This window comes from Nocardia sp. CA-120079, assembly GCF_050955745.1.
In the GTDB taxonomy this organism is placed as follows: Bacteria; Actinomycetota; Actinomycetes; order Mycobacteriales; family Mycobacteriaceae; genus Nocardia.
On the sequence record NZ_CP192088.1, the window covers coordinates 2291225 to 2521910 of the forward strand.

211 protein-coding genes, 2 tRNA genes, 3 pseudogenes and 1 riboswitch (2 of these 217 cut by a window edge) are annotated in these 230686 nt (G+C 65.8%); of the genes and pseudogenes, 148 read left to right on the forward strand and 68 right to left on the reverse strand.

What is annotated here, in order from left to right:
* Both ACQPYR_RS10555 and ACQPYR_RS10560 read right to left on the reverse strand, forming a co-directional pair.
* A protein-coding gene (locus ACQPYR_RS10555; protein ID WP_433630567.1) for a Mut7-C RNAse domain-containing protein crosses the window boundary here: on the reverse strand, window positions 1-100 show its 5' end (the start). The gene continues 662 nt to the left of window position 1, outside the view; the window shows 100 of its 762 coding nt (coding positions 1-100); the start codon lies at window positions 98-100; the stop codon falls past the left edge of the window.
* Window positions 97-1251 carry an FIST signal transduction protein gene (locus ACQPYR_RS10560; protein ID WP_433630569.1) on the reverse strand — a complete coding sequence of 385 codons (1155 nt, stop codon included), beginning with the start codon at window positions 1249-1251 and terminating at the stop codon, window positions 97-99. The genes ACQPYR_RS10555 and ACQPYR_RS10560 overlap by 4 nt, the downstream gene beginning before the upstream one ends.
* A 311-nt stretch (window positions 1252-1562) precedes the next feature.
* Here ACQPYR_RS10560 and hrpB point away from each other — a divergent pair, with 311 nt between their 5' ends.
* Window positions 1563-3980, forward strand: a complete 2418-nt coding sequence (hrpB, locus tag ACQPYR_RS10565; RefSeq protein WP_433630572.1) for an ATP-dependent helicase HrpB — start codon at window positions 1563-1565, stop codon at window positions 3978-3980.
* Between the two features lie 153 nt (window positions 3981-4133).
* Here the strand turns inward: hrpB and ACQPYR_RS10570 are convergent, their stop codons facing one another.
* On the reverse strand, window positions 4134-4511 hold the full coding sequence (locus tag ACQPYR_RS10570; RefSeq protein WP_433630574.1) for a DUF488 domain-containing protein: 378 nt from the start codon (window positions 4509-4511) through the stop codon (window positions 4134-4136).
* Window positions 4512-4645: 134 nt separating this feature from the next.
* Between ACQPYR_RS10570 and ACQPYR_RS10575 the strand changes: the two genes are divergently transcribed.
* Both ACQPYR_RS10575 and ACQPYR_RS10580 read left to right on the forward strand, forming a co-directional pair.
* Entirely contained in the window at window positions 4646-5221 is a 576-nt protein-coding gene (locus tag ACQPYR_RS10575) for a TetR family transcriptional regulator (RefSeq protein ID WP_433635088.1), read from the forward strand.
* Window positions 5221-6384 (forward strand): NADH:flavin oxidoreductase, encoded by a 1164-nt coding sequence (locus ACQPYR_RS10580; RefSeq protein WP_433635089.1) that lies wholly within the window; start codon window positions 5221-5223, stop codon window positions 6382-6384. Before ACQPYR_RS10575 ends, ACQPYR_RS10580 begins: the two co-directional genes overlap by 1 nt.
* Window positions 6385-6513: 129 nt before the next feature.
* On the opposite strand, the gene ACQPYR_RS10585 is transcribed toward ACQPYR_RS10580, so the two are convergent.
* Window positions 6514-6996 (reverse strand): adenosine-specific kinase, encoded by a 483-nt coding sequence (locus ACQPYR_RS10585; RefSeq protein ID WP_433630576.1) that lies wholly within the window; start codon window positions 6994-6996, stop codon window positions 6514-6516.
* A 367-nt stretch (window positions 6997-7363) separates the two neighbouring features.
* Between ACQPYR_RS10585 and ACQPYR_RS10590 the strand changes: the two genes are divergently transcribed.
* From ACQPYR_RS10590 to gatB, 6 genes are all read left to right on the forward strand, one after another.
* Window positions 7364-8245 (forward strand): hypothetical protein, encoded by an 882-nt coding sequence (locus tag ACQPYR_RS10590; RefSeq protein ID WP_433630578.1) that lies wholly within the window; start codon window positions 7364-7366, stop codon window positions 8243-8245.
* A 150-nt stretch (window positions 8246-8395) separates the two neighbouring features.
* A complete protein-coding gene (locus ACQPYR_RS10595) occupies window positions 8396-10408 on the forward strand; it encodes a protein kinase domain-containing protein (RefSeq protein WP_433630580.1) in 2013 nt (670 codons plus the stop codon).
* Between the two features lie 71 nt (window positions 10409-10479).
* Complete coding sequence (locus ACQPYR_RS10600; protein ID WP_433630582.1) at window positions 10480-11514, forward strand: ATP-dependent 6-phosphofructokinase; 1035 nt, start codon at window positions 10480-10482, stop codon at window positions 11512-11514.
* A 64-nt stretch (window positions 11515-11578) separates the two neighbouring features.
* Window positions 11579-12022, forward strand: coding sequence for a hypothetical protein (locus tag ACQPYR_RS10605; RefSeq protein WP_433630584.1), 444 nt, complete (start codon window positions 11579-11581; stop codon window positions 12020-12022).
* Between the two features lie 255 nt (window positions 12023-12277).
* Window positions 12278-13660, forward strand: coding sequence for an alpha/beta hydrolase family protein (locus ACQPYR_RS10610; RefSeq protein WP_433630586.1), 1383 nt, complete (start codon window positions 12278-12280; stop codon window positions 13658-13660).
* Between the two features lie 149 nt (window positions 13661-13809).
* A complete protein-coding gene (gene gatB / locus ACQPYR_RS10615) occupies window positions 13810-15315 on the forward strand; it encodes an Asp-tRNA(Asn)/Glu-tRNA(Gln) amidotransferase subunit GatB (RefSeq protein WP_433630589.1) in 1506 nt (501 codons plus the stop codon).
* 87 nt (window positions 15316-15402) lie between these two features.
* On the opposite strand, the gene ACQPYR_RS10620 is transcribed toward gatB, so the two are convergent.
* Complete coding sequence (locus tag ACQPYR_RS10620; RefSeq protein ID WP_433630591.1) at window positions 15403-16509, reverse strand: PQQ-dependent sugar dehydrogenase; 1107 nt, start codon at window positions 16507-16509, stop codon at window positions 15403-15405.
* 111 nt (window positions 16510-16620) lie between these two features.
* Between ACQPYR_RS10620 and ACQPYR_RS10625 the strand changes: the two genes are divergently transcribed.
* Entirely contained in the window at window positions 16621-17511 is an 891-nt protein-coding gene (locus tag ACQPYR_RS10625) for a DoxX family protein (RefSeq protein ID WP_433630594.1), read from the forward strand.
* A 142-nt stretch (window positions 17512-17653) separates the two neighbouring features.
* Here ACQPYR_RS10625 and ilvD read toward each other — a convergent pair whose 3' ends face one another.
* Together ilvD and ACQPYR_RS10635 are read right to left on the reverse strand one after the other, a co-directional pair.
* On the reverse strand, window positions 17654-19495 hold the full coding sequence (ilvD, locus tag ACQPYR_RS10630; protein WP_433630596.1) for a dihydroxy-acid dehydratase: 1842 nt from the start codon (window positions 19493-19495) through the stop codon (window positions 17654-17656).
* Between the two features lie 328 nt (window positions 19496-19823).
* The gene (locus ACQPYR_RS10635) at window positions 19824-20561 is read right to left on the reverse strand and encodes a PH domain-containing protein (protein WP_433630598.1); all 738 of its coding nucleotides are present in this window, start codon (window positions 20559-20561) and stop codon (window positions 19824-19826) included.
* 332 nt (window positions 20562-20893) lie between these two features.
* Here ACQPYR_RS10635 and ACQPYR_RS10640 point away from each other — a divergent pair, with 332 nt between their 5' ends.
* From ACQPYR_RS10640 to ACQPYR_RS10665, 6 genes are all read left to right on the forward strand, one after another.
* Window positions 20894-22822, forward strand: a complete 1929-nt coding sequence (locus ACQPYR_RS10640; protein WP_433630601.1) for an acetolactate synthase large subunit — start codon at window positions 20894-20896, stop codon at window positions 22820-22822.
* Complete coding sequence (gene ilvN / locus ACQPYR_RS10645; protein ID WP_040693551.1) at window positions 22819-23322, forward strand: acetolactate synthase small subunit; 504 nt, start codon at window positions 22819-22821, stop codon at window positions 23320-23322. The genes ACQPYR_RS10640 and ilvN overlap by 4 nt, the downstream gene beginning before the upstream one ends.
* Before the next feature lie 126 nt (window positions 23323-23448).
* Window positions 23449-24450 carry a ketol-acid reductoisomerase gene (gene ilvC / locus ACQPYR_RS10650; protein ID WP_174566238.1) on the forward strand — a complete coding sequence of 334 codons (1002 nt, stop codon included), beginning with the start codon at window positions 23449-23451 and terminating at the stop codon, window positions 24448-24450.
* Window positions 24451-24696: 246 nt separating this feature from the next.
* Complete coding sequence (locus ACQPYR_RS10655) at window positions 24697-26019, forward strand: lipase family protein (protein WP_433630605.1); 1323 nt, start codon at window positions 24697-24699, stop codon at window positions 26017-26019.
* Between the two features lie 272 nt (window positions 26020-26291).
* Entirely contained in the window at window positions 26292-27488 is a 1197-nt protein-coding gene (locus ACQPYR_RS10660) for an alkane 1-monooxygenase (RefSeq protein ID WP_433635090.1), read from the forward strand.
* Between the two features lie 70 nt (window positions 27489-27558).
* Window positions 27559-28605, forward strand: a complete 1047-nt coding sequence (locus ACQPYR_RS10665) for an acyl-CoA thioesterase (RefSeq protein ID WP_433630608.1) — start codon at window positions 27559-27561, stop codon at window positions 28603-28605.
* A 361-nt stretch (window positions 28606-28966) separates the two neighbouring features.
* Here the strand turns inward: ACQPYR_RS10665 and ACQPYR_RS10670 are convergent, their stop codons facing one another.
* Complete coding sequence (locus ACQPYR_RS10670; protein WP_433630611.1) at window positions 28967-29398, reverse strand: hypothetical protein; 432 nt, start codon at window positions 29396-29398, stop codon at window positions 28967-28969.
* Window positions 29399-29812: 414 nt separating this feature from the next.
* Window positions 29813-30112: a hypothetical protein gene (locus ACQPYR_RS10675; protein WP_433630614.1), complete on the reverse strand. Its 300-nt coding sequence runs from the start codon at window positions 30110-30112 to the stop codon at window positions 29813-29815.
* A gap of 232 nt (window positions 30113-30344) precedes the next feature.
* Between ACQPYR_RS10675 and ACQPYR_RS10680 the strand changes: the two genes are divergently transcribed.
* Window positions 30345-31235 (forward strand): AAA family ATPase, encoded by an 891-nt coding sequence (locus ACQPYR_RS10680; RefSeq protein WP_433630616.1) that lies wholly within the window; start codon window positions 30345-30347, stop codon window positions 31233-31235.
* A 328-nt stretch (window positions 31236-31563) separates the two neighbouring features.
* Complete coding sequence (locus tag ACQPYR_RS10685; RefSeq protein WP_433630618.1) at window positions 31564-32970, forward strand: vWA domain-containing protein; 1407 nt, start codon at window positions 31564-31566, stop codon at window positions 32968-32970.
* Between the two features lie 253 nt (window positions 32971-33223).
* Here ACQPYR_RS10685 and ACQPYR_RS10690 read toward each other — a convergent pair whose 3' ends face one another.
* Window positions 33224-33853 carry a TetR/AcrR family transcriptional regulator gene (locus ACQPYR_RS10690; RefSeq protein ID WP_433630621.1) on the reverse strand — a complete coding sequence of 210 codons (630 nt, stop codon included), beginning with the start codon at window positions 33851-33853 and terminating at the stop codon, window positions 33224-33226.
* Between the two features lie 102 nt (window positions 33854-33955).
* On the opposite strand from ACQPYR_RS10690, the gene ACQPYR_RS10695 reads away from it, so the two are divergent.
* The 3 genes from ACQPYR_RS10695 (at window position 33956) to ACQPYR_RS10705 (ending at window position 37192) form a co-directional block, all read left to right on the forward strand.
* Window positions 33956-34417 carry a nitroreductase/quinone reductase family protein gene (locus tag ACQPYR_RS10695; RefSeq protein WP_433630623.1) on the forward strand — a complete coding sequence of 154 codons (462 nt, stop codon included), beginning with the start codon at window positions 33956-33958 and terminating at the stop codon, window positions 34415-34417.
* 409 nt (window positions 34418-34826) lie between these two features.
* Window positions 34827-36017 (forward strand): McrB family protein, encoded by a 1191-nt coding sequence (locus ACQPYR_RS10700; protein ID WP_433630625.1) that lies wholly within the window; start codon window positions 34827-34829, stop codon window positions 36015-36017.
* Complete coding sequence (locus tag ACQPYR_RS10705) at window positions 36014-37192, forward strand: McrC family protein (RefSeq protein ID WP_433630628.1); 1179 nt, start codon at window positions 36014-36016, stop codon at window positions 37190-37192. The genes ACQPYR_RS10700 and ACQPYR_RS10705 overlap by 4 nt, the downstream gene beginning before the upstream one ends.
* A 699-nt stretch (window positions 37193-37891) precedes the next feature.
* Here the strand turns inward: ACQPYR_RS10705 and ACQPYR_RS10710 are convergent.
* On the reverse strand, window positions 37892-38206 hold the full coding sequence (locus ACQPYR_RS10710) for a hypothetical protein (RefSeq protein WP_433630631.1): 315 nt from the start codon (window positions 38204-38206) through the stop codon (window positions 37892-37894).
* 394 nt (window positions 38207-38600) lie between these two features.
* Between ACQPYR_RS10710 and ACQPYR_RS10715 the strand changes: the two genes are divergently transcribed.
* Together ACQPYR_RS10715 and ACQPYR_RS10720 are read left to right on the forward strand one after the other, a co-directional pair.
* Window positions 38601-39362, forward strand: coding sequence for a hypothetical protein (locus ACQPYR_RS10715; RefSeq protein ID WP_433630634.1), 762 nt, complete (start codon window positions 38601-38603; stop codon window positions 39360-39362).
* On the forward strand, window positions 39349-39816 hold the full coding sequence (locus tag ACQPYR_RS10720) for an NUDIX domain-containing protein (protein ID WP_433630637.1): 468 nt from the start codon (window positions 39349-39351) through the stop codon (window positions 39814-39816). Before ACQPYR_RS10715 ends, ACQPYR_RS10720 begins: the two co-directional genes overlap by 14 nt.
* 161 nt (window positions 39817-39977) lie before the next feature.
* Here ACQPYR_RS10720 and ACQPYR_RS10725 read toward each other — a convergent pair whose 3' ends face one another.
* Window positions 39978-40268: a hypothetical protein gene (locus ACQPYR_RS10725; protein WP_433630640.1), complete on the reverse strand. Its 291-nt coding sequence runs from the start codon at window positions 40266-40268 to the stop codon at window positions 39978-39980.
* A 100-nt stretch (window positions 40269-40368) separates the two neighbouring features.
* On the opposite strand from ACQPYR_RS10725, the gene ACQPYR_RS10730 reads away from it, so the two are divergent.
* Window positions 40369-40776 carry a hypothetical protein gene (locus ACQPYR_RS10730; RefSeq protein WP_433630642.1) on the forward strand — a complete coding sequence of 136 codons (408 nt, stop codon included), beginning with the start codon at window positions 40369-40371 and terminating at the stop codon, window positions 40774-40776.
* Between the two features lie 121 nt (window positions 40777-40897).
* Here the strand turns inward: ACQPYR_RS10730 and ACQPYR_RS10735 are convergent, their stop codons facing one another.
* The gene (locus ACQPYR_RS10735) at window positions 40898-41911 is read right to left on the reverse strand and encodes a Gfo/Idh/MocA family protein (RefSeq protein WP_433630644.1); all 1014 of its coding nucleotides are present in this window, start codon (window positions 41909-41911) and stop codon (window positions 40898-40900) included.
* A 27-nt stretch (window positions 41912-41938) separates the two neighbouring features.
* On the reverse strand, window positions 41939-42943 hold the full coding sequence (locus tag ACQPYR_RS10740) for a LacI family DNA-binding transcriptional regulator (protein ID WP_433630646.1): 1005 nt from the start codon (window positions 42941-42943) through the stop codon (window positions 41939-41941).
* A gap of 260 nt (window positions 42944-43203) precedes the next feature.
* Here ACQPYR_RS10740 and ACQPYR_RS10745 point away from each other — a divergent pair, with 260 nt between their 5' ends.
* The 6 genes from ACQPYR_RS10745 (at window position 43204) to ACQPYR_RS10770 (ending at window position 49469) form a co-directional block, all read left to right on the forward strand.
* The gene (locus ACQPYR_RS10745) at window positions 43204-44121 is read left to right on the forward strand and encodes a TIM barrel protein (protein ID WP_433630649.1); all 918 of its coding nucleotides are present in this window, start codon (window positions 43204-43206) and stop codon (window positions 44119-44121) included.
* Window positions 44122-44131: 10 nt separating this feature from the next.
* Entirely contained in the window at window positions 44132-45139 is a 1008-nt protein-coding gene (locus ACQPYR_RS10750) for a sugar ABC transporter substrate-binding protein (protein ID WP_433630652.1), read from the forward strand.
* Between the two features lie 13 nt (window positions 45140-45152).
* Entirely contained in the window at window positions 45153-46205 is a 1053-nt protein-coding gene (locus ACQPYR_RS10755) for an ABC transporter permease (protein WP_433630654.1), read from the forward strand.
* Window positions 46202-46987, forward strand: a complete 786-nt coding sequence (locus ACQPYR_RS10760) for an ATP-binding cassette domain-containing protein (protein ID WP_433630657.1) — start codon at window positions 46202-46204, stop codon at window positions 46985-46987. Before ACQPYR_RS10755 ends, ACQPYR_RS10760 begins: the two co-directional genes overlap by 4 nt.
* Window positions 46984-48840: a 3D-(3,5/4)-trihydroxycyclohexane-1,2-dione acylhydrolase (decyclizing) gene (gene iolD, locus ACQPYR_RS10765; RefSeq protein WP_433630659.1), complete on the forward strand. Its 1857-nt coding sequence runs from the start codon at window positions 46984-46986 to the stop codon at window positions 48838-48840. The genes ACQPYR_RS10760 and iolD overlap by 4 nt, the downstream gene beginning before the upstream one ends.
* Before the next feature lie 425 nt (window positions 48841-49265).
* Window positions 49266-49469, forward strand: a complete 204-nt coding sequence (locus ACQPYR_RS10770; RefSeq protein ID WP_040693519.1) for a cold-shock protein — start codon at window positions 49266-49268, stop codon at window positions 49467-49469.
* A gap of 66 nt (window positions 49470-49535) precedes the next feature.
* Here the strand turns inward: ACQPYR_RS10770 and ACQPYR_RS10775 are convergent, their stop codons facing one another.
* Complete coding sequence (locus ACQPYR_RS10775) at window positions 49536-50180, reverse strand: dihydrofolate reductase family protein (protein ID WP_433630662.1); 645 nt, start codon at window positions 50178-50180, stop codon at window positions 49536-49538.
* A 106-nt stretch (window positions 50181-50286) separates the two neighbouring features.
* Between ACQPYR_RS10775 and ACQPYR_RS10780 the strand changes: the two genes are divergently transcribed.
* Window positions 50287-50778 (forward strand): winged helix-turn-helix transcriptional regulator, encoded by a 492-nt coding sequence (locus ACQPYR_RS10780; protein ID WP_387289272.1) that lies wholly within the window; start codon window positions 50287-50289, stop codon window positions 50776-50778.
* 11 nt (window positions 50779-50789) lie between these two features.
* On the opposite strand, the gene ACQPYR_RS10785 is transcribed toward ACQPYR_RS10780, so the two are convergent.
* A complete protein-coding gene (locus tag ACQPYR_RS10785; protein ID WP_433630665.1) occupies window positions 50790-51608 on the reverse strand; it encodes a nucleotidyltransferase domain-containing protein in 819 nt (272 codons plus the stop codon).
* 87 nt (window positions 51609-51695) lie between these two features.
* Here ACQPYR_RS10785 and ACQPYR_RS10790 point away from each other — a divergent pair, with 87 nt between their 5' ends.
* The 4 genes from ACQPYR_RS10790 to ACQPYR_RS10805 all read left to right on the forward strand — a co-directional run bounded on the left by ACQPYR_RS10790 (window position 51696) and on the right by ACQPYR_RS10805 (window position 57304).
* Window positions 51696-53195 carry a hypothetical protein gene (locus ACQPYR_RS10790; protein ID WP_433635092.1) on the forward strand — a complete coding sequence of 500 codons (1500 nt, stop codon included), beginning with the start codon at window positions 51696-51698 and terminating at the stop codon, window positions 53193-53195.
* Window positions 53196-53866: 671 nt separating this feature from the next.
* Entirely contained in the window at window positions 53867-55465 is a 1599-nt protein-coding gene (gene serA, locus ACQPYR_RS10795; RefSeq protein ID WP_433630667.1) for a phosphoglycerate dehydrogenase, read from the forward strand.
* 171 nt (window positions 55466-55636) lie between these two features.
* A complete protein-coding gene (locus ACQPYR_RS10800) occupies window positions 55637-56644 on the forward strand; it encodes a 3-isopropylmalate dehydrogenase (RefSeq protein ID WP_433630670.1) in 1008 nt (335 codons plus the stop codon).
* A 78-nt stretch (window positions 56645-56722) separates the two neighbouring features.
* Complete coding sequence (locus tag ACQPYR_RS10805) at window positions 56723-57304, forward strand: Uma2 family endonuclease (RefSeq protein ID WP_433630673.1); 582 nt, start codon at window positions 56723-56725, stop codon at window positions 57302-57304.
* Window position 57305: 1 nt separating this feature from the next.
* Here the strand turns inward: ACQPYR_RS10805 and ACQPYR_RS10810 are convergent, their stop codons facing one another.
* From ACQPYR_RS10810 to ACQPYR_RS10820, 3 genes are all read right to left on the reverse strand, one after another.
* Window positions 57306-57434 (reverse strand): hypothetical protein, encoded by a 129-nt coding sequence (locus tag ACQPYR_RS10810; RefSeq protein WP_433630675.1) that lies wholly within the window; start codon window positions 57432-57434, stop codon window positions 57306-57308.
* 24 nt (window positions 57435-57458) lie between these two features.
* On the reverse strand, window positions 57459-57953 hold the full coding sequence (locus ACQPYR_RS10815; protein WP_433630677.1) for a hypothetical protein: 495 nt from the start codon (window positions 57951-57953) through the stop codon (window positions 57459-57461).
* Window positions 57954-58230: 277 nt separating this feature from the next.
* Complete coding sequence (locus ACQPYR_RS10820; protein ID WP_433630680.1) at window positions 58231-59412, reverse strand: MFS transporter; 1182 nt, start codon at window positions 59410-59412, stop codon at window positions 58231-58233.
* A gap of 210 nt (window positions 59413-59622) precedes the next feature.
* Between ACQPYR_RS10820 and ACQPYR_RS10825 the strand changes: the two genes are divergently transcribed.
* From ACQPYR_RS10825 to ACQPYR_RS10840, 4 genes are all read left to right on the forward strand, one after another.
* The gene (locus ACQPYR_RS10825) at window positions 59623-60396 is read left to right on the forward strand and encodes a fumarylacetoacetate hydrolase family protein (RefSeq protein WP_433630683.1); all 774 of its coding nucleotides are present in this window, start codon (window positions 59623-59625) and stop codon (window positions 60394-60396) included.
* A 13-nt stretch (window positions 60397-60409) separates the two neighbouring features.
* Window positions 60410-61885: a glutamate--tRNA ligase gene (gene gltX / locus ACQPYR_RS10830; RefSeq protein WP_433630685.1), complete on the forward strand. Its 1476-nt coding sequence runs from the start codon at window positions 60410-60412 to the stop codon at window positions 61883-61885.
* A 131-nt stretch (window positions 61886-62016) separates the two neighbouring features.
* Window positions 62017-62088 (forward strand) — tRNA-Gln (locus ACQPYR_RS10835).
* Window positions 62089-62242: 154 nt separating this feature from the next.
* Window positions 62243-62315, forward strand: a tRNA-Glu gene (locus ACQPYR_RS10840).
* 434 nt (window positions 62316-62749) lie between these two features.
* On the opposite strand, the gene ACQPYR_RS10845 is transcribed toward ACQPYR_RS10840, so the two are convergent.
* From ACQPYR_RS10845 to ACQPYR_RS10855, 3 genes are all read right to left on the reverse strand, one after another.
* Complete coding sequence (locus tag ACQPYR_RS10845) at window positions 62750-62944, reverse strand: DUF5302 domain-containing protein (RefSeq protein ID WP_063042903.1); 195 nt, start codon at window positions 62942-62944, stop codon at window positions 62750-62752.
* Window positions 62945-63074: 130 nt separating this feature from the next.
* Window positions 63075-63575, reverse strand: coding sequence for a pyridoxamine 5'-phosphate oxidase family protein (locus ACQPYR_RS10850; protein WP_433630688.1), 501 nt, complete (start codon window positions 63573-63575; stop codon window positions 63075-63077).
* Window positions 63576-63610: 35 nt separating this feature from the next.
* Window positions 63611-64312, reverse strand: a complete 702-nt coding sequence (locus ACQPYR_RS10855) for an IclR family transcriptional regulator (RefSeq protein WP_433630691.1) — start codon at window positions 64310-64312, stop codon at window positions 63611-63613.
* A 150-nt stretch (window positions 64313-64462) separates the two neighbouring features.
* On the opposite strand from ACQPYR_RS10855, the gene leuC reads away from it, so the two are divergent.
* From leuC to ACQPYR_RS10870, 3 genes are all read left to right on the forward strand, one after another.
* Complete coding sequence (leuC, locus tag ACQPYR_RS10860) at window positions 64463-65884, forward strand: 3-isopropylmalate dehydratase large subunit (protein ID WP_433630694.1); 1422 nt, start codon at window positions 64463-64465, stop codon at window positions 65882-65884.
* Between the two features lie 225 nt (window positions 65885-66109).
* A complete protein-coding gene (gene leuD, locus ACQPYR_RS10865; RefSeq protein WP_364389249.1) occupies window positions 66110-66718 on the forward strand; it encodes a 3-isopropylmalate dehydratase small subunit in 609 nt (202 codons plus the stop codon).
* A 156-nt stretch (window positions 66719-66874) separates the two neighbouring features.
* Window positions 66875-67525, forward strand: a complete 651-nt coding sequence (locus ACQPYR_RS10870; RefSeq protein ID WP_433630696.1) for an HU family DNA-binding protein — start codon at window positions 66875-66877, stop codon at window positions 67523-67525.
* A 181-nt stretch (window positions 67526-67706) separates the two neighbouring features.
* Here ACQPYR_RS10870 and ACQPYR_RS10875 read toward each other — a convergent pair whose 3' ends face one another.
* The 3 genes from ACQPYR_RS10875 to cofC form a co-directional block, all read right to left on the reverse strand.
* Entirely contained in the window at window positions 67707-68651 is a 945-nt protein-coding gene (locus ACQPYR_RS10875) for an NUDIX hydrolase (protein ID WP_433635093.1), read from the reverse strand.
* Window positions 68652-68751: 100 nt separating this feature from the next.
* Window positions 68752-70911, reverse strand: coding sequence for an RNA degradosome polyphosphate kinase (locus tag ACQPYR_RS10880; protein WP_433630698.1), 2160 nt, complete (start codon window positions 70909-70911; stop codon window positions 68752-68754).
* A 161-nt stretch (window positions 70912-71072) separates the two neighbouring features.
* The gene (cofC, locus tag ACQPYR_RS10885; RefSeq protein WP_433630700.1) at window positions 71073-71771 is read right to left on the reverse strand and encodes a 2-phospho-L-lactate guanylyltransferase; all 699 of its coding nucleotides are present in this window, start codon (window positions 71769-71771) and stop codon (window positions 71073-71075) included.
* A 43-nt stretch (window positions 71772-71814) separates the two neighbouring features.
* On the opposite strand from cofC, the gene ACQPYR_RS10890 reads away from it, so the two are divergent.
* Together ACQPYR_RS10890 and ACQPYR_RS10895 are read left to right on the forward strand one after the other, a co-directional pair.
* A complete protein-coding gene (locus tag ACQPYR_RS10890) occupies window positions 71815-72810 on the forward strand; it encodes an NAD(P)H-dependent glycerol-3-phosphate dehydrogenase (RefSeq protein ID WP_387289241.1) in 996 nt (331 codons plus the stop codon).
* A gap of 66 nt (window positions 72811-72876) precedes the next feature.
* Complete coding sequence (locus ACQPYR_RS10895) at window positions 72877-73974, forward strand: D-alanine--D-alanine ligase family protein (protein ID WP_433630702.1); 1098 nt, start codon at window positions 72877-72879, stop codon at window positions 73972-73974.
* A 78-nt stretch (window positions 73975-74052) separates the two neighbouring features.
* On the opposite strand, the gene ACQPYR_RS10900 is transcribed toward ACQPYR_RS10895, so the two are convergent.
* Window positions 74053-75021: a DUF3515 family protein gene (locus ACQPYR_RS10900; RefSeq protein ID WP_433630704.1), complete on the reverse strand. Its 969-nt coding sequence runs from the start codon at window positions 75019-75021 to the stop codon at window positions 74053-74055.
* A 172-nt stretch (window positions 75022-75193) separates the two neighbouring features.
* Between ACQPYR_RS10900 and thiL the strand changes: the two genes are divergently transcribed.
* Genes thiL through ACQPYR_RS10920 form a run of 4 tightly spaced genes read left to right on the forward strand, consistent with a single transcriptional unit; the run spans window position 75194 to window position 78234 of the window.
* On the forward strand, window positions 75194-76306 hold the full coding sequence (thiL, locus tag ACQPYR_RS10905) for a thiamine-phosphate kinase (protein ID WP_433630707.1): 1113 nt from the start codon (window positions 75194-75196) through the stop codon (window positions 76304-76306).
* 11 nt (window positions 76307-76317) lie between these two features.
* Window positions 76318-77001, forward strand: a complete 684-nt coding sequence (locus tag ACQPYR_RS10910; RefSeq protein WP_433630710.1) for a uracil-DNA glycosylase — start codon at window positions 76318-76320, stop codon at window positions 76999-77001.
* 44 nt (window positions 77002-77045) lie between these two features.
* Window positions 77046-77312 carry a hypothetical protein gene (locus tag ACQPYR_RS10915; RefSeq protein WP_040693471.1) on the forward strand — a complete coding sequence of 89 codons (267 nt, stop codon included), beginning with the start codon at window positions 77046-77048 and terminating at the stop codon, window positions 77310-77312.
* Between the two features lie 58 nt (window positions 77313-77370).
* Window positions 77371-78234, forward strand: coding sequence for an alpha/beta fold hydrolase (locus tag ACQPYR_RS10920; protein ID WP_433630713.1), 864 nt, complete (start codon window positions 77371-77373; stop codon window positions 78232-78234).
* Here the strand turns inward: ACQPYR_RS10920 and ACQPYR_RS10925 are convergent, their stop codons facing one another.
* The 3 genes from ACQPYR_RS10925 to rpmB all read right to left on the reverse strand — a co-directional run bounded on the left by ACQPYR_RS10925 (window position 78235) and on the right by rpmB (window position 79842).
* A complete protein-coding gene (locus tag ACQPYR_RS10925; protein WP_433630716.1) occupies window positions 78235-79017 on the reverse strand; it encodes an enoyl-CoA hydratase/isomerase family protein in 783 nt (260 codons plus the stop codon).
* Between the two features lie 39 nt (window positions 79018-79056).
* Window positions 79057-79548: an N-acetyltransferase family protein gene (locus ACQPYR_RS10930; RefSeq protein ID WP_433630717.1), complete on the reverse strand. Its 492-nt coding sequence runs from the start codon at window positions 79546-79548 to the stop codon at window positions 79057-79059.
* A 102-nt stretch (window positions 79549-79650) separates the two neighbouring features.
* Window positions 79651-79842: a 50S ribosomal protein L28 gene (gene rpmB / locus ACQPYR_RS10935; RefSeq protein WP_011210730.1), complete on the reverse strand. Its 192-nt coding sequence runs from the start codon at window positions 79840-79842 to the stop codon at window positions 79651-79653.
* Window positions 79843-80689: 847 nt separating this feature from the next.
* Between rpmB and ACQPYR_RS10940 the strand changes: the two are divergent.
* The 3 genes and pseudogenes from ACQPYR_RS10940 to recG all read left to right on the forward strand — a co-directional run.
* Window positions 80690-81931: pseudogene (locus tag ACQPYR_RS10940) on the forward strand (DAK2 domain-containing protein); the annotation flags it as partial.
* 594 nt (window positions 81932-82525) lie between these two features.
* Window positions 82526-83200: pseudogene (locus ACQPYR_RS10945) on the forward strand (DAK2 domain-containing protein); the annotation flags it as partial.
* A 4-nt stretch (window positions 83201-83204) separates the two neighbouring features.
* Window positions 83205-85478, forward strand: coding sequence for an ATP-dependent DNA helicase RecG (recG, locus tag ACQPYR_RS10950; RefSeq protein ID WP_433630720.1), 2274 nt, complete (start codon window positions 83205-83207; stop codon window positions 85476-85478).
* Between the two features lie 72 nt (window positions 85479-85550).
* On the opposite strand, the gene ACQPYR_RS10955 is transcribed toward recG, so the two are convergent.
* Window positions 85551-86972 (reverse strand): short-chain fatty acyl-CoA regulator family protein, encoded by a 1422-nt coding sequence (locus ACQPYR_RS10955; protein ID WP_433635094.1) that lies wholly within the window; start codon window positions 86970-86972, stop codon window positions 85551-85553.
* A 149-nt stretch (window positions 86973-87121) separates the two neighbouring features.
* On the opposite strand from ACQPYR_RS10955, the gene prpD reads away from it, so the two are divergent.
* Entirely contained in the window at window positions 87122-88633 is a 1512-nt protein-coding gene (prpD, locus tag ACQPYR_RS10960; protein ID WP_433630723.1) for a 2-methylcitrate dehydratase PrpD, read from the forward strand.
* 8 nt (window positions 88634-88641) lie between these two features.
* On the opposite strand, the gene ACQPYR_RS10965 is transcribed toward prpD, so the two are convergent.
* Window positions 88642-88818, reverse strand: a complete 177-nt coding sequence (locus ACQPYR_RS10965) for a DUF1737 domain-containing protein (protein WP_433630726.1) — start codon at window positions 88816-88818, stop codon at window positions 88642-88644.
* A 26-nt stretch (window positions 88819-88844) separates the two neighbouring features.
* On the opposite strand from ACQPYR_RS10965, the gene prpB reads away from it, so the two are divergent.
* The 3 genes from prpB (at window position 88845) to ACQPYR_RS10980 (ending at window position 91432) form a co-directional block, all read left to right on the forward strand.
* The gene (gene prpB / locus ACQPYR_RS10970; RefSeq protein WP_433635095.1) at window positions 88845-89831 is read left to right on the forward strand and encodes a methylisocitrate lyase; all 987 of its coding nucleotides are present in this window, start codon (window positions 88845-88847) and stop codon (window positions 89829-89831) included.
* 2 nt (window positions 89832-89833) lie between these two features.
* Window positions 89834-90952 (forward strand): bifunctional 2-methylcitrate synthase/citrate synthase, encoded by a 1119-nt coding sequence (locus tag ACQPYR_RS10975; protein WP_433630728.1) that lies wholly within the window; start codon window positions 89834-89836, stop codon window positions 90950-90952.
* A gap of 93 nt (window positions 90953-91045) precedes the next feature.
* A complete protein-coding gene (locus tag ACQPYR_RS10980) occupies window positions 91046-91432 on the forward strand; it encodes a nuclear transport factor 2 family protein (protein ID WP_433630731.1) in 387 nt (128 codons plus the stop codon).
* 455 nt (window positions 91433-91887) lie between these two features.
* Here ACQPYR_RS10980 and metE read toward each other — a convergent pair whose 3' ends face one another.
* Window positions 91888-94143, reverse strand: a complete 2256-nt coding sequence (metE, locus tag ACQPYR_RS10985; protein WP_433630734.1) for a 5-methyltetrahydropteroyltriglutamate--homocysteine S-methyltransferase — start codon at window positions 94141-94143, stop codon at window positions 91888-91890.
* 141 nt (window positions 94144-94284) lie between these two features.
* Window positions 94285-94557, reverse strand: a riboswitch (cobalamin riboswitch).
* Between the two features lie 305 nt (window positions 94558-94862).
* Here metE and ACQPYR_RS10990 point away from each other — a divergent pair.
* The 3 genes from ACQPYR_RS10990 to coaD are packed head-to-tail and all read left to right on the forward strand — an operon-like array spanning window position 94863 to window position 99364.
* Complete coding sequence (locus ACQPYR_RS10990; RefSeq protein WP_433630736.1) at window positions 94863-98267, forward strand: pyruvate carboxylase; 3405 nt, start codon at window positions 94863-94865, stop codon at window positions 98265-98267.
* A complete protein-coding gene (rsmD, locus tag ACQPYR_RS10995) occupies window positions 98264-98824 on the forward strand; it encodes a 16S rRNA (guanine(966)-N(2))-methyltransferase RsmD (RefSeq protein ID WP_433630743.1) in 561 nt (186 codons plus the stop codon). The genes ACQPYR_RS10990 and rsmD overlap by 4 nt, the downstream gene beginning before the upstream one ends.
* A 54-nt stretch (window positions 98825-98878) precedes the next feature.
* Entirely contained in the window at window positions 98879-99364 is a 486-nt protein-coding gene (gene coaD / locus ACQPYR_RS11000; protein WP_433630746.1) for a pantetheine-phosphate adenylyltransferase, read from the forward strand.
* A 63-nt stretch (window positions 99365-99427) separates the two neighbouring features.
* On the opposite strand, the gene ACQPYR_RS11005 is transcribed toward coaD, so the two are convergent.
* Complete coding sequence (locus ACQPYR_RS11005) at window positions 99428-99943, reverse strand: GtrA family protein (RefSeq protein ID WP_433630749.1); 516 nt, start codon at window positions 99941-99943, stop codon at window positions 99428-99430.
* 303 nt (window positions 99944-100246) lie between these two features.
* On the opposite strand from ACQPYR_RS11005, the gene ACQPYR_RS11010 reads away from it, so the two are divergent.
* From ACQPYR_RS11010 to ACQPYR_RS11050, 9 genes are all read left to right on the forward strand, one after another.
* The gene (locus tag ACQPYR_RS11010; protein ID WP_433630751.1) at window positions 100247-100993 is read left to right on the forward strand and encodes a DivIVA domain-containing protein; all 747 of its coding nucleotides are present in this window, start codon (window positions 100247-100249) and stop codon (window positions 100991-100993) included.
* Between the two features lie 77 nt (window positions 100994-101070).
* Entirely contained in the window at window positions 101071-101700 is a 630-nt protein-coding gene (locus ACQPYR_RS11015) for a YceD family protein (RefSeq protein WP_433630754.1), read from the forward strand.
* Window positions 101701-101754: 54 nt separating this feature from the next.
* Window positions 101755-101937 carry a 50S ribosomal protein L32 gene (gene rpmF / locus ACQPYR_RS11020; protein WP_014987105.1) on the forward strand — a complete coding sequence of 61 codons (183 nt, stop codon included), beginning with the start codon at window positions 101755-101757 and terminating at the stop codon, window positions 101935-101937.
* Between the two features lie 22 nt (window positions 101938-101959).
* Entirely contained in the window at window positions 101960-102682 is a 723-nt protein-coding gene (rnc, locus tag ACQPYR_RS11025; RefSeq protein WP_433630756.1) for a ribonuclease III, read from the forward strand.
* Window positions 102683-102776: 94 nt separating this feature from the next.
* Window positions 102777-103637, forward strand: coding sequence for a bifunctional DNA-formamidopyrimidine glycosylase/DNA-(apurinic or apyrimidinic site) lyase (gene mutM / locus ACQPYR_RS11030; RefSeq protein ID WP_433630759.1), 861 nt, complete (start codon window positions 102777-102779; stop codon window positions 103635-103637).
* A gap of 62 nt (window positions 103638-103699) precedes the next feature.
* The gene (locus ACQPYR_RS11035) at window positions 103700-104281 is read left to right on the forward strand and encodes a dihydrofolate reductase family protein (protein WP_387289200.1); all 582 of its coding nucleotides are present in this window, start codon (window positions 103700-103702) and stop codon (window positions 104279-104281) included.
* Window positions 104282-104286: 5 nt separating this feature from the next.
* Window positions 104287-105360, forward strand: coding sequence for a PHP domain-containing protein (locus ACQPYR_RS11040; protein ID WP_433630762.1), 1074 nt, complete (start codon window positions 104287-104289; stop codon window positions 105358-105360).
* Between the two features lie 150 nt (window positions 105361-105510).
* A complete protein-coding gene (locus tag ACQPYR_RS11045) occupies window positions 105511-107049 on the forward strand; it encodes a PstS family phosphate ABC transporter substrate-binding protein (RefSeq protein WP_433630765.1) in 1539 nt (512 codons plus the stop codon).
* Window positions 107050-107114: 65 nt separating this feature from the next.
* Entirely contained in the window at window positions 107115-107564 is a 450-nt protein-coding gene (locus ACQPYR_RS11050; RefSeq protein WP_433630768.1) for a carboxymuconolactone decarboxylase family protein, read from the forward strand.
* A 1-nt stretch (window position 107565) separates the two neighbouring features.
* On the opposite strand, the gene ACQPYR_RS11055 is transcribed toward ACQPYR_RS11050, so the two are convergent.
* Window positions 107566-107847 carry a hypothetical protein gene (locus ACQPYR_RS11055; protein WP_433630771.1) on the reverse strand — a complete coding sequence of 94 codons (282 nt, stop codon included), beginning with the start codon at window positions 107845-107847 and terminating at the stop codon, window positions 107566-107568.
* A 370-nt stretch (window positions 107848-108217) separates the two neighbouring features.
* Between ACQPYR_RS11055 and ACQPYR_RS11060 the strand changes: the two genes are divergently transcribed.
* From ACQPYR_RS11060 to ACQPYR_RS11070, 3 genes are all read left to right on the forward strand, one after another.
* The gene (locus tag ACQPYR_RS11060; protein ID WP_433630773.1) at window positions 108218-109414 is read left to right on the forward strand and encodes a glycosyltransferase family 4 protein; all 1197 of its coding nucleotides are present in this window, start codon (window positions 108218-108220) and stop codon (window positions 109412-109414) included.
* On the forward strand, window positions 109411-111549 hold the full coding sequence (locus tag ACQPYR_RS11065) for an amylo-alpha-1,6-glucosidase (protein ID WP_433630776.1): 2139 nt from the start codon (window positions 109411-109413) through the stop codon (window positions 111547-111549). Before ACQPYR_RS11060 ends, ACQPYR_RS11065 begins: the two co-directional genes overlap by 4 nt.
* Before the next feature lie 80 nt (window positions 111550-111629).
* Window positions 111630-111815: a hypothetical protein gene (locus ACQPYR_RS11070; protein ID WP_387289187.1), complete on the forward strand. Its 186-nt coding sequence runs from the start codon at window positions 111630-111632 to the stop codon at window positions 111813-111815.
* Between the two features lie 49 nt (window positions 111816-111864).
* On the opposite strand, the gene ACQPYR_RS11075 is transcribed toward ACQPYR_RS11070, so the two are convergent.
* The 3 genes from ACQPYR_RS11075 to kdpA are packed head-to-tail and all read right to left on the reverse strand — an operon-like array spanning window position 111865 to window position 116555.
* Window positions 111865-112752: a potassium-transporting ATPase subunit C gene (locus ACQPYR_RS11075; protein ID WP_433630778.1), complete on the reverse strand. Its 888-nt coding sequence runs from the start codon at window positions 112750-112752 to the stop codon at window positions 111865-111867.
* A 1-nt stretch (window position 112753) separates the two neighbouring features.
* On the reverse strand, window positions 112754-114883 hold the full coding sequence (gene kdpB / locus ACQPYR_RS11080) for a potassium-transporting ATPase subunit KdpB (RefSeq protein WP_433630781.1): 2130 nt from the start codon (window positions 114881-114883) through the stop codon (window positions 112754-112756).
* 1 nt (window position 114884) lies between these two features.
* Complete coding sequence (gene kdpA / locus ACQPYR_RS11085; protein WP_433630783.1) at window positions 114885-116555, reverse strand: potassium-transporting ATPase subunit KdpA; 1671 nt, start codon at window positions 116553-116555, stop codon at window positions 114885-114887.
* A 465-nt stretch (window positions 116556-117020) separates the two neighbouring features.
* On the opposite strand from kdpA, the gene ACQPYR_RS11090 reads away from it, so the two are divergent.
* The 9 genes and pseudogenes from ACQPYR_RS11090 to ACQPYR_RS11130 all read left to right on the forward strand — a co-directional run.
* Window positions 117021-117179, forward strand: a complete 159-nt coding sequence (locus ACQPYR_RS11090; RefSeq protein WP_433630786.1) for a hypothetical protein — start codon at window positions 117021-117023, stop codon at window positions 117177-117179.
* Window positions 117176-119677 carry an ATP-binding protein gene (locus ACQPYR_RS11095; RefSeq protein ID WP_433630789.1) on the forward strand — a complete coding sequence of 834 codons (2502 nt, stop codon included), beginning with the start codon at window positions 117176-117178 and terminating at the stop codon, window positions 119675-119677. The genes ACQPYR_RS11090 and ACQPYR_RS11095 overlap by 4 nt, the downstream gene beginning before the upstream one ends.
* A 38-nt stretch (window positions 119678-119715) precedes the next feature.
* Window positions 119716-120423, forward strand: a complete 708-nt coding sequence (locus ACQPYR_RS11100) for a response regulator (protein ID WP_433630792.1) — start codon at window positions 119716-119718, stop codon at window positions 120421-120423.
* 204 nt (window positions 120424-120627) lie between these two features.
* Window positions 120628-121098, forward strand: a complete 471-nt coding sequence (locus ACQPYR_RS11105; RefSeq protein WP_433630795.1) for an OsmC family protein — start codon at window positions 120628-120630, stop codon at window positions 121096-121098.
* Window positions 121098-121376, forward strand: a complete 279-nt coding sequence (locus ACQPYR_RS11110; RefSeq protein WP_433630797.1) for an acylphosphatase — start codon at window positions 121098-121100, stop codon at window positions 121374-121376. The genes ACQPYR_RS11105 and ACQPYR_RS11110 overlap by 1 nt, the downstream gene beginning before the upstream one ends.
* Before the next feature lie 667 nt (window positions 121377-122043).
* Window positions 122044-122586: a hypothetical protein gene (locus ACQPYR_RS11115; RefSeq protein WP_433635096.1), complete on the forward strand. Its 543-nt coding sequence runs from the start codon at window positions 122044-122046 to the stop codon at window positions 122584-122586.
* The gene (locus ACQPYR_RS11120) at window positions 122586-123749 is read left to right on the forward strand and encodes a glutathionylspermidine synthase family protein (RefSeq protein ID WP_063042864.1); all 1164 of its coding nucleotides are present in this window, start codon (window positions 122586-122588) and stop codon (window positions 123747-123749) included. The genes ACQPYR_RS11115 and ACQPYR_RS11120 overlap by 1 nt, the downstream gene beginning before the upstream one ends.
* A gap of 29 nt (window positions 123750-123778) precedes the next feature.
* The gene (locus ACQPYR_RS11125; protein ID WP_063042863.1) at window positions 123779-124228 is read left to right on the forward strand and encodes a DUF350 domain-containing protein; all 450 of its coding nucleotides are present in this window, start codon (window positions 123779-123781) and stop codon (window positions 124226-124228) included.
* A 189-nt stretch (window positions 124229-124417) separates the two neighbouring features.
* Window positions 124418-125033: pseudogene (locus ACQPYR_RS11130) on the forward strand (SDR family oxidoreductase); the annotation flags it as partial.
* Between the two features lie 300 nt (window positions 125034-125333).
* On the opposite strand, the gene ACQPYR_RS11135 reads toward ACQPYR_RS11130, so the two are convergent.
* The 3 genes from ACQPYR_RS11135 to ACQPYR_RS11145 form a co-directional block, all read right to left on the reverse strand.
* Window positions 125334-127313, reverse strand: coding sequence for a hypothetical protein (locus tag ACQPYR_RS11135; protein ID WP_433630799.1), 1980 nt, complete (start codon window positions 127311-127313; stop codon window positions 125334-125336).
* A gap of 252 nt (window positions 127314-127565) precedes the next feature.
* The gene (locus tag ACQPYR_RS11140; protein ID WP_433630802.1) at window positions 127566-128510 is read right to left on the reverse strand and encodes an alpha/beta hydrolase; all 945 of its coding nucleotides are present in this window, start codon (window positions 128508-128510) and stop codon (window positions 127566-127568) included.
* Between the two features lie 693 nt (window positions 128511-129203).
* Window positions 129204-129734, reverse strand: coding sequence for an endonuclease domain-containing protein (locus tag ACQPYR_RS11145; protein ID WP_433630804.1), 531 nt, complete (start codon window positions 129732-129734; stop codon window positions 129204-129206).
* Window positions 129735-130274: 540 nt separating this feature from the next.
* Here ACQPYR_RS11145 and ACQPYR_RS11150 point away from each other — a divergent pair.
* Window positions 130275-131564 carry an IS256 family transposase gene (locus ACQPYR_RS11150; RefSeq protein ID WP_433624106.1) on the forward strand — a complete coding sequence of 430 codons (1290 nt, stop codon included), beginning with the start codon at window positions 130275-130277 and terminating at the stop codon, window positions 131562-131564.
* 182 nt (window positions 131565-131746) lie between these two features.
* Here ACQPYR_RS11150 and ACQPYR_RS11155 read toward each other — a convergent pair whose 3' ends face one another.
* Window positions 131747-132172 (reverse strand): DUF1707 SHOCT-like domain-containing protein, encoded by a 426-nt coding sequence (locus tag ACQPYR_RS11155; RefSeq protein WP_433630807.1) that lies wholly within the window; start codon window positions 132170-132172, stop codon window positions 131747-131749.
* 1971 nt (window positions 132173-134143) lie between these two features.
* On the opposite strand from ACQPYR_RS11155, the gene ACQPYR_RS11160 reads away from it, so the two are divergent.
* The 4 genes from ACQPYR_RS11160 to ACQPYR_RS11175 all read left to right on the forward strand — a co-directional run bounded on the left by ACQPYR_RS11160 (window position 134144) and on the right by ACQPYR_RS11175 (window position 143624).
* Window positions 134144-134590 carry a hypothetical protein gene (locus ACQPYR_RS11160; protein ID WP_433630809.1) on the forward strand — a complete coding sequence of 149 codons (447 nt, stop codon included), beginning with the start codon at window positions 134144-134146 and terminating at the stop codon, window positions 134588-134590.
* A gap of 294 nt (window positions 134591-134884) precedes the next feature.
* Window positions 134885-135301 carry a helix-turn-helix domain-containing protein gene (locus tag ACQPYR_RS11165; protein ID WP_433630812.1) on the forward strand — a complete coding sequence of 139 codons (417 nt, stop codon included), beginning with the start codon at window positions 134885-134887 and terminating at the stop codon, window positions 135299-135301.
* A gap of 214 nt (window positions 135302-135515) precedes the next feature.
* Window positions 135516-139133, forward strand: coding sequence for a chromosome segregation protein SMC (gene smc / locus ACQPYR_RS11170; RefSeq protein WP_433630814.1), 3618 nt, complete (start codon window positions 135516-135518; stop codon window positions 139131-139133).
* Window positions 139134-139226: 93 nt separating this feature from the next.
* The gene (locus tag ACQPYR_RS11175; protein WP_433630817.1) at window positions 139227-143624 is read left to right on the forward strand and encodes a tetratricopeptide repeat protein; all 4398 of its coding nucleotides are present in this window, start codon (window positions 139227-139229) and stop codon (window positions 143622-143624) included.
* A 19-nt stretch (window positions 143625-143643) separates the two neighbouring features.
* Here the strand turns inward: ACQPYR_RS11175 and ACQPYR_RS11180 are convergent, their stop codons facing one another.
* Entirely contained in the window at window positions 143644-144561 is a 918-nt protein-coding gene (locus tag ACQPYR_RS11180; RefSeq protein WP_433630820.1) for an NmrA family NAD(P)-binding protein, read from the reverse strand.
* Between the two features lie 105 nt (window positions 144562-144666).
* Here ACQPYR_RS11180 and ACQPYR_RS11185 point away from each other — a divergent pair, with 105 nt between their 5' ends.
* Window positions 144667-145464, forward strand: coding sequence for a TetR/AcrR family transcriptional regulator (locus ACQPYR_RS11185; protein ID WP_433630823.1), 798 nt, complete (start codon window positions 144667-144669; stop codon window positions 145462-145464).
* A 72-nt stretch (window positions 145465-145536) separates the two neighbouring features.
* Here the strand turns inward: ACQPYR_RS11185 and ACQPYR_RS11190 are convergent, their stop codons facing one another.
* Window positions 145537-145926, reverse strand: a complete 390-nt coding sequence (locus ACQPYR_RS11190; RefSeq protein WP_014987060.1) for a DUF2237 family protein — start codon at window positions 145924-145926, stop codon at window positions 145537-145539.
* A gap of 120 nt (window positions 145927-146046) precedes the next feature.
* On the opposite strand from ACQPYR_RS11190, the gene ftsY reads away from it, so the two are divergent.
* Window positions 146047-147675: a signal recognition particle-docking protein FtsY gene (ftsY, locus tag ACQPYR_RS11195; RefSeq protein ID WP_433630825.1), complete on the forward strand. Its 1629-nt coding sequence runs from the start codon at window positions 146047-146049 to the stop codon at window positions 147673-147675.
* A 36-nt stretch (window positions 147676-147711) separates the two neighbouring features.
* Here ftsY and ACQPYR_RS11200 read toward each other — a convergent pair whose 3' ends face one another.
* Window positions 147712-149019, reverse strand: a complete 1308-nt coding sequence (locus ACQPYR_RS11200; RefSeq protein WP_433621300.1) for an IS4 family transposase — start codon at window positions 149017-149019, stop codon at window positions 147712-147714.
* Window positions 149020-149431: 412 nt separating this feature from the next.
* On the opposite strand from ACQPYR_RS11200, the gene ACQPYR_RS11205 reads away from it, so the two are divergent.
* From ACQPYR_RS11205 to ACQPYR_RS11235, 7 genes are all read left to right on the forward strand, one after another.
* Window positions 149432-150811, forward strand: a complete 1380-nt coding sequence (locus ACQPYR_RS11205) for an ammonium transporter (RefSeq protein WP_433630827.1) — start codon at window positions 149432-149434, stop codon at window positions 150809-150811.
* Between the two features lie 4 nt (window positions 150812-150815).
* Window positions 150816-151154, forward strand: a complete 339-nt coding sequence (locus tag ACQPYR_RS11210) for a P-II family nitrogen regulator (protein WP_327101138.1) — start codon at window positions 150816-150818, stop codon at window positions 151152-151154.
* Window positions 151155-151241: 87 nt separating this feature from the next.
* Complete coding sequence (locus ACQPYR_RS11215) at window positions 151242-153698, forward strand: [protein-PII] uridylyltransferase (RefSeq protein ID WP_433630831.1); 2457 nt, start codon at window positions 151242-151244, stop codon at window positions 153696-153698.
* 108 nt (window positions 153699-153806) lie between these two features.
* Window positions 153807-154121 carry a hypothetical protein gene (locus ACQPYR_RS11220; protein WP_387289130.1) on the forward strand — a complete coding sequence of 105 codons (315 nt, stop codon included), beginning with the start codon at window positions 153807-153809 and terminating at the stop codon, window positions 154119-154121.
* A 168-nt stretch (window positions 154122-154289) separates the two neighbouring features.
* Window positions 154290-155843, forward strand: coding sequence for a signal recognition particle protein (gene ffh / locus ACQPYR_RS11225; protein WP_433630833.1), 1554 nt, complete (start codon window positions 154290-154292; stop codon window positions 155841-155843).
* Window positions 155844-155998: 155 nt separating this feature from the next.
* A complete protein-coding gene (locus ACQPYR_RS11230) occupies window positions 155999-157093 on the forward strand; it encodes an amidohydrolase family protein (RefSeq protein WP_433635097.1) in 1095 nt (364 codons plus the stop codon).
* 128 nt (window positions 157094-157221) lie between these two features.
* Window positions 157222-158205: an LLM class F420-dependent oxidoreductase gene (locus tag ACQPYR_RS11235; RefSeq protein ID WP_433630835.1), complete on the forward strand. Its 984-nt coding sequence runs from the start codon at window positions 157222-157224 to the stop codon at window positions 158203-158205.
* 166 nt (window positions 158206-158371) lie between these two features.
* Here ACQPYR_RS11235 and ACQPYR_RS11240 read toward each other — a convergent pair whose 3' ends face one another.
* Window positions 158372-158539 (reverse strand): hypothetical protein, encoded by a 168-nt coding sequence (locus tag ACQPYR_RS11240; RefSeq protein WP_433630838.1) that lies wholly within the window; start codon window positions 158537-158539, stop codon window positions 158372-158374.
* A gap of 225 nt (window positions 158540-158764) precedes the next feature.
* On the opposite strand from ACQPYR_RS11240, the gene rpsP reads away from it, so the two are divergent.
* The 5 genes from rpsP (at window position 158765) to ACQPYR_RS11265 (ending at window position 161103) form a co-directional block, all read left to right on the forward strand.
* The gene (rpsP, locus tag ACQPYR_RS11245) at window positions 158765-159190 is read left to right on the forward strand and encodes a 30S ribosomal protein S16 (RefSeq protein ID WP_063045795.1); all 426 of its coding nucleotides are present in this window, start codon (window positions 158765-158767) and stop codon (window positions 159188-159190) included.
* Between the two features lie 82 nt (window positions 159191-159272).
* Window positions 159273-159515, forward strand: coding sequence for an RNA-binding protein (locus tag ACQPYR_RS11250; RefSeq protein WP_040693288.1), 243 nt, complete (start codon window positions 159273-159275; stop codon window positions 159513-159515).
* Window positions 159515-160039, forward strand: coding sequence for a ribosome maturation factor RimM (rimM, locus tag ACQPYR_RS11255; RefSeq protein ID WP_433630841.1), 525 nt, complete (start codon window positions 159515-159517; stop codon window positions 160037-160039). Before ACQPYR_RS11250 ends, rimM begins: the two co-directional genes overlap by 1 nt.
* A 35-nt stretch (window positions 160040-160074) precedes the next feature.
* On the forward strand, window positions 160075-160755 hold the full coding sequence (gene trmD, locus ACQPYR_RS11260) for a tRNA (guanosine(37)-N1)-methyltransferase TrmD (RefSeq protein ID WP_433630844.1): 681 nt from the start codon (window positions 160075-160077) through the stop codon (window positions 160753-160755).
* A gap of 96 nt (window positions 160756-160851) precedes the next feature.
* Window positions 160852-161103 (forward strand): hypothetical protein, encoded by a 252-nt coding sequence (locus ACQPYR_RS11265; RefSeq protein WP_433630847.1) that lies wholly within the window; start codon window positions 160852-160854, stop codon window positions 161101-161103.
* 99 nt (window positions 161104-161202) lie between these two features.
* Here the strand turns inward: ACQPYR_RS11265 and ACQPYR_RS11270 are convergent, their stop codons facing one another.
* On the reverse strand, window positions 161203-162057 hold the full coding sequence (locus tag ACQPYR_RS11270; RefSeq protein ID WP_433630850.1) for a LuxR C-terminal-related transcriptional regulator: 855 nt from the start codon (window positions 162055-162057) through the stop codon (window positions 161203-161205).
* A 95-nt stretch (window positions 162058-162152) separates the two neighbouring features.
* Here ACQPYR_RS11270 and ACQPYR_RS11275 point away from each other — a divergent pair, with 95 nt between their 5' ends.
* The 4 genes from ACQPYR_RS11275 (at window position 162153) to ACQPYR_RS11290 (ending at window position 169124) form a co-directional block, all read left to right on the forward strand.
* On the forward strand, window positions 162153-163961 hold the full coding sequence (locus tag ACQPYR_RS11275) for an AMP-binding protein (protein WP_433630853.1): 1809 nt from the start codon (window positions 162153-162155) through the stop codon (window positions 163959-163961).
* Complete coding sequence (locus tag ACQPYR_RS11280) at window positions 163961-165595, forward strand: AMP-binding protein (protein WP_433630855.1); 1635 nt, start codon at window positions 163961-163963, stop codon at window positions 165593-165595. The genes ACQPYR_RS11275 and ACQPYR_RS11280 overlap by 1 nt, the downstream gene beginning before the upstream one ends.
* Window positions 165596-165794: 199 nt before the next feature.
* Window positions 165795-168224 (forward strand): Tex family protein, encoded by a 2430-nt coding sequence (locus tag ACQPYR_RS11285; protein WP_433630857.1) that lies wholly within the window; start codon window positions 165795-165797, stop codon window positions 168222-168224.
* A 30-nt stretch (window positions 168225-168254) separates the two neighbouring features.
* The gene (locus ACQPYR_RS11290) at window positions 168255-169124 is read left to right on the forward strand and encodes a hypothetical protein (protein WP_433630860.1); all 870 of its coding nucleotides are present in this window, start codon (window positions 168255-168257) and stop codon (window positions 169122-169124) included.
* A gap of 73 nt (window positions 169125-169197) precedes the next feature.
* Here the strand turns inward: ACQPYR_RS11290 and ACQPYR_RS11295 are convergent, their stop codons facing one another.
* Entirely contained in the window at window positions 169198-170067 is an 870-nt protein-coding gene (locus ACQPYR_RS11295) for a sigma-70 family RNA polymerase sigma factor (RefSeq protein ID WP_433630862.1), read from the reverse strand.
* Between the two features lie 96 nt (window positions 170068-170163).
* Between ACQPYR_RS11295 and ACQPYR_RS11300 the strand changes: the two genes are divergently transcribed.
* From ACQPYR_RS11300 to ACQPYR_RS11365, 14 genes are all read left to right on the forward strand, one after another.
* The gene (locus tag ACQPYR_RS11300) at window positions 170164-170541 is read left to right on the forward strand and encodes a DoxX family protein (RefSeq protein ID WP_433630865.1); all 378 of its coding nucleotides are present in this window, start codon (window positions 170164-170166) and stop codon (window positions 170539-170541) included.
* A 285-nt stretch (window positions 170542-170826) separates the two neighbouring features.
* Entirely contained in the window at window positions 170827-171168 is a 342-nt protein-coding gene (gene rplS, locus ACQPYR_RS11305) for a 50S ribosomal protein L19 (protein ID WP_011210681.1), read from the forward strand.
* Between the two features lie 107 nt (window positions 171169-171275).
* Window positions 171276-172019, forward strand: coding sequence for a signal peptidase I (lepB, locus tag ACQPYR_RS11310; RefSeq protein WP_433635098.1), 744 nt, complete (start codon window positions 171276-171278; stop codon window positions 172017-172019).
* Window positions 172020-172044: 25 nt separating this feature from the next.
* The gene (locus tag ACQPYR_RS11315) at window positions 172045-172851 is read left to right on the forward strand and encodes a ribonuclease HII (RefSeq protein ID WP_433630868.1); all 807 of its coding nucleotides are present in this window, start codon (window positions 172045-172047) and stop codon (window positions 172849-172851) included.
* Between the two features lie 46 nt (window positions 172852-172897).
* Window positions 172898-173203: a DUF2469 domain-containing protein gene (locus tag ACQPYR_RS11320; protein ID WP_011210678.1), complete on the forward strand. Its 306-nt coding sequence runs from the start codon at window positions 172898-172900 to the stop codon at window positions 173201-173203.
* 194 nt (window positions 173204-173397) lie between these two features.
* Window positions 173398-173754 (forward strand): YraN family protein, encoded by a 357-nt coding sequence (locus ACQPYR_RS11325; protein WP_433630871.1) that lies wholly within the window; start codon window positions 173398-173400, stop codon window positions 173752-173754.
* Window positions 173754-175262, forward strand: coding sequence for a YifB family Mg chelatase-like AAA ATPase (locus tag ACQPYR_RS11330; RefSeq protein ID WP_433630874.1), 1509 nt, complete (start codon window positions 173754-173756; stop codon window positions 175260-175262). The genes ACQPYR_RS11325 and ACQPYR_RS11330 overlap by 1 nt, the downstream gene beginning before the upstream one ends.
* 863 nt (window positions 175263-176125) lie before the next feature.
* Complete coding sequence (dprA, locus tag ACQPYR_RS11335; protein WP_433635099.1) at window positions 176126-177244, forward strand: DNA-processing protein DprA; 1119 nt, start codon at window positions 176126-176128, stop codon at window positions 177242-177244.
* 568 nt (window positions 177245-177812) lie between these two features.
* Window positions 177813-178733: a tyrosine recombinase XerC gene (locus ACQPYR_RS11340; protein WP_433630877.1), complete on the forward strand. Its 921-nt coding sequence runs from the start codon at window positions 177813-177815 to the stop codon at window positions 178731-178733.
* A 485-nt stretch (window positions 178734-179218) separates the two neighbouring features.
* A complete protein-coding gene (locus ACQPYR_RS11345) occupies window positions 179219-179947 on the forward strand; it encodes an acetoacetate decarboxylase family protein (RefSeq protein WP_433630879.1) in 729 nt (242 codons plus the stop codon).
* Between the two features lie 162 nt (window positions 179948-180109).
* Window positions 180110-180475 (forward strand): YidH family protein, encoded by a 366-nt coding sequence (locus ACQPYR_RS11350; RefSeq protein WP_433602097.1) that lies wholly within the window; start codon window positions 180110-180112, stop codon window positions 180473-180475.
* Entirely contained in the window at window positions 180472-180780 is a 309-nt protein-coding gene (locus ACQPYR_RS11355; RefSeq protein ID WP_433630882.1) for a DUF202 domain-containing protein, read from the forward strand. The genes ACQPYR_RS11350 and ACQPYR_RS11355 overlap by 4 nt, the downstream gene beginning before the upstream one ends.
* 48 nt (window positions 180781-180828) lie before the next feature.
* On the forward strand, window positions 180829-182727 hold the full coding sequence (locus ACQPYR_RS11360; RefSeq protein ID WP_433630885.1) for an alkyl/aryl-sulfatase: 1899 nt from the start codon (window positions 180829-180831) through the stop codon (window positions 182725-182727).
* A gap of 69 nt (window positions 182728-182796) precedes the next feature.
* A complete protein-coding gene (locus ACQPYR_RS11365; protein WP_433630888.1) occupies window positions 182797-183162 on the forward strand; it encodes a hypothetical protein in 366 nt (121 codons plus the stop codon).
* 166 nt (window positions 183163-183328) lie between these two features.
* Here the strand turns inward: ACQPYR_RS11365 and ACQPYR_RS11370 are convergent, their stop codons facing one another.
* From ACQPYR_RS11370 to ACQPYR_RS11380, 3 genes are all read right to left on the reverse strand, one after another.
* Complete coding sequence (locus tag ACQPYR_RS11370; RefSeq protein WP_433630891.1) at window positions 183329-183847, reverse strand: DUF1990 family protein; 519 nt, start codon at window positions 183845-183847, stop codon at window positions 183329-183331.
* A 69-nt stretch (window positions 183848-183916) separates the two neighbouring features.
* Window positions 183917-184462, reverse strand: coding sequence for a M23 family metallopeptidase (locus ACQPYR_RS11375; RefSeq protein WP_433630894.1), 546 nt, complete (start codon window positions 184460-184462; stop codon window positions 183917-183919).
* Between the two features lie 6 nt (window positions 184463-184468).
* The gene (locus ACQPYR_RS11380; RefSeq protein ID WP_433630897.1) at window positions 184469-185248 is read right to left on the reverse strand and encodes a hypothetical protein; all 780 of its coding nucleotides are present in this window, start codon (window positions 185246-185248) and stop codon (window positions 184469-184471) included.
* Window positions 185249-185615: 367 nt separating this feature from the next.
* Here ACQPYR_RS11380 and rpsB point away from each other — a divergent pair, with 367 nt between their 5' ends.
* From rpsB to ACQPYR_RS11405, 5 genes are all read left to right on the forward strand, one after another.
* Window positions 185616-186449, forward strand: coding sequence for a 30S ribosomal protein S2 (rpsB, locus tag ACQPYR_RS11385; protein WP_063045818.1), 834 nt, complete (start codon window positions 185616-185618; stop codon window positions 186447-186449).
* Between the two features lie 177 nt (window positions 186450-186626).
* The gene (gene tsf, locus ACQPYR_RS11390) at window positions 186627-187451 is read left to right on the forward strand and encodes a translation elongation factor Ts (protein ID WP_387289078.1); all 825 of its coding nucleotides are present in this window, start codon (window positions 186627-186629) and stop codon (window positions 187449-187451) included.
* Between the two features lie 248 nt (window positions 187452-187699).
* Window positions 187700-188428 carry a UMP kinase gene (pyrH, locus tag ACQPYR_RS11395; protein ID WP_433630900.1) on the forward strand — a complete coding sequence of 243 codons (729 nt, stop codon included), beginning with the start codon at window positions 187700-187702 and terminating at the stop codon, window positions 188426-188428.
* A gap of 49 nt (window positions 188429-188477) precedes the next feature.
* Window positions 188478-189035 carry a ribosome recycling factor gene (frr, locus tag ACQPYR_RS11400; RefSeq protein WP_040693344.1) on the forward strand — a complete coding sequence of 186 codons (558 nt, stop codon included), beginning with the start codon at window positions 188478-188480 and terminating at the stop codon, window positions 189033-189035.
* 521 nt (window positions 189036-189556) lie between these two features.
* A complete protein-coding gene (locus tag ACQPYR_RS11405) occupies window positions 189557-190414 on the forward strand; it encodes a phosphatidate cytidylyltransferase (protein ID WP_433635100.1) in 858 nt (285 codons plus the stop codon).
* Here the strand turns inward: ACQPYR_RS11405 and ACQPYR_RS11410 are convergent.
* Window positions 190411-190749: a LapA family protein gene (locus tag ACQPYR_RS11410; protein ID WP_433630903.1), complete on the reverse strand. Its 339-nt coding sequence runs from the start codon at window positions 190747-190749 to the stop codon at window positions 190411-190413. The two genes, ACQPYR_RS11405 and ACQPYR_RS11410, sit on opposite strands and share 4 nt — an antisense overlap.
* A gap of 180 nt (window positions 190750-190929) precedes the next feature.
* On the opposite strand from ACQPYR_RS11410, the gene rlmN reads away from it, so the two are divergent.
* Window positions 190930-192039 (forward strand): 23S rRNA (adenine(2503)-C(2))-methyltransferase RlmN, encoded by a 1110-nt coding sequence (gene rlmN / locus ACQPYR_RS11415; protein WP_433630905.1) that lies wholly within the window; start codon window positions 190930-190932, stop codon window positions 192037-192039.
* Between the two features lie 17 nt (window positions 192040-192056).
* On the opposite strand, the gene ACQPYR_RS11420 is transcribed toward rlmN, so the two are convergent.
* A complete protein-coding gene (locus tag ACQPYR_RS11420; protein WP_433630908.1) occupies window positions 192057-192368 on the reverse strand; it encodes a hypothetical protein in 312 nt (103 codons plus the stop codon).
* 133 nt (window positions 192369-192501) lie between these two features.
* Here ACQPYR_RS11420 and ACQPYR_RS11425 point away from each other — a divergent pair, with 133 nt between their 5' ends.
* The 3 genes from ACQPYR_RS11425 (at window position 192502) to ACQPYR_RS11435 (ending at window position 195725) form a co-directional block, all read left to right on the forward strand.
* On the forward strand, window positions 192502-192918 hold the full coding sequence (locus ACQPYR_RS11425; RefSeq protein WP_063045836.1) for a CBS domain-containing protein: 417 nt from the start codon (window positions 192502-192504) through the stop codon (window positions 192916-192918).
* Window positions 192919-193038: 120 nt separating this feature from the next.
* On the forward strand, window positions 193039-193605 hold the full coding sequence (locus tag ACQPYR_RS11430; protein ID WP_433630911.1) for a hemerythrin domain-containing protein: 567 nt from the start codon (window positions 193039-193041) through the stop codon (window positions 193603-193605).
* Window positions 193606-193610: 5 nt separating this feature from the next.
* Complete coding sequence (locus ACQPYR_RS11435) at window positions 193611-195725, forward strand: catalase (RefSeq protein ID WP_433630914.1); 2115 nt, start codon at window positions 193611-193613, stop codon at window positions 195723-195725.
* Window positions 195726-195735: 10 nt separating this feature from the next.
* Here ACQPYR_RS11435 and ACQPYR_RS11440 read toward each other — a convergent pair whose 3' ends face one another.
* Window positions 195736-196689 carry a TIGR03557 family F420-dependent LLM class oxidoreductase gene (locus tag ACQPYR_RS11440; protein ID WP_433630917.1) on the reverse strand — a complete coding sequence of 318 codons (954 nt, stop codon included), beginning with the start codon at window positions 196687-196689 and terminating at the stop codon, window positions 195736-195738.
* Window positions 196690-196777: 88 nt separating this feature from the next.
* Complete coding sequence (locus tag ACQPYR_RS11445; protein ID WP_433602110.1) at window positions 196778-196978, reverse strand: hypothetical protein; 201 nt, start codon at window positions 196976-196978, stop codon at window positions 196778-196780.
* A 206-nt stretch (window positions 196979-197184) separates the two neighbouring features.
* On the opposite strand from ACQPYR_RS11445, the gene ACQPYR_RS11450 reads away from it, so the two are divergent.
* Window positions 197185-197442 (forward strand): cold shock domain-containing protein, encoded by a 258-nt coding sequence (locus ACQPYR_RS11450; protein WP_433630920.1) that lies wholly within the window; start codon window positions 197185-197187, stop codon window positions 197440-197442.
* Window positions 197443-197475: 33 nt separating this feature from the next.
* Here the strand turns inward: ACQPYR_RS11450 and ACQPYR_RS11455 are convergent, their stop codons facing one another.
* Window positions 197476-198504 carry an alpha/beta hydrolase gene (locus tag ACQPYR_RS11455; protein WP_433630923.1) on the reverse strand — a complete coding sequence of 343 codons (1029 nt, stop codon included), beginning with the start codon at window positions 198502-198504 and terminating at the stop codon, window positions 197476-197478.
* A gap of 121 nt (window positions 198505-198625) precedes the next feature.
* Between ACQPYR_RS11455 and ACQPYR_RS11460 the strand changes: the two genes are divergently transcribed.
* Window positions 198626-199666, forward strand: coding sequence for a hypothetical protein (locus tag ACQPYR_RS11460; protein WP_433630926.1), 1041 nt, complete (start codon window positions 198626-198628; stop codon window positions 199664-199666).
* Here the strand turns inward: ACQPYR_RS11460 and ACQPYR_RS11465 are convergent.
* On the reverse strand, window positions 199663-200454 hold the full coding sequence (locus ACQPYR_RS11465; RefSeq protein ID WP_433630928.1) for an SAM-dependent methyltransferase: 792 nt from the start codon (window positions 200452-200454) through the stop codon (window positions 199663-199665). The two genes, ACQPYR_RS11460 and ACQPYR_RS11465, sit on opposite strands and share 4 nt — an antisense overlap.
* 203 nt (window positions 200455-200657) lie before the next feature.
* Between ACQPYR_RS11465 and ACQPYR_RS11470 the strand changes: the two genes are divergently transcribed.
* The gene (locus tag ACQPYR_RS11470; RefSeq protein WP_433630931.1) at window positions 200658-201236 is read left to right on the forward strand and encodes an RNA polymerase sigma factor; all 579 of its coding nucleotides are present in this window, start codon (window positions 200658-200660) and stop codon (window positions 201234-201236) included.
* The gene (locus ACQPYR_RS11475; protein WP_433630934.1) at window positions 201226-201492 is read left to right on the forward strand and encodes a hypothetical protein; all 267 of its coding nucleotides are present in this window, start codon (window positions 201226-201228) and stop codon (window positions 201490-201492) included. The genes ACQPYR_RS11470 and ACQPYR_RS11475 overlap by 11 nt, the downstream gene beginning before the upstream one ends.
* 49 nt (window positions 201493-201541) lie before the next feature.
* Here ACQPYR_RS11475 and ACQPYR_RS11480 read toward each other — a convergent pair whose 3' ends face one another.
* Window positions 201542-201955 carry a DUF5997 family protein gene (locus ACQPYR_RS11480; protein ID WP_433630937.1) on the reverse strand — a complete coding sequence of 138 codons (414 nt, stop codon included), beginning with the start codon at window positions 201953-201955 and terminating at the stop codon, window positions 201542-201544.
* A gap of 154 nt (window positions 201956-202109) precedes the next feature.
* Between ACQPYR_RS11480 and ACQPYR_RS11485 the strand changes: the two genes are divergently transcribed.
* Entirely contained in the window at window positions 202110-203021 is a 912-nt protein-coding gene (locus ACQPYR_RS11485; protein ID WP_433630940.1) for a LysR family transcriptional regulator, read from the forward strand.
* A gap of 40 nt (window positions 203022-203061) precedes the next feature.
* Here ACQPYR_RS11485 and ACQPYR_RS11490 read toward each other — a convergent pair whose 3' ends face one another.
* Window positions 203062-203328, reverse strand: a complete 267-nt coding sequence (locus tag ACQPYR_RS11490) for a DUF2631 domain-containing protein (protein WP_063045832.1) — start codon at window positions 203326-203328, stop codon at window positions 203062-203064.
* A gap of 161 nt (window positions 203329-203489) precedes the next feature.
* Between ACQPYR_RS11490 and dxr the strand changes: the two genes are divergently transcribed.
* From dxr to ACQPYR_RS11515, 5 genes are all read left to right on the forward strand, one after another.
* Entirely contained in the window at window positions 203490-204629 is a 1140-nt protein-coding gene (dxr, locus tag ACQPYR_RS11495) for a 1-deoxy-D-xylulose-5-phosphate reductoisomerase (RefSeq protein ID WP_433630943.1), read from the forward strand.
* A 191-nt stretch (window positions 204630-204820) separates the two neighbouring features.
* Window positions 204821-206023, forward strand: coding sequence for a M50 family metallopeptidase (locus ACQPYR_RS11500; protein ID WP_433630945.1), 1203 nt, complete (start codon window positions 204821-204823; stop codon window positions 206021-206023).
* Window positions 206024-206204: 181 nt separating this feature from the next.
* Window positions 206205-207362 (forward strand): flavodoxin-dependent (E)-4-hydroxy-3-methylbut-2-enyl-diphosphate synthase, encoded by a 1158-nt coding sequence (ispG, locus tag ACQPYR_RS11505; protein WP_433630948.1) that lies wholly within the window; start codon window positions 206205-206207, stop codon window positions 207360-207362.
* A gap of 88 nt (window positions 207363-207450) precedes the next feature.
* Window positions 207451-208314, forward strand: a complete 864-nt coding sequence (locus ACQPYR_RS11510) for a GNAT family N-acetyltransferase (protein WP_433630951.1) — start codon at window positions 207451-207453, stop codon at window positions 208312-208314.
* Window positions 208315-208378: 64 nt separating this feature from the next.
* On the forward strand, window positions 208379-210166 hold the full coding sequence (locus tag ACQPYR_RS11515) for a penicillin-binding transpeptidase domain-containing protein (RefSeq protein ID WP_433630954.1): 1788 nt from the start codon (window positions 208379-208381) through the stop codon (window positions 210164-210166).
* A gap of 8 nt (window positions 210167-210174) precedes the next feature.
* On the opposite strand, the gene ACQPYR_RS11520 is transcribed toward ACQPYR_RS11515, so the two are convergent.
* Window positions 210175-211401, reverse strand: coding sequence for a BTAD domain-containing putative transcriptional regulator (locus tag ACQPYR_RS11520; protein ID WP_433630957.1), 1227 nt, complete (start codon window positions 211399-211401; stop codon window positions 210175-210177).
* 154 nt (window positions 211402-211555) lie between these two features.
* On the opposite strand from ACQPYR_RS11520, the gene ACQPYR_RS11525 reads away from it, so the two are divergent.
* On the forward strand, window positions 211556-212671 hold the full coding sequence (locus ACQPYR_RS11525) for a hypothetical protein (protein WP_433630960.1): 1116 nt from the start codon (window positions 211556-211558) through the stop codon (window positions 212669-212671).
* On the opposite strand, the gene ACQPYR_RS11530 is transcribed toward ACQPYR_RS11525, so the two are convergent.
* Window positions 212672-213178 carry a peroxynitrite isomerase gene (locus ACQPYR_RS11530; RefSeq protein WP_433635101.1) on the reverse strand — a complete coding sequence of 169 codons (507 nt, stop codon included), beginning with the start codon at window positions 213176-213178 and terminating at the stop codon, window positions 212672-212674. It abuts the gene before it with no gap.
* 176 nt (window positions 213179-213354) lie between these two features.
* On the opposite strand from ACQPYR_RS11530, the gene ACQPYR_RS11535 reads away from it, so the two are divergent.
* Window positions 213355-214659 carry a TIGR03118 family protein gene (locus ACQPYR_RS11535; RefSeq protein ID WP_433635102.1) on the forward strand — a complete coding sequence of 435 codons (1305 nt, stop codon included), beginning with the start codon at window positions 213355-213357 and terminating at the stop codon, window positions 214657-214659.
* Between the two features lie 60 nt (window positions 214660-214719).
* Here the strand turns inward: ACQPYR_RS11535 and ACQPYR_RS11540 are convergent, their stop codons facing one another.
* Complete coding sequence (locus ACQPYR_RS11540) at window positions 214720-215064, reverse strand: winged helix-turn-helix transcriptional regulator (protein ID WP_433630963.1); 345 nt, start codon at window positions 215062-215064, stop codon at window positions 214720-214722.
* A 47-nt stretch (window positions 215065-215111) separates the two neighbouring features.
* Between ACQPYR_RS11540 and ACQPYR_RS11545 the strand changes: the two genes are divergently transcribed.
* Together ACQPYR_RS11545 and ACQPYR_RS11550 are read left to right on the forward strand one after the other, a co-directional pair.
* The gene (locus ACQPYR_RS11545) at window positions 215112-215885 is read left to right on the forward strand and encodes an SDR family oxidoreductase (RefSeq protein ID WP_433630966.1); all 774 of its coding nucleotides are present in this window, start codon (window positions 215112-215114) and stop codon (window positions 215883-215885) included.
* Window positions 215886-216107: 222 nt separating this feature from the next.
* Entirely contained in the window at window positions 216108-216545 is a 438-nt protein-coding gene (locus tag ACQPYR_RS11550; RefSeq protein WP_433630969.1) for a DUF4254 domain-containing protein, read from the forward strand.
* Here the strand turns inward: ACQPYR_RS11550 and ACQPYR_RS11555 are convergent.
* The gene (locus tag ACQPYR_RS11555) at window positions 216542-217042 is read right to left on the reverse strand and encodes a hypothetical protein (RefSeq protein WP_433630972.1); all 501 of its coding nucleotides are present in this window, start codon (window positions 217040-217042) and stop codon (window positions 216542-216544) included. The two genes, ACQPYR_RS11550 and ACQPYR_RS11555, sit on opposite strands and share 4 nt — an antisense overlap.
* Before the next feature lie 407 nt (window positions 217043-217449).
* Between ACQPYR_RS11555 and ACQPYR_RS11560 the strand changes: the two genes are divergently transcribed.
* Window positions 217450-218349, forward strand: a complete 900-nt coding sequence (locus tag ACQPYR_RS11560; RefSeq protein WP_433630975.1) for an ABC transporter permease — start codon at window positions 217450-217452, stop codon at window positions 218347-218349.
* On the forward strand, window positions 218346-219170 hold the full coding sequence (locus ACQPYR_RS11565; RefSeq protein ID WP_433602131.1) for an ABC transporter permease: 825 nt from the start codon (window positions 218346-218348) through the stop codon (window positions 219168-219170). The genes ACQPYR_RS11560 and ACQPYR_RS11565 overlap by 4 nt, the downstream gene beginning before the upstream one ends.
* Here ACQPYR_RS11565 and ACQPYR_RS11570 read toward each other — a convergent pair whose 3' ends face one another.
* The gene (locus ACQPYR_RS11570) at window positions 219171-220031 is read right to left on the reverse strand and encodes a helix-turn-helix domain-containing protein (RefSeq protein ID WP_433630978.1); all 861 of its coding nucleotides are present in this window, start codon (window positions 220029-220031) and stop codon (window positions 219171-219173) included.
* Window positions 220032-220713: 682 nt separating this feature from the next.
* Between ACQPYR_RS11570 and ACQPYR_RS11575 the strand changes: the two genes are divergently transcribed.
* Window positions 220714-220995 carry a hypothetical protein gene (locus ACQPYR_RS11575; RefSeq protein ID WP_433630981.1) on the forward strand — a complete coding sequence of 94 codons (282 nt, stop codon included), beginning with the start codon at window positions 220714-220716 and terminating at the stop codon, window positions 220993-220995.
* Window positions 220996-221295: 300 nt separating this feature from the next.
* Window positions 221296-221739, forward strand: coding sequence for a DUF4254 domain-containing protein (locus ACQPYR_RS11580; protein ID WP_433602134.1), 444 nt, complete (start codon window positions 221296-221298; stop codon window positions 221737-221739).
* A 235-nt stretch (window positions 221740-221974) separates the two neighbouring features.
* On the opposite strand, the gene ACQPYR_RS11585 is transcribed toward ACQPYR_RS11580, so the two are convergent.
* Entirely contained in the window at window positions 221975-222169 is a 195-nt protein-coding gene (locus ACQPYR_RS11585) for a hypothetical protein (protein ID WP_433630983.1), read from the reverse strand.
* Between the two features lie 645 nt (window positions 222170-222814).
* Between ACQPYR_RS11585 and ACQPYR_RS11590 the strand changes: the two genes are divergently transcribed.
* The 4 genes from ACQPYR_RS11590 to ACQPYR_RS11605 all read left to right on the forward strand — a co-directional run bounded on the left by ACQPYR_RS11590 (window position 222815) and on the right by ACQPYR_RS11605 (window position 226423).
* Window positions 222815-223246, forward strand: coding sequence for a hypothetical protein (locus ACQPYR_RS11590; protein WP_433630986.1), 432 nt, complete (start codon window positions 222815-222817; stop codon window positions 223244-223246).
* Between the two features lie 258 nt (window positions 223247-223504).
* Window positions 223505-224017 (forward strand): hypothetical protein, encoded by a 513-nt coding sequence (locus tag ACQPYR_RS11595; RefSeq protein ID WP_433630989.1) that lies wholly within the window; start codon window positions 223505-223507, stop codon window positions 224015-224017.
* 171 nt (window positions 224018-224188) lie between these two features.
* Window positions 224189-225427 carry a hypothetical protein gene (locus ACQPYR_RS11600; protein WP_433630992.1) on the forward strand — a complete coding sequence of 413 codons (1239 nt, stop codon included), beginning with the start codon at window positions 224189-224191 and terminating at the stop codon, window positions 225425-225427.
* A gap of 18 nt (window positions 225428-225445) precedes the next feature.
* Entirely contained in the window at window positions 225446-226423 is a 978-nt protein-coding gene (locus ACQPYR_RS11605) for an AraC family transcriptional regulator (protein WP_433630995.1), read from the forward strand.
* Here ACQPYR_RS11605 and ACQPYR_RS11610 read toward each other — a convergent pair.
* The gene (locus ACQPYR_RS11610) at window positions 226389-227594 is read right to left on the reverse strand and encodes a cytochrome P450 family protein (RefSeq protein WP_433630998.1); all 1206 of its coding nucleotides are present in this window, start codon (window positions 227592-227594) and stop codon (window positions 226389-226391) included. The genes ACQPYR_RS11605 and ACQPYR_RS11610 overlap by 35 nt on opposite strands.
* 192 nt (window positions 227595-227786) lie before the next feature.
* Between ACQPYR_RS11610 and ACQPYR_RS11615 the strand changes: the two genes are divergently transcribed.
* Window positions 227787-228422: a class I SAM-dependent methyltransferase gene (locus ACQPYR_RS11615; RefSeq protein ID WP_433631001.1), complete on the forward strand. Its 636-nt coding sequence runs from the start codon at window positions 227787-227789 to the stop codon at window positions 228420-228422.
* Here the strand turns inward: ACQPYR_RS11615 and ACQPYR_RS11620 are convergent.
* The 3 genes in view from ACQPYR_RS11620 to ACQPYR_RS11630 are tightly spaced (at most 18 nt apart) and all read right to left on the reverse strand, a layout consistent with a single transcriptional unit that may run on beyond the window.
* On the reverse strand, window positions 228419-229015 hold the full coding sequence (locus tag ACQPYR_RS11620) for a DUF4126 domain-containing protein (protein WP_433635103.1): 597 nt from the start codon (window positions 229013-229015) through the stop codon (window positions 228419-228421). The two genes, ACQPYR_RS11615 and ACQPYR_RS11620, sit on opposite strands and share 4 nt — an antisense overlap.
* Window positions 229016-229033: 18 nt before the next feature.
* Entirely contained in the window at window positions 229034-229831 is a 798-nt protein-coding gene (locus ACQPYR_RS11625) for an ABC transporter permease (RefSeq protein WP_433631004.1), read from the reverse strand.
* A gap of 2 nt (window positions 229832-229833) precedes the next feature.
* A protein-coding gene (locus ACQPYR_RS11630) for a 2-aminoethylphosphonate ABC transporter permease subunit (RefSeq protein WP_433631007.1) crosses the window boundary here: on the reverse strand, window positions 229834-230686 show its 3' portion. 50 nt of this gene lie beyond the right edge of the window; the window shows 853 of its 903 coding nt (coding positions 51-903); the start codon falls outside the window, past its right edge — the gene reads right to left on this strand; it ends in the stop codon at window positions 229834-229836.

Sequence of the window (230686 nt, forward strand, 5' to 3'; positions counted from 1 at the left end):
CGCTCTGATGCGGACGAAACGGTCGACGCAGCACCGTGTATCGCTCGTCGGGCCGCAGAAAATCGTTCAGCTCGGCGTAGACCCGCAGGTCGACGCTCATTCGACGAATACCGCCATCGATGCCGTGAATCCGTGCAACGCATTGCGGCCGGCGATGGGACCGATCTCGCCCGCGGCGAAGATGCCCGCGAGCGGTATGCCGTCCAGCAGGTCCTCGATCATGGCGGCGTCGTGGTTCGCGACCCCGAACATCCGGCGCCCCCGTCCGTTGCAGGTGAACAGCAACGCACCCGCCGGGTGTCCTGGCAGATCCGAACCCACTCGGACGAGGGCCGCACGCAGATCCTCGTCCGCCCCCACCGCGTCGCGGACCTGGAACTGCACGGTTGTGCCGACCTCGACGAGCTCGCCGATCTCGAGCGCGCCGCTCGACGGGTCGGCACCGAGGAGGCCACGGATCAGGAAATCGCCCTGTCCGGGTACTGCCAGATGCTCATCTACCACGATGCCGATCTGCAACCCATGTGTCACCAGTTCCTGCTGGTCGGGGGGCATTACCTCGACGATCTCGCGCAACCGCACGATCGGCGGTCGCCCGCCCAATTCGGTGATCAGCGCGCCACGCGCGCCGGTGACGATGTACGGATAGCCGATCGGTCGGCAGCCCTGCGACACGATGGGAACACTGTGCAGTCCGGGAAGTCGCACGCCGACCGCACCGGAGGTCACCACATCGCGGTCGCGGAACAGCCTGCAGCCGCCCGGCCCGCGCGCGCCGCTCACCAGCCCGCCCATCACGGTGGTACCGGGCAGCTCGGTGTTCAGGTGCTCGAGCAGAATGTCGGCGGGGAACGAGAACGGGTCGGGCAGCAGCAGGTGGAAGTCGCGTGCGGCCTTGTCGAAGCGGTAGCCCGCGAGTACCCCTCCGGTCGCCGTGCGGACGAAGTCGAGCTGGAATGTCTCGGCGGCGGGCAATCCGGATGCCAGCCATACCGCCACCGCGGGCTCGTCCTCGATCTCACGGCGGCCGGCCACGATCGCCTGCGCCACGCATCCGACGAGTGCGGGCACCTGGACCGTCTGGTGGACTCCGGCGAGTACGGCTGCGGCTTCGTCGGTATGTGCACGTGATGCCAGCAACACAGCAAGCGACGGCGTCTCGCCCGCGATCTGATCGCGGGCGTGCACTGCGGCTTCCGCTCCTGCCTGCCACGCTCCGGGCGCGGTGGAGAGCCCTACTCCGATCCGCACATCTCTATCGTAGCGAACCCCTATGTGCGCGCGGGTAATGTTGTCGCACAGGGCATTTCGGCGAAATTCGAGCAGAATGCGCCGTCGGAGCGGTGGGTGTGCGCGTCGGTAAGGGAACCAGCTGGCCGTCTGGATGCTGAGGGCACCGTAATCCCAGCCCAACACGTTGTAGGCGCGTATTTGGTCAGCGGGTGCTCGTCAGCGCGGGTGCTCGCGCCGAGAATTCGGGTTCGTCCTGCGCCGATATCAGCGCGGCTCGGCCCGTGGGGCGCGCTTCAGCTTCTTCGTGCCGGGCTGCAGACTGGTTGGCAATGAAACTGCCCGAGCTTCCCGATCTGCCCGTGCGTGGCGCGCTCGACCGCATTGTCGCGACATTGACCGAGCGGGGCACCGCCGTATTGGTCGCGCCGCCGGGAACCGGGAAGACGACATTGGTGCCGCTGGCGTTGGAGACTACCGGGCGGGTGGTGGTGGCCGAGCCGCGCCGATTGGCGGCGCGAGCGGCGGCGGGGCGGATGGCCGCGCTGTTGGGTGAGTCGGTTGGGGAGACGGTCGGGTATTCGGTCCGGGGAGATCGACGGGTCGGTGCCCGGACCCGGATCGAGGTTGTCACGTCCGGGTTGCTGGTGCGGCGGTTGCAGAGCGATCCCGAGTTGGCGGGCGCGGATGTCGTTGTCCTCGACGAATGTCATGAGCGGCATCTCGACGCGGATCTGCTGTTGGCGTTGCTGCTGGATGCGCGGGCCGGGTTGCGGCCGGATCTGCGGGTGCTGGCTACCTCGGCAACGGTTGCGGCCGAACGTCTTTCGGCGCTGCTGGGCAGTGCGCCAGTGCTGGAAGTGCAGGGTCGGGCCTATCCGGTGGAGACGACCTATGTTCCGTCGTTGCCGCGGGAACGCGGCGAAGCGCAGGTGGCCCGCGCCACGCGGGCGGCGCTGGCCGGGGGCGACGGGGATGTGCTGGTCTTCCTGCCCGGAGCAGCCGAAATTCGGCGGACCATGGATCTTTTGGCCGATGCAGACGTCGATTTGGTTCCGTTGCACGGCAGGCTTTCCGCTGCCGGGCAGGATATCGCGTTGCGGCCGGGCCCGCGGCGGCGCGTCGTGTTGTCCACCGCGGTGGCCGAATCGAGTCTGACGGTGCCGGGGGTACGCGCCGTGGTGGATTCTGGTCTGGCTCGGGTGCCGCGCATCGATCGAGCACGTGGGTTGTCCGGCCTTGCGACAGTTCGCGTTTCGGCCGCCGTCGCCGAGCAACGGGCTGGGCGCGCGGGACGCGAGGCTCCGGGAAAGGTATGGCGCTGCTGGCCGGAGTACGAGAACGGCACCTTGCCTGCCTATCCGGAGCCGGAAATTCGCACGGCGGATCTGACGCGTCTCGCATTGGAGCTCGCGTGTTGGGGCACCCCCGATGGTCATGGCCTCGCGTGGTGGGATGCACCGCCGCCGGGCGGATTGTCCGCCGGCCGAGATGTGTTGCGCGCGTTGGGAGCCGTGACCGGAGCGGGCGAGGTCACTGAGCGCGGCCGACATATGGCGCGAGTCGGACTGCATCCCCGATTGGCACGAGCGCTGCTCGACGGTGCCGCCGAGGTCGGGACCCGGGCGGCCGCGGAAGTTGTCGCGGTCCTCGACGATGACACCTTCGTGTCCGGCGTCGATCTCGTGACCGGTCTGCGCGCGTTGCGGCGTGAGCGGCCGCCGCGCTGGCGGCGGGAGGTCGAGCGGCTGTCCCGGTTGGTCGACGCGACGGATGGCGACGACGATCCGGCTTTCGTTGTCGCACTGGCACATCCGGAGCGCCTGGCACGGCGACGTGGTCCTGGCTCGGCGAGCTATCTGATGGCGGGTGGCACGGCGGTGACCCTGCCACCGGGTTCGGGATTGGGTGATGCGGAATGGCTGGCGGTCGCGGTGGCGACACGCGATCCGGGACGTTCCGACGGGCGCATCCGGTCGGCCGCGGTCGCCGACGAAAGGCTCGCTCGCCGTGCGGCACCGAGCCTGCTGGAGACTGCGGACGAGGTGGATTGGGTCGACGGTGCGGTGGTTGCCCGGCGGGTCGAACGATTGGGCGCGATCATATTGTCGGAGCGTCAGATTCGTGATCCCGATCGCCGATTGCTCGGCGCGGCAGTGCGACGCGGCCTGAACTCGACCGGACTCGCTCTGCTGCACTGGGATTCCGATGCGGTCGCCCTGCGTCAGCGCCTCGACTTTCTGCACCGCACGCTCGGTGCCCCCTGGCCGCCGGTCGACGACGAATCACTGCTGGCCGATGCCGACGCCTGGCTCGGCCCCGAACTCGCGACGGCGCGGCGCCGCGCCGACCTCGAACGCATCGATGCGGGACAGGCATTGCGCCGCCTGCTGCCGTGGCCCGATGCCGCGCGCATGGACGAACTCGCGCCGGAACGCCTGCCAGTACCCTCCGGCAGTCGCGTCCGTCTCGATTACTCCACCGACCCGCCGGTGCTCGCGGTCAAGGTGCAGGAGGTCTTCGGCTGGACGCAGACACCGTCGCTGGCCGATGGGCGAATCCCGATCGTGCTGCACCTGCTCTCGCCCGCCCAGCGCCCGGTCGCGATCACTGCGGATCTGGCGTCGTTCTGGCGCACCGGCTGGACGCAGGTCCGCAGCGACCTGCGCGGTCGCTACCCCAAGCACGCGTGGCCGGAGGATCCCACCACCGTTCCCGCTCACCGCGGCACCGCCCGTAACGCCGGTTAGTGCCGCATCGCTGATCGGGCCCGAGGTTTCGTCGAACGTAGTCGAATGGTGGTCGCCGACATCGAATTCGACCGCCATATCACTATGCTCGGCGAGCTACCGGAGTCGGATAGCGCAGCAAGCAATCTGGATGCGGGGCTGGGTGCCGACGCATCAGTTCGGCGAATCGTCTTCTGCCGCAATCAAGTTCGCGAGGACGGCGGCCTGGCTGTGGTCGACGTCGCGGGTGGCGGTCAATAGCGTCACCGAATGTTCGCGGGCGATCTCGCGCAGCTGCGTGACGGCCGCACGGTGCTGGGTATCGCGCAGTTCCGCTAGATATCGGCGACGGAATTCGGCGAAGCGCTCGGGTTGGTGCCCGTACCACTTGCGCAGTTCGGTGGACGGCGCGATGTCGCGCATCCACTCGTCCAGGTGCGCGTCTTCCTTGCGGATCCCGCGCGGCCAGACCCGATCGACGAGCACGCGGGTGCCGTCCGACGGAATCGGCGCTTCATAGATTCTCCGGTAGGTGACGTGCTGGCTCATCATGCTCCCATCCTGAGCTGGTCACTTCTCCTCGCGTGGAGCTCTAGGGGTAGCTCCTATGCTAGGCCTCCCGCGGTCGGCAATCATCGATTCAATCAATGATTGAATCGATGATTGGAACGTGGTTGACTGCAGACATGGTGGAACAGGCGGCCGCGGCGGGCACCCGCGAGCGGCTATTGCTGGCGGCCGAGCGACTCTTGCTCACCGAGCGGTACGACGATGTCTCGGTGCGGGCGATCTGTGCGGCGGCCGGGGCCAATCCCGCCGCGGTGCACTATCACTTCGGCTCGAAAGAAACGCTGGTCACGGCATTGCTGGAGGATCGGCTCGGCTCATTGTGGGCCGAACAGCTGGCCGAGGTGACGGCCGCGCACGGTTCGGTGGCGGCACTGGTGGATGCGGTGATCGAGCCGTTCACCGGATTGGCGGCCGATCCCGTCGGGCGGCTGCACCTGCGGCTGTTGGCTCAATTCGTCCTCGGGCGGCACCCGACGATGTGGCGTCGGCACTGGTTCCGCATGGACACCTGGGTCGGCTTGCTGCCGGAGCTGAGCGAACGTGAGAGTCGGCGGCGCTGGGGATTGGCGTTCGACCTGATCATCGTGCGGTTCGCCGGTGTCGGCACCGGGGAGCAGGAGCTGTCGGACGAGGCGGTCCGCACACTGCGGGATTTCGTGGTCGCCGGACTGACCACGCCAGGAGAGAAATGATGAACGAAGTATTCGCACCGACCACACTCGGCCCGATCACATTGCGCAACAGGGTGATCAAGGCCGCGACCTTCGAGGGACGAACACCGGACGCGCTGGTCACCGACGAACTGATCGACTTCCATCGCGAAATCGCCGCCGGCGGAGTGGGTATGACCACGGTCGCCTACTGTGCGATATCGCCGGGCGGCCGCACCGACCGACACCAGATCTGGATGCGCCCGGAAGCCGTTGCGGGACTGCGCAAACTCACCGACGCCGTGCACGCCGAAGGCGCTGCCGTCAGCGCCCAGATCGGTCATGCGGGACCGGTGGCCAATGCCGCATCCAATCGCGCACCCGCACTGGCGCCGAGCCGAATGTTCAGCCCACTCGGTATGCGCTTCATGCGCGTTCCGGACGCGTCCGAAATCGCCGCGGTCATAGCCGATTACGCGAATGCCGCCCGGCTCGCCGAGCAGTCGGGTTTCGATGCGGTCGAAATCCACTTCGGCCACAACTATTTGGTGAGTTCGTTCCTGAGCCCGCTACTGAACCGGCGCAAGGATCGTTACGGTGGCTCCCCGGCCAACCGCGCCCGGCTCGCCCGCGAGGTCGCGGTAGCGGTGCGCGAAGCCGTCGGTGACCGCTTGGCTGTCACCGCGAAGCTGAATATGGAAGACGGTGTGCGCGGCGGCCTTTCGCTCCCGGAGTCGTTGCAGGTGGCCGCCTGGCTGGAATCGGACGGCGCACTGGATGCCTTGGAACTCACCGCGGGCAGCTCCCTGCTCAATCCGATGCTCCTGTTCCACGGCGACGCACCACGCAAGGAATTCGCGAAAGTTCTTCCTGCCCCGGCACGCTGGGGCTTCCGCCTGATGGGCCGCCGCTTCCTCCGCGAGTACCCATACCGCGATGCCTACCTGCTCGAACGCGCCCGTCAATTCCGCAGAGAACTATCAATGCCATTGATTCTCTTGGGTGGCATCACCGACCTCGACACAATGCACACAGCAATGGCCGAGGGTTTCGAATTCGTCGCCATGGGCCGCGCCCTACTGCGCGAACCAGACCTCCTCCTCCGCATCCAAGCCGACCAGAACACCCGATCATCCTGCATCCACTGCAACGAATGCATGCCAACCATCTACACCCGCACCCGCTGCGTCCTCCGCGACAATTAGCCGAGAATGTATTGGCGGCGGGGAACTCTCGAGATTTGCCGCCGCCAATACATGGTGATCGGGTGTCCAGATCCTAGGACTGAGCTTGCGGTAGTCGAGGGTGGAAGGTTCGGTTGCGGCGGCGGGGATTTAGAGTTTGTAGCCGATTTGGCGCAGTAGTTGTTTGCGGGCCTCTTTGTCGGTGGGGCCTTCGACGCCGAGTGGCGCGCCCCCGTCGACGACTCCGATAATTCCGCGTCCCGATTCGGTCTCGGCAATCAATATCTCGACCGGATTTGCGGTGGCGCAGAATATTCCACAGACTTCGGGGACCTGCCGTACCGCATTGAGCACATTGACCGGATAGCCCTCGCGCAGGAACACGATGAACGAATGTCCCGCGCCGACCGCGACGGCATTCTTGGTCGCGAGCTCGGTCAGATAGTCGTCGTTGCCGGAGGTCCGGATCAGCCGCGGCCCGGACGCCTCACAGAATGCCAACCCGAAACGCAGATGCGGACTGATCCCGACCAGTGCCTCGTGCAGATCCTCGACCGCCTTTATGAAGTGGGCCTGCCCGATGATGACGTTGAGATCGTCCGGCTTATCGATGTGTACCGAAGTCAGCTCCATCGAACTATCCTGCGCCGCATTCGAGCCCCTGCGCCAGGGTGACACGCCCGTCCCGTCGAGGCGCGCAGTACCCCCGGTACCAGGAAAAGTGGGCTGTGTCGGAATTGTCGAGTACGTTGCGAGGCGATGAACACAAGGAGTTCGCGGATGAGGGCGGCAGCGCGCGGTCATGGACAACCAGTGGCGCAAAGCGGACGCATTACGGTGTACATGCCGGTTGACCACGCTGTAAGCCATTGTCGCTGTTCGGGGTTCGGCGGCGTTGGCGCGGTTGCGGTGGGCGGTCGGTGTCGATGCCAAGTACGGTGTCGGGACGCCGTGTTGACATCGAAACGCGGGGGAGTTCGAAACGAGAATGTGTCGAAGTATGTATTTTGAGCTATCCCGGCGCCTGCGAAAAGCGGTCGGCGTTACCGCGCTGACCGGACTCCTCATGGTGGCCGGATGCGGCACGGACGCCGACAGGTACTCTGCGGAGCCCAGCATCACCGCGGCCGCCGCGCACACCGATCAGCAGCACCTATCCGTCACTGTGCCGGGCACACTGGCCGCCGGTTTCCAGGAACTGCAGTTGAGTGTGCACGGCAAGCTGGGCATGGCGATCATGCCGGTCGGCGGCCAGAAGATGGTGACCTTCGGCGACTGGACCACCGGACCCGCCTGGTCGACGATGAAGGTACCGCTGGTCATCGCTTCGCAGCGCAAGAGTTCGACGAGCTCGAGCTACGCGGCGACGGCGGCGATCACCCAGTCCGACAACGCCGCGGCCGATACCCTCTGGCAGTCGCTCGGCACCGGCCAGGAGGCGGCCAAGGCGGTCGAGGCAGTGCTGCGCGAGGGCGGCGATACCAAGACCACGGTGCCTGCCACCAAGACGCGCTCCGATGCCTCCGCATTCGGACAGGCGGATTGGGCGCTCACCGAACAGGTTCGGTTCGCCTCCCGGCTGCCATGCCTACCGCAGAGTTCGGACGTGATCGATCTGATGGAACAGATCACGTCGAGTCAGCGTTGGGGCCTCGGCGAACTCAAGGGCGCGGAATTCAAAGGCGGTTGGGGGCCCGACACCTCCGGCTCCTATCTGGTCCGCCAATTCGGTCTGATCCAGGGACCGGGCGGTCAGATCGCGGTCGCCATTGCCATCCAGCCCGATTCGGGCAGCCTCTCCGAGGGAACGAACATCCTGGACCGGCTCGCCACCGTGATCTCCCAGCACCTCGACGAATTCTCCGGCGGCAGCTGTTCCTGATCGCGGTCGAGTCGGCGCCCACGGGTTCGCGCGGCGGCCCCGTGGGCGCGCACACTTGACCGGGTAACGGTGGCACCCGAGAATCCCGACTAACGGGTGAGATCGCAGGACCACGACCGTGGCGCGGTTCGGCGAGGTGGAGGTAACGGGGTGGACGAAACGCAGTCGCGGGTCGGTACGCGATTCGGACCCTACGAATTGCGTGCACTGTTGGGCCGCGGCGGGATGGGGGAGGTCTACGAGGCGTACGACACGGTCAAGGATCGGGTGGTCGCGGTCAAACTGCTGCCCATGGCGCTGGCCGACGATCCGCGGTTCCAGCAGCGATTCCGGCACGAATCCCGGGTGGCCGCGCGGCTGGCCGAACCGCACGTCATCCCGATTCACGACTGGGGCGAGATCGACGGTGTGCTCTATATCGATATGCGGCTGGTCCGGGGCAGCGATCTGCGCTCGGTGCTGCGCGACAAGGGGCCACTGAGCCCCAGCCGTGCGGTCGGCATCATCGAACAGGTCGCGGCGGCCCTCGATGCCGCGCATGCCGAGGGTTTGGTGCATCGCGACGTCAAACCCGCCAATATCCTGGTCACCCCTTCGGATTTCGCGTACCTCGCCGACTTCGGCATCGCCCGCTCCGAGCGCGACCCCAGCGTCACCGCGACGGGCCAAGCCATCGGCTCCTACAGCTACATCGCGCCGGAACGATTCGACACCGCACCGATCGGCGGCACCGCCGACGTCTACTCCCTGGCATGCGTGCTGTTCGAATGCCTCACCGGTGCACAACCTTTTCCTGCCGACGGCATGAGTTCGCTCATCCGAGCCCACCTTTCGACACCACCACCCCGCCCGACCACCAAACGAGCCGGATTGCCCGGCGCACTGGACGAGGTCATTTCCCGCGGCATGGCGAAGGAACCCGCCGACCGCTACCCAACTGCCCGCGCGCTCGCCTCGGCGGCCAGAGCCGCGGTATCGGGCACATCGTCCGTGCCGAACTCGGACTTGCCCACCGCCCAGATCTCCAACCCACAACCCGCCCCAGCGACCATCATCTTCCCGACCTTCGGACCGGAATCGACGATCGATCGGCAGTCGCCGAACTGGCCACAGCAGTCAGCCGGGTCGCAATCAGCAGGCGGTCCGCAGCAGTCGGGCGGATCGCAGTCAGCTGGTGGTGTGCGGCAGGCAGGCGGGTCGCCGCAACTGGGTCCGCAGCAGGCGGGTGGTTCGCCGCAGGTAGGTGAGGCGCAACAGCCAGCTGGTCCGCGGTCGGCGGGCGGGCTGCCTCGGGCGGGCGGTTCGCAGCAGTCGGGCGGATCGCAGCAGTCGGGTGGACCGCAGCAGGCAGGTGGTTCGCCGCAGGTAGGTGAGGCGCAACAGCCAGCTGGTCCGCGGTCGGCGGGCGGGCTGCCTCGAGCGGGCGGTTCGCAGCAGTCGGGTGGTTCGCCGCAGGTAGGTGAGGCGCAACAGTCAGCTGGTCCGCGGTCGGCGGGCGGTCCGCAACGGACGGGCGGCCAGCCGCAAGGGAGCGGTTCGCAACAATCGAACAGACCTCAATCGCATATCGGGCCACACTCCATCAGCGGACCGCAGCGGATCACCGGACTCGAGCCGACGTTCGTGCCCAGGCACTCATCGGATCCGATGCGTAGCGATATCCCACCGGATGACGCGACCACCGAGGCACTGTCGAGAACCATCGGCATGCCGATGCCCCGATCCGACGCACCGTATCCACCGGATCCGACACCCATTCCTGCGCGTCGATCGATGCGCATCGTCTGGATCTGCGCGGTGCTGGTAATCCTGGCGATCGGGGGGATTATCGGCTGGCAGGTGCACAACGCAAGCCAAGATTCCGGCCAACCGACGACCACGACCATGCCCGCACACCTGCCAGCCGGTGCGAAACCGTGCGCCCAGTTGTATCCGGCGCTCGGCCGTTTCACCTCGTCCGCGATCGGCACCACCGTCACCAGTTGCGCCTTCGCCGAGGAGGTGCGCAAGGCGTACGCGAACGGTGATGACAGCACTATTACCGATCGATCGGTCATGGCGCACAGCCCGATCAACAATCGGGATTACAAGATGAATTGCACGGCCGGTGATCAATTCGCAACCTGTAGCGGCGGCGAGAACGCCATCGTCTATGTGTATTGAGTCGTAGCCGTTACCCGGTGTTCACGGGGGTGCGACCGCGCGATCGCGCAAAGCGGTGCAAGATATGCGCCATGCGCATCGGAGTGTTGACCGGAGGCGGCGACTGTCCAGGACTGAACGCGGTCATCCGTGCCGTCGTTCGCACAGCGAACGGACGCTACGGGGACGCGATCATCGGATTCCAGGACGGTTGGCGCGGGCTACTCGAAGACCGAAAGATCACCATTCAGAACGACGATCGCACCGACCGCCTGCTCACCAAGGGCGGCACGATGCTCGGCACCGCTCGCACCAATCCCGACAAACTGCGTGCCGGACTGGACCAGATCAAACGCACCCTCGACGACAACGGGATCGAGGCGCTGATCCCGATCGGCGGCGAGGGCACGCTCTCCGCCGCGAGTTGGCTGTCCGACGAGGGCGTCCCGGTGGTCGGCGTCCCGAAGACCATCGATAACGACATCGACTGCACCGACGTCACTTTCGGCCACGACACCGCGCTGTCCATTGCCTCCGAGGCCATCGACCGGCTGCACACCACCGCGGAATCGCATCAGCGCGTCATGCTGGTCGAGGTGATGGGCCGCCACGCGGGCTGGATCGCGATCAACTCGGGCGTGGCGGCGGGCGCGCACCTCACGTTGGTTCCCGAGGTCCCTTTCGACGTGGACGAGGTGTGCTCGATGATCAAGCGCCGCTTCCAGCGCGGCGATAAGCACTTCATCTGCGTGGTGGCCGAGGGCGCGCATCCGGCTCCGGATTCGGGATTCGCTCTGCTCGAGGGCGGCATCGACGAATTCGGCCACGAACGGTTCACCGGTGTCGCCCAGCAGTTGGGCACCGAGATCGAACGCCGCATCGGCAAAGAGGTCCGCACCACCGTGCTCGGTCATGTCCAACGTGGCGGTAGCCCGACCCCGTACGACCGGGTGCTGGCGACACGCTTCGGTCTGCATGCCGCCGAAGCCGTACATGCCGGACAATTCGGCCAAATGGTTGCTCTGCACGGCACTTCCATCGATCTGGTTCCGTTGTCCGAGGCCACCAAGCAGCTCAAGCGGGTGCCCACCGAGCGCTACCGCGAAGCCGAGGCATTTTTCGGCTGATTCCAGCGGTTGTTGCACAATCGAGACCTGCCGAATTCCTTGTCGCACAGCTACTCTGGTCGTCGTGGCTCAACTCCAGGTATCCGACCTGCCCACCGATGCTGTCGCCGTATTCCGCCGCCGTGCTCGCATCGCGGGCATATCGATCGAGGCTCAGGTCCGTCAGGAACTGATCGCGATGGCGCGTCGGCGAACTTCCGTGGACACGATCGTGGAATTCCTGGAAGCCCAGGGCCGCGATCTGACCCCGCAATTCGACTCCGATGCGGTAACCCTCATCCAGGTCTACGATCTGCCCGCCGACGCCCTCGGCATGTTCGGTCGCCGTGCCCGTGCCGCCGAACTCCCGCTCGGCGCCTACGTCCGCCGTGAACTCCTCGCCATCGCACGCCGCGGCAGCGTGTCGGACGCAATGTTGGAATTCCAAGAGGCACAAGAAGAGGACCCCACTCTCGAACTCGACATGGACGCGATCGCCGCCGCAGTCCGATACGCCCGCGGGGCCTGAACCTCCGCCCGCCGGCCTGGATGCCGGAAGCCGATCGGTATTCGATCGGATGGTGCACTCTGCCGAATCACCGGCGATCCGAACGATTGCCGAGCGCAACTGGAAACCACCACGCGATCAAGATCAAGTGGAATTGATGGCGGTATCCGCTCCGAGAGGCCTCGGCCACCAGTTCCACCTGATCTTGATCCGAGACCGGGACGCCGTGTGGGAGAGTTCGTTCGATATGTCCGCGCGGATCGGTAGTGTTGCGGAATGCGCACTGGGCGATGGCTCGTCTCGGTTCTGGTCCTGATTGTTGCGTTGGTGGCGGGGTGTTCGTCATCGGATAAGGACCGGACCCGGTCGTTGACCGGGGATTGGCACGGGTCCATCGAGGTGCCCGGAGCGCCGTTGGCGGTGGGGGTGAGTTTCGCTGACAACGGCAGCGCCACCATCGACATCCCGTCGCAGGGGGTGAACGGCGCGGCTCTGAAAGATGTTTCCGCCGAACCGGATCGGGTGGCGTTCGCGATTCCGAACATTCAGGGCGATCCGTCGTTCAATGGCAAACTCGACAAGGACGCCAACCGGATCAGCGGCGAGTTCCGGCAAGCGGGCCAGAGCCTGCCGTTGACGCTCGAGCCCGGCAAGATCGGGACGTCCGCGCATCCACAGGAGCCGAAACCGCCGTACCCCTACCGCTCCGAAGACGTCACCTACCGCAACGGCGATATCACCATCGCGGGCACACTGACCCTGCCCGAGGGCAACGGCCCCTTCCCGGCAATCCTGATGATCTCCGGCAGCGGCCCCCAGGATCGCAACGAAGAACTCATGGGCCACAAGCCTTTCCTGCTGCTGGCCGACACCTACACCCGGGCGGGTTATGCCGTACTGCGCACCGATGACCGCGGCGTCGGCGGTACCAGCGGCAAACTCGACGACGCAACGTACAACGATCTCGCCGCGGATGCCGCCGCCGGCGTGCGCTTCCTACGCGCCCGCCCGGATATCGACCCGGCCCGCGTCGGGCTGTTCGGCCACAGCGAGGGCGGCTATCTCGCACCCCTGGTGGCATCCCGCCCGGACAGCGGCGTCGCCTTCGCGATCCTGATGGCCGGCCCCTCGGTACCCGGGTGGGAGGTGCTGATCGAGCAGAACCGCGCACTGCTCAGCGCGGCAGGCGCAACGCAGTCCCGAATCGATGATCAGGTCACCTACATCACCGAGTGGACCAACCTGATCCGCGCCGGTGACCTGGCCGCCGCCAAGGACCTCGCCTACCGCCACAACGAATCCCTACCGCCGGGCCAGCACGCCTCCGCCGAAACCCTCGACGCCTACAACACCACCTACATGGCGTCCTTCATCACCTACGATCCGGCCCCCGCGCTCTCCGCCCTGCGCATCCCGGTCCTGGCCTTCTTCGGCACCAAGGACATGCAGGTCCTCGCCACCCAGAACGAACAACCGATGCGCGACCGCCTGGCCGCCGATCCCGACGTCACCGTCCACGTCTTCCCCGACCTCAATCACCTCATGCAACCGGCCAACTCCGGCCTGCCCAGCGAATACACCGGCATCGAAACCACCATCGCCCCCGACGTCCTCACCTACACCACCACCTGGCTCGCCCAACACACTCGACCCCGCTAGCCGAACCGCCCCGCTGCCCCGGTGCCGCACAGCTGGCGAGGTCGGCACTGGCTATGCGACAGCACAGCCGGACGCTCCCGGCGAGACACGGCGGTCGGCGGGTGCGGTCGCTTGGCGAGGGCGTCGGGCGGGTCAATAGACTGAGCGCTATGAGTGCACCCACCGTCGACTTGATGGATTATGCCGATGTCATCAACCGGTTCGAGCCGGTGCTCGGCATGGAGGTTCACGTCGAGCTGAACACCGCGACCAAGATGTTCTGCGGTTGTCCGACCGAGTTCGGTGCGGAGCCGAACACCCAGGTGTGCCCGGTGTGCCTCGGTCTGCCCGGCTCGCTGCCGGTGGTGAACGAGCAGGCCGTGGCGTCGGCGATCCGGATCGGGCTGGCCCTGAATTGCGCGATCACCCCGTGGGGCAGGTTCGCGCGCAAGAACTACTTCTACCCGGACCAGCCGAAGAACTACCAGATCAGCCAATACGACGAGCCGATCGCCACCAACGGTCACCTCGACGTGGTTCTCGACGATGGCAGTACTTTCCGTGTCGAGATCGAGCGCGCGCATATGGAGGAGGACACCGGCAAGTCCACCCACATCGGCGGCTCGACCGGCCGCATCCACGGTGCGAGTCACTCGCTGCTCGACTACAACCGGGCCGGCGTGCCGCTCATCGAGATCGTCACCAAGCCGATCACCGGTGCAGGGGAGCGAGCACCGGAAGTGGCGCGCGCCTACGTGACCGCGTTGCGTGAGGTCCTGAAGTCGCTGCAGGTCTCCGACGTCAAAATGGAGCAGGGCTCGTTGCGTTGCGATGCCAACGTTTCGCTGATGTCCATCGGCGCGACGGAATTCGGCACCCGCACCGAGACCAAGAACGTCAACTCGCTCAAGAGCGTCGAGGTCGCGGTTCGCTTCGAAATGCGCCGTCAGGCCGCCATTCTCGCCGACGGCGGTTCGATCGTGCAGGAGACCAGGCACTTCCACGAGAGCGACGGCACCACCTCGCCCGGTCGCCGCAAGGAGACCGCCGAGGACTACCGCTACTTCCCCGAGCCGGACCTGGAACCCGTTGCGCCCGCAGAGGATTGGGTAGAGCAGCTGCGCGGCACCATCCCGGAGTACCCGTGGCTGCGCCGCGCGCGCATCCAGTCCGACTGGGGATTGTCCGACGAGGTCATGCGCGACCTGGTGAACGCGGGCGCGCTGGACCTGATCATCGCGACCGTCGATGCGGGCGCTCCGGCCAACGAGGCCCGTTCGTGGTGGGTCGCCTACCTCACCGAAAAGGCCAAGGAGCGTGAGGTTTCCCTGGAGGAATTGCCGATCACGCCCGCCCAGGTGGCCGAGGTGATCAAGCTCGTCGAATCGAAGACGGTGAACAACAAGGTCGCCAAGCAGGTCGTCGACCTCGTGCTCGCGGGCGAGGGTGATCCGGCGAAGATCGTCGAGACCAAGGGCCTCGGCATGGTCAGCGACGAGACCGCGCTGCAGGCGGAGGTGCAGAAGGCACTCGAGGCCAATCCCGATATCGCCGAGAAGATCCGCTCGGGCAAGGTGCAGGCCGCGGGCAAGATCGTCGGTGACGTCATGAAGGCGACGCGCGGCCAAGCCGATGCGGCTCGCGTGCGCGAACTCGTGCTCGAGGCCTGCGCCTGAGTTCGGTCCGCACCGGCGGTTTCCTGCCGAAGCCAATGTGAAGTGGGCGGGTCCCTGAGGACCCGCCCACTTTTGCTGTCGGCGCGGTTAGTCCGGCCCGGTGCCCTGCGACGGCGGCGGGATCTTGATCACCCGATCGTCGAACGGCCCGTGATTATCGTCATTGTTGACGGTGGCCGCCCAGATGGTGCCGTCCGCACCGGCCGCCGCACCGCCGAGCCTGCCGTATTTGTCCTGCACGGTGAACGTCGGCGCCGCGGTGATCGCGTGGGTGTTCGCATCCGGATTCGCGATCGCCAGCGCCTTCGCCCCCGACATCGCGATCGCCACCACATCGGGTCCGGCCGCGCAGCCACCCACGCCGGGCCTATCCGGCCAAGTCCACGCGGTGGTGATCGATCCGTCCCGGCCCAAGCGTTGCAGCCGATCCTCGGTCGGGGTGCGATCGGTGATCCATACGCTGTCCTTACCGTCGTCGCACAGATCGCCCGCCGTGCCGAGGCCCGATGCCACGACCTCCGCATTGGCTCCCGGCGACGGCGAATTGATCCGCAACACCTTGCCTGCCAGCGACGACGGCGCACTTGCCAGACCCGGATTGCCCGCATCGCCGGTCAGCACCAACAGTTCGGTCGGCGAAATGAATTCCAGCGCACCGTGATTGCCGACCGACCCCTTCGGAATTCCGGTGAGGATGGTCTTCGGCGGCCCGTTCTCCGCGATGCGCACCACCCGGTTGTCGGATGCGGTGGTGATGTAGGCGTATATGAGTCCGTCCTCGCGGTAGGTCGGCGAGAGGGCGATATCGGAGATGCCGCCGTCCCCGGAGCCGTCCACATCGACCTGGCCGACCAGAATCGGCGGCGACTGCGGATCGCTCGGATCCACCGCGACGGTCTTGTAGATGCGTCCGGTGCGTCGCTCGGTGACCAGCGCATCCTCGCCGAGCGAGATGATGCCCGCGGTGGAATCCAGGCAGGTTGTGATCACATTCGGATCCGGATCGATGCACGGGCCGGTCGGGCGCGGGCGCTGCGAGGGGCTCTGCTGCGGCGATTTGGGTTCGGCGGGGTTGAAGGTCGGTTCGGGTGTGAACGGGCTGGAGGCGGAATCGTCGAATCGGGCGCAGCCGACCAGCAGGACGGAGCCGAGCGCCAGGCTCAGGGCGATACGCCCCGCGACAACCAAACTCATGGTTCAGACGTTACGGAAACCGCGGCCGATGTGCCGCTCCGGGTCGATAAACGGACACGCCGTCGCGTCGAGACCGCCCACGCGGGCGCAAGGCCGCATAGGGTATCGACCGTGACCGAAGAGCCCAAAGACACATCCGTGCCCAAAACCGAGGGTGCGGCAACGCCCACGGATGAGCAGTCGGCGGTGTCGTCCACCGGTCGTGGCGTGAGCAGTCCCTACGATTCACCCACCGGCGTGCTGCCCAGACTGTCCTCCGATACCACCTCGCGTGGCCCCGAACTGACCAAGGATGTGCCGCGCACCGAGGAGGAACTCGGGCTCGATCCGGAGATCCCTTCAGTCGGTGAACAGACCAGGGCGAACGAAGCCGCGTCCTATTCCTACGCCAGCATCCCGCCCGCCGCGAACGCGTCCGGCGGCGAGCCGAGCCGCCCGCTGCGCCGACGCAATGGCGACGCCCGCCGCGGCACCCTCGACCTCGGACTGTTCGTGCTGCGCCTCGTCGTCGGCGGCACCTTCATCTATCACGGCCTGCAGAAGCTCACCACCTGGTTCAACGGCCAGGGGCTGGACAACACCCGCGACATGATGGCCGCGGGTGGCTGGGACCACGCGACCCTCTCGACCATCCTGGTGATCGCCGGCGAAGTCGGTGGCGGCGGATTGCTTGTCCTCGGTCTGGCCACTCCGCTCGCCGCGGGTGCGGTGCTCGCGGTGATCATCGACGCGTGGCTGTGGAAGCAGGGCATGATCCCCGGCTTCCAGTACAAGTCCTCGGTCAAGAGTGGTGTGGAACTGGAGTCCATCCTCGCGGGCACCGCGGTCGTCCTGCTGCTGACCGGACCCGGCCGCCTGTCCTTCGACCGCAACCGCGGCTGGGCCACCCGCCCCGCCTACGGTTCCTTCGTAGTCCTCGTCCTGGCCGTGGCCGCCGCCATCGGCACCTGGTACTGGCTGCACGGCGGCAACCCGCTGACGGGCATCGGCCCCTTCAAGTAACCCGTCCACACAACCGGCGCCCTTCGGTATCGAAGGGCGCCGTTCGTTTCTGGGCGATATTTGTTGGGGTGCAAGGGATGCCACGTTTCTGCCCGACGGTCTACTGCTGCCACGAGGGACGCCGTTCGCTTTCGTGACGGGACTATGGCACCTGGCGAACGGCACCCTTGTCGGCGGAGGTGGCGAGTGCGGCATAGGCGCGCAGCGCCGTGGTGACCGGGCGGATGCGGTCGACCGGCTGCCAAGGCCGTTCGGAGGCATCCATTTTCGCGCGGCGCTCGGCCAGGATCGCTTCGTCGACCAGCACCTCGAGGGTTCGGGTTTGGACGTCGATGCGGATCTGATCGCCGTCTTCGATGAGTCCGACGGCACCGCCCGCCGCGGCCTCGGGCGACATGTGACCGATCGACAGACCGGAGGTCCCGCCGGAGAAGCGGCCGTCGGTGATCAGCGCGCACACCTTGCCGAGTCCCGCACCCTTCAGAAATGCGGTGGGGTGCAACATTTCCTGCATGCCCGGCCCGCCCTTGGGCCCCTCGTAGCGGACCACGATCACATCGCCCGGCTTGATCTTCTTACCGAGGATCGCCGAAACCGCCTCCTCCTGGGATTCGACCACGACGGCCGGGCCTTGGAAGGAGAACAGCTCCTCATCGATGCCAGCGGTCTTCAGGATCGCGCCGTCGGGGGCGATATTGCCGCGCAGGACAACCAGGCCGCCCTCGACCGTGTAGGCGTGCGCCTTGTCGCGGATGCAGCCGCCCTCGGCGTCGGTATCGAGCGCGGACCAGCGGTTGTTCGTGGAGAAGGGCTCGGTGGTGCGCACGCCACCGGGCGCGGCGTGGAAAAGCTCCAGCGCCTCATCGGATGCCTTGCCGGAGCGGATATCCCAGGTGTCGAGCCATTCGTCGAAGCTCTTGGTGTGCACCGTGGTGACGTCGGTCTCCAGCAGTCCGGCGCGGCGCAGCTCGCCGAGGATCGCCGGGATGCCACCGGCGCGGTGCACATCCTCCATGTGGTAGTCGGAGTTGGGGGAGACCTTCGACAGGCACGGCACTTTGCGAGAAATCTCGTCGATGGTGCTCAACTCGAAGTCGATCTCACCCTCCTGCGCGGCGGCCAGGGTGTGCAGCACCGTATTGGTGGAACCGCCCATCGCCACGTCCAACGCCATCGCATTGCGGAAGGCCTTGGCATTGGCCACGTTCCGCGGCAGCACCGACGCATCGTCCTCGCGGTACCAGCGATTCGCGATGTCGACGATCACGGTGCCCGCCCGTTCGAACAGCGCGTGCCGGGCGGCATGGGTGGCCAGCGTGGATCCGTTGCCGGGCAAGGCGAGTCCGAGCGCCTCGGTGAGGCAGTTCATCGAATTCGCGGTGAACATGCCCGAGCAGGAGCCGCAGGTCGGACACGCGCTGCGCTCGACCTCGGACAGGCCTTCCTCGCTGACATTCATATTGGCGCTGGCCGCGATCGCGGTGATCAGATCGGTCGGAGCCTGTGCGACACCGCCGACGACCACGGCCTTACCGGCCTCCATCGGCCCGCCGGACACGAAAACGGCCGGGATGTTCAGGCGCATAGCGGCATTGAGCATGCCGGGCGTGATCTTGTCGCAGTTGGAGATGCACACCAGCGCGTCGGCGGTGTGTGCGTTGGCCATGTATTCGACCGAATCGGCGATGATTTCACGCGAGGGCAGCGAGTAGAGCATGCCGCCGTGGCCCATCGCGATGCCGTCGTCGACCGCGATGGTGTGGAACTCCCGCGGTACACCGCCCGCTGCGCGCACCGCGTCCGCGACGATCTCACCGACATTCTTCAGATGCACGTGGCCCGGTACGAACTGCGTGTAGGAGTTCGCGATGGCGACGATCGGCTTACCGAAGTCGGTGTCGGTCATACCGGTGGCGCGCCAGAGTGCGCGCGCGCCCGCGGCATTGCGGCCGATGGTGGTTGTCCGTGAACGAAGCGGTGGCATATAAATCCTCGGGAGGTCGCGGGGGCTGATGTGCGACTGCGCGGAGTTCGCTCACTGAGCGAATTCAGCGACCGACCACGTTACTCCTGCGCGCGGGCGGGCCTTCGTGGCGGTCGACGGCGCTGATCGCCGGTCTGTGGTTCGGGATGATGTCGCCGCGAGGGTGGTCGTCGGCGCGGACGGTGTCATCGTGTCGGTTCCGGCACCGTCGGTATCCACAGGTCTGGTGAGTGCGGGCGGGGGATTGTCCGACCGGCGCGGTCACCAGATCGCGCATCCGTCGGCGAGCTTACCGGCGTCCGTCGATATCCCCGCCACCGGTGAACCGCTACGAATCGGAGTCGCGTGCCTCGGTCTCGGCGGCAGGTGGCTTGGTCTCGGTGTTCGTCTCGGCTTCGCGGCCGTTGGTTCCGGCCTTCTTCGTCTCGGCCCCGTGCGCCTCGGTGTCGGCCGTCCTCGCTTCGGTCTCGGCGGCGTCTGCCTCGGTGTCGGTCTTCGTCGCGTCTGAGCGCCCATTGGCTTCGGCCGTCTCGGTTTCGGCCTCGCGCCCTTCGGCCTCGCGCGCCGCGTACTCCGCCTCTCGCGCCGCCGCCTCCGCCGCGAACAGATCCGGAATCCGACCGTTCGACGCGCGGATCAGATCACGCAAGCGGTCGTAGCTGACCGCGGGCAGCTTCACCTCGGTGTCATCGGTGAGATGGGCACGTACGAACCCGCGCTTGGGAATGCCGACGCCCGCGACCTGTGTCCAGTCGAGGTGCCGCGAACCGAAAACCGTGCGCAGATCCAACCCGTCCTCGGACACCGTGGTGCGCGTGCGTTCGATCCACACCACCGCCGCGACCGGGAGCAGTAGCAGCCACCACAGTCCGATCGGCCAGCCGACGAAGGCGAAGAAAACACAGAACAGCAGTACGAGAACACCGAGGTGGGCCATCTGCGTAATGCGGATGACCTGCGCCGTCTGCGTCGGCTCGGACGGTTCCGGCGAACTACCCGTCTCCGATCCCGCCGCGGGCGTGTGGGACGATTTAGCCGGTGGCACGGACTGATGCGGTGATGACACACCACCATCCTCGCATCATGGTGAACGGACTCGAGCACCCGCTCGGTCTCACATAATGAGACCTGTTTGACTGATCGACTCGCGCACACATACCGTCATGCGCGTGAATCGAAACGAGTTGCTCGTAATCGGCCGGCGCGTCCAGCGTTGAGCCTGACTACCTGAGTCGAATACGTCAGCTCGCGTTGCGACGCGCCACCCTCGAACAGCCATGCGCTGTCGGGGGCTTTTTTGTGTTCGGGACAAAAGTCCTGGCATGTGGCCGCTTCGCAAGGCACCACGTGCAAGCACAGTTGTCCGGGGTCTAGTACGAGCAGTTAGGAACGAAGACGGTGAGTGCACCAACCGCACGGCCCGGGCCCTCGGCCCGCAGGCCGGCGCCTTCGGCGAATCAGCAGGCCGCGCCCGCTGGCGGTCCGACCAACGCGGCGAACCGCCGCCAGGTCCCGCCCGAGCGGGTCACCGGCGCGCAGTCCGTCGTCCGCTCTCTCGAGGAGCTCGGCGTCGACACGGTATTCGGCATTCCCGGCGGCGCGATTCTCCCGGTCTACGACCCGCTCTTCGATTCCACCAAGGTCCGTCACGTCCTCGTCCGGCACGAGCAGGGCGCGGGGCACGCCGCCACCGGTTATGCACAGGCCACCGGCAAGGTCGGCGTCTGTATGGCCACCTCCGGTCCGGGCGCGACCAACCTGGTCACCCCGATCGCCGACGCGCAGATGGATTCGGTTCCGATCGTCGCCATCACCGGCCAGGTCGGGCGCGGCCTGATCGGCACCGACGCATTCCAGGAAGCTGATATCTCCGGCATCACCATGCCGATCACCAAGCACAATTTCCTCATCACCGATGGCATCGACATCCCGCGCATGATCGCGGAGGCCTTTTACCTGGCCTCGTCCGGTCGTCCGGGCGCGGTGCTCGTGGACATTCCGAAGGACGTGCTGCAGGCGCAGACCACCTTCAGCTGGCCGCCGGAGATGCGGCTGCCCGGCTACCGTCCGGTGACCAAACCGCACGGTAAGCAGGTGCGCGAGGCCGCGCGGATGATCCTGGAGTCCAAGCAGCCGGTGCTCTACGTCGGCGGCGGCGTGATCAAGGCCGACGCCTCGCCCCAGCTGCTGGAGCTGGCCGAACTGACCGGCATCCCGGTGGTCACCACCTTGATGGCACGTGGTGCCTTCCCGGACAGCCACCAGCTCAACATGGGCATGCCGGGCATGCACGGCACCGTCGGCGCCGTCGCCGCCCTGCAGAAGTCCGATCTGCTGATCACCCTGGGCGCGCGTTTCGACGACCGCGTCACCGGTCAGCTGGACTCCTTCGCGCCCGACGCGAAAATCATCCACGCCGATATCGACCCGGCCGAGATCGGTAAGAACCGGCACGCCGACGTCCCGATCGTCGGCGACTGCCGCGAGGTGATCGTCGAACTGATCGAAACGCTGAAGGCCGACCCCTCCGGTGCGCCGAAGCTGAACCTCACCGACTGGTGGCAGTACCTCGACGGCATCCGCAAGAGTTACCCACTCGGCTGGACGACGCCGAGCGACGGCTCGCTGTCGCCGGAATTCGTCATCGATGCGCTCGGCCGTCTGGCCGGACCCGACGCCATCTACTGTGCCGGCGTCGGTCAGCACCAGATGTGGGCCGCGCAGTTCATCAAGTATGAAAAGCCGCGCACCTGGCTGAATTCCGGTGGTCTCGGCACCATGGGCTACGCCGTCCCGGCCGCCATGGGCGCCAAAATGGGCGCGCCGGACAAAGAGGTGTGGGCGGTCGACGGTGACGGCTGCTTCCAGATGACCAACCAGGAGTTGGCCACCTGCGCCGTCGAGGGCGTGCCGATCAAGGTCGCGCTGATCAACAATGGCAACCTCGGCATGGTCCGTCAGTGGCAGACCCTGTTCTACGAGGAGCGCTACTCCAACACCGATCTGGGCACGCACTCCCTGCGCATCCCCGATTTCGTCAAACTCGCCGAAGCCCTCGGCTGCCACGGCATCCGGGTCGAGCGCGAGGAAGACGTGGAGGCCGCGATCCGCGAGGCGCAGTCCATCAACGACCGTCCCGTGGTGATCGATTTCATCGTCGGCAAGGATGCCCAGGTGTGGCCGATGGTCGCCGCGGGCACCAGCAACGACGAGATCATGGCCGCGCGCGGCATCCGCCCACTCTTCGACGATGACGAGCAGGCCGCCGAGCCCGCCGTCATCCACGAGGCGATGTCGCACGACAAGAGCAAGGGGACCGAACAGTGAGTACGACTCACACCCTCAGCGTGCTGGTGGAGGATAAGCCGGGCGTGCTGGCCCGGGTCGCGGCGCTGTTCTCCCGCCGTGGCTTCAACATCGAATCGCTGGCGGTCGGCGGCACCGAGATCCCGGAGATCTCGCGCATGACCATCGTCGTCACGGTCGAGGATCTGCCGCTCGAGCAGGTCACCAAGCAGCTCAACAAGCTGGTCAACGTCATCAAGATCGTGGAGCAGGACGCCGACACCTCGGTCGCCCGCGAACTGATCCTGGTGAAGGTGCGTGCGGACGCCAGCGTGCGGACCCAGGTCATCGAGGCGGTTACGCTCTTCCGGGCGAAGGTGATCGACGTCTCGCCGGACGCGCTCACCGTCGAGGCGACCGGAACCCGGTCCAAGCTCGACGCGCTGCTGCGGATGCTCGAGCCGTATGGCATCCGGGAGATCGTGCAGTCCGGTGTGGTGGCCGTGGGCCGCGGACCCAAGTCGATCACCGCGACTCGCTGACGCTCGCCGCGGTGGCCGCGCTGTGTTCTTTGGGCCATCCCAAAAGCGGGCTGGCCTGCCGAACCGCTTGAAACTAAACAACTTTCGACAAGAAGAACAAGAAGGGAACCTACAGTGGCAGTCGAGATGTTCTACGACGACGACGCCGACCTGTCGATCATCCAGGGCCGCAAGGTCGCTGTCATCGGCTACGGCAGCCAGGGCCACGCGCACTCGCTGAGCCTGCGCGACTCCGGCGTCGAGGTCCGCGTCGGCCTCGCTGAGGGTTCGAAGTCGCGGCCGAAGGCCGAAGAGGCGGGCCTGACCGTCGGCACCCCGGCGGAGGTTTCCGCGTGGGCCGACGTGATCATGGTGCTGGCCCCCGACACCGCCCAGGCGTCGATCTTCACCAACGACATCGAGCCCAACCTGAAGGACGGCGACGCGCTGTTCTTCGGCCACGGCCTCAACATCCACTTCGGCCTGATCAAGCCCCCGGCCAACGTGACCATCGGCATGGTCGCGCCGAAGGGCCCGGGCCACCTGGTGCGGCGCCAGTTCGTCGACGGCAAGGGCGTTCCCGCCCTGATCGCGGTCGAGCAGGACCCGAAGGGTGAGGGCCAGGCGCTGGCGCTGTCCTACGCCAAGGGCATCGGCGGCACCCGCGCCGGCGTCATCAAGACCACCTTCAAGGAAGAGACCGAGACCGACCTGTTCGGTGAGCAGGCCGTGCTCTGTGGTGGTACCGAAGAGCTGGTCAAGACCGGTTTCGAGGTCATGGTCGAGGCGGGCTACGCGCCGGAGATGGCGTACTTCGAGGTGCTGCACGAGCTCAAGCTCATCGTCGACCTGATGTACGAGGGCGGCATCGCCCGCATGAACTACTCGGTCTCCGACACCGCCGAATTCGGTGGCTACCTGTCGGGTCCGCGGGTCATCGACGCCGACACCAAGAAGCGCATGCAGGACATCCTGCGCGACATCCAGGACGGCACCTTCGTCAAGCGCCTCGTCGCCAATGTCGAGGGCGGCAACAAGGAGCTCGAGGCGCTGCGCAAGGCCAATGCCGAGCACCCGATCGAGGTCACCGGCGCCAAGCTGCGCGGCCTGATGAGCTGGGTCGACCGGCCGATCACCGAAACCGCGTAATACGCGCGAACAGCACGGTGGCCCATCCCGATTCGTCGGGGTGGGCCACTGTTGTTTCGGCTGGGCGCAATCGAAGATTCGCGAAGCAACACCGAGGTGGACTTCGGTGTTTGCGGCATTCGAGGCTATCGCAGATCGGCGTTTCTGGTCGGGATTCACCGAAAACCGATCTTTCTGGAGATAACCTCTCTATCCGATTCTAGTTGCCATGGGTACTCCCCAAAATCGCAGGAAGGATCAGAAATCGTGCGCAGCCGAATAATTGGATTGGCCGCAGCTTTGACGGGAACCCTCATTCTGCTCGGAGGCGGGACGGTCACTGCTCCACATGCATGGACGCAACCGGCGGGGGAGCAGCCGGTCGCCGAGTCCGATTTCTACCTTCCGCCGCCATCGCTGCCGGACGGGCGGGGCACCATCGTTCGCGCCGAACCGGCGGTGGTGGCAATGTCGGCGCCCGGGCAGCCGGGAATGGTCCCCGCCGCTGCGACGCGGCTCATGTACGTCAGCAGTGATACCCACGATGCGCGTACGGCGGTTGTGGGCACGTATCTGCAGCCGAGCGTGCCGTGGACCGGTCCGGGCGAGCGGCCACTGGTCGCGTACGCGGGTGGTACCAAGGGACAGGGCGATCAATGCGCGCCCTCGATGCTGATGACGCAGATCGTCCAGGCGCAGCCGCCGTTGGACATAATCTTCGAATACGATCTGGTGGCGATCCGTTCGCTGCTCAACCGTGGTATGGCGGTAGTGGTGACCGACTATCACGGCCTCGGCACGCCCGATGTGCACGACTATCTGAACCGGAAGGCGCAGGCCTACGCGGTACTGGACTCCGCGCGCGCCGCGCTGCAATTGCCCGACTCCGGCCTCAACCCCGGCACGCCGGTCATTCTCTACGGGTATTCGCAGGGCGGTATGGCCTCCGCGGGCGCGGCCGAACTGCAATCGAGCTATGCCCCAGATCTGAATGTGCGCGGCGCCTACGTCGGTGGGCCGGTGGTGGACGATGAATACTTCATCGGATACAACGACGGTCGCGCTGATTTCGCACCGGCAATCGCCTGGATACTCAACGGAATTGCCGCCGACTACCCGGAAACTCGCCCGGAGTTGGACGCCGAACTCAACGACCTCGGCAAGGCGATCCTGCAGGAATCCCTGGGTAAATGCGCGGTCCCGGTCGGACTTGCCCAGGAGCATCAGAACACGTCCGAGTGGACCACCAGCGGAGAACCGCTTACCGCCGTTATCGATCGGTCCCCGGCGTTGCGGTCGGCATTCGCCGAGCAGCGTATCGGCACACGCGCCCCGGCCGTTCCGGTACTCGCCGCCTCGGCCGTCAACGACCAGGGAGCACCATTTGTGCCGGTGCGCGACGTGGCCGCCGGTTGGTGTGGTGGCGGAGTGCCCGTTCAGCTGGAGTCGAACGCCGAAATTCCCCCCGCATCCGGACTCGTGGGCACCCACGTGATCGCCTTCTTCCCGTCGCTGTTCGCCTCGCAGCAATGGTTGACCGATCGGCTCGCGGGTATGCCCGCTCCATCCAATTGCGCGGCGCTGCCGTAGCGCGGTGATTTTCGGTGCGTAATGCCCGGCGGCGGGTCGGCTCCTGGCCGAAACCCGCCGCCGGCATGCGAATCGAGTACCGCGTTCGATCTAGGGGCCGCGGCGACGATGCGCTCCTCGGCTCAGGAAATTCGTTAGGTCAGAAGGTGGTTTTCGGCAGATTGCTGGCAGTCGGCGCGGGCACAGCTATTCTGGAGCGACAGTTTTACCGCAACGGATTTCGGCGGCCCCACCCCCTGTCAGTGTTGTTCTGTTGGAGGCTCGAGGCACCTATGTCGATCTTCGAGAAAACGGAAAGACGCGACCCCAAACGGTATCTGTGGATACTGGGGTTGATCGCTCCGACTTGCGCCGTACTTCCTTCACAACTCGTGGTCCATACCGGCCTCGAAATATTCTGGTGGATCGGTCCGATCATCGTGCTCGTGGTGATCCCGCTGCTGGACATGGCGATAGGGAATGACGGGAGCAATCCGCGCGACGAGGATTACGAGTCCTTGTCCAACGATCGCTACTACCGGTGGTGCACTTACCTTTTCCTGCCGCTCCAGTTCATCGGCCTGCTCATCGCGGGATATCTCTGGGCGAGACCGGCGCTGAGCATATCCGACAAGCTGGGTTTGGCCGTGACGCTCGGGTTCGTGTCGGGCATCGGAATCAACGCCGCCCACGAACTCGGCCATCGAGTCGAGCACCTCGAACGCTGGCTGGCGAAAATCGCACTGGCGCAATCGGGATACGGGCACTTCTTCGTCGAGCACAACCGCGGCCATCACGTGCGCGTCGCGACGCCGGAAGATCCGGCCAGTGCCCGATTCGGCGAATCGCTGTGGGAGTTCCTGCCGCGCACTATGCTCGGCGGCTTCCGCTCGGCTCTGGTTTTGGAGCGTGAACGCCTTTCCCGCAAGGGAAAGCGCTGGTTCTGCTTGGACAATCATCTATTGCAGGCCTGGTCGATGAGTGTCGCGCTATTCGGCACGCTGATCGTCCTGTTCGGGCCCGCGGTGATCCCGTTTCTGGCGCTGCAGGCGCTGATCGGCGCCGGGCTGCTCGAGACGGTGAACTACGTCGAGCACTACGGCCTGCTTCGCCCGCGCGGTCGCAATGGCAACTACGCGCGCTGCTCCCCGCGTGACAGCTGGAACAGTGACCGTCTGGTCACGAACATATTCCTGTTCCACCTACAACGCCACAGCGACCACCACGCGAATCCGGGGCGCCGCTACCAGACCCTGCGCAGCTCTGAGGAGGCGCCGCAGCTTCCTGCTGGCTACGCAAGCATGATCCTGTTGGCCGCCGTCCCGCCGATCTGGCGCGCGGTCATGGACCATCGTGTCCTTGCCCACTACGGCGGTGATCTCAACCTCATCAACACCAAACCTCGGACCAGGCGTCGCCGCATCTCCGCTCGGTTGCGCCGGACACCTGCGCTGACCGCCACATCGGCGGAGCCGGCTACTCGCCCGTAGCGGCGCGGTTGCCTATCGTCTTCGGGGACATCGGAGTCGGAACCATTGTCTGCCGAACAGATCGCGAGTCGTGAGCATCTCATCCACCACACTTGTCCCCACTTCCGTACCGAGCCCGGCTTCGGCCGGTCGACGTGCCGAGGCCATCCACCGCTTTCTCGTCAAACCGGCCGACGCGGGCATCGCCGGTTCGGTCGACGGCGGCAAGCTACTCGAATGGATCGACAAGGTCGCCTATGCGGCGGCGGCTCAGTGGAGCGGTTGCTACTGCGTTACCGCCTACGTCGGCAATATTCACCTGGACCGTCCGATCGCGGTCGGTGAATTGGTCGAACTGCATGCGAATCTCGTGCACACCGGGCGCACCAGCATGCATATTCTCGTCAGCGTCTATTCGACCGATCCCACGCGACGCAAGCCGGTGCAGACGGCGCAGTGCCTGACGATCTTCGTCGCGATCGACGACAACCGGCGGACCGTCGAAGTGCCGCAATGGAATCCGACGTCGATTCTGGAACTCGAGCGGCATCGGCAAGCGCGAGCGCGCGTTTCGGTTCGCAAGCGAATCGAGGAGGCGATGGCCGCGCAGCAGTACACAGCGGCGGGTACGGCGCCGACGTCGATTTTGCGATTCCTGGCCGCGCCTTCGGATATCAACTGGGGTGGCAAGGTGCACGGCGGTCGCACCATGCAGTGGATCGACGAGGCCGCCTATATTTGCGGTGCCGATTGGGTTGGGCAGCATGTGATTACGTCGTACTTCGGCGGCATCCGGTTCTACCGCCCGATTGTCATCGGGCATATCGTCGAGGTGAGTGCGCGGCTGATTTACACCGGGCCGCGGAGTATGCACGTCAGCGTGCACGTGACGTCGACGGATACGCATTCCGATGAACCGGCGCTCGCCGCGCACGGTCTCGCGGTTGTTGTCGCGGTCGATGGGAACGGTAAGGCACGGCCGGTACGCCAATGGGTTCCGGTTTCCGCGGAGGATGAGGCGCTCGATGCGCATGCGCGCCATCTCATCGAATTGCGTGCCGAGGTGGAGCGGTTCACGCAGGCCAGTGATGTGCCCGCCGATGCCGAGCCCAACCATTTCCGGGTGCCCATGCCGTGACGCGTTGTGGGGGTCGGTGTCCGGCTTCGCGTTGCTGGTCCAGCCTGGGTGAGGCCGGATCGTCCAGGTGGCACTGCGGTGGTGCGGCCTATCTGAGGCCGAGGTCGATATCCGCATTCGGTTCACCCCGGCCCCGGCCGTCCTGATCCAGTCCAAGCCCGCCCCCAAGGCCGCGGTGGCCTCGGACCACCGCGGCACGGGCTGGTGCCTCGTCCAATTAGCTTCTGCGGTAACCCCCGATCTCAGGGTCGGCGTCGTCCTCGGCGAGCGCAGTCGAATTGTGGTGTCGAACGAGCCGCGTTTCGACTGGGCTCGGCGCGCAGCCGGACCGGGATTCGAAGCAACCTATTCGGACGGGGCACTATCTGTTATTCGGTCTGTGCTGGTTGTTGGGGTTCAGCGGGCTGTTCGGGTTGGCCGGGTTGTTGGGGTTGAGCGGACTCATGGGGTTGGCGGGGTTGTTGAGGCTGTGCTCCCACTGATACTGCGGGTTGTTCGGGCTATTCGGGTTGGCCGGATTGTTCGGGTTCGAGGGGCTCATGGGGTTGGCCGGATTGTTCAGGTTGTTCGCCCAGTCGCGGGCTTCCCTGTCCCGCCTGGCCTGCTCGTCCCGCCACGCCTGCTCGCACTCGTCCCGGTGCTCGGCACTTTCGCAGTCAACCGGCTGTCCCGATCCGGCCGAACCCGTTTCCGGTGCGGCCCACGCCGGAATTGCCGAGGCGGTCAGGGGAACAGCGAGAAGAGCGGCCGCCACGGCCGCTTGGGCCAGCATCCGACGAGGCGTCATTGTCATTCTTCCACTCTTGCGTGTCCGCGCCGAAAAAACCCCTGCCACAATCGGATTCAGGGAAATTTCAGTCGAAAGTATGAGCTCGGACGGGCCTGGAGTAGGGGGTGTCCCCGAGGCGAGTCGCTCCGAAGGCGGTTGCCGCCAAACGTTTCTCGGTTCGCCGCCGCGGACAACGGGTTTCATCGTTGTCACATATCGACTGGGCACTTCACACAAGATGGAGCTTCTGTGCGATACACGCTGCGTATGCGCCACCATCGTGGCTTGATTTGCTGTGGCTGAGCGTTTGGTTGTCCGAGCTGGATGCGCAGCTCGCGGCATGAGCTCCCGTTGGACTGCGGGACGCGACTGAATCGCGGTCGGTACCCGATCCATGACAGCGGCCCGGCACCTGTCGCGCCGGGCCGCCTCTCTGGATCAGCTGCTGCCGAATGTTCCGCGGGGGAACAGGTGGCGGGGGAATCGCCACGGGTCGTTCCAGCGGCCCGGGAGATCGCAGTCGTCCCAACGGCCGGGACTGTGGTTCCAGTCGTCGAAGAAGCCGGGGCGGTCGCAATCCCAATCGTTGTTGTGCGGGTGTCGCACCTCGGTCACGCCGGGTTCGCCGGTGGCCGGGTCGGCCGAGGCGGGTATGGCCAGTACGGTCAGCGGGACTGCGGCGAGGGCGCCCGCCATGGCCACCCGGGTCAATCGGCGAGGAGTCGTTCTCGAGAACACCGTGGATCCTTTCTATCTGCGCGTCCGCGGGGACGCCGTCGTTGCTCGCCGGATGCAGGGGATGCCCGGTGACGCAACGATTTGCACGTCCACACTCGGCCGTGACCGGTCGAATGGCAATGGTGCGAACACGATTTCAGGCAGATTCATCCTTTGGTATGACGAGTCCCCCAGACGGTGGGTGTCGGCCTCAGGGATGGAGCGGAAATCCGCTGGTTCTAGACTGTTACCGATGAGTAAGTTCTTTGGCTCGGTCGACGAGGTGACGCGGCGGCTCACCGACGCCGGATACCTGCCCTCCACCGACATCGCCACCGCGGTATTCCTCGCCGGTCATCTGGGCAAGCCCCTGCTGATCGAGGGGCCGGCGGGTGTCGGCAAGACCGAGCTGGCCAAGGCGCTCGCCACCGCCACCACCTCCGACCTCGTGCGCCTGCAGTGCTACGAGGGCATCGACGAGGCCCGCGCGCTCTATGAGTGGAATCACGCCAAGCAATTGCTGCGCATCACCGCCACCGACAACGCGAGTTGGGACAGCACCCGCGACCACGTCTTCACCGAAGAATTCCTGCTGCAACGCCCGCTACTGGCCGCGATCCGGAATCCGCATCCGACCGTGCTGCTCATCGACGAACTCGACAAGTCCGATATCGAGCTCGAAGGACTGCTTCTCGAGGTCCTCGGCGACTATCAGGTCAGCATCCCCGAACTCGGCACCGTGACCGCCGTCCGCAAGCCCTTCGTCATCGTCACCTCGAACGCCAACCGTGACCTTTCCGAAGCTCTGAAACGCCGCTGCCTCTACCTGCACATCGACTATCCGACAGCGGAATTGGAGCGCGCGATCGTCCGCATGAAGGTTCCCGAGCTCGACGAAACCCTGGCGGAGCCGGTCGTACGAACCGTCGCGGCCCTCCGCGAACTGGCCCTGCGCAAACCGCCCTCGATTGCCGAAACCGTCGACTGGGCAAGAACTCTCGTAGCTCTTGGCGCTCGCAACCTCACCGGCACCATCGTCCGATCAACCCTCGGGGTGCTCCTCAAATACCAAGCCGACCACCGCACAGCCATCGATCGCCTCGAGCTTCCGGCAGCCGATCCACACGAACGCAGACCGTCATGACCACCGCTGCCGCGATCCGGGTCGCGTCCGAATGGAGGCGCATGCGATGCACCGCACATGAATGCGTCGCACATCAGCTGCCGCACCGTTTATCGGGATCTTTTGCGGGCGTCTGCGACGAGTGCGGATCGCGCCGACGCGTGGGGCAGGTGGGCGAGGCGGGTCGGTGCCGATCGCGCCGGCGGACGCGGGCGGGCGCGTGTGGTGGCGAACCGCTCTGCGTGCGCTGCGACGATATATCAACTGCCGCACCGTATCTCGGTATCAGCACTTTTCAAGGCGACGGCTCGGGATCCCGACAATGGGTGCGGCCGTGGGAGGGGACCGAGTGGTGACGTCACCCGCGCGGCGCAGCCCTGAGCAGCCCGCCAGCACTATGACCGATCGTTTGGTCGAGTTCGTCGGTTTACTGCGCGAGCACGGCATCTCCGCCGGGCCGAGCGAAACCATCGACGCCGCCGAGGCAATGCTCGCGCTCGGCCTATCCGACCGCAACCGCCTGCGCTCCGGCATGGCCGCCTGCCTGCTGCGCCGCAACGGCCAGCGCGCCGTCTTCGACCAGCTCTTCGATCTCTACTTCCGCACTGCCGAGCAACCGGTGACCCCGTCGGCGTCCGACTCCATCGACGATCTACGCGACCGCCTGGTGGATGCAGTCGCTCGAGACGATCGCGCTGCCGTAACCGAACTCGCCCGGCAGGCACTCACCGCACTTGGTGGCTATGGGGGAGTCGGCGCCGGCGAGCCCTCGCGCCCGGTCACCACCGCATCGGGTGCGGGCTGGTCCTCCTATCTGACCATGAAATCCCTACGGCCAGAAGAACTTGCCGATCGCATCGTCGAAACTATGGGCACCGATCTCGACACCAGCGTCCGCACCATCGAAGCCGACCGTCGCCTGCGTGAATTCCGCACCGCCGTCCAAAACGAGGCGCGCCTGCGCTCCGCCCAACTCCGTGGCACCGAGTACATCGCTCGCCGCGGCGTCGAATCCAGCACCGACCAGGTCGACTTCCTCGGCGCCCGCACTCAGGACCTCGCCGAAATGCGCCGCCTGGTAAACCCTTTGGCCCGCAAACTCGCCACCCGCCTCGCCGCCCGTCGCCGCAAGGCGGTCCGCGGCCAGATCGATATGCGCCGCACCCTGCGTCGCTCCATGGCCACCGGCGGCGTGCCGATCGACCCGGTTCTTCGTGCCCGCAAACACGGCCGCCCCGACCTGGTCGTACTCGCCGACCTATCCGGCTCCGTAACGGGTTTCGCCGAATTCACCCTGCAACTCGTCCAAGCGCTGCAGGACCAATTCAGCAAGGTTCGCAGCTTCGGCTTCATCGACACCTGCGACGAAATCACAGCCCACTTCACCCCCGGCGAACCCCCGACCCCGGAATTGGCCGCACGAATCATCCGTCATACCAACGTCGCCCGCTTCGGCAGCAGCAACTACGGCGAGGCCTTCCAGGGCTTCGTCGACAACTACCTCGACGCTCTAGGCCCTCGCACCTCCCTCTTGATCCTCGGCGACGCCCGCACCAACCGCACCGACCCCAATCTCCCCGCCCTGCAAACTATGTCCTCGCGGGCCAAGCATGCCTACTGGCTCAATCCGGAGCCAGCCCGTTCCTGGTCCGCCGGCGACTCCGCCGCCCACATCTACGCCGACCACATCACCATGCACGAATGCCGCAACGTCAAGCAGCTGGCAGAGGTAATCGGGCGGCTCCTCCCTGCATGACGCGGGGCGTCGATGGCCGATCATTGCCGTGAGTTGTGTACAGCTGCGGCACAGGTCGATATACCCGTCAACTGCGAAGAGTCGACTGGTCGGCAGTGGTCGTACCGGGCCGAGTCCTGGCCAACCGACTGACGGACTGTGTCAGGGGTTCCGTGTCGCTGTGCCCCGCTCGTGGACAGCCAGAATGACTGCGCTGACGGTTGCCAGGTCGATTGCCGCGAATTCTTTCACCGTGCGCCTGCGCGCGCCGGTATCAGCCGAAGATCGGCATGACCGTATCCACAACGGATTCGATTGTGGGCAGTCCCGCGATCACATCAGGCGGACTCAGATGACGTTGCAGCGCCCGCTGATGCGCGGCCCCGACCAGTAGTAAAGCGGCAGCTCGTAGATCTACCGATTCAGGCACGCGCCGGTCGGCGTGCGGCATCGACAGATGTGCGACCACGGCGTCGACCGCACGATGCGGCCCGATATCCAACTCCCGACTGCGCTCCGCGAACTTCGCGCGCAACTCCACATCCGACTGCACCGCAGCCATCACCGGAATGGTATCCACGAAAAACTCCTCCAACGCCTCGACCAGCGCCACCAGCCCCGCCCGCAACCCAGGCTCCTCCTCGACCTCCCCGAGCACATCCTTCACCGGCCGCAAATGCCGCTGAATCACCGCCTGCAACAACCCCATTCGATCGCCGAAGTGATAAAAGATGCTCGACTCGGCCACCCCCGCCCGCTTCGCAACCTCCTTCGTGGACAACCGAGCCACCCCCGCCTCCAGCAAAATCTCCTGCGCCGCAACCACAACCGACTCTCGCACCCCCGTCGGAGGCCGCCCCCGCTGCCCGCGCGTCGCCCGCGCACCATCCGCAGCTTTCGCCACCGCAACCTCCTCTTCACACCGATCAGCCCTTGCAGTATGCCCCACCCGGGCGTATTTTCTGAGTATCTACTCAGTAATTACCCGATCACCGGAGCCACCCCCATGACCAGCACTAAAACCCCCACCACCCAATCCCGCATCCAACGCACCGGCGACGCCATCGTCCGCTTCATACTCCGCTCCCCACTACACCCTCTACTCAGCAAACGACTCCTCATCATCACCGTCTCCGGCCGCAAAACCGGCCGCGAATACGCCAACCCAGTCGGCTACGCCGAACACGAAGGCCACCTCCTCATCGGCACCGCCGCCACCTGGCGCCACAACCTGATTCCGGGCGTTCCTGTCCGAATCCTCCTGCGCGGCAACCACCTCCAAGCCACCCACGAAGTCATAACCGACGAACCCCGAGCCGCCACCCTCTACCGCGAAATCCTCACCCAAAACCCAACCCACGGCCGCTTCGCCAAAATCCACCTAGACCCCGACGGCACCGTAAACCTCCCCACCCTCCGCGCAGCCCTATCCCGCGGCACCGCCATAGTCCTCCTCCGCCCCCTGTGACCTGCCATGATCTTCAGCGCTGCCCCACAATTGCTCGGCCAACTGGTCCGAATCCATAGTCTTCGCGCCGACAGCGATCGTCAGAGCCCTCAGGCTGGCAACCGATCCGCTGACCGCGAAGACCTGCCGCGCAGCTTTGGCGAGACGAACGTCAGCGTCCACTATGAGCGTGCCCCAGCCGAGTCGAGTGTCGGATGCCTCGATGGTCGACAGCACGAATCGCTTGCCGCGTCTTCCCTGAATTGTGTCTGAGTCGAACGCTATTCTGACTGGGGTGCTACCCGCATCACCTGGCCCGTGTGTTGCGCGGATCTTGTGAGCAGGAGAGTCGGCGGTTGGTGCACGCACGCTTTGCTCCGACTGCGGCAATGATCGGGGTTCGGCAAGGTAGTTAGGGGAGAGCTGACAGATGGCCCGTATTCGCGAGATTGTTCCCAGTACCCAGAACGTTCGGGCGCACAAGCTCGATGACGCCGTCAGCTGTCAGTACAAAGTGATCGAGGATCCTGACGGCGCAACCCTGGTCCACCTATCGACGTTCGGATCCGAACAGCGCGAGTCTCCACCCAAGAGCAGCCAGTCGATTCAGCTCAACCGCCAGAATGCGGCAGAGCTGATCTCCATATTGAGCGCAGCGTTCGGGTTCGCTTGGCGGCCTAGGCACGCTGCCGTCGTGGAGGATCAGCCTGCAACCGATACCGAGGCCCATATCGAGCCCGAGTTCCCCGATGCCACCGACGAGCTCGCCGCGCAGTTGTACATGCCGAAAGAGTGGCTGCAGGAGTGCATCGACCTGCTCCGGGACCGACCGCAACTGATCTTCTATGGTCCGCCGGGCACCGGAAAGACCTATCTCGCAAAGGCTATCGCGAAGCATCTGGCCGGTGCAGAGCACGTCAAGATGGTGCAGTTCCACCCTTCGTATTCATACGAAGACTTCTTCGAGGGGTTCCGTCCGGTCGAAACGGAGAACGGTCAGATCGCGTACGACATCCACCGGGGACCGCTGCGCCAACTGGCTGCTACTGCGCGAAAAGATCCAGAGAATCTGTACGTCCTCATCATCGACGAGGTCAACCGAGGGAATCTATCGAAGATCTTCGGCGAGCTCTACTATCTGCTGGAATATCGGGATGAGAGCATAAATCTGCTCTACTCGGACAAGGTAGAAATGTTCAGCCTGCCGAAGAACGTGCTGATCATCGGAACGATGAACCGAGCCGATCGCTCTGTCGCGCTGGTCGATTCGGCGATGCGACGGCGTTTCGCCTTTGTGCATTTGCACCCGTCGAAGGAACCGATAAGGAGCGTGCTGCGGAACTGGCTGAAGGACCATGGGGAAAACGAAGTGATCGCCGATATCGTGGATGAGCTGAACGAATCCATCGCTGATGAAGACTTCAAGATCGGCCCTTCGTACTTCATGCGCCGAGGCACCACTTCCAAGATCGGGATGGACGTTGCATGGCGCACCACTGTTCTGCCGCTGATGGAGGAGTATCACTTCAATACCGACATCGACGTGCACGATAGATATGCTTTGGCAAAGATCGAACAGCGTGTGGCTTCCCAAGACGCTGAACCGGACACCCAACCGTGACGCTCACAGTCGATCTTGTCGAGCATGGTCGGCCGGGAACGGTCGATCTTTCGGACGAGCAGTGTGAAGCCCTCCGCCGTGTCAAAATCGCTGGGATAAGTCCTATCTCGCGTGGCAGGTACCGCATCAAGCCCGGACAAAAGGTTGGTTCGGTCCGGCTGGGCGGTGTACAGATCAACGTACGTCCGAAGATCGCCGAGCTGAATCGAATTCTGTTCTTCATCGGATACAGTTCGAATCCGGCGATCTGGCGAGACGAGTTCGTCCGACTTGCCAAGGCTGACGGACTCTTTCCGGCGGTCGCGGAATCGTTTGTCCGCTTGGCTTCCGATGCTTTCGGGCGTGGCCTGTTGCGCGGCTACCGCTCTACCGCGGACTCGCTGTCGGTGGTTCGGGGGCGGGTTCGATTCCAGGAGCAGATCACCCGAAATTATGGGTTGCCGGTCCCGATCGCCGTCGAGTACGACGACTTCACGGCGGATATTCCGGAGAATCGGGTCATCCTGCTCGCCGCGTTACGCCTGCTCAGCATGCCGGATATCGGCATCGGCGCGCGGCAGCAGCTCAGTCGCATACGAGCGATCCTGGACGAGATAACGATCGTTTCACCTCGTGAACGAAGACCGGCGTACGGATTGAACCGACTCAACCTGCGCTACCGCGATATTCTCGGGTTGTCCGAAGTGATCCTCGACAACAGTTCGTTCGGCCAGCAGCACGGGCCGCTCGCTGTCTCGGGCTTCGTATTCGATATGTGGAAGATCTACGAGGACTTCGTCACCGGCGCGATCAGCATGGCGATGCAGCAGTTCGGAGGACATCCGAAGACCCAAAAAGACCACTACATGGATGCGGCATCGAGGATCAAGTTCATCCCGGACCTCGTCTGGTGCAATGCTGACGGCGACCCGCTGGCGGTCGTGGACGCGAAGTACAAGGCCGAGAAGCCGAAGGGCTTCCCCGAAGTCGACCTTTATCAGATGCTGGCTTACTGCTCCGTTCTCGGTTTGAAAGAGGGGCACCTGATCTACGCGAAAGGCAACGAGCCTGCCACCACCCACGCCATCAAGACCTGCAACATCACCATTCATTGCCATGCGCTCGATCTCGCTCTGCCACCGAATGCTCTGCTGAAGAACATCGACTCGTTGGCACGCACGATCCTCCATAAGTAGTTTGTGAAGAATCCCATTGGGCCTGCGTTGCCCGATCCGGAGCCGGCTTTCTCCTGGTCTGCCAGTCTTCCTTCCCAAGGAACTTCGTTCGAGAGCTCGTCAAGCCGGTCGACATCGTTGTCGCGCTCGATATATTGGCCGCCGGGTGTATCTGCGTATGCGACCAGCAAGATGCCTCGAACTGCCGGAGAGGCGGCGGAGAGGTTTGAGTCTCGGGTGCTCTTCCAGTCACTCCAATTCCATCCGACACCTGCGTCGACGTTGAATATGGTTGCTTCGTGCTCGACCCCGTTGACGAATACCTGTGTTTCTGTGGGCCCATCCGGATCTCGGACAATGACCACCTCGACATTTGGTATTGAGCGGCACCCGGTCAGCCAGTTCATCCAAGCGGTAGCAATCATTGATCCTGTCCTTCGTATCGCTTCAGAGCGTCGATGGTGAGGTGTGCGAAGTCAGCCCGCAGCAGTTCTGAGCGGCAGAATGGCGATTGGTTGTTTTCGTCTGTGTCTCCCCTAGAGATCGGCCAGCCATCCTCGCCGACCTCACACCACGAACCATCCGCCCGGTGGAGAACCGGCCTGCTGTCCGAGGGGGCCTGTTGCAGCTTCTCGGCGGAGTCCTCGTGGAACAGCACAAGCAGCGCCCTTACCGAGGGCGCGATTGGATCTGGTGGACAAGGAAACTCGGGCATTGGTCCTAAGCTCCCGGCGTCCCGCGGCCGATGTCGGCCGGATTCAGCAGTGCCGCCCAGTAGTCATGCTGCAGGGCGTCCCACAGATCGCTGTGTTTTGGAAGCATCTGTCGCGCGTCGGTCAGGTCGGGGTATGCATCGAACAGGATCGTTCCTGGTTGCACGGCTGGGAGCGGGGTCTTCGATGGCAGTCGATGCGCTGTGAATGATTCGGGAATCAGCTGCACCCGCAGGATGCGGGTAGTGAGCCCGATCAACTGCCACATCGCGACTTTGTGTCCGTCTCGGGTTTGCGTGGTACGCAACGCGGTTCGATGCATGATCAGGCCTTGCATTCCTGGTGTTCGGTGCCAGAACTTACTGCAGCTCGAGATGGAGCTGATTGGGCCGCCCATCGTTCGACGGCGGCGGCAACGCGGGTGACGAGTTCGACTGGAGGCAGGTCGATCAATCGTGGCGGTGCGTGGTACTGACCCCGAATGCGTTGCGGCAGTTCTCTATTCATCGCAGCCCCTCCCCTTCTGGCATCTGTTGTCGTGTGGTGCGTGCAACGACAGCGGTCTTGGCTCCTGCCGGGGGGACTGCTGTCGGCGCGACTCTTAGGCACGTCTTCAGCATCGATCAGTTGCGGGGGGCGTTCCTACTGCGTTTCGGGGACGTTTGGGACGCTTCAAGATAAGGTTCCTACCGTCCGGAGGGCGGAGGGGGCGTACCGTGAACCATGCTTTGCGACAGGCCATGGCGAAGGCCAAGATCACCGAACAACAGCTCGCCGAAAGATGTGAAGTCGACACGAAAACGGTTAATCGATGGTTGGCAAACCCCACGCGCGTACCGCACGCCCGTCACCGTTGGGTGGTATGCGAAGTTCTAGAAGCTGAGGAGGCAGTCTTGTGGCCTTCGGCTGTGCGCCTAACCCTGAAGACCGGGCCGGATCGCGAAGTCGTCCAAGTCTTTCCCTACCGCTCCGCCGCACCGGCCTCGCTGTGGCGATCGTTGATCACCAAAGCCAGCAGTGAGCTGACGTTTGCTGGCTACACCAATTACTTCTTGTGGCTGGAACAGGCCAATCTGGCCGATATCCTTCGCCGCAAGGCCGCGAACGGTTGCCGCATTCGCTTCCTGATCGGCGACCCGAATGATGATGTAACCCGAGCCCGCGAACGCGAAGAGGATGTCCCACTGACATTGTCGACGCGTATCGCGGTGACTATCGGCGAACTGCACAAGCTGCGGGGCGTGGACAGCATCGCGGGCCGTTTCACGAACGGGCATGTCAACCTGTCGGTCTTCCGCTTCGACAACGACATGATCGTGACACCGATTCTCGCGCGACGAGTCGGCCATGACTCGCCGATGTTCCATCTCAAACGTGAGCAGGATGACGGTATGTTCGACCGATTCTCCGATCATGTCGAAGACTTGTGGTCCCGAGGCCGCAACATTTGGGAGACGACTGAGCATGGCACGACGTGATTACGAGAACGATCCCAATGCGCCCAAAGCGAATAGCCTGGTGCCCGCAGCTTCGGTCGTCGTAGTCAACGACAGCGGTCAGATCCTGCTGCAGCGTCGGGTGGACAACGAGATGTGGGCATTGCCGGGGGGAAAGATGGAACTGGGCGAATCGCTCGCCGAGTGCGGTATCCGGGAGACCAAGGAAGAAACCGGCATCGATGTCGAAATCACGGGGATCGTCGGCACCTACACGGACCCCGACCATGTGTTCGCCTACGATAATGGCGAAGTGCGACAAGAGTTTTCGATATGTCTCCTCGGACGGCCACTCAGCGGAACTATTCACGTGTCCGATGAATCTACGGAAGTGGCCTGGTTCGACACAGGTGAGATCGACACGCTCCCCATGGTGGCGAGTATTCGCAAACGGATTGATGACTGGCGATCTGGAAAGGCTCCTATCGTCAGGTAAGTGTGACATCTTCCGAGATGGGCGCAGGCGAAACGAGTCCTACGAGTGCGCGCGATTGGATCTCGGAATCAGAAGTGGCACTCTGCCTCCCGGTGATCGGCCTTGGTTGCCGCCCACGAACTCGACCGAAACCGGGCCTACCACCGCATGACGGGGAGGCCTCAGTGGCCGGTGTGTTTGTGCTGCCAGGCGGCCAGCGCGAAGGTGGCTACTCCCAGTAGTAGGAGCAGGACGCCGGAAGTCATTAAGCGGGTGGAGATTTGGGACAGGCGGGTGGAGCGGGAGCGGGTGGTGAAGTAGGCGTCGGTGGGGAGGTTGTCGCCGATGAAGCAGGATTTGGCGGCTTGGGTGGCTTTGGTGGCGAGGGAGTCGGTGGCTACGGATGCGGCCAGGGCGGTGACTGCGGCTGTGATGCAGAGGATCGAGATGGTGGCGAGTGCGGCGAATGGCATGAGATCCCCCGAGTTCGGCTTCTAGAGGTCAGTGGGTGGTCGCGCTGACTACGAGAAGTGTTGCAGTGGGGTGTGACATCTTTTGCGGTACAACAGGTTCGTGAGCGGACGTCGGTTTGTGCGGTTCGAAGCTGCGGAGGCGAACCGGCATGGGCGGTATCCGGGGGTGTTCGCGCTGGTCAATGGATTGGCGCGGGCGGGGGTGTTGACGGGGGAGCAGGAGCGGTTTCGGCGGCTCAACAATGATTGGTACAACGCCGATCTTGTTGATCCGAGTGACGTGGATCCTGGGATCTACGACCGTGCGGTTCATCCAGGAGCGGCGTCGTGGTTCAAGGTGGCGGCTGTGGAGATGATCGCACGGGTGGCGGGGTATCTCGCGATCCTTGACGCGCACGGCGTGGGGTGGGTGCGGTTGGATTCCGATGCGCTAGGGGAGATCCTGTACGAGGATTCGAATCAGGTGGTCGCGGTGCGGCGTTCCGGACCGACGCTGGAGTCGTGGTGACGGCGGGTCTCAGTTGTCACCAGCTGTGGCCATGAGCACGGCATTCGATGAGCGTTGCAGGCGCCAGTTGTGACCGATTACAGCTTGCTGCTGGAGGAAAGCCCAGTGCTACGGGGGTCGGTCAGCGGCGGATTTCGGTCAGGGCAACTGGCCGGTTCTCGTGTCGCGAAAGTTCGCATGCCTCAGCGATATAGAACGCTTCGAGGGCGTCGGCGGGTGTGCAGGGGTTGGCGAGTTCACCAGATACCACGGAGAGGAACGCCGCGAGCTCGTCGGTGTAGGCCCGACGAAAGCGTTCCATGAAGCCGGGATAGGCGGGGTATGGCGAAGGGACATAGTCGGGTTCGACGGAAGTCAACGGTGAGCGGTCGTCGAGACCGACGATGGCGTTGCCGCGGGAGCCGAGGGCTTCTAGGCGGACGTCGTAGCCTGCGCCGTTGTAGCGGCTGAGGGAGACGGTTGCCAAAGTGTCGTCGTCCAAGCGCAGCAATACCGCGGCGGTATCCACATCGCCTGCGGCGGAGAAGAACTCCTCGCCGCGGTTGGCGCCGGTCGCATAGACCTCGACCACTTCGCGCCCGGTAACCCACCGGATTATGTCGAAATCGTGCACTCCGCAGTCGCGGAACAAACCTCCGGAGCGCGGAATGTATTCGGCCGGTGGGGGCGACGGATCCAGCGTGGTCGCGCGCAAAGTGTGCAACCAACCGAGGGAACCGGAGGTGATGGCGGCTCGGGCGGCTCTGTAACCGGCGTCGAAGCGGCGTTGGAAGCCGATTTGGACTGGAACGGTGGAGTTTTCGAGGCGGATGATGACGTCGAGGGTGCCTTCGATATCGGCGGCTACCGGCTTTTCGCAGAAGACGGGGATGCCCGCGTCGACGGCGCGGGTGATGAGTTCGGGGTGGGAGTCGGTCGCGGTCGCGATCACAAGGCCGTCAAGGGGTGCGGCGAGTAAGGCATCGATATCGGAGACCGCTTGAACGCCGAGCTTTCCCGCGACGGCAAAGGCGCGTTCGGCGTCGGCATCCGCGACGATGACGGTGTCGACACCGGGCAGGTGTTTCAGCGTTTCGGCGTGGGAGGTGCCGATACGGCCGACACCGGCCAGGCCCATGGTGAGTGCAGATGTCATCGGCTCTCCTTCGGGTGAAATAGCGCTTCAGTTGCGTGGTGCCGCGGTCGTCGCGCGCACAACCAGGGCGGGTTCCAGTCGGCGGCGCACCGGTTCGGTGCGACCGTCGCGCAGCCGTTCGATGAGCGCTTCGATTGCCAAGCGGCCCATCTGAGTTCGCGGCTGATCGATGGTGGTCAAGGAAACATGTCGCAGCGCGGCCAGCGAGGTGTTGTCGTAGCCGACGACCGAAACATCGCGCGGCACCGAAAGTTCGGCCTCTTCCAGTGCCGACATCGCACCGACGGCGTTGAAGTCGTTGCCGCACACCAGTGCGGTGGGAAAGTTGTCGCGGGAGAACAGGTTCAGCAGCTTCTGAACTGCGGCGATACCCCCGGAGTCCGTGTGCTCGCTGGCAACGATCATGGGCTCCAGCCCATTTCGTGCCATTGCGGCGCGGTATCCGCGACGGCGCGAGGCCGAGGTGAAGGCCCCGCCACCGTCGAGGTGCACGATCCGGCGGTGGCCGAGCGAGACCAGATGATCCACGGCGAGTGCGGCGCCGAGCTCGCCGTCGTCATTGACGGTATCGACGTCGGCAATGGTCGAGCTGCGCGAAATGAGCACGATCGGGCACTTCTCGGCGGCGTCGCGGATGGCCGCCACCGGCAGTACGGGTGAGAGCAGGATGATGCCGCCGGGGTGGAATGACAGCAGGCTCTCCAGCGCGGTGCGCTCACGGGCGGCGCTGCGGCGGCCGGTATTGAGGATCAACTCCACACCCCCGTCCTGCGCGGCCGCGTCCATACCCTCCACCACATCGGCGAAGAACGCATTGCGCAGGTCGGAGACCATGACGCCGATGATGTTGGAGGTTCGGCTGGCCAGCGACCGAGCCATGATGTGCGGCTGATAGCCGAGATCCTTCGCGGCCGCGAGCACCGCGCGGCGACGATGTTCGCTGACTTTGGGGGAGTTGCGCATGACGAGGGAGACCAGCGCGCGGGACACCCCGGCGCGGGCGGCGACGTCCTCCATGGTCGGTCGAGCCATCTCGCCTCCGTTCCGCATCCCACCGGGCGCCTGCAGTGTCGGACGTTACAAGGTCGGCCAAGCCTAATCAATAGAGCGCTCTAATCCGACATTTTTCCCACTGCGAGCGCCGGGTATTTCCGCTGGAAGTGCCAGTTTTCGCAGGTAGTAGCGATAAAACAGCGATCGGTGCAGTACTTGACACAGTATGACCTACGTTACATAGTTGGAGCGCTCCAATAGCGCATACGTCGATCGACACCAAAGGTCGGAGAGCCCGGATGACCCAACCTCGCTATCCGCTGCGCATCGCGGCCGCGCCGATCTCCTGGGGAGTCTGCGAAGTCCCCGGCTGGGGTCATGTGCTCGACGCGCGAACCGTCCTCACCGAGATGGCCGCGCTCGGCATCGCCGCGACGGAACTGGGCCCACCCGGCTACCTACCGCGCAATCCAGCCGAATTGCGCTCGCTGCTAGATGATTTCGACATCACCTCGGTCGGTGGCTTCCTGGCGCTCCCGCTGCACCGTGATCCGGAGCGGGCATTGGAGACCGCCCGCGAGAACGCCGCGCTGTTCGCTGCGACGGGTGCGGAGGTGATCGTCCTCGCGGCCGCGACCGGCCTCGGCGGATACGACACGCGCCCTTCACTTTCCGACGAAGAGTGGCGGACGCTGATCGAAACCGCCGCCGCCATCCGAGATGTCGCCGCCGAATTCGGACTGCGCACCACCTTGCATCCCCACGTCGGCACCTACGTCGAGAGTGAAGCCGAAGTCGACAGGTTCCTCGCCGATTCCGATCTCGACCTCTGCCTGGATACCGGCCACCTGCTCATTGGCGGCACCGATCCGGTGCGCCTCGCACAGCGTTGTCCGGAACGCATCGGACATATCCATCTCAAGGATGTGCGCGAAGCCGTCGCCGACCGAGTGCGCAGCGGCGCAATGGAATACAGCGATGCCGTCCGCCGCGGCATCTACGTTCCGCTCGGCGAGGGCGATATCGACATCGAGGCCCTGGTGCGCAGCGTGCACGCCGCAGGCTACCGCGGCTGGTATGTCATCGAACAGGACACGGCATTGCACCCCGACGATTCGGCAGAACAGCCGAGCCGCGACGCCGCCCGCAGTCTGATCCACCTTGCGGGCATAGGTGGCGCGCTGGGCTCACCCCGATCCCCATGGGCCCGAATCTAGATGGGAAGTGATGACAACGATGTCGCTCGAAACACGCACGGCATGGTGGCGGCGATCCCGCCGCGTACTGCCGTGGCTGGCCGCGGCCACCCTCCTCGCCGCGTGCACCGGTCCGGGGGCAGATGTCCCAGCGCCGACCCAATCCCCGGTCGCCCAGGGCAAATTGGGCTCCGTCGCGGTGGTGACCCACGGCAGCCCCGGTGACGCCTTCTGGAATGTCGTCAAGAACGGCGCGGAGGCCGCGGGCAAGGACCTCGGTGTCCGTGTCGAATACAACTCCTCGGGCGATCCCGGCCAGCAGGCCAAACTCATCGATAACGCTGTCGCACAGGGCGTGGATGGGCTCGTCGTATCAATGGCGAACCCGGAGGCATTGCGGCCCTCGATCGAAAAGGCGGTCGCGGCGGGGATTCCGGTGGTGACCATCAACTCGGGTGAGAGCGAGAGCGCCGAATTCGGTGCGATCGGCCATGTGGGGCAAAGCGAAACGTTGGCCGGACAGTCCGCGGGTAAGCGCCTCGCCGACGCCGGCCGCAAGAAGCTGCTGTGCGTGATCCACGAGGCGGGCAATATCGGTGCCAATCAGCGCTGTGACGGCGCGACCAAGGCCTTCGGCAACGGCACCACGCTGCAGGTGGACATCAACAATCCCACCGACGCCCAGTCCCGCATCAAGGGCGCATTGGAGGCGGATAGGTCCATCGACGCCGTGCTTACGCTGAATTCACAGGTCGCCGCCCGCGCGGTGGACGGGGTGAAGGAATCGCAATCGTCCGCGACGGTCGCGACCTTCGACCTGAATACCGATGTGGTCGAGGCGATTCGGGCGGGGAAGCTGCTGTTCGCCGTGGACCAGCAGCAGTACGAGCAGGGCTATCTGCCGATTGCCCTGCTGCAGCTGTATCGGACGAATCTGAACTCGGTCGGTGGTGGCGCACCGGTGCAGACGGGTCCCGCCTTCGTCGACAAGAACAATGTCGAGGCCGTGGCGGCCCGCGTGGCACTGGGCATGCGTTGAGGGAGTAGATGAAATGACTATTGCCACGAAAACTTCCGAGGTCACTGCGAGCACTCCGCCGGACGGACCGTCGCTCTTCCAGCGGATGGTGGTGCGACCGGAGATCGGCGCACTGCTGGGTGCGGCACTCGTCTTCGTATTCTTCTCGATCATCACCGACCGCTTCCTCAGCCCGCTCGGCGTCGCGACCTGGCTGGACGATTCGTCCACGCTCGGCATCATGGCGGTCGCGGTGGCGCTACTGATGATCGGCGGCGAATTCGACCTGTCCGCCGGTGTCATGACCGCTTCCACCGCACTGGTCACCGCATTGCTCGCGGTGCACGCGGGTTGGAATGTCTGGCTCGCGCTCTTGGTTTCGCTACTGTTCGCGCTCACGGTCGGTGCGTTCAACGGCTGGCTCGTGATGCGAACGGGGCTGCCGAGTTTCATCGTCACCCTCGGCACTTTCCTCGCGCTGCAAGGCCTCGATCTCGGCGTGACCCGCCTGGTCACCGGAACCGTTCAGGTGTCCGGTATTCGCAGCGCCGACGGATACAACTCGGCGGGTTGGGTCTTCGCCTCGACACTCGATATCGGCGATACGCACCTGCAGGCATCGGTCGTGTGGTGGGTGGTGCTCACCGCGATCGCCGCGCTTGTCCTGGTGCGCACCAAGTTCGGCAACTGGATCTTCGCGGTGGGCGGCGCGCTGCCGAGCGCGCGGGCCGTCGGCGTCCCGGCCGATCGGACGAAGATCCTGCTCTTCATGACCACCGCCTTCGCCGGGTGGGTCGTCGGATCCTGCAGCATTCTCCGGTTTTCCAGCGTGCAGGCGAATCAGGGCGTCGGGCTGGAACTGCACTACATCATCGCCGCCGTGGTCGGTGGCTGCCTGCTGACCGGTGGATTCGGTTCGGCGGTCGGCGCCGCGATCGGTGCGCTGATCTTCGGCATGGCGCGGCAGGGCATCGTCTTCGCCGGATGGGACAGCGACTGGTTCATGCTGTTCCTCGGCGTGCTGCTGCTGGCCGCGGTGTTGGTCAACAACATATTCAAGAAACGAGCCGAAAGGGTACGGCGATGACGACACCATTGATCGAAGCAATCGATATCGGCAAAAGCTACGGCGGTGTCGTCGCGCTGCGCGACGTCTCGACCGTGGTGAATGCGGGACAGGTCACCTGTGTCCTCGGCGACAACGGTGCGGGCAAGTCGACGCTGATCAAGATTCTCGCCGGTGTGCATCAGCACGATCGCGGGGAACTGAAGCTGGATAGCCGGCCGACTCGATTATCCTCGCCCCGTGCCGCTTTGGACCACGGCATCGCGACCGTCTACCAGGATCTCGCTGTGGTGCCGCTGATGAGCGTCTGGCGCAACTTCGTACTCGGCTCCGAACCGACGTTCGGATACGGTCCGCTGCGATTGCTCGACCGACGCAAGGGTCGCGATATAGCACGAGAGGCGTTGGCGGACATGGGGATCGAGATCCGCGATTTGGAACAGCCGGTCGGCACACTGTCGGGCGGACAACGCCAGTGCATCGCGATCGCCAGGGCGGTGCACTACGGGGCCAGAGTGCTCATCCTCGACGAACCGACCGCAGCCCTCGGCGTGAAACAGGCCGGTGTCGTACTGAAATACGTCGTGCAGGCGCGGGATCGTGGGCTCGGGGTCATTCTGATCACCCACAACCCGCATCACGCCTATCCGGTCGGCGACCGCTTCCTGCTGCTCAAACGCGGTGCGATGCTCGGCTCGTACGAGAAGTCGGAGATCGACCTGCCGGAGCTGACCCGGCAAATGGCCGGTGGCGCCGAATTGGACGCGCTGCAGCACGAATTGCAGCGCGTGGTGACGCCGTGAAGCTGACAACGGCGCAGGCACTGGTCGGCTGGCTGGTCGCCCAGCATTCGGAGACCTTCGATGGGCGCGAAGTACCGCTTTTCCCGGCCGCTTTCGCGATATTCGGGCACGGCAATGTGCTCGGCCTCGGCACCGCACTGTCCGAGCGTCGCGATGAAATCCCGGTCTGGCGCGGGCATACCGAACAGGGGATGGCACTGGCCGCCATCGGCCTGGCCAAGGCGACGCACCGGCGTCAGGTCGGAATCGCGACGTCCTCGATCGGTCCCGGCGCGCTGAATATGGTGACCGCCGCCGGTGTCGCCCATGCGAATCGTCTTCCGCTGCTGCTGCTTCCGGGGGACACCTTCGTCAGCCGCGCACCGGATCCGGTGCTGCAACAGGTCGAACACTTCGGTGACCCGACCATTACCGTCAACGATGCATTCCGCGCCGTGAGCCGCTACTTCGACCGCGTCACCCGACCGGAACAACTCATCGCAACCCTGCCCCAGGCGGCCCGGGTACTGACCGATGCGGCCGATGTGGGCCCGGTGACACTGGCACTGCCGCAGGACGTCCAGGCCGAGATCTACGACTTCCCTGATGCCCTATTCGAGCCGGTCGTGCACCGGATCACGCGTTCGCGCCCCGACTCGCGGGTGATGGCCGAGGCGGCACGGGCACTGCGATCGGCCCGACGTCCGTTACTGGTCCTCGGCGGCGGTGTCCGTTATTCGGGTGCGGGCCGGCTGATACTGGAATTCGCGGAGCGGCATGAGATTCCGATGACAGAAACGACGGCCGGGCGCACCCTCGTGCCGCACGACCACGAGCTGTACGCCGGTCCGCTCGGCGTGACCGGCTCTGCATCGGCCAATGCCCTTGCCGCACAGGCGGATCTGGTGTTGGCCATCGGCACCCGACTACAGGACTTCACCACGGCGTCCTGGACCGTCTTCGCATCCGACGTCCGGTTGATCACCATCAACACGGCCAGGTTCGACGCGGTGAAGCACGGCGCGCTCGCGGTCGTGGGTGACGCCGCCGCATCGGTATCGGAATTGGCCGCACTCCTTGTCAATTGGCGGGTCGATGCCGCGTGGTCCGACCGTGCGGAAGGACTGCGCACCACCTGGGACGCACACATCGACAAGCTGCGCGCGCCGACACCGGGTGCTCCGAGTTACGCCCAAATCGTCGGCGTCGTCAACGAATTGAGCGCACCGGACGACTACGTCATGACCGCTGCGGGCGGCATGCCAGGCGAGCTGATCGGCGGCTGGCGGGCCACCGGCACCGTGCCCACCATGGACGTCGAGTACGGATTCTCCTGCATGGGTTATGAACTCGCGGGCGCCTGGGGTGCGGCCATGGCGCATGTGCACGGCCTGGTCACCACCATGCTCGGCGACGGCTCCTATTTGATGCTCAATTCCGAACTGTTCTCCGCGTCCTTCGCGGGCCACCGGTTCGTCGCGGTCGTCTGCGATAACGACGGCTACGCGGTGATCGCCAGGCTCCAGGAGGGGCAGGGCGGCGACCCCTTCAACAACTTCTACACCGACTGCCGCACCAACCACCCACAACCGCCCCGCGTCGACTTCGCAAGCCACGCAAGATCATTGGGCTGCGCGGTATTCAACGCGACCGACCTGACCGAGTTCCGCGGCGCATACGCGCGGGCCAGGGCGGCGGCATTGAGCGAATCCCGCCCGGCCGTAGTGGTCGTGCGCACCCAGCCGTCCGCCTGGACCGATGCGGGCGCGTGGTGGGAGGTCGGTGTGCCGGAGCACCTGGCGGGTCGCGCAGCGTACGACCAGGCCAAGGCGGCTCAGGTGCGTTACCTGAACAGTGCCGAATCAGCGGAGTAGTCGGCCTTGCAATTCCATCTATATGACGATCGTGTGGCACACTCGGTCACGGTCGCATAACTGAAAACCGACCACTTAGTGCACATCTGAGCCCGAAGTTGCGCATTTTCTTTGCGAATTCTTAGCTTCGCTCCGTCGTCTGTGTTCGCCGCGGTTGCTGGGATTCCGGCAGTGTCGGCGCGGGTAGCCGAAAGTGTGCGCTGACCGGCCGATCTATGCGCAGTGAACGCTTTATGCTCAGGATAGCCAGCCCTTCGCAACCGGTGTTGCGTGCGCCGCCACAGCACTGGGCGAACGTCGGCTTGCTCACAGTTACCACTGCTGGATGTGGCCGAATTCGTCCGATGATGGCATTGTTGATCGAGAGATCGGGCTCATCGAAGTGATCTGCTCGGCTCATCAACAGGAAGTAAGAAGTAAAGAACATGGCTCAAGGCAGTGTGAAGTGGTTCAACAGCGAGAAGGGCTTCGGCTTTATCGCTCAAGACGGAGGCGGCCCTGACGTCTTCGTGCATTACTCGGCCGTTTCCGGCTCGGGTTTCCGGTCCCTCGAAGAGGGCCAGCGCGTGGAGTTCGAGATCGGCCAGGGCCAGAAGGGCCCGCAGGCCCAGGACGTCCGCGCTATCTGATCAAGCGTGACTTAGGAGGCTCGCACCCGGCAGGGGGTGCGGGCCTCTCTCGTTTCAGGGGGGTATTCAGGCGCTCTTGGTGAAGGTGACATGGGTGACCGCGGGGGAGTGCACCACCGAGCTGATTTCGTAGCCCGGCAGAGTGCCGAGATCGTCGTAGAGCCGCTCGCCCGCCCCGAGCAGAATCGGGACTACCGCGAGATGCATCTCGTCCACCAGACCGGCGCGCAGGAACTGCCGGATCGCCGATGAGCCGCCCGCGAGCCGTACATCCTGACCGTCTGCGGCCTTGAATGCTTGGCGCACAACCTCTTCCGGCGTTTCGTTCACGAAATGGAACGTCGTGCCACCCGTCATGGGCAGCGACGGGCGCGTGTGATGGGTCATCACGAAGGTGTCGTGGTGGTAGGGCGGGTTGTCGCCCCACCAACCCTGCCATTCGTGGTCGGCCCACGGACCGCGGATCGGGCCGAACATGTTGCGCCCCATGATGGTTGCGCCGATGCCGGCATCGCCCGCGACCATGAAATCGTTGTCGACGCCGGTCTCGCCGGTGTCCGCCCCGTCCATCTGGTGGGCGTAGCGCGTGGCCCACACCCAGTCGTGCAGCCGCAGCCCGCCCTCGCCGAGCGGATTCTCGGGTCCCTGATTCGGTCCGGCGATATAGCCGTCGAGCGATATCGCGATGTTGTGTACGCGCAACTTGGCCATGATTCTCTCTTTTCCTGATCTGCTTGCATTTTGCAATCGCTTGTGGACAGCCTAGGTGCAACTGGTTGTAGAATGCAAGCAGTAACTTCGACGGAAGGAGCGCCGCATGCGCGACGAGGGACGTTCGGGCTGCCCGATCAACGCGACCATCGAGGTGATCGGCGATCGGTGGACGCTGCTGGTGCTGCGTGACGTGATGTTCGGCAATCGCCGCCACTTCCGTGAGCTGCTGGCCGGATCGGAGGAGGGGATCGCGTCCAATATCCTGTCCGACCGGCTCAAGCGCCTCGTCGCGGCCGGACTGCTCAGTCGCGAGGACACCCGCCCCGGTCAGAAGGCCGAGTACCGGCTCACCGAGCCCGCGATCCAACTGGTGCCGATCATGGCGCAGTTGGGCGCATGGGGTCTCCGGCATCGCCCGACGACGAAACGCCTGCGTGTACGCGCCGAACTCCTCGAGGAGGGCGGGCCGCAGCTCTGGGCCGAGTTCATGGACGAACTGCGCGAGTCGCACCTCGGGATTCCGCGTCCCGATCCGGATGCCCCGACCGCCACCGACCGGTTGGCGCGCGCCTACGCCGCCGCGGTCGCCGAGTGATGCAGAGCTGGCTACTGCCCTTGTGCAGCGGCCAGGACTTCCTTGCGGAAGAAGTCGGCGGTCACCGCGCGAGCCCGATCCATGTCCCGGTCGCGCGTTTTCGGGAAAGCAACTGTCGCACGGTCGAATTCGGCCGCGATGAACTCCGCGATCGGGACCGGCACTGCTCCGCTACCCATTTCGCGGGTTCGCGACTTCAGCTCGGTCAGCTCGGCGATCGCCGAAACCAGCTCGCCGGGAAGCTCGCACTGTTCCAGCAGCGAAGGCAGATGCATCGGTGCCACTGCCGCATCGGGATGCTCACGCAGCCAACGTAAGGCCATCGCGGGCCGCAGCGAATAGAACACCTTCTTCAGCGACCGATGGTGCTCGAACAGCGCCCACTGCCTGCTGCCCAGATGCAGGTAATGCCGAGCCAGTTGGCTGCGATCGGCGACTTCGGCTGCCACCGTACGCAATTCGGTACGGAATCGATCGTCGCCGCGGTACACGATCGGCGACATCAACCATTCCATCAGCACCGCATTGCCGTTCACCAGCAGCCGCAGCGCCTTGGCCAGATCCCAGCCGTTCACATCGAGCAGGCCGACCAGCGGCGTCTCGATGACATCCCTTGTCCGCCACGGCGACAGGTAGGTGTCCATATGTGCGACATAGACGAACCGGCAGTCGTAATCGGAATCGGGCGACGGGAATCCCCAAGCCCGGCTGCCGCTTTCGATGGCCAGCGGCACCGACACCCGATGCGCGCGCTCGATCCGATCGAGCTCGGCATCGATGGACCTGACCACCATCGGGTCCATCGAAGCCGGAATCGCGCGCAGGGACATGGTCGGTGATCGTAGTTCGGCTCCGGACAAGCGGACCAGCCGTTTTCGTACTGCCGCGACGGCTGAGGGTATGTGACGATGAGCGTCGTGCCGGACTGGACTTATCACCCATTGCGCCCGATGGCGAATACCTTGGTCGGGGAGCGTCGCGCACAACTATTGGCATTGCGTTTGCTGTCGGGTTTGATCGCGCTGCCGGGCGGCGGGCGGGCGATCGCGCGCGTTTTCGACCACCCGCGGTTGCCCGTCGAATGGGCCGAGCGCTTCGGTGCGCGGGTTCCGGTCGAGGTCGCGCGGCATGCCATCCGGGTGCTGCCGGTGCAGGGCGCCGCAATCGTCGAGGTCGGGCCGGTGGGCCGGGACGATATCGAGGCAGTGCGTGCCGCCGCAATGGATCGCCGGTGCCGGGTCGTCGCGCTGGTCGAGAACCCCGAGGTGGGCACGGAACTGGAGCCGCACGTCGATCAGGTGATCGTCGGCGAACCCGCCGATCGGCACTACCTGACCCAACCCGATATCGCCGCCGCGGTGACGGCCCTGGCCGACTCCGCCACCACCGTGCTCGCGACCCCCGCGGTGCTGATCGCCGCCGGCCCCGGCTGGTTCAACCGCGTCATCGAGGCCGCGCAACCGACCGCACCGGCGCCGCCGACCTTGCGCGAGGTACCGCTGGACCCACGCCGCTGGCCCGCGTGGTGCTGGGGCCTGCTAGTCGGCATCGGCATGATCGTTGCCGGAATCGGGGCGGCGGCAATCACTTTGGGGCCCGTGCTGCTCTGGTACGACCGCGACTACCTCGGCGCGGACGTGCACGGACTGCACGAAATCAACCACCACCTGGTGCATTTCCTGCAGCACGATCGAATCACCATGGCGGGCAATATGATCGCGATCGGCGTGCTGTACACCGGCCTGGCCTGGGGCGGCATACGGCTGGGCCGCGTCTGGGCTCGCAACGCGTATCTGCTCTCCGGGCTGATCGGATTTCCGACGCTGTTCTACTTCCTGGTGCTCGGCTTCGTCGAGCCACTGCATGTCACCGCGGCCGCGGTGCTGTTCCCGATGTTCCTGCTCGCGGTGTGGCGCAAGCCGACCACGCCGTATTGGACGGTGCCGCGGGAGTGCCCCGAGTGGATCAGGCGGCGCGCGCTCGTCGGCCAGCTGCTGCTGGTCGCCACCGGGGTGGGCGTATTCATCGGCGGCGTCGTCATCTCGACCGTCGGACTGACCTTCGTATTCGTGCCGACGGATCTCGAGTTCATGCACACCGATGCCGCCACGCTGGACGCCGCCAACGCGCACCTGCTGCCGTTCATCGCCCACGACCGGGCCGGCTTCGGCGGCGCGCTGATGGCGACGGCGGTGGCGATCGTGCTGCTGGGACTGTGGGGTTGGCAACAGGGTGCGGCATGGGTGTGGTGGACGCTGCTCGGCGCGGCCGTCGCCGGTTCGGCCAGTGCGCTGGTCATCCACTTCTTCATCCACTACACCGCGTTCGTGCATCTGCTCCCGGTGTATTTCGGTAGCGCCATGCTTGCTGTCGCGCTGATCTTGGCGCGCCCGTATCTGATGTATCGCGCCGACTAATACCGCTGACTCGCGATATTGCGGCAGTTCGGTCTGTCGTGTCCGAAAGTTGCCGGGTCCTGTCCGGACCTATCTCGGATAGATCTCGGGTGATGGCGTCATATTTTCTCAGGGATCTCTTAGAAAGCTTCCTTTGCGGAGCTAATTACAGCTCAAAAAGAGGCCTCGACCTGCGCTCATGCGTATATGGCCTGATCAGAGATGTATTGGTCAGTTGTCCAGATCACAATGAAATGCAATATGTAGTCTGCGTCACAATACGCCAGAATTTCGTAACCGCATTTGTGTATGCCCCGATGTGCCAAGTGTCAGCCAGTTCGACTGGATTTGTTTTCGACGAAGAGGAAATTTCATGATCCCCGTTATCATCGACACCGGTTCCGCGGCTCTGGACGGCCTGTTCTCCACCGGTAGCGCTGCGCTGCACGGTATTTTCAACACCCTGTGGACGGGTTCGTTCGGCGGCTGATAGCGCTGTCTCGGTCGATGGTTTCGACCGCATGGACGCCGCTGTGACGGCGTACGACGAGGGAAGGCCTCGCACCCTTGGTGCGGGGCCTTCCTTCATGTTGAGGCACCCGCCTACCGGGGGGTAGGCCGCGACGGATTCCGGCCAACTAAGCTGGTGCGCGGTAATTGCCGACCCCCTTTCCTTCCAGGAGTACCCCACAGTGAGCCAAGCAGGCCGCCCTGTTGTTCTGATCGCCGACAAGCTCGCCCAGTCGACCGTCGACGCGCTCGGTGACGGTGTCGAGGTCCGCTGGGTCGACGGCCCCGACCGTCCCGCGCTGCTGGCCGCGGTGCCCGAGGCGGACGCCCTCCTCGTGCGCTCGGCGACCACCGTCGACGCCGAGGTGCTCGAGGCCGGGAAGAACCTGAAGATCGTCGCCCGCGCCGGCGTCGGCCTCGACAATGTCGATGTGCCCGCGGCCACCGAGCGCGGGGTCATGGTGGTCAACGCGCCCACCTCCAACATCCACACCGCCGCCGAGCACGCCGTCACGCTGCTGCTGGCCGCCGCCCGCCAGATCCCGGCCGCCGACGCCACCCTGCGCGAGCGCACCTGGGCGCGTAGCAAGTTCAACGGTGTCGAGATCTTCGACAAGACCGTCGGTGTGGTCGGCCTCGGTCGCATCGGCCAGCTGTTCGCCGCGCGTCTGGCCGCCTTCGAGACCAAGGTGATCGCCTACGACCCCTACGTCTCCCCGGCCCGCGCCGCCCAGCTCGGCATCGAACTGCTGCCCTTGGACGAGCTGCTCGAGCGCGCCGACCTGATCTCGGTGCACCTGCCGAAGACCCCCGAGACCAAGGGCATCATCGGCAAGGAAGCCATCGCCAAGACCAAGCCGGGTGTCATCATCGTCAACGCCGCGCGCGGTGGACTGGTCGACGAGCAGGCGCTCGCCGACGCGATCAAGTCGGGTCACGTGCGTGCCGCCGGTCTGGACGTATTCGACACCGAGCCGTGCACCGACAGCCCGCTGTTCGACCTGCCGCAGGTCGTGGTGACCCCGCACCTGGGAGCGTCCACCGCCGAGGCGCAGGACCGCGCGGGCACCGATGTCGCCAAGTCCGTACTGCTTGCCCTGGCCGGTGAGTTCGTGCCGGGTGCGGTGAACGTCACCGGTGGCGCCGTCGGCGACGAGGTCGCGCCGTGGCTGGAGATCGTGCGCAAGCAGGGCCACCTGCTCGGTGCGGTGTCCAACGAGCTGCCGGTCAGCGTCGAGGTGCAGGTGCGTGGCGAGCTGGCCGCGCAAGATGTTGCGGTGCTGGAACTTTCGGCGCTGCGCGGCATCTTCTCCGCGCTGGTCGAGGACCAGGTCACCTTCGTCAACGCACCTGCCCTGGCCAAGGAGCGCGGCATCAGCGCCGAGGTCACCAAGGTTTCGGAAAGCCCGAGCCACCGCAGCGTCGTCGACCTGCGCGCGGTCTTCGGCGACGGCAGCACCCTGAATGTGGCGGGCACGCTGACCGAGCCGCAGCAGGTGCAGAAGATCGTCAACATCAACGGCCGCAACTACGACATGCGCGCCGAAGGCCTGAACCTGGCCGTGCTGAACTACGAGGACAGGCCGGGCGCGCTCGGCAAGATCGGCACCAAGCTCGGTGAGGCCGAGATCGACATCCTCGCCGCACAGCTGAGCCAGGATGTCGACAAGGAGGGCGCGACCGTGGTTCTACGTGTGGCCCGCGAAGTTCCCGCCGACGTCCAGGCCGCGATCGCCGAATCCGTCGGTGCGGCCAAGATCGTCCTGGTCGACCTGTTCTGACCACTACCGGCGCCGCGCACGTCGAGCGTGCGCGGCGCCGTCACCTGTACCGGGCATGACATGTCACGCCGCGCACGGTGACTGCCGGGCCGCGCTGCCTGCCCGACAGCGGCGTGCGGTGCGGGACGAAGTACGGTGGCGGTCGGCAATACTGAACGGAGCCTTGTTGTTATGAAGCTTGCTGTTATCGCTGGTGATGGGATCGGCCCCGAGGTCATCGCGGAGGCGCTCAAGGTGCTCGACGTGGTGCAGCCGGGTGTCGAGAAGACCGAATACGACCTCGGCGCGCGGCGCTACCACGCGACCGGCGAGATCCTACCGGATTCGGTGCTGCCGGAGCTGAAGCAGCACGACGCGATCCTGCTCGGCGCGATCGGCGACCCGTCGGTGCCCAGCGGTGTGCTCGAGCGCGGACTGCTGCTGCGCACCCGATTCGCGCTGGATCATCACGTCAACCTGCGTCCGTCGAAGCTGTACCCGGGCGTGACCAGTCCGCTCGCGGGCAATCCGGACATCGACTTCGTAGTCGTGCGCGAGGGCACCGAGGGCCCCTACACCGGCACCGGCGGCGCGATCCGGGTGCAGACCCCGCACGAGGTCGCCACCGAGGTCAGCACCAATACCCGCTTCGGCATCGAGCGCGTCGTCCGCTACGCCTTCGCCAAGGCACAGGCGCGGCGCAAGCACCTGACGCTGGTGCACAAGAACAATGTGCTGACCTTCGCCGGTTCGCTGTGGCAGCGCACGGTCAACGAGGTCGCGGCGGAGTTCCCCGAGGTGCAGACCGCTTACCAGCACATCGATGCCGCCACCATCCACATGGTCAATGACCCGGGCCGCTTCGATGTGATCGTTACCGACAACCTCTTCGGCGACATCATCACCGATCTCGCGGCCGCCGTCAGCGGCGGAATCGGCCTGGCGGCCAGCGGCAATATCGACGCCTCCGGAACCAACCCGAGCATGTTCGAGCCGGTCCACGGCAGTGCCCCCGATATCGCGGGGCAGTCCAAGGCGGATCCGACTGCCGCGATTCTGTCGGTGTCGTTGCTGCTCAACCACCTCGGAAACACCGAAGGCGCCGCCCGCATCGAAGCGGCGGTCGCCAAGGATCTCGTGTCGCGCGGCGGGGCGGCCTCGACTGTCGAGATCGGAGATCGGATCGCTGCGGCGGTCTGACGTGTTCTGCCTGACGGCCCGCGCTGGAGCGAGTTCGAGTGCGGGCCTTTCGGATTCGCAGGAACGCGAGGGAGTCCGGTGAGCGAGCGTCGTGGACCGTATACCGATGTGGATCTGCACCGTTTACCGGACGGCGGTAAGGGCTTCGAGCTCGAGGACGGCTGGTTGATCGCGGTCGCGGGCGGTGCGCGTCACGATTTCGTGGTGCAGCGGCTCGGACGGCTCATCGATATCGCGGCTGGTAGTGCCGCGGTGCACGTATGTATCGGCGGTGGTTGGGAAGTCAACACGCCCAGCGGTATTCGCAAGCCCGATATCGTGGTGGTCCCGAGAGATGTTGCGCGGGCGGCGATTATCGCCGAAACGCCGAAGCTGCTCTCCGGTGCGGAGGTGCTGCTCGCCGTCGAGATCGTCGCGCCGGGCGACGGCAGCGAACGCACAGATCGGGTCAGGAAGGTTCGCGAGTACGCGGCGATCGACATTCCGCAGTACTGGATAGTCGAGCATCATCCGGAGGTCCGGATCCACCGAATGCTGCTCGCGGACGGCGTCTTTCGCGCCCATCCAACGGTGACGGCAGGAACCCTCTTCACTGCCGCGATCCGAGCCGATCCACCGTTTCGGGTGAGTTTCGATCCGGCCGCCTTGATCGAGATCTGACCTATTCGCGCTCGGTCAGCGCGCTGCCGACCGCCGTGGCCCTGCCACGGGTCGAATCATGGACGGCACCCGCGATGCCCTCGTGGACCTGTGCTGCGGGCTCGGCGATCGGCCCGATGGCATCGAACACCAAGGGAATTCGGTGCAGCCACGATCAACGGGTCGGTAGGGTCGGCGGCTTCGGCATGTCGGGTGGGGTGGGCATCGGGGGTGGGCTGGGTGGCATGGGCATTTGCGGTGGGGCGGGGAAACCGGCTGGCGGGGTAGGGAATCCGGGTGGTGTCGGGGGAACGGGAGGGTTGGGCGGCATCGGGGGTGTGGGCGGAATCGGGGGAGTGGGGAACGGGCCCATCGGGGGCATCGGGCCGCTGAAGCGTTGGAATGCCGCTTGGCGGGAGGTGCCGAGGAGATCGCCGATTTCGGCCCAGGTGTGGCCTTCTTCGCGCGCCTGCCGGGCCAGGGTGTGCAGAATGTCGTCGACGAGTCGACTCAGATTTCGGGTCGCCGTGAGCGCGGCGAGCACCGGCACGCTGGGCGTGCCCTCCTCCGGGCCCAGCACACCCACGACCAGTTCCGCATTGGCGGACAACAACTTTCCGAGCATTGCCCGCTCGTCCTGCGGGTCTACGCGCTGCTGTTCATCGGACATATGTAAAGCCTGACTTGACACGCCCACCTTGTCAAGTGTGGGTTTACACCGCGGCGCGGAGGTGTGAATCCATTGCTTGGCCTAGGGAATGGCGCCCATCGCAAGGCCGGCTAGGCTCCGGCGCCGCGTTCGGTCGAAGATCGGGCGGACAACGTCTTCTCGGATCGGCTTCGATCCTGCGGCGCAGCGCGAGCTGAATCGGCGATTCCCTGCGGAGGCGAATACGCATCGCGCCCGCCCCGGCGAACCGGAGCGGGCGCGAATTCCTAAGGGGCGGTTATTCGGATCGTAGATCAGTGGGGACCAGCGGAACCGCCGCCATCGCCAGCACGGCGGCCAACAGATATGCGGCGGGGAAACCGCTGGCCGTGATCAGCGCGCCGAAAACCGGTGGTATGGCGGCCATTGCGAGGTTCTGGCCGGTGTTCTGGATGCCGAGTCCACGTCCACTCCAGAACGGTCCGGCGATTTCGGCGACCGCGGTGAAGGCCAAACCGTTATCGGAGACGGTGATGACCGATGCGGCGACCAGCAGCGGAATCGCGGCCCACCACGCGTGCGTCCATGCGGCCGAAGCCAATGCGGCCATGGAGATTACGGCGGCGATGGCGACGGTGCGCAGCGGTCCCAGTCGGCTGCCGACGCGATCGGACCACGCGCCCGCGCCGATTCGTCCTATGGCGCCGAGGAATTGGGTTCCGGTCACCAGAGTGCCCGCTACGGGCAGCGACCAGCCAACGTCACTGTGCAACCACAATAATGCGAAAGTCCATACGGTCCCTTGGGGAATGCACAGCAGTACCGACACCGCATGGATGCGCCACAGCGTTGAATCACCGCGATAGGGGTTGGCTCGATCCGCCGGCGCGCCCGCGGGCCTTGGCGGGTCGACGATCCCGATCAGGCAGCCCAGCGCGGCGACACCCGCCATCACCGCGGGCACCAGAACGGCTGCCGCGACCCCATGCGCGGCCGCGACTGCCGGAATACCGAGCGCGCCGATGCCGACGCCGATGGGCTGTGCGGTCTGTCGAATGCCCATGGCCAGTCCGCGCCGCCGCGGCGGGAACCAGCCGACGATCACCCGACCGCTGGCGCCGTTTGTGCTCGCCGCGCCGACGCCGCCCAGGAACAGTAGTGCGCCGAGCAGCACGTGATCGGTGACGGTAGCCGCCGCGACGCCCGCCCCGAACATCAGCAGCGGTCCGCCGACCAGCACCTTGTGCTCGCCGATCCGGTCCACGACATATCCCCAGGCGATCAGCGTGCATACCAGGCCGACCGTCGGCATGGCCACGAGCAGACCCGCGGTAGCCAGCGGCATGCCACCGGCCGTCAGCGCGGGCAGAAGAAATGGGACCCCGTGGATGAAGACGGCGCTGGAAGCCTGGGCGAACACGCCGAGGCCGAGCATGGACCACCGTCGGACGTCGCGAATCTGCGTCACGGTCGTAGCCATCGGCCTCACCTCGGAATCTCAATATATGGGAATAAGTTCTCATTGTGTGAACATCGAGTCTCACCGTACACCCAGTGGGCAAGTGGAATCCGCTGTGGTTCTGTCGAACTGCTCACATCGCGAGCCGCCGAACCCGCCGCCGCGCGCGGTTGCGGACCGCTCGGTCGGGCGCGTTCGAGCAGGTCGAGGGCGGTCGATAGACTGCGGTGCATGCGTCTAGGTCGAATCGCCAGTCCCGATGGAGTCGCTTTCGTCAGCATCGAAGGGGAGGGGAGCGAGAGCGTCGCCAAGGAGATCGCGGAACATCCGTTCGGTACTCCGACATTCACCGGGCGGAGTTGGCCGCTGGCCGATGTGCGCCTGCTCGCGCCGATTCTGGCCAGCAAGGTGGTCTGCATCGGTAAGAACTACGCCGCGCACGCGGCCGAAATGGGCGGGGTCGCACCGGCGGATCCGGTGATCTTCATGAAGCCGAGCACCTCGATCATCGGCCCGAACGCGTCGATCGTATTGCCGCCCAGCTCATCCCAGGTCGACTACGAAGGCGAGCTCGCGATCGTCATCGGCCGTCCGTGCAAGGATGTGCCTGCCGCCCGTGCACTCGACGTGGTGCTCGGCTACACCGTCGCCAACGATGTGACCGCGCGCGATCAGCAGAAGCACGACGGCCAGTGGACCCGGGGCAAGGGCTACGACACCTTCTGCCCGCTCGGCCCGTGGATCGAAACCTCGCTCGACCCTTCGGATCTGGAGATCGTCACCGAAGTCGACGGCCAGGTCCGCCAGCGCAGCCGCACTTCGCTTCTGCTGCACGATATTCCGAAGTTCATCGAGTGGGTAACCACGGTGATGACGCTGCTGCCCGGCGATGTGCTGCTCACCGGCACCCCCGAGGGCGTAGGCCCGCTGCAGGCCGGGCAGAACGTCTCCGTGACCGTCGAGGGCATCGGAACCCTCACCAATCCTGTTGCCGCCAAGCGCTAGTCGAAAGAGAGCCATGACTGAAGTACGGGTCCGCTTCTGCCCGTCACCGACCGGAACGCCACATGTCGGCCTGGTCCGGACGGCACTGTTCAATTGGGCGTACGCCCGCCACACCGGCGGCAAGTTCGTCTTTCGCATCGAAGATACCGATGCCGCACGCGATTCCGAAGAATCATACGGTGCGATCCTGGACGCACTGCGCTGGCTCGGCCTCACCTGGGACGAGGGTCCGGAGGTCGGCGGGCCCTATGCACCCTATCGGCAATCGCAGCGACGCGAACTGCATATGGAAGTCGTGCGGAATTTGCTGGCGGCCGGTGAAGCGTACGAATCCTTCTCAACCGCCGAGGAAGTCGAGGAGCGCCATCGGGCCGCGGGCCGCGATCCGAAACTCGGCTACGACAACTACGACCGCGATCTCACCCCCGAGGAGATCGAGGCTTATCGCGCCGCCGGACGCCCGGCGGTAATCCGGCTGCGAATGCCCGATGACGACATCACCTGGCATGATCTCGTGCGCGGTGAAACCACCTTCAAAGCGGGTACCGTGCCCGATTTCGCACTCACTCGCGGTAATGGCGATCCGCTCTATACGCTGGTTAACCCGGTCGACGACGCATTGATGAAGATCACCCACGTGTTGCGCGGCGAGGACATTCTCTCGTCCACTCCGCGTCAAATCGCGCTCTATGCCGCTATGCGCCGGATCGGCGTCGCGGAGTTCACTCCGGAGTTCGGTCATCTGCCGTTCGTGATGGGGCAGGGCAACAAGAAGTTGTCCAAGCGCGATCCGGAGTCGAATCTGTTCGTCCATCGGGATAGGGGATTCATCCCGGAAGGTTTGCTGAATTACCTGGCGCTACTCGGCTGGGGCATCGCGGATGATCGCGATCTTTTCTCGATGGCCGAGATGGTGGCGGCCTTCGATATCTCGAAAGTGAATTCGAATCCGGCCCGTTTCGATCAGAAGAAGGCGGACGCGCTCAACGCCGAACACATCCGATTGCTGGAGCCGGGTGATTTCACACACCGCTTACGTGAGTTCCTCACCGAACACGGCCACATCGGCGCCGACATCGATGACAAGTTGTTCGCCGCGGCCGCCGAACTTGTGCAAACCCGGATCGTGGTGTTGTCCGACGCCTGGGATCTGCTGCGTTTCTTGTTCGCGCCCGCGGAAGAGTTCGCGATTGATCCGGCGGCGGGGTCGAAGAACCTCGGTTCCGAAGCCATCCCGGTATTGGACGCCGCCATTGCCGCGCTGGAGCCGCTGACGGCCTGGACCACCCCCGCTATCGAGGATGTGCTCAAAACGGCTCTCATCGATGATCTGGGGCTCAAACCGCGTAAGGCGTTCGCACCAGTGCGAGTGGCAGTGACGGGTTCGCATATCAGCCCGCCGCTGTACGAATCGCTGGAGCTGCTCGGCCGCGAGACGACCCTGGCTCGGCTGCGCTCGGCCCGGGACTGGACGGCATCGGCCCGATAATCCGCCTTTGACCGAAAAACAGGGCGTTGACCAGCCGATTTGTAGTAGACCGTATGCGGTTTGGTACTCTACTTCTCGGCTCGGAACAGGGCCTCGGGTCAGCCGGACACGAGGTCGAACGTCCTGGTCATTGGGGTATGGTGTAATTGGCAACACAGCTGATTCTGGTTCAGCCATTCTAGGTTCGAGTCCTGGTACCCCAGCGGAAATGTTGTTCTTCTCTCGGCGCGCGACCGAAAGTTGTTCAGCATCCGGCGATTTGGTCGCCGAGCTTCGGTCGGCTAAGCTAACCGAGCTTCCACTGATCGAAAGATCAACCGGAAAGATCACCCGCTGAAATGTGGGAGATCGAGTCCTGGCCCCGTCGTCTAGCGGCCTAGGACGCCGCCCTCTCAAGGCGGTAGCGCGGGTTCGAATCCCGTCGGGGCTACGCAGAATGGGAGGCCCATGCTCATGGAGAGCATGGGCCTTTTTCTGCTTCGCATTGTTTTGTGGGGGTGAAACCCCCACACCCCCACCCGGAGGGCTTTGCCCCCGGACCCCCGAGTCTGGCCGGGGGCTTTGCCCCGGAACAGCAGGTCGGGGTGCCGTTGGGCATGGGTGCGCTGTTTGCTTGGTGGTGCTGGGGAGTTTGTCGTGGCATGTCACTGGTTGGCCATCCGCACTCACGCGAAGCGGGGTGCGGACCGCGCGGGGGGTCTGGCGGGCGCTGCCGTGGTGCGGGTGCGGGCATGCGGTCGATGCCCATGCAGGGGGCACCAGTCACCCGAGTGGCCGAATTGCCGGAGTTGGCCGAGTTGGTGGTGGGTTTCCGGGATACCAGAAGGCCCTCCAGCGGTTGGCTGGAGGGCCTTGGTGGTGGGCCTATCCGCTCTTGCGGCGGAACTCTCGCTTGTGGCTGGCGTTGCCGTGGGGGGAGGTTGCCTTGGAGCGGCCGTCGAGGTGGTCGTTCGACTTGGCGTGATGCTGGTTTTTGCGCTCCAGGGCTTCCTTGAACTTGCGTTTGACGTCTTCGGTGCTCGGTGCCGCCTTGCCGTTGGAACTATCCGCTTCCGCCATGTCTGCTCCTCGTCGTCGCGGCCGGGTGGCGCGCCACGAGGCGTCGCCGCGCTGCCGATTCGGGTCGATCAGGGTTGACGCTACTGTGCCGCACCCGGCGTGTCAGGCGGATTTTGCCCGCGTGGTGCGATCAGTCGAGGGGTTGTGCGGTGGTGCCGCCGAGGGGGAGTTGGGGGAGGCCGAGTTTGCGGTGGTCCCAGCTGCGGAGGCGATCCGGGACGACGCGGACAGCTATGCGCTTGTTGAGCATCTGCTCGACGAGCGGGCGGACCTCTTCGCTGTAGGGGCCGGTGTAGCGCTCCCACACGCTCACGCCGACGGCGAAGAGCCTGTCCGGATCATCGATGATCTCGGCGTGGCCTTCGATCGAGACTCCGCGCAACTGGTCATAGGTCTGGCCTGCCTCGACCATGCAGGTCACGCGGGGGTCGCGGCCCAGGTTCACTGCCTTTTGCGACTTGGCCTTGGTCTCGAACCAGATCTCGCCGTCGATGAGTGCGTACCACATCGCGGTCAGGTGCGGCGCACCGTTCGGGCCGATGGTGGCCAACGTGGCGATGCGGCTGCGCTGCAGGAATTCGGAAATCTCGGCGTCGGACATGACGATCTGTGCCCGTTGGTTTACTCCCATGCGCACCAACTTTAGAGCTTCGAAACTAGAACGTGTTACAGCCTCTTGTGGAGTGCGTCCGCGGCGGCGACCAGGTCGGCCGCCCAGCGTGCGCCCGGCCTGCGGCCCATGCGATCGATCGGCCCCGACACCGAGACCGCCGCGATGACGTGGCCCGCGGCGTCGCGCACGGGTGCGGAGACGCTGGCCACGCCGCTGGCCCGCTCCGCGGCGCTCTGCGCCCAGCCACGCTTGCGGACCTCGGCCAGCGCCCGCTCACCGAATACCGCATCGGCGAGGATGATGCGCTGCAGTTCCGGGTCCGCCCAGGCGACCAGCACCTTGGCCGCCGAACCGGCGGTGAGCGGCAGGCGCGCCCCGATGGGCACGGTATCGCGCAGGCCGACGGGCGGTTCCAGGGCGGCGATGCAGACCCGCGCATTACCGTCTCGGCAGTAGATCTGGACGCTCTCGCCGGTGATCTCGCGCAAGCGCGGGAGAATGGCCGCGGCGGCCTCGTGCAGTGGATCGCTGGCCCCTGCGGCGAGTTCGGCGAGGGCTGGTCCTGGCCGCCACAGACCGTTGTTGTCGCGGGCGAGCAGCCGGTGTACCTCGAGCCCGACGGCAAGGCGATGGGCGGTGGCCCGGGGCAGGCCGGTGCGGGTGCACAGTTCGTTGAGACCGCATGGGTGCTCCGCGACGGCATATAACACTGACACCGCTTTGTCGAGGACGCCGATACCGCTATGCTGTCTCATAGAACGATATTAGCGTCTCGGATACTGAGAAAGCCACTCAATGGTCTGCTCGCTCCGGACGCGTCGGAACAGCCAAAAAACTTGTGCAGCCGTGAGCGCGCCTCAGCCCGGATCGCGTACCTCGGTTGCTCGTCGGAAAGGTGATCGAGAATGGCCGAGCGCCGCACACTGGCCGAGAAGGTGTGGGAGCAGCATGTCGTCGCCCGCGGAGCGGGCGAGGGCGCCTCGCGGGAGCCCGATCTGATCTACATCGATCTGCACCTCGTACACGAGGTGACCAGCCCGCAGGCCTTCGACGGACTCCGCGCTGCGGGCCGTCCGGTGCGCCGTCCCGATCTCACCATCGCGACCGAGGACCACAACGTCCCGACGATCGATATCGATAAGCCGATCGCCGACCCCATTTCGCGCACCCAGGTCGAGACGCTGCGCCACAATTGCACGGAATTCGGTGTGCGCCTGCATCCGATGGGGGACCTGGATCAGGGCATCGTGCACGTCGTCGGGCCGCAATTGGGTTTGACCCAGCCGGGGATGACGGTGGTGTGCGGCGATAGCCACACCTCCACCCACGGCGCATTCGGCGCGCTGGCCATGGGCATCGGCACCAGTGAGGTCGAGCACGTCCTTGCCACGCAGACGCTCTCGCTGCGCCCGTTCAAGACCATGGCGATCACCGTCGACGGCCAATTGCCGCCCGGTGTCACGAGTAAGGACCTGATTCTGGCCGTCATCGCCCAGATCGGTACCGGCGGTGGTCAGGGCTATGTGCTCGAGTATCGCGGTGCGGCCATTCGCGCCATGTCGATGGAGGCGCGAATGACGATCTGCAACATGTCGATCGAGGCGGGCGCGCGGGCGGGCATGATCGCTCCTGACGAAACCACCTATGAATTCCTCAAAGGACGCCCGCACGCGCCGCAGGGAGCCGACTGGGATGCCGCAGTGGCCGCCTGGGAGGCGCTGAAGACCGATGAGGGCGCCGTTTTCGACGCCGAGGTGCACATCGATGCCGCCGCGCTGAGTCCGTTCGTCACCTGGGGTACCAATCCAGGACAGGGTGCGCCGCTGGGCGAGCAGGTGCCCGATCCCGCGCAGATTTCCGACGAGACGGCACGCGAGTCCGCGGTGAAAGCGTTGCGATACATGGATTTGGAGCCGGGTACTCCACTTCGTGATGTATCGGTCGACGCCGTATTCGTCGGTTCGTGCACCAACGGGCGCATCGAGGATTTGCGTGCGGTGGCCGGGATTTTGAAGGGACGCCGCGTCGCCGACGGGGTACGAATGCTGGTTGTACCGGGATCTATGCGGGTGCGCGCCCAGGCGGAAAAAGAAGGACTGGGCGAGATTTTCACTGCGGCGGGTGCCGAATGGCGTCAGGCCGGCTGCTCGATGTGCTTGGGAATGAATCCCGATCAGCTCGCACCGGGTCAGCGCTGTGCTTCGACTTCGAACCGTAACTTCGAGGGTCGGCAGGGCAAAGGTGGCCGTACACACCTGGTTTCCCCGCTCGTAGCGGCCGCAACGGCGGTCCGCGGCACCCTGTCCTCGCCTGCGGATCTGGACTGATCGGCGCGCGGACGACGTTGTGTCCGCGCCGATTCGTTCTGTTGGCCGCTAGCGACTGCTTGCAGGTCGCTCGAAACGACTGCCGTAGCGACTGCTTGCAGGTCGCTCGAAACGACTGCCGTAGCGACTGCTTGCAGGTCGCTCGAAACGACTGCCGTAGCGACTGCTTGCAGGTCGCTCGAAACGATCAGCCCAAATCGTCTAATGACCCAGGAGAATCAGCAAATGGAAGCCTTCACCGTGCACAAGGGGATCGGAGTGCCGCTGCGCCGATCCAATGTCGACACCGATCAGATCATTCCGGCCGTGTACCTGAAGCGGGTGACGCGAACGGGATTCGAGGACGGACTGTTCGCAGCATGGCGATCGGATCCGGACTTCATTCTGAACACCGAACCCTATAACCGGGGCAGTGTGCTGGTGGCCGGCCCGGACTTCGGTACCGGATCCTCGCGCGAACACGCGGTTTGGGCGCTGTCGGACTACGGCTTTCGCGTCGTCATCTCGGCACGCTTCGCCGACATCTTCCGCGGCAATGCGGGCAAGGGCGGACTGTTGGCCGCGCAGATGTCACAGAACGATGTCGAAATGCTCTGGAAGTTGCTTGAGGAACAGCCGGGTCTCGAATTGGTAGTAGACCTCGAGGCGCGCACGGTGACGGCTGGAACCGTCGTGTTGCCGTTCGATATTGATGACTACACACGGTGGCGTCTGCTCGAAGGATTGGACGACATCGGGCTGACACTGCGGCGTAGTGACGTCATCGGCGAGTTCGAAAAGGCAAGGCCAAGTTGGAAACCCACAACCCTTCCGGCGCATATTTCGCAGGCGTAATCACCCGGTAGCGATAGCTGAGTTCGCCTTGGGGCGGTAGCTGGACGTGTGCTAAACCACATGAATTTTGGCGTGGCACATAGACTCTTGCCCAAAGTGGGTTTACCGTGGTACCTAGTCGGTCCGACGACGGGCCATTAGTCTGCGGAGGATTCAATGAACAAGGCGGAACTGATCGACGTTCTGACCGAAAAGTTGGGTACGGACAGGCGCACGGCCACCGCGGCAGTCGAGCATGTGGTCGACACCATCGTGCGCGCGGTGCACAAGGGTCAGAGCGTCACAATCACCGGATTCGGTGTGTTCGAACAGCGTAAGCGTGCGGCTCGTGTCGCGCGGAACCCGCGTACCGGCGAAACCGTGAAGGTGAAGCCCACTTCGGTGCCTGCGTTCCGTCCGGGCGCGCAGTTCAAAGCCGTCATTGCGGGTAAGCAGAAGCTGACCGCGAGCGGCCCTGCGGTAAAGCGCGGTGCGAATGCACCGGTGGCAGCCAAGAAGGCGGCCGCGAAGAAGACGGCGGCCAAGAAGACCGCCGCCAAGAAGACGACCGCCACCAAGGCGCCCGCGAAGAAGACGGCGGCCAAGAAGGCCCCGGCAAAGACGACGGCGCGCAAGGCAACTGCCACCAAGACGGCTGCTAAGAAGGCACCCGCTAAGAAGACGGTCGCCAAGAAGGCGACGACGGCGGCCAAGAAGTCGACGACGGCGGCCAAGAAGACCGCTACCGCCGCCAAGAAGACGGTCGCGAAGAAGGCGCCCGCGAAGAAGTCCGCGGCCAAGAAGGCTCCGGCCCGTCGCGCGCGCTGACGCGGAAGGTGCACTGCCGCCGGGTGATTCGGCTCCGCTAGGCGGAATCACCGGCAAACCGACTCGAAACGGCCCCGAGGTTCGCCTCGGGGCCGTTTCGGCTGTCTGCGTCTCGATTTGGTATCGAGAAGCGACAGTAGGCGATTGTGGTCCTCTCAGGTGACAGTATTTGACAGCGGCGTCAGGACTTGACGATGGCGGCCGAGAGTGACCGGTCGAGGTGGTCGGCGGCGACCAGTCGATCCGAGACGAATGACAGCACCCACACACTGCCCTTGCGGTTGCGCGCGGACGGCAGTGTGATGCCGTCCCGATCGGCCCACCACTGCAGCAGATCGGGAATTACCTTGCCCTGACTGCACAGAACGCGCACCGCGCGATCCGACACGAGTGATAGGGCGCGTTGTCGAGCCTTGTCCGGCGCTGCGGCATAAGCGGTTTCGGAGAAATCCGGTTCGATGCCGATGGTCGTGCCGAGTTTCTCCGCTAGCGGTTCCATCGTCTGGACGCAGCGCAGCGGATCGGCCGAAAAGATCTCGGACGCACCGAATGCCAGTAGATTCGGGACCAACGCATCGGCTTGGGCCCGACCGGCTCGCTCCAGCGGGCGCTGGTCGTCCGGACCGTCGAATCGGTCCCTGCTGCCCGCCTTGGCGTGCCGCACCACAACCAGCGTGCTGGTGGCGGCGGGCAGGCGGGTGAAGGCGCGCATCACCTGCCGGTCCATCGGATACGACAATTGGTCCATCACCCGGTCCAAGGTGTACCAGGACAGCGCGTCGACCTCGGAATTGGCGCTGAATTCACCGCCGGAAACCTCGGCGGCCCAATAATCCACCCGCTTGAGTTTCCGATGGCCGGGAATCGGATACGTGACGTGCCCGAGGTAGCGGCCGAGGTGGCAGTCGAGGCCGGTTTCCTCGCCGACTTCGCGCACGGCGGCGAGCACCGGTGTCTCGCCCGGATCGAGCTTGCCTTTCGGCAGCGACCAATCCTGATACTTGGGGCGATGTACCACGGCGATCTCGATGGCGCCGGATCCAGCGGACGTTCTACGCCACAACACCGCGCCCGCGGCGTGAATGTTGGCTGTTACCCGAGGATCCCAGAACGGCCCGCCGTCCATCCCGTATCCCGTCGTATCACTCACGACTGCGCCTCGATGATGCTCGGCTCCGTCGTGCGCGATTGCGCGCTGTATTGATGGTTCACTCGCTGCCGCTCGTTCACGGCTGATCCGGTCTCCGCACTCGCATCATGAATTGCTGGTGGTCGCGCACCTCGACGCCGTTGCTATCGGCGCCGTCGGGTGAGGCGTGCCAGCTGCCGTCGGCTTGGAGTACCCAGCAGCGTGTGGTCGGATACAGGGCCGAGTCGAAGACCGAGCCCAGCTGCTCGCACAGCCTCGGATCCTTCACCTGCGCCATGACTTCCACGCGCCGGTCCAGATTCCGGTGCATCATGTCGGCGCTGCCGATCCAGTATTGGTCCTGGGCCTGGAAGTGCAGAATGCGCGAATGTTCCAGGAAGCGACCGAGAATCGAGCGCACCTCGATATTCTCGCTCATCCCCTCGACACCGGGTCGCAGACCGCAGATGCCGCGCACCACGATCTGCACCGGTACACCGGCCTGAGAAGCTCGGTAGAGAGCGTCGATGACTTGCTCGTCGACAATTGCATTGGCCTTTATCCGGATTCGCGCCGGGAAGCCCTGGCGCGCCAGCTCGATCTCGCGCTGGATCCGCTCGATGATTCCGGCGCGCACACCCTGCGGTGCGACAAGCAGGTTGCGGTAGTTGGCCTTTCGCGAGTAACCGGTCAGCGAATTGAACAGATCGGTCAGATCGGCGCCGATTTCCGGTGCGGCGGTGAGCAACCCGACGTCCTCGTAGAGGCGCGCGGTCTTCGGGTTGTAGTTGCCGGTGCCGATATGGCAGTAGCGGCGGATGGTCGAACCCTCGCGACGGACCACCAGGCAGGTCTTGCAGTGCGTTTTGAGTCCGATGAGGCCGTAGACCACATGCACGCCCGCCTGTTCCAGCGCCCGGGCCCATTTGATGTTGGCCTGTTCGTCGAAGCGGGCCTTGATCTCGACCAGCGCGACCACCTGTTTACCCGCCTCGGCCGCGTCGATCAGCGCGTTCACGATCGGGGAGTCACCGGAGGTGCGGTACAGGGTCTGTTTGATCGCGAGCACCTGCGGGTCGGCGGCGGCCTGTTCGATGAAGCGCTGCACGCTGGTGGAGAACGAGTCGTAGGGGTGGTGCACCAGCACATCGCCCTCGCGCAGCGCCTGGAAGACGTTGCGCGGGGTTTCGCGCTCGCCGAATGCGGGCGGCGTCGCGGGCACATACGGTGCGTCCTTGAGATTGGGCCGGTCCACGCCGTACACCTGCCACAGGCAGGACAGGTCCAGTAGGCCCGGCACCTGGATCACATCGCCGGGATCGACCTCGAGCTCACGCAGCAGCAGATCGAGCATGTGCTCGGTCATATCGTCGGAGACCTCTAGTCGGACCGGCGACCCGAAGCGGCGGCGAGCGAGTTCCCGCTCCAACGCCTGCAGCAGATCCTCGTCGCGATCCTCTTCGACCTCGAAATCGGCATTGCGGGTGATCCGGAACGAGTGATGTTCGACGACCTTCATACCCGGGAACAGCAGATCGAGGTGCGCGGCGATCAGTTCTTCCATCGGTAGGAAGGCCGCGACCGGGGAGCCGGAGTCGGTGCGCCGCACCCGAACGAAGCGATCGACGTTGTCGGGCACCTTGACGCGGGCGAAGTGTTCGCCGCCGGTGGAGGCATCCTTCACCGTCACCGCGAGGTTGAGACTCAGGCCGCTGATGTAGGGGAACGGGTGCGCCGGATCCACCGCGAGCGGGGTGAGTACCGGAAAAACCTGATCCTGGAAATAGCCCGAGAGGCGTTGGCGCTCATCGTTGTCCAGATCGGACCAGACGATGACGGCAATGCCCTCGGCGGTCAGCGCGGGCAGTACCGAGTCGAGGAAGACGCGGGCGTGCCGGTCGGCGATCTCCTGGGCGCGCGCCGCGATCAGCTCCAATTGTTCGGTGGGCGAACGGCCGTCGGCCGAACGCACCGAAAGTCCGGTCTCCGCACGGCGTTTGAGGCCGGCGACGCGGACCATATAGAACTCGTCCAGATTGGAGGCGAAGATCGCGAGGAATTTCGCGCGCTCCAACAATGGCAGCGATGCATCCTCGGCAAGTGCGAGAACTCGGGTGTTGAAGTCGAGCCAACTGAGTTCGCGGTTCAGGTAGCGATCACGTGGCAACCGCTGCGGGCCGCCATCCTCGACAGGTGGTGTCGCGGCGGGCAGTGCGGTCGGCAGCACCTGTTGTTTGACGGTTTCGATATCGCTCATGCCCGCGCCTCGCTGGCACGTGGCACCGACATGCGCGACGCACGCTGGTTCCGGAATAGCTTGCTTCGCTCACTCACGCCAACGATCATCCCCTACAAACCGAGCCGTGTGCAGCCCGACGCCAGCATTGCCGTGCGTATCACGCTGGATGTGGCGACCGGCTAGCACACCCGGCGTACCCGCTCGTGAACCCGAATCGGCCAACCGATGTCGTGCAGGACAGCACCTGTCGAATCGCCCGCGCCGAGTTCGACGGCGCGATCCAGATCCTCGGCGGTATCGACGTCGAGCCGCAATCCGGGCCAGTCACCGCGCAGGTCGACCGCACCCGCGTCGATGTGTCGACGCGCCGAGCCCGGACCGAAGCGCGGATCCAGCGGGGCAACGGTATCGCGGACCAATAACGCGGACGTGCCGCTGCCGGCGTGGTCGACGATGACCGAGCGCACTCCGACCGGCGCGGTGCTCAGCATGTCCGAGAGTTCGTCGGGGCACAAGGCGGGCAGATCCGCCTGCAGTGCCAGCAGCTCGACCGGACCGTGCCGGTGTCGCAATGCGGTGGCCGCGTCGGTGAGCGCGGTGTTCAAGCCGTCCGGATCGGTCGCATCGATCACCTCGCGGCGGGGTTCGGGATGCACGACCGCGCCGAGCGCGCGCGCGACCTCGGCGACGACCGGATCCGGGGTCACCACGGTGACCGATGCGATCAGCGGAACCGCGACAGCGGCGGACACGGTGTCGGCGAGCATGGCAAGCACGAGCCGGGCCCGGTGTTCCGGGCGCAACCGATCGGCCAGACGGCTCTTGGCCCGATCGAGGCTCTTCACCGCGATCACGGCGTGCAACGCATGCGGACGCATGCTGCTAATCCTTCCATGAGTGGTTCCGTGGCATATTGGGCAGATGACGAGGGCGGCAGTGCTGGGCGCGGGATCATGGGGGACCGCGTTCGCGAAGGTGTTGGCGGACGCGGGAACCGACGTCACGATCTGGGCCAGGCGGCCCGAGGTGGCCAAGGCCCTGGCCACGGAACATCGCAATCCGTTCTATCTGCCCGATGTACAACTACCCAGCGTGCGGGCCACCCACGACCACGCCGAGGCGCTCGAAGACGCCGACATCGTGGTGCTCGCGGTTCCGTCCCAATCCCTGCGCGCGAATCTCGAGACGTGGCGGGACTCGATCGGGCCGGATGCCGCGCTGCTGAGCCTGGCCAAGGGCATCGAGACCGGCACGCTGCTGCGGATGAGTCAGGTCATCGGTGAAGTCACCGGTGCCGACGAGAGCCGGATCGCGGTGCTGTCCGGTCCGAATCTGGCCAAGGAGATCGCCGCCGAGCAACCCGCGGCCACCGTGATCGCCTGCACCGATGCCGCGCGGGCCGTCGCACTGCAGCGGGTCTGCGCCAACGGCTACTTCCGGCCCTACACCAATACCGATGTGATTGGCTGCGAGATCGGTGGCGCCTGCAAGAACGTCATCGCGCTCGCCTGCGGCATCGCCTCGGGCATGGGATTGGGCGACAACTCGATTGCCAGCCTGATCACCCGCGGGCTGGCCGAGATCATCCGGCTCGGGGTCGCACTCGGCGCGGAGCCGGTCACATTGGCCGGACTGGCCGGCGTCGGCGATCTGGTCGCCACCTGTACCTCCCCGCTGTCGCGCAACCGGTCGTTCGGGCATGTGCTCGGGGCGGGCGGGTCCATGGAGGCGGCCCAGGAGGCCACCCATGGTCAGGTCGCCGAGGGTGTGAAGTCGTGCACATCGGTGCGGGCGCTGGCCGCGGCGCACAATGTCGAGATGCCGCTGACCACGGGGGTGCACCAGGTATGTCATGAGGGCGTTTCGGTGCGCGAGGCGGTCGACAATCTGCTGGGTCGGCGGATCAAACCGGAATAGGGGCGAACGCCATAACCGCACGGGCACGAGGTTGGTTCAGCACCCATAACGGGTACGGTTCCGTGCATGACGAACCGGATCAGGGTTGCCGTGGTGTTCGGCGGGCGCAGTAACGAGCACGCCGTCTCGTGTGTGTCGGCCGGCAGCGTGCTGCGCAACCTCGATCCGGAAAAGTACGAGGCAGTGCCCATCGGCATCACCCTCGACGGCGCCTGGGTGCTCGGCGGTTCCGAGGTGGCCGCGCTCGGATTCAAGGAGAATGCGCTGCCCGCTGTGGACAGCAGCGGCACCGCGCTCACGTTGGCCGCCGATCCGAGCCGGTCCGGCTCGTTGGTCGCGCTCGATGATCCGACTGCGGCACTCGGTTCGGTGGATGTGGTGTTCCCGATTCTGCATGGTCCGTTCGGTGAGGACGGCACGCTGCAGGGCATGCTCGAATTGGCCGGGGTGCCGTATGTCGGGCCGGGGGTACTGGCCAGCGCCGCTGGCATGGATAAGGAATTCACCAAGAAGCTGCTCGCCGCGGAGGGGTTACCGATCGGGCGGCAGCTGGTGCTGCGGCGCGGGACCGACACGCTCGCTGCGGACGATCGTGCGCTGCTGGGCCTGCCGGTGTTCGTCAAACCGGCACGCGGTGGCTCCTCGATCGGCATCACCAAGGTCACCGACTGGAGCGAGTTGGACGCGGCGATCGCGACGGCGCGCGAACACGATCCGAAGGTGATCGTGGAAGCGGGCATTGTCGGACGCGAAGTCGAATGTGGCGTGCTGGAATTTCCGGACGGGCGGGTCGAGGCCAGTGTGGTCGCCGAGATTCGGATGCCGGATGCCGATGCCGCGGCGCCGGAGTTCTACGACTTCCACACCAAATACCTCGACGATGTCTGCGAATTCGATGTTCCGGCGAAACTGGACGACGAAGTGTCCGACAGCGTCAGGGAACTCGCGGTGCGGGCGTTCAAAGCGCTCGACTGCCAAGGGTTGGCGCGGGTGGACTTCTTCGTCACGGCGGAGGGGCCGGTGATCAATGAGATCAATACGATGCCCGGCTTCACCTCGATCTCCATGTATCCGCGGATGTGGGAGGCGACCGGAATCGACTACCGGGCACTGGTTTCCACGCTGATCGAAACGGCGCTCGCACGGGGTACCGGGTTGCGGTGAGCGACCCTCTTTTGGCCAGGGCCGCGCAGTCGGTGTCGCAAGTAGAGCTGGTATGGCGAAACGACCCGGGGTGCGACGTCAGTTCGGCAGCGGGCCGGGATCGATCGGCTGGGCCGGTATGTTGGCGGTAATCGTGTCCGAAACTCCTTGCAGCGGAGTGGGTCCGGAGCCGTCGGGGACGGTCAGCGCGATATAGGTCGCGCGGTCGACGGCGAACCAGGTGCTCGCCTTGGCGGCCGCATCGCGGACCTCGAACCACTGCACGCCATTGACGATCTGCAGCGGCGAGGCGCGGTTGAACTCCAACGGTCGTTCCAAACCGCAGCGCAGCACGATCGCGTCGCCGCCGTCCTTGCGCTGCCAGGCACGAGTCGCTGGGGGAGCCGGCTCCACCAGCGTGGATTTGGAGTAGTCGCCGAGATCGACCGGCAATGCGGGCAGCAGCGCGGCGCACGCCGGACCATCTGCTGCGGGTGCGGGAACCGGACCGAGAACCAGCGGTTCGCGTTCGGTCGGTGCGCGTAGCGCAAGGACCGCGGCGACCAGAACGGCGACTACCAGCACGACCGGGAGTGCGACCGCTGTCGCGATCAGCGCGGGCGGGTAGCCGCTGGATTCGGTGGCGGGCTCGTCGGCGGATTCGGTGCTGTCGGCGGCTGCGGCTGCGGGTGCGGTGTCGGCGGGCTCGGCGTCAGCGGCATCGGTTGAAGCTGTGGCCGGCTCAGTGTCGTCGGTAACGGTTGGGGCTGCTACGGAGTCCGCGGCTTCGGTGTCGGCGGCACCGTTCGAAGCTGTTGGGGAGCCAGCGGCCTTGGCTTCGGCGGCACCGGTCGAGGCTGGTGCGGGCTCGGCATCGTCGGCACCGGCGGAGGCTGGTTCGGGCTCGGCATCGGCCGCTGGGGAAGGGCTGTCGGTTCCGGTGTGATCGACGGTGGGCGTGGGTTCTGCCGCAGCGTTGTCCGCGGGCGAATCGGCCGTCCCTTTCGACAGCTCGGCCTTGGACGACTCCGCCTCCGACGAATCGCGGTCCGACGATTCCGCCGCCATGCTCACCGGTCCTTCCTGTTCACGCCGACGGGACCCGGTCACCTGGGGGATGGATGCCGCGCACCGGCCTGGTAGTACTCGATTGCCTTGGAAAGGGTACCCTCGGGGCGATTTCAGCCAGCACGACGCCGGAAGGGACCAGGTCATCAGCGACAGCACACGGCCGAGGACAGTGCGTGAGCTGGGGGAGTTCGCGCTGATCGAGCGGATCAACTCGGGGCGGACGCAGGCGCCCGGCGTGCTGCTCGGCCCCGGTGACGACGCCGCCCTGGTGGCCGCGCCGGACGGCCGTTTCGTGGTCACCACCGACATGCTGATCCAGGATCGACATTTCCGCCTCGACTGGTCCGATCCGCGCGATATCGGGCGCAAGGCCATCGCGCAGAACGCCGCCGACGTGGTCGCGATGGGTGCCGTGCCGACCGCATTCGTGGTGGCGTTCGGTTGCCCGGCCGATACGCCGCTCGAGCTGGTGGACGGGCTCACCGACGGGATGTGGGCCGAGGCGCGTCGCGCGGGCGGTTCCATCGCGGGCGGCGATGTGGTGCGCAGCCCGCAGCTGGTCATCTCGGTCACCGCTTTCGGTGATCTGGACGGCCGCGCGCCGATCACCAGAGCCGGTGCACGCGTGGGGGATACGGTCGCGGTGGTCGGTCGCCTCGGCTGGTCCGCAGCCGGGTTGGCGGTGCTGACCGCCGGATTCGATCCGGCAGACGAACTATTCGCCGAAGTGCTTGCGGCCCATCGGGTCCCACAGCCGCCCTATTCGGCTGTGCTCGCTGTTGTCGCCGATTCCGCTGCCGAAGTGGACAACTCGGGAGCGTCCTCGGCGGAAGGCGTGCTCGGTTCGGAGCACATCGGGGTGTCGGATCAGAACGCGACGGAGTTCGAATCGGAAGGCGTCATCGGGTCTCCCACCGAATTGCCCACGACACCCACCGCGCTCACCGACATTTCGGACGGATTGCTCGCGGATCTGGGCCATATCGCCGAGGCGTCCGGCGTCGCCATCGATATCCACTCGAAGTCATTGCGCGATCCGGCTCTGGCGACCATCGCGCGGCGTCTGGATGCCGATGCGGCGCAATGGATTCTGACCGGCGGCGAAGATCACGCATTCGCCGGAACCTGGCCCGCGCACCGTGAGCTGCCGCCCGGTTGGGTGCCGATCGGACGGGTGCTGGCAGGTCACGGCATCACCGTCGACGGCGTGCGGCATCCGGGCAGTGGGGGCTGGGAATCGTTCAGCGGGGTGGACTCGGCATCCGAGCCAAAGCCACGATAGGTTGTGCGGTCATGGGCGCGAAACCACTGACGGAAATCATGGATCCGGGTTGGGCGAAGGCTCTCGAACCGGTTGCCGAACAGATCTCGGCGATGGGCGAATTCCTGCGCGCGGAGAATGCGGCGGGCCGCGGTTATCTACCTGCCGGTGAGAATGTGCTGCGCGCTTTCCAGCGTCCGTTCGATGCGGTGCGCGTGCTCGTCGTCGGCCAGGATCCGTATCCGACGCCCGGACATCCGATGGGCCTGAGTTTCTCTGTCGCCCCGGATGTTTCGCCGGTGCCGCGCAGCCTCGCCAATATCTTCGCCGAATACAGCAAAGACCTCGGCCACGAGACACCGTCCAACGGCGACCTGAGCCCGTGGTCGAATCAGGGCGTATTGCTGCTGAACCGAGTCCTGACGGTTTCGCCGGGACAGCCCGCCTCGCACCGCGGCAAGGGCTGGGAAGCGGTGACCGATCAGGCGATTCGCGCCCTGGTGGCCAGGGACGAACCGCTGGTCGCGATCCTGTGGGGTCGTGACGCACAGACACTGAAACCGCAGCTGGCCGCGGCCGAGGTGCCCTATATCGAATCCGTGCACCCGTCACCACTGTCGGCCTCGCGCGGCTTTTTTGGTTCGCGACCCTTCTCACGAGTGAATGAACTACTCGACGAATTGGGTGCCGAACCTGTTGACTGGCGCCTGCCCTAGATCCCGGGCGTCGAGGTTAAAACACAGTAGAGGAGCACAATTACATGCAGAACAAGACCGTTCGCGGCGCACTGCGCGGCACCACCGCCACGCTGGCCCTGTGCGCGGCCCTGGCCGGCGGCAGTGCGGCGGCGAATGCGGCCGGGTTGCCGCTCGAGCCCGCCACGGAAACCTCCGCGCCGAAGACCGCCGCACCGGTCGGCGAGGAATTCACCTCCAATGGCTCCTCGACCATCTCGTCCTCGGTGAATGCCAAGGTCGCGTGCCTGCTGCAGAACACCATCAGCGCGCAGGGCAAGTGGGACTGCTGAGGTCCCATTGACCGGGGACTCGCATGAACCCCAGCGGTAACTGTGCGATCCTCGGATCGTGAGTAATGCGAACAACCTTCTCGATCCGATCCGGCTGCGGCTGCGCGGTTCGGATGGGATCGAGCTGGCCGCCGACCAGTTCGGCCCGGCGGACGGCCCGCTCGTCCTGTTTCTGCACGGTGGTGGTCAGACCAGACACTCGTGGAAGCAGACCGGCGCGAAGCTGGCCGCCGCCGGGATGCGGGTCGTCACGCTGGACGCGCGCGGCCACGGCGACAGCGAATGGTCGCCGAACGCCGATTACCGCCGCGCCACGATGGTCGCTGACCTGGTCGCGGTCCTCGAACAGCTGGCCACCCCCGCGGTTGTTGTCGGCGCGAGCATGGGCGGGATAACCGGCCTGCTGACCACCGCGGATCCAGGCGGCGCGGCGATCACGGCCCTGGTGCTCGTCGACATCGTCACCCGCCCCGAACCCGCCGGTGTCGCGCGGGTGATCGACTTCCTCGGCAAACATCGCGACGGCTTCGACAGCCTGGAGCAGGCCGCCGACGCGGTCGCGGAATATATGCCGCATCGGCCACGGCCCAAGAACACCGACGGCCTGCTGCGCAATCTGCGCCGCCGTGACGGCCGATGGTACTGGCATTGGGATCCGGATATGCTCGGTGATCGCGTCGAGGATGCGAGCGAAATGGTGCCGCAGCTGGAAGCCGCCGCGCGCGCCCTCACCATTCCCGTAATGCTGGTGCGCGGCATGCAGTCCGACGTGGTGACGCCGGAAGGCGCCGCGGAATTCCAGGCACTGGTGCCGCATGCGCAGCTGGTCGAGATCGGCGGCGCGGCGCATACCGCGGCCGGTGACGACAACGATTCGTTCACCGACGCGGTCGCGAAATTCGTGCTCCAGGTGCGCGGTTAGCTACCGGTTCCGGTAGTCGGGCTTGCGCTTCTCGACGAAGGCATCCACGCCCTCGCGTCCGGCCGGGCTGTTCGCCGCGGCGCTGATGGCATCGCGCTCGTAGTCGAGCTGATCGCTCAGCGTCGACGAATTCGACCGTGCCAGTAGCGATTTGATGCCCGCGTAGGCGGATCGCGGTCCGCTGGCGAGGGTTCGGGCCACCTCCAGTGCCTCGGCCCGCACCTGCTCGTCATCGACGAGCCGGCTCAGGATGCCGAGCTGAACTGCCGTTTCGGCGTCGAGAATCGCATCGGTGAGCAGGATTTCGCGGGCGCGGCCGGCGCCGACGATCCGCGGTAGCGTCCACGACATGCCGCCGTCCGGGCTCAACGCGATGCCCGGATACGCCGGGCGCAGCTTGGTGCTCGGGCCGCCGATCGCGATATCCGCCGCGCACACCAGGCTCATCCCGGCTCCGGCCGCCCACCCCTGCACCCCGGCGACGACGGGCACGATGGTCTCGTCGAGCGCGCGGACGAAATCGTGCAGATCCGTCGCGAGGCCGTAGATATGACCGGCCCGATCCTCGGCCGCCGCGAAACCACGCACATTGCCACCCGCGGAGAAGTTCGGTCCGGCGCCCGTCAGCAGGACGGCCCCGATCTCGCGGTCGACCGATCGCAATGCCTCGGTGCCCGCGTTGATGCCCGCGAAGTCCAGGGAAGTGCCATTTGCGGCGGTCGAGATGGTGATCTGTAGTACGCCGTCGACGACGGTGATGTACTCGGTCTGCGTGGAAGTCATGACCAGCACATTAGCTCCCCGCCCCGAGCCGTCCTCCGGTCAGCGGCGGACCATGCGGACTTCGATGGCGGGGGTGAAGGCCTCGATGCGGCTGGTGCCGTCGAGTTCGAAACCGTGTTTGCGGTAAAAGGCCTGGGCGCGCGGGTTCTTCTCGAAGACCCAGAGAGAGCACGGTATGTCGGGTGCGACGGCGGCACGGATGAGGTCGTCAGCGACGCCGGTGCCGTACCAGGCGGCGCGGACGTAGAGGGCATTGAGTTCGGTTGGGGTGACCGGTGATTCGTCGCGTGACGCGCTCGCACACGAGAATCCGATCACCTCGTCGTCGAAGAGGGCGACGTAGGCGCTGCCCGGGTTGCGGACCCGGACGCGTTCCCACTGCTCGGCGCGGCGGTCGACCTCGAACGCATCCAGGATGTGGTCGGGGACCAGACCGCGATAGGCCTCACGCCAGCAGGCGATATGGCATTCGGCGAGGCCGTGAACGTATTCGGTGGTGAGTGGGGCTATGCGCCAGGCGGGCTGGGTCATGGAGACCATCGTTGCCGAGGGCGGTCGGCGATGACCAGGGTCCGCAGATGACTACGCCCCGAGCACCGGGTGGTGTCGGGGCGTATGTCGGTCTCTGGGAAATCAGCCGCGAACGACCTTGCCCGCCTTCAGGCAGGAGGTGCACACGTTCATGCGGCGGGTGTTGCCCGGCGCGACCTGTGCGCGCACGGTCTGGATGTTCGGGTTCCAACGACGGTTGGTACGCCGGTGCGAGTGCGAGACCGACTTCCCGAAGCCGGGGCCCTTGGCGCAGACGTCGCAGACGGCAGCCATAGTCGCGAACTCCTTCATGTCATGTGGGGACCGCCGCACGTCGGCAGCATGTCCGGAAACAATGTCTTAATGCCCTGCCGACTCACGTCGGCCAGCGCGAACCCTCTCGGCCGCGCTAGGCAACCCTGCAAGGGTAGCTGGCGGCGCCCTGATCCACCAAACCGGGTCATGAACCGACGACCCGCGGGCACACCCGATGGTAGTGGATCGGTGTCGCCGATCGACTGTCGGTATCGCCAGCTAACCTGGCCAACGGTGGCAGAACCTTTCGAGCGATCTGCCAGCAGTCGCTTGGGTACGGGTGGCACGGCGGTGTGAACGATCGCGGAGAGAGGTGGCGGTGCCCGGAGTGCGGGACATGATGGGCGACGGCCCTGACGCGGGTCTGCCTGCCGTCGCCGGTCCGAATGAACTGAACGGCACGGCCCTGCTGCGCTGGGGGCGCATCTGCCTGGAAGGCCTGCAGCAGCGTCGCGAGGAAATCAACGCCCTCAACGTCTTCCCCATCGCCGACGCCGACACGGGTACGAACATGCTCGCCACCATGCGAGCGGCAATGCAGGCCGCGGATGCCGCGGTGATCTCGGCGCGCGGGGCCGAGCAATCGGATGGTTTCGCCGGTTATGCAGCCGATGCTCTGGCGGCCGCCGGTTATGCAGTGAATGCTGAGGCGGCCGGTGCCGCGATGTCGGATGGCGGGGCCGCGTCGCTGGGGGAGTTCGCGGGCGGAGCCATCGCCGCCAACGGTGTCGATCGCCCGAGGGTGCCTAGTCCTGTACAGCGTGGGTCCGCGCGATCCGTGCCCGAGGGTTTTGCAGGGGATGGCGGGGTGGTCGGTGGTGCCGCGATGTCGGATGACGGGGCGGTCGGTGCTGTTGCGGCGGGGGCGGGCGGTGGTGCGGTGACACCAGATGCTGTGGCGGCGTCGTCTGAGCAGTTCGCGGATCGAACGATCGCTACGAGCGGTGTCGATTGCCCGGCTGTGCCTGGTCCTGTCGAGCGTGGTGTCGAGCGATCGCACGATTCCGCGGCCGACGGCTTTGCAGCGGATGCTGGGGCGGTCGATGGTGTCGAGGAGTCCGATGCCGAGGCGGTCGGGAATGGGGCGATATCGGGCGCAGGAGCGGATGGCGGCGTCGCGGTGTCGCAATCCGCGGCGGAGTCGCCCGGGGAGTTCACGGATCGAGTTATCGCCCGGCACGGCGTTGATCGCCCCAACCCGCCTGATCTTGCCGGGCGGGACAGCTCGCGGAATGGCTTCAGTGCAGCGCAGTCGGGTGGAGCCGCGGTCGGGTATCTCGAACCGGGCGCGTTCTCGACGCACGATGTGGCCGCGGCGATGGCGCGCGGGGCGACACTCGGTGCGCGTGGAAACTCCGGGATCATCTTGTCGCAGGTGTTGCGGGGGATTGCCGAGGCGGCGCGCGGGGGGCCGCTGACGGCGCAGACGTTGCGTGACGCGCTGGCCACGGCATCGGCGCTGGTTCGGGAATCGCTGAGCGTGCCGGTCGAGGGGACGATCCTGACCGTCCTGGAGCGGGCAGCCGAATGTGCGGCGGCATCTCCGGAATCAACCCTGGCCGATGTGGCGGTGGCGGCGGCCGACGGCGCTGCCGAGGCGCTCGGCGATACGCCCGCCCAGCTCGGCGTGCTGCGCGAGGCGGGAGTGGTCGATGCGGGGGCGCGCGGGTTGGTCGTGTTGCTCGACAGTCTGGTCGCGGTCACCCTCGGCCGAACCCCCGATCGACCGGCGTACGCGCGCGGCGAATTCGCATTCGAGGCAAGTGTCGATCGCGCCACCGTCCCTGCGCACGCCGATTCCGCACCGCGAACCGACGCCGAACCGCGCGGCACCTGTGCCGAACCTCTGAACAGTGCCGAACCCCACTTCGAGGTGATGTACCTCCTCTCCGACACCGACGACCGACGAATCGCCCGCCTCCGAGATCGCCTCGCCGACCTCGGCGACTCGGTGGTGGTCGTCGGCGACGGCGCGGGCTCCTGGTCCGCACACGTCCACTGCGCCGACGCGGGCGCCGCCGTCGAGGCAGGCATAGCAACCGGCACCCTCAGCGCCATCCGCATCGAAAGCTTCACCATCACCGCTCGCCCAACACCCGCGCACTACGACGCGGCCGCACACTCGGGCAAATTCCCGCTCGCCGACTTTGCCGACCGCGCTGAGGTCGTCGGGCACCGTGACGCAGCGCCCGCCGATGTTCCCGATCGCACTGGTACCGCAGGGCGACCTGGTGGTGCCGGGCGCACGATCGGACCCGCACCTACTGATGCTGCTGGGCACCGCGATCTAGCCCCGGCCGCCGACGGTGCGGGTGGCGCTGATGGGGTCGTGGAGCCTGGGCGCACTGACGTGAGTACGCGTGTTGCCGGCTGCCCTGATGGGGTCGCCGCTGGCGTTGTGGGTGGCGCTGATGCCGTCGTGGGGCCGGATCGCACCGACGTGACCACGCGTGCTGCTGTGGGTGGCGCTGATGGGGTCGTGCGGCCGGGACGCACTGAGGCGAGCACGCGTATTGCTGCTGGCCGCCCTGATGAGGCCGCCGCCGATGCTTCGGGTCAGGTTCATGACCCCGGGCAACCTCGAGGCGTTGGACGCACTGATGCGCCCGCGCGTGCTGAAGCTTCCGGCACGACCGGATCCGGCGCAACCGCGCACATCGGTCCCGATCACGACGGTCCCGCAGACCGCGCCGTCCTGGCTGTTGCATCGGGGGATGGTGCGGCGGCGCTGTTCGAGGCCGGGGGTGCGGTGGTGCTCGGCGGTGATGGGGCGGTGACCAGTGCGGCGCTGCTTGCGGCGATTCGGCGGCTGCCGAATCGGGAGGTGTTGGTGCTGCCGAATGGCGCGCTGCCCGCGCACGAGTTGGTCGCGGTCGGTGTTGCGGCGCGTGACGCGCATCGGGACGTCTTGTTGTTGCCGAGCGGGTCGATGGTGCAGGGGTTGGCGGCGCTGGCGGTGCACGATTGCGGCCGGATCGCGGTGGACGATGCGTTCGCCATGTCGGAAGCGGCGGCCGCGACCCGCTGGGGATCATTGCGTGCTGCGACAGAACGGGCGCTCACCATGGTCGGCACCTGCGAGGCCGGTGATGGGCTGGGGCTGGTCGGTCACGATGTCGTGGTGATCGACCGAGATGTGCCGACCGCGGGCCGGACCCTGCTCGACCGGATGCTCGCGTTCGGCGGTGAGCTGGTCACTTTGCTCATGGGCGCGGCGGCCTCCGACGAACTCGCGGACGAACTGGCCACGCATATCGCGAACGGCTTCCCCGGCGTCGAGGTGAGCGTGTATTCCGGTGGGCAGCAAGCGGATCTGGTGCAGATAGGGGTGGAATAGGGATATGGCGACACTCAGCGATCGGCTGGACCACCTGCTCGGCGTGAAGGCGGCCGAGCCGCTCGCCGATGCCTTCGACATGCACACCGTCGAGGATCTGTTGCGGCACTACCCATTACGCTATGCCACCCAAGGCCAGCCGCTTACCCAGGAGCAGCCGGAAGAGGGCGCGCACATCACCGTCATCGGTCGGGTGACGAAAACCGAACTGCGCCCGATGAAGAACCGCAGGGGGCGACTGCTCAAGGTGGCCCTCGACACCGGTTCGGTCGCCCCGATCGATATCACCTTCTTCAACGGAGACAAGGTGAGTTACCTTGTCCGCGAAGGAGTCCGGGCCATGATGTCGGGCACCGTGCACTGGTGGCGCCCGGACCGCTGGAACCTTTCACATCCCGATTATCTGATCCTGCCCGAGAAGGAAGAGGATTCGATCGAGAACCTCACCTCGGTGCGCGGCGGCGGCGCCTTGCGCGGATTGGCGCAGAGCGCGAAAGGTAAAGGGGGAGTGGATGTCTCGTTCTTCGAACGGGAATACATCCCGGTATACCCGGCGACCGCGAAAGTGCAGAGCTGGGATCTGCTCGCCTGCATCCGGCAGGTACTCGACCAGCTCGACCCGATCGACGATCCGCTGCCGAGCGAGCTGCGCGACGACCGCGCGCTGATGAAGATCTCCGACGCGCTGCGCCTGATCCACCTGCCCGAACGCAAGTCCGATATCGAACAGGCCAGGGAGCGTTTGCGTTTCGACGAGGCGCTCGCCCTGCAACTTGTCCTCGCCGAGCGGCGACACGATGCGCAGGCACGAGCGGCCCGGCCGTGTCCGCCCCGATCCGACGGTATCGCCGCGGCTTTCGACACCCGCCTGCCCTTCGAACTGACCGAGGGACAGCAGCAGGTGATCGCGGAGATCTCCGACGATCTCGCGCGTAGCCACCCGATGCACCGGCTACTGCAAGGTGAGGTGGGTTCGGGCAAGACCATCGTCGCGCTGCATGCCATGCTGCAGGTGGTCGACGCCGGTCAGCAGTGTGCGCTGCTCGCTCCAACGGAAGTCCTTGCTGCCCAACACTATCGGTCACTGCGTACGATGCTCGGCGATCTCGGCACCGCCGGTGAACTCGGCGCCGCCGACAACGCGACCAAGGTCGTGCTGGTGACCGGCTCGATGTCGGCGTCGGCGAAGAAGGCTGCGCTACTCGATGCGGTGACCGGCGAGGCGGGCATTGTGATCGGCACACACGCGCTCATCCAGGACGCGGTGGAGTTCTTCGATCTCGGCATGGTGATCGTCGACGAACAACATCGGTTCGGTGTCGAACAGCGGGATGCGTTGCGCGCCAAGGCGAAATCCGGCACCAGCCCGCATCTGCTGGTTATGACCGCGACTCCGATTCCCCGCACCATCGCCATGACCACTCTCGGCGATCTGGAGACCTCGACCCTCACCCAGCTGCCCCGCGGTCGCTCGCCGATCGTGTCGAAGGTGGTGCCGCGCAAACAGCATCCGAACTGGGTCGACCGTGTCTGGGAGCGCATTCTCGAGGAGGTCGGCGCCGGTCGACAGGCCTATGTGGTGTGCTCGCGCATCGGCGACGACGAGGAGAACAGCAAGGGCCGCAACGGCAAGAAGGCAGCGAAGGCAGAGGAGAAGGAGGGCCCGACCACGGCCGCGGCGCTCGAGGTCTTCGACATGCTGCGCACTGGTCCGCTCGCGAGCGTGCGGGTCGGCCTGCTGCACGGCAGGCTCCCGACCGATGAAAAAGACCAGGTGATGCGCGCATTCAACGATGGCGACATCGATGTGCTCGTCTGCACCACGGTCGTGGAGGTCGGCGTCGACGTGCCGAATGCGACCGTCATGGTCATCGTGGACGCGGACCGCTTCGGTGTCAGCCAGCTGCATCAGTTGCGCGGCCGCATCGGCCGCGGCAAGCACCCCGGCCTGTGCCTGCTCATCACCGACGCGGGCCCCACCGGCACCGCCATGGCCCGGCTCGATGCCGTCGCCGCCACCACCGACGGCTTCGAACTCGCCGTCCTCGACCTGCGCCAACGCCGCGAAGGCGACGTCCTCGGCGCCGCCCAATCCGGCACCGCCCGCTCCCTGCGCCTGCTCTCCCTCCTCGACGACCTCGAAGTCATCACCGCCGCCCAGGACCTCGCCCGCCAACTAGTCGAAGCCGACCCAGGCCTACACCACCACCCAGGCCTGGCCACCATGATGCACGCCGCCGTAGACGCCGAACGCCTCGAATACCTCGCGAAGTCCTGATCGAGAATGCGCTGGTGGAGAGTCCTTCTCGACGTCTGCCTGCACCAGCGCATGGTGATCAATTGTCCAGAACTAGCGCAGGACTCGGGGGTAGGGCAGATCCGTGCTGATGTGCTCGGTGACTGCGAGGGGGCTGCCGATCTGAGGGAAGGCGCGCTGCGGGCAGGAGGGGCGCTCGCAGACCTTGCAGCCCGCGCCGATCGGCACCGCTGCGGCCGGACTGTCGAGGTGTAGGCCGTTCGAATACACCAGCCGGTCGGCGTATTCGATATCGCAACCCAGGCCGATCGCGAAATCCTTTGTCGCCGTGCTGAATCCGTGGGGGCCCGCGAGCGCGGTGCGGGCGATCCAGAGGTAGCGGCGACCGTCGGGCATCGCCGCCATCTGGGTCAGGATCCGACCCGGATTGGCGAAGGCCTCGTGCACCACCCACAGCGGGCAGCTGCCGCCGACCCGGGAGAAATGGAATGCCGTGGCGGACTGGCGTTTCGAGATATTGCCCGCCCGGTCGGTGCGGACCAGGAAGAACGGAACGCCGCGCTGCCCCTGCCGCTGCAGGGTGCTCAACCGGTGGCAGATGGTCTCGAAGCCGACCTCGAAACGCAGACTGAGCAGATCGATGTCGTAGCGCAGTTCCTCGGCCGACCGCAGAAAGCGGCCGTAAGGCAGCACCAACGCGCCCGCGAAGTAATTCGCCAACCCGATCCGCGCCAATGTCCTGGATTCGCCGGTGAGCGACGGCGTTTCGGCGAGTACGGCATCGAGTTCCTTGCCGTACAGCAGAAAACCGAGGGTAGTGGCGATTTGAAATGCGCGCTGCCCGGGACGCAGCCGCCGCGCCAGCGTCAGCGTGCGGCTGTCCGGATCGTACTGCCGTTTCGGGATGGACGGATCCGCGCCGTCACCGCGGACCAGCACGGTGACCCCGGCGCGCTCCTCGGCCACCCTGGCGAGTTGTCGATCGAGGGATCCGATGCTCAGACCGCACTCCTCGAAGAGCTGTTCGGCCGCATGATCGAGCGGCGCGATGTGATTGTGATGGTCGTAGAAGAAGTCCCGCACGTCCTCATACGGCATGGGCACGCCGGGTGCGCCCGTGGGCGCGGCCACCCTTGCGGAGAGCAGATCGAGTTGATCTGTCGCGGCGCGTAATCGCCGATGCATCGCGACGACGATTCGGGAGACCTCCGGTAGTCGCGTCGCCAGTTCCTCCACCTCGGTCAGTGGCGCACTGTCACCGCCCGCCGCGTCGACGAGGACCTCGTGCAGATCCGAGACCAGCCGGGCATCGGAGTCGGCCGCGAAGAATTGCACGTCGAGGTCGAAGGTGGAGTTGAGCTTCAGCAGCACCGGAATGGTGAGCGGTCGCTGGTCGCGCTCGAGCTGGTTCAGGTAGCTGGGCGATAGATCCAGGGATTTCGCCAGTGCCGCCTGGGTCATCCGCCGTTCCTCGCGCAACCGTCTTAGTCGGGCGCCCGCGTACATCTTGCGCACCGCAAGATGGTAGCCCTCGGAATTCGCAATCATCGCAAAATGGAGGATTCTCGCCCGCAGAAATCTGCTGTTGCAAGGGATTTTGCCGAAGATCAATCCTGCGTAGCGTGCGAAGTAGGGCCACTGGCCCGTCTGGAACCGGAGGATGGATGAAAACCCATATCGTACGCGCCCGCTCCGCCGCCGCGGACTTTCCGCGCACAGAACATTTGGCTACCAGAATTGCCGAGGTCGCCGCCGATCCGGTCGAGGTGACCGCGGAGGTCAGCGCGATGATCGTGAACCGGATCATCGACAATGCCGCCGTCGCGGCGGCCGCGCTGCTGCGCCGCCCTGTGACGAATGCGCGGGCGCAGGCACTCGCACAGCCGGATGCGCGGTCGGGCGCCACGGTTTTCGGCTTGTTGACGCAGCGCCGGGTGTCGCCGGAGTGGGCCGCGTGGGCGAATGGAGTCGCGGTGCGCGAACTCGACTTTCACGACACCTTCCTCGCCGCCGAGTACTCCCATCCGGGCGACAATATTCCGCCGATCCTCGCCGTCGCCCAGCACACCGGTCGTGGTGGCGCCGCGTTGATCCGTGGCCTGGCCACCGGTTACGAGATCCAGATCGACCTGGTGCGCGGAATCTGCCTGCACGAATACAAGATCGATCACGTCGCGCATCTCGGTCCATCGGCCGCTGCGGGCATCGGGACGCTACTGGGCCTGGATACCGAGACGATCTATCAGGCGATCGGGCAGGCGCTGCACACCACCACCGCCACCCGGCAGTCCCGCAAGGGCGAGATCTCCAGTTGGAAGGCATATGCCCCGGCATTCGCCGGGAAGATGGCGGTGGAGGCGGTCGACCGAGCGATGCGCGGCGAGGGCGCGCCCGCACCGATCTGGGAGGGGGCCGACGGCGTTATCGCCTGGTTGCTCGGTGGTCCGGAAGCCGAATATCAGGTGCCGCTGCCGAGCCCGGGCGAGGCGAAGCGGGCCATTCTGGACAGCTACACAAAAGAGCATTCGGCCGAGTACCAGAGCCAAGCGCCCATCGATCTCGCGCGCCGAATGCGGGCGCGCATCGGCGACCTCGATCAGATTGCCACCATCGTGCTGCATACCAGCCACCACACGCATGTGGTCATCGGCACGGGCTCCGGTGATCCGCAGAAGTTCGATCCGCACGCCAGCCGCGAGACGCTCGACCATTCCGTTCCTTTTATATTCGCGGTCGCGCTACAGGACGGCGGTTGGCATCACGAGCGGTCCTACGCACCCGAGCGTGCACGTCGGGCGGATACCGTCGCGCTGTGGCGCAAGATCTCGACGGTCGAGGATCCGGAATGGACGCGCCGCTATCACGCCACCGATCCCAACCAAAAGGCCTTCGGGGCACGGGCGGTCGTGACGCTGAAGAGTGGCGAGACGATTGTCGATGAGCTCGCGGTGGCGGATGCGCATCCGCTGGGTGCGCGGCCGTTCACGCGCGAGCAGTACATCGCGAAGTTCCGCACGCTGGCCGAGGGTGTGATCGAACCCGCGGAGCAGGACCGTTTCCTGGACGCGGTGCAGCGCACACCGGAGTTGGCCCCCGGGGAACTCGATCAGCTGACGTTCACGGTATCGCCCGAGGTTATGGGGCGGGCACCGCGGGTGCGCGAGGGGATCTTCTGATGTCGGCGCTACTCTTCCCCCCAGACCAGCGCCTGCGCGGCGATCACATCGGTGCCGTTGAACGTGACGGCGGGCGATCCGTGCAGCCGGTAGCCCTGATCGAGCAGGCCGCTGATCCGTTCGCAGAAGGTGGCGTCGTCGACGCCGGTGATCAGCCGATAGCGCAGGGGACGGTCTTCAGTCATGGGCTCAGCCTAGGGCGGTGGTCGCAATGACCGGACTGCTCGCCGCCGCCACGAGCGCTGCCGATAAACGTGTGGCACTGCGCGCCGGGTTGGTCTCCGGACAAATCCAGCGCTGGCCGGGAGCCTTCAACCCGTTGGTGGCCAAGCTGATTCAGGAGCTCGGCTTCGAGGGCGTCTATGTCTCCGGCGCGGTGGTATCGGCCGAACTCGCACTACCGGATATCGGCCTGACCACGCTCACCGAGGTGACCGCGCGGGGACAGCAGATCGCGCGGGTGACCGATCTGCCGGTGTTGATCGATGCCGATACCGGCTTCGGCGAGCCGATGAATGCGGCGCGCACGGTGACCCTGCTGGAAGATGCCGGGCTCGCGGGCTGCCATATCGAGGACCAGGTGAATCCCAAGCGCTGTGGGCATCTCGACGGCAAAGCCGTGGTTCCGGTCGCTGAGATGGTCCGTCGGTTGCGTGCCGCGGTCTCGGCCCGCCGGGATCCGAACTTCGTCGTCTGCGCGCGCACCGATGCGCGCGGGACCGAGGGGCTGGCTGCGGCAATCGATCGAGCCAAGGCGTATGCCGACGCGGGGGCCGACCTCGTCTTCACCGAGGCGCTCGCTGATGCCGCCGAATTCGCGAAGTTCCGTGCGGCGGTGGATATTCCACTGCTCGCGAATATGACCGAGTTCGGCAAGTCGGAATTGCTATCAGCTCCAACTCTGGCGGATCTCGGCTACAACGCCGTCATCTACCCGGTGACCACGCTGCGCTTGGCGATGTTCGCCGTCGAGCGCGGTCTGCGTGAAATCGCCTCCACCGGAACGCAGTCCGGACTGGTCGCAGAGATGCAACCCCGGGCGCGACTCTACGAATTGCTCGACTACCAGCAGTACAACGACTTCGATTCCGGAATATTCAATTTCACCGTGAGCCAGCGTAGCGAGCGAACCATGAGCACAGCGCGCTTCGCGCACGACGGAGCCGAGCGCCGGCGAGGCGGAGGAGTGAGCGAGTAACGATGACTGAAATCAAGAAGGGCCTGGCTGGCGTGGTGGTTGATACGACCAGCATCTCCAAGGTTGTGCCCGAGACGAATTCGCTGACCTATCGCGGTTATGCCGTGCAGGATCTGGCCCGGCACTGCGGTTTCGAGGAGGTCGCCTACCTGCTGTGGTACGGCGAACTGCCCGACGCCGTCCAGCTCGAACTGTTGTGTCAACGCGAACGCGCCCAGCGGCGCATCGATCGTTCGGTCCTGTCGCTCATCGAGAAGATGCCGCAGAACTGTCATCCGATGGATGTGGTCCGGACCGTGGTCAGCTACCTCGGCGCGGAGGATACCGAACTCGATGCCACACAAGGTGATCGAGCATTGCTCGCGAAGGCGCTCCGGCTGACCGCGGTGCTGCCCACGGTCGTCGCCGCTGCTATGCGCCGCCGTCGTGGACTGGATCCTATTGCGCCGCATTCACATCTGGGCTTTGCCGAGAACTTTCTGAACATGTGCTTCGGCAAGGTGCCGGATCCGCGCATTGTGCGCGCCTTCGAGATTTCGCTGGTTCTCTACGCGGAGCACAGTTTCAACGCATCTACCTTCGCCGCGCGCGTGGTCACCTCGACCCGGTCGGATATGTACAGCGCGATCACCGCCGCGATCGGTGCGCTCAAGGGTCCGCTGCACGGCGGTGCCAATGAGGCCGTCATGCGCGCGATGCTGGAGATCGGTGAGCCCGAACTGGCCGCGGCGTGGTTGCGCGCCAAGCTGTCCAGTAAACAGAAGGTCATGGGGTTCGGGCATCGCGTGTACAAGCACGGCGACTCGCGGGTGCCGACGATGCGCGAGGCTCTGGACCAAGTCGCGCAGGTGACCGGTGGCCAGCGCTGGTTGGGCATGTACACCGCATTGGAGCAGGCCATGGCCCAAGCCACCGGCATCAAACCCAACCTCGACTTCCCGGCCGGACCCGCCTACTACCTGATGGGCTTCGACATCGAGATGTTCACGCCGATCTTCGTGCTGAGTCGCATCACCGGCTGGACCGCTCACATCATCGAGCAGTCCGCCGCCAACGCGCTGATCCGCCCGCTGTCCGAATACGTCGGGGTGCCGCAGCGCGAACTGCTGATCACGGGCTGATCCTGGCGCAACCAAGCAATTGTTTGGTGTAATCGGGGCGATCGAATCGACCGATGTGCCGATCGTATCGGCGCAAGGAAGCGAGCGAACCGAATGTCGAGCCCCGACGAAATCGTCACCGCCATGTGCCGCAGCTGGGCCGATCCCGACCCGGACCGGATCAGCGCCTTCTTCGCCGAAGACGCCGTCTACCACAACATTCCGATGCAACCCATCAACGGTCGCGCTGCCATCCGCGATTTCATCGCCGGTTTCCTCAGCACCTTCGAATCCATCGAATTCGACGTGCACCACCAGGTCGCCGCCGGGAATATTGTCATGAACGAGCGCACCGATATCCTGCGCGGCCTGGGCAAAGACACGCCGCTGCCGGTAGTGGGCGTCTTCGAGGTCGCCGACGGCGCCATCACCGCCTGGCGCGACTACTTCGATATGGCCGCCATCAATCGCGCATTCGGAACCGAGCCCGCGGCCGAATAGTCGCGGGAATCGGCGGAACCGAATCGGTCGGCCATGCGTCGAATAGGACATCGGGGGTGATATCTGATGGCGACGTATGAGGAGGGGTTACGCATGGATCGTTGCTCGGAATGTCATACGGCCTGGCGGCGGGCACTGAGCGCGCGGTCGCGCCTGCGGCCGATGGTCCGCAACGGCGAGAGTTGTGAGAGGTACACGCCGCGCCGTCGGCTACGGCCTTTTCCTGGGGCCGAATCTCATTGATATGCAGCCCGATAGCACGGTGACCAAACCGCGCTATCGGGCTGCCCGGACTTCGAGGGGCAATGTGGTCGATTGTCAGGTCGGGTGTTCGCGTCGGACGGTGCGGCCGCCGTCGCTCTCGGCGTAGAAACTGTTGGGAATGGTCCGCCAGAGGGCGCGAACCCGGGCGGATGCGCTCGCCCCCGCCTCGAGAGGACGAGCGCACCATCCGCTTAGCGCACCGCTGCCGCAGCAGCGACCAGATTGCGCAGTGACGCCTCGACCTCGACTGGTCCACGTGTCTTCAATCCGCAGTCCGGATTGACCCAAAGCCGTTCGGCGGGAACGGCCTTCAGCGCGGCGCGCAGGGACGCGGTGATCTCCTGCACACGCGGCACCCGCGGTGAGTGGATGTCGTACACGCCCGGCCCGACGCCGAGATCGAAGCCCGCCGCATTCAGATCGTCGAGCACCTCCATATGCGAGCGCGCCGCCTCGATCGAGGTCACATCGGCATCCAATCCGGCGATCGCATCGATGACCTCACCGAATTCCGAATAGCAGAGATGGGTGTGGATCTGCGTGGCATCCGAAACTCCGGAGGTCGCCAACCGGAAAGCGCCGACCGACCACCGCAGGTACTCGCCCTGATCGGCCGCGCGCAGCGGCAGCAGTTCCCGCAGCGCGGGCTCGTCGACCTGAATGATCCGAATGCCGGCGGCCTGCAGATCGATCGTCTCGTCCCGGATCGCCAGCGCCACTTGACGTGCCGAATCCGCCAACGGTTGGTCATCGCGGACGAACGACCAGGCCAGAATGGTCACCGGGCCGGTCAGCATGCCCTTGACCGGCTTATCGGTCAACGATTGCGCGTAGCCGATCCAATCCACGGTCATCGGCGCGGGCCGCGCCACATCGCCGAACAGAATCGGCGGACGCACGCAACGCGTGCCGTAGGACTGCACCCAGCCCGCATCGGTGGCGGCGAATCCGTCGAGCTGCTCGGCGAAGTACTGCACCATGTCATTGCGCTCCGGCTCGCCGTGCACAAGTACATCCAGGCCCAGCTGTTCTTGCAACGCAATGACATCCGCGATCTCGGACCGCATCCGCCGCACGTATTCGGACCTGTCGATCTCACCCTTGCGCAGTGCCGCACGCGCCAGCCGGATCGCCGAGGTCTGCGGATACGAGCCGATCGTCGTGGTCGGCAGCGATGGCAGCCGCAGCCGCTCGGCTTGCAATGCCCGTCGCTGTTGCGCGGGTGCCCGCCGAGTCGCATCCGCACCGAGCGTGGCCAGCCGCGCCCGCACCTGCGAATTGTCCAACCGAGGATCGGTGCGCCTGGTGGCGAGGGCGGCGCGGACCGTGGCCAATTCGTCGCCGATGGCCTCGGGTCCCGCGCTCAGACCGGTCGCGAGCGACCGCACCTCGGCGACCTTCTCCGCACCGAACGCCAACCACGAACGCAGCCGCTCGTCGAGGCCGGTTTCGCTCGCCAAGGTGTAGGGCACGTGCAGTAACGAGCAGGAACTCGACACCGCAACGGATTTCGCGCACCCCAGCAGCGTGCCGAGCGTCGCCAAAGCCTTTTCCAGATCGGTCCGCCAGACATTCCTACCGTCGACCACACCCGCCACCAGCAGCTTGTTCGCCAGCGCCGGCACACCGGACAGATCGGCGTCGACCGTGAAATCCAGTGCGATACCTTCGATTTCGGTCTCGGCCAAGCCGCTCAACGCCGCACCCGGCCTGCCGAAGTAGGTGGCAACCAGCAGCGCGGGGCGATCCGTCGTGGCCGATAGGTCAGCGTAGGTCCGCCGCACGAGTTCGACCTCGTCAGCGGTCAGATCGGTGACCAAGATCGGCTCGTCGAGTTGTACCCACTCCGCGCCCGCCACGGCCAGCAGCCGCAACAGCTCCCGATAGAGCGGCACCAACTCGTCGAGGCGATCCAGCGCCGCACCGTCGGTCGCCTTCGCCAGCTTCAGGAAGGTGATGGGTCCGACCACCACAGGCCGCGCGGGCACCCCGAGCGCGAGCGCCTCCCGCAACTCGTCCAACGCCTTCGATGGATCCAGCGAGAACGTCGTCTCCGGACCGATTTCCGGCACCAGGTAGTGGTAATTGGTATCGAACCATTTGGTCATCTCCAGGGGTTCGACCGTGTCGGTGCCACGTGCCGCCGCGAAATAGCGATCCAGCGGATCGGCTATTCCGGCGACTCTGGGCGGCAGCGCGCCGAGCAGCACTGCGGTATCGAGCACCTGGTCGTAGTAGGAGAAGGTGCCGACGGGGATGGAATCCATTCCGGCGCTTCGTAATTCGGTCAGCTGATCGCGCCGCAGGTCGCGGGCGATCGCGTGCAGTTGCTCCGCGTCGATGCGTCCGGCCCAGTAGGACTCGGTGGCGCGTTTGAGCTCACGGTGCGGCCCCACCCGCGGGAGACCGAGAACCGTCGCGGTGAACGGGTTATGCGTAACAGTCACGAATTTCTCCAGTGCTGAGATCGAAGACCATCGCCCTACGAGCTAGCGGAGACCGAGTGAACGTGCCGGCGCACCGACGGAGCCCGACAATCGCACAGAGGTCCGCGCGCCCAATCCACGAGGCGGTGGCCGCCGGATACGGCGTATCCGACACGGCTGGCAGGTCTTCGGACTTGCGGGCACGGGCCTTCTGGCCGACCCCGTACGGGGCTCACCTACTGGCCGTCGCTTCCCGGGCTGACCATTTCGAGCGACCTGCAAGCAGTCGCTACGGCCCATTTCGAGCGACCTGCAAGCAGTCGCTACGGCTACCCAGTGCTGATGACGGCGGTCGTTCCTGCATACCGCTGCGGGACAGTCCCGGATTCTCACCGGGTTCCCTCTCGTCCGCGCACCGGTTACACCGATCCGCGAACTCGACTCCGTGACGCGACGTCGGGGCTCCATCTCGTCTACGCACGGCGAACCAGCTGCGTCAACCAGCATAGTCGGCCGCACACTCGGTTTTCACCGCGCTCGATGTCGCGTGCGTTTGCGAAGGTGTCGCCAGTCATGTTCCGGTCGACGGTGTCACCCGTCCGCACTGGTGACCGCGAGGGACGGTGAGATGTGACGGGCAGATGAACAAAACTTCGCAACTCTGCTAAGAACGATTGTGAAGATTCCGCGAAGTGGACTTCCCTGTCAGGCCACGATTCCGGGCCGGGTACCTTAGTTCAATGTTCTCGAAAGTCTTGGTTGCCAACCGTGGCGAGATCGCCATCCGCGCCTTCCGCGCGGCCTACGAACTCGGCATCGGGACGGTCGCGGTCTTCCCGTACGAGGACCGCAACTCGGTCCACCGGTTGAAGGCCGCGGAGTCCTACCAGATCGGCGAAGAGGGGCATCCGGTCCGGGCGTACCTGTCGATAGCGGCGATCATCGAGGCGGCCAAGTCCGCGGGTGCCGACGCCATTTACCCCGGTTACGGCTTCCTGTCCGAGAACCCGGACCTCGCGGCGGCCTGTGCGCGCGAGGGCATCACCTTCATCGGTCCGTCGGCCGAGGTGCTCGAACTGGCTGGTAACAAGGCCCGCGCGATCGAGGCGGCGCGGGCGGCGGGTCTGCCGGTGCTGAAGTCCAGCGCGCCATCGGCCGATGTGAACGAACTGCTCGCCGCATCCGAGCAACTGGACTACCCGATCTTCGTGAAGGCCGTCGCGGGCGGCGGTGGGCGCGGCATGCGCCGGGTCGCCGATCCCGCACAGCTGCGCGAATCGATCGAGGCCGCGTCCCGCGAGGCAGAGTCGGCCTTCGGTGACCCGACCGTGTTCCTGGAACAGGCCGTTGTCAATCCGCGCCACATCGAGGTGCAGATCCTGGCCGACCAGCACGGCAATGTCATGCACCTGTTCGAGCGCGACTGTTCGGTGCAGCGCCGCCACCAGAAGGTGATCGAGCTCGCGCCCGCCCCGAACCTGGATCCCGCACTGCGGATGCGCATCTGCGACGACGCGGTGGCCTTCGCTCGCCAGATCGGTTACAGCTGCGCGGGCACCGTCGAATTCCTGCTCGACGAGCGCGGCAACCACGTCTTCATCGAGATGAACCCGCGCATCCAGGTCGAGCACACGGTGACCGAGGAGATCACCGATGTCGATCTGGTGCAGTCCCAGCTGCGCATCGCGGCGGGGGATAGCCTCGAACAGCTCGGTCTGAGCCAGGACAAGGTCGCCATTCGCGGTGCGGCCCTGCAGTGCCGGATCACCACCGAGGATCCGGCCAACGGCTTCCGCCCCGACACCGGCCGCATCACCGCCTACCGCACCCCCGGCGGCGCGGGCATCCGCCTCGACGGAGGCGCGAACCTGGGCGCCGAGATCGGCGCCTACTTCGACTCGATGCTGGTCAAGCTCACCTGCCGCGGCCGCGATCTGCATGCCGCAGTGGCCAGGGCCAGCCGCGCACTCGCGGAATTCCGCATCCGTGGCGTCACCACCAATATCCCGTTCCTGCTCGCGGTGCTCGATGATCCGGACTTCAAGGCCGGCCGGGTCACCACCTCGTTCATCGATGAGCGCCCGCAGCTGCTGACCCTGCGCGGTTCGGCCGACCGCGGCACCAAGATCCTGAACTACCTGGCCGATATCACCGTCAACAAGCCGCACGGCGAGCGTCCGACCACGGTGTATCCGCACGATAAGCTGCCCGCCATCGATCTGAGCGTGCCGCCGCCGGACGGTTCCCGTCAGCGGCTGCTGCGCCTGGGTCCCGAGGGTTTCGCGCAGGCGCTGCGTGAGCAGAAGGCCGTCGGCGTCACCGACACCACCTTCCGCGACGCACATCAGTCGCTGCTGGCCACTCGGGTGCGTACCAATGGTCTGCTCGGTGTCGCAGGACATGTCGCGCGCCTGACCCCGGAACTGCTGTCGATCGAGGCATGGGGCGGCGCGACTTACGATGTGGCGCTGCGCTTCCTGTTCGAGGACCCGTGGGAGCGGCTGGCCGCGCTGCGCGAGGCGGTGCCGAATATCTGTCTGCAGATGTTGCTGCGTGGACGCAATACCGTCGGCTACACGCCGTACCCGGAGCAGGTGACGCGCGCGTTCGTGCAGGAGGCGACCGACACCGGTATCGACATCTTCCGCATCTTCGACGCACTCAACAATGTCGACCAGATGCGTCCGGCCATCGACGCGGTGCGCGAAACCGGCACGGCCATCGCGGAAGTCGCGATGAGCTACACCGGCGACCTGTCCAACCCGGACGAAAACCTCTACACCCTCGACTATTACCTCAAGCTCGCCGAGCAGATCGTCGACGCGGGCGCGCACGTGCTGGCCATCAAGGATATGGCGGGCCTGCTGCGCGCTCCGGCCGCCGCGACTCTGGTCTCCGCGCTGCGGAGCAACTTCGACCTGCCGGTGCACGTGCACACCCACGACACCCCCGGCGGTCAGCTGGCCACCTACCTCGCCGCCTGGCAGGCCGGTGCCGACGCGGTCGACGGCGCCAGTGCCGCCATGGCCGGAACCACCAGCCAGCCTGCGCTTTCCGCGATCGTCGCGGCCGCCGCGCACAGCGAATTCGACACCGGTCTCAGCCTGCAGAACGTCTGCGATCTGGAGCCGTACTGGGAGGCGCTGCGAAAGGTGTACGCGCCCTTCGAATCCGGGCTGCCCGCGCCGACCGGCCGGGTCTACACCCACGAAATCCCGGGCGGTCAGCTGTCGAATCTGCGTCAGCAGGCCATCGCACTCGGCCTCGGTGACCGTTTCGAAGAGGTCGAGGCGAAATACGCCGCGGCGGACCGGCTGCTGGGCCGGCTGGTCAAGGTCACCCCGTCCTCGAAGGTGGTCGGCGATCTCGCGCTCGCACTGGTCGGCACCGGCGTCGATATCGAAAGCTTCGCCGCCGACCCGGGCCGCTACGACATCCCGGATTCGGTAATCGGTTTCCTGCGTGGCGAACTCGGCAATCCGGCGGGTGGCTGGCCCGAACCGTTCCGCAGCCGCGCGCTGGCCGGCCGCGGACCGGCCAAGCCGGAGACCCCGCTGACCCCCGCCGACGAGGCCGGACTCGCCGGGTCCTCCGAACTGCGCCGGGCCACACTCAACCGCCTGCTCTTCCCCGGTCCCACCGCGGAATTCCTCGCGCACCGGGAAAAGTACGGCGACACCATGGGCCTGTCGGCCAACCAGTTCTTCTACGGACTGCGCCGCGGCGACGAACACCGGGTGCAACTGGAGAAGGGCGTCACCCTGCTCATCGGACTGGAGGCCATCTCCGAACCCGACGAGCGCGGTATGCGCACGGTCATGTGCATCATGAACGGCCAACTGCGCCCGGTCGCCGTGCGCGACCGCTCCATCGCCAGCGATATCCCCGCCGCCGAGAAGGCCGATAAGAGCAACGCGGGCCATATCGCCGCCCCGTTCGCCGGTGTGGTGACACTGGCTGTGTCCGAAGGCGATTCGATCGCGGCCGGCGATATCGTCGGCACCATCGAGGCGATGAAGATGGAGGCCGCGATCACCGCACCGCGCGCGGGCATCGTCGGCCGGGTCGCGATCGGCAAGGTGCAGCAGGTCGAAGGCGGTGACCTGCTGGTCGAGCTCACGGTGCGCGAGTCCGCGGCCGAATGACCCGGATCGTCGCGGGTACCGCGGGCGGGCGGCGGCTGCGCGTCCCGCCCGCGGGTACCCGGCCCACCTCCGATCGGGTGCGCGAGGCACTGTTCAGCGCCCTCGATGCCCGCATCGATTTCGACGGCGTCCGCGTACTCGACCTCTACGCCGGATCCGGCGCACTGGGCCTGGAAGCACTTTCCCGCGGCGCCACCCACGCCATGCTCATCGAATCCGACCGCAAGGCCGCGACCATCGTGCGCGGCAATATCGCCGACCTCGGCCTGCCGGGCGCCGAACTCCGCATCGGCTCCGTCGCCACTGTCCTGGCGGGCGGCGGCGCGGGCAAGTACGACGTGGTCTTCTCCGACCCGCCCTACGACGTCGACACCGCGACGGTCACCGCCGACCTGCGCGCCCTCGCCGAACACGACTGGCTGGCACCGGAGGCCCTCGTCGTGGTGGAGCGTTCTATCCGCTCACCCGAGATCGTCTGGCCCGCAGGCTATGTCCCCGCCAAGGCGCGCAAATACGGTGAAACCCGCATCGAACTAGCCGAATTCGCCCCGGAGTAACTCCGTCGTCGCGGCATTCGAGGTGCGGATCCGGCCTCCTGATACCGTCTGTTCATGGCAGGAGCGTTGTGCCCGGGCTCTTTCGACCCGGTGACCAATGGACATATCGACGTCTTCGCGCGGGCCGCGGCTCAGTTCGACGAGGTCGTGGTGACCGTCATGGTCAATCCCAAGAAGCAGGGCATGTTCAGCGTCGAGGAGCGCATGCAGATGCTGCGCGAGGCCACCGCACACCTGCCCAATGTGCGGGTGGAGTCCTGGCAGGGGCTGACGGTGGATTTCGCCAAGCAGGAGGGGATCAGCGCGATCGTCAAGGGTCTGCGCGATGCCACCGATTTCGGCTACGAACTGCAGATGGCGCAGATGAACAAGAAGCTCAGCGGCGTCGACACCTTCTTCATCGCCACCAACCCGACTTTCAGCTTCCTGTCCAGCTCGCTGGTCAAGGAGGTCGCGACCTACGGCGGCGATGTCACCGACATGCTCCCGCCCGCCGTCCACAAGCGCCTGCTGGATCGCCTCGCCGAACGCAAAGGCTGAACGCCCCCAACGAAATCCGCCCCGGTTCCGAAGAAGCCGGGGCGGATTTGTATGGGCTGTTGATCAGAAGACCAAGCCACGCAGGGCGAGGAAGCGCATACCACCGACCGCGGCGGTGATGACCAGGACGGCCGCGGCCTGGAACGTACCGCCCATGCCGGGTGCCCACAGCTCGAGCGCGGCCAGTGCGGCGGTGGTGATCCCGAGTCCGACCAGCGCGAGCCCGCCGCCCTCCCACTGCGCGGTGAACCAGCCGACCCGGCCTGCGGCATGGAAGGTGAGTTGACGGTGCATTTCATTGGCGATCACGGTGCTCACGACCGAGCCCGCGATATTGGCGACCAGGGGACCGACGCCGTGCATCGCGAAGAACAGCAGCACGTAGGCGATATTGCTGGAACCGCCGACCAGGGCGAAGCGGATCAGCTGAGCCAGCGCGCGGTCGCCGCGCAGATAGTGCATCAACTGGCCGAACCGAGCGGTAGTCCCCGGCCGCAGCACGGGGTAGGGCCCCGCCCACGGCGTGTACAGGCTGCTTGTCGGCAGAACCGTCGTCCGCGGTAGTTCCAGTACGGTCATTGTCTTTCCGATCCCACACGAGCCTTCGGTACGGACAACCGCGATGGTCATCGCAATCCGCCCGGTCGGCCTCCTCTAACCCCACAGTCCCGGTCAGGGCCTGCGATCCACTTAAGAAGATCTTGTTGCGACCTTCCCGATAAATGTAACACCAAGTGGAGGCAGATCCTCCACTTGTTTTTGTGGCGTACGAGACACCTACACGACACACCGGTGGGGGACTCGGCACGAGCCGTGACGAGGGGCACACTGGGCCACGGCGGAAAGTTTCGCCGTAGGTCTGCACGAGAGTGGGGTAGGAGCATGTATCGCGTATTCGAAGCTCTCGACGAGCTGGTCGCCATTGTCGAAGAAGCGCGCGGCATCCCGCCGACCCGCAGCTGCATCGTGCCGCGCGGTGATGTGCTCGAACTGCTCGACGACGTGCGCGATGCATTGCCCGGCGAACTCGACGACGCCCAGGATGTGCTCGATCATCGCGACAAGATCGTCGCCGACGCCCGTACCACCGCCGAGACGACCGTGACCACCGCCAACGACCAGGCGCACCAGACCATCGGATCGGCCCGCGAGGAGGCCGACCGGATTCTCGCCGACGCCAAGGCGCACGCCGACCGCATGGTCGCCGAGGCCGGCGCCCACGCCGACCACCTGGTGAATACCGCTCAGGCCGAGGCCGACCGCATCGTCGCCGACTGCAATGCCGAATTCGAGGCAGTCACCGGTCGGGCCCGCATCGAATCCGAGCGGATGATCGAGGCGGGCAAGGCCTCCTATGACCGCTCGGTCGCCGAGGGCGAAGCCGAACGCGACCGCCTGGTCACGCAGACCGAAGTGGTGCGTGCCGCACATGCCGAATCGGCCCGGTTGATCGACGGCGCGAACGAAGAGGCCGATCGGATGCGCGACGAATGCGACCATTACGTCGACAGCAGGCTCGCCGACTTCGAGGAGACCCTCAACTCCACCCTGCGGACCGTGCGCGGCGGACGTCACCAACTGCGCTCGGGTGCGGGCGCGCCGGATTACGCGGCCGACTATCGCCGCTGACAATTTGGGCGCTCGCCGTGCCCTCGCGTATTGTGGAGTGGTTGCCCATTTCCCCTCGAATGTGAAGTGAGTTCGTGATGTCCGCCGGTTCCGGTCCCACTTCGCGTCCTCGTACGGCCTCACGCCGCACGCCGGACGCGGGTTTCGTGCTGGATGTCATCAGCCTCGGCCGTCGTCCGGGCACGATGAAAGAGCTGCATCGCGTGGTTACCGCCGACGAGCGGATCGGGCTGGATCTGATCGCCATTCCGGTAGGCGCCGAGGTGGACCTGGATCTGCAGTTGCAGGCGGTGTCCGAGGGCGTCCTCGTCACCGGGACGGTCGCCGCATCTACGGCGGGGGAGTGCTCGCGCTGTCTCGAGCCGTTCACCGGCACCGTGGAGATTCGGCTCACGGAACTGTTCGCCTACCCGGACAGCGCCACCGAGCAGACCACCGAGGACGATGAGATCTACCGCATCGTGGACGACACGATCGACCTGGAACCGGTGATCACCGACCAGATCGGCCTCGAACTCCCGCTGCAGCCGCTGTGCACTCCGGACTGCGCGGGCCTGTGCCCGGAATGCGGTGTCCGGATGGCGATTGCGGGTTCCGGCCATGGGCATGAGATACTTGACCCTCGCTGGGCCGGGTTGGCGAAGTTCGCCGCCGAGTCGCCCGGCAATGGCAGCCCCGATTCGGGTGCAACCAACACAGACCATTAAGACCGAGACAGTGCTGCCGTACCGGCAAGCAACAGGACAAGAGGAGAAGTAGTCGTGGCCGTTCCCAAGCGCCGGATGTCCCGTTCCAACACCAGGTCGCGGCGCAGCCAGTGGAAGGCCACCGCGCCGACCCTGATCACGTGCCCGAACCGCGCCTGCGGCGAGAAGACGCTGCCGCATATCGCGTGCCCCTCCTGCGGCACCTACAAGGGCCGCCAGGTCACCGCTGCTGTCTGATCGTTCGACCTGTCGTATCGACGTGACCGCCAGTAAGGACGAATCCGGCGCGTCCGGTGAACATGTGAGCTTGCTCGCGGCGCTCGGCGTCGACGTGCGGGCCGATCTGCTGCGGCTGGCGCTGACGCACCGGTCGTACGCGTACGAGAACGGCGGACTGCCGACCAACGAGCGTCTGGAATTCCTCGGCGACTCGGTCCTCGGCCTGAGCATCACCGAGCGGCTCTACCACGAGCACCCGGACAAGTCCGAGGGCGAACTGGCCAAGCTGCGGGCGAGCGTGGTGAATATGCACGCGCTCGCCGAGGTGGCGCGCGGGCTCGGCGAGGGTGGGCTCGGCGTGCACCTGCTGCTCGGTAAGGGCGAAGAGCTCACCGGCGGCCGGGACAAGCCGAGCATTCTCGCCGACGGCATGGAGTCGCTGCTCGGCGCGGTCCATCTCGAGCACGGTATCGATGTCGCGCGCGAGGTGGTGCTGCGGCTGTTCGCCGACCTGCTCGAGCGCGGACCGCGGATGGGCGCCGGGCTGGACTGGAAGACCAGCCTGCAGGAGCTCACCGCCGAACGTGGCCTCGGCGTGCCCAGCTACGAGATCACCTCGACAGGTCCCGACCACGACAAGGAATTCACCGCGACCACCGTGATCGGCGGTCGTCCGTACGGTCAGGGCGTCGGCCGCTCCAAGAAGGAAGCCGAGCAGAAGGCCGCAGGCGCCGCCTATCAGGCGCTGACCGACGGTATCTGAATTGCGGCGCCTGCGGCGCCGCGAACGGCGCTCGTAAGACTCGCGCGTGGTGGGTGGCAGTGCGGTCCACCTCCTCATGTCGATAGGAGTCCTCATGCCAGAGCTACCGGAGGTCGAGGTCGTGCGGCGCGGACTCGCCGCACATGTCGTCGGGCGGGTGGTCGAATCCGTCACGGTGAGCCATCCCAGGTCGGTGCGCCGCCATCTCGAAGGCGCGGATGATCTGACGGCTCGGATGAAAGGGCTGCGAGTCGCCGCCGCCGAGCGGCGCGGCAAATACCTGTGGCTCACCTTCGACGATCCGGATACCTCGCTTGTCGTCCATCTCGGTATGAGCGGGCAGATGTTGGTGCAGCCCGTCGATGCTCCGGTGGAGAAGCACGCGCATATCCTCGCGACCCTCGACGACGGCGCGCAATTGCGCTTCGTCGATCAGCGCACCTTCGGCGGCTGGGCGCTCGCACCGCTGGTCGAGGTCGACGGGACTCCGGTGCCCCAACCTGTCGCCCATATCGCCCGGGATCCGCTGGACCCGCGCTACGACCCTGAGGTCGTGGTGGCCGCGGTGCGCGCCAAACAGACCGAGATCAAGCGGGTGCTGCTGGATCAGACCGTGATCTCCGGCGTCGGCAATATCTATGCCGACGAATCTCTGTGGCGGGCGAAGATCCACGGCAACCGGCTGGCGTCCGGGCTGACCAGACCTGCCGTGCGCACCCTGCTCACCGAGGTCGGCACGGTGATGGGGGAGGCGCTCACGGCCGGTGGCACTTCGTTCGACGCGTTGTATGTCGATGTCAACGGCCAATCCGGCTACTTCGAACGCTCGCTCGCGGTCTACGGCCGCGAGGACGAACCGTGCCGTCGCTGCGGTGCGCCCATCGTGCGGGAGAAGTTCATGAATCGTTCTTCCTATTCCTGCCCGCGCTGCCAACCGAAGGCCCGTCGCCGTTAGGGTTGGCGAGCTACCGTTCTTTTAGGCGGCTCGGGAGCCGACTGGCCGTGGAGGAAGGACTTATGCGCAAGCTCACCTACTACGTCGCTTCGACCATCGACGGGTTCATCGCCACCGAGGAGGGGTCGGTCGACTTCTTCCCGGTCGGTGGCGATCACGGCCCGGCGATCACCGCGCAGTACCCCGAGACCCTGCCGACGAAGGTGCGGGAGGCTCTCGGCATCGATAAGCGCAACCGCTACTTCGACACCGTGCTGATGGGCCGCAAGACCCACGACTTCGGCGTGCGGACCGGAACCTCCAGCCCGTATTCGCATCTGCGTCAATTCGTCGTATCGACGACGCTGCCGGAGAGTCCGGATCCTTCGGTGGAGCTGATCTCGGCCGATCCGCTCGCCACCGTGCGAGAGTTGAAGCGCGACAACGGGCTCGGGATCTGGCTGTGCGGCGGTGGGGAATTGGCGCAGGAGTTGCTGCCGGAGATCGATCAGATCTTCCTGAAGCTGTACCCCGTCGTACTCGGCCGCGGCCGCTCGCTGTTCGGTTCCGGCCCGCGCCTGCCCGAGGCGGCCCGCTTCCGGGTGATCACCAGCCGGGTGTTCGAGGACGGCGTCGCCTTCGTGAAGTACAGCCGGATTCGATAACCGCTGTGGCGGAAGACGATTCGATCGTCGCTCCGGGCCCGGGGAACGCTCCGGGTCCGGTGGAGGCGCTGCGCGAGATCGGCTTCTGGCTCGAACGCGCACGAGCGCAAACCCATCGGGTGAAGGCGTACCGGCGGGCCGCCGAGGTCGTCGACCAGCTGTCCGAGGACGAGCAGGCGGCCCATCGCGCCGCGCACAGCTGGCAAGAGCTCGCGGGGATCGGGCCGAAGACCGCCGCCGTCATCGAACAGGCGTATTCCGGTGCGGTGCCGGACTATTTGAGCGAACTCCGCACGGCCGCGCAGCCCATCGGGGCGCCGGGCAAACCCATGCGGGCTCAGTTGCGCGGCGATCTGCACACCCACTCCGACTGGTCCGACGGCGGCAGTCCGATCGCGGAGATGATGGGCATCGCCGCCGCGCTCGGCCACGAATACTGTGCGCTGACTGATCATTCGCCGCGGTTGACCGTCGCCAACGGGCTTTCGGCGGACCGGTTGCGGCGGCAGTTGGATGTGGTCGCGGAGCTGAACGAACGAGTCGCGCCGTTCCGGATTCTCACCGGGATCGAGGTGGACATCCTCGATGACGGGACCCTGGATCAGCAGAGCGATCTGCTAGCCGAACTCGATATCGTTGTGGCCAGCGTACATTCGCATCTGCGTGCCGACAGCGAGACCATGACCAAGCGCATGGTGTACGCGGTGGCGAATCCGAACGTGGATGTGCTCGGCCACTGCACCGGCAGACTGATCGCGGGGCAGCGGGGTCTGCGGCCGGAGTCTACGTTCGATGCCGAGCTCGTCTTCGAGGCGTGCCGGAGTTACGGGACAGCCGTAGAGATCAACAGCCGTCCCGAACGGCTCGATCCGCCGTCGCGACTGCTGCGGATGGCGGTCGAGATGGGGTGCTTTTTCTCGATCGACACCGATGCGCATGCCCCTGGTCAGTTGGATTGGCTCGGTTACGGCTGCGAGCGTGCTGTCGCGAACGATGTTGCGGTGGAACGGGTTATTAATACCTGGCCAGCCGAGAAGCTGCTCGCCTGGACGAAATCGGCAGCTGGGGACGTGGTTTGATCGTCGCCCCGGCGCGAGTGGGCCGCCTGGTCGGAGCTGATTTCGGCGGCAGCTGCTGACCGTCGGGTTAACTGTTGTCGAACACTCGTGCGGGATCTGGGAGGATGCCCGATGACGTTCGAGAATGGTTGACACAAAGATCTCTTGGGGGTGGCGGCACCGGTGGGTGGTTTTCCGATCGAAATCGTGCTCGGACTCATCGGTATCGCGGTGCCGATCATCGCGTTCCTCTGGGAGTTCGTCTTCGTCGGACGCAAGGAAATCGGCTATCGGGTGCAGATGGATACGCCGGTCACCGGTGAGATCGAATCGGTCTTTCCCGGCGTACTGCCGCAGCTGCGCCCCGAGGAAGATGGTGTGAGTCCACCGCTGAAGGATCTATCGGTGGTGCTGGTCCGTATCGAAAACAGCGGTGCGACACCGATCGATACGCACGACTACCGGGCACCCGAGGCGGGGCGGGTCGGCCTGCATCTGAACTTTTCGCAGCGCAGGATCATCGGCATGGCGGTGACCGAGCTGAGTGACGAGGGCCTGGCCGATTCGCTGGGCCGTGATTCGGGTATCGCGGTTCGCGAGGATACCGAAGGACATATCGGTGCCATCGATCTGCCGAGGGTTCCACTCAATCGCGGTGATCACTACAAGATCCTGGCCATTCTGCAACGTTCGGAGGGTACGGGCGAGTACGCGGATCCGGTACTGAGCGGCGGCATCAAGGGTGGGCGGATCATCGAAACCCAGAGCCGCACCGGCATTTCGCGCGTGATGGTGGCGCTCACGGCCTTTCTGGTCGTGGTCATCGTCGTCCAGCTTTTGGTTTCCGTGCTGTCGCCCGATCCGACGCCATTGGATTGTGCCGCGGGCAAACTCACGGTGGTCGGCTCGTCGGCCTTCGAACCGGTCATCCGCGATGCGGCCGCGCAGTACGGGAAGCGCTGCACCGGAGCGGAATTCAGCTTCGGCTTCGAGGGCACCGAACGCGGCCTCGACCGGCTCGCCGAGGAGGGCAAGGACGATCCGGATCTGCTCACGATCAGCGACGGACCGAAAGGTGATGGCTACCAACCGCTGCTGGCCCGTCCGCTGGCGCTGTCGCTGTTCACCATGATCGTGCACAAGGATGTCGGCGTCACCAACCTTTCTGTCGCGCAGATCCAGGATCTGTATCAGGGCCGCATCACCAACTGGCGCGATGTCGGCGGTGCCGACCTGCCGGTCGTGCTGGTCAATCGGATACCGGGATCGGGCACTCGAAATACGTTGGAGCGCAGGGTGCTCGGCGGTCCGCAGCCCGATCGGCCGCATGTCAGCTGTGTCGCGATCAAGGATGGCGCGCCCGCGACGGCCAGATATTGCGATGTGCAGGTCACCAAGGATATGCAGAAGGCTGTCGGCGATATTCCGGGCGCGATCGGCTACAGCGAGTTCTCCGAGGCGGTGAAGGCGGGAGCCACGACCCTCACCATCAATGGCGTAACACCGGGTCGCGATGCCGCCGTCAACCGCAGCTATCCGTTCTGGGGCGTCGAATACGCCTACGGTTACGGCGAACTCCCCGGCGATTCGCTCGGCGCGAGCTTCCTGCACTTCTTGACCGATCTGACCGGCAAGGATGTGCTGCGTGAGCATGGCAACGAGCCGTGCGGTGAGCTGCCCGATCGGGCCCGCTGCCTGCCGTCTTCGTGAGGTTGTCACAGATTCGGCGGCTGTCTCGTCCTACTCGGGTAAGCGATTTCGAGAGAGGACGACCCATGTCACGCATGCAACTCGCCGAGGTGGCGCCCGAGATCTACACGGCCTGGTACGCCGCAGAGCAGGCGATCCGCCGGGGGCCGCTGGATTCGACGGTGCGCGAGCTGGTGAAGATCCGCGCTTCCCAGATGAACGGCTGCCTGTTCTGCATCGATATGCACACCACCGACGCGCGGATGGCGGGCGAGACCGAACAGCGGATCTACTATCTCAATGCCTGGCGCGAGTCGATGAAGTTCACCGAGGCCGAACGAGCCGCCCTCGCCTACGCGGAGGCGGTCACCAGGCTCGGTGAACACGGTGTCAGCGATGAGATCTGGGCCGAGGTGGAGAAGAACTTCGACGAGGGCGCGCGGGCCGGTCTGGTCGCGGTGACCGCGATGATCAACCTGTGGAACCGGATCGGGGTGCCGCTGCGCATGCAGCCTGCCTCGGCGGCAGAGTCGTGAGTCAGTCCGTCGTGGGCATGATCGGTCTGCTGAAGTACTCCTCGACGGGGACGGGACCGGTGTAGCGTCGGCAACCGCACTGCACCCATACGGGCCCGCCGTAAGTCTTGCGGACCAACTCGGCATGGCAGGTGCCCGCCTCCGGATCGTGCAGCGCCAGGTCGTGGCCACAGCCGCACCGGGCGACCGCGGATCCAGCGGGCGAACGCCTGCCGAACCGCCCGAGGGCCCAGCCGACCCCGGCGATTCCGGCCCCGATGGCAAGGGTGATGGGATCTAACATGCGCATATTATATGTATGCGTATAACAAGACGGTAGAGCAATCGGACACCGGATTCGTTTGCTTCCCCGCCTACTCTTGGGACCCTCAATAGTCCGGTAACTCCGCTTGATATCAACTCCGGATAATGGCCCATTTCATCCCAAATACTGAGATTTCACACCGACTGCGTGGTTTGAACCCCCAGAAATAAGGTACGTCTGTGTGCGGCCCCCCTGTTCATGCCGATCGGTGTGACCAGGCCAACCAAGCCTTCATGGACGGCGGTGCAGGCTCCAGTCTTCACCTCCGCCGCGGCGGCCAACACGTTCGGCGCCCAGCGCACCGAAGTGCTGGGTGGATGTGCACAAGGTTGTCCCTGGAAGGATGGTCATGAGCGCAGGTCTGATCGCGCCGAATTCGGCGCACATTGCCGCTTCGGATTTGCTGTCTACCGATCACGTCGGCGAACGATTCCGCATTGCGATGGTTGTTCCGCCTTACTTCGACGTACCGCCGAAGGCCTATGGCGGAGTCGAGGCGGTAGTCGCCGATTTGGTCGACGCCTTGGTCGCGCGCGGGCACGACGTGACATTGTTCGGCGCCGGTGAGCCCGGCACCACCGCGAAATTCGTTCCGGTGTGGGATCGCGCATTACCCGAACGGCTCGGAGAGCCGTTTCCCGAGGTCGTGCACGCTCTGAAGGTGCGTAGGGCGATCGAACAGGTCGCCGCGACCGCCGGCGTGGATCTGGTGCACGACCACACTTTTGCCGGACCACTGAATGCCCCGGCGTATATGGGCTTGGGTTTACCAACGGTGGTGACCGTGCACGGGCCGGTCGACGAGGGCGACTGCTACCACTACTACCGCGAATTGGGTCAGGAAGTATCGCTGGTCGCCATCAGTGATCGGCAGCGCGAATTGGCGCCCGATCTGAATTGGGTCGGTCGCGTACACAATGCACTACATGTCGACCAGTGGCCCTACCAAACCGAGAAAGGCGACTACGCACTGTTTCTCGGCCGCTTCACCGCAACCAAGGGCACGCATCTCGCATTGGAAGCCGCTCACGCGGCCGGTATTCCATTGGTGCTCGCGGGCAAATGCAGCGAGGCCCCCGAGCGGGCGTATTTCGAGAAAAAAGTGCGCCCACTGATCACCGAGCGCGATCATCTTTTCGGACTCGCGGATGCGTCGGCCAAGCGCAAACTGCTCGCGAATGCGCGCTGCCTGTTGTTCCCCATCGATTGGGAGGAACCGTTCGGCATGGTGATGATCGAGGCGATGGTCTGCGGCACACCGGTTGTCGCGCTACGCGGCGGTGCCGTTGCCGAGGTCATCGTCGATGGCGTGACCGGTCGGATCTGTGACGATCCCTCCGAACTGCCCGCCGCGATCCACGAGGCGAGCCAGCTGGATCCGGCCGCATGCCGTGCGCACGTCGAGGCGAACTTCGGCGCGGGCACGCTCGGGCGCGGCTATGAGCAGGTCTATCACCAGCTCCTGCGTTCGCGGCGCCATGCGCGTGCGGCACTGCTGCTCGATAAGACGGTGCCGGTCCGTCTTCCCGCCAGCGAACGAGTATGACCGCCGACGCAGGCGTCGCGTCGAATCCCGCACCGCTGAATTCCGGTGAGCCGACCGGTCTCGGTGGCTGCGGCAATTCGGTGACCTTGGTCGAGGGCGGTACCTTCTGCCTGTCGAATCGGCTCGGCGATGTCGAACCGGGACATCCGCACGGGTTGTTCTTCCGCGACGCCCGCGTCATCTCCCGCTGGGAACTGCTGGTGGACGGCCGACCGGCCGAATCGCTGTCGGTGCTCAGCCCGGAGGCGTTCGCCGCCAGATTCGTGCTGCGCCGGCCACCGCAGGCCGGACAGGCCGACAGCACACTGCTGTTGGTGCGCGAACGCCTCATCGCCGATGGCATGCACGAGATTCTGACCCTGGAGAATATGGGCCGGGAGGCCACCGCGGTCACTCTGGAATTGCATGTCGACGCGGATTTCGTCGATCTGTTCGCGGTCAAGGAGGGCCGCGTCGCGCACGGCCGCGCCGAGGTCACCGTGGCCGAAGGCGAGTTGCTGTTGCACGACCGCACCGATCGGATGCGCGGGCTTACGGTTTCGGCGACCGTCGAGCCCGCCGTTCTGCCCGGCACCCTGCTCTGGCGGGTGGTCGTTCTGCCCGGCGAACGCTGGCAGACCGAGATCGTTGCCCAGCCGACCGTCGGCAATCAACGCGTCCAGGCGCCGCTGGCGCCGGGGGAGCACCATGGGCTCAGCGCACCGAGCCGCAAGATGGCGGCGTGGCGACACACCGCGACGAAGATCACTTCCGCGGATCCGGTACTCACCCAGGTGCTTCGCCGCTCGGAAAGCGACTTGGGCGCGTTGCAGATTCACGACGAATCCGGCGAGGGTCGCCCGTTCGTGGCCGCGGGTGCGCCCTGGTTCATGACCCTGTTCGGCCGCGACAGTTTGCTCACCGCGTGGATGGCGCTGCCTTTGGAAGTGGATCTCGCGCTGGGCACGCTGCAGCAGCTGGCCGAATTGCAAGGGCAGCGCATCGATCCGCTCACCGAGGAGGAGCCGGGGCGGATCATGCACGAGATGCGGGGCGGCCCCGCGAGCGGGCATGTGCTCGGTGGCAGCACCTATTACGGAACCGCCGACGCCACACCGCTTTTCATCATGCTGCTCGCGGAATGTCATCGGTGGGGTGCGGATTCGGAGGTGATCAGGGAACTGCTGCCCGCCGCCGACGCCGCGGTGCGGTGGATCACCGATTACGGCGATCGTGACGGCGACGGCTTCGTCGAATACCGCCGTGCCACCGATCGCGGCCTGATCAATCAGGGTTGGAAGGACAGTTTCGACGGAATCAACGATGCCGCAGGACATCTCGCGGAGGCGCCGATCGCGCTGTGCGAGGTGCAAGGCTATGCGTATGCCGCACTGCTGTCCCGGGCGGAGTTGGCCGAGGCCTTCGACGATCAGCGTGCGGCCACCCGGCTGCGTGAGCGGGCCGCCGAACTGCGCGGCAAATTCGCCGAACAGTTCTGGCTACCGCAACAGGGGTGGTACGCGGTCGCGCTCGACGGCCACAAACGGCAAGTCGATGCGCTGACAAGCAATGTGGCGCACTGTCTTTGGACCGGCATCGCCAGCGACGAGCACGCCGCCGAAATGGTCAGGCGGCTCTCCGGTCCCGAAATGGACACCGGCTTCGGGCTGCGCACCCTCGCCTCGTCGATGGGCGCCTACAACCCGATGAGCTATCACTGTGGATCGGTCTGGCCGCACGATACCGCGATCGCCGTCGCGGGCCTGCTGCGCTACCGGCAGGTGCCCGGCGCGGTCGAGCTCGCCACCCGGCTGGCGGGCGGATTACTCGATGCGGCGGCATCTTTCGGTGGTCGGCTGCCCGAGCTCTTCTGCGGATTTCCGCGTGATCAGTTCGCGGTTCCGGTCCCGTATCCCACCTCCTGCTCACCGCAGGCGTGGGCCAGCGCGGCACCGCTATTGCTGGTGCGCTCGTTCCTCGGACTGGATCCGGACGCGCAATCGCGCACGCTCACCGTCAGACCGCAACTGCCGCCGCAATGGGGCACGGTCACGCTGAGCGATCTGCGATTGGGTTCGGCGACCGTGGATCTCGTGGCCGAGGGCGATCAAGTCACCACGGTGCGGCTGCCCGATGATTGGCGGATCACGCGATGAACGGCGCCGGATCGGGTAATCCACCAATGTAAGGACATTGTTCGCTTCTCCACTGACTACCAACAGGCTGGAGGTGCACAATGCAGACGTCACTGGATCGCCGGGATCTGTGGAGCACTCAGCACCGTGATTGCAGTGCTGAGCCGATGGATCTCGATCTGGACCTGGCGCGTTTCATCTGCAGTACGCATGCGGGCCACGGTCCGGACTGCCGCCAGTATCTCGCCGCGTCGGCGTATTGCTTCGCCTGCGTCGAGGACAACTGAACGAATCGGCCGAGCGCCCATTCCCGTTCGGGAATGAGCGCTCGGCTCGCTAGCCGCGCGTCGGGTATCGCTTGTCGAGATCGAGATTCAGCTCGACCACATTCACCCGCGGTTCACCGAGGAAGCCGAGAGTCCTGCCGTCGGTGTGCGCGTCGACGAGTGCGCGCACCTGATCCTCGGAGATATTGCGGGCCTTGGCGATTCGCGCGACCTGGATGGCCGCGTACCGCGGTGAGATATGCGGGTCCAGACCGCTGCCGCCGGCGGTGACCGCATCGGTGGGCACCGGTGTGTCGGTCGAGGCGTCGCCGATGATCGGGACGATCCGGCCGACCGAATAGTCCTCGCCCAACTCGGCGCATTCGACCTGCACACCCTTGTACGTAGCCAGGAACGGCCTCGCCGGGCACGCCTCGTTGACGCTCACGACCTGCACCGGATGCGAGACCTCACCATCCGCGTCGCGCGGTCCGATCACCGAAAGCACGGCGCCGACACCGTCCTTGGTGCAGAACGGACGTCTGCCATCGACGCCGTCGCGCTCGCCGACCGCCTTGCTGCGCGCGCAGACGGTCGACAGCAGGCTCGACTTCACCTTCGCAGGATCGGCGTCGAGGGTGTCGACGATGCTCTCCGGGCCGAGGTTGGACGCCGCGGTGGACAGCGGGTCGTAGCCGTCGCCCGCCGCCGACGGACGGCTCTGGAAGTACTGGACCAGTGCGTTGCCGTCCTTATCGGTGAACGACTGCCCGATCAGGCTGGAACCGACGACCTTGCCGTCTATCGTGATCAGTGACCCGTCCGCCTTATCGTGCAGGCCGGAAATCTGGGCGACCACGAAAACCGCGACGGGATAGACGATTCCGGTGATCGCGGTGAGCACCAGCAGCGCACGCAACGCGGCCAGATGCTGCCGGATCCAAGTCGACATACGCATATCAGGACATCCCGGGGAGGAGTTGGACGACGAGGTCGATCAGTTTGATGCCGATGAACGGCGCCACGACGCCGCCGAGACCGTAGATGGTCAGGTTGCGGCTCAACAGTTTCGAGGCATTGCTCGGCCGGTAGTGCACACCGCGCAGCGCCAGCGGGATCAGCGCGATGATGACCAGCGCGTTGAAGACGACCGCCGAAAGGATCGCCGACTGTGGACTGGCCAGCCGCATTATGTTCAGCAGGTCGAGGCCCGGAAAGAGGGCGACGAACAGCGCGGGAATGATCGCGAAGTACTTCGCGATGTCATTGGCGATCGAGAAGGTGGTCAGTGCACCGCGGGTGATGAGCAGCTGTTTGCCGATCTCCACAATTTCGATGAGCTTGGTCGGATCCGAATCCAGATCGACCATATTTCCGGCTTCCTTGGCTGCCGAGGTGCCGGTGTTCATCGCGACGCCCACATCGGCCTGGGCGAGGGCCGGTGCGTCATTGGTGCCGTCACCGGTCATCGCGACCAAGCGACCGCCGTCCTGTTCCTGTTTGATCAGCGCCAGTTTGTCCTCGGGCGTCGCTTCGGCGAGGAAGTCGTCGACACCGGCCTCATCGGCAATCGCCTTGGCGGTCAACGGGTTATCACCGGTGATCATCACCGTGCGGATGCCCATTCGGCGCATCTCGTCGAAACGCTCCCGCATGCCTTGCTTCACAACGTCTTTCAGATGAATGACGCCGAGCAGCCGGGCCTTTTCGTCATCGACCTCACCCACGACCAGCGGGGTGCCGCCGGATGCGGAGATCCCGTCGACGATCACGCCGATATGGCCGGGAACCTGCCCGCCTTGTGCGCGAACCCAGTCTATGACCGCGCTGGCGGCACCCTTGCGCAGCTGGTGCCCGTCCTGCAGGTTCACGCCGGACATACGGGTCTGGGCGGTGAATTCCACCCAGGTCGCACCGGTCAACTCACCCGGGGTGCGCTCGCGCTTGTTGAACGCCTGCTTGGCGTAGACCACGATGGAGCGACCCTCGGGGGTCTCATCGGCGAGGCTGGAAAGCTGTGCGGCATCGGCCAATTCGTCATCCGAGATGCCGGGCATCGGCACGAATCCCGAGGCCTGCCGGTTGCCGAGGGTGATGGTGCCGGTCTTGTCCAGCAGCAGGGTATTCACGTCACCGGCGGCCTCGACCGCGCGGCCGGACATGGCCAGCACATTGCGCTGCACCAGGCGGTCCATGCCCGCGATCCCGATGGCCGACAGCAATGCGCCGATGGTGGTCGGTATCAGGCACACCAGCAGCGAGACCATCACGATGCCGGTGACACCGTGCACGTCCAGCGCCGAAGTATCGGCCACGCCGGGGTTGTTCGACTTCGAGAAGATCGCCAACGGCTGCAGTGTCGCGACCGCGAAGACGAAGATGATGGTCAGCGCGGCGAGCAGGATATTCAGCGCGATCTCGTTCGGCGTCTTCTGCCGTGACGCGCCCTCGACGAGCGCGATCATCTTGTCGATGAAGCTCGCGCCCGGCTCCTGGGTGATCTTGACGATGATCCGATCGGACAGCACGGTGGTACCTCCGGTGACCGCCGAACGGTCGCCGCCGGACTCCCGGATGACCGGCGCGGATTCGCCGGTAATGGCCGATTCGTCCACCGACGCAATGCCTTCCACGACATCGCCGTCGCCCGGAATGACCTGGCCCGCCTCGACGATGACGTAGTCGCCGCGTTGCAGCGCCGGAGCCCCGACGCTCTCCTCGACGATCCGTGCACCCGGCGACCAGTCGACCAGACGCCGAGCCATGGTGTCGGTCTTGGCTTTCCGCAGCGTATCGGCCTGCGCTTTACCGCGTCCCTCGGCGACCGCCTCGGCGAGATTGGCGAATACGACGGTGAGCCAGAGCCATACGACGATCGCCCAGGCGAAGAAGGTCGGCTTCGCAAGCGCGAGCACGGTTGACCAGACCGCGCCGATCTCGACGATGAGCATCACCGGATTGCGCCACATGGTGCGCGGATCCAGCTTGCGGACCGCGTCCGGAATGGAGGTCAGCAACATCTTCGGATCGAGCACGCCCTTGCGGACGCCACGTTTGGGCTGGACCGGTACGGCTGTCGTAGTGGACATATCAGTGGATTCCTTCGGCGAGCGGCCCGAGTGCGAGTGCGGGCAGGAAGGTCAGCGCGACCAGGATCACCGTCACGCCGACGACCATGCCGACGAACTGCGGCCGGTGCGTCGGCAGCGTGCCGATCGATTCGGGGGTCTGACCCTGCTGGGCGAGCGAACCGGCCAGGGCCAGTACGAAAATGATCGGCAGGAAGCGTCCGAAGACCATGGCAAGGCCCAGCGCGGTGTTGTACCACTCGGTATTTCCCGACAGCCCCGCGAAGGCCGAACCATTGTTGTTCGCCGCGGATGTGAAGGCGTACAACACTTCCGAGAGCCCGTGCGGTCCGGCGTTGAGCATGCCCGCGCGCTGCCCCGGCATGGCGATCGCGGCTGCGGTACCCACCAGCACGATCAGCGGGCTGATCAGGAAATATGAAGCGGCGAGCTTGATTTCGCGCGGTGTGATCTTCTTGCCCAGGTATTCCGGTGTGCGACCGACCATCAGACCCGCGACGAATACGGTGATCACCGCGAGGATGAGCATGCCGTACAGGCCCGAGCCGGTACCGCCCGGCGCGACCTCACCGAGCTGCATATTGAACATCGTCATCATGCCGCCGAGGCTGGTGTAGGAATCGTGGAACGAATCCACCGCACCGGTGGAGGTCAACGTGGTCGCGGTGGCGAAGGTTGCGGAATCGGGGACGCCGAAACGGGTTTCGACACCCTCGAGCGATGCGCCGATCGCGGTCGGCACCGTGCCGTGGTGCTGCAGTTGGAAGAGGTTCTGCAATGTGACGCTGATCAGCGCGATCGTGCCCATGACCGCGACGATCGCGTAGCCCTGTTTCTTGCTGCCGACCATGCGACCGAAGGTGCGCGGCAGCGAGAAGCTGATCACCAGCAGCAGGAAGATTTCGATCCAATTGGTCCAGGTCGTCGGATTCTCGAAGGGGTGCGCGGAGTTCGCGTTGTAGAAGCCGCCACCGTTGGTGCCGAGTTCCTTGATAACCTCCTGGCTGGCCACCGGCCCGCCGGTAATGGTCTGCTCGGTGCCGTTCAACGTTTGCGCGACCTGATCATGCAAGTGGAAGTTCTGGATCGCGCCACCGGCGATGAGAATGATCGCGAAGACGAAGGCCAGCGGCAGCAGGATGCGAATAGTGCCGCGCACCAGGTCCACCCAGAAGTTGCCCAGATCGCCGGTACGCCTGCGGGCGAAGCCGCGTACCAGCGCGACCGCCACCGCGATGCCGACGGCCGCGGAGACGAAGTTCTGCACCGCGAGCCCGGACATCTGCACCAGGTGCCCCTGGGTCGATTCACCGGAGTAGTTCTGCCAGTTCGTATTCGTCACGAAGCTGACCGCGGTATTCCAGGCCAGCGCCGGAGTCATCTCGGTCGCCGGATCGTGCAGATGCAGTGGCAGCTTGCCCTGGATCAGCTGGAGGAAGAACAGGAACAGAATGCTGACCGCCGAGAACGCCAGCACGCTGCGCGCGTAGACGCCCCAGGTCTGCTCGACCTCGGGCTGTACACCGATGGCCTTGTAGATGACGCGCTCCACGCGGGAGTGTTTCTCGGCTTTGTACACCCGGAACATGTAGTCGCCGAGTGGCACATGCACCAGGGCCAGCGCGATGATCAGGGATGCGACGAACGCGATCCCCGCGGTGGTCGTGTTCAACTAGAACCTCTCGGGGAAGAGCAGCGCCGCCACCATGAAGACGGCGATGAGGACGGCGAGAACCAGACCGATCAGGTTCGCGATCACAGCTTTTCCACCCCACGCTGGATCAGGCCCAGTAGCGCGAAGATCGCCACGGTGAGCACCGTGAAAACCACGACAGACATTTACACAACCTCCATTGGCGCTCCGGGTACGGCGCGCGACAGGGTGAGTCAAGCGGTCATTCGAGCTGGTGCGGAGCTTGTTTACGGGTTCTTGGCGGCCCTTTGACGAGCATTGACGCTTCGTTTACGGGTACGGCTCGGACGCTGGGTGAAAGGATGCCGTCAAGGTAGGGGGTCAAGCCGTCAACACACTGTAAAGATCCAGATAGGCGGCCGATACGGGAGTAGAAATTCATCGACCGGCCATGCGGGGGATGCCAGCGCGACCGGGGTCCTATTGGTCGGTGAAAGGATCGTCATGTCGGCTGTCACGGTCGCGGTGCTCATCGGATTCGTCTGTTGTGCGCTGATCATTCGCGCGCTGTCGATAATGGGTCAGCGGCCAGATTCGGAGATCGCGACGGAACGGGTACGGATCTTCGGCGACACGCCGTATCGCGCGATGATGGACGAGTGAAACGCGGCCAACTGCGCATCTACCTCGGTGCGGCACCGGGGGTCGGCAAGACCTACGCCATGTTGGGCGAGGCCCATCGCCGACTCGAACGCGGCCGCGACGTGGTAGCTGCGGTAGTGGAGACACACGGCCGAGCCAAGACCGCGGAACTGGTGGCGGGCATCGAGCGGATTCCACCGCGCATGGTGGCGTATCGCGGGACCACACTGCCCGAACTCGATGTGGAAGCAGTGCTGCGCCGTGCACCGGCCGTGGTGCTGGTCGACGAACTCGCGCACACCAACGCCCCGGGTAGCAAACATGGCAAGCGCTGGCAGGACGTCGAGGATTTGCTGGCCGCGGGCATCGACGTGATCTCGACGGTCAATGTGCAGCATCTCGAGAGCCTCAACGATGTGGTCGAGCAGATCACCGGCATCCAGCAGAAGGAAACCGTGCCCGACGCGGTGGTGCGCAGCGCAGACCAGGTCGAACTGGTCGACATCACGCCGGAGGCGTTGCGGCGCAGGCTTTCTCACGGCAACGTGTACGCCGCCGACAAGGTCGACGCGGCGCTGCGCAACTACTTCCGGCCCGGCAATCTGACCGCCCTGCGCGAATTGGCGCTGCTGTGGCTGGCCGACCAGGTCGATGCGGCACTGGCGAAATACCGGGCCGACCACAAGATCACCGAGCTGTGGGAGGCGCGCGAACGCGTGGTCGTCGCGGTGACCGGCGGTCCCGAATCGGAGACCGTGGTGCGCCGGGCCAGCCGTATCGCCACCAAATCCAGCGCCGACCTGGTCCTACTGCACGTGGTACGCGGCGACGGACTCGCCGGCGTATCGACGGAACGGCTGACCAGGCTGCGGGAATTCGCCGCGAGTCTAGATGCCTCGCTGCATACCGTCACCGGTGACGATGTGCCGAATACGCTGCTGGAATTCGCCCGCGAGGTGAACGCGACCCAGCTGGTGCTCGGCACGTCCCGGCGCTCACGCTGGGCGCGCATGCTCGACGAGGGGATCGGCTCCGCCGTAGTGCAGGCATCCGGCAAGATCGATGTACACATGGTCACGCATGAGGAGGCCAATCGTGGGCTGCGCCGCTATTCGCTGATGCCGCGCCAGCCGATCCGCGCATGGCTCGCGGCGGTACTGGTTCCGGCAGCGGTCTCGGTGATCTGTTCTTTCCTGGACGGCTATCTGCAGCTCGGTGGCCTCAGCGCGGTGTTCTTCATCGGCGTCGTCGCGGTGGCGTTGCTGGGTGGCGTTGTGCCCGCCGCACTTTCGGCGCTGCTGTCGGGCATGCTGTTGAACTGGTTCTTCGTCGATCCGCGCTACAGCCTGACCATTGCCGAACCGGACAGCTTCATCACAGTCGTGGTTTTGCTGATCGTCGCGGTGGCGGTCGCCGCGCTGGTGGATGTGGCGGGCAAACAGACCCGGCAGGCGCGTCGAGCCTCCCAGCAGGCCGAATTGCTGACCCTGTTCGCCGGTGCCGTGCTGCACGGTGCGGATCTGCCCAAGCTGCTGGAGCAGGTCCGCGAGACCTACGGGCTACGCGCGGTCAGCATGCAGTGCGGCGACGAGGTGATCGCTGCGGTCGGCACGAGTCCGCCGCGGCGAGCGTCCGAGGCCGAGACCGCGATTCAGGCGGGGGATGCGACCAGCTGGCTGCTGTTGGCCGGGCGGCCGCTCGCCACGGTCGACCGTCCGGTGCTCAACGCGGTCGCGAACCAGGCGGCCGGGCTGGTCCGGCAGTCCAGGCTGGCCGAGGAGGCCAGCGCCGCCGCGGCCCTGCTCGAGGCCGACCGGTTGCGCCGGGCGCTGTTGTCCGCGGTGAGTCACGATCTGCGCACGCCGCTGGCCGGCGCCAAGGCCGCGGTTTCCAGTCTGCGCAGTGACGACATCGAGTTCTCGCCCGAGGACACCGTCGAACTGCTGGAAACCATCGAGGAATCGGTGGATCAGCTGACCGCACTGGTAGGTAATCTGCTCGACTCGTCGCGCTTGGCGGTCGGTGTGGTGCAGCCGCAGTTCCGTCGGGTGTACATGGACGAGGTCGTGCATCAGGCGCTGGTGAGCGTCGGGATGGGCGCGCGTGGGCTGCGGCGCGCGGCGATGGATCGGGTGAAGGTGGAGGTCGGTGAGGTCTCGGTGCGGGCGGACAGCGGCCTGCTCGAGCGGGTGCTGGCCAATCTGATCGATAACGCGCTGCGGCATTCGACGCGCGACACGCCTGTGCGGGTCACCGCGGAACACGACGGCGAGCGGGTGTCGATCGCCGTGATCGATGTCGGTCCCGGTGTCGCGCCGGGCACCGAGGAGCAATTATTCGAGCCGTTCCAGCGGCTCGGCGATCGTGACAACACCACCGGTGTCGGGCTCGGCCTGTCGGTGGTGCGCGGTTTCGTCGAGGCGATGGGCGGCACCGTGCACGCCGAACCGACACCGGGCGGAGGATTGACGATGATCGTGGACCTGCCTGCCGATGAAACCGAGGTGAGCAGCCGATGATGAGCACAACGACACCGCGGACCGCACAGGAAGTCGTAATGACGGACAAGAAGCAGGAAGCACCGTCGACCAAGGTGCTTGTGGTCGATGACGAACCGCAGATCGTGCGCGCCCTGCGCATCAATTTGTCGGTGCGCGGCTATGAGGTGATCACCGCGGGCACCGGCGCGGCGGCATTGCGCGCGGCGGCCGATAAGCATCCCGATGTGGTCATCCTGGATCTGGGTCTGCCCGATATGGACGGCATCGAGGTGCTGGCCGGACTGCGTGGCTGGACCGCCGCCCCGGTGATCGTGCTCTCGGCTCGCACCGATTCGACCGACAAGGTGGAGGCGCTGGACGCGGGCGCGGACGACTATGTCACCAAGCCGTTCGGCATGGATGAGTTGCTGGCCCGACTGCGCGCCGCGGTCCGGCGCGGCGCGACCGATTCCGATGCCACCGATCCGGTCGTGGTGACCTCATCGTTCACCGTCGACCTCAGCGCCAAGAAGGTCACCAGGAACGGTGAAACGGTCCACCTGACCCCGACCGAGTGGGGCATGCTCGAAATGCTGGTGCGCAACCGCGGCAAACTCGTCGGGCGGCGCGAACTGCTGCGTGAGGTGTGGGGGCCGTCGTACGCCACCGAAACGCATTATCTGCGGGTGTATCTCGCGCAGTTGCGGCGCAAGCTCGAAATCGACCCGTCGAATCCGAAGCATCTGCTGACCGAGGCCGGAATGGGGTACCGCTTTCAGGAATAGCGACGGCGGCGACAGCTGTTGCGAGCAACGTGACAACTGATCTCGGACGAATATGGGTAACTCGTCGGGTACGCCCAAAGCTCAACTGCTTCGCCAACCGTCGGCCCGGTCGAGTACTGCCGAGGCACACGACGACCGGCAAAAGGCTCGGGGAGGCGGGGGAGCCTGAATATTCGGGGAGGCGGGACTGGCAGGATCGTGACCATGGCTGACCAGACCACCGCATCCGCGACCACCACCGCCGCCGCGACCGAGCCGACCACCCTGTGGGTCGAGCGCACCGGGACCAGGGCGTACACCGGCCGCAGCTCGCGCGGGGCCGAGGTATTGATCGCATCGCAGGGCGTGCCAGGGGCCTTTACCCCGGGTGAGCTGCTGAAGATCGCCCTTGCGGGCTGCTCCGGACTGAGCGCGGACTTCCCGCTCTCGCGCAAGCTCGGCGACGCCTTCGACGCGACCATCCGCGTCTCCGGCGACGCCGACCGCGAGAACGAGGTATACCCGCAACTCGACGAGGTATTCGAGCTGGACCTCAGCGAATTGGACGAGCAGGCGCGCGAGCGACTGCTGGTCACCGTGCAGCGCGCCATCGACAAGGTCTGCACCGTGGGCCGGACGCTGAAGGCCGGCACCAAGGTCACGCTGACATTCGATATCGACGCCATCGACGCGTGATGCCGGAATCGGTTCGGCTCAGCGCGTGGGTGCACGGCTACGTGCAGGGCGTCGGCTTCCGCTGGTGGACGCGCTCGCGGGCGCTGGCGCTCGGATTGGTCGGAAGCGCCACCAATGCCCGCGACGGTCGGGTGCATGTGGTAGCCGAAGGTCCGCGACCCGCGTGCGAAATGTTGCTGGATCTTCTGCGTTCTGGAGATACTCCTGGTCGGGTCGACCTTGTTGTGGAAAGCTGGGAGCCCGCGCGGGGAGATTTGTCCGGATTCGAGGAGCGGTAGTGGTTTCGACGACCGAGCGATGTGATCGTTGAGTACGGGAGGTCCGGGGGCGGGAGACGACGCGGGGCGGACTGAGCCCGATCCGGAGTCGGGGTCGTCTACGCCCGCATCCGGCGGCGACGCAGGCTCTGAAGCCACACCGCCGCAACCGCTTTCGCCTGGTAGTGGATCTGGTTCGCCGAGCGTCGGGTCTGGTTCGGCGGATGCTGGGGCCAGCACGCCAGGTGGTGGATCTGGTTCGGCGGGCGGCGGCTCCGGCTCGCCGGGTGCTGGATCTGGTTCCCCGGGCAGCGATCCTCGTTCGCCTGGTGCTGGGTCTGGTTCGCCCACCGGCGGGTCCGGTTCTGCGGGTGACGGTCCTGGTTCGTCAGGTGGCGGATCTGGTTCGCGGGGCGACAGGTCGGGTTCGCCAGGCGAAGTTCCTTCCAGGCCCGGCGAACGGCACGGCGCTTCGGGCGGCGGATTTGGTTCCGCGGACGCCGGCCCTGTCATGCCGGGCGGCGGATCTGGTTCGTCGGGCGATAGGTTGGGTTCGCCAGGCGAGGGGCATGGCGCGCCAGGCGGGGGATCTGGTCCGTCGGATGCTGGTCATGGTGCGCCGGGCACCGGGCCGACTCCGCCGGGTGCCGGGCCGCGGCGGTTCGGTACCCCGCCGCAAAGGGGCAGTATCCAGCGCCAAGAGGCCGGTGTCACTCAGCCGCGTCCGCCGACGGTGGCCGAGGCGCGTGCGCGTGACAAGGCACGTAAGCGCGCGGAGGAGGCGCAGCAGGCCGCTACAGCCGCCGCCGAGCAAAAGAAGCGCACTCGCAAGCGCGTACTCATCGGCGGTGTCGCCATCGTCGGTGTCGCGGGTCTGGTCGGCGGTGGTTATCTCGCCTATCGGGCGCTCACCAAACCCGATCAGGTGACTGCGTATTGCACCGTGATCGATCAGAACGGCCAGGAGGTCGTCGCGCCCGACGACGACTGCGAGGTCGCCTCGACCGCCGTCGGATCCGGTACAACCGGCGCGTACACCGGCAGCAACGGGATCTTCATATACAACGGGCACCAGTACCGCTATTACTACGGCGGTAACAACACCGTCGGCAAACCGCCGACCGGCGGAACCACGGTGCAGCCCAAGGGAGCTCAGATCTCGACCAAGAGCGGCAGCACCGTCACCCGCGGCGGTCTCGGCACCAGCAGCAAGAGCAGCGGGGGTTCGTAATGCGACGCGTGCGCGCTACGCCGCGGCCCGGCTGGCAGCAGATCATCGAGGGCCAGGGGCTGGTCTACGGCTCGCCCGGCCGTGATGCGAGCGGTCTGCCCCGGCCGTACTGGGATGAATCGGTGCATTACGAGTTCGAGATGTCGGAGATCCTCGCGTTGGAGGCCGATGTCGAACTGCTGCATTCGATGTGCCTGAATGCCGTCGAGCATGTGGTGCTCACCGAGCGGTACAAGGATTTCGGTCTGCCCGAATGGAGTTGGGGGCCGATCGCGGAATCCTGGAAGCGCAATGACCCGTACGTCTACGGGCGCTTCGATCTGCGCTACGACGCGCGCCGTCCGGCGAAACTGTTGGAGTACAACGCCGATACGCCGACCTCACTGCTGGAGGCGGCAATTGTGCAGTGGCACTGGCTCACCGCGCTCTATCCCGACGGCGATCAGTGGAATTCCCTGCACGAGAAGCTGGTCGAGCGCTGGACCGAGCTGCGCGACATCCTGCCCTCGGCGCAATTGCATTTCACCTGGTCCGGCGCGGATGCCACCGGCGAGGACAATGTCACCACCGCGTATATGCAGGAGACCGCCGCCGAGGCCGGCTTCGACACCATCGCGCTACCGATCGAGGACGTCGGATTCGACAGCGAGCTGGAGCGTTTCGTCGATCTGGCGGAGGGTTCGATCGATGCGATCTTCAAGCTCTATCCGTGGGAGTGGGTGCTCGACGACGATTTCGGAAAGCGCGTGGTGGCGAGCCTGCCGCAGACCATGTGGGTCGAGCCGCTGTGGAAGACCCTGCTGAGCAATAAGGCGATCCTCGCGATCCTGTGGGAAATGTATCCCGGGCACCCGAATCTATTGCCCGCTTATCTCGATCAGCCCAATGAGCTCACCGAATACATTCGCAAGCCGAAGCTCGGGCGCGAGGGCGCGAATATGACCATCGTCGGCGCGGGCCTGGAGACGGCCACCGGCGGGGTCTACGGCGAAGAGGGTTTCGTCTACCAATTGCTCGACCCGCTACCGGAATTCGACGATATGCGCCCGGTCCTCGGTGCCTGGATCGTCGGCGACAACGCGGCCGGACTCGGGATTCGCGAAACCGCCGGTTTGATCACCGACGACGGCTCGGCCTTTGTCCCGCACCGCATTACGCAGTAACTACGCGACCTCACCTCGGAAGGATCACGATGACCGCAGTTGCCCTCGAATCGGGTTACTGGAACTCGCTCGGCACCGGCGTTGGAGCCATCGTCCTCTACGCCATCGTCGGCTTGGCCCTCATGCTCGTCGGCTTCTACGCCATCGATCTGACCACCCCCGGCAAGCTGCGCGCGCTGGTCGCCGCGGGTAAACCCAATGCCATCATCGTCACGGCCGCGGGCATGGTCAGCATGGCCTTGATCGTGGTGTTGGCGACCTACGCCTCGGCGGGCAAACTCTCCGAGGGCCTCATCGCGGCGAGCGTCTACGGGTTGGTCGGCATCATCGCGCAGGTGATTTCGGTACGGGTCATCGAACGGGCACTCGGCATCGATATCGGCGCGGCGCTGGCATCCGATGTCTACACCACCGAGGTTCTCGTGGTTGCCGCGGCGCATTTCGCGCTCGGTCTGGTTGTCGCCTTCGCCATTCTGTAGTTCCTCGGGTGCAAGCCCGGTGCGGCGAATCACGCTGAACTCCGATATTCCGGCAGTGGCGAAAGGTTCTGGCACCCATAAGAACACTGGACAACAAGGTCGCGATCGTCTCCATCTCCCGATGCGGCATCGGGCGGAAATCGCGCTCGAGCTGCCGGGGGAGGGCGCGAAGGTCGTGGTCGACGATGCGGACTGGACATCATCATCAACAATGCGGGCTACACCTGGGATTCGCTGATCCAGAAGATGACCGATGAACAGTGGGACGCCATTCTCGATGTCCATCTCGAGGCGCCGTTCCGGATTCTGCGCGCCGCCCAGCCGGTGATCGGCGGATTGGTTGAGCAGGCCAAGTCCGTCGGTGAGCCGGTGCCGTGCCGCAAGGTCCTGAATATTTCCTCGATGGCGGGCACCGGCGGCACTGCCGGACAGGCCAACTACTCCTCGGCCGAGGCAGGCATCATCGGCCTCACCAAGGCGATCGCCAAGGAGTAGGGCCGCTACAACGTGACCGTCAACAGCATCGCCTTCGGCATGATCAAGACCCGGCTCACCGAGGCCCCAGCCGGTGGCTCGACCATTGATGTGCAGGGCGGGGAGATCAAGCTCGGCGTGAATCCCGAACTGCTCGCGGCCATGGAGCACATGATCCCGCTCGGTCGCTCCGGTACGCCGGCCGAGGCGTGCGGTGTACCTGCTGTGTCTGCCGGAATCGGAATACGTCAGTGCGCAGACGCTGGTCTGTGGCGGCGGATTCAATATCTGCTCTATCGGATGTCGGATGTGTGCGCCCGTAATCGGCTGAGCACGCTCCGGTTCCGGTCGGGATCGAGGGCGATTGCGGCGGCCCATACATGAGCGGAGACGACGCCCTCGTCGAAGCGGTCGATCCACGCGCGGATCGAGTCGGTGCCGTCGAGGGTGTTGCTCTCCCATGTCGTTGGTCCCAGCTCCGGCATGTGTATATAGAGCGCGGATGTGTACTCGCGTCCGCGTGCGTCGAAAATTGTTGCCGCGCAGATTTCGTCGGCGGTCGGACGTTCGCGCAGTCGACCTGCTGCGGCGAGGCAGCGAACGACAGGCCATGGGCACTCGTGCTCAGAGGTCAGTTGTCGTAGGAGGCAACTCCTACGGGTCCAACCCCCAGGCAGAGGTCGAGTCCTGGTGTGCGAGGACTGATTCGAAGCATGGACCCGCTGCCGACCACGCGAACGTAGGCGGTATTCAACCCCTTGCGAACCGGCGCGCCCACGGGCTCGCCGTGCTCGAACGAGACGGTAATTCGTCCATCTTCGTTCGCCAGGTAGTTGAGCTGCACAGTCCATTCGTGTTCGAGCATCGGCCCGTCGAGCGCAATATCGCTTGGCTGTGGCCCCCGTATCCGATACCCACAGCCATCCTCGGGCCCAGGCAGAATACTGCGATTCCACCATACCGCCGCCTCGACGATCTCCCCGCTATCAGTAATCATCCGCAGCCGCGGAGTCGAGTCGGCAAAGGTAGTCGGCTTCGCCAGCGGCGCAAGCACTCGACTTGTCAGATTCTGCGGATACGCCGTCGGGTTCAACACATTCCACGGCACCTCCTGCTCGAGCAGCGGCACCCCATCACCCTCCGCCAACGCCGCCTTCACATTCGTCACATACGTCTTCGTTGGATTAACCCGCCAAGACTCCACAAAAGCCGCAGTAGACCAAAGACAGCTCACTAGAAATGCCACCCCCAACACCGCCGTGACCCGCGAGCCGGGCACGAATATCGGTATGCGACCACCCATTCGGAGAATCCACCTGGCCGCCGGACCACCCAGCACCGGAAGCAACACGGCGACCCGACCCTGTGGCACGCGCGCCGCGTCCCGCGAATCGGAAGGAGCCTCGCGGTACATCAACCGAGCGGTGCGGTCGCGCGTATCCGGAAGCAACTGCGCAGCGTTGTCTCGCGGCTGAGCACGCAGTATCAGTGCACCCGCGGCGGTCAACACCACTGCGATATCGGCGAAATAGCGTAGGGACTGCATGAGTTCGGCGGCGGTATTCGGTCCGCTGCGGGCCAATGCGACCGGCAGCTGCGCGACGAGCACGTACGCCGCCGCTGTCACCCACACCGGTCCCACACGAAGCCGCGCCCGCAGCGACAGCAGCACCAGCGCGCACAATGCGACCCATGCCGCCACGACCGCCCAACTCGGCGGATCCGCCCATGGCGTCGACGGTAGCCAGCGCTCCCAACTCCACGGGCCGCCGAACAGCGTCGGCACAATCCCCAATGACGTTGCGCCGGGCAATAAGTCACGCAGTTCCGCCGGGCTGGTCTGGACTGCCGAAACATCCACCACCGTCAGATATCCGGCCAGCCAACAAGCGATCACAACACCGGATCCGCCCCACAGCGCCGCTCCACGCCGCGCCACGACCCGCAGTGCGAATCCGAGACCATCGACGTGCCGAACGAGCACCGCGACAGCGAACGCGGCGAACGGCACGATCACCGACTTCTCGAAGAAGAGCAGCGCCACCGCCAGTATCAAGACCCCCGATACCGCATACCGCCGCCGCCCCGTTTCGACCAGCCGCACCGCGTCCCCGATCACCCACGCGAGCGCGAATTGCAGCGGCAGCGCATTGAGCGCAGCAGCCCACCAGGCGTACGCGGGAAGCGTCAGCGGACAAAACAGATAGAACCCCAGCGGCACCAGAATCGCCCACCGCACCCCCATGAGTACGACCAGCATCCGCACCACCGCGACCGAAACCGCCAATTGCAGTACCAGCAGCGACACCACCGGCCCAGCCCACGTCAACGGCGCAACCGCAGTCACCACCCAGGCCGTCGCGAACGCCAACGGCATGAAATGCCCGTCATGGTTGTACAGCAGCAAATCCGCAGACCACAGCGAATAACTCCCCGCCCGCCCCACCAAAATCAGATCATCCCAATAAAAAAACCCACTCCCCGCCACCCACCCCCGCACCACCAACTGCACCACCACAAGAAACGCCACCGCGCCAAGAACACCCCGCCCCGCCCCACCCACCCGCGCAGGCGCGATGCCAACCCACTTCGGCACGGCAACGGTATCCATGTCACCCCACCGTAGTGTCACGCCCTGGACCCGCGGCAACTTCGCGCCGCATGCCGCACCTTCTCGCGCGCCACGCGCCGATTCCCTGCGCGGTACGTGAATGCGCGCTGGAGCAACCCTCGAGATTCTCGGCGCAAGGCTGTTCGGCGAAGCACAGGTATGCACGAGAGCACCGGCCGCGCTGTCCGGCACGTCCGCGAGCAGCGGTGCGCGGGCAGGCTGGAGATTATCGGCGCGACGGGCCAGGCCTGGTTATGCGCCGAGGGCTCGGGCCAGGTGGGGCCAGGAATCGTGGAGGTCGGTTTCGAACTGGCCCCAGGTGTGGGAGCCTTCGGGGCGGTTGACGTGGATAGCGGGAAGGCCGAGCTCGCTGAGCCGGTCCGCGAATGCATCGGTGCACGAGCTGGCGATGGCCTCGACCGGCGGGAAGCCGAGTCCGCCTTCATCGATCGCGCCGGGGGTGCCGGTGGCGGCCGAGAGGTAGATCGTCTTACCCGCCAACGCACCCGCATTGGCGAACGCATCATGCATCCGCCAGATCCCTTGGCCCAGCTCGCCCCACATATTCACCGGATTGGCCCCGCCGCGGATCACCTGCGCGCTGACCATCGCGACCCCGAGCGCATCCGATGTCCACGGACATCCGCTGTAGGCCGCCACCGCGCTGTACACATCGCGCGCCTGAATCGCCAGGTCCACCGCCGACCCCGCACTCATCGACACACCCGCGATCGCATTGCGTCCGGTGCTGCCGAGCCGGGTATCGAGGACGGCCGGAAGTTCCCGGGAGAGATAGGTTTGCCACCGGTTCCGGCCGACCGCCGGATCGTCGCTGAGCCAGTCGGTGTACAAGCTGTACGCACCACCGATCGGCATCACCACGTTGACGTGTTTATCGGCGAAGAACTGCCGGACATCCGTATCGTCCCACCACGAGATGCCATCGGTGCCACCACCGATTCCGGTGAGCAGATACAGCGTCGGCGCAGGACCCCCCGCGGCTCGAATCACCCTATTGCTCACCACCCGATCCATCGCGGGGGAATAAACGTCCACTTGCGAAACCGAACCGTCCAGCGGTGTCTCACCAACCACTTGCGGCGCCGCAACAGCAGGACGCACAGACAGAACAGAAACCGCGAAACTGGCCACCAGCACACCCACGAGCGAGGCCAAAACCCTTGAAGCCCTCACCATTCCGCAATACCACCAAAGCACAACCCGCAAACCCGATGCCTACCAACACCTTCGAAACACCCCCCGCTGGCGCCGAGAATGTAGTGATGGAGTAGCGCTCTCGACTTTCCCGCCACCAATGCATGGCGAACATCGGTCCACCTCCGCCACCCAAACCTGCGCACCCCCAATCCCATGTGCACGCCACAGCGGCCAGGGCCCCGCACGCTGATCGCCCCTTGGAGTGCGAACAACTCGGGCAGGGCCCACTTGGTACTTCTGCAATGCACGTACCCACGCCGCCCCTACTCGCTCGACATGTCCCCAGCATTTCGCTGCCGCCGAGAATGTATTGGTGGCAGGGCGTTCTCGATGTTTGCCGCCATCAGCGCCTGGTGATCAAGGGTCCAGTTCCGTGACCCCACCACCTGCCCATCGCACCATCAATCCCAACTGCCCACCGCTAGCACTGGGTATGTCGCCCCCGTGTTCGCTGGTGTCGAGAATGTACTGGGGGAGTGGGTATTTCGATGTTTGCCGCCATCAGCGCCTGGTGATCAAGGGTTCAGTCCCGTGACCCCACCACCTGCCCATCGCACCACCGATCCCAACTGCCCACCGCTAGCACTGGGTATGTCGCCCCCGTGTTCGCTGGTGTCGAGAATGTACTGGGGGGTGAGTATCTCGGTGTTTACTGCTACCAGCGCATGGTGGTCAAGCGATCAGGTGTGCGCCTTGGGTGCGGAGGGCGGTTCGGACTCGGTCGAGGATGATGTGGGGGCGGGTGCGGAGTTGGTCTGCGCTGACTCGGATTACCAGCCAGCCGAGGGCGTTTAGTTCGGCGTGGCGGTCGATGTCTTTGGATCGCTGTGCTGGATCTGTCCAGTGTTGGGCGCCGTCGTACTCGACGGCGACTTTCCATTGCTCCCAACCGATATCCACGCGGGCGACGAATGTTCCGTAGTGATCTCGGACGACGATCTGGGTCTCCGGACGGGGGAGACCGTTGTCGATCAGCAGCAGTCTCGTGCGGCTTTCCTGCGGAGATTCGGCGCCACCGTCTACCAGCGGCAGCACCTCGCGCAATCTCGCTATGCCTCGTGCTCCCGGATGCAAATCGCTCAGCTCGATGACTTCTTCTGTGCGCAATCCGGTTGCGGCGCAGAGGGCGTCGAGGACGACCACCGCATTCTCCCGTGACAATCGCCGCCCCAGATCGAAGGCGGTTCGAGCGGGCGTAGTCACTCGAAAGCCCGCTCTCTCACAGCATTCCGACGCCGGAATAACGTCCTGCCGAAGCGCAATTCCACGCGGTCCCCTGGTGTAACCGGCGCGCGCGATCTCCGCAGGCCATTCCCCGTCCAACCACCGCGTCCCATGCAGCGCCGCCGCCGACCGCCCAACCAGAACACCCGTACCTTTCCCCCAATGCCCGGCTGCCACGGCCCTCTCGACAGCCCCCACCCCACACCCCCGCCGCACATAAACATCCGGAAGCAACCGAACAAACCCGCGCCGCAACTCCCATCGCGAAACCATCCCAGCCGCAACCGCCCAAGACCCCCGAAACGGCCCATCCAAAACATCCCCCATACCCCACATCCTCCCCCACCCCACCGACACATAAGCCGAGAATGCACTGGTGGCGGCCACTCTCGACATTCGCCTCCACCAGCGCATGGTGATCAAGTGCCCAACTCCGCAGCCCCTGCGCCTCGGTGGGGACTGTGGATTTAAGGGTGTTTCCGGCCTGATTCGCTGAGCGATGTTCAGCGGGAAGGTGCCGTGATGACGACACTTGATGCCGTGACGAGGAAGAAGAAGCCGGTGGAGGCTTCGGCCGAGGAGCTCGCCGCCCAGGAGCTGGTCCGGATGGCCAAGGAGCAAGGGTTATCGCTGACCGGGCCGAACGGGTTGCTCAAACAGTTCACTAAGACCGTCCTGGAAACGGCGTTGAACGAGGAGATGACCGAGCATCTCGGTTTCGACAAGGGCCAAGCCCCGACCGAGCGCGAATCGGCCAACGTGCGCAACGGGACTCGCGCCAAGACGGTGTTGACCGAGGCGACGGGTCAGGTGCAGATCGAGGTGCCCCGCGATCGGGAGGGTAGTTTCGAGCCGCAGATCGTCAAGAAACGCCAGCGCCGGTTGACCGGGGTGGATGAGATCGTGCTGTCGCTGTATGCGAAAGGGCTTACCACTGGGGAGATTTCGGCGCATTTCGCTGAGATCTATGGGGCGTCGGTGTCGAAGGAGACGGTGTCTCGGATCACCGACAAGGTGATCGCCGAGATGGCCGATTGGGCCAACCGGCCCTTGGACGCGGTGTATGCCGCTATCTTCATCGACGCGATCGTGGTGAAGGTCCGGGATGGTCAGGTCGCCAACCGTCCGATCTATGCCGCGATCGGTGTCACGGTCAACGGTGAGAAGGACATCCTGGGTTTGTGGGCCGGCACCGGTGGTGAGGGCGCGAAGTTCTGGCTGAGTGTGTTGACCGATATCCGTAACCGCGGCTGCAAAGATGTGTTCTTCCTGGTCTGTGACGGGTTGAAAGGTTTGCCGGACGCGGTGGGCAACGTGTGGCCGCTGGCTACGGTCCAGACCTGTGTCATCCATTTGATCCGCAACACTTTCCGGCTGGCCGGCCGTCAGCATTGGGACGCGTTGCGTCGTGATGTGAAACCGATCTACACCGCCGTCAACGCCGCCGCGGCACGGGCAGCGCTCGATGAACTCACCGAGAAGTGGGGCACGAAATACGCTGCGATAGTGCGGCTTTGGGAGAATGCGTGGGAGGAATTCATTCCGTTCCTCGACTATGACGTCGAGATACGACGGGTGATCTGCTCGACGAACGCGATCGAGTCGTTGAACGCCCGCTACCGGCGCGCGATCAAAGCCCGCGGGCATTTCCCCACCGAGCAAGCCGCCCTGAAATGCCTGTATCTGGTCACCCGGTCCCTGGACCCGACCGGCGCCGGTCGGGCACGATGGACCATGCGCTGGAAGCCCGCGGTCAACGCGTTCGCGATCACCTTCGCCGACCGCTGGCCCGACGCCCAAACCTACTGAGAGAAACCGCCGGAAACACCGTTAGCGAGATAGTCCCCCTCGGCGTCGAGAATGCTTTGGCGGAGATGGGCTCTCGGTGTTTGTTTGCGTCAGGGCATGGTGATCGGGGTCCAGGTGGGGAGTGAAGGTGCGGGGGCGAGGAGGGGGTAGCGACAGGGGGCAATCGCTGACCATGTCGGGTGTCAGTTGGTGTGGCGTCCGAATCGGCCCGATTCGAAACCGGCCAACATGCGGAAGGCGAGTACGGCGCCCCATGGACCGATGACCCAGATCGGCCACGGGTAGGTGAATTCGCCGACGCTGATCGAGATCGCGGCCCAGATGGTGAGCACCAGCACGCTCACTCCGAGCCATGAGGTGCCTTCGATCTGCTGCCAGATCGGGAAGCGATTCATCGAATTCTTCTGTACGGCAGACTCTTTCGGCAACTTCGGCAGATCCGACAGGACCAGCTGCAGATCGTCGCGAACGCCGGTGTCGTAGACGCGGGCGACGCGCTGATCGTATTCGGCGAGGTCGATCCGACCGTCCGCCATGTGTCGTCCGAGCAGCCGCACAACCTTCTCGCGCTCCGCATCGGAGGCCCGAGTACCAGGCGAGATTTCCATGTCCAGTTCCTAACGACTAGTTCTATATTCCACATTGGAAGGTGAAATAAGCATGCACCCTCCAATGTGGAATGTCAAGCCTTCGAGCGGGGCCGCGATTGTGAGGGCCCATCACCGACGAGTACAAGATTCCGGCCGCTGCCATGGCCTGGACTGTGCAATGTGTTCGGCCGATGACCTACAGACAGACACGCATGGTTCCGCACGATCGGTTGACTGAGCACCGATGAGTCCTGAGGGCTGTCGCCGCCGCGATGAGATGGGCAATGCCGCGATGAGATGCGCTATACAAGTGCGTCAACTTCCGCGCGGCCGACAACCTGGGTGATGTCGAACCGGTGCCGGGTTCACCACCGCGCCGGTTGTTTTCGCCAGCTCGGCCAATGCGGTTCGCCGGGGTGTGTGCGTGATTGGGCGTGCCGGCGGGTGTGTTCGTTCCGGCGGTGGCTTGGACTTTCGTAGATTCGCGGGGTTCCCGGCACAGTACGTCTAGCTCGTGCCGGCTTTGGAGCTGTGGGGGGCGACTGTGCGCCTATGGCCTGCGGTGGCGTCGGTGAGGCGACCCGTCCTGCCGCCTCCGCGATTCGCTCAGTCGGTGAGGCGATTCGCTGGGGTGCGCGCCGGATAGCACGTGCCGGTCTGCGCGGATTGCCGTGCCGGCGGGTGTGTGTTCGTTCCGGCGATGGCTCGGACTTTCGTAGATTCGCGGGGTTTCCCGGCACAGTATGGATACGTCTAGCGCGTCCCGGCTTTGGAGCTGTGGGGGCGACCGTGCGCCTACGACCTGCGGTGACGTCGGTCAGGCGACTCGTCCCGCCGCCCCTGCGGTTCGCGCCGCCTGCGAGGCGACTCGCTGGGGTGCGCGCCGGAAAGCGCGTGCCGGTGTGCGCCGTAACTTTCGTCCCCGGGCCGACCGGTGGGCTGGCGATAGTCCACTTGCTCCCTATGGCGGTTGACCGGTGGTTCGTTCCAGCGATCACTTGACGGTTCCGAACGCCGTGGGTCTGCAGGGGTTTCGCGGCGGCCGCGCGTCGGTGCGCCCAGTTCGTCGTGGGGCGACTCGGCGCGACGTCGGTTAGGCGGTGTGCCTCGGCTTGCGGACGGTTCGTCCGAGCCCTCACCTGAAGGCTCGGATCGAGGGGAATCCACGCGCCCCGCGCGGCGGGGGTTTGCTGGTGCGCCTGGTTCGAACGGTGGTTGATCGCGGCGTCGGTTCGGCGATGCGCCACGGCTGGCGGCAGGCGGATCGATCCGGCTATCGGGCTCGTAACGGGTTGCTTCCGATGGTCGGGTGGAGCGTGCTGGTGGACTGTCCCACTGATTGCTTGGTACTGCGTTCCAGCTGTCGCTCGGTGCGTCGTCCCGCTCGTCGTTCGGTGGTGTGTCCCAGTGATTGCTCGGTGCTGTGCCGCGATGGTCGTTCGGTGCTGTGTCCCGATGGTCGTTCGGTGCTGTGCCGCGATGGTCGTTCGGTGGTGCGTCCCAATGGTCGTTCGGTGGTGCGTCCCAGCGGTCACCGGGTGGTGCGTCCCAGCGATCGCTTGGTGGTACGGCCCGGCGATCAGCCGGTGTGCTATCCGCGTAAAGGTCCGACTCCGCCGCCAACCGATCGCTCGCTCTTCGGCGCGTGTTCGACGGTTGGTCCCGGCGTCGGGTTGGTGGTTCGTCGTAGCGGTTCGGCGAGCTCCGAGGGTCGGGGGACTCCGAGGCCCGGCGGCGGGTGGGGGCTGGAGTGTCTTGGCCGGGTGGTTCGCGGCGGCTCGAGCGGCTGGGGCGGGGCGCGTCTTTCGGACTGTGGCGCTTGCTCGATAGCTTTTGTGCCCCAGTGGATTCACGGGGTGATTCGCGTTGGAGACCTTCGGGCTTGACCACTGGCAGCTCGCGGGTGATGCGGTGGGAGGTGTCGCCGCGTTCGCGGAAGGCGGCGGGTATGCCTTGGTTGTGTAGCCAGGCGCCGGGGTCGTAGCGCTCTTGGCGGTCCAGGTCGGGGACCGTGCGTTCGAGGAGGTCGAGCAGGTCACCCTTGCCGCCGCCGAGGGCGGAGCGGATGGCGGGGAAGGTGGTGGCGCGGAAAGCCCAGTCCCATTCGTAGGCCGGATAGGTGCCGCCGGTGTCGTGGCCGTGGAAGACGAGATCGCCGGAGCGAGTGATGCGGGCCCGCACCGAGATGCCGTCGGATTCGATGAGGAAGCCGCGGATGTCGGTGCGGGCGCGGGTCGCGGCGTGGTCAGCGGCCTTTATCTCGAACCAGGCGGTCGTGAGCCCGGTGACAGCGAGTCCAGCGGCGAAGGCGACCTGCAACCAGACGTCGGACAGGTCACTCTTCCGGCTGACCTCGCAGGCATACAGAAAAACCAAGCTCCCCACGACCAGCGTCCCGATGCGCGTCAGCCGCAGCGTGGTCGCATGGCGGACTAGACCGAGCACGCTGCTGGTCTTGTCCGACATGCTCTGCACTCCCGAACTAACGGTCCGCTGGCGAATCAGACTGGATCGTATGCGCCCCGGCAGCCCGGCGATACCGCAAGCACAAACCGGTCAGTTCGGTGGAGTCGGAATGCCCGCCAAGTAGTGGAAGACGCCGCCCGGCGTGGTGATACCGCAGCGGCACCCGGTTGCGTTCGAGTCCCGGACCAGCGCAGGGTCGACGAGCGAAGGGCAGGCGCTCAGCTTCGAAGTCGAGTCGGACCCCCTTCGCCGAGCTCGGCGACATTGCGGCACTTCTGCTGGCCTGTCTGGAACCACCTGCCGCTCATCGCCGCGCCACCGTCACCCACGCCCTCGCCGCATTGCTCCTGCTTTCTCGCCGAAGATCCCGTCGATCCGCCCCAGCCGCCGGCCCTCGAGGCCCCTCCTCCGGCTTCGCGACGAAATCGACGCGCAGTTCCCGATCATGCACAAGGGGTCACTGACTACGCGGCTCGCCTCGGCTACTCCACCAGCGCCCTGAACCGCCTGGCCTGGCGGAACACCGGCCTCGGCGCCGAAGAACTCAGCGACGAGCGAATCATCTTGGAAGCCAAGCGGTTGCTGACCCACGCACCGGGCTCGGTTGCCGAGATCGCCGAATGTCTCGGCTTCGACGATCCCTCCAACGCCGACTTCCGCGCCACCGTCACCACGCGCTGACGCCCGAGGTGCGAACACCGACAAGGGGTGCGAAACTGACGCGCGGCCAGCAAATGTGGAGCACACGGAAATGTGGGACATCGGGCACCTAGTCGATAACCTACGGAGGTATCCGCCCGCTTACGGGGTAACCGTTGCCAGACGGATACCATGGCTGGTCGCCCCGAGTGGACGACGAATTGTCCGACCACCGCGCAGGGAAGGGTCGTCGAATTTGCACCTGAAGAGTCTGACGTTGAAGGGTTTCAAGTCCTTCGCGTCCGCGACGACCTTGCGTTTCGAGCCGGGCATCACCTGTGTGGTCGGCCCGAACGGCTCGGGCAAATCCAATGTCGTCGATGCGCTCACCTGGGTGATGGGCGAACAGGGTGCGAAGGCGCTGCGCGGCGGCAAGATGCAGGACGTCATCTTCGCCGGTACCTCCGGACGTGCGCCGCTGGGGCGGGCCGAGGTCACGCTGACCATCGACAACTCCGACGGTGCGCTGCCGATCGACTACGCCGAGGTCTCCATCACCCGGCGCATGTTCCGCGACGGCGCGGGTGAATACGAGATCAACGGCAGCTCATGCCGCCTGATGGATGTGCAGGAACTGCTCAGCGACTCCGGTATCGGCCGGGAAATGCACGTCATCGTCGGACAGGGGCAACTTTCGGCCATCCTGGAATCGCGTCCCGAGGACCGCCGCGCCTTCGTCGAGGAGGCCGCCGGTGTGCTCAAGCACCGCAAGCGCAAGGAGAAGGCGGTTCGCAAACTGGAGGCGATGCAGGCCAACCTCGCCCGCCTCACCGACCTCACCACCGAACTGCGCCGCCAGCTCAAACCGCTCGGCAGACAGGCCGAGGTGGCCCGCCGGGCCCAGACCGTCCAGGCCGATCTGCGTGACGCGCGCCTGCGCCTGGCCGCCGACGACCTGGTCACCCGGCGTAATGAGCTGGAGAGTCAGCAGAGCAAAGAGGCGTACGCGCGCGAACAGCAGATCACGGTGCAGACCGAACTCGATGCCGCGAATGCCGCACTGGCACAGCAGGAGTTCCAGCTTTCCCGGCTGACGCCGAGTGCCGAGGCCGCCGCGCAGATCTGGTTCCAGCTGTCCGCGCTGGCCGAGCGCGTGAATGCCACCATCCGAATCGCGGGCGATCGAGCCCGCAATCTGCATACCGAAATGCCCGTCGGCAGCGGCCGCGATCCGGACCAGCTCGAGGCCGAGGCCGAACGCGTGGAGGCCGAGGAGGCCGAACTGCGCGAGGCAGTCGAGATCGCGGCCGAAACCCTGGAGGCCGCGCGCGAGGCGCTCGCCGAACGTGAGCAGGCCGCGAAGGCCGCCGAGCAGGCGCATCTGGCCGCGGTGCGCGCCATCGCGGACCGTCGTGAGGGGCTGGCCCGGCTGTCCGGTCAGGTCGAAACTTTGCGCACCCGATCGCAGTCGGTGGATGCGGAGATCACCCGGCTCACGGTCGCGATCGGCGAGGCCCGGCTGCGCGGTGAGGCGGCCCAGGCCGAATTCGATACGGTCCAGGGCGAACTCGGTGAACTCGAGGCCGGTGAGACCGGTCTGGACGCCCAGCACGAGCATGCGGTACAGGCCCTGGCGCTGGCCGATCAGCGCGTCACCGAACTGCGCGAACAGGATCGCGACGCCAGCAAGCGGGTGGCCTCGCTGAGCGCCCGCATCGAGGCACTGGGTATGGGTTTGGCGCGTAGGGACGGCGCGGCCTGGCTGATCGAGAATCGCGCACAGGGCCTGCTCGGTCCGCTCTCCGGGCTGATCCGGGTGCACGGTGGTTTCGAGGCCGCGGTCGCCGCGACCCTCGGTCCGCTCGCCGACGCCGTCGCCGCCGATACCGGAGATTCCGCACACGCGGCGGTGCGCGCGTTGAAGGAGGCCGACGGCGGTCGTGCCGCGCTGGTCTTCGATGCCGCGGCTGCGCCGATCGCGTCCGACGGCGGGTTGCCCGGCGGAGCGCGCTGGCTGGTCGACGTGGTCGACGGACCGGACAACGTGCGCGGCGCCATTGCCGCCCTGACCGCAGGTGTCGCCGTGGTCGAGGATCTCGCCGCCGCCACCGAACTGGTCCGTGCCCGGCCGGAACTGCGGGCGGTCACCCGCGACGGCGATCTCACCGGAACCGGTTGGGTGCTCGGCGGATCCGATCGGGCACCGAGTCAGCTGGAAATCCAGGCCGATATCGATACCGCCAAGGCCGATCTGGTCGCCGCGCAACGCCGTGCCGAAGAGCTGGAGGCGGCCCTGTCCGGTGCACTTGCCGAACAAGCCGACCGCAAGGATGCCGTCGACCACGCGCTGCTCGCACTGCACGAATCCGATCAGGCCTTGGTCGTGATCTACGACCGCCTGGGCAGGCTCGGCGAGGTGGCGCGCACCGCCCAATCCGATATCGACCGGCTCACCGGCCAGCGCGCGGAAACCGAGTCGGGCCGGGAAGAGGCGCTGGCGGCGCTGGCCGATCTCGAAGAGCGGCTGCGCCGCACCGAACTCGAATCAGAGGTCGACGACGACGGCATGGGCGCGGCGGGCACCGAATCCGCCGGCCGCGACCGCGAGGAAGCCGCCGCCGCACTGGCCGAGGCGCGGTCCATGGAAGTCGAGGCCCGCCTGGCTGTGCGCACCTCCGAGGAACGCGCGGAATCGGTTCGCGGCAAAGCGGATTCGCTGCGTCGGGCGGCCCGCGCCGAACGCGAGACGAGGGCCCGCGCCGAACGCGCACAGGCCGCGCGCAGGCAGGCCGCCGAAGTCGCTGCCGCCGTTGCCGAATCCGGTGCCAAGGTCGCCGCAGAGCTGGAATCCGTTGTGGCGCAAGCCGGTGCGCGCCGTGACGAACTGGTGCGCCGCCGCGCCGAATGCGCCACCCAGGTCGAGCAGATCAAGGAGCGGGTCCGCGCGCTGACCACCCAGCTGGCCCAACTCACCGACGCGGTGCACCGCGACGAGGTCGCCAAAGCCCAAGCGGCATTGCGCATCGAGCAGGTCGAGGCGACCATCGCCGAACAGTTCGGCATCGCGCTGGCCGATCTGATCGCCGAATACGGTCCGGATGTGCCGATGCCGCCATCGGATCTGGAGTGGCAGGAGTACGAACAGGCCAAGGAGCGCGGCGAGCAGGTCACCGCGCCCGCGCCGATGCCGTTCGACCGCAAGTCCCAGGAGCGCCGCGCCAAGCGCGCCGAGAAGGACCTCGCCACCCTCGGCAAGGTGAATCCCCTTGCGCTGGAGGAGTTCGCGGCGCTCGAGGAGCGCTACAACTTCCTCGCCACTCAGCTCGAGGACGTCAAGAGTGCGCGCAAGGATCTGCTGGAAGTGGTCGCCGAGGTGGACGCGCGCATCCTGCAGGTCTTCACCGAGGCCTACGAGGACGTCGAGCGCGAATTCGTCGGCGTTTTCGCGAAACTGTTTCCGGGCGGCGAGGGCAGGCTGGTGCTCACCGATCCGTCGGACATGCTGACCACCGGTATCGAGGTGGAGGCCCGCCCGCCCGGCAAGAAGGTCAAGCGACTGTCGCTGCTGTCGGGTGGTGAGAAATCGCTGACCGCGGTTGCCCTGCTGGTGGCCATCTTCCGCGCCCGCCCCTCGCCGTTCTATGTGATGGACGAGGTCGAGGCCGCGCTGGACGACACCAACCTGCGCCGCCTGATCGGCCTGTTCGAGCAGCTGCGCGAGAAGAGTCAGCTGATCGTCATCACCCACCAGAAGCCGACCATGGAGATCGCCGACGCCCTCTACGGTGTCAGCATGCGCGGTGACGGCATCACCCAGGTGATCAGTCAGCGGCTGCGCGGAGAGACCCTGACTCCGGTCGGCGCGGCCAGCTGAATGCAGGGCCCCTTCACGATCCCCTTGTGATCGTGGCCTTTTCGATTCCGCGTTGTTGCCCGACACCGACGCCCGCCGAGTACGTTGCGAAATATGGGTGGGAGGGTGGCGCTGGTAGTCGGCTCGGAGTGCACAGCGCTGCCCAGGTTGGGTTTCACCGACGACCTCGCCACCGGCCTCTACACCGAACTGCGCGAACTCGGTGGTTGGCAACCGGCCACCGGCACCGACGGCCCGCTGCTCGATCCGACGATCGACGAATTGGTCTGCGCGGTAGACGAAGCCTTCGACACCGCGTCGAATCGGCAAGCGACACTGCTGATCAGCTTCGTCGGCCACGGCATGACCACCGCCGCGGAGAACTTCTACCTGCTCGCCCGCGACTCACCGCAGCTGCCCAAGCTGCGCAACGCCTTTCACCTGACGCAGGAAATCCAGGAGCGACTGAACAGTGCCGCGACGCTGGACGGTTTGATCGTCTTGGTCGACGCCTGCGAGACGGGGGAGGGCGTCCGCGGCGCCGCTCGGCGCTGGCCGGAGGCCTCGGGCCCGAACGGGCGCGTCGAACTGCTGGTCGCCACCGGCAACGGACCCGCCTATTTCGGCTGTTTCACCAGGACGATCATCACCACCTTCGGCAAAGGGGTACCGCACGGCGGCGAAAGTCTGCTGCCCTCGGATCTGGTGCAGCCGCTGCGCCGGTGCCCCGCGCTGGAGCCGCAGTCGTTCTCCTTCACCTCCGGAATCCGCACAGCCAGTAGCGATCCCGGGCTCTGGCTGGTGCCCAATGCCGCCCGCCGCGAGGACGCGGTCAGCGGCACCGCCGCGGCCGGTTTCATCGACCAGTTGATCAACGGTCTGGTCATTTCGGAGCCACTGCGGGAGCGGCTGACCCAGGTGGTCGACTCCGGCGAGGAACGGCTGCGCGGTGTGCTCGGTCCGGCGGGCTGCGGCAAATCGACCCTGCTCGCCACGCTGATCCGCCCGGGCTGGGTGGACACGCTGCCGATCAAGGCCGAATACGTCACGGCCGCGATATTTCTCGACGTCACCAGCTCCATGGAATCGTTCACTGCCGAGCTGGCCCAGCAATTGGGTAGCAGGCTGGACGGTTTCAAGGCCGCGACGCGCATGGTCGAATTCGATCTGGCCGAGCAGGACAGTCGTGGGCTCGATCTGTTGGAGATCAGGATTCTGCAGCCGCTGGCCAGGCTGCGCGGCTCGAAGCCGGTGCACATTCTGGTCGACGGACTCGATCAGCCCAAGCGCGGCAGCCGTGCGCTGCTGTCGTATGCGGTCGCCGAGCTGACCCGTCGCCCGCAGCTCGCGCACGTCCATCTGATCGTCGGGATCCGTGAGGGCACCGGCATCGAGAATTCGCCGCGACTCGCCCATATGCGCCGCATCGAACTGCCCGCGCCGACGACTCCGGATATCGCCAATACCGTCGCGGCGGCCCGCGGCCATATCGCGCATACGAATTGGCGCGAATGGATCGACGGTCTGTTGCAGCAGACGCCGACGGGCGGTTGGCTGCTGGCGCGGCTGCTGATGGAAATCCGTTCCGATATAACCGCTTCCGATCTGGAGCGGGGGATCGGCATCGATACTCTGGTGTCGCGACGGGTCCGCGACGTCGTCGACAACGCCGATTCCGCCACGGGCACAGCGGTATACGCATTGCTCGGCATTCTGGTTGCGGCCGGTGCCGGGCCGGTGCTGCCGCTGGAGCTGCTGGAACGCGGTCTGGAATTCCTCGGTATCGAGTTGAGCACCAACCGGATTCGCGATCTGATCGTCCGGTTGGGAGTGTTGGTCAGCCGCGGCCGCCCTGGCACCGAAGGTGAAACGCTGGGATTGGCGCACAATGCCTTTCGGCGCTCCCTGATGGTCGCCGGCCAGCCGGAATGGCGGCGCGATGCGCATCGGGCGCTGGCCGAGGCGATCGAGTTGGATGCGGGTTCGTCGAAACCCGCACCACAGATCACCGATTACGCGCGGCGATCGGCGGTGCGCCACTATCTCGGCTACGGCGATTCGGCCGCCGCGATGGCTTTCCTGGAACGGTTGAACACCCCGAGAGCAGCCGATAATCGTGATCTGTGGGCCGCCTGGATACCCTCGTTCGAATCCGCGGTCGGCCCCGATCACTCCGACACTCTCACCGCCCGCAATAATCTCGCCTTCTGGCGTGGGGAAAGCGGCGATCTGGCCACCGCCATCACCGAACACCAGGAACTACTCGCCGAACGTGTACGCGCGCTCGGTGCGGACGATCCGGGCACCCTCACCATTCGAACCAACCTTGCCCGCTGGCATGGCGAGAGCGGTGATTTCCGCACCGCCGTAGCCGAATTCGAGCAGTTGGTCGCCGACCGGACCCGTCTGCTGGGCGTCGACGACGCCGCGACGCTGCGCACCCGGGGTGACCTCGCGCATTTTCGTGGCGAACAGGGCGAAACCGCGCAGGCCATCACCGATTTCCAGCAGCTGCTCGCCGACCGGCTACGCGTCCTCGGACCGGATCATCCCGACACGCTCACCGCCCGTTACGAACTCGCTTACTGGCGCGGTGAGCGCGGCGACCTGGATGCCGCCATCATCGAGTTGCACCAACTGCTCGTCGATCAGCAACGCATTTCCGGCACGGCCGACCCGGCGTTCTTCAAGACCCGCCATCACCTGACCGAATTGCATGCCGAGAGCGGCGATCACATGCGCGCCATCGCCGAATTCCAACAGCTGCTCGAGGAGCAGGATCGAGTGCTCGGTCCCGATCATCCGCATACCCTGATCACTCGCAACGATATTGCGCGCTGGCGCGGTGTGAGCGGCGACCACGCCACCGCCATCGCCGAATTCCAGCAGCTGCTCACCGATCGGACCCGCATTCTCGGTCCGGAACATCCGCACACGTTGCGCACTCGCAACAGCATTGCCTACTGGCGCGGCGAAAGCGGCGAGCACCATAGGGCCATCGGCGAATTCCGGCAGTTGATCGAGGACGAGCGCCGCATCCTCGGCCTGGATCAGCCGCTCACCCTGAAGTCACGCCACAACCTCGCCCACCTGTACGGCGAAATCGGTCACTACCTCACCGCCGTCGCCGAATTCGAGCAGGTGCTCCCGGCCCGGATCCGGGTCCTCGGGCCCGATAACCCGCATACCCTGCGCACACGTCACGAACTCGCCTTCTGGCGCGGGGAGAGCGGTAATCCGGCCACCGCGGTGCTGGAGTACCAGCAGCTGCTGGCCGACCGGCAGCGGGTATTGCCGATCGATCATCCCGACACCTTGCGCACCCGCCACGCGGTCGCCTACTGGCGCGGGGAGAGCGGCGACCCGGCTGCGGCCGTCGCCGAATACCGGCTGCTGCTGCGCGACCAACTGGCAATCCTCGGCCCGGAGCATCCCGAAACCCTCAGTACCCGACACTGTCTCGCATTCTTCCTCGGCCAGAGCGGCCAGATCGGCGCGGCCGTAACCGAATACGAACGACTGCTCGACGACGAGCGCAAAGTGCTCGGACCCTTGCATCCGGAAACGCTGCACACCTGGCACCGCCTCGCGCTCTGGCGCGGTGAGAGTGGCAATACCGCTGTCGCGCTCGCCGACCTCGAGGAACTGCTACCACTGCGGCTGCGCATCCTCGGCCCCGACCATCCCGATACATTGCGCACCCGGCACAATCTGGCGAAGTGGCGCGGTGAGGCGGGCCAATACGCCACCGCCATAGCCGAATACGAGGAACTGCTGGACGACCGGCGGCGCATTCTCGGCGCCGACCACCACGATACGCTGACGACCCTGCACAACCTCGCCTACTGGCGCGGTGAAAGCGGTGATCCGGCCGCGGCGGTCATCGAATTCGAACATCTGCTCGTCGACCGGGAGCGGGTACTCGGACCGGATCACCCCGACACCCTGCGCACCCGGGCGAACCTCGCGCACTACCGGGCCGAGAGCGGCGATATCGCCACGGCCCTGCCCGAGTTCGAGTATGTGCTCGTAAATCGCATCCGGGTGCACGGCCCGGAACACCCCAATACCTTCCGCACCCGCCACGACCTGGCGTGTTGGCTTGGTGCGCAAGGTGATCCGGCCATCGCGGTCGAGCGTCTCGAGCTGCTGCTCACCGATCGCGTCCGAGTGCTCGGCGACGATCATCCGGATACGCTGTTGAACCGAAATGAATTGGCCCGCTGGCGTTGTGAATCCGGTGATCCGCGATCCGCCGTGCGCGATTTCGAGCAATTGCTCACCGACGAATATCGAATATTCGGCGGGTTCCATCCGCGCACGCTCAGCACCCGCTTCCACTTGGCGCACGCCCGCGACTCCGCGGGCGATACCGCGACCGCCGCGACCGAATACGCAGAACTCCTGGCGGACCAGCTGCGTGTTCTGGGTCCCGACCACCCCGATACCCGTCGTACCCGAGCCGCCTACCCCAACGGAAATCCTGCGCCGTCTCCTCGGGATCCGCACTAGTGCGGATCCCGACGAGTTGTCAATGCGAGGCGGCGAGCCGGTCGCTGTCCTGTTGTGCCTTGATCATGGCGGCACCGGTTGTGGTGAGCCAGGATTCGAGGGTGGTGAGGGCTGGGTAGATCTCCCGCAGCGCGGGGATGTCCGCGTGCCAGCCCGCGGTCTTGCGCAGCAGCCGCCAGGTGTTGCCGATCTGTTCGCCGATGGCATCCGCTTCGGCCTCGGTGATCTCGTGATAGCGCACCGGATATCCGGTGGCCCGGGTGATCGCCGCCAGGGCCGCGACCGGAGTTATCGCGTCGCCGGCCAATTCGAGGGTTCGGCCGTGGAAGCGATCCGGGTCGGCGAAGGCCAGTGCGGCGAAGGCGGCGATATCGTCGATCGCGATCATCTGCAGCGGCTGGTCCGCCGGGAACAGATGCTTGTGCACGCCGTCGATGATGCCGTCCACCGGACTGCCCCGCAGGACGTAGTTCTCCATGAAGCGCACCGGACGCAACAGGGTGTAGCGCAGACCGCTGGCCGCGGCAGCCTCCTCGATGCCGCTCTTTCCGGCCTGGCCCCAGGTGGTCTCGTCGGTCATCGAAGCGACCCCGGTGAAGACGATCTGTTCGACCCCCGCACGCTTGGCCGCCTCGATCGCCGCGATACCGCGGGTGGCCTCCAAGTCGGACTGCCAACCGTTCGGTCCGAAAGCGGCTGGGGGCATGAGGAATACGCCGCGCGCTCCGGCGGCGGCGGCGTCCAGCGTTGCGGGAGTGTCGAAGTCACCGGTCACCAATTCCGCACCGGCGTCGGCCAGCGCGCGGGCCGCGGGAGCCTGCGGATCGCGGACCAGCGCACGCACCGCGATACCGTCGGCCAGCAGTCGGCGGGCGGTCGCGCCGCCCTGCTTGCCGGTCGCGCCGGTGACCAGGATGGGGTTCTGTTGAAGGGACATGCTCGCCTTCTCTGCTCGATACAATCGGGTCGGATAACCCGTATTCGGACGATATGGGTGTGCTGACCCGCTTGGCCAGGTCCAGGAACGGAAGGCCGTAACGAAATGTCTGCTTCACTGTCCACGCCGGTGCCGTCCGTGGTCGCCGCGCGGGCCGATGCCCGCCGCAATCGCGCGCTGGTGCTGGCGGCCGCGCAACGCGCATTCGCCGAACACGGCACCTCGGTCTCGCTGGCCGAGGTCGCCCGCAGGGCCGGCGTGGGCGCGGGCACCGTCTATCGGCATTTCCCCACGAAAACCGATCTGCTGGAAGCGGTTATGCAGCAGCGTGTCGACCGGCTCGCGACAATGGCCGCCGAATATCTCGACGCGCCGGATCCGGGTGCCGCATTCTTCGCGGTCTGCACCGAGGTGGTCCGCTCAGCCCCGGGCAGCCAGGCGCTCTGCGATGTCGTTCAGTCCGATGACGGTTGGCCCAAGGCGTTGCTACGCGGCGCGGGCGACCGCTTCCATCACGCGCTCGGCGCACTGTTGACGGCGGCGCAGCGCCGAGGTGCGGTCCGCGCTGATCTCGAAATCGTGGATGTGCTGGATATTTTCACCGGATGCGTCGCGATTCAACGACGTCAGCCCCCCGGTGGACCGTTGCTTCGGGCTGTCGCGATCATGCTCGATGCCATGCGTGCGAATCCCGGAATCCACGCCGTAACGAAACCCGATTCCGAGGCCAAGCGCAGTAACGAAACTGGCTCTCGTAACGAAACCTGTCCGATCTGCGGCACCGCGATCCAACCCACCGGCTCCGGCCGTCCGGCCCGATACTGCTCGGCGGCCTGCCGTCAGAAGGCGCACCGCCAACGAACCGCCCGCGCGGCGCGGGCCGAGGCGGCCGCGCTGCGATAACACGACAGAATGTGCGGCGACCGTCTGCCCTGGAACGCTCCGGGCATCGACGGTCGGCAAAGGGCGGGGGAGCTAGAGCAGGTCGCTTACGTCGTCCGGCACATCGACGGCGTATTTGCGCAAGATGTCCATCGAGATCACTTCCAGGGCGTTTTCATGGGTGGCCGCCAGCACCACGGGCGCGGCGACACCGTCCTCGTGGGCGTGCAACCAGCGCACGGCCACCACACACCACCGGTCGCCCGGCTGCAGGCCCGGGAAGTTGTTCTCCGGGCGCGGCGTACTCAGATCGTTGCCGATGGACGCCTGGTGTTCGAGAAATTCAGCCGTGACGACGGTGCACACGGTATGGCTGCCCAGATCCTCCGGCCCGGTACTGCAGCAGCCGTCCCGGTAGAAGCCGGTGAGAGGATCGGCGCCGCACTCTTCCAGCGGCCCCCCAAGCACGTTTCGATCGGTCACGTCGCCGATACTATTGTCACTTCGCGAGAAGTTCCGCAGGACAAGAAATCTCGGGGGTTGTGTGTCGGGTCCAGGACGCTGTGGTAAGGCGGAGCACCTGGTTCTGCAAGGATGGTCGGCGTGAGCTCCGAAGCCTGGATCCTGATTGCCGCTGTCGCCGCCCTGCTGGTGGTGGCGTTCGTCGCCGGATTCGTCCTGTACAAGCGCCGTCGCGTCACGCTGACGCCGCCTGCCGCCGAGAAAGAACTGACCGACCGGTCCGGTGGATACGCGGCCTCCGGTGGCTTCAACTTCAGTCAGGGCGGCACGGCCACCGCGACACGCCCGGAGCCCGCGCCGATCGAGCGGACCGACACCGAGGGGCAACCCCATGTCGGCGACGACGCGGCGATTCCGCGTGACGCACCGAAGCGTGGCATTACCAACGTCGCGCTGCCCGAGGGCGATGTCGAAACCGCGGAGTCCGCACCGGTCGAAACCGATGGCGCGGGCACTACGGCCGAATCCGCAACTCCCACGGTCGATTCGGATACCGCGGTCGAACCGGACGTGGCAACCGCCGAACCCGGAACGGCCCCGCCCACCAGCGCCGATGCCACCGCGCCTGCGGACGCGACCGCGCCTGCGGAACCCGCTGACGCTGCGGATACCGGAACCACCGCACCGACGGACCCCACCGCACCGACCGGCACCAAACCAGTCCCGCCCACGAGCATCACCCCGCCCGCAGGCACCGCACCGGCGCCGACCCCGGACAAGGACTCCGTAGAAACCGCCCCCGGACCCACCGCCGCCGACGCGGCCACCACCCCTGCCCTCGAGGAAATCGAGCCGACCGCCGGCCGCCTGGTCCGCCTGCGCGGGCGCCTGTCGCGCTCGCAGAACGCCGTCGGCAAGAGCCTGCTCGGCCTGCTCGGCGGCGGTGATCTCGACGACGATTCCTGGGAAGAGGTAGAGGACACCCTGGTCTTGGCAGATCTCGGCACCGCGAGCACCACCGCGGTGGTGGATCGCCTGCGCGAGGAGATGGCCGCGCGCAGCGTCCGCAACACCGAACAGGCCCGCGTCGTGCTGCGCGAGGTGCTGATCGAGGCGCTACGCCCCGAACTCGACCGGTCGGTGCGCGCGCTCCCGCACGACGATCATCCGTCGATCCTGCTGGTCGTCGGCGTCAACGGCACCGGCAAGACCACCACGACCGGCAAACTGGCCCGCGTACTCGTCGCCGACGGCCGCCGGGTCCTGCTCGGCGCCGCGGATACTTTCCGCGCTGCCGCCGCCGATCAGCTGCAGACCTGGGGTGAGCGGGTCGGTGCCCATACCGTCCGTGGCAAGGAGGGCGCGGATCCGGCCGCGGTCGCCTTCGACGCGGTCAGCGCGGGCATCGAGGGCGGCGTCGATGTCGTCATGATCGATACCGCGGGTCGGCTGCACACCAAGACCGGTTTGATGGACGAGCTCGGCAAGGTCAAGCGCGTCGTGGAGAAGAAGGCAGCGGTCGACGAGGTCCTGCTGGTCCTGGATGCCACCGTCGGACAGAACGGTCTCATGCAGGCGCGCGTCTTCGCGGATGTGGTCGATATCACCGGCGTCGTGCTCACCAAACTGGACGGAACAGCCAAGGGCGGCATTGTCTTCCAGGTGCAGCACGAACTCGGCGTTCCGGTGAAACTGGTCGGCCTCGGCGAGGGTGCCGACGACCTGGCTCCTTTCGAGCCGGGCGCCTTCGTGGACGCGTTGCTGGGCTAGTTCCAAGGCCGCGCAGTTTGGGGTTCTGCCCGGTTGTCAACCGGGCAGGATATGAATGCTGACCTGGGTTTTGTAGATGTTGCGGTCGATGTCGCCCTTGGCGCGGTGTTTGGAGATGGCACGTTTGACGATGCGGGGGCTGGTGCGTGCGCGGCGTGGGGTCAACGGGCTGGTCCGGATTGCGTGGCCGATCGTGCCGATGAGGTCGATCGTGGTGTCGTTGATGATCCCGGCGGCGTGGATCAGTTGGTCGCGTGCGGTGTGCATGGCGACGGTGAAACTTCCGCGGTCCGCGGAAAAATCACCTGTGGCCAGGGCGGTATCGGCGATGACGGTGCGCAGCGCCTGGTAGGTGATGAGCAGGGCGTAGACCTCTTGGCAGACCCCGGCCGGGGTGCGGGCACGGAGTACCCGGCCACCGAGCATGGTCGATTTCAGTTCGAAATAGCTGGTTTCGATCTCCCACCGCTGATGATAAAGAGTCACCAATTCCTGTGCGGGGTAACGCTTCTCGTCGGCCAGGCTGGTGATCAGCCGATACCGCTCGACCCGCCGGGGCCCACCGGCGCAGCAGACGGCGATCTCGGCGTCGATGACCCGCACCGTCGCCGCGCCGGCGCGGGTCAGCCACGACCCGTCGCCCAGCCGCGCGATCGCGGGGACGCGCCGGTTGAGTTTGGCGCGGATCAACAGATCCGCGCCGGTGCCGGTGATCTGCTCGATCAACGCCGTGACGGCGAAGTTCCGGTCGGCCAACAGCAGCATGCCCGGACGCAGACACCCGAAAAGGCGTGGCGCATAGGCTGTTTCGGCGACCCGCAGGGGTCCGAACACGACATCGACGACGGTGCGGGTGCCACAAGCCACCACTGCCAGCAACCGCAGCATCGGGTAACCGGCCTGGGCGTGACCACCGCCGTGACGACCGAACGCGGCCACATTGTCTGGGCTGTCGGGCACGAACACACTGGTGCCGTCGATCGCGCACACCAACAGACCCCGCCACCGCACCGCACCGACGGCAGGCCCGCGGACCAGGTCGAACAACGCTTTCAGGGGTTTGGGCCCGACCCGGCGCAGCGCCTGCGACAACGCCGAGGAACCCGGACACCCCCTCGGACTGCCGGGCAGCCCGGCACACAACCGCGCCCACACCTGCCGATACCCAATCCCGGTGAACAACGCCCCGGCCAGCAGCAAATACACCACCACCCGCGAGGGCAGCAGCCGCACCCGCGACTGCACCGCGCCCGACGCCTCCAGCGCCGCATCGACCAGGTCGAACGACACGATCCGGGTCAGTTCCCCCAGATGACCCGGCGCGAATACACCCGCGGCTACCATGCCGCGTCGGTTGATGACAGACTGATCCGACAGCGGAGCTCCCAGTGAAGAGTTGTCTTGGAGTGACAAACCTCTTCTACCAGGCGCTCCGCTGTCCTACGTCACGGCATACCAAGCCCCACACCATCATTCGATTGACACACCAACTGAACCGCTAACTGCGCGGCCTTGGGGCTAGTTCCGCGGCACCGAATCCTTCTCCTCGGAAACAGCTGTCGGTTTGCTCCGACACGCACCGCACACCGGTGATGAAGCGACTGTGTACGCCAGGAAACGTGGTAGCAACACAACTGCCCCACGCGTTCACTTAGGTGAAACACAGCATCATCACGGATGAAACACCGAATGGCGACCCTTCTGTGCAGGTCCATTTGCCGGAGTCGGCTGGGCCCGAGATGAGGAGGACATTAAGGTGGCTTTTCCCCTTACCGGTGCACCGGACACCGGTGACACCGCCTGGATGCTGGCCAGTTCAGCGCTCGTGTTGTTGATGACGCCCGGCCTGGCGTTTTTCTACGGCGGCATGGTCCGCTCCAAGAACGTGCTCAACATGATCATGATGAGCATCAGTGCCATGGGGCTGGTCGGCGTGCTGTGGTCGCTATACGGATACTCGGAGGCGTTCGGCAACAACAAGTTCGGCGTGATCGGTGATCCGGCACAGTTCTTCGGTCTCAAGGGTCTGATCGGCGGCAATTCGGTTGCCGAGGTCAAGGATGCCGCAGGCACCATCACCACCGAGGCCGTGAACATCCCGCTCGCGGGCACCATTCCCGCGACCGTATTCGTCGCGTTCCAGTTGATGTTCGCGATCATCACGGTTGCCCTCATCTCGGGTGCGGTCGCCGACCGCTTGAAGTTCGGTTCCTGGCTGCTGTTCGCCGGCATCTGGGCGACGGTCGTCTACTTCCCGGTCGCGCACTGGGTGTTCGACTTCGACGTCAAGGACGCCGACGGAAACGTCGTGCACGAAGGCGGCTGGATCGCGAACAAACTGCTCGCGGTCGACTTCGCGGGTGGTACCGCGGTCCATATCAATGCCGGTGCGGCGGGCCTGGCCCTGGTGCTGGTGCTCGGTAAGCGCAAGGGTTGGCCGAGCACCCCGTTCCGTCCGCACAACCTGCCGTTCGTCATGCTCGGTGCCGGTCTGCTGTGGTTCGGCTGGTTCGGCTTCAACGCCGGTTCGGCGGTCACCTCGGGTGGTCTGGCCGGTTCGACGTTCATCACCACGACCCTCGCGACCTGCGCCGCGATGCTGGCCTGGCTGCTGGTGGAAAAGGTCCGTGACGGCAAGCCCACTTCGCTGGGCGCGGCCTCGGGTGTGGTGGCCGGTCTGGTCGCGATCACCCCGTCGTGTTCCTCGGTCAACGTGGTCGGCGCCCTGGTGATCGGCTTCGTGGCCGGTGCGATCTGTGCGCTCGCGGTCGGCCTGAAGTTCAAGTTCGGCTTCGACGACTCGCTCGACGTGGTCGGCGTGCACCTCGTCGGCGGCATCATCGGCACCCTGATGGTCGGCTTGGTCGCCGCGCCGGAGGCGGGCGCGGGCAAGACCGGCCTGTTCTACGGCGGCGGTTTCGACCAGCTGTGGCGTCAGGCCGTCGGCGCCGGTGCAGTACTTGCGTTCTCCTTCATCGCGAGCCTGATCATTGCCTATATCGTGAAGTTCACCATTGGGCTGCGCGCCAGCGAGGAAGCCGAGTCGGTGGGCATGGATGAGTCCGAGCACGCTGAAACGGCATACGATTTCGCTGCTGTGGGTGGCACGGCACGTACCGCCGTCAAGGAGGCATGACGACATGAAACTGATCACCGCAATCGTCAAACCGTTCACTCTCGAGGACGTCAAATCCGGGCTCGAGCAGGCTGGTGTGCTGGGCATGACCGTCAGTGAGGTCCAGGGCTACGGCCGCCAGAAGGGACACACCGAGGTCTACCGCGGCGCCGAGTACTCGGTGGATTTCGTTCCGAAGGTTCGGGTCGAGGTTGTCGTGGACGATGCGACGGTCGACAGGGTCGTAGAGGTGATCGTCGAAGCCTCCCGCACCGGCAAGATCGGTGACGGCAAGGTCTGGGTGACGCCGGTGGAATCGATCATCCGGGTGCGTACGGGCGAACGCGGTACCGACGCTCTGTAAACGGAAATCGAAATCGAGCGGCGGCCCCGCTCCCACCGGATAGCCCGGTCGGGGCGGGGCCGTACGCATTTGGATGGACGGTGGTTTGTGGGTAGTCACGAGCAAGACGGCAGACAGGTAACCGAGAATGTCTCCAACGGCGCGACCGACCTGGTCCGGGCACGCAACCAATTGCTCGAGGGCGGACTGCCTCGCAATCCGCGTCTGGACGCGGAATCCCTGCGTTCGGCGCTGGTCGATCTGTTCGAACTGTGGCTGACCACTAAGGGCACCGAACTCGGCATCGGCCGCGACAGCGGTCTGGCCGTGGTCGCCGTCGGCGGACTCGGACGCAAGGAGATGCTGCCGTATTCCGATCTGGATCTGGTATTGCTGCACGATGACGTCGATCCGGCGCGGGTGGCCGAGGTAGCCGATCAGCTCTGGTATCCGCTGTGGGACGCGCATGTCAAGCTCGACCACAGCGTGCGCACCGTGCCGCAGGCATTGCGCGTGGCCTCCGACGATCTCATCGCGGCCCTCGGCATGCTCGAGGCCAGGCACATCGTCGGCGATATCGAGTTGAGCAATCTGCTGATCGGCGGGGTGCGCCGGGAGTGGCGGACCGGAATCCGTTCGCGCTTCGACGAATTGATCGAACAGGCCGAGACCAGATGGGAGCGCAGCGGTGCGATCGCCCATCGTGCCGAACCCGATCTGAAGAACGGGCGCGGCGGACTGCGCGATATCCAACTGCTCGACGCGCTGGCCATCGCCCAGCTGACCGATGCGATGCCGGGTCTCGGGCCGGACGTGCCGGGCGGTGGGGTGAAGCACGCGCGGCGCCGTTTGCTGGATGTTCGCACAGAGCTGCATCGGGTGGCTGGCCGGGCGCGCGATCAGCTGCGCGCCCAGGATGCCGACGAGATCGGCGCGGCCTTGCGCATCGGTGACCGGTTCGATCTCGCTCGCACACTGAGCGATTCGGCGCGGACGGTCAGCTACTCGGTCGATGTCGGCCTACGCACCGCCGCCAATGCGCTACCGCGGCGGGGCCTCGCGCGGCTGCGTCGGATGCCGGTTCGCAGACCACTCGATGAGGGGGTGGTCGAACACGCGGGGGAGGTCGTGCTGGCGCGGGATGCGCGGCCGCAGCGCGATCCCGGACTGATCCTGCGAGTGGCCGCGGCGTCGGCGCAGACCGGGCTGCCGATGTCCGCGACCACCCTGAACCGGCTCTCCGAGGATGCGCCGGAGCTGCGCGAACCCTGGCCCAAGGACGCGGTCAACGACCTGTTGATCCTGCTCGGCGCGGGTCGCGGCGTCATCGATGCGGTCGAGGCACTCGACCGAACGGGCTTGTGGGGCAGGCTGCTTCCCGAATGGGGCGCGGTGCGCGACCTGCCGCCGCGCGATGCGCTGCACACCTGGACCGTGGACCGGCACCTGATGGAGACTGTCGCGTATGCGAGCGCGTTGAGCACCCGCGTCGCCCGTCCCGACCTGCTGATGTTCGGTGCGCTGCTGCACGATATCGGCAAGGGTCGCGCCGGTGACCACAGCATTGTCGGCGCCGAACTGGCCACCCATATCGGTCGGCGTCTGGGCCTGTGGCCATCGGACGTGCGCACGCTCAGCGCTATCGTGCGCCACCATCTGTTATTGCCGGACACCGCGACTCGCCGCGATCTGGCCGATCCCGACACCGTGCAACTCGTCGTCGATGCCCTCGGCGGCGACGTGCAACTGCTCGAACTGCTGCACACTCTGGCCGAGGCCGATTCGCTGGCCACCGGACCCGGCGTGTGGGGTGATTGGAAGGCTTCGCTGATCGGGGAACTCGTGCGGCGCTGCCGCCTGGTCATGGCGGGGGATCAGCTGCCGGAGCCGGAGCCGATCGCAGCGGAACTGCTGGCCAAGGCCGCGGCGGGTGGCGTGCACGTCGATCTGCGGCCCGGCGAGGGCAAGTACACCTACACGGTCACCGTGATCGCGCCGGATACGCCGGGCCTGCTCTCGGATGCCGCCGGAGTGTTGGCCCTGCATTCGCTGCGGGTGCTCTCGGCAACCGTCGGCGGCGAAGGTAGCTCGGCCATCAATACTTTCGTGGTCTCCCCGAAGTTCGGCGATCCGCCGGACGGCGGACTGCTGCGACAGGAGCTGATCCGGGCGACCGCGGGCGATCTGGATCTGTCCGCGGTGCTGGCGAAGCGGGAGCGCGAGGCCACCGGTACTCGCCCGAGCCCCTACGCGCAGGCGCAGCCCCGGGTGATCTGGTCGGCGGCGTCGACCCCCGGCCAGGTGGTCCTCGAATTGCGTGCCGAGGACCGGATCGGCCTGCTCAGCCGCCTGGCCGCGGCGTTTGCCGAATGCGGTGCCGATGTGCGTTGGGCGAAGGTGGTGACCATGGGTTCCGCGGTGGTCGACGCCTTCAGTCTCGACCTCGGCGTCGATATTCCGGAGCGTCGCGAAACCGTCGAAAAGGCGGTTCTGGCCGTGGTCCCGCGGCCCGCCCCGAAGCCGCCGGAGGGAGTCGGACCACCCGGTACGAGTTCGAACTCCTGACCGGAGTGATCGACATTTGCGCAAGATTTGCTGAAAGCGTATGCAGCGGGCCTGGCGCACTCTACTATCAGAGCGTCTGGCTATCGCGAGCATGAGGGGAGCAGGTCGGTGGCAATTGAAGTCGTGTCGGCGTCGATGATGACGAGTGACGAGACCACGCATATGGCGCGCTGCGTCGGCGGTGATCGGTGGGTGGTCTCCTGGCTGCCCGGCCGGACACTGACCGGTCAGCAGGCTGTGACCGCTATGACGATTGCCACCACCGTTGCCACCCACGATGTGCCGACAGGCGCGGACTGGGCCATGCTCGACGACCTCGCCCTCGAGCTCGGTCTCACCGGTCGGGAGGCGGTTTTCATGGTTGCTCTGGAGAACCACGACTACCGCAAAACCGCCAGACCGCGCCGCCGCGCGATGGAATAACTCCACGAAGCGAGCACCGCTTGCGCGAACGCTGCTTACAATTTTGGCGCTCCCGGGTCCCTCCGTGGTTACGCTGCGCTTCCGCCTCCGGGCCCGTCGCTCGCGCCGGGGCGAGTCCCATTACCCTGGGATACCAAGTGACGTCCCACGAGATCAGGAGCGCGATCGGTGTTCGAATCCCTGTCCGACCGGCTTACCGGTGCCCTCAAGGATCTTCGCGGTAAGGGGCGTCTGTCACCGGCCGACATCGACGCCACCTGTCGCGAGATCCGCCTCGCCCTGCTCGAAGCCGACGTCGCGCTGCCCGTGGTGCGCGGTTTCATCGCCAAGATCAAGGAGCGAGCCAAGGGCGCGGAGGTCTCCGCCGCCCTCAATCCGGCCCAGCAGGTCGTCAAGATCGTCAACGAGGAACTCGTCGGAATCCTCGGCGGCGAAACCCGCAGGCTCACCCTCGCCAAGAACCCGCCGACGGTGATCATGCTCGCCGGTCTGCAGGGTTCCGGCAAGACCACCCTGGCGGGCAAGCTCGCGAAATGGCTCAGGGGGCAGGGGCATCAGCCGCTGCTGGTGGCCTGTGACCTGCAGCGCCCCGGCGCGGTCACCCAACTCCAAGTGGTCGGTGAGCGCGCGGGTGCGCCCGTCTTCGCACCGCATCCCGGCACCTCCATCGGTGGCGGCGAAAACCCGCTGGGCATTTCGGCGGCCGATCCGGTCGCGGTGGCCGAGGCCGGTGTCGCGGAGGCGCGCAGCAAGCAGTACGACGTGGTCATCGTCGACACCGCCGGTCGCCTCGGTATCGATGCCGAGCTGATGGCGCAGGCCGCCGGCATCCGCGATGCCGTGAAGCCCGACGAGACGCTGTTCGTCCTCGACGCGATGATCGGTCAGGACGCCGTCAATACCGCGGAGGCCTTCCGCGACGGCGTCGGCTTCACCGGTGTCGTGCTCACCAAGCTCGACGGTGACGCCCGCGGTGGTGCGGCGCTGTCGGTCCGGAATGTGACCGGCTCGCCGATCATGTTCGCCTCCACCGGTGAGAAGCTCGAGGACTTCGACGTCTTCCATCCGGACCGGATGGCCTCGCGCATCCTCGGCATGGGTGACGTGCTGAGCCTGATCGAGCAGGCCGAACAGGTCTACGACCAGCAGCAGGCCGAGGAAGCCGCCCGCAAGATCGGCAGCGGCGAGATGACGCTCGAGGACTTCCTCGATCAGATGCTCGCGATCCGCAAGATGGGCCCCATCGGCAACCTGCTCGGCATGCTGCCCGGTGCGGGCCAGATGAAGGATGTGCTGGCCCAGGTCGACGATAAGCAGCTCGACCGGGTGCAGGCGATCATCCGCGGTATGACCCCGGCCGAACGCGCGAACCCGAAGATCATCAACGCGTCTCGCCGCCTGCGTATCGCCAACGGTTCCGGCGTACAGGTGTCCGAGGTCAACCAACTCGTCGACCGCTTCTTCGAGGCCAAGAAGATGATGGCCATGATGGGGCGCCAGATGGGCCTGCCCGGTTCGCGACGGGCCAACGCGAAGAAGGGCAAGAAGGGTAAGAAAGGTGGCCGCGGGCCGACGCCGCCGAAGGTGCGCGGTGGGTTCCCCGGCATGCCCGGAATGCCCGCCGGTATGCCGGATCTGTCCGGCATGCCCGCCGGGTTGGACCAGCTGCCGCCCGGCCTCGAAGGTTTCGACCTGTCCAAGCTGAACTTCCCCAAGAAGTAGGCGGCTCCGCCTTCTACAACGCCGTCGCGGCGCAAGGTAGCGGCCTGCCCGCCATGCTCGGCCGTCGAACGTCGGCTGGGAGCTGCTGCCGGTCGGGGTGACCGTCGAAGGGGTGGGAAGTAGGTTAGGTGCCGACGACGGTCGAGGAGGTTGGTGTGCATCTGCGGGGTGTGGTTCTCCCTGATGACGAGGTGCGTGACCTGTGGGTGCGAGACGGGCTGGTGTCGTTCGAGCCCGTCGCGGGGGCTGAAACACTGTGCGGCACAGGGTGGATCGTGCCCGGACTCGTCGATGCGCACTGTCACGTCGGGATCCGGTACGGCGGCGGCCACGAGGATCGCGACGGCGCGATCGCCCAGGCCGAGACCGAGCGGGACGCGGGTGCGCTGCTGCTGCGTGATGCGGGGTCACCGGTCGATACGCGCTTCATCGATGAGCACGAGGAGCTGCCGCGGATCATTCGCGCGGGTCGCCATATCGCCCGACCACGGCGGTATATCCGGGAACTCGGCATCGAACTCGACGACGAGCGCGAACTGCCGGAGATCGTCGCCGAACAGGCTCGGTTCGGCGACGGCTGGGTGAAGATCGTCGGCGACTGGATCGACCGGTCGGCGGGCGATCTGCGGCCGCTGTGGAGTGACTCGATCCTGAAGGAGGCGATCGACGCCGCGCACGCGAATGGCGCGCGGGTGACGGCACACGTCTTCGGCGAGGACGCGCTGCCCGGCCTGATCAACGCGGGCATCGACTGCCTCGAACACGGAACCGGCCTCACCGACGACACCATCGAGTTGATGGTCGAACACGGTACCGCGCTGGTCCCGACGCTGATCAATATCGATACTTTCCCCGAAATCGCCGACAGCGCAGGCAAATTCCCCATCTATGCCGCACATATGCGCGATCTGCACGCGCGAGTTCGGCGCACCGTCGGCAATGCGCATGACGCGGGCGTTCCGATCTTCGCGGGCACCGATGCGGGTGGCTCCATCCGCCACGGCCGCATTGCCGACGAAATCGCCGCCCTGTCCGGGGCGGGCCTGTCGAACCACGACGCGCTCGGCGCTGCCTCCTGGAACGCCCGCACCTGGCTCGGCCGACCGGGCATCGAGGCCGGTGCGCCAGCGGATTTCGTTGTCTACCAGGAAGATCCGCGCATCAACCCGGCCACGCTCACCGAGCCCAAGTACGTCATCCTGCGTGGCCGCCTCGTCAAAACCCACAATCCGGTCACCGGCCACCGCTGACCCCACCGCATGGGGCACGGGCTGTCGCTTGTGCGAGATCGTCTGTGGTGTGCGACAGAATCCCAGGTCAGCGGGTTGATGTGGCCAAGATCGGGAAGGTTTGGGTGGCGCGCGCGTAGGGTCGGGTCATGACCATTCGCCTCGGTTATCAGATGCCCAACTTCAGTTATGGCCAGCCCGTCAGCGAACTCTTCCCGACTGTGGTCGCGCAGGCCAGGGAGGCCGAAGCCGCCGGTTTCGACACGGTCTTCGTCATGGATCACTTCTATCAGCTGCCCGGTCTCGGTGAGCCGAGCGAGCCGATGCTCGAGGCCTACACCGCACTGTCCGGAATCGCCGCGTCCACCGAACGAATTCAGTTGTCGGCGTTGGTAACCGGCAACACTTACCGCAATCCCGCGCTGCTCGCCAAGACCGTCACCACCATGGACCTGGTGAGCGGCGGACGGGCGGTACTCGGCATCGGCGCCGGCTGGTTCGAGCTCGAACACCAGTCCTACGGCTTCGAATTCGGCACCTTCACCGAACGATTCCAGCGGCTCGACGAGGCGCTGCGGATCATCACCCCGATGCTGCGCGGTGAACACTCGACCTTCGACGGCAAGTGGTACCACACCGAGAACGCCATGAACGAGCCGCGGCTACGCAATGACCTGCCCATTCTGCTCGGTGGCGGCGGCGAGAAGAAGACCTTCGCGCTGGCCGCCCGCTTCGCCGACCACATCAACATCATCTGCAATGCCTCCGAACTGCCCCGCAAGATCGAGGCACTGCACCAGCGCTGTGCCGAAATCGACCGCGACCCGGAGACTCTGGAGGTCAGCTACCTCTGTTTCCTGATGATCGATGAGGACGGCGACCGCGCACGCAAACAACAGCACGATCTTCTGCGCGGCATCGGCGTCGACCTCTCCGCGATCTCGGAGGACGAGCGCAAGCAAACCATCGCCGACCGCCAATTCGTCGGCAGCCCAGCCGAAGTCGCCGAGCAACTGCAAACCAGGGTGCTCGACCAGGGTGTGCAGGGTCTCATCGTCAACATGGTGACGAACGGCCACGAACCGGGCGCCGTGGATCTTGCCGGACGCACCCTCGCCCCGCTGGTCCGCTGAGCCGGTTGCCCATGAGCGCCCATTCCTGGCCGAATCCTGGGCTTGGCGAGAGCGTCGTGGCCCCGGGACCCGTTCCGATCACAGTCGACACGGCGGATCTGCGCTGACCGAGAGCCGTAACTCCTGCTCGGGCGTCGTACTGCTGCGCTATCGAGCCGCGTAATCGTCAGCTGAGCAGGTTCGCGATCCACCTGATCACGCCGCGGATACCGCCGGTAGGGGCCTGGGTGAGGTCGGGCTCCAGCAATTCCGGGGCCGTGCAGTCGCCGATTTCGGTAGCGGCCTCGGCAACCTCGCCGCGTGTGCGCCGACGGCGTCTTCCGAAGATCACCATGGTGTAGTTATCCGTGCCGGGCGGTCGTTCGTCTACCGACGACGCGATTTCAGCAGCGGGGGACCGGTCTGGCAGAATGGACCACCGTCCTTCCTGGACAAGTGTCAGCCCGTCTCCGGTTACGTACCGCGCGGCGGTCACACACTCCAAGCGCAAAACCGGGCTCGCAGACCGTGCGGGTCGCTGAATTGCGCCGTGACCAACCACTGAAAGGCAGATCAGCAAATGGCTGTTCGCATCAAGCTCACCCGTCTCGGCAAGATCCGCAACCCGCAGTACCGCGTGGTCATCGCGGACGCCCGCACCCGTCGTGACGGCCGCGCCATCGAGAACGTCGGCAAGTACCACCCGAAGGAAGAGCCCTCGCTGATCGAGATCAACTCCGAGCGCGTGCAGTACTGGCTGGGCGTCGGCGCGCAGCCGACCGAGGCCGTGCAGCGCCTGCTGGAGATCACCGGCGACTGGCAGAAGTTCAAGGGCCTGCCGGGCGCCGAGGGCACCCTGAAGGTGAAGCCCGCGAAGCCGTCCAAGCTGGACCTGTTCAACGCCGCGCTGGCCGCCGCCGACAACGAGCCGGTCGCCGAGGCCGTCACCCCCAAGAAGAAGGCCGCCAAGAAGGACGAGGCCGCCGAGACCGAGGCTGCCGAGTAACCGTGAGCGAGCGTAGCGAGCGAACCGAAGACACTGCGCCCTCGGCGCGCACGACGGAGCCGAGCGCCAGCGAGGCGGAGTCGTGAGCGCCGTCGTCGCCGATGCCGTCGAGCACTTGGTTCGCGGCATTGTCGCGAATCCGGATGACGTCCGGGTCGAGCTGATCACCGGCCGCCGCGGACGCACCGTCGAGGTGCACGTCAACCCCGATGACCTGGGCAAGGTGATCGGTCGCGGCGGTCGTACCGCGACCGCGCTGCGCACCCTCGTCGCCGGGATCGGCGGCCGGGGCATCCGGGTCGACGTGGTCGATACCGACGCTTGATGGAACTCGTCGTAGGCCGGGTCGCCAAATCGCACGGTGTGCGTGGCGAGCTGGTCGTCGAGGTACGCACCGATGATCCCGACGCGCGTTTCGCACCGGGTGTGCGGCTGCGCGGGCGGGCGGCGCGATCCGAAGACGTTCGTGAATTCACCGTGGAGTCGGCCCGAGAGCATTCGGGCCGACTTCTGGTGCAACTCGTCGGGATCTCCGACCGCACCGCCGCCGATGCGCTGCGCGGCACGCTGTTCATCGTGGACAGTGCGGAGCTGCCGCCGTCGGAGGATCCGGACGAGTTCTACGACCACGAGTTGGAGGGACTGACCGTCCAACTCACCGATGGCACTGTGGTCGGCAAGGTCGCCGAGGTGCTGCATTCGGCTGCGGGAGAACTGCTTTCGGTGCGCGCCGCCGACGACGGCAGGCAGATCCTGATCCCGTTCGTCACCGCGATCGTGCCGACGGTGTCGCTGGCCGATCAACTGGTCGTCATCGATCCGCCCGAGGGTCTGCTCGATCCGGAGTAGCGGATCGCCGATCCACCGGAAACTTAAGGGACTACATGAAACTCGATGTCGTCACGATTTTTCCGGAGTATCTGGAGCCGCTGCGGACGGCGTTGCTCGGCAAGGCCATCGACAAGGGTCTGATCTCCCTCGACGTGCACGATCTGCGTCGCTGGACGCACGACGTGCACAAGTCCGTCGACGATTCGCCCTACGGCGGTGGGCCGGGCATGGTCATGAAGCCGACCGTGTGGGGGGAGGCCCTCGACGAGGTATGCCCCGACGAGGCTCTGCTCGTGGTGCCGACCCCCGCGGGAGTGCCCTTCACTCAAGCCACCGCGCAACGCTGGGCGAGCGAGAAGCACCTCGTATTCGCCTGTGGCCGTTACGAAGGCATCGATCAACGCGTCTTCGACGATGCCGCCCGTCGGGTTCGTGTCGAAGAGGTCAGCATCGGCGATTACGTCCTCATCGGTGGCGAGGCCGCGGTCCTCGTGATGGCCGAGGCCGTAGTCCGTCTACTCCCTGGCGTTCTCGGCAATCAGCAGTCCCACCAAGAGGATTCGTTCTCCGACGGACTGCTGGAGGGACCCAGCTATACGCGCCCCGTTTCCTGGCGCGGCCTCGAAGTGCCGCCGATCCTGCTGTCCGGTGATCATGCCAAGGTCGCCGCGTGGCGCCGCGAACAGTCGTTGGCCCGGACCCGCGAACGGCGTCCGGATTTGCTCGACGGCTGAAACTACAGACTCGACACCCCATCGAATGTATCGTTGTTTAACGGCTCGTTAATCAACGGTGAACAACGGTAGGTGGCTATGGTGACAGTGGCTCGGTTGAGGACAGTGCGTCGGGCGGTGGCCTCGACTCTGATCGGTGGCGCGATGATCGTCTTACCGGATCTGGCCGCGCCCGAACTGGTCGAAGTCAGAGTCGCCGCTGATCGGGACACCCATGAACCCGATGCTGGCCGTAGCCGCAACAGCGCAGGTCAGCGCGGCCGCAGCAGTAACCATGGGCAATACAAAGGCCGGAACGAGCGTCCTTGCCAGTACACCCCCGAAGGCGTCTGCACCGGCGGCCGCTGACGAGGTTCGGTCACTGTGCCGCGCATGAATTCGCGCGCCGCGCATCGGATCGTCCGAGATTCTGTGCGCGGCGTGCGAATGCGCGCGCGAGTTCGTTGGTCAGGGCAGCAGGCCGAGGCGTCGGGCGGTGACGACGGCCTCGTGGCGCGAGTGCGCGTCGAGCTTGGTCATCGCGTTGCGCAGATAACTCTTGACCGTTTCCGGGCCGAGCGAAAGGCGTTGGGCAGCTTCGTGATTGGTGCAGCCGAGCGCGATCTGGGACAGCACGTCGAGTTCCCGTCGGGACAGGCGCGGGGCGTGCGCGGGTGGGTCGCCGACCAGGACTCGGGTGAGGCGTTCACACACCGAGTGCAGGCGTTCGCGTAGGCGTTCGTCCTCGGCCGAGCGCGCCGCGCCGCGGAGTTCGGCATTGATCTCGCGGAGTTCCTCGGCGACGGCGGGTGCGGTCTCGGGCGCGGGAGTCGTCATTTCCAGCAGGCGCAGGCGGCGGTCCACCTCGTCGCGGATTGTGATTTCGGTGGCCAGGCGCCGGCCGGCCGCCACGACGAGATCGGCGGTGCGGTCGCCGAGCGGTGTGCCACCGCGGGTGGCGGCGTAGAGCACCGCGCGGGAGTGATCGTCGACCACCACGGGCACCGCGAGCACCGAGCGGATGCGTTCCCCGGAGACCGGACCGTCGTAGTGGTGGGTGATCTCGGAGGCATTGCGGTAGTCGGCGACCGAGGCGGGTCGGCGCATATCCATCACCCGGCCGCCCAGACCGGAGGTGCGCAGCACAGTCAGTCCGCGCAGGCCATTGGTGACGGTGCCGACGAATTCGGTGAGCAGCAGCGCATCATCGTGCACCTCGCCGCCGAAAACCACCGGCACGCCCGCCTTGTGCGCCACCCAGCGGATCTCGGCGCGCAGCGCATCGCCGTCGCGCGGCCGCAGCAGCGCGGTGGTGTGGGTCAAAAGACTCACCCCTTTTCGGGGGTAGTGCCGAACGTGATGTGACCCACATCCTATTGGAGACGAGGTGGCCTGGATCACCGATGAGGAGAGGCGAGATGACCGCGGACCTGAACGCGCGCGTGCGCGAGCTACTGGAGACCTACGACGGACCCGACGTCAGCGCAGCGGATCTGTTGTGCGACCGGCACCCCGCCGATCGCATCGCGTTCACCATCGTCGACCCCGACCTGACCTCGACCGACCTCACCTACGGCGAACTGCGCGAGCGCTCCCAGCGCTTCGCCGTCGCCCTCGCCGACCTCGGCGTCGAACCCGGCGACCGCGTCGCCACCCTGATGTCGAAATCCACCGACCTGGTGGTCGCGCTGCTAGGTATCTGGCGTCGCGGCGCGGTGCATGTCCCGCTCTTCACCGCATTCGCCCCGCCCGCCATCGCCTTCCGGCTCGAGGCGAGCGGCACGACGATCGTCATCGCCGACGCGGATCAGGCGACAAAGTTGGTGCCGGGCGACGACATCCCGGCCGATCCGCTCTGGCGCGTCATCATTGCCGGGAACGGCCGGGCAGCCGCTGACAGGCACGCGGTCGGCGCGGCCACTGCGCAGGGCGGTGGCGATGCGCGAGCGACCGGAGATGCCGCCGAGCACGTGCGTGACTCCGCCGACCGGCCGGAGGCGGGCAATCCGACAATCGCTGGGTCCATCGGGGCACAGGATCCGGCGGTCGCAGCACCCGCGGCCGAGGCGCCGCTGCGGTTTGCGGATCTGCTCGCCGCGTACTCCGCCGACGACCCGCGCGCGGCCGCCGTGGGGGTCGGCGGGGATGGGCTGCTGGTGCAACTGTTCACCAGCGGCACGACGGGCACTCCGAAGGGCGTGCCGATTCCGGTGCGGGCGCTCGCGGCATTCCATGCGTACCAAGAGTTTTCGCTGGACGTGCGCGCGGACGACGTCTACTGGAATGCGGCGGATCCGGGTTGGGCGTACGGACTGTACTGGGCGATTCTGAGCCCGCTGGCCTCCGGCATCCGCAGCCTGCTGCTGCATGCCGCCTTCTCCGCGCCACTGACCTGGCGGGTGCTCGAACGGTTCGGCGTCACCAACTTCACCGCCGCGCCGACGGTCTACCGCGCATTGCGTGCCGATAGTGCCGCCGCTCCAACAGATCTCCGGTTGCGGCGGGCCTCGTCCGCAGGTGAACCGCTGACCCCGGATGTGGTGACGTGGTCGGTCGAAACGCTCGGCGTGGCGGTGCGCGACCACTACGGGCAGACCGAGCACGGCATGCTCATCTGCAATTCCTGGCACGACGCGCTGCGGGTGGACGCACCCGCGGGCTCGATGGGCCGGACGATGCCCGGTTGGCATTGCGCGGTGCTCACAGACGACGCCGACGTCGAAGCGCCGGTCGGCGAACTGGGCCGAGTGGCCATCGATACCCGACGCAGTCCGCTGCTGTGGTTTCTCGGCTACCTCGACGCCCCGGAACGCACCGCGCAGCGCTATACCGCCGACGGCCGCTGGTATCTGACCGGGGATGCCGGATCCCAGGACGCGGACGGTTTCTTCCACTTCTCGGCCCGCGACGACGATGTGATCATCATGGCCGGTTATCGCATCGGCCCGTTCGAGGTCGAGAGCGTGCTGGTGCTGGATGAGCGGGTTGTCGAGGCCGCGGTGGTCGGCATGCCCGACGAATTGCGCGGTGAGGTGCTCGAGGCATTCGTGGTGCTGCGCAACGGTTTCGAAGGAGATGCCGAACTCGAGGCCGAATTGCAGACCCTGGTGAAACGCAAGTTCGCCGCGCACGCGTATCCACGCAAGGTGCATTTCGTGGACGCCCTGCCCAAGACGCCCAGCGGGAAGGTGCAGCGGTTCATCCTGCGGCAGCAGGGGGTTCGGTGATGTCCGCCCTTGCGAGTTACACATCCGGGACCGCGGAAACCCCGCTGCTCGGCGACACCATCGGCGATGACTTCGACCGCATGGCCGCCGCCTATGCGGACCGGGAAGCCCTGGTGGACTGTCCATCCGGTCGCCGCTGGACCTATCGCGAACTCGCGGCCGCGATCGACGCAGTCGCCACCGGATTGGCCGAACGCGGTATCGCCAAGGGTGACCGGGTCGGCATCTGGGCCCCGAACTGTGCGGAATGGTTCCTCACCCAGTACGCGACCGCGAAAATCGGTGCGATCCTGGTCAATATCAATCCGGCCTACCGCACCAGCGAACTGGAATATGTACTGCGCCAAGCCGGTGTACGCATGCTGATCGCCGCCCCGGAATTCAAGACCTCGGACTACGTCGCCATGATCGAACAGGTCCGGCCGAGTTGTCCTGGCCTGGAACAGGTCCTGGTGCTCGGCACTCCCGAATGGGACGCGGTCGCGCAGTCCGATATCGACGCCGAACGACTCGCACAGATCGCCGCGACGTTGTCCATGGACGACCCGATCAATATCCAGTACACCTCCGGGACAACGGGTTTTCCCAAGGGTGCGACGTTGAGCCACCACAACATCCTCAACAACGGCTACTTCGTCGGTGAACTCTGCGGCTATACCGAACAGGATCGGATCTGCGTGCCGGTGCCTTTCTACCACTGCTTCGGCATGGTCATGGGCAACCTGGCAAGCACCAGTCACGGTGCGGCCGTGGTGATTCCGGCACCCGCATTCGATCCGGTCGCAACCCTGGATGCGGTCGCCGCGCAGCGGTGCACCTCGCTCTACGGCGTACCGACAATGTTCATCGCCATACTCGCGGAACTGGATTCGGGCAAACACGTCGACCTGTCCAGCCTACGCACCGGCATCATGGCCGGATCGCCCTGCCCGGTCGAGGTGATGAAGCGGGTGATCGATCGCATGGGCATGAGCGAGGTGTGCATCTGCTACGGCATGACCGAAACCTCCCCGGTATCGACTCAGACCCGTCGCGACGACGGCATCGACCGCCGCACCGCGACCGTCGGCCGGGTCGGCCCACACCTGGAGGTCAAGATCATCGACCCCGCAACAGGTTTGACCGTGCCGCGCGGCGAACCCGGCGAGCTGTGCACCCGCGGCTATTCGGTCATGCTCGGCTACTGGTCCGAACCCGAGAAGACCGCAGAGGCCATCGATGCGGCCCGCTGGATGCACACCGGCGATATCGGCGTCATGGACGACGACGGATATCTCGCGATCACCGGCCGGATCAAGGACATGGTGATCCGCGGCGGCGAGAACATCTACCCGCGCGAGATCGAGGAATTCCTCTACACCCACCCGGACATCCTCGATGCCCAGGTGATCGGCGTCCCCGACCCGAAATACGGCGAGGAGCTGATGGCCTGGATCCGAATGAAGGACGGCACAACACCATTGGACGCCGACGCGATCCGTGCCTTCTGCACCGGCAAGCTCGCGCATTTCAAGGTCCCGCGCTACGTGCACATCGTCGAAGAATTCCCGATGACGGTCACGGGGAAGATACGCAAGGCTGAAATGCGTGAGCTGGCTGTGGAACTGCTCGCGCCTTCGGACCGCGACGAATGATTTCGTGACCACATGGATAACTCGCCGGGACGTCCAGAACTCCGCCAGCAGTTCGACGCCCGCGACGGAAGCCCCTCGAGCACCTCACGACCGGCAGCGGCCGGGGGAGGCGGGGAGGTCACCGCGCGATTCGGGTCCAAGCATGCCGGTTTACCTGGGCATGGGCCGTTTGTCGGGTGACAACGGTAGTGTCTCGGGCGTGACGACAGCGCCCGAGATCGCCAGTTCAGCGACGAACACCGACACGACCGCCGCCGCACCGGCCGCGACCACAGCTCTGGCCAGCGTGGGCCGGCGCATCGCCGATGAACTCGGCGTGCGCGAGACCCAGGTCCGGGCTGCCGTCGAGCTGCTGGATGCGGGTTCGACGGTGCCCTTCATCGCGCGATACCGAAAAGAGGTCACCGGTGGCCTCGACGACGCCCAGCTCCGCCAGCTCGACGAGCGCCTGACCTACCTGCGCGAACTCGACGAGCGCCGCGGCGCGATCATCGAATCCATCAAGGGCCAGGGCAAACTCGACGACGCGCTGCTCGGGCAGCTGATGACGGCCGAGACCAAGGCCCGCCTCGAGGACATCTATCTGCCGTACAAGCCGAAGCGGCGCACCAAGGCGCAGATCGCCCGCGAGGCCGGTCACGAGCCCGTCGCCGATGCGCTGATCGGCGATCCGACGACCGATCCCGCGCAGTACACCGCCGAACAGCTCGACGGTGCCCGCGCCATCCTGGTCGAGCGTTTCGCGGAGGATGCCGACCTGGTCGGCGAGCTGCGTGAGCTGATGTGGAACCGCGGCCAGGTCAGCTCGAGCGTGCGGCCGGGCAAGGAGGAGGCGGGCGCGAAGTTCGCCGACTACTTCGAATTCAGCGAGCCGTTCGGCAAGCTGCCCTCGCACCGGATCCTCGCGCTGCTGCGCGGTGAGAAGGAAGAGATCCTGCAGTTGCAGCTCGAACCCGACACCGAGGAGTTGGAGCCGGGCGAGCGGTCGGTCTACGAGGGCCGCATCGCGGTGAAGTTCGATATCGCCGATCGCGGCCGGGCCGCCGATACCTGGCTGCTGGATACGGTGCGCTGGGCGTGGCGCACGAAACTGCAAGTGAGCCTTGGTATCGATACCCGCATGCGCCTGCGTCAGGCGGCCGAGAAGGACGCCGTCGACATCTTCGCCGCGAATCTGCGTGATCTGCTGCTGGCCGCGCCCGCGGGTACCCGTACCACCATGGGCCTGGACCCGGGCTACCGCACCGGTGTGAAGGTCGCCGTCGTCGACGCCACCGGCAAGGCCGTCGCGACCGAGGTCATCTACCCGCACAAGCCGCAGGGCCAGACCGAGAAGTCCCTGGCCGTACTCGGCGCGCTGGTTGCCCGGTTCGGCGTCGAACTCATCGCCATCGGCAATGGCACCGCCTCGCGCGAGACCGATGCCCTTGCCGCCGAGCTGATTTCGCGGATTCCGGAGAACAAGCCGACCAAGATCGTGGTCTCCGAGGCGGGCGCATCGGTGTACTCCGCATCCGCCTACGCCACGCAGGAACTACCGGATATGGACGTCTCGCTGCGCGGTGCGGTATCCATCGCCCGTCGTCTGCAGGACCCGCTGGCCGAGCTGGTGAAGATCGACCCGAAGTCCATCGGCGTCGGTCAGTACCAGCACGATGTCTCCGAAACCCTGCTGGCGCGCTCGCTGGGCGCGGTGGTCGAGGATGCGGTGAACGCGGTAGGTGTCGATGTGAATACCGCATCGGTGCCGCTGCTGTCGCGGGTGTCCGGTATTGCCAATTCGATCGCTGAAAGCATTGTGGCGCACCGTGATCAGCACGGCCCGTTCCGCAGCCGCGCCGCGCTGCTCGACGTGCCGCGCCTAGGGCCCAAGGCCTTCGAACAGTGCGCGGGCTTCCTGCGCATCCGCGGCGGCGACGATCCGCTCGACACGTCTGCGGTGCACCCCGAGGCCTACCCGGTGGTGCGGCGCATCCTGGAATCGACCGGACGCGGCATGGCGGAACTGATCGGCAACACCACGACGTTGCGTTCGCTGCGGCCCGCCGAGTTCACCGATGAGAAGTTCGGTATCCCCACCGTCACCGACATCATCTCCGAACTCGAGAAGCCGGGTCGCGACCCGCGTCCGGAATTCAAGACCGCCGAATTCGCGGCGGGCGTGGAGAAGGTCGCGGATCTACAGCCGGGCATGGTGCTCGAGGGTGTGGTCACCAATGTGGCCGCATTCGGTGCATTCGTCGATATCGGTGTGCACCAGGACGGACTCGTGCACGTCTCGGCCATGTCGCACAACTTCGTCAAGGATCCGCGCGAGGTCGTGAAGTCCGGCGATGTCGTCAAGGTGAAGGTGCTCGAGGTCGACGTCGCACGTCAGCGCATCGGTCTGTCGCTGCGGCTGGACGACGAGCCGGGCACCGCGACCAAGGGCGAGGGCGGTCGCGGCCGTGGCCAAGGCGGTCGCGGCGGGCAGGATCGCGGCGGGCAGCGGCAGAATGGACAGGGTAAGCAGCAGGGCCAGGGTCGACAGCAGAATCAGGGCCGTAACCAGGGCAACCAGCGGCGCAACGCTCCCGCACCGAGCGGTTCGATGGCGGATGCGCTGCGGCGGGCCGGTTTCGGGCAGTAGGGCGATACGAGCGGAGGTTTGCAGGCGGCCATGCGACGGTGGCTCGAAGACGATGTGATCGGGCACGGCCGCCTTCCGCTGCTGTGCTTCCTCCTCGGGTTCATCGTCGGCTTCCTGCTGATCCGGCTCAGCGTCCGGTTGATCCGCAAGCAGGTCCGCTGGTGGCCGGGCAATGTGCGCTCCGGCGGTGTGCACATCCACCACATGGTGTTCGGGGTCATCATGGTGCTGCTGTCCGGCATCGGGATGGTCACCATGTACCAGAGCGCCACCACACTCACCGCGAGCCTGCTCGCCGCCGCCTTCGGTGTCGGCGCGGCCCTGACCCTCGACGAATTCGCGCTGATCTTCTACCTGCGCGATGTGTACTGGGAGGAACAGGGCCGCACCTCGGTCGATGCGGTCTTCGTCGCGCTCGCGGTGACCGGACTGCTGCTGCTCGGATTCCACCCGCTGTGGTTATTGGACATCAACGACTTCCGCCGCGACCCCAGCACCGAAGTCCGCATCTTCATCGTCTGCTTCGCCGTGGTGAATCTGGGCCTGGCGGCAGTCGTCATCGCCAAGGGCAAGATCTGGACCGGCCTGTTCGGCATGTTCTTCCTGCCCCTGCTCGTTGTCGGTGCATTCCGCCTGAGCAGACCGGGCGCACCCTGGGCCCGCTGGCGCTACCCCGGCAAACGTCGGCTCATGTATCGGGCGATAGTCCGTGAACGTCGCTATCGACGCCCGGTGATCCGCGCCAAGATCTTCGTGCAAGACCTGGTCGCCGGAAAACCCGACGTCGTCCATGTCCGCGAGGCCGCGGAGGCCGAATTGGCCCGCACCGTCGTCCCCGCACCCCCCGCCCCCACCCATTGGCACCTGCCCTCAGTGTCCGACCACTCCCTTCGCGACTGACTGCGTCCCGCGTCCACGAGAATGCTCTCGCGGAGGGGTGCTCTCGACGTTTGCCGCAACCGTTGCATGGTGATCAAGCGCCCAAGACTGCGTGTGGGATGCGGGCGGGGTCCGAGAGCAGGTCGATGGCGGTGATTTTGTCGTCGACGATGGTGAAGGCGATCAGGGAGACTGTCTTGCCCCTAGCGGTGTTGAGTAGGCCGGGCGCGCCGTTGACGAGGACATGTTGCGAGGCAAAGGCATTGGCGGCGCGCTGGAAGGCATCGAGCTGACCGGCCACCGTCGCGGCGCCGCGCAGTACGCGCATGCCGCCAGGGTGGGCTCCGGCGTCGGCGCGCAACACCACCTCGGGGTCGAGAATGGCCAGCAGTGCGTCGAATTCACCGCCGCGCGCGGCCGCGAGGAAGGCTTCGACCACGCGACGTTGACGCGGTAGATCCCGGTCGGGTCGCGGCGCTCGACCCTGGACCCGGCGGCGGGCGCGGCTGGCCATCATCTTCGCCGCGGCCGCGGATCTGCCGATGATCGGTCCGATCTGGTCGAACGGCACCGCGAACATATCGTGCAGCACGAAGGTCACGCGTTCCGCGGGATGCAGCGAGTCCAGCACGACCAGCAGCGCCAGACCCACCGAATCCGCGAGTACCGCTTGCTGTTCCGGCTGCGTTGCGTCATCGGCGGCGACGATCGGGTCGGGCAGGTAGGCCTGCTCATGGCGGGACTTGCGCGACCGCAACATGTCCAGGCAGACCCGCCCCACAGTCGTGGTCAGCCAACCGCCGAGATTGTCGATTTCGGCGGGGTCGACCCGGGACAGCCGCAACCAGGCCTCCTGTACCGCATCATCGGCCTCGCTCAGCGAACCGAGCATGCGATAGGCCACGGCGACCAAGTGCGGCCGATGCGCCACGAATCGGTCTGCCAAAGAATCGTTTTCGCCCACAGGGATCTCCTCGGAGGTTGCTCGAAGAGATGACGGCGCCGAGGCCGTGAGTGTGACAAGCCGTTACCTTGTCGGGTCGGCATCCGTCACACAGATATGAACCTACGAAAGACCGCCCGCTCGGCCTACCTCGGCGCCACTGCAATCCTGCTGACCGAAACCGTCGTCGGGTCCTACTGGGATCTCGCGCGAATCTCCTACGTACGCGAAGTTTTCCGACGACTCGAATACCCGATGTACTTCGCCACCATCATGGGCGTCGCCAAGGCAGCCGCGGTCGCCGCGATCGTGACGCCGGGCTTCCCGCGTGCCGAGGAATGGGCGTACGCGGGCCTGACCTTCGTCTACGGCGGCGCGGCCGCCTCCCATATCGCCGTCGGCGACGAGCCGAAGGCCTGGCTCGGACCACTGGGTTTCGCCGGGCTCACCCTCGCGTCGTGGGCCCTGCGCCCGACCAGGCCACTCCCGGTCTGACGGGAGCGGAATCGGCGGCGCGCGGCCTTCGGGTTCAGGGAGATGGCAGCTGGCGGAGTGGGTGAATTCAGCACACCGGAGAACGACCGCCTCGCGGCCGCCGAACACCGCGCGGCCACCCGGTGAGCCGGGCCCGATTTTTCCCGCGACCCGCCGATCTGGCACAATGCACAGGTTGCCCTGGGTGCATTCGGCCCACGGAGCACCCCTTATTCGGAGCATGAACCGGTCGAGCACGCGAGTGCCGCCAGGGTCCTCTGCTCGCGCAAACATCAGAAGGATGAAATGAACACCCTTGACTTCGTCGACGAAAAGTCGCTGCGCAGCGACGTCCCCGACTTCCGTCCGGGCGACACGCTCAACGTGCACGTGAAGGTCATCGAAGGCTCGAAGGAGCGCATCCAGGTCTTCAAGGGCGTCGTGATCCGGCGTCAGGGCGGTGGCATCCGCGAGACCTTCACCGTTCGCAAGGTGTCGTTCGGTGTCGGCGTGGAGCGCACCTTCCCGGTGCACAGCCCGAACATCGACCACATCGATGTCGTGACCCGCGGTGACGTCCGCCGTGCCAAGCTGTACTACCTGCGCGATCTGCGCGGCAAGGCCGCCAAGATCAAGGAAAAGCGCTGAGCAGGTAGCGGCACCGCTAGGCACGGAAGTTCTTCAGCCAGCCCGGCACCGGACGTCAGTCTTGGTGCCGGGCTAATCTGTTCGGCGTGGCAGACGAAAGTGGGTCGATGACGGTGTCCGATTCGGACGACGAAGGCAAGAGCCGCCGCTCACGGCGCTCGAAGCGCAAGCAGCGCCCCTTCTGGCAGGAACTGCCGGTTCTCATTGTCATCGCCGCGGTCATCGCGGCACTCATGGTCAGTTTTGTCGGGCGGCCGTACGTCATTCCGTCCCAGTCGATGGAAGACACGCTGCTCATCGGCGACCGCATCTACGTGGAGAAGCCGAGCTACTACTGGGGCGAGCCGCAGCCCGGTGATGTCGTGGTGTTCGTCGGCCCGCCGTCCTGGAATACCCGCTACCAGTCGATCCGGTCCAGCAATGTCGCCGTGCGCGGCGTGCAGAACTTCTTCTCCTTCTTCGGACTCGTGCCACCGGATGAGAACGACCTGGTGAAGCGGGTGATCGCCGTCGGGGGCCAGACCGTGCAGTGCTGTGACGCGCAGGGGCGGGTCATGGTGGACGGGAAGCCGTTGGACGAGCCGTACGTCCTGAACGACTACCCGTGGTACCCGGGTCAGCAGAATGCGACCTACCCGGCGGGCCGGGTATTCGGCCCGGTCAAGGTGCCCGAGGGCAACCTGTGGGTGATGGGCGACAACCGCAACCAGTCCGCCGATTCACGCGCCCACGTCAGCGATAACCTGCAGGGCACCGTCCCGATCGACAATGTGCGCGGCAAGACGGTCTTCAAGATCTGGCCGCCCAGCCGGATCGGTCCGGTGAAAGCACAGGATCCCCAGACGAACTGAACGTTGCGGGCCGCAGGATAATTGGATGGTGGGGCAGGGTCGAGTGGCTAGGGCTAATGGCGCGACTCCGGGCAACGGGTGGCCGCCGCGTGTCGTCATGCGCCGAGCCGGTGGGTTGCGCACCCTGGAGGCGGCGCTGATCCGCAGCGGACTCGGCCCGGTCGCCGGGGTCGACGAGGCCGGGCGCGGACCGTGTGCGGGGCCGCTCGTAGTCGCTGCCTGCCTGCTCGCTCCCAAGGCCTACGACAGACTGGCCGGACTCGACGATTCCAAGAAGCTCACCGAACCCGTGCGCGAGCAGCTGTACCCGATCATCACCCGGTTGGCGCTGGCCTGGAAGGTGGTCGTCATTCCGGCCTGGGAGATCGACTCGATCGGCATCCACGTCGCCAACATCGAGGGCATGCGCCGCGCGGTCGCCGGACTCGGACGGACGCCGGGGTACGTGCTGACCGACGGATTCCGGGTGCCCGGGATTCCGGTGCCCTCGCTGCCCGTCATCGGCGGTGACGCGGCCGCGGCCTGCATCGCCGCCGCGAGCATCCTGGCCAAGGTGACCAGGGATCGGATGATGGTCGAGCTGGACGAGCGGTTCCCCGGCTACGGATTCGCCGCGCACAAGGGCTACAACACGCCCGAGCACACAGCCGCGCTGGAACGGCTCGGACCGAGCAGTGAGCACCGCCGATCCTGGCGCAATGTGCGCTTGGCAGCGGGGTTGCGGCCGGTAGCCGCGGCGGAGTACGCCGACGCGGAACTGGCCGATGAGGTTTTGCTGGAGGGCGTCGAACCGGATAGCCGAGTGGCTACCGACACGGCGCATGCGCGATGATGATTACAGCAGACGCAGTGCGGCGAGAAGGAGGACGTCCCACCCGATGAGTGCCGAGGACCTGGAGAAATACGAAACCGAGATGGAGCTCTCGCTATACCGGGAGTACAAGGACATCGTCGGTCAGTTCTCGTACGTGGTGGAGACCGAGCGCCGCTTCTATCTGGCCAACTCCGTCGAATTGCGGCCGCAGAACGCCGACGGCGAGGTGTACTTCGAGGTGCGCATGAGCGATGCGTGGGTGTGGGATATGTACCGACCCGCGCGCTTTGTGAAGCATGTTCGGGTGATCACGTTCAAGGACGTGAATATCGAGGAACTGGAGAAGCCGGATCTGCGGTTACCCGAGTAGCGCTCTGACCTACGCGGACCGCGGTCGCGTTGGTGCTGATCTGCCGCCGGCCCAATAGCATTGGGCACCGACAACCAGGTGGAGCACGGGGGTTGGATGCCCGGGTTATCCACAGCTGAGCGGGTATCCACAGGTTTTCTGTTTGCGCAGGTCGGTGCCTTCGGGCGCGGGCGCGGTCCGAGCACGCTGAGCTGGTGGCAGACAACCAGGCGCTCGGCGCACAAGGGGAAGAACTGGCGGCCCGATTCCTGCAGGCCGCCGGGATGGAGATCATCAGCAGGAATTGGCGGTGCAAGTACGGCGAACTGGATCTGATCGCCCGGGACGGCCGCGTCACCGCGTTCGTCGAGGTAAAAACGCGATCCGGAACGAAATTCGGCGCGCCCGCCGAGGCGGTCACCTTCGATAAGCAGCAGCGGATCAGGCGGTTGGCGCTGGTGTGGCTGGCCGAACAGGACGGCCCGTGGCGCGAGGTCCGCTTCGACGTCATTTCGGTGCTGTTGCACCGCGGCCACCGACCGGTCATCGATCACCTGAAAGCGGTGTTCTGATGGCGCTGGGGGTGGCGTACTCGGTCGCGGTGAGCGGGGTGGACGGCCAGCTGGTCGAAATCGAGGCGGACATCGGGCAGGGGCTGCCATCGGTGCATCTGGTCGGGCTGCCCGATACGGCACTGCAGGAATCCCGCGACCGGGTCCGTTCCGCAGTGGCGAATATCGGGGAGAAATGGCCGGACGGCCGCGTGATCCTGGCACTGTCCCCGGCGACGCTGCCCAAAATCGGCAGTGTCTACGATCTTGCCCTCGCGATCGCGGTGCTCGACGCGGCGGGCGCGGTCCCCTCCGCTCGGCTCGGAAAGACCGTATTGCTCGGAGAATTGGCGCTGGACGGGCGCGTGCGCCGGGTGCGCGGCATCCTGCCCGCCGTGCTCGCGGCCCGCAATGCGGGCTGGATGCGGGTGATCGTGCCGGAATCCGCACTGGCCGAAGCCGGGCTGGTGGACGGCATCGAGGTTTTCGGGGCCACGACCCTGCGCACTGTCGTCGCTTGGCTGCGTGGTGAAGGCAGTCTGGTCGAGCCCGACGGCATGCTGCCCGACACCTTGCACTGCGGTGGCGATCTGAGTGAGGTGGTCGGTCAGGAGGAGGCCCGGTGGGCATTGGAGGTGGCCGCGGCAGGCGGACACCACCTGCTGCTCACCGGGCCGCCCGGAATCGGTAAAACCATGTTGGCGCAACGTCTTCCGGGTCTGCTGCCACCGCTCACCGAATCCGAAGCACTCGAGGTGACGGCCATCCATTCCGTCGCAGGCGCACTCTCCGATGACCACCCGTTGATCACCATGCCGCCTTTCGTCGCTCCGCATCACTCGACCTCGGCCAGCGCCATGGTCGGCGGGGGATCGGGTACCGCACGTCCGGGCGCCGTCAGCTGTGCCCATCGCGGGGTCTTGTTTCTCGACGAATGTGCGGAGATAGGAACCAAGGTCCTGGAAGCGATGCGAACGCCGTTGGAAGAGGGCGAAGTTCGCATCGCCCGCCGCGATGGCGTGGCTCGCTACCCGGCCCGATTCCAATTGGTTTTGGCCGCGAACCCCTGCCCATGTGCCCCAGCCCGCGATGTCGACTGCATCTGTGCCCCGCTCGCGCGGCGCCGATACCTGGGCAAGCTGTCCGGACCGTTGATGGATCGCATAGATATCTGGGTCCAGATGCACGGCCATGCCGGCGCATCGTTCGCCGCCGAGAACGCCGAGAGCAGCGAGGTCGTGCGCCGTCGAGTCGCGGCCGCAAGGCAAGCCGCATTACAGCGTTGGCAGGACTACGGCTGGGCGACCAACGCCGAAGTCCCCGGCCACATCCTGCGCCAACGCTTCCGACTCCCCCACGAAGCAACCGCCCCCATCGAAGCCGCCCTGCGACTGGGCCGCCTGTCCGCCCGCGGCGCCGACCGCGCCCTCCGCGTTGCCTGGACCATCTGCGACCTCCGCAACGCCGAGCAACCCAGCGCCCAAGACGTACTGGCCGCCTTGAACTTTCGTCAACGGGGCTCACATTGAGCGCGGCAACGGGAGACGAACGCTCGACCAGCGCTGGGATTTCTGGAACGAGGTCTGTTGCGCCAGACGTGGGTGGGGGTGCAAACGCCTGCGAGCTCACTGTTATGGCGGATATCGGCGCGAGCGCGCCGGATCTCGCGGCGACAGAAGAGAGTTGCCCTGCCGGCGTCGGGTTTCCGGGCGAGTTGACGGGCAGTGGCTTTGCCGCCGATTCGCGTGCGGCCGCGTCGACGCGCAACGGCTCTGCCACTGTAAATGGGAAGGCGGTGGCATCGGTGGGTGGTGGTTCTGCCTCTGTCGGGCGTGCGGGCAGGTCGACCGGCACTGTCTCGTGTGCCTCGGATTGCGCACCAATGACGGTATGTGGCGGCAGTCCTGTAGTCGGTGCCACCGGTGCCTCGGTGGACAGCGGATCTCGCGCGACGCGAGTCGTCGATATCGCAGGACGGGCTGGGGCTGGCGGCGGATCTGCTGCTGGGAGTGTGGGCAGGTCGGTGAACACTGTCTCGGATTGCCGAGCTCCGGCAGCCTGTGGCGGCCGTCGCGCAACAGGACCTCTGATGGGCGACGACCTCGGTGCGACGGGGGATTCGGAAGCCACGTCGGGTTGTGCAGAGCTGGCGGCAGATGGTGGATCCGCTGAGTCGGCCAGTGGTGCTGCGGCAACGGGAGCCTGCGGTGCGGCGGCGGGAAGCGATACCTACCCGGTCGCATTGGTAGTCAGGAAGGTGGATGCGGCGAGGTATGCCGAGGCGGGGGTCGGGCGCGTGCGAGGTTCGGAGCATGGCGTTGTGGATCTGGATGGTTGGGATTCGGGGGGATCGGAGTCGGCTGTTTCCGGCGGGGACGCCGATGAGCGGCGGTTGGCTTGGGCGTATTTGTCACGGGTAGTTCAGGGGCCGTGTGCGGCGTTGTCGTCGTTGATCGAATCGGTGGGGGTGGTGGAGGCGGCTCGGGCGGTACGGGAGTGTGAGCTGCCGGAGTCGTTGCTGGGGCCGACCGCTCGGCGGCGGGAGATCGATAGTGCGGCACGGGATCTCGAGGTGATGGAGCGGCTGGGCGGGCGGTTGGTGACCCCGGACGACCCGGAGTGGCCGGCCTGGCGGATGCTCGGGCTCCGCCAACTCGAGCCCGGACGCGATCGCGACGGGGCGGTGCCATTGGTGTTGTGGGTGCGTGGGCCGCGGTCGTTGTTGGAGTCGAGCGAGCGGGCGATCGCGGTGGTCGGTTCGCGTTGCAGCAGCGGATACGGAGAGCATGTCACCGGCGAGATCGTTGGTGATCTGGCCGCTCAGGGCTGGACAATCGTCTCCGGAGCCGCCTTCGGTATCGACGGTATGGCGCATCGTGCTGCCCTCGCCGTCGGTGCTCCGACGATCGCCGTTCTTGCTTGCGGCGTCGATCGCGCCTATCCGGCCCAGCACGAACGAATCTTGGCCGAGATCGCCGAAACCGGTTTGGTGATCAGCGAATACCCGCCCGGCACGGTTGCCCACAAGAACCAATTCCTGGCCCGCAATCGCGTGATCGCCGCGCTGGCGGACGGCGTCCTCGTGATAGAGGCCGGACTACGCAGCGGCGCCCGGAATACCGTGAAATGGGCCCGCCGCCTCGGTCGCCCCGCCCTCGCCATCCCCGGCCCGGTCACCGCCGCCTCATCGGCCGGCTGCCACCGCATGATCCGCGAAGGCGAGGCCCTCCTGGTCACCCGCGCCGATGAGGTCATCGATGAAGCAGGCCCACTACGCCTTTCACTACCGACCACCCAGCCGTCCGACCCCAGCGACCGCCTGCAAGGTAGCGAAGCATCGGTCTACGCCGCCCTTCCCGAAATCGGCTCTCGCCAACCCCGCGCCATCGCCGAAATCGCCGACCTGGACCTCCCGACCGTGCGCGCCATCCTCCCCGCCCTCGAACTCGCCGGCCTAGTAGGCATGGACGAAAACGGCTGGCACCGAACCACAAACCCGCCGATCCGATGAGCGTTCATACACCGGGCTGGTGAGTGTTTATGGACTGGGCTGGTGAGTGTTTGCGGGCTGGGCTGGTGAGTGTTTGCGGGCTGGGCTGGTGAGTGTTTGGGGACTGGGCTGGTGAGTGTTTGGGGACTGGGCTGGTGAGTGTTTGGGGACTGGGCTGGTGAGTGTTTGGGGACTGGGCTGGTGAGTGTTTGGGGACTGGGCTGGTGAGTGTTTGGGGACTGGGCTGGTGAGTGTTTGCGGACTGGGCTGGTGAGTGTTTGCGGACTGGGCTGGTGAGTGTTTGCGGACTGGGCTGGTGAGTGTTTGCGGACCGGGCTGGTGAGTGTTTGCGGATCGGGCCGATGAGTGCTCACCGACCGCGGCCGATCACAGCTCCGCGACCGGGCGAGCTGGGTGGTCGCTACGCGGTCGAGAATTCAGCTCGGCCCGGATCGGTGCAGTCGAGGCTCGGAGTGGTTCGGCCGTTGCGGTCGGAGGAAACCCGGTCGGGACGCGGTTCTCGCAGTAAACCTGCGATGTTGCGGCGTGCTTACTTGCCAAGGGGAGTGGGGGCGGTGACGGTGGGGGGATGGAGTTGCCGGAGGATCTCGTGGCGTTGCTGGCGGAGTATGAGCGGCATTTGCGGCTCGGGCGGAATCGGTCGGTGCATACGGCGCGGGCGTATGTGGGGGATGCGCGGTCGTTATTGGGGCATTTGGTTGCGCGGTCGGCGGATTCGGCGGTGCGGGAAATGGATTTGGCGTTGTTGCGGTCGTGGTTGGCGGCGCAGTCGGCCGGCGGGGCGGCGCGGACAACCATGGCACGGCGGGCGTCTTCGGCGAGGACATTCACGGCGTGGTTGACCAGCACCGGGCGGCTGTCGATCGATCCGGGGTTGCGGCTCGGGTCGCCGAAGGCGCATCGGGTACTGCCTGCGGTACTCGGTACGCAGCAAGCTGTCGCGGCTATGGATGCGGCGGAATCCGGTGCGGTGCAACGTGATCCGATGGCATTGCGAGATCGGCTGATCGTGGAGCTGTTGTACTCGACCGGTATTCGGGTGAGCGAGTTGTGCGGCCTGGATCTCGACGATCTCGATCGCGAACGGCGGCTGGTCCGCGTTATCGGTAAAGGCAACAAGGAGCGATCGGTGCCGTTCGGAGTTCCGGCCGACGAGGCGATCGCGAATTGGCTGCAGTACGGCCGTCCCGCCCTCGCGACAGCCGATTCCGGTCGTGCGCTGTTGCTCGGCCGTCGCGGCAAACGGCTCGACCAACGCCAGGCCAGAACGGTTGTCCACGAGGTCGTTTCGGCAATCCCGGGCGCACCCGACATGGGTCCGCACGGCCTGCGGCATTCGGCCGCAACGCATCTGCTCGAGGGCGGCGCGGACCTGCGCGTAGTCCAGGAACTCCTCGGCCATGCCAGCATGGCGACCACCCAGCTCTACACCCACGTCTCCATAGAGCGCCTGAAAAAGGTGCACGATCAAGCCCACCCCCGGGCCTGACCGCCCATGGCGCGGTTGACGAAGATCTGAGGTGCGATGGGAGGCCCGCTTTCCGGCGTCGGAATCATGGCCCGGCCGAGCCGGAGTCGAGGATGACCATCGGAACTGGAGACCGTGATCAGCGCTGGCCCTGGCTCGAACCAAGGTCACCCGGATTCTGAGCGTCTGCAGGAGTGGCGGACGATGGCCTTGATCGGGGTGGAATCGGTTGAGGTCGGGCATGCCACTTGTAACGCCTGCACACTCGCTGAACAGGGTCCGCGCGTGACGCTGGCGATGTGCGGCCGACGATCGTGCGCGAGTTGGATCCGAAAATGACCCTGCTGGAATTCTGCAACGCGTTCTTGTCAATAAAATCGCTGAGCAAGGGTGAAATAATCGCTATTCTGACACGAGTTCTAGTTTGGAGGATTCGTGGACGCCGCACGATTTGTCGACCGCTCGGTGGTCGCCGCATGCCGCATTGCTGTCTCGGGGTGGAGCCGATGAGTACCCATACTGTGCTGGGTAGGGAAGTGCAGATGCCGGTGCGGATTCGGCTCGCGCATGCCTTCATGGCGACCTACTCGGTACCGGCGGCGGCCGCGCAGAGCGTCGTCGACTACTCCGGCCTGGAGATTCTTCGGCTGCCGGGTGGTCGTGCCATGTGCACGCTCGTTTTCGTCGATTACGTCGACGGCGACCTCGGGCCGTACAACGAGTTCGGTGTCTCGTTCATGGTCCGGCACCACACCGCTGCGCCCGCCGGTACGCTCGCCGATCTGCGTGCTCTGTCCACGGGCGGCGCGGGCGTCTTCATTCATCGTCTCCCGGTCGACGGCGAATTCACGCTGGCCGCCGGCCGCGGCATCTGGGGCTTCCCCAAGGAAATCGCCGATTTCGACGCGCAGCACGACGCAAGCGTGCGACACGGCGTTTTGCACCAGAACGGGCAGCTGATCGTCGATCTAACCATCCGTCCCGGCCTCGCGGTCCCGCAACGCCGCAAAGGCTCCTCCTTCGACGCGTACTCCCACATCGACGGCGTCACCCGCTGTACGCAGTGGCAGATGGAACCGTCCGGCATGCGCGCTCGTCCCGGCGGCGCCGAACTGTCCCTCGGTGAGCATGCCTGGGCCGACGAATTGCGCTCCCTCGGCTTACCCAAACGCGCACTCATGGCCTCGACTGTCGATCGGCTCGCGATGACCTTCCAGGACGCCACACCCGTCTGACCGGGAGTGCGGCATCCGCCACGGTGATCTTCGTAGACGACGACAACGCCGCTCGTTAACCTGACGTAGCGGAGCGTTCGCATGCGGCAGTAAACCGACCAGCGATGGAGAGGTGCCCGTGAATTCCGACGACGACCATGGTGCAGTCCGAGCCGAGGCGCCATGACACTCCCCAACCCCGCCGAGGAATCCGAGGAGGGGGAGGAGGAGGTCGACTACCGCTTCACTCTCGCCAACGAACGCACCTTCCTGGCCTGGATGCGCACCTCGCTCGGCCTGCTCGCGGGCGGTGTCGCGGTGCATACGCTGGTGCAGCCGGTGCGGATGTCGGGGTTGCGCCGGACGCTCGCGATGAGCTGCATCGTGCTCGCCGTGATCATCGCGGTCGGTGCGTATGGACATTGGCGGCGCGTCGGTCGGGCCATGCGAAACGGTGAACCGCTACCCGACACCATCATGGTGCCGATTCTGTCGTGCGGTATCGCCGTCGTGTCGGTATTTGCCTGCGTGGTGGTGTTGTTCCGATGACCCCCAAGAGCCTGGCCGCCGAACGTACCGCATTGGCGTGGCGACGTACGGCCATTGCCGCGATGGTCGTCGCCGCGCTTTTCGTCAATCATGCCGCGACCAACGGGTGGCGTGCCGTCGCCATCGCACCGACGGGGGCGGCGATCACCATGGCAGCCGTTGCGGCCCTGTCCTTTTCGCGCAATCGCGCCTTGCATCAGGGGCGCGTCGGCCACGGCGGGCGAGTCATCGCGGCGACGATGCTGGCGGTGCTGGCCGTCGCATGCGTCGCGGCCGCAATCGGGTTTACGGATCCACGGCCCTAATGCGTTGCGGGCCGGACATGTTCGGCTGACAAGCACAGGAGGATGGATATGAGCACAGCGACCGAGCCGAGCGAATTCATCGTCGCCGAGCAGCAACGAGCGGCGGCCGCACTGCCCACGGATACGGCCGATCTCGCGGATGCGGACCGCGGGTTCATCGGGGCACTCGAGCCCGGAGAGGTGCGCGCATCCGACGGAAAGGTGGTGTGGGACAGCGTCTCCTACGCTTTCCTGCAGGGAACCTGCCCGGCGTCGGTCAATCCGAGCCTGTGGCGGCAGTCCGGGCTGGTCGTCAAGCAGGGGCTGTACGAGGTCGCAGCGGGCATCTATCAGATCCGCGGGCTCGATCTGTCGAATATGACGCTGATCGAGGGGACCGCCGGTGTGCTCGTGATCGATCCGCTGATCTCAGCGGAGACCGCCGCGGCAGGCTTGGCGCTGTATCGAGCGCACCGAGGCGATCGGCCGGTGACCGGGTTGATCTATACCCATTCGCACGCTGACCATTTCGGCGGTGCGATGGGTGTGACGACGGTCGACGATGTTGCGGCGGGCCGCTGCCCGGTACTCGCACCCGCCGGATTCCTCGAACACGCGGTTGCCGAAAATATCTATGTGGGAACTGCGATGGGGCGTAGGTCTGCCTATATGTACGGCGCCGCACTGCCGCGGGGACCGAAGGGGCAGGTCGGGGCTGGACTCGGACAGACCACATCGCTGGGCACGATCACCTTGATTCCGCCGACGGTGGATATCACCAGCACCGGTCAGGAAGAAACGGTCGACGGAATCCGGATCGTCTTCCAGCTCACCCCGGGCACCGAGGCGCCCGCCGAGATGAACTTCTACTTCCCCGAGATGCGCGCGTTGTGCATGGCCGAGAACGCGACGCACACACTGCACAACCTGCTGACGCTGCGTGGTGCGCTGGTCCGTGACCCGCATGTGTGGGCCAAGTATTTGACCGAGTCGATCAATCTGTTCGCCCGCAAGTCGGACGTGGTCTTCGCCTCGCATCATTGGCCGACCTGGGGTACCGAGCGGCTGGTGGAATACCTTTCACTGCAACGGGATCTGTATGGATATCTGCACGATCAGACGGTGCGCAGGCTCAATCAGGGTTATCTGGGTGGTGAGATCGCCGAGATGCTGGAGCTGCCACCGGCCATCGCCGATGCGTGGCATACGCACGGGTATTACGGTTCGGTCAGCCACAATGTCAAGGCCATCTACCAGCGCTACATGGGGTGGTTCGACGGCAATCCGGCGCATCTGTGGGAGCATCCGCCGGTCGAATCCGCCAGGCGTCATGTGGAATTCATGGGTGGTGCCGACGAGGTGCTGCGCAAGGCGCAAACCGCTTATGCAGCAGGGGATTACCGGTGGGTCGCGCAGGTGGTCAACTATGTCATCTTCGCGGATCCGGCCAATGAGGCGGCGAAAACGTTGCAGGCCAACACCTTCGAGCAGCTCGGCTATGGCGCGGAGAATGCCACTTGGCGCAACTTCTATCTCAGCGGAGCCTATGAGCTGCGCAACGGCTCGTTCGGCACGCCGACGACGACGAATGCGCCCACGATGCTCGACGCACTGACTATCGAGCAGATCTTCGATGCGATCGCGCTGCGCATCGATGGACCGAAGGCATGGAATCTGCGTGTGGTGATCGACTGGCACATCACCGACGAAAAACGCACCTACCGCCTCGAACTGCGCAACGGCCTGATGGTCCACTACGACAAGCCCGACGGCGCCGACTTACCCGATCCGGACGCCTCTTTCACCTTGACGAGGCGGATCCTGATTCGCGCCTTGTTGGCGGGGGAGAATCTCGGCGCACTGGTCGCCGCGGGCGATATCGCCATTGCCGGGGATCCCAGCGGGCTGAACGCGGTGGTCGGTGTGATCGACGCGCCGGATCCGGACTTCGCCATCGTCACCCCGTGAGATAGCGCTCGCGTGCCGCTCGGCTAAATCGCTCGACCCCCGAGGTACCGGCGCGTACGGTCGGCGACCATGTCCACCGAAGCTATCGACAGCTCCGTACCTCTGCGTGCGCGCCTCCGCACCGCGTTGTCTGCCGCTATGAAGACCCGCGATCGCAGCGCGATCTCCGGTCTGCGCTCTGCGCTCGGTGCCATCGATAACGCCGAAGCTATCGACACGGTGGACATCAAAGCCGGAGCCGTCGAGAGCAGCGCGGTGGGACTCGGCGCCGCCGAAGCTCGCCGTCGCGATCTCACCGAGGCCGATATCGAACAGATCGTCCGCACCGAAATCGCCGACCGGCAGCAGGCGGCCGCCGAATACGACACCCTCGGACGCACCGATCACGGTGACCTGTTGCGCGCCGAAGCTTCCGCACTCGAGGCGCAGCTCTAGGTACCCGAGCCGTGTGCTCTTGCGTGAGCCGAGCTGTTACGCGACGCCCGGATGGCCGTCGAGCACATCATTGCCGCATGTCTTTGGTGGTTGTCGCCCATCCAGACGCTGAATTCGGCTGCCCTGCAGCGGAATCCGGTGTCCTGACCTGGGTATTGTGCGGATCCTAGGCGGAGGTCGGGAGCGTCTCGATGTACTTTCCGGCGATGACGCGTTGGATGGCACGCACCACCGGTCCACCGAGCCGGACGTACCAGGCCCCGGGGCGGGAGAAGGCGGTGACCATGCCGTAGACGGTGTCATCGGTGGTGTCGTATTCGACGGCGAACAGTTCCTCGCCGATCTCTGGATGTCCGGGCAGCGTGCCGTACGCGAAGCCGCGCCGGTCGGGTTCGTCGAGGACGTAGACGACCCGGCACGGTGCGGTGATGCTGACCGGACCGACGCCCAACCGCACGGTCAGCCGCGTCCCCGGCTCTGCGGTCGGCGTGTCGGCCTCCCGAAAGATGCCGGTGCCCTTCTGCATTCGATACGTCAGGATCTCGGCACCCGCGCGCTCGAACAGTGCCCGCCCGGACCCGATGCGGCGGCGCAGCCGAAACCGGTGATAGCCCGCAGGCAGCACCTCCTTCGTCGCGCCGACCTCGGCATAGGTGAACGGCGGATCTCCGAACGCATATCCCATAACCCGATCCTCGCGCCCGAAGCCGCACTGCGGAAGAGCATCCTCCGAAGCTGCTGCTCGGCCCTGAAGTCAAGTCACCGGCTTCAGTCGCAGGGGAGTCGGGTGCAGTAGTCCGAGTGGATCGATGTACTCACGTCGGCTGTGACCGCTTGCTTCTCGTCTCGCACCCCAATGCAGGCACGCGGGCGCCGCGCAACCCGCGTGTCCCGGCTCCAAAGCGCCGATTCGCGTTCCGCGACCGACTCGCATGCCCACCGAAACCTCTGCTTGCACCGGCTCGTACGTGGTTCGCAGCCCGCTGGGGTGATCGATCGATACGACCGGTTTGCCTGCGACCGTTCCCGCGAACACCACAATTCCGTCTCCGGCCGCGAGTACCGCCTGCCCAGGCGCACCTGCCAGATCAACCCCGCGATGTCCGGGCAGCCAGTCCTGCGCCGGTTTGTCGAATCGCCGCTCGACCGCGGGCCGTGGTTGCAACGGCCAGCCGAACTCCCCGTGCGGAACAGCCGAAACCGGCTGCTCCGCAACGAGTCCCAGCAGAGCGATGACCCCGACAACGATCGAAATCAGCCGCCGCCCATGCGCGCCGCCGTTTCTGCCGAGGCGGTTCATCCGAGATCAGCGCGACAGCGGGAGCGGGGCCCGCTGAACCAGATCCAGCAGCCGCGACAGCAGATCGCTGAAAACCCGCGGCAACGAGCTCGCCGACCCCGTGCCCCCACGCGCGATGTCGTCGGCCGGCGACGTCGCGCCCTCCCCGGAGACCGGCCGCTGCGCCCCGCCGACCGAACGCAGGTCGGATGCACTGCCCACCCGGGGCATGTCGGGTGCAATGCCCACGCGAAGTGCGTCGGGCCCGATATCGACGCGGAAAACGCCCGGCGCGATGTTTCCGCGCGGTGCATCGGACGCGACGTTGACCTGGAGTGGCTCGGAGGTGACATTTCCTCGGAGACCGTCGGAAGAGATGTTCCCGTGCAATGCATCCGGCGCGATACTCACCCCGAGCGCATTCGGCGCGACGTTTACGTGGACAGCATTTGGTGCGACGTCCAGGTGCAGTGCGTCAGGCGCTACGTATGCGCCCAGTACCCCGGGTGCGATATTCACGCGGGCTGCATCCGGCGCGACATTTACCACGAGCGGCGCAGCACGAAGCGGATCCGGCACCCGCGTCGGCCCGCCGCCCGCCGAACAGGCCGAACCCGTGCACTCCCCGAGCACGACTTCCGATCCCGGGAAACCGCCATCAGGCGCAGCGGTTGCCGCAGGTCCCCAAGGCAGCTGCACCGGAGCCCCGCCATTGGAGGGTGTGGCTGAAACCGGCTGTGCCAGAGCCAGTGACAGCAGGAACAGCGGTGGGATGAGCATGGTCATCGAGATAGCTATGCGATTCATGTTTCAAGCGTCGGCCGCGTACGGTGCCCGCAGCGCTCTCGCTTCGGCGAGTGTGGACAACTTGCTTGGTTGTGGAGATCGCCCGTTTCGACCCATGATCAGGGCGATTTAGAAACTCACCCCCTCAGCCCGTAGACTGATCAAGCGGTCTGTGCCTGCACGGACCGACTTCGCGCGCCACCCCGTGCTTGTTCGTAACGGCGCTGTTCGAACCGGAGCTCGACTTCGTGAATCGGCAGCGCATGCGGAGCAGGGAATCATCGGCTGGTCCTGATCCTCGTGATCGGGTCCGATGATTCGGAGGCGCCAGGGCGGCGGATCACCGATTCGCCGCGGCAACCGGCAACGAAAGAGAGATACGCCCACCATGGCTGTCGTAACAATGAAGCAGCTGCTCGACAGCGGCGCGCACTTCGGACACCAGACCCGGCGCTGGAACCCGAAGATGAAGCGGTTCATCTTCACCGACCGCAATGGCATCTACATCATCGACCTGCAGCAGACGCTGACCTACATCGACAAGGCCTACGAGTTCGTCAAAGAGACCGTCGCCCACGGTGGCACCGTTCTCTTCGTCGGCACCAAGAAGCAGGCCCAGGAGTCGATCGCGGCCGAGGCGACTCGCGTCGGGATGCCCTACGTCAACCAGCGTTGGCTGGGTGGCATGCTCACCAACTTCTCCACCGTGCACAAGCGCCTGCAGCGCCTCAAGGAACTCGAGGCGATGGAGCAGACCGGTGGCTTCGAGGGTCGCACCAAGAAGGAAATCCTCATGCTCACGCGTGAGATGAACAAGCTGGAGCGCACCCTCGGTGGTATCCGCGATATGGCCAAGGTGCCCTCGGCGATCTGGGTCGTCGACACCAACAAGGAGCACATCGCCGTCGGCGAGGCGCGCAAGCTGAACATCCCGGTCATCGCGATCCTGGACACCAACTGCGATCCCGACCTGGTCGACTACCCGATCCCGGGTAACGACGACGCGATCCGTTCCGCCGCTCTGCTGACCAAGGTCGTCGCCTCCGCGGTGGCCGAGGGCGTGCAGGCGCGGGCCGGTATCTCCTCCGGTGACGAGAAGCCGGAAGCCGGTGCGGGCGAGCCGCTCGCCGAGTGGGAGCAGGAGCTGCTCGCGCAGGCCGCCCCCGCCGCGACCGAGGCCGAGGCTGCCGCCGAGGCCCCCGCCACCCCGGCCGACGCCTGATCGTCGCAGTGTTTGACGGCGATGGCGGCGGGGGCCTGCGTGGTTACGCAAGCTACCGCCTCCGGCCCCGTCGCCGTCATCGCGGAGCGTCTGTTCACCTTGCCGACCTCTCCTGCATAGGAGCGGTCGGCAAGGTGGTGTTACCACCCGAAACAACACACAGGAGGATCGCCACCCATGGCGACATACACCGCCGCTGACGTGAAGCGGCTGCGGGAGCTCACCGGCTCCGGGATGATGGACTGCAAGAACGCGCTGGTCGAGACCGACGGCGATTTCGACAAGGCCGTCGAGGTGCTGCGCATCAAGGGTGCCAAGGATGTCGGCAAGCGCGCCGAGCGCGCCACGGCCGAGGGCCTGGTCGTCGCCAAGGACGGCGTGCTGATCGAGATCAATTCCGAGACCGACTTCGTCGCCAAGAACGACGAGTTCCAGGGCCTCGCCGACAAGATCGTGACCGCCGCCGCGGCTGCCAAGCCCGCCGACCTGGACACGCTGAAGGCGCTGAAGCTGGACGGTCAGACCGTCGAGGAAGCGCTGCAGGCGCTCGCCGCCAAGATCGGCGAGAAGCTCGAGCTGCGTCGCGTCGTCGCCTTCGACGGCCCGGTCGCCGTCTACCTGCACAAGCGTGCCACCGACCTGCCGCCCGCCGTCGGCGTGCTGGTCGAGTACCAGGGCGAGGGTGACGCCGCCGCCGACGCCGCGCGTGCGGTCGGCATGCAGGTCGCCGCGCTCAAGGCCAAGTACCTGACCCGCGAGGATGTGCCGGCCGACGTGGTGGAGAACGAGCGCCGCATCGCCGAGCAGACCGCCAAGGAAGAGGGTAAGCCCGAGGCCGCCCTGCCGAAGATCACCGAGGGCCGCGTCAACGGCTTCTTCAAGGACGTCGTCCTGCTGGAGCAGGCGTCGGTCACCGATTCGAAGAAGACCGTCAAGGCGCTGCTGGACGAGGCCGGCGTCACCGTGACCCGCTTCGCCCGCTTCGAGGTCGGCCAGGCCTGATAACGCCCGCGAAACCCCTCGTGCTCCGGATGCGGTGTACGAGGGGTTTCGGCTGTCCGGACGCCGGCCGTTCATCCGCAATTCCCGAGCCTGACCGGGCGAGTTCGTTGCGTCCGAGGGGGTCTTCTACCCACATCGAATCCGAGTAGGGCAGGATAAGGGCGCTCCGTATTGAGCCTCCGCGTTGTCATCCGGCCCACGTGCTGTGTCGACAGACCGAAATCTATCGCCGAAGGAGACGAACACCCATGACGGACCCCGGGACCGAACGCCCAGGATATCGCCGGGTGCTCCTCAAATTGGGTGGGGAGATGTTCGGCGGCGGCAAGGTCGGGCTCGACCCCGATGTGGTGCAGACGGTCGCCGAGCAGATCGCCGAGGTGGTCTCCAGCGGTGTTCAGGTCGCCGTGGTGATCGGCGGCGGCAATTTCTTCCGCGGCGCCGAACTCGAGGAGCGCGGTATGGAACGCGCCCGCTCGGACTATATGGGCATGCTCGGCACCGTGATGAACAGCCTTGCGCTGCAAGACTTTTTGCAACAGCAGGGCATCGACACCCGGGTGCAGACCGCGATCACCATGGGACAGGTCGCCGAGCCGTATCTGCCGCTGCGCGCCAAGCGGCATCTGGAGAAGGGCCGCGTTGTCATCTTCGGCGCGGGCATGGGCATGCCCTACTTCTCCACCGACACCACCGCGGCTCAGCGCGCGCTGGAGATCGGCGCCGATGTGGTGCTGATGGCCAAGGCCGTCGACGGGGTCTTCACCGCGGATCCCCGGGTCGACCAGAGCGCGACCATGTACACCGAGATCACGCATAAAGAGGTCATCGAGCGTGACCTCAAGGTCGCCGACGCGACGGCCTTCAGCCTGTGTATGGACAACCAGATGCCCATCCTGGTGTTCAATTTGTTGACGAAGGGCAATATCGCCCGTGCGGTCGCCGGTGAGAAGATCGGCACATTGGTTCGGTCCTGACCCCGCGCCCGCGGATCATGACGATGACGACGCTGTGGAGGAAACGGTCGTGATTGAAGAAGCGCTCTTCGACGCCGAGGAGAAGATGGAGAAGGCCGTCTCGGTGGCGAAGGACGATCTGGGGTCCATCCGCACCGGTCGGGCGAATCCGGGCATGTTCCAACGGATTGTCATCGACTACTACGGTTCGCCGACCCCGATTACCCAGGTGTCGAGCATTACCGTGCCCGAGCCGCGGATGGTGGTGATCAAACCGTATGAGCAGTCGACGCTCGGCGCGATCGAAACCGCGATCCGCAATTCGGATCTCGGTGTCAATCCCACCAACAACGGTGACATCATCCGGATCTCGGTCCCGCAGCTCACCGAGGAGCGGCGCCGTGAACTGGCCAAGCAGGCCAAGGGCAAGGGCGAGGACGCCAAGGTCTCGATTCGGAATGTCCGCCGCAAGGCCATGGACGAACTCTCGCGGATCCAGAAGGATGGCGAGGCGGGTGAGGACGAGGTCGGGCGCGCCGAAAAGGAACTCGACAAGACCACCGCGAAATATGTCGGCCAGGTCGATGAACTGGTCAAGCACAAGGAAGCTGAACTGCTCGAGGTCTGAGGTCCGAGGCCGGATCTTTCGGGCCCGCCCGGGCGGGGGACGAACGGAACGACGAGTTGAGCGACGGGACAATCGTGGCCGAGAACGCCGCCGCGACCGGTGCGGCCGAGGAGCCGAGGCCGGCCAACGGCACTGTTGATGCGACGGACGGGCGCGCGGTCGATGCCGCGATTCCCGAAGCCGCACCTCCCGAACCCGTGCGCACCGACTCCGTGACGTCCGAGGCCGAACGTCGGGGATCCTCGGCGCGGGTGGCCTCGACCGGTCGGCCCGCGACTCCGGGCGATGCGACCGTCGCACCCTCAGGACCGACGACATCCGGACCGGCGACCGAGGGTGTCGCGACAGTCGGCCCCGCGACACTCGACTCGGCGACCGATGGTCCCGCGGCCCCCGGCCCCGCGACTGATGCCCCTGCGACTCCGGGATCTGCGATCGATGGGCCTTCGACCTGGGGACCGGCGGCGCCCGGCCCCGAAAACGACGGTTCCGTGACCCCCGAATATGCTGCCGCCGAGCCCGTGAATCCCGCAGCCCAGCAACAGAACTCGGGCGAACCCGCCTCGCGCGCCGGCCGCAATCTCCCCGCCGCCTTGGCCGTCGGTTTCGGCCTCGGGCTCTCGCTCATCGCGATCCTGCTGTTCGTGCCGAAGGTATTCATCGGCGTTGCGGCCGCCGGAGTCGGCGTCGCCACCTGGGAGGTCGCCAAGCGACTGCGGGAGGCCGATGTCCTCGTCCCGCGGATCCCGCTCATCGTCGGTGGTCAGGCGGTGTTCTGGCTCGGCTGGCCGTGGGGCGCCAGCGGCGTGGCGGGCGCCTTTGCCACGACCACGCTGATCTGCATGGTGTGGCGCCTTTTCGATCATGGCTTGCAGACCGCGCCGCGAAACTTCTTGCGCGACACCGCGATCACGATCTTCACCCTGGCCTGGATCCCGCTGCTCGCCTCGTTCGCGACGCTGCTGCTGCTCGAGCCCGACGGCAATCTGCGGGTGCTGACCTTCATGATCCTGGTGGTCTGCTCCGATGTCGGCGGTTACGTCGCGGGTGTGCTGTTCGGGCGACATCCGATGGTGCCCGCGATCAGCCCGAAGAAGTCCTGGGAGGGCTTCTGCGGTTCGCTGGTGTTCAGTGTGATCGGCGGTCTGCTGACGGTGACCCTGCTGCTGGAAGCCAATTCGATGATCGGTGTGGTGCTCGGCGTCGGCTTGGTGCTGGTCGCGACGGTCGGCGATCTGATCGAATCCCAGGTCAAGCGGGAACTGGGCATCAAGGATATGGGCACCCTGCTGCCCGGCCACGGCGGCATCATGGATCGCCTCGATTCGATGCTGCCCTCGGCCTTCGTGTCCTGGCTGGTGCTGAGCAGCTTGCTCTAGCGCTTCGCAGCGCGTCGGAGCTGAATGATCCGCACGCCGCCGACCAGCGCCATCACCAGCGCACCGGCAATCACCGACAGCAGCACCATGATGCCGACCGGCATGGAGAAGCTCCAGAAGAACAGATCCACCCGCTGCTGTTCCAGATTCTGCAGGATGAAGATCAGCAGCACGATGCCGATCAGCGTCGCGGCGACCAGAGCGACCCAGGTGTCGCCGGTACGGGACTTCATCACCGACTTGCGGCCGGTCGGCTCCACCGTCTCACGGCCGGTCGACGCAGGTGCGGCACCTTCGGTGCGCTCCGGCTCGGACGACTCGGCGTGACTGGTCATCCTTCGATCATTGCCGATCGCTATCGTCGGTGCACGCATTTCTGTCCGGTGACCGGCATGTCGTGATGTCGAAGCACGGCTGCTCATCGGCCCGATCGAACGTGACGTTCGTCGCGTCGGCCGTCGTGATGGTCACCTTCGGCCCGGGCCGCACACACGAGATGGGACACTGGAGAGACTATGACCGTCTCCCTGCCCCTCGTCTTCGATGCTCCGCGCCGTGGCATGCCGCCGCGGCACCTCGCCGACCTCGACGCCGACGGGCGCAAGGCCGCGGTCGAGGAGCTCGGTCTGCCGAAGTTCCGCGCCGACCAGATCGCGCGCCAGTACTACGGCCGGCTGCAGGCCGATCCGGAGCTGATGACCGATCTGCCCGCCACTGTGCGCGAAAAGGTCGGCGCGGCGCTATTTCCGCCGCTGATGTCGGTGGTCAAGCATGTCGCGTGCGATGGCGGCGAGACGCGAAAGACCCTGTGGCGTGCGGGCGATGGCACCTTGCTGGAGAGCGTGTTGATGCGCTACCCGGACCGCGCCACCCTCTGCATTTCCAGCCAGGCCGGTTGCGGTATGGCTTGCCCGTTCTGTGCCACCGGTCAGGGCGGCCTCAACCGCAATCTCTCCACCGCCGAAATCGTCGACCAGGTCCGCGCCGCAGCCGCTGCCATGCGTGATGGCGAGGTCTCGGGTGGTCCGGGCCGCCTGTCCAATATCGTTTTCATGGGCATGGGGGAGCCACTGGCCAATTACAAGCGGGTGGTCGCCGCCGTTCGTCGCATCACCTCACCCGCGCCCGACGGCTTCGGCATCTCTCAGCGCAACGTGGTCGTTTCCACCGTCGGCTTGGCTCCGGCGATCCGCAAGTTCGCCGACGAGGACCTGTCGGTGACCCTCGCGGTGTCGCTGCACACCCCCGACGACGAACTGCGTGACACCCTGGTGCCGGTGAACAACCGATGGCCGGTCGCCGAGGTCCTCGATGCCGCCCGCTACTACGCCGATAAGAGCGGTCGCCGGGTGTCGATCGAATACGCGCTGATCCGCGATATCAACGACCAGCCGTGGCGCGCGGATATGCTCGGCGCGAAACTGCACAAGGCCCTGGGCTCGCGCGTGCACGTGAACGTCATCCCGCTGAACCCGACGCCGGGCAGCAAGTGGGATGCCAGCCCGAAACCTGTTGAGCAGGAATTCGTTCGGCGCGTCAACGCGCAGGGTGTGCCGTGCACCGTGCGCGATACGCGGGGCCAGGAAATCGCCGCGGCCTGTGGGCAGTTAGCCGCAGAAGGCTAGGTTGCTTCCCTTACGCGTCAGTGGCCGCCCGGCTCGAGGAGTTCGCGGCCTTCGTCGGCTTTGACGCGGCGGTGTTCGGCGAGGATGAGTCCGCCGCCGCAGATCAGGCACACAGCGGTGGCGATACCGGCCACGACGGCCCAGCCCGCGAATCCGTAGCCTGCGGCGGTGAGCGTGAGGGCGGCGCCCACTACGCCGAGCAGCACCAGGATGACGCCTGGCCAGTTGTGGGTGTCGGCGATCATTTCGCCCGCGTGATTTCTGGTGTTGCGTGCGCGGTCCGGAAAGTCGGAACGCAGCCGATCGGATGCATCGGGTCCAGGAGACATGGCGTCCTCTCCGTTCGGATGGATCGTTTCGTTCGAGCGGATACCCGACATGTTCCGGATCAATCAGGGTGTATCGGCGACCGCGTCGGGTACCGCGAACCCGAATCTGCTTGCGACGAACAGGAGGGCAACCATGGCAACCGCGCGGGAACTCATGACCGAAGGTGTGCAGTGCGTGCGATCCAGCGATTCGGTGGTCGAGGCCGCCAAGCTGATGAAACAGCTGAGCGTGGGCGCGCTGCCGATATGCGGTGAGGACAATCGGTTGAAGGGCATACTGACCGACCGCGACATCGTCGTGAAGGTGCTTGCCGAGAACAAGGACCCGATCGGCGTCAAGGCGGGGGAACTGGCCGAGGGCACACCGATTACGGTGCAGGCGGGCACTGATGCCGATGAGGTGCTCAATGTGATGGCGGTGCATCAGATCCGCCGGGTGCCGGTGCTCGACGGTGACCAGTTGGTTGGCATTGTGGCGCAGGCCGATGTGGCCGTCGCGCTCGGCAATGCCGATACCGGCGGCGTGGTGGAGGCGGTGTCGACGGACTGACCGCGACCTGCGAACCGTCTCGTCCGCGCTGCCCTGAGCGCAGGTGTGAGTATGCCGCTTGCGGGTATGCGCGGACGAGAGGAGCCGCGGTGGCTCCGTCCCCGATCGAGGAGGTACGCAATGGCCACCGGTCAGAAGGAAGACGTCGTCACGCTCTTGCTGGCACAACACGAACTGATCAAGGGGCTGATCGAGAAGGTACAGCTTGCGCAGGGTGCGGCCAAGCGCGAGCCGTTCGAGGAGTTGGTCCGCGCACTGGCCGTGCACGAGAGCGCGGAAGAGGAAGTGGTGCATCCGGCATCACGGCGCGCAGCTGTGCCCGCCGGCGTGGTCGACGACAGGCTGCATGAAGAACAAGAGGCCAAACGCGTGCTCGCCGAGCTCTACGACATGGGTGTGCAGCACGAGGATTTCGATACCGAATTCCGCAGCTTCGCCGAATCGGTGATCGAACACGCCGATATGGAGGAGAAGGAGGAATTCGAGCAGCTGCGCCAAGAGCTTTCCGCCAACGAGAGCGCGGTGCTCGCCGATGTCGTTCGGGTCGCCGAGGCCGTCGCCCCGACCCGGCCGCATCCGGAGGCTGGCGCGTCGGCGCTGGTGAATATCGTTGCCGGACCGCCACTTGCGCTCTTCGACCGGATTCGCGACGCGGTGCGCGATTGGCGCCGTAAGACCGAGGAGTGAGTGACATGCCCGACGCAACCGATAGGAACGGCGCACCGAACGACAAGCAGCGTCAGCTGGATCGATACCGGGTGGACCGCGAACAGGGAAAGCTGACTACACAGCAGGGCGTACGGGTGGACAGCACCGACGATGCCCTGAAGGTGGGGGAGCGCGGGCCGACGCTGCTCGCGGATTTCCATGCCAGGGAGAAGATCACCCACTTCGATCACGAGCGGATCCCGGAGCGAGTGGTCCATGCCAGAGGTGCGGGCGCCTACGGACACTTCCGGCCATATGACGGCTGGCTCGGCGACTTCACCACCGCCCGCTTCCTCATCGATTCGAGCGTGGAAACGCCGGTGTTCGTGCGATTTTCGACCGTCGCCGGTTCGCGCGGATCCGCCGATACCGTGCGCGATGTGCGCGGCTTCGCGACGAAGTTCTATACCGCCCAGGGCAATTACGATCTGGTCGGCAATAACTTCCCGGTGTTCTTCATCCAGGACGGAATCAAATTCCCCGACTTCGTGCACGCGGTGAAACCCGAGCCGCACAATGAGATTCCGCAGGCCGCCTCCGCGCACGACACCCTCTGGGACTTCGTTGGTCAGCAGCCGGAGACACTGCACGCGATCATGTGGCTGATGTCGGACCGGGCGCTGCCGCGCAGCTATCGCATGATGCAGGGCTTCGGCGTACACACCTTCCGACTCGTCAACAGCGAGGGCCGAGCCACTTTCGTGAAGTTCCACTGGACGCCGAAACTCGGCGTGCACTCGCTGCTGTGGGATGAATGTCAGCAGATCGCCGGGCGGGATCCCGACTTCAACCGACGCGATCTGTGGGACTGCATCGCGGCCGGCCAGTATCCGGAGTGGGAACTCGGCGTGCAGCTGGTCTCGGACGAAAGCGAATTCGGCTTCGACTTCGATCTGCTCGATCCGACGAAAATCATTCCGGAAGAACAGGTTCCGGTGCAGCCGGTCGGTCGCATGGTGCTGGACCGCAACCCGGACAACTTCTTCGCCGAGACCGAGCAGGTGGCCTTCCACACCGCCAATCTGGTGCCCGGTATCGATTTCAGCGATGATCCGCTGCTGCAGTTGCGCAACTTCTCCTACCTGGATACCCAGTTGATCCGTTTGGGCGGGCCGAATTTCGCCCAGCTGCCGATCAACCGGCCGGTCGCCGACGTGCGCAATCACCAGCAGGACGGCTACGGTCAGCACGCCATTCCACAGGGTGAGGCCGCGTATACCAAGAACACCATCGGCGGCGGTTGTCCGGCATTGGCGGATACCGAGATGTTCCAGCACTACGCCGAGCCACTATCCGGTTCAACTATTCGAGAGCGCGCCAACAGTTTTCGTGAGTACTATCGGCAACCGCGGATGTTCTGGCGCAGTATGTCGCCGCCGGAGGCCGACCACATCGTCGCCGCCTTCGCCTTCGAACTCGGCAAGGTGGAGCGGCCGATCATCCGAACCAGGGTGCTCGAACATCTGGTGCGAATCGAGCCCGAACTGGCCGAGCGGGTCGCGAGTGAACTGGGTATGCCGGTGCCGCAATCGGACTCGGATGATCGCGACGCGGTGGTATCTCCCGCGCTGTCGCAACTGAATGCGGTCACCGACACCATCGCTACCCGAAAGGTCGCTATCCTGGCCGCCGATGGTGTGGACACACTCGGTGTGCGCCGCATCAAATCGTGGTTGACCGACCGTGGCGCTGTTCCCGAAGTTCTTGCGCCGCATGCCGGTACGTTGGGCGGCGACGGCAGTGACGGCGAAACCCTCCCGGTGGACCGGTCGCTGGCCACCGTCGCCTCGGTTCTCTACGATGCGGTACTGGTCGCGGGTGGCGCGCGGTCCGCCGAAACCCTGGTGGGCAATGGCGCGGCGGTGCACTTCATCCTGGAGGCGTTCAAACACGCCAAACCGATCGGCGGCTTCGGCGACGGTGTCACGCTGCTGCGGGTCGCCGGTGTCCTATCCGATACCGATCACGACGCGCAAACAGGTGTCTTCACCACAACCGCCATCGGCGCGGGCGTGTCCGAGGACTTCATCGAGGCGTTCGCGAATGCGCTTGCCCAGCACCGGGTCTGGCGCCGGTCGACCGTCGCGGTACCCGCCTAGCGGTCGCGGTTCAGCTCAGGGCGGGTTGGATCTCCTTCTCCCACGCGGTGCAGAAGCCATCCAGATCGGGCCCGATCTGCTGGACGTACAGTTCGTCGACACCGGCATCGAGATACTGCCGGAGTCGGCGGATATGACGTTCCGGATCGGGCCCGGTGGCGAAGTGCGCACGGGTGGACGCGCGATCTACCAGGCTCATCGCGTCCTCGAAATCGCGCGGCCGGGGCAGAGTTTGGGAAAGTTGGCCGGGCAATAGCTCATTGGCCCAGAGGCGATGTGCGGCATCCAGACCCGACTCCTCGTCGCGGGACCAGCTGACCTTGGCGCCCGCCTGTACCGGTTTGGCGCCGCCGCCCGTGGTGCGGAAGGTGTCGATCGCATCGGCGTCGGGCAGTACGGTGCAGAAACCGTCGCCGATGCGTGCCGCCAATTGGGTTGCCTGCGGGCCGAATCCGGAAATGTAGATCGGTACCGGAGCATCGGGGAGTGTGTAGATTCTGGCGTCCTGCACGGTGTAGTACTCGCCGCGGTGGTTGACATTGCCGCCGCGGTGCAGCCGCCGAATCAGCTGGACCGCCTCCTCCAGCATGTCGAGCCGGACCGCGGGTGACGGCCACGGATCGCCGAGAATGTGCTCGTTGAGCGCCTCACCGCTGCCGACGCCGAGTATGAAATTGACGTCGAGCTGGACGGCGGCGGTCGCCGCGGCCTGCGCGATGATCAGGGGGTGGATCCGGACGGTAGGGCAGGTGACCGCCGTGGTGATCGGCAGATCGGTGGCCTCCGAGAGCGCACCGATGGTGCCCCAGACGAAGGGGCTCTGCCCCTCGGCGTCATTCCACGGATGGAAATGGTCGGAGATCCACAGCCGCTCGAACCCGGCCTGCTCGGCGCGTTTGGCCTGCTCGACGAGTTCTTTCGGCCCGAACTGTTCGCTGGCTAGGAAATATCCGAAGGTGACCATGTCGGGCGCTTACCCAGGTTCGCACGTGATATTCGACGCATGCGGACGGGCCCCGGACATATCACCGAGGCCCGTTCGACAGGTCGACCTAGCTGCCGCTGTGGCTGTGCTGGCCACCCTTCTGCTTGGCCGCCGTCGGCTGCGCCTGTGCGCCCTTACGACCTGCCTCGTGCGGGTCGGCCGCATTGCGCTGGCCGAAGCTGCCGGTACTGGCCTTGCCGCCCTTGCTGGCCTGCTCATGGGTGTCCTTGCGATTGCCGAACTGCCCGGGGTTCTTCGGATCTGCCATGTCGGCACTCCTTCTCGGTAGTTGGAACTATCTGCGGCCCCGGTTCGGACCACATGTGCGATCTACCCGGGATCCGGTCGGCTAATCGGGCGGATATCACCCGGTGGTCAACCTGTTTCGCGGCTTGAAAAATGGCGTTTACCAGTGGCATTCGCGGGTAAGTCGACAGCGGGGAGAAGGCCGAATCCGACATCGCGGAGGCGACGATGAGCAGCGTTATCGATCCGACTTCGGTATGGCTGACCGGTAGGGTGGCTTGGTTCGACGAACAGCGTGGGTTCGGCTTCATCGATCCAGACGGTGTCCGGCAGTGGCCGGTGTTCGTCGAATACAGCCGTATCGATGTTCCGGGTTATCGCGCACTGGCGGAAGGACAGCCGGTGCGCTATCTGTGCGATCCCGAGGCGCACGGCCGCGCGGCCGCGGTGGTGCGCCCGTACCCTCCGCGGGTCAGTCCGCTGTGAACACGGAAACCGAACTGCCGCAAGCAGATCCAGCTATCCGACGGCCGACTTCATCCAGTCGATGACGGCGGCATGATATTGCGCGGTGTTCCGTGCGAGATTCACCGAATGTCCGCTGCCGGGCAGCACGAAGGTACGCAGCCGCGCGGCCGGACCGAAAAAGGCGGCCTCCGCGGCCTGCAGGGTCGTACTGTCGGCGCAGATCGCATAGGCGGGTCCGCACGACAACCGGTCCAAACTGCCATTGACGACCATGACCGGGGCGGTGATCGAGCTGGACATCCCTGGCAGGGTAGAGGTGAGGCCGTCGGGATATTCGGTGAGCGAGAAGGTCTCCTTCGTCGCCTCGTCGATCGCGAGCACCTGCGGATCATAATTATCCGGCCCGAAGAAGTCGCTGGCCCGGGTACCCGGACGGGTCACGAGATAGCCCGAATCGTATCCGCGGCTGGCGAATACGGGATCCTGCACGGCCTGGTAGTAGGTGCCGATCACGCCGAGGACATCCGGCACGCTCAGGGTGTGCGAATATCCGGTGAGCAGCACGCCGTCGACATCATGGTAGGTGGTGGCCTCCATGACCGATGTGCCGGAGCTCAGCGAATGACCACCGGTGACGACCTTGCCGAACGGCTGTGCGCCCGCGAGTCCGTGGCGCAGGGCCTGCACGATGTTGTGCAGGGCTTCGGCGGTGGCGGACGCGGTCAGTGACATGCTCGGCGGGCGGGTGCTCGCGCCGTTACCGAGTCGATCGGCCACCAGCGTCGCGTAGCCGGCTGTGTTCATCGCGCGCCGGAAGTTGTAAGTCTCTGGGGCGTAAGGGAAATCCCAGTAGGTGTGGTTGTAATTGGACCCCGCCATCAACACCATGACGGCGTCGGTCGGCCGGTCCGGCAGGCACAGGGTCGCGCCCAACGTCCCCTGCGGTACCGGGAAAGAGATCTCCTGACAACGGTCGGGCGAGGCGGCCGGATCAGCACTGGCCTCGCCCGGCACCACACCGAGCATTGTCGCCGCGGCGGTAGCGGCCACCAGCATTCGGGCGTAGAGCTTTTTCGTCACCGCGTTCCCTCCGAATGGGAAATGTCGTGCGCCGCGCCATCTTCTGGCGAATCACCATACCGCACATGAAGATCCGTAGCTATGGGGTTGCGTGATGAGGATGCGATCTACGATGCACGGCATGGGTTCGCGTGGTGTGCACTTTGTCGGCAGCTTTCCGGGTACGAGTACCGACGATGCGATGCGCGCGATGCTCGATGCCACGGGGCCGCGCCTACGCACGCTCCCGACTGGGGAAACGCGTCGCTACGAGTTCTACATCCAGCCGATCATCGAGGATCTGGTGGCGCAGGGCGCATTGGAAGTGAAGAAGCCGGGTACGTGGCGCTCGAGTCGAGAGCGGACCATCCATCGCGTTCCGACTGGTCGCGAGCTGACGGGCGACATGATGGAGCTCGGTTATCTCGCCGAGGCCCAGGAGGCGCTGCCGATATTCCAGGGTTTGCGTACGGCGCGCGAGCTGCCCGAACTCACTCTCCAGATCGGGATGCCGACCGATTTCACCCTGGCCTTCATCGCCATGGGCATTCCAGGTGTCCGGTCGCACCGCAAGGCATTCCGTGACGCGACCGTGCGCGATATCGCGGCCATCCACGAACTGGTCGGTACCGAGGACGTGGTCGTGCAATTGGAGGCGACCGCGGAAATGGTGCTCATGGCGAAGGCGCAGCCACTGCACCGACGGCTGGAGGCGGCATTGCGCCTCGGCGAGGGGATTGCGGCGCTGGCCGAATCCACCCCTGCGGGAACCAGATTCGGCGTGCACCTGTGCGTCGGAAGTATGCATAACAAGTCCCGGGCCAGCATGCGTGATCTGCGACCCTTCGTGGACCTGGCCAATTCCGTTGCCCGGCAGTGGCCTTCGGATCGCCCGCTGACCTATGTGCACGGTCCGCTTGCGGCCGGAGATATCCCGCCGTCGGCCGATCCCGCGTTCTACGCACCCCTCGCGGACCTGTCACTCGGCGCGGGCACCAACTTCTACGCGGGATTCGTCCACGACACTCCCACGGTGCCAGAGCAGGTCGAGACCTTGCGGTTGATCGAGAACGCGCTGAGTAGACCGGTGGACGGCGTCGCGAGTGCATGTGGACTCGGTCGCCGTCCGCGTCCGATCGCCGACGCGCTCGCGGCACGCGCCGATACGCTCGCCGCGACCTAGGGCTTGCGCCCGATTCCGCCCAGGATCACCAACTGCGTGCCGGGCAGGTCGTCGTCGAGCCATTCCTGCACCGGTACCAGACCGGGCTCGACCACCTCGAAACCGTCCAGGTAGGCGGCCACCGTCTCCGGTGTCCGGAATTGCACCTGTGCCGAGCTGCCGTCAGTGTCTGCGGTCGACCGCTCGACGAACTCCGGTTCCGTGTGGACGGATCCGTGGGTGAAGGCCAGCATGCTTCCCGGCGCCATTGCATCGCGCAAGCGCGCGATGATATCCGCCGGATGCTCATCGTCCATCACGTAATGCAGCACGCCGACGATCAGAATCGCTACCGGCTGGTCGAAATCGATCTGTCCTTCGGTCCGCGCCTTCTCGATGATCTCGTCCGTGCGGCGAATATCACCGAGTATCGATGTGACACCGGATGTGCCGGACAGCAGCGCGTTGGCGTGCACGTGCACGACCGGGTCGTAGTCGATCATCACGACGCGTGCCGAGGGGTCGACCTTCTGCGCTATTTCGTGCACGTTGGGCGAGATGGGGATTCCGGCACCGATATCGATGAACTGTCGAATCCCCTCCTCGGCCGCCTCTTCCACGGCGTTGAGCAGGAATTTTCGACTGAACCAGGCCGTCGTCTTGGTGTCCGGCGCGACCGCGAGCATGCGCTCGGCGACCCGCTGGTCCACCTCGTAGTTGTCTTTACCGCCGAGTAGATAGTTGTACACCCGAGCAGCGTTCGGCTTGGATGGATCGACGCGTACCGGCGCCCGATCGGCCTCAGCCACCGCACCTCCTTGATGCCACTCGGCACATCGTAACAACGTCTGGTCGTTTGTCCGCATGGATCGGGCTGCGGTGCTCGATCGCGGTGAATCCTTTGTGCGGGTTTACACCTCTCATACTTGTGTCGGCAACACGGTCGGCACGATATCGGGAGGTTTGTCGTGATCATAGCCGCGATTGTTGTTGGGGCGCTGCTCATTTGCGCGTGCAGCATTACCGTGCTGCGGCGGCGGAGCCGGTCGGAATGACCGAGGTGTGCTGGCCCGACGAACATCTCGTCGCCGCGGCGCGGGCGGGCGATATCGAGTCGATCACCTCGCTGGTGTCCGGGTCGCATCCGCATGTGCGGCGCTTCGCGTACTCGCTGTGCGCGACGCCGGAGGATGCCGAGGATGCGGCGCAGGAGGCGCTGATCATTCTGTACCGCAAGATCGGGACATTGCGGGCATCGGGTGCGTTGGCCTCGTGGATGTTTCGCATTGTGCGCAATGAATGTGTGCGGCAACTGCGGTTACGCGTGCGTCGGGCCGAACCGATGCCCGACTCGGCCATCGCATCGGCGGAAGAGGAGGCGCTCAGTCGCTGGGAGGCCGAGCGGGTGGCCGCCGCGATCGCCGCACTGCCCGGCGATCAGCGGCAGGTGCTGATCATGCGAGATGTGCAGGGCTACAGCGGTCGGATGGTCGCGGACCTGCTCGGGCTGAGTACCGCGGCCATGAAATCACGGCTGCATCGGGCGCGTGCGGCGGTGCAGGGGAGTTTGGAGGTCGGTAATGAAAGATGAGTTCGCCAGTGCGTCGCTATCGCGCCATTTGGCCCGTGGCGCAATCGGATTCGGCGCTGTGGTCGGTTCGTTCGCGCTGATGCCTGCGGTCGGCCCCGTCGGTCTGTTGCTCCTGCCGGTCGGTCTCGTCGCGCTGCGTGGCTGCCCGACCTGCTGGGCGATCGGCTTGCTCCAGACGCTGTCCCGCGGCCGACTGCAGCGCTCGTGCACCGACGGATCCTGCCAACTGGTCACCACGAAATCCGGTGCGACATAACCGCTTCCACCACTCGAATACAGCCGCACCCCAGTTGGGTGCGGCTGTTCTACGTGCGGTGCTTGGCGGGCCGGTTGGAAGCGGCGCGGCGTTCGGCCTGTTGGGTTTTGATGCGCTCGTTTTCCTTCAGCACCGCGGCGTAGTTCTCGCGTTCGCGGATCAGCCATTCGGGCGGGTCGGCGAGCAGGGCGGCGATTTCCTCGGCGTTCATCGCGTCCGAGACTTCGGCGCGGGCCAGGCCGGTATTGGAAACTCCGAGTTTGCGGGCGACGACATCGCGCGGGAAGGGGCCGGTCTTGCGCAGTTCGGTCAGCCAGGCCGGGGGATTGGTGCGCAACTCTTCGAGTTCGGCGCGGGAGATCGAGGAGTTGCGGAATTCCTCGGGCGTCGCCGGAAGGTAGATGCCGAGCTTGTTCGCCGCGGTCAGCGGCTTCATGGTCTGCGGTTTCTTATCCGGGCTCACCGGTACAGCCTAATGGTCACAGCCGGACGCAGTCCGCCCGCAGTCTGTTGCGCTCGGACGAGCGAATGCGAGGCCACCGCGTATCGGCCCCGTGTGTGCCCTCGGACCACCCGCCTCGCGAGTCGACAGCCCCGATGGCAATACCCTCGTACGAATGAACCCCGAGTCCATCGACGTGACCCGCCTGCGCTGGTTTGTCGCGGTTGCCGAGGAACTGCATTTCGCCCGCGCGGCGAAATCGCTGCACATTTCGCGGCAGAAGTTGAGTCACACGGTGATCGACTTGGAGCAAGAAATCGGAACGAAACTCTTTGTGCCCGGAGCGCAGCCGACGCAGCTGACCGAGGCCGGACAGCAGCTGCTGCGCGACGCCAGGGATATCATCGCGCGCACCGAGGAGAAGCCCGCGCCCGTGGCTGCCGAGGATGTGGCATTGCGAGTCGGCTTCGTACCTGGTGTGACGGTCTCCAAATGGACGCGGATCTGGAGTGAGCGGTTCCCGAACACCGCGCTCGAGATTCTCCCGATCCCGATGGCCGAACAACTCACCGCGCTGCGTGACGGGCGCGTCGACGCCTGTTTCGTCCGCTTGCCCATCGATCGTGAAGGTCTGAGCGCGATTCCGCTCTACCGCGAGCTTCCCGTCGTAGTGGTGCCCAAAGACCACACCCTGTCGCTTTTCGAACAGGTGGGCATGGGCGATCTGGAGGGTGAACGGATTCAGGACTCGAGCGATATCGATGCGATCGCGGGCACCATCGAATTGGTCGCGGCCGGTGTCGGCGTCGCCATCGTCCCGCATTCCATCGCGCGGCTGTACGCCCGCCGCGACCTCGTCTACCGGACGATGATGGGCGTCCCGGCCACGGAAATCGCCCTGGCCTGGCCGTCCGCACATACCACCGAACTGATCGAAGAGTTCGTCGGCATCGTGCGCGGCCGTTCGGAACGCAGCTCGCGAGCCCAGGCTCCGCGCAAGAAGACCGAGCCGAAGAAGGCCACTGCCAAGCGTTCGATCAAGAACGCCGGAGCCAAGAAAAAGCCCGCCAAGCGACGAGGGCGTTAGGCGGGCGAATCCCCGAGCGAGTCGATATCTTCGGTGTGGACTAGCGAGGCTTGCGGCGCAGGATCGAGTCGCGGATCATGATGCCCGCGATCACGGCGGCGAAACCGACCAGGAACACGTCTTCGATGTGGCCCTTGTGGTTGCCGATCGTCATGGCCAGCAGGATCACGCAGACGATCCAGCCCGCGACACGGAAGGTGCGGCGCGATTCCCCGCTCCAGCCCCATTCGGCGGACGGAACCTCGGCGGTATCCACGTGGGTGACGATTGCGCGGTCACTGGTGGGTTCGAGTTCCGTGGCGGCCACGATCGCTCCTTAGCTCGGTGTAAGCGTTGCTGCCGATATCGTGGCATACGACCGCTCGTCGTAGCCAGCAGGGCTGTGTTCGATCGGCGAGCGGCGCCCTATGCGGTTACGCAGGCTACCGCCTTCGGGCGCGTCGCTGGCCCCGCTGCCACAATGGGGCCGTGTCCGACATCGTGAGAGTCCTTCTGCTCGGCAGCACCGGTTCCATCGGTACCCAGGCGCTCGAGGTAATCGCCGCCAATCCCGACAAGTTCGAGGTGGTCGGCCTCGCCGCGCGCGGCGGCAATACCGAGCTGCTCGCGGCCCAGATGGCCGCGACCGGGACCCGCAATGTCGCGGTCGCCGATCCGGCCGCGGGCACCCGACTCGACCTGGCGCTGAGCGGGCCCAGCGCGGTCACCGAACTGGTGCGCCGCAGTGAGGCAGATGTCGTACTCAACGCACTGGTCGGTTCGCTCGGCCTGGAGCCGACCCTTGCCACCTTGCAATCGGGCACCCGACTGGCGCTGGCGAATAAGGAATCCCTCGTCGCGGGCGGCTCGCTCGTGACCCGTGCCGCGGCACCCGGGCAGATCGTGCCGGTCGACTCCGAACATTCCGCGCTCGCCCAGTGCCTGCGCGGTGGCCGGGCCGAGGAGGTGGACCGGCTGGTGCTGACCGCGTCGGGAGGTCCGTTCCGCGGCTGGACCACCGAAATGCTGGAATCGGTGAATCCGTCCGAGGCGAAGGCGCATCCGACCTGGTCGATGGGCCTGATGAATACGCTGAATTCGGCCTCGCTGATGAACAAGGGCCTCGAACTGATCGAGACGCATCTGCTGTTCGGGGTGCCCTACGACCGCATCGACGTCACGGTGCATCCGCAGTCGATCGTGCACTCCATGGTCACCTTCAAAGACGGCTCCACGCTGGCCCAGGCCAGCCCGCCGGATATGAAGCTGCCGATCGCACTTGCACTCGGCTGGCCCGATCGCGTACCGGGCGCGGCCGCCGCCTGCGACTTCAGCACCGCGTCGACCTGGGAATTCGAGCCGGTCGACAATGCGGTGTTCCCCGCGGTCGAGCTGGCCAGGCAGGCGGGCACCGCGGGCGGCAGCGTCACCGCGGTCTACAACGCGGCGAATGAGATTGCGGTGCAAGCCTTTTTGGACGGGATCATCCGCTTCCCGGATATCGTGCGCACCGTCGCCCGCGCGGTCGAGGCGGCCGATCGGTGGCGCGCCGAACCGGAGACATTGCAAGACGTACTCGCCGCCGATACCTGGGCCCGCGACTACGCGCGCACCCTCGTCGATCGCTGATAGAACCGTATCGGGCGCGCCGCAGGACGGCGGCCTGGCAGACTTACCCGAGAGGGTTGGTCGGCATCCGGTTACTGTGGTCGGGGTGCCCGCGGCGCGGACGGACGCGCCTTTGCGGGTAATCGCGGCCGCTGCGGGCGGCCGCACTTCATTCGAGGCGAGCTGCGCAACGCAGGAGGGCTGTACAGCAAATGGTGTTCGCGTTGGGGTTCGTACTGTTCGCCCTCGGCATCACGATTTCGATCGCGCTGCACGAATGCGGGCATATGTGGGCCGCCCAGTCCACCGGCATGAAGGTGCGGCGCTATTTCATCGGCTTCGGTCCCAAGATTTTCTCGTTCCGGCGCGGTGAAACCGAATACGGTCTCAAGGCACTCCCGCTCGGCGGCTTCTGCGATATCGCGGGCATGACCGCATTGGACGAACTCGCGCCCGAGGATCTCGACCGGGCGATGTACCGCCAGGCCACCTGGAAGCGCCTGGTCGTGATGTTCGGCGGGATCGCGATGAACTTCGTGCTCGGTTTCCTGCTGCTGGTCGTGCTCGCCATCGGCTGGGGACTGCCGCGTTTCGACCAGCCGCCCGCGACCACCATCGGCGCGATGAAATGTGTCGCCCAGCAGAATCCGGACAAATCGCTGGCCGACTGCCAGGGCACCGGACCGGCGCAGCAGGCCGGCATGCAGCGCGGTGACGTGGTCAAGGCCGTCAACGGCGTGAAGGTGACGACGTGGCAGCAGTTCACCGCCGAAACCCAGAAGCAGACCGGCCCGTTCACTTACACCATCGAGCGGGACGGTCGGACCAGGACCATCGAGGTCACTCCGGAGCGCGTCACCCGCTATCCCGATGACGGCGGGCCGGGCCGCGAGGTCAGTGCGGTCGGTGTCGGTTCGGAGTACTACGAGCCGCTGAAGTACAACGCGCTGGCCGCGATTCCGGCCGCGGGCGCCTACACCGGGCAGATGTTCGTGCGCACGGTGGAATCGCTGGCCCAGATGCCGCAGAAGGTTTCCGCGCTGTGGACCGCGGTGACCGGTGGCGAACGCGATCCGGAAACCCCGGTCAGTGTCTACGGCGCGAGCAAGATCGGCGGCGAGACCGCCGAGCGCGGCCTGTGGGGCGTATTCATCCTGGTCCTGGCCAGCCTGAACTTCTTCCTCGGCGCGTTCAACCTGCTGCCGCTGCTGCCGCTGGACGGCGGCCATATCGCGGTGGTGCTCTACGAGAAGGTCCGCAATACCGTCCGCGGCTGGAAGGGACTGGCACCGGGCGCTCCGGTCGACTATTTGAAACTGCTTCCGGTGACCTACGTCGCAGTGGTGATCGGCGGTGCGTATATGGTGCTCACGCTGGTCGCCGACATCGTGAATCCGATCCAGTTGTTCCGCTGACGCGCTAACCTGTCGCGGTTGTTCCGCGATAACCACCGCGTACGCCGGATTGCTGGCATTTCGGGACATCTGTGTGTCATGACTCATGTCATGGCTGTCACAGGGTGGGCAGCCGCAACACGCGGCTATCCTCGGTAGGCGAACGGCCCGAAACAGTACGCACGAAAGTAGGCAGCCGAAAGTGACCAGCACAATCGGATTGGGGATGCCGACCGCACCCGCGGCCGTTCTCGCGCCTCGCCGCAAGACCCGCCAATTGATGGTGGGCAATGTGGGCGTCGGCAGCGATCACCCGATTTCCGTGCAGTCGATGACCACCACCAAAACCCACGACGTCAACGCCACCCTGCAGCAGATCGCCGAACTGACGGCCTCGGGCTGCGATATCGTGCGCGTCGCCTGCCCGCGTCAGGAGGACGCCGACGCATTGGCGACCATTGCGCGCAAGAGCCAGATCCCGGTCATCGCGGATATTCATTTCCAGCCGCGCTATATCTTCGCCGCCATCGATGCGGGTTGTGCCGCGGTGCGCGTAAACCCGGGCAATATCAAGGAATTCGACGGCCGGGTCGGCGAGGTGGCCAAGGCCGCAGGCGCCGCCGGCATCCCGATTCGCATCGGCGTGAACGCCGGTTCGCTGGATAAGCGGATGTTGGAGAAGTACGGCAAGGCGACCCCAGAGGCGCTGGTCGAATCGGCGCTGTGGGAGGCGAGCCTGTTCGAAGAGCACGGCTTCGGCGATATCAAGATCTCGGTCAAGCACAACGATCCGGTGGTCATGGTCGAGGCCTATCGCCAGTTGGCCGCGCAGTCGGACTACCCGCTGCACCTCGGTGTGACCGAGGCCGGTCCGGCGTTCCAGGGCACGATCAAGTCCGCCGTCGCATTCGGCGCGCTGCTGTCGGAGGGCATCGGCGACACGATCCGGGTATCGCTGTCCGCGCCGCCGGCCGAGGAGGTCAAGGTCGGCGGGCAGATCCTGCAGTCGCTGAACCTGCGCCCGCGCAAACTCGAGATCGTCTCCTGCCCGTCCTGCGGTCGCGCCCAGGTCGATGTTTACACCTTGGCCAATGCGGTGAGCGCCGGTCTGGAGGGCATGGAGGTGCCGCTGCGGGTGGCCGTGATGGGCTGCGTGGTCAATGGTCCGGGTGAGGCGCGCGAGGCCGACCTCGGTGTCGCCTCGGGCAACGGCAAGGGCCAGATCTTCGTCAAGGGGCAGGTCATCAAGACCGTGCCGGAGGCACAGATCGTGGAGACCTTGATCGAAGAGGCCATGCGCATTGCCGAAGAGATGGGCGAGACCGAAGGCGCGGGCGAACCCGTCGTCACCGTCGGCTGACCTTGCGAGCGACCCGCAAGCGGTCGTTACGGGCGGGAGTTCCCGAGTAGCCGTACCACAGTCGACCGATTCGTGGCAGGCTGTCGATGTGCGGAGTCTGCTGGAGCCGGCGCGACGGGCCAAGGATGCCCCGGCGCGTCAGCTCGCGAATCGGGATCTGGCACAGGTGCTGCGGGTGCTGGATAGCGATCCGATCGCCTCGTGCATGGTGGCGGCGCGGTTACAGGAATTCGGCTTGGATACCGGCGTCGGACACGGTGAACTGTGGAGTCGGGGTGGTCCGTCGGAATCGCTGTGCTTCTCGGGTGCGAATCTGGTGCCCTTGCGCGGTGACGAGGACGCGTTGCGCGCCTTTGCCACTCGGGCGATCCGCTGGCCCCGGGTGTGTTCGTCGGTGGTCGGGCGTCAGGAATTGACGCTGCCGCTGTGGGAGATGCTGTCCGCGCATTGGGGACCGGAACGCGAGCTACGCGGTGCGCAGCCGCTGCTAGCCCTCGGCCAGCCCGCGCTTGCCTCCGCTGACGCGCAGGTCCGCCGGGTTCGGCCGGATGAGTTGGAGCGCTATCTCGCCGCGGCGATCGCCATGTTCATCGAGGAGGTCGGGGTGGATCCCCGCGCCGGTGACGGCGGCCGCGGCTATCGGCGCCGGATCCAGAGCCTGATCGAATCCGGCCGCGCCTGGGCGCGTTTCGAGGACGGCGAAGTGGTGTTCAAGGCCGAGGTCGGATCGCTGTCCCGGCGGACCGGGCAGATCCAGGGTGTGTGGGTACATCCGCAACGTCGCGGCGCCGGTCTCGGCACCCGCGGTACCGCCGCCGTGGCGAATGCGGTGGTGGCCTCGGGCCGCACCGCGAGCCTCTACGTGAACGACTACAACAGCATCGCCCGCCGGGCCTACAGCCGGGTCGGATTCCGGCAGATCGCCACCTTCGCGACCGTGCTGCTCGACTGAAGGCGGCACCGAACATCGGTGTGCCACAGCCGTTTGCTCGCGGTTGACTATACGATCGGTCCCGATGTCGACTCGCATGCTCATTACGCTGGCCGTCGCGGCTTTCGCGGCGGCGGGATCCGGCTGCTCGGCCGATCCACAGGGACCGGTGCCCGTGGCCGATGCCTTCCTTGCCGCCTTCGCCGGCCACGACATCGAGGCCGCGGCCGAACTCACCGGTCAGCCCGAGAAGGCAACCGCCGCACTGCGTTCCGCATGGGACGAGTTGCAGGCCGACAAGTTGACCGCGCATACCGGCGCGGCCAGGGTCACCGGCGACACCGCGACCGTCGAATACACCTACGAGTGGCGCCTGCCCAAGGACCGGATCTGGAAATACACCGGCCAATTGCAGATGGGCCGCAGTGACGGCCGCTGGATGGTGCGCTGGACCTCCGCCGATATCCACCCCAAACTCGGCGCCACCCAGACCATGGCACTGCGCGCCAACCCGGCCCCGCGCGCCAGGGTGAACGAGCAGTCCGGCAGCGATGTGCTGGTGCCGGGCAAGGTATCTCGGGTCGCGTTCACCGTGGCCTCCGCACCGGATCCGGGTTATACGGCGACCTCGCTGGCGGCGGCCTTGCACCGCTTCGACGACCGGCTCACCCCTGAGGCGATCCTGAGCGCGGCGTCCGCCGCCAAGGGTGAGTACACCGTGGCGCTGTTGAGCGAGTACGAATTCGACCAGGTGAGTGGAGATCTCATCGGTCTGCCCGGGGTAACGCTGACCCAGCAGTGGGATATGGTCCCCACCGACCGGGATTTCGCACCCGATCTGCTCGCGCAGGTGCGCAAGACGGTGATCGCCGAGGTGGACGGCAAGGCGGGCTGGAGCGTTGTCACCATGAACGCCAACGGCGCCGATACCGACGTACTCACCGAGGTGCCCGCACAACCCGCCCCGTCGTTCTCGCTCAGCATCGACCGCAATGTGCAGAACTCCGCACAGCGTGCCGTCAGCGGCCGCGAGGAGCAGACCATGATGGTGGTGCTGCGGCCGTCGACCGGCGCGCTTCTCGCTGTCGCACAGAACAGGGCGGCCGACCGTGCCGGTCCGGTGGCCACCATCGGCCAGTATCCGCCGGGCTCGGTCTTCAAGACGGTGACCGCGGCCGCGGCGATGTCGCTCGGAAAGGCCACGCCCGAAACGGTTTTGCCGTGTCCGAGCCGAATTGTCATCGGGGAGCGGACAATTCCGAACTACAACCTATTCCAACTCGGTGACGTACCGATGGCCACCGCCTACGAGCGGTCCTGCAATACCGCATTCGCGAAGTTGGCCAGTGACCTGCCCAGCGACGCGCTGCACGATACCGCCGCGAAACTTGGTGTGGGACAGGGTTATACGGTTCCGGGCCTGCCGACCGAATCGGGTTCGGTGCCACCGGCCGACGATATGATCCAGCGTACCGAGGACGGCATCGGCCAGGGCAAGGTGGTGGTGAGCCCGTTCGGAATGGCGATGCTGGCCGCGACCGTCGCGCACGGGTCGGCGCCGGTGCCGTATCTGATCGCCGGACGGACCACGGAGATCAAAGGCGACCGTCCGGCCATCGGGTCCGAGGTGATCGATGGTTTGCGCATGATGATGCGCAAAGTGGTCACCGGCGGCACCGCCGAACGCATTGCCGACCAGGGCGAGGTATACGGGAAGACCGGGGAGGCCGAGGTCGACGGCGGCTCGCATTCGTGGTTCGTCGGCTATCGCGGGGATCTGGCCTTCGCGACCTTGCTGGTCAAGGGCGGCAGTTCGGACAATGCCGTCGCCGTGACGCGCGATATGCTCGCCGCCCTGCCCGCAGAGTACTGAACCCCGACTCAGTTGGTGCGACTGGTCGACTCCGGCGGGGCTCCGCGATCGGGCATCTCGTAACGCAGTGTGGTGGAACCGATTCGGATGACATCGCCGTGCGCGAGTGCGGTATCGGCACCGATCGGCACACCGTTGACGTAGACGCCGTTGGCCGAATCCCGATCCCGGATGAAGATCCGGTTCTCGCGCGGCACGATGCGCGCGTGCTTGCGGCTGACCCGGGCATCGTCGAGCACGATGTCGTTGTCCCATTCCCGGCCGATCCGCAGCCCGGTCGCCGGAATGGCGATCGCCTCACCGTCGCCGACCCGCAGCCAGGCCTGCCGCAGCACATCGGGCAGATCCCGCTTGGTCGCCCCGGGGGAGGAGGAGACCGCCGGCAGTGCCTGCTGGCTGCGGATCGCCGCCTCCAGTGCCAGGGTGCGCGGATCCGGGTCGATGCCCTGCTGGTCGGCTAGGTTGCGACGAATGCGCAGACAGGCGGCGAGTGCGTCGGCTTGGCGGCCCGCGCGGTAGAGCGCGGAGATGAACAGTCGCCAGAGCCGCTCGTTCACGGCGTGTTCGGTGGTCAGTGCGGTCAGTTCGCCCAGGACAGCGCCTTCGCGCCCGCATGCGATATCCGCGTCCAGGCGATCGGCGATGGCATTCAACCGGCGCTCGTCCATATCGGTGGCGAAATTGTCGGCGAAACGCAGCCCGCGTAGTCCGGCGACCGCCTCACCACTCCACTGCGCGAGCGCGTCGGCGAAACATTCAGCCGCGGTTTCCAGATCGCCGGTGGTGAAGGCCAGCGAGCCCTGGGTCCTGGCCCGCTCGAAGCGGCCGACATCGCATTGATCCTCGCCGATATCGAGGAGGTATCCGGCGTGCACGGTGCGCAGGATGGCCCGGTCGTCGACCCCGGCCGAACGCAGCACGGTGCGCAGATTCGAGACGTAGGCGTAGAGGCCGTCGACGGAGCGATTCGGCATCTCCTCTTCCCAGATGCTGTTCGCCAGCGCGGTTTTCGCGACGGCATTGCGGCGGTTGATGACGAGCATGGCGAGCAGCGCGCGAAGTTTGGCGCCGGGCAACGGTATCGCTCGAGCATCGACCAGCAGGCGCACCGGTCCGAGCACTCGAAGATCGAGCGCCGGTCGATTCGAGCCCGCAGAGCCCACCAGATTCCCTCCGAACGCAACTGCTTCCGGACCGCCGCTGCCCCACGGCTGTTTCGCCGACGGAAGCGTCACGCGATGGAATTCAGCATACGCACCGATGGCACGCCGTGCCCGTCGCGACTACGCCGTCGGCGAAATGACTACGCGCCGTGCCGGATTCGGATCGATAATGTGATCGTCCACCGCCGGGGTGGACATTGTCGGCGATCTTGTTGGAGTTGACCGGATGGAAGATGTACTGCTGACCCCGCCCGATGCGGCCGAAGTTGAGCTGCTGGCCAGCGGTGTGGTCGCCGCGGCAGCCGGCGCGGACGGGCTGACCCCGCTGCAGCAGTTGCTGATTCCGTCACTGTTCCTGTCGATGACCGGACATCGAGTCGACTTGGAGACACTGCCGACCGTCGATGCCGAGAGCTTCGCGGTCGGGCTGGCCCGGCGCAATCGGATCTTCCGGGAGCGGATCGTGCAGACGATGTTGCTGTCCGCGCTGGTGGTGCGGCCGTTGCCGCCCGCGGTCGCGACCAAACTGCGGGAGTTCGCCGACGCGCTCGAGGTCGACGACGAGATGATCGCGGTGGCGCAGAAATATGCCGAAGGTGCGATCGAACTCGCCGCGGTCGACTTCGACCGCAACGGTTATCTCGGCGGGCTGGATCCGAGCCGGTTGACCGCGCTGCACACCGAAAGTTTGGATTCGTCCTGGGGGCAGGTCAGCGATGATCCGGCGTTGGCGGCGCACTGGGCTACTCTGCGCGAGTTGCCCGTAGGTACGCTCGGCCGCGGCGTCTCCGACTTCTATGCCGACCGTGGCTTCGTCACGCCCGGTCTGCCGGGTTCCGCGCCGCCGCTGCTCGCCCAGCACGACTGGGTGCATGTGCTCGCCGGATACGGCACCACGCTGGAAAACGAGATCGAGGTATTCGCATTCATGGCGCGCGCCAATGACGACCCGCGCGCGTTCAGCCTGCTCGCCATGGTGATTTCGCTCTTCGAAACCGGTTACCTACATGCCGGAGCGGGATTGTTCGAAGCCGATGAAGGGCATTTGCGCACCGCGGGCATGGCGACGCGCCTCGGCGACGCGATGCGACGCGGGGCGCTCACCCATGGCAGCCACGATTTCCTCGACCTGGACTGGTTCACGCTGGCCGATCGGCCGATCGCGGTGGTGCGCAACGAGATCGGATTGACCGCGAAGTCACACGAGGCCGTTGCGGCGGGTTCCGTCGGCGCTTGGGAGACGGGCGGTATCACGCCGTACCAACTGCATTCGGCCGAGGCCGCCGCTCGGGCCGCGGGCCGGCCGTATGTGCCCTGGCGTCCTGATCCGTCCCGCGACTGATCAGGCGCGGTGCAGCGTCGCCGCGAGGTGGTGGGTAAGTGGTTCGCCGACCGCGGCCATGCGCAGGGTGTAGTCGATGGTGTCCCCGGCCAACTTGATCGAACGGCCGAGGGCGGTCACCACTTTCGCCGTACTGCTGCGGCCGATGCTGGTCGATTCGAATTCCATCTGCAGTTCACCATCGATGATGGTGAGGCTGCCCTCACAGATCTCGGTGATGCCGGTCGGGTGGGCCAGGATCAATTCGACGTGATCCGGGCGCGGGCACCGCAGATAACCGGTTTCGGCATGCATCGGTCGGCTGCCGTCGGCCGCGCGGGTGCGCTGCCGGTAGGTGAGGAACGGTCGGCCGAGGTGGCCGAACTTGATTTCTTCGACATAGTCGAATGACTCGATGGTCGGGTACTCGCCGTGCCCTGGTCCGCGCCATGTGCCGAGCAATGGAGCGAGCGGAGCGATATCCGGATGAGGGGCGACGGAAGGTTGGGGGGCGACCACGCGCGACAGCTTAAACCCGTCGGATTCGGGACGTTCCGATACGGTCGAAATTCTTGCAAGCTAAGGTTAGCGTCGCCTAATCGCCAAATGAGGGTTGCGAGTGGCTGGAAAGGACGAAGAAGTTGAACGCACGCCTTAGTGAATCGCGCCGCAACGGTGCCTGGTGGTCGCGCGCCCGCAACGGTCTGCTGCGCGCCTCGGTGCTCGGCGCTGCCCTGGTCGTGGCCGCGGCATGCTCGGATTCGAAGTCGTCTAACGATGAAGTGCCTGCCCTCGACGGCAACCACTACGCGCAGACCAACCTCGCCGCCAACACGGCCGAATACAAAGCGCAGTACACCTTTCCGGATATGGTGAACGCGTGGGGCCTAGCCGATCGCCCGAAGGGCGCGGGCGGGCACTTCTGGGTCGGCGCGGGCGGTAAATCGTTCCAATTCGTCGGCGATGTCAGCGCGTCCGCGGATCCCAAGGTGCAGAAGCTGTTCCAGGATCCGCTGAAGATCGTCACGGTTCCGGGTGCGGATGCCGACACCTCGGACAAGAGCAGCGGCAAGACCACCGGCGTCGTGTTCAACGGCGCTCCCATCACCTCCGATCTGTTCGTCGTGCGCGACCAGCCGGTGGACGTCGACGGTGCGCCGGTGCTGCTGACCGGTTCGTCGCGCTTCATTTTCGCCACCGACTCCGGCAAGATTTCGGCCTGGACCGAGCAGGGGCCCGAGGGCGCGATCATCCGGCACGACGGTCCGGCGAATCTGGTCTTCGACGGCGAGTCCCAGGGCATGGCGTTCTTCGGCATCGCACTCGCTCCCTCCGGTGACAAGCTGCTCGCCGCCGACTTCGGCGAGAACCCGCAGGTCCGCACCTTCGACAAGGACTGGCAGCTGATCCCGACCGTCGGCTTCGCCAACCCCTTCGCCACCGGCGACCAGATCGACGCGGCCGCCCCGGATAAGGGCAAGAAGGCCAAGCCCGGCGATCCCGCCCCGTTCAATGTGACCACCGTCGGCAACCGTGTATTCGTCTCGTACGCGGACACCAAGCCGGATGAGCAGGACGCGTCCAAGTTCGACAAGGCCGAAGAGGATTCGCTCGACAAGGACCAGGAGAAGGACGCCAAGGGCAAGCCCGCCAAGGGCAAGGTCGCGGAATTCGACGGCAGCGGCAAGCTGGTTCGCATCCTCGACGACGGCGGTCGCCTCAATGCGCCGTGGGGTGTCGCGGTGGCGCCCGCGAACTTCGGTCCGCTCAGCGGCAAGCTGCTCGTCGGCAACTTCGGTGGCCTCGGCCATGTGCTCGCCTACGACGACGCCACCGGCAAGTTCGTCGACTACCTGCGCGACGAGAAGGGCCAGCCGGTCGAGATCGCGGGTCTGTGGGCTCTGATGTTCGGCAATGGCGAGAGCCTCGGCGACGCCGACTCGCTGTACTTCACTGCGGGCCCGGACGACGAGAAGGAAGGTCTGTTCGGCAAGCTCCGCTTGAAGTAACCCTGTCCTAGGCGAAGGCGGTTCCCGGTAGTGCGCCGGGGACCGCCTTTGTCGTACGCACTACTCGGGATCGGGAGATGGCGGGGTCCATCGTTCGGACCAGCTCCAGAGTGGCCGCAGCGCGGCGGTGAGGTCGCGGCCCGCGGCGGTGAGTTCGTAGGTTTTGTCCGCGTTCTTGGTGATCACGCCCGCGGTCTGGAGGTGCTGCAGGCGGGTCGAGAGCATGCTCGACGAACAGTTGCCCATGCGGCGGCGCAGTTCGAGGAAGCCGAGGCGGCCGGGTTCCAACTCCCAGAGGACGCGCAGGATCCACCGTTGGCCGATGAGCTCCATGGTGGCCAGCATGGGCGCGTGCGCCGGGTCGTCTTGCCCGCGCGACGGCTTGGCTCCATTTGCACTTCTCATTTCGAACTACCATAGTGATTCTAAATTAGAAGCGTTGCTGTGGGCTGATGAACGAGAGGCAGATGGTGGGCGACTCGACGGAACGACGGATTGTGCTGATCACCGGCGCGTCGCGGGGGATAGGGGCCGAGACGGCGAAAGTGCTGGCGGCGGGCGGTGATCACGTGATCATCAACTATCGGGAGAAGCGCAAGCGCGCCCAGGCGATCGCCGATGAGATCGGCGCTGCCGGTGGCAGTGCCTCGATCGCCGGTGCCGATATCGCGGCTGCGGACGCCACGTCGGCGATGATCGCCGCTGTGGTGATGGAGTTCGGTCGGCTGGATGTGTTGGTGCTCAACGCATCCGGCGGTCTCGAGCGCAATGCCGCCCCCGATTACGCGATGGCGTTGAACCGTGACGCGCAGGTCCGTCTGGTGCGGGAAGCCTTGCCACACCTGCCGTCCGGCGGCCGGATCGTCTTCGTGACCAGCCATCAGGCCCACTTCCACGGCCGCAAACCCGTTCCGGCGGACTATGAGCCGATCGCCGCGAGCAAGCGTGCGGGTGAAGACGCCTTGCGCGCAATGATTCCGGAGCTGACCGAGCGTGGTATCGGGCTGAATGTGGTGTCCGGCGACATGATCGACGGCACGATTATTGTCCGCTTGCTGGAACGCCGTAATCCCGAGGCGGTTTCGGCTCGTCGCGATCACGGTGTACTGCCGACCATCGAGGCGTTCGCCGCCGTCGTCGGCGAGGCCGCAAGTGCCGCAGGCGAATCCGGTCGCACCTTCTATGTCGGTGGTCAGGATTATCTGGCGGAGGGCGTACCCACGTAGTCGAAGCCACGCGGTCGCTGATCATCGGACCATAGTTCGGGTTACTGTACATTTGCCACGGACGCGCCGGTCTGTAACAAATTGATATCGGCGTTTTCGATCGCGGTGGCGGATCTGGGTCGATAATCGAGGCGTGACGTGCGGTCGTGCGGTGCGGAAACGACATTGCTGGTCGGGAGGTTCGCCGAGGGTGGCGCGTTCCGGCGTCGGTGGGAGGCCCGGATGAGGAATGTCGGAAATAACCGGATGGTTCCGGGGCGGGATATGTTGCTGGCCGCATGCCGTGGGCTACCGCACGACGATCATCCGATGCTGGAGGCGGCGGGGGAGTTGGCGCAGCTGCACGAAATCCGCGAGCGGACGCCGGTGCGCGAGATCCCCAAGCTGGATCGGCGGCGCGGCCAACTGGTGCGGTCGATCGATATGTGGGTGACGCTGGCGATGCCGGTGCCGTGCTCCGAGGCGCAGTTGCACTCCGAAACCGTCGGCGAGATCGTGGATCGGCTGGCCAGCATGACCACACAGGCGTTCGTACCGCTGTCCGAGGCGCCGGAACCCGTCTTCTATGACGCGTGGCTGCAGCTCAACGAGCTGGCGGATAGCTATCAGGATCTCATCGACGGATTACGTGCGGGCACCCGCCGACTACCTGGTGGCTAGCGCCCGCGCCCGAAAAGTCGGAACGAACGCGCCGGGCGGCGCGGCAAGGTGGCGTAGACCATCGTCATATCGGCGAATACCTCCGCTTCCCGTTCGCGGTCGGCGCCGAAGTGCTCGCGGCCGAGTACATGCTTGATGGAGGACGATGAGATGGACGGCAGCAGTGCGGCCAGCGACGGTGTTATCGGCTCGCCTGCCTCCGTGCCTTCCTTGCCGTGCCCGAATAGCATGTGACCGATCTCGTGCAGGATGATGTGATCCGCATTGCGCTCGGTGGCGGACGCGTCGTAGACGATGATGTCGTCGTGACCGCGCGCGATCCAGAGTCCGCTGCCACGACACCCGAGGTCCGCGAGCGCGGCCGCGGGGATCGCCTGCAGCGAGATGGAACGACCACGGTGCGCGGCGACACTTGCGAGGTAGGCGGACAGATTCCAAGGACTGGGGAGGGGCACGGTCCGCGCTGCTTCACGGAAACGGGCTTCCATGCTGGTCATCGGGGCATACATTACTCACCCCGGGCACGGTAGTCACCTCGCGAATCGGACATCCCGTCGAAACCGATAGCGACACTGCATGATTCACGCACCCGTGAGACGCCGTTCTGCTCGGTCGGCAAAACACCTTGGTGGGATTCAGCGCCCCCTCGGAGTCGTCGTTGCGACACCCGGGGGCGGTATCGAAACGTCATCGGTGCGGCGAGATTGGACGACGAGCCGCTCGCCCGACGCGGTGGCGGCGCGCCCGATTTCGGTGGGCGGTGATGAGAGCGAGCGAGATCGATCATGCGATACGTACTCGAAGAGTGCGGAAAGCTGTACCGGCTGCGGCCGCGTGCGACATGCTGAGAACAGCCGGTTCCCCACCGACAAGCACGGTTGACGCGCAGGATGGGAGCGTGCAGATGAGCATCGGTAGCGACGCGGTATCGAGCACCGTTCAGCAGGAACGCGGCGACGGGGAAAACCGCCGCCTGAGCAGCGAGCGGCTGGTGGACGCGCCACCGCCGCGGATGGCGACGGTGGCGCAATGGTGGGCGCTGACCGCGCGCCTGGTCCGGCCGTCTTGGCGCAATGGTGAACTATTCACCGCGCTGCTCGCGCCAGTGGTCTTCACCGTCGGCTTCTACGTCCCGCTGAATCTCGTGATGTCGCTGAACCCGCTCCGGCGGGGCGGGCTGAGCAACTACGCGCAGTTCCTCATGCCCATGATCGCCATGCAGGCGATCGCCTTCTGCGCCATCACGGCCGCATTCCGAGCGGCCGCCGATGCCAAGGACGGGCTCAATGTGCGGTTCGGATCGATGCCGATGCTTTCGGCGGTTCCGCTGGCCGCGCGAGTCACGACCGCGCTGGGTCGGGCGGCGATCGCGCTGGGCGCAGCCCTCGTGTGCGGCCATGTGATCGGCTTCCGCTTCTATGGAAGCTGGTGGGACACAATCGGTTTCATCGCGTTCGCGATGCTGATCGGGCTGGCGCTGTGCCTGGGTGCCGATCTGCTCGGCAGTCTGACCAAGAGCCCGGAGGCGACCACCCAGGCGCTGATCCTGCCGCAGTTGATCCTCGGCATGGTGTCGAGCGGACTTTCCCCGGTCAGCCAATTCCCGCACTGGATCCAGGGGTTCGCACGTAACCAGCCGGTCTCGCAATACGTATACGGGCTGCGGGCGCTGGCCGGTGATCCATCGGGGCACGCGGGCGTCGTCGGCTGGTCGACCCTCGGGCCCGGGCTGGCCTGGATACTCGGCCAGGTCATTCTCTTCGGTGCGGGCGCGGTATTCGTCTCGATCCGGAGGTCGGCATGACCGAGGTACTGACTCCCACGGCGGAACTGCCCAAGGTCTACGGTCGCACCGAGACTTGGCGTCTGCTGATCCCGCAGACGATGATCCAGACCAAGCGGCTGCTGATGCGCTGGTGGCGTGATCCGCTGACCGTCGTGCAGTCGCTCGTCTTTCCCGCGCTCCTGCTGATCGTACTGAATACCGTTCTCGGAAAACAGATTTCGGAGTTCTCCGAGGTGAGTGCGCTGTACGGTTTCGTGCCGATGTCGGCGTTGGTCGGTGTGATGTCCGGTTCGGTGGCGGGTGCCATTACCCTCGGACGCGAGCGCGACGAAGGTCTGCTGGCCCGCTTCTGGGTGCTGCCGGTGCACCGCGCGTCCGGACTGATCGCGCGCATTGTCGCCGAAGGAATCCGGATTGTGCTGTGCACGGCGGTGATGTTCGCGGTGGGTGTGGCGCTCGGCTTCCGATTCCGGCAAGGGCTGCTCGCCGGTATCGCGCTGTTCGGGGTGCCGCTGCTGTTCGGCATCGCCTTCGCCACCGTGGTCACCGCGGTGGCCGTGTTCAGCGCGAAAGCCGCACTGGTGGAGGCTGTTTCGCTCGGATCATCGTTGATGATGTTCTTCAGTACCGGGTTCGTGCTGCTGATCGCCTATCCGCCGTGGGCCCAGCCGATTGTGAAGCATCAGCCGATGTCCTACGCCATCGATGCCATGAAGGGGCTATCCGTCGGCGGGCCGGTGCGCGATCCGCTACTGGCCACCATCGCCTGGTGTATCGGCGCGCTCGTAGTCTTCGCGATCCCCGCGGCGGTCGGCTATCGACGAGCCAGCCGCAGCTGATCAGTTCATCTCTTTGGAAGCCCTGTCGATCAGGGCCATGGAGTCGCGCGGACTGAGCGCCATGGCGCGCAACTGGTCGAAAATAATGCCGAAGCGGCGGATCTGGGGATGGCCCTCGATCAGCTGATCACCCGCGATGCCCTCGACGTACACCAGCTCCGGATCGGCCGGATCCTTGAAGTCCAGCAGCGTGAAGGATCCGGCCATGCCGGGGTGCACCCCCGCGCTGAACGGAAGTATCTGCAGGATGACGTTTTTCATCTGCGAATCATCGAGCAGCCGCTTCAGCTGTGCCTTCATGACATCGGGGCCGCCGACCATGCGCCGGATGGCGGCTTCGTCCAACACCACCCACAGTTCCAGCGGATCCGGCTTGGTGAGATGCATGGCCCGATCCATCCGCGCTCGCACATTGTGCGACACCGTGGCTCCGTCCAGCTTCGGCATATTGGTGTCGATGACCGCCTCGGCATAGTCCGAGGTCTGCAATAGTCCCGGAATGTAGGAGGTTTGGTAGTGCCGAGCTGAGAGCGCCTCGGATTCGAAGTTGATATAGGCCGCGTGCACCTCGGTCAGTGTCGCCTCGTATGGGCGGGACATGCCGGGCTTGAGTGCGTCCGAGAGAAGTTCGAGCGCATCGTCGCGCTGCTGTTCGGTGACGCCGTAGAGATCCAGCATCGCCATCAGCGTGCGCCGCTGCGGGCGCGCCTGCGCCGTCTCGATGCGGTACAGCGTGGTGATATTGATGCCGGTCTTGCCGCTGACGTCCTCTTTGCTGAGCCCCGCGTGTTCGCGCATCTCGGTCAGCAGCACCGAGAGCCGCCGCAATCCGGCGGTGAGGACTGTGCGCTTGCCTGCCATGACAACCCTTTCGCCCGGCGCACCCGTTAGCACTCTTGCGTACATGTCTGTAGTAAGTGCCCGCCACACACGCAAATATGCATTCGCAGCGTGGTCAGAGACTACCGCGCTTTGCAGCAACGAACTTCGGAGTTTTCGCTGCGATAGTCCCCTTGTCACGGTAGATCGCGGCTCGGTGGCCGGATCTATGGGTGCTCGTCCTTGTAGTCGCGGCACCGTCTTCACGAGACCGGGACGGGATCGACCTGGCGCGGCGACTGCGGGGTGGCGGTTTCGGATGGTGTGCTGCTGTGCGATGGTCCGATCGTCACCTCGGTGGGCGTGGCCGCGGGCATCAATACGGCACTCGCGCTCGTTGCGGATCACGGCGCCGAATTGGCTCGCGCATCGGCCGAACTCGGTTTCTGCGAATCAGGAGGCCCGACCAGATCAGGAGGTGAACCATGCCCGTTTCGCGCCGCACTGTCCTCGGGGTCGGATCTACGCTGCGGTGGTCAGGGAGACCGGCTGCGACACACCCGGATTCATTGTCATCGAGGTTGGCGCGTGCCGCACGGAATCGGTCGCCCGCGAACAGGGCTGCACGATATCGGCATCGCCGAAATAGCCCACGATGAACAGCGATTCGAAATGGATGGAGCGGATTTCGCCGCGAAGTTCCTCAAGGACCGCGGCCTCACCGATGAGCGGTTGGATATTGTGTGGGACGGAATCCCCGCGCATAACCGGACTCGGCGATTCGCCGATCTACCGGCGCCGGCGTCCGGTGGCGATCTGGATCGCGGTGTCGGGCACCGATATCGACGTGGCCGCCGGTCCGTCCGAGCTGCCGCCGGGTACGCCGATCGAATGCACCGCGCGTATCCGCGCCGGGGTGGCACGGGTGCTCGTCCACGCGCAGGCCGACGCCGATCCGAACAAGCGCCGCTGGGTGACCAGTTACCTCGGGACTCCCCGACCGTAGGCGGCGATCGCATACTGCCCACGCGCCGGACGATGGTGTGGCAAACTCTTGGCCACCGGTTCAGCTCCCCGCGGGTATCGCGCGTGAAAGTCGTTGTCACTAGCTGTCTGTGGGGTCGCTGCTCGGTGACCAGGTCGTTACCGCAGCAATGAGAACGCACTCTTGCGTTCTTGCATTTGTAAGAGCATGATCCAGCTACGCTAGTTGTGAAGCACCGATCCGATGACCGGGATAACCGAATCGAGAGCCAATCATGTTGGTACAAAGCGCGTTGGTGTCGGGTAAATTCGAGGTACGGCGATGAGCGCGCCTACGGTGGGGGTGTTGCCGACCGCTCCGCAGATATTGTGTGCATTTCAGGGACGACGTTTTCAAGATCGTGAATTACTACGTTCCGCACACGCCCTCGCCGAACTGCACGCACGCCGTGCCGAGGTTCAGGACATGAACCTGGTGGCCGAAATCGATTGCCGTCGTGGCGAGCTCGTCGACGATATCAATGAGTGGATTGCGCAGGAGATCCCGCAGCATCGCAATGGTGCTTCGCTACATACCGAGAGCCTCGGTGCGGTGGTGGATCGGATGGCGCGCAGTTGGGTGGATGCCAACACGGCCATCGATGTCGATGGCGCGCGTAGCGACAATACCCATAAACACTGGTACCACTTGGCGGAACTCGTCGACGGCTACACTGATCTGGTAACCGACGTGGCCGGTGGCCGCCGCCGTTTGCCTGAACAGTAAAGTCTCGACGGCGACTTCGTCCGCAATAGTGACACTGCCTCGACAGCGTTACTGCTCAATTGGCGACGTCCCGGGCCAGCGTTGTCCGACCAATGACCCGACCCGGACGCCAACGTCGCCGGCACAGTGACGGCGGGCGCAACGGGGCGCCCCGCCCGGCGTGCCGCGTGGTCGACTGGCGCGGCACGCCCGCCACGGAATTCTCCACTACTGGCGAATTCGACAGTGTCCGAACTCAATCGGCGACCATCCAGACCGCTGCCGCCGCAGCGCGAATATCGATCGTCTGGTGTGCGCGCAGTGCGCCGAGCAGTTCGACCCACGGCGCCGACCAGCCGAAGTGATTGCCGCACCGCTGGACGAGCATCACCGCGGCAAGCGGACCGGCCAACTCGCCGCTACAGGACAGGGCACCCGCGACGGCGAGCATTGTCTCCGGCCGAGCGTGCGCAGCGCACTCGGCAAGGCTGCTTTCATTTGTTGCGCGGGGCGGTGTCGTCCTCGGCCGTGCTCTCCCGGCAAATGAACCGCTCGGTCGGTTTTCTTTACCGCCCAACGGATTTGGGTCAAGTGCAGATTGATGGCCGCTGCGCGCCAGAACGGCTCGGTCGATAACCGATCGGCGGGTGCGCCCGCCGCGGACCTGGCTGCCGCAGAGTCGGCCAGTCCGAATCACCGGCTTCCGTCGCGGGCCCCTCGGCATGATCGAGGACGGCGTCGATGTGCCTTCGGCTCGATGTGGCCAGTTCTGCACCGCGTAGTCGAGTTCCGGCAAGTATTGAGTAAGTGCTGGTGGGGCAATCGGCAGTAGGCCGACGCCGCGATGGCCAGCATGCTGAGGGCGAAGGTACTCGTGCGGTTTCGGCATCGCCGAATCAGCGGCGAACCGAGCGGCCGAGCCGATCCGTAGTTCGAATGCACATGCGAATATGCTGTGCGGCCCTGAAACTTCGACGACAGGTGTGGCCGGCACGGGCGGGGGTGGCTTTGGATCGAGCCGAGGTTAGGTGTGCGGCTATCGTTGCGCGCGAACGAAGGAAGGCCATTCTCGGGAATTAGTGAGTGAGGATCACCGATGTCGTATAGTCCGCCGCCGGAACCGACCAACCCGGGCCGGCATTCCGGCGCGGCGGCTCCCGGCCCGAACGCCGGATATTCCGCGCCCATCCCGCCCGCGCCGTATCCGCCTCAGCAGCAACAGCCCTGGGTGTACACCAACGCCTCCGGATGGCAAGGCGGCCCACCGCCGACCGATCAGCGGCAGGGGCCATGGCTCGCCGTCGGGGCCGTGCTCCTCGGCATAGTCGGTTGCGTACTTCCGTTTCTGCCGATCGACCTGACCGGCGTGCGACCGTTGGTCGGTCTGCCGTTCGCGATTGCCGGACTTGTTCTCGGGATCCTGGGCTGCACCGGACAATATCGCGCCAAGGGTTTGGCGGTCACGGGAATCATCGTGTCCGTTCTCGCGCTCACCGTCGCGCTCATCATGCTGCCCCAGCTGTTGTGAGCAGCAAGCTCAACGGCGTACGCGGCACCATCGGGCCGAGTCGGCGAGTCGTGTAATCGGATTCGATTGTCGGGTCGCGGCGTTGTGGTTGGGCGTATCGGCCGATGACATCGCTCGGTGAGCGCGCAATTGGCGTTGCGGGGCAGAGAATTTACGCTGAGTGACAGCGCGGCGACGAAGACGAGCTGAGATCGTACTGTGGCAATGACACTCGACCCGACATCGCACGTGATCCTGCGATCGAAACCGGGAGGTGCCGTGACCGCGCTCGCATTGGTGTTGCGCCGCGCCGAATTCGCCGCCGATCGGGTCGTCGGCATCGACGGCCGCACCCTCGCATGGCGCCAGATCCCGGCGCGCGGGGTTTGGCAGAGCTGTCGGGAACTGCTCCTGGACGTCGCGGGGGACGACGAGATCACCGCGGTCGGCATCGCCGCCGCCGGGCGGATGCGCATGCGCGCGGGGGTCGTCGCTCCGGCTGAAATCCTGGAATGGCGTGGGGGATTCGGCATTGTAGCGGCAGTGCAGCGGATGTTTCCCATCGCGGCCGTGCAGTTGGCACCCCGCAGCATGTGCGCGGCACTGTCCGCGCGCGGCGTCGGCGTAGCGGCATCGGAAGACGTGCTGACCGGCGCCGGATTGCTCGCCCTGCTCGCCGAGGATTACGCCATCCGGCATTCCTCGGCACGCGATCACGGTATGGAACCTATCGGCCAGCGCCCCACCGGACGGTGGTACCCAGCGGCTTGCGTCCGGCCGCGGCCGCGGTGAGCCGCCGTCCGGTGCATTTGTCGACAGACCTGTCACCCGCAGGCAGCCGCCTCGTCAATTATGTTCCGAGGCACAGAAGTTATGTTTTCGGGACGGCCGTGATTACATGAGTTCGATTGTCCGGCACGATATTTGCTGCATAGTGCCGCGTTCGACCGACAGGCAGGCAGAATGGCATCTGGATTTCCCTTCGCGCAGCTGACTTCCAACCAGCTGACCTATTCGGAGCGCGACGCGGGTTACCGACGGCTGCACGCGTGGCCCGAACCCAGCTACCATCATGATTCCGGGCTGCACTTGGTGTGGCGCTACGACGACGCGCGCGAACTACTGGAAGCCACGGCACCTGAAATCTCGAATGCGCAAGCACTGCAACCATTGGTCGGTTTCGGACGTATTGCCGCGAACCCGCGTGCCGTGGGCCATCTTTGTCGGCATTTGCTCCCGCCACCGGCCAAGGCGACTGCGGATCTGACCGACGACATGCTGCACCGCCGGGTGTGGGCCACCATGGCGGGGCCGACCGGATATTTCACGGTGCCCGCGGATATGCGATCCGAGCGGGCCGATGCCCTCGCCGAGCATTTCCGGCGGTCGTTGCCGATCACGCGGGAGACAACCGAACCGCTCGACGTGACTGCCCTGTCGATTACCTACGCCACCCGCGTCATCGGCGAGACCATTGGCCTGCCCCAACGAGATTGGCCCGCGGTGGCTGAATGGAGCGATGCTCAGTCGGGCCTGCTCGGTCGGTGGATGCGCGGACGCGAGTTGGCCGACGCGGTCGGCGCGCTCGGCCGGTTGTTCACCGTCAGCGGTTCGGCGGTGGCGCACAGCCGCCGGCACGCCACTGGCTTTTCCGGGCATCTGCTCGCGGCCGGCATTGCGCCGAGAGTGGCGGTCTCGGTGGTGGCGAACTCGCTGGCGGCCGGTGTGCACACGGTCAGCGGCAGCATTCAACAGGGCGTGCAGCGGCTGCTCGACGACCCGGATCGGCAGTGGTGGAAGCTGCTCGGCGAATCCGCCGGTGCCGCCCGCGTCGCGGCCAAGGTGCTGCAGCTCGATCCCGGACTCGTCGGTTGGAAGCGAAATATCTTGCGCCCCATCAGTTTACGCAGTGGCACCCGACTGCAGAGAGGGCCGGTGCTGGTAATGTTTGCCGCCGCCAATCGCGATCCGCGGGCATTCGCGGATCCGCTGGCCATCGACAGCACCGGAAAAATGCCATTGACCTTCGGATTCGGTAGACATACCTGTCCCGGAAAGCAACTGGCACAGCTGGCGGTGGAAGTGTTCCTGCGCGAACTGCACAGCCACACACCGCACGCGCAACTGGTCGCGCCGGTGCGGTCGGCCCGATCGCGTCCGGGCGACCTTTTGTTCAGCGGAGCGGATATTGTTATCCGGTGAGGTGATCGGGGTGTCGACATGATCTGTGACGAACTGCACGTGACCGGCGTCGATGAATGGACCGCCGTGGCGAACAGCATCGTTCCGATGGATCACCGGTATCGAGACCGGGACCGGTGGCAGGTCACGCTGATCACGCAGCACACGGGGAGCTACAACCTGCTGCGCTGGGATCAGCCCGGTGATCGGCTGGCCTTCCGTACGCCGTCGAATATCCGCAGGGGACCTGCCGACGACTTCTACTGGCTGGTGGTCCCCGAGCGCGGCACATTCACGGTCGCCGACGATCGCGAAATCACCCGTGTCGCACCGGGTCAGGCAGTGCTGATAGGTTTGGATCAGGCCCTGCGGCTGGGGGTGCCCAGCTCGGTGGCATTCGGCTTCCAGATCCCACGCACCGAAGTCGACCACGCGATATCACCGCTCGGCGCACGCCGTCCGGTTTTCGATCTCGACTCCGGACTCGGGCGGATCACCCGGAGCGTGATCCGCGACACCCATGCCGAGCGATCCCGGCTCACCGGTCGTCAGTTCAATGCCGTCTGCGACCGGACCACCGAACTGCTGTGCATGATGGCCGTGGGCGACAGCACCCCGCAGCGGCCCCAGCTGGCCGAGACGGCCGAGGCCGTGCGCCGGTACGTGCGCGACAATATCGGGGTCGCCGACCTCCGGCTCGCCGCGGTGGCTCGGGCATTGAGCTGGTCGCCGCGGCAGTTGCGCACCGCGCTGGAGCAAGCCGGAACCACGTATCGTGAAGTGCGCCAGGATGAATCACTGCGTGCGGCGCGCGCCTTGCTCGAAAGCCCGAGCACGACACTGACCATCGGCGAAATCGCCGCGCGCAGCGGATTCACCGTCACCTGGTTCTCCGCCGCGTTCAAGTCGCGCTACGGCGAAACGCCGAGGGACTTCCGTAAACGCCGGCTGGCAGAGACCATCGACCAGCCGGCACCGGTGGTCAGTCGGCCGGATGCAACCGCACCGGCAGAGTGAGCGGGCCCGCGGTCATGAACTGCGGGGTGACCGGAAGCAGCGCCGAATCCTGAGCGAGGCGCAGCATCGGGAAGCGGTTGAATAGTGTCGACAGCGCGATGCGCGCCTCCAGGCGGGCCAGCGGTGCGCCCAGGCAGACGTGCGGCCCCCTGCCGAAGGCCAGCTGACCCCGGTGATCGTGGTCGATGTCGAACACATCGGCGTTCGGGTATTGCTCCGGGTCTCGCCCGACATTGCCGTTCCAGATGACGATCGCGCCCGCGGGCAGGTCGACTCCCGCGATGGTGACATCCTGCTGGGCATAACGGAGGTTGGCGCTGTACACCGGGGACCGGTAACGCAGTGCCTCCTCGACCACGTCCGCCCAGCGGTCCTCGGCGAGGGCCTTGTCCAGCTGCACTGGGTTCTCGCACAGTGCGACGATCGCATTGGCCAGCATGTGCACGGTGGTCTCGTGGCCGGCCATGATCACCAGCCACAACATGTTGACCATATCGTCGGTGGTCACGTTGTCGGCGTTGGCCGCCAGCATGGCGGAGGTGAGGTCGTCGCCCGGCTCGCGCCGTTTGGCCTCGAGGAATTCCGCGAGGAACGCCAGCATCTCCGTCATGGCGGCCTGCATCTGCTCACCGGTGCTGGTCTGCGACATGAGGGTGGTGGCCCAATCGCGGATCCGTGACCGATCGGCCTCGCCGACCCCGTACAGTTCACAGATCACCCGCACCGGGAACGGGAGGGTGAATCGCGGGACGAGATCGAATTCGTCCTTCTCGTCGGCGAAGTCGTCGATGAACTCCGTGGTGATCTGCTGAATCCGGGATTCGAGTGCGGCGACCCGAGCCGGGGTGAACGCGGCGCTGATTGTCCGGCGCAGCCTCCGATGGTCCTCGCCGTCCTTGTTCAGCATGTGGTCGATATCGGTAAACGCGCGCATCGGCCAATCCGCCGGAATAGTGCCGTCGTGCAGGGCCGCGCAGTTCTTGGCGTTCTTGCTGAATACTGTGCCGTCGACCGCCAGAACGTCGGTCACCGCCTTGTGGCTCGCCGCGACCCAGGCCGCGACGCCGCCGGTCAACTCGACCGGAACCACCGGCCCGCGCTGCGAGATTCGCTCATAGGTTTCGATAACCGTTTCTCCAGCGGTCGGCAGCTGGATGACCGACTCGGTCATTCTGTCTCCAATGGTGTGATCGTCGGATGGCATCCCCGTCCATCCGAATCCGGGCCAGGTGAGTGTCGATCACCCGGCGCACCGCGGGGCACCCGATCGAAATCCTCTGCTCCGCAACGGAATTTTGCCGGGATCGGAACATAATTTCGGGCTCGGAAGCACCTTCGGCAGACGCGTGGCAAGCTGTCCGGGATGGGCAAACTCAATTGGAGTCACAACGCGTACTACCAACGGTTTCTCATACGGCAGCTGCCCACCCCGTGTACCCGGGTGTTGGACGTCGGTTGTGGGGCTGGGGGTTTCGCGACGGAACTCGCGCGGCGTGTCGAGCATGTCGATGCGATTGATCGGTCCGCGGTGATGATCGACGCGGCCAAGCGGGCTGTGCCGGAGAATGTCCGGTGCATGCTCGGGGATGTGTTGGCGACGCCGCTGGCAGAGGGCGCCTATGACGCGATCGTGTCGATCAGCACGTTGCACCATATGCCGCTCGATGAGGTGCTGCCGGTTTTGGCGCGGGCATTGCGGCCGGGTGGTGTGATCGCTGCGGTGGCATTGCCGCGGCCCGATCTCCTTCGGGAATTGCCGGTCGAGTCGGTGGCGGTGATCGGGCATCGGTTGCTCGGGATGGCGTTTCGGATCCTTCGGACGCGTGGACGGGGGAGTTGGTACGCGGTCGAGGAGACCCATGATGTCATGCCGGTTGTGCTCGATCCGCCGCTGACGACGCGGCAGGTGCGGGCGCGGGTCGCGGCGGTTCTGCCGGGTGCGCGGGTGCGGCGGCTGGTCTTCTGGCGCTACTCGTTGGTGTGGCGCAAACCCGCCTAGACGGCCGCCATGCGTTTGGCCTCGCGCCGTTGTCTGCGGCGAATGCGGTAGCGGCGTATTCGACTCGCCAGCAGATAGACCAAAAGCACGCCGATCACCAGCAGCGTGCCCGCACAGACGGCCGCCACGACCGGGTGGAAGATCGCGATGGTGACGATGCCGCCGACGGTCAGATCCTCGATGAGGCTCATGATGATATTGCTCGCGGGCTCCGGCGAGGTGTTGATCGCCATCCGTGTTCCGGCCTTCACGAGATGGCTTGCCAGGGCGGTGGTTCCGCCGACCGCGCCGGCCGCCAGTTGGGGCAGCGATCCGTCCTGGCCGGCGAGCAGTGCTGCGACGACCGCACCCGATGCCGGGCGCACTATGGTGTGTACCGCATCCCAGAAGCTGTCGAGATAGGGGACCTTATCCGCGACGGCCTCGATGAGGAACAACACACCGGCCGCGATCAGTACATCGGTGCGCTGCAGTGCCTCCGGCACCTCGTCGGACAAGCCGGTCACGCCGAAGATGCCGAGCAGCAGGACCACCGCGTAGGCATTGACCCCGCTCGCCCAGCCCGCGGTGAAGATCAGGGGCAGTGCTGACAGGGGGCCATCGTATGGTGCTCAGCGCAGCGCGGCGCGACCACGCAGCCGACCGAGCGCGACCAAGGCGACCAGTGTCACCGCCAACAGCAGGCAGGTACTCGCGGCCGCGTCGAATACCTCACCGCGATCGGTGAGCCCGAATATGGTGACCGGCAACGTTTTCCAGGTGGCCGGATAAACCATGACGGTCGCGCCGAGCTCGCCCATCGACAGCGCGATCGCCAAACCCGCGGCAGCGCCGAGCGCGGGCAGCAATAGCGGCAGCGTCACCTGGAACAGCACCCGAACCGGACCCGCACCGAGGGATTCCGCGGCCTGCCGGTAGGCGGGATCGAGCCGATCGAGTGCGGCCGAGACCGCGCTGAAGGCGTAGGCCAGGACGAGCACCGAATGTGCCACGATGACAATCCATTTGGTGCCGCCCAGCAGTAGCGGCCGCTCGTTGAAGGCGATAAGCACGCCGAGGCCGATGGCCACCGACGGCACCGCCACCGGCAGATGGAAGACCGCGTCGGTGAGTTTGCGCCACCAGCCTGGGGCCTCGCGCGCGGCAAGTGCGGTCCAGGTACCCAGGATCAGGGCGACCCCGCCGGAGAGCAGTGCGGTCTGCAGACTGACCGAAAGACTCGCGGCCTCTTGGCCGGACAGCGCTGCACGGAAGTTGGCTACGCCGAGATTCGAGGGCAGCGGTCCGGTCCAGCTGCCCGCCAGCGCGGCCGCAACCACCGTGGCGATCGGCGCGACGAACACCACGACCACGACAAGGGCGAAAACCGCCAACACGATTGCCCGGCCACGACGCGTCCAGACCAGCATGGTCAGCTCTCCCTTCCGGTGCGGCCGCCGAAGCGGGCGAAGATCAGCCGGTACCCGATATACAGGCTCAGCGACAGCAGCACCTGCACCGAGGCCAGTACTGCGGCGCCCGGCAGGTCGAAGGTCACGATGCCGCGGGTGTAGATCAGCGCGGGCAGGGTTGTCACGCCCTTCGCGCCGGTGAACAGCACGATGCCGAATTCGTTGAGCGTCAACAGCAGAACGAGGCTGCCGCCCGCCGCCAGCGCCGGCCATGCCTCCGGCATGACCACCTGACGCAGCACCCGCCACGGCGATGCGCCGAGGCTGGCCGCCACATCCAATTGTTCGCGCGGCAGTTGAGCGAATCCGGCCAGCAGCGGGCGTACCACGAACGGCGTAAAGAAGGTGATCTCGGCGAGGATCACACCGAGCGGTGTGCTCAGGAAATCCAGCACCGGCGTCTTGTCCCCGGTGATCCTGGCGATCAGCGCGTTGACAGCACCGGCGGTGCCGTACAGAAACGTGAAGGCCAAGGTGATCAGGAACGACGGCAGCGTGAGCACCGTATCGATCAACCTGCCGACCAGCGCCGAACCCGGAAACGGCACGAATGCCAGCACAATCGCGAGAAACGTGCCGAGCACCAGACACCCGAGGGTCGAGCAGACGGCAATGGAAATGGTGCGCCACAACGCATTACGGAACGATTCCGAGCCGAGCACCTGCGACCAGACGGCGGTACCCCGACCGTCCTCGGTCTCGGTCGATTCGGCGAGTACCCGCACTATCGGATACACCGCGATCAGCAACACAACGAGTAGCGGCGGGAGGGTCCACAGCACCGGTCGCCAATTACGCCGCAGCGTAGTCGGG

What these genes read in the sequence shown, in the direction of transcription:
- hrpB (WP_433630572.1), top strand. Translation starts at nt 1,563, where the DNA reads ATGAAACTGCCCGAGCTTCCCGATCTGCCCGTGCGTGGCGCGCTCGAC.
- ACQPYR_RS10570 (WP_433630574.1), bottom strand. Translation starts at nt 4,511, where the DNA reads ATGATGAGCCAGCACGTCACCTACCGGAGAATCTATGAAGCGCCGATT.
- ACQPYR_RS10575 (WP_433635088.1), top strand. Translation starts at nt 4,646, where the DNA reads ATGGTGGAACAGGCGGCCGCGGCGGGCACCCGCGAGCGGCTATTGCTG.
- ACQPYR_RS10580 (WP_433635089.1), top strand. Translation starts at nt 5,221, where the DNA reads ATGAACGAAGTATTCGCACCGACCACACTCGGCCCGATCACATTGCGC.
- ACQPYR_RS10585 (WP_433630576.1), bottom strand. Translation starts at nt 6,996, where the DNA reads ATGGAGCTGACTTCGGTACACATCGATAAGCCGGACGATCTCAACGTC.
- ACQPYR_RS10590 (WP_433630578.1), top strand. Translation starts at nt 7,364, where the DNA reads ATGTATTTTGAGCTATCCCGGCGCCTGCGAAAAGCGGTCGGCGTTACC.
- ACQPYR_RS10600 (WP_433630582.1), top strand. Translation starts at nt 10,480, where the DNA reads ATGCGCATCGGAGTGTTGACCGGAGGCGGCGACTGTCCAGGACTGAAC.
- ACQPYR_RS10610 (WP_433630586.1), top strand. Translation starts at nt 12,278, where the DNA reads ATGCGCACTGGGCGATGGCTCGTCTCGGTTCTGGTCCTGATTGTTGCG.
- gatB (WP_433630589.1), top strand. Translation starts at nt 13,810, where the DNA reads ATGAGTGCACCCACCGTCGACTTGATGGATTATGCCGATGTCATCAAC.
- ACQPYR_RS10620 (WP_433630591.1), bottom strand. Translation starts at nt 16,509, where the DNA reads ATGAGTTTGGTTGTCGCGGGGCGTATCGCCCTGAGCCTGGCGCTCGGC.
- ilvD (WP_433630596.1), bottom strand. Translation starts at nt 19,495, where the DNA reads ATGCCACCGCTTCGTTCACGGACAACCACCATCGGCCGCAATGCCGCG.
- ilvC (WP_174566238.1), top strand. Translation starts at nt 23,449, where the DNA reads ATGTTCTACGACGACGACGCCGACCTGTCGATCATCCAGGGCCGCAAG.
- ACQPYR_RS10660 (WP_433635090.1), top strand. Translation starts at nt 26,292, where the DNA reads ATGTCGATCTTCGAGAAAACGGAAAGACGCGACCCCAAACGGTATCTG.
- ACQPYR_RS10670 (WP_433630611.1), bottom strand. Translation starts at nt 29,398, where the DNA reads ATGACAATGACGCCTCGTCGGATGCTGGCCCAAGCGGCCGTGGCGGCC.
- ACQPYR_RS10680 (WP_433630616.1), top strand. Translation starts at nt 30,345, where the DNA reads ATGAGTAAGTTCTTTGGCTCGGTCGACGAGGTGACGCGGCGGCTCACC.
- ACQPYR_RS10695 (WP_433630623.1), top strand. Translation starts at nt 33,956, where the DNA reads ATGACCAGCACTAAAACCCCCACCACCCAATCCCGCATCCAACGCACC.
- ACQPYR_RS10700 (WP_433630625.1), top strand. Translation starts at nt 34,827, where the DNA reads ATGGCCCGTATTCGCGAGATTGTTCCCAGTACCCAGAACGTTCGGGCG.
- ACQPYR_RS10710 (WP_433630631.1), bottom strand. Translation starts at nt 38,206, where the DNA reads ATGCATCGAACCGCGTTGCGTACCACGCAAACCCGAGACGGACACAAA.
- ACQPYR_RS10720 (WP_433630637.1), top strand. Translation starts at nt 39,349, where the DNA reads ATGGCACGACGTGATTACGAGAACGATCCCAATGCGCCCAAAGCGAAT.
- ACQPYR_RS10725 (WP_433630640.1), bottom strand. Translation starts at nt 40,268, where the DNA reads ATGCCATTCGCCGCACTCGCCACCATCTCGATCCTCTGCATCACAGCC.
- ACQPYR_RS10735 (WP_433630644.1), bottom strand. Translation starts at nt 41,911, where the DNA reads ATGACATCTGCACTCACCATGGGCCTGGCCGGTGTCGGCCGTATCGGC.
- ACQPYR_RS10740 (WP_433630646.1), bottom strand. Translation starts at nt 42,943, where the DNA reads ATGGCTCGACCGACCATGGAGGACGTCGCCGCCCGCGCCGGGGTGTCC.
- ACQPYR_RS10745 (WP_433630649.1), top strand. Translation starts at nt 43,204, where the DNA reads ATGACCCAACCTCGCTATCCGCTGCGCATCGCGGCCGCGCCGATCTCC.
- ACQPYR_RS10750 (WP_433630652.1), top strand. Translation starts at nt 44,132, where the DNA reads ATGACAACGATGTCGCTCGAAACACGCACGGCATGGTGGCGGCGATCC.
- ACQPYR_RS10755 (WP_433630654.1), top strand. Translation starts at nt 45,153, where the DNA reads ATGACTATTGCCACGAAAACTTCCGAGGTCACTGCGAGCACTCCGCCG.
- ACQPYR_RS10760 (WP_433630657.1), top strand. Translation starts at nt 46,202, where the DNA reads ATGACGACACCATTGATCGAAGCAATCGATATCGGCAAAAGCTACGGC.
- ACQPYR_RS10770 (WP_040693519.1), top strand. Translation starts at nt 49,266, where the DNA reads ATGGCTCAAGGCAGTGTGAAGTGGTTCAACAGCGAGAAGGGCTTCGGC.
- ACQPYR_RS10775 (WP_433630662.1), bottom strand. Translation starts at nt 50,180, where the DNA reads ATGGCCAAGTTGCGCGTACACAACATCGCGATATCGCTCGACGGCTAT.
- ACQPYR_RS10780 (WP_387289272.1), top strand. Translation starts at nt 50,287, where the DNA reads ATGCGCGACGAGGGACGTTCGGGCTGCCCGATCAACGCGACCATCGAG.
- ACQPYR_RS10785 (WP_433630665.1), bottom strand. Translation starts at nt 51,608, where the DNA reads ATGTCCCTGCGCGCGATTCCGGCTTCGATGGACCCGATGGTGGTCAGG.
- ACQPYR_RS10800 (WP_433630670.1), top strand. Translation starts at nt 55,637, where the DNA reads ATGAAGCTTGCTGTTATCGCTGGTGATGGGATCGGCCCCGAGGTCATC.
- ACQPYR_RS10815 (WP_433630677.1), bottom strand. Translation starts at nt 57,953, where the DNA reads ATGTCCGATGAACAGCAGCGCGTAGACCCGCAGGACGAGCGGGCAATG.
- ACQPYR_RS10820 (WP_433630680.1), bottom strand. Translation starts at nt 59,412, where the DNA reads ATGGCTACGACCGTGACGCAGATTCGCGACGTCCGACGGTGGTCCATG.
- ACQPYR_RS10825 (WP_433630683.1), top strand. Translation starts at nt 59,623, where the DNA reads ATGCGTCTAGGTCGAATCGCCAGTCCCGATGGAGTCGCTTTCGTCAGC.
- gltX (WP_433630685.1), top strand. Translation starts at nt 60,410, where the DNA reads ATGACTGAAGTACGGGTCCGCTTCTGCCCGTCACCGACCGGAACGCCA.
- ACQPYR_RS10845 (WP_063042903.1), bottom strand. Translation starts at nt 62,944, where the DNA reads ATGGCGGAAGCGGATAGTTCCAACGGCAAGGCGGCACCGAGCACCGAA.
- ACQPYR_RS10850 (WP_433630688.1), bottom strand. Translation starts at nt 63,575, where the DNA reads ATGGGAGTAAACCAACGGGCACAGATCGTCATGTCCGACGCCGAGATT.
- ACQPYR_RS10855 (WP_433630691.1), bottom strand. Translation starts at nt 64,312, where the DNA reads ATGAGACAGCATAGCGGTATCGGCGTCCTCGACAAAGCGGTGTCAGTG.
- leuC (WP_433630694.1), top strand. Translation starts at nt 64,463, where the DNA reads ATGGCCGAGCGCCGCACACTGGCCGAGAAGGTGTGGGAGCAGCATGTC.
- leuD (WP_364389249.1), top strand. Translation starts at nt 66,110, where the DNA reads ATGGAAGCCTTCACCGTGCACAAGGGGATCGGAGTGCCGCTGCGCCGA.
- ACQPYR_RS10870 (WP_433630696.1), top strand. Translation starts at nt 66,875, where the DNA reads ATGAACAAGGCGGAACTGATCGACGTTCTGACCGAAAAGTTGGGTACG.
- ACQPYR_RS10875 (WP_433635093.1), bottom strand. Translation starts at nt 68,651, where the DNA reads ATGGACGGCGGGCCGTTCTGGGATCCTCGGGTAACAGCCAACATTCAC.
- ACQPYR_RS10880 (WP_433630698.1), bottom strand. Translation starts at nt 70,911, where the DNA reads ATGAGCGATATCGAAACCGTCAAACAACAGGTGCTGCCGACCGCACTG.
- cofC (WP_433630700.1), bottom strand. Translation starts at nt 71,771, where the DNA reads ATGCGTCCGCATGCGTTGCACGCCGTGATCGCGGTGAAGAGCCTCGAT.
- ACQPYR_RS10890 (WP_387289241.1), top strand. Translation starts at nt 71,815, where the DNA reads ATGACGAGGGCGGCAGTGCTGGGCGCGGGATCATGGGGGACCGCGTTC.
- ACQPYR_RS10895 (WP_433630702.1), top strand. Translation starts at nt 72,877, where the DNA reads ATGACGAACCGGATCAGGGTTGCCGTGGTGTTCGGCGGGCGCAGTAAC.
- ACQPYR_RS10900 (WP_433630704.1), bottom strand. Translation starts at nt 75,021, where the DNA reads ATGGCGGCGGAATCGTCGGACCGCGATTCGTCGGAGGCGGAGTCGTCC.
- ACQPYR_RS10910 (WP_433630710.1), top strand. Translation starts at nt 76,318, where the DNA reads ATGGGCGCGAAACCACTGACGGAAATCATGGATCCGGGTTGGGCGAAG.
- ACQPYR_RS10915 (WP_040693471.1), top strand. Translation starts at nt 77,046, where the DNA reads ATGCAGAACAAGACCGTTCGCGGCGCACTGCGCGGCACCACCGCCACG.
- ACQPYR_RS10925 (WP_433630716.1), bottom strand. Translation starts at nt 79,017, where the DNA reads ATGACTTCCACGCAGACCGAGTACATCACCGTCGTCGACGGCGTACTA.
- ACQPYR_RS10930 (WP_433630717.1), bottom strand. Translation starts at nt 79,548, where the DNA reads ATGACCCAGCCCGCCTGGCGCATAGCCCCACTCACCACCGAATACGTT.
- rpmB (WP_011210730.1), bottom strand. Translation starts at nt 79,842, where the DNA reads ATGGCTGCCGTCTGCGACGTCTGCGCCAAGGGCCCCGGCTTCGGGAAG.
- recG (WP_433630720.1), top strand. Translation starts at nt 83,205, where the DNA reads ATGGCGACACTCAGCGATCGGCTGGACCACCTGCTCGGCGTGAAGGCG.
- prpD (WP_433630723.1), top strand. Translation starts at nt 87,122, where the DNA reads ATGAAAACCCATATCGTACGCGCCCGCTCCGCCGCCGCGGACTTTCCG.
- ACQPYR_RS10965 (WP_433630726.1), bottom strand. Translation starts at nt 88,818, where the DNA reads ATGACTGAAGACCGTCCCCTGCGCTATCGGCTGATCACCGGCGTCGAC.
- prpB (WP_433635095.1), top strand. Translation starts at nt 88,845, where the DNA reads ATGACCGGACTGCTCGCCGCCGCCACGAGCGCTGCCGATAAACGTGTG.
- ACQPYR_RS10975 (WP_433630728.1), top strand. Translation starts at nt 89,834, where the DNA reads ATGACTGAAATCAAGAAGGGCCTGGCTGGCGTGGTGGTTGATACGACC.
- ACQPYR_RS10980 (WP_433630731.1), top strand. Translation starts at nt 91,046, where the DNA reads ATGTCGAGCCCCGACGAAATCGTCACCGCCATGTGCCGCAGCTGGGCC.
- ACQPYR_RS10990 (WP_433630736.1), top strand. Translation starts at nt 94,863, where the DNA reads ATGTTCTCGAAAGTCTTGGTTGCCAACCGTGGCGAGATCGCCATCCGC.
- rsmD (WP_433630743.1), top strand. Translation starts at nt 98,264, where the DNA reads ATGACCCGGATCGTCGCGGGTACCGCGGGCGGGCGGCGGCTGCGCGTC.
- coaD (WP_433630746.1), top strand. Translation starts at nt 98,879, where the DNA reads ATGGCAGGAGCGTTGTGCCCGGGCTCTTTCGACCCGGTGACCAATGGA.
- ACQPYR_RS11005 (WP_433630749.1), bottom strand. Translation starts at nt 99,943, where the DNA reads ATGACCGTACTGGAACTACCGCGGACGACGGTTCTGCCGACAAGCAGC.
- ACQPYR_RS11010 (WP_433630751.1), top strand. Translation starts at nt 100,247, where the DNA reads ATGTATCGCGTATTCGAAGCTCTCGACGAGCTGGTCGCCATTGTCGAA.
- ACQPYR_RS11015 (WP_433630754.1), top strand. Translation starts at nt 101,071, where the DNA reads ATGTCCGCCGGTTCCGGTCCCACTTCGCGTCCTCGTACGGCCTCACGC.
- mutM (WP_433630759.1), top strand. Translation starts at nt 102,777, where the DNA reads ATGCCAGAGCTACCGGAGGTCGAGGTCGTGCGGCGCGGACTCGCCGCA.
- ACQPYR_RS11035 (WP_387289200.1), top strand. Translation starts at nt 103,700, where the DNA reads ATGCGCAAGCTCACCTACTACGTCGCTTCGACCATCGACGGGTTCATC.
- ACQPYR_RS11050 (WP_433630768.1), top strand. Translation starts at nt 107,115, where the DNA reads ATGTCACGCATGCAACTCGCCGAGGTGGCGCCCGAGATCTACACGGCC.
- ACQPYR_RS11055 (WP_433630771.1), bottom strand. Translation starts at nt 107,847, where the DNA reads ATGTTAGATCCCATCACCCTTGCCATCGGGGCCGGAATCGCCGGGGTC.
- ACQPYR_RS11060 (WP_433630773.1), top strand. Translation starts at nt 108,218, where the DNA reads ATGAGCGCAGGTCTGATCGCGCCGAATTCGGCGCACATTGCCGCTTCG.
- ACQPYR_RS11065 (WP_433630776.1), top strand. Translation starts at nt 109,411, where the DNA reads ATGACCGCCGACGCAGGCGTCGCGTCGAATCCCGCACCGCTGAATTCC.
- ACQPYR_RS11070 (WP_387289187.1), top strand. Translation starts at nt 111,630, where the DNA reads ATGCAGACGTCACTGGATCGCCGGGATCTGTGGAGCACTCAGCACCGT.
- ACQPYR_RS11075 (WP_433630778.1), bottom strand. Translation starts at nt 112,752, where the DNA reads ATGCGTATGTCGACTTGGATCCGGCAGCATCTGGCCGCGTTGCGTGCG.
- kdpB (WP_433630781.1), bottom strand. Translation starts at nt 114,883, where the DNA reads ATGTCCACTACGACAGCCGTACCGGTCCAGCCCAAACGTGGCGTCCGC.
- ACQPYR_RS11090 (WP_433630786.1), top strand. Translation starts at nt 117,021, where the DNA reads ATGTCGGCTGTCACGGTCGCGGTGCTCATCGGATTCGTCTGTTGTGCG.
- ACQPYR_RS11100 (WP_433630792.1), top strand. Translation starts at nt 119,716, where the DNA reads ATGACGGACAAGAAGCAGGAAGCACCGTCGACCAAGGTGCTTGTGGTC.
- ACQPYR_RS11105 (WP_433630795.1), top strand. Translation starts at nt 120,628, where the DNA reads ATGGCTGACCAGACCACCGCATCCGCGACCACCACCGCCGCCGCGACC.
- ACQPYR_RS11110 (WP_433630797.1), top strand. Translation starts at nt 121,098, where the DNA reads ATGCCGGAATCGGTTCGGCTCAGCGCGTGGGTGCACGGCTACGTGCAG.
- ACQPYR_RS11120 (WP_063042864.1), top strand. Translation starts at nt 122,586, where the DNA reads ATGCGACGCGTGCGCGCTACGCCGCGGCCCGGCTGGCAGCAGATCATC.
- ACQPYR_RS11125 (WP_063042863.1), top strand. Translation starts at nt 123,779, where the DNA reads ATGACCGCAGTTGCCCTCGAATCGGGTTACTGGAACTCGCTCGGCACC.
- ACQPYR_RS11135 (WP_433630799.1), bottom strand. Translation starts at nt 127,313, where the DNA reads ATGGATACCGTTGCCGTGCCGAAGTGGGTTGGCATCGCGCCTGCGCGG.
- ACQPYR_RS11140 (WP_433630802.1), bottom strand. Translation starts at nt 128,510, where the DNA reads ATGGTGAGGGCTTCAAGGGTTTTGGCCTCGCTCGTGGGTGTGCTGGTG.
- ACQPYR_RS11155 (WP_433630807.1), bottom strand. Translation starts at nt 132,172, where the DNA reads ATGGAAATCTCGCCTGGTACTCGGGCCTCCGATGCGGAGCGCGAGAAG.
- ACQPYR_RS11175 (WP_433630817.1), top strand. Translation starts at nt 139,227, where the DNA reads ATGGGTGGGAGGGTGGCGCTGGTAGTCGGCTCGGAGTGCACAGCGCTG.
- ACQPYR_RS11180 (WP_433630820.1), bottom strand. Translation starts at nt 144,561, where the DNA reads ATGTCCCTTCAACAGAACCCCATCCTGGTCACCGGCGCGACCGGCAAG.
- ACQPYR_RS11185 (WP_433630823.1), top strand. Translation starts at nt 144,667, where the DNA reads ATGTCTGCTTCACTGTCCACGCCGGTGCCGTCCGTGGTCGCCGCGCGG.
- ACQPYR_RS11200 (WP_433621300.1), bottom strand. Translation starts at nt 149,019, where the DNA reads ATGGTAGCCGCGGGTGTATTCGCGCCGGGTCATCTGGGGGAACTGACC.
- ACQPYR_RS11210 (WP_327101138.1), top strand. Translation starts at nt 150,816, where the DNA reads ATGAAACTGATCACCGCAATCGTCAAACCGTTCACTCTCGAGGACGTC.
- ACQPYR_RS11235 (WP_433630835.1), top strand. Translation starts at nt 157,222, where the DNA reads ATGACCATTCGCCTCGGTTATCAGATGCCCAACTTCAGTTATGGCCAG.
- ACQPYR_RS11240 (WP_433630838.1), bottom strand. Translation starts at nt 158,539, where the DNA reads ATGGTGATCTTCGGAAGACGCCGTCGGCGCACACGCGGCGAGGTTGCC.
- rpsP (WP_063045795.1), top strand. Translation starts at nt 158,765, where the DNA reads ATGGCTGTTCGCATCAAGCTCACCCGTCTCGGCAAGATCCGCAACCCG.
- rimM (WP_433630841.1), top strand. Translation starts at nt 159,515, where the DNA reads ATGGAACTCGTCGTAGGCCGGGTCGCCAAATCGCACGGTGTGCGTGGC.
- trmD (WP_433630844.1), top strand. Translation starts at nt 160,075, where the DNA reads ATGAAACTCGATGTCGTCACGATTTTTCCGGAGTATCTGGAGCCGCTG.
- ACQPYR_RS11275 (WP_433630853.1), top strand. Translation starts at nt 162,153, where the DNA reads ATGACCGCGGACCTGAACGCGCGCGTGCGCGAGCTACTGGAGACCTAC.
- ACQPYR_RS11280 (WP_433630855.1), top strand. Translation starts at nt 163,961, where the DNA reads ATGTCCGCCCTTGCGAGTTACACATCCGGGACCGCGGAAACCCCGCTG.
- ACQPYR_RS11290 (WP_433630860.1), top strand. Translation starts at nt 168,255, where the DNA reads ATGCGACGGTGGCTCGAAGACGATGTGATCGGGCACGGCCGCCTTCCG.
- ACQPYR_RS11300 (WP_433630865.1), top strand. Translation starts at nt 170,164, where the DNA reads ATGAACCTACGAAAGACCGCCCGCTCGGCCTACCTCGGCGCCACTGCA.
- rplS (WP_011210681.1), top strand. Translation starts at nt 170,827, where the DNA reads ATGAACACCCTTGACTTCGTCGACGAAAAGTCGCTGCGCAGCGACGTC.
- lepB (WP_433635098.1), top strand. Translation starts at nt 171,276, where the DNA reads ATGACGGTGTCCGATTCGGACGACGAAGGCAAGAGCCGCCGCTCACGG.
- ACQPYR_RS11315 (WP_433630868.1), top strand. Translation starts at nt 172,045, where the DNA reads ATGGTGGGGCAGGGTCGAGTGGCTAGGGCTAATGGCGCGACTCCGGGC.
- ACQPYR_RS11320 (WP_011210678.1), top strand. Translation starts at nt 172,898, where the DNA reads ATGAGTGCCGAGGACCTGGAGAAATACGAAACCGAGATGGAGCTCTCG.
- ACQPYR_RS11330 (WP_433630874.1), top strand. Translation starts at nt 173,754, where the DNA reads ATGGCGCTGGGGGTGGCGTACTCGGTCGCGGTGAGCGGGGTGGACGGC.
- ACQPYR_RS11340 (WP_433630877.1), top strand. Translation starts at nt 177,813, where the DNA reads ATGGAGTTGCCGGAGGATCTCGTGGCGTTGCTGGCGGAGTATGAGCGG.
- ACQPYR_RS11345 (WP_433630879.1), top strand. Translation starts at nt 179,219, where the DNA reads ATGAGTACCCATACTGTGCTGGGTAGGGAAGTGCAGATGCCGGTGCGG.
- ACQPYR_RS11350 (WP_433602097.1), top strand. Translation starts at nt 180,110, where the DNA reads ATGACACTCCCCAACCCCGCCGAGGAATCCGAGGAGGGGGAGGAGGAG.
- ACQPYR_RS11355 (WP_433630882.1), top strand. Translation starts at nt 180,472, where the DNA reads ATGACCCCCAAGAGCCTGGCCGCCGAACGTACCGCATTGGCGTGGCGA.
- ACQPYR_RS11360 (WP_433630885.1), top strand. Translation starts at nt 180,829, where the DNA reads ATGAGCACAGCGACCGAGCCGAGCGAATTCATCGTCGCCGAGCAGCAA.
- ACQPYR_RS11365 (WP_433630888.1), top strand. Translation starts at nt 182,797, where the DNA reads ATGTCCACCGAAGCTATCGACAGCTCCGTACCTCTGCGTGCGCGCCTC.
- ACQPYR_RS11370 (WP_433630891.1), bottom strand. Translation starts at nt 183,847, where the DNA reads ATGGGATATGCGTTCGGAGATCCGCCGTTCACCTATGCCGAGGTCGGC.
- ACQPYR_RS11375 (WP_433630894.1), bottom strand. Translation starts at nt 184,462, where the DNA reads ATGAACCGCCTCGGCAGAAACGGCGGCGCGCATGGGCGGCGGCTGATT.
- ACQPYR_RS11380 (WP_433630897.1), bottom strand. Translation starts at nt 185,248, where the DNA reads ATGAATCGCATAGCTATCTCGATGACCATGCTCATCCCACCGCTGTTC.
- rpsB (WP_063045818.1), top strand. Translation starts at nt 185,616, where the DNA reads ATGGCTGTCGTAACAATGAAGCAGCTGCTCGACAGCGGCGCGCACTTC.
- tsf (WP_387289078.1), top strand. Translation starts at nt 186,627, where the DNA reads ATGGCGACATACACCGCCGCTGACGTGAAGCGGCTGCGGGAGCTCACC.
- pyrH (WP_433630900.1), top strand. Translation starts at nt 187,700, where the DNA reads ATGACGGACCCCGGGACCGAACGCCCAGGATATCGCCGGGTGCTCCTC.
- ACQPYR_RS11410 (WP_433630903.1), bottom strand. Translation starts at nt 190,749, where the DNA reads ATGACCAGTCACGCCGAGTCGTCCGAGCCGGAGCGCACCGAAGGTGCC.
- rlmN (WP_433630905.1), top strand. Translation starts at nt 190,930, where the DNA reads ATGACCGTCTCCCTGCCCCTCGTCTTCGATGCTCCGCGCCGTGGCATG.
- ACQPYR_RS11420 (WP_433630908.1), bottom strand. Translation starts at nt 192,368, where the DNA reads ATGTCTCCTGGACCCGATGCATCCGATCGGCTGCGTTCCGACTTTCCG.
- ACQPYR_RS11425 (WP_063045836.1), top strand. Translation starts at nt 192,502, where the DNA reads ATGGCAACCGCGCGGGAACTCATGACCGAAGGTGTGCAGTGCGTGCGA.
- ACQPYR_RS11430 (WP_433630911.1), top strand. Translation starts at nt 193,039, where the DNA reads ATGGCCACCGGTCAGAAGGAAGACGTCGTCACGCTCTTGCTGGCACAA.
- ACQPYR_RS11435 (WP_433630914.1), top strand. Translation starts at nt 193,611, where the DNA reads ATGCCCGACGCAACCGATAGGAACGGCGCACCGAACGACAAGCAGCGT.
- ACQPYR_RS11440 (WP_433630917.1), bottom strand. Translation starts at nt 196,689, where the DNA reads ATGGTCACCTTCGGATATTTCCTAGCCAGCGAACAGTTCGGGCCGAAA.
- ACQPYR_RS11445 (WP_433602110.1), bottom strand. Translation starts at nt 196,978, where the DNA reads ATGGCAGATCCGAAGAACCCCGGGCAGTTCGGCAATCGCAAGGACACC.
- ACQPYR_RS11450 (WP_433630920.1), top strand. Translation starts at nt 197,185, where the DNA reads ATGAGCAGCGTTATCGATCCGACTTCGGTATGGCTGACCGGTAGGGTG.
- ACQPYR_RS11460 (WP_433630926.1), top strand. Translation starts at nt 198,626, where the DNA reads ATGGGTTCGCGTGGTGTGCACTTTGTCGGCAGCTTTCCGGGTACGAGT.
- ACQPYR_RS11475 (WP_433630934.1), top strand. Translation starts at nt 201,226, where the DNA reads ATGAAAGATGAGTTCGCCAGTGCGTCGCTATCGCGCCATTTGGCCCGT.
- ACQPYR_RS11485 (WP_433630940.1), top strand. Translation starts at nt 202,110, where the DNA reads ATGAACCCCGAGTCCATCGACGTGACCCGCCTGCGCTGGTTTGTCGCG.
- ACQPYR_RS11500 (WP_433630945.1), top strand. Translation starts at nt 204,821, where the DNA reads ATGGTGTTCGCGTTGGGGTTCGTACTGTTCGCCCTCGGCATCACGATT.
- ACQPYR_RS11515 (WP_433630954.1), top strand. Translation starts at nt 208,379, where the DNA reads ATGTCGACTCGCATGCTCATTACGCTGGCCGTCGCGGCTTTCGCGGCG.
- ACQPYR_RS11525 (WP_433630960.1), top strand. Translation starts at nt 211,556, where the DNA reads ATGGAAGATGTACTGCTGACCCCGCCCGATGCGGCCGAAGTTGAGCTG.
- ACQPYR_RS11540 (WP_433630963.1), bottom strand. Translation starts at nt 215,064, where the DNA reads ATGAGAAGTGCAAATGGAGCCAAGCCGTCGCGCGGGCAAGACGACCCG.
- ACQPYR_RS11545 (WP_433630966.1), top strand. Translation starts at nt 215,112, where the DNA reads ATGAACGAGAGGCAGATGGTGGGCGACTCGACGGAACGACGGATTGTG.
- ACQPYR_RS11550 (WP_433630969.1), top strand. Translation starts at nt 216,108, where the DNA reads ATGAGGAATGTCGGAAATAACCGGATGGTTCCGGGGCGGGATATGTTG.
- ACQPYR_RS11555 (WP_433630972.1), bottom strand. Translation starts at nt 217,042, where the DNA reads ATGACCAGCATGGAAGCCCGTTTCCGTGAAGCAGCGCGGACCGTGCCC.
- ACQPYR_RS11560 (WP_433630975.1), top strand. Translation starts at nt 217,450, where the DNA reads ATGAGCATCGGTAGCGACGCGGTATCGAGCACCGTTCAGCAGGAACGC.
- ACQPYR_RS11565 (WP_433602131.1), top strand. Translation starts at nt 218,346, where the DNA reads ATGACCGAGGTACTGACTCCCACGGCGGAACTGCCCAAGGTCTACGGT.
- ACQPYR_RS11570 (WP_433630978.1), bottom strand. Translation starts at nt 220,031, where the DNA reads ATGGCAGGCAAGCGCACAGTCCTCACCGCCGGATTGCGGCGGCTCTCG.
- ACQPYR_RS11575 (WP_433630981.1), top strand. Translation starts at nt 220,714, where the DNA reads ATGAGCGGTTGGATATTGTGTGGGACGGAATCCCCGCGCATAACCGGA.
- ACQPYR_RS11580 (WP_433602134.1), top strand. Translation starts at nt 221,296, where the DNA reads ATGAGCGCGCCTACGGTGGGGGTGTTGCCGACCGCTCCGCAGATATTG.
- ACQPYR_RS11585 (WP_433630983.1), bottom strand. Translation starts at nt 222,169, where the DNA reads ATGCTCGCCGTCGCGGGTGCCCTGTCCTGTAGCGGCGAGTTGGCCGGT.
- ACQPYR_RS11590 (WP_433630986.1), top strand. Translation starts at nt 222,815, where the DNA reads ATGTCGTATAGTCCGCCGCCGGAACCGACCAACCCGGGCCGGCATTCC.
- ACQPYR_RS11600 (WP_433630992.1), top strand. Translation starts at nt 224,189, where the DNA reads ATGGCATCTGGATTTCCCTTCGCGCAGCTGACTTCCAACCAGCTGACC.
- ACQPYR_RS11605 (WP_433630995.1), top strand. Translation starts at nt 225,446, where the DNA reads ATGATCTGTGACGAACTGCACGTGACCGGCGTCGATGAATGGACCGCC.
- ACQPYR_RS11610 (WP_433630998.1), bottom strand. Translation starts at nt 227,594, where the DNA reads ATGACCGAGTCGGTCATCCAGCTGCCGACCGCTGGAGAAACGGTTATC.
- ACQPYR_RS11615 (WP_433631001.1), top strand. Translation starts at nt 227,787, where the DNA reads ATGGGCAAACTCAATTGGAGTCACAACGCGTACTACCAACGGTTTCTC.
- ACQPYR_RS11625 (WP_433631004.1), bottom strand. Translation starts at nt 229,831, where the DNA reads ATGCTGGTCTGGACGCGTCGTGGCCGGGCAATCGTGTTGGCGGTTTTC.